The sequence below is a fragment of the Pseudomonas mosselii genome (genome assembly GCF_019823065.1).
Taxonomy (GTDB): Bacteria; Pseudomonadota; Gammaproteobacteria; order Pseudomonadales; family Pseudomonadaceae; genus Aquipseudomonas; species Aquipseudomonas mosselii.
The window spans coordinates 509396-736571 of the sequence record NZ_CP081966.1; the positions used below are offsets into that span (position 1 = coordinate 509396).

At 64.7% G+C, this 227176-nt stretch carries 200 protein-coding genes, 2 tRNA genes, 5 pseudogenes and 2 riboswitches (2 of these 209 cut by a window edge); of the genes and pseudogenes, 107 read left to right on the plus strand and 100 right to left on the minus strand.

The features are described from left to right. A protein-coding gene (locus tag K5H97_RS02310) for a dermonecrotic toxin domain-containing protein (protein WP_028688387.1) crosses the window boundary here: on the minus strand, positions 1-5106 show its 5' portion. 384 nt of this gene lie to the left of the window's left edge; only the first 5106 of its 5490 coding nucleotides appear in the window; its start codon is at positions 5104-5106; the stop codon falls past the left edge of the window. A gap of 168 nt (positions 5107-5274) precedes the next feature. On the opposite strand from K5H97_RS02310, the gene pip reads away from it, so the two are divergent. From pip to K5H97_RS29525, 8 genes are all read left to right on the plus strand, one after another. Beyond that, positions 5275-6246 carry a prolyl aminopeptidase gene (gene pip / locus K5H97_RS02315; RefSeq protein WP_028688386.1) on the plus strand — a complete coding sequence of 324 codons (972 nt, stop codon included), beginning with the start codon at positions 5275-5277 and terminating at the stop codon, positions 6244-6246. Beyond that, entirely contained in the window at positions 6243-6680 is a 438-nt protein-coding gene (gene dtd, locus K5H97_RS02320; protein WP_028688385.1) for a D-aminoacyl-tRNA deacylase, read from the plus strand. The genes pip and dtd overlap by 4 nt, the downstream gene beginning before the upstream one ends. Positions 6681-6943: 263 nt before the next feature. Then, positions 6944-8665 carry a glucan biosynthesis protein G gene (locus K5H97_RS02325; RefSeq protein WP_081791504.1) on the plus strand — a complete coding sequence of 574 codons (1722 nt, stop codon included), beginning with the start codon at positions 6944-6946 and terminating at the stop codon, positions 8663-8665. Then, positions 8658-11231 carry a glucans biosynthesis glucosyltransferase MdoH gene (gene mdoH / locus K5H97_RS02330; RefSeq protein ID WP_028688383.1) on the plus strand — a complete coding sequence of 858 codons (2574 nt, stop codon included), beginning with the start codon at positions 8658-8660 and terminating at the stop codon, positions 11229-11231. Before K5H97_RS02325 ends, mdoH begins: the two co-directional genes overlap by 8 nt. A 262-nt stretch (positions 11232-11493) precedes the next feature. Next, a complete protein-coding gene (locus K5H97_RS02335; protein WP_028688382.1) occupies positions 11494-12291 on the plus strand; it encodes a transporter substrate-binding domain-containing protein in 798 nt (265 codons plus the stop codon). Positions 12292-12370: 79 nt separating this feature from the next. Beyond that, the gene (locus tag K5H97_RS02340) at positions 12371-13333 is read left to right on the plus strand and encodes an amino acid ABC transporter permease (protein WP_028688381.1); all 963 of its coding nucleotides are present in this window, start codon (positions 12371-12373) and stop codon (positions 13331-13333) included. Then, positions 13326-14060, plus strand: a complete 735-nt coding sequence (locus K5H97_RS02345) for an amino acid ABC transporter ATP-binding protein (protein ID WP_028688380.1) — start codon at positions 13326-13328, stop codon at positions 14058-14060. Before K5H97_RS02340 ends, K5H97_RS02345 begins: the two co-directional genes overlap by 8 nt. An 800-nt stretch (positions 14061-14860) precedes the next feature. After that, positions 14861-15109, plus strand: coding sequence for a hypothetical protein (locus tag K5H97_RS29525; RefSeq protein ID WP_155952647.1), 249 nt, complete (start codon positions 14861-14863; stop codon positions 15107-15109). Here K5H97_RS29525 and K5H97_RS29925 read toward each other — a convergent pair. From K5H97_RS29925 to ubiE, 13 genes and pseudogenes are all read right to left on the minus strand, one after another. Then, positions 15099-15992, minus strand: coding sequence for a methyl-accepting chemotaxis protein (locus K5H97_RS29925; RefSeq protein ID WP_371349947.1), 894 nt, complete (start codon positions 15990-15992; stop codon positions 15099-15101). The two genes, K5H97_RS29525 and K5H97_RS29925, sit on opposite strands and share 11 nt — an antisense overlap. Before the next feature lie 9 nt (positions 15993-16001). Continuing rightward, positions 16002-17093: pseudogene (locus K5H97_RS29930) on the minus strand (methyl-accepting chemotaxis protein); the annotation flags it as partial. A 104-nt stretch (positions 17094-17197) separates the two neighbouring features. Continuing rightward, positions 17198-18070, minus strand: a complete 873-nt coding sequence (locus K5H97_RS30140) for a methyl-accepting chemotaxis protein (RefSeq protein WP_404940859.1) — start codon at positions 18068-18070, stop codon at positions 17198-17200. After that, positions 18053-19114: pseudogene (locus K5H97_RS30145) on the minus strand (methyl-accepting chemotaxis protein); the annotation flags it as partial. The gene K5H97_RS30140 and the pseudogene K5H97_RS30145, both read right to left, overlap by 18 nt. Positions 19115-19213: 99 nt before the next feature. Beyond that, entirely contained in the window at positions 19214-19921 is a 708-nt protein-coding gene (locus K5H97_RS02365; RefSeq protein WP_028688377.1) for a 16S rRNA (uracil(1498)-N(3))-methyltransferase, read from the minus strand. Then, complete coding sequence (gene tatC, locus K5H97_RS02370; protein ID WP_028688376.1) at positions 19918-20709, minus strand: twin-arginine translocase subunit TatC; 792 nt, start codon at positions 20707-20709, stop codon at positions 19918-19920. Before tatC ends, K5H97_RS02365 begins: the two co-directional genes overlap by 4 nt. Next, complete coding sequence (tatB, locus tag K5H97_RS02375) at positions 20706-21074, minus strand: Sec-independent protein translocase protein TatB (protein WP_028688375.1); 369 nt, start codon at positions 21072-21074, stop codon at positions 20706-20708. Before tatB ends, tatC begins: the two co-directional genes overlap by 4 nt. Positions 21075-21077: 3 nt before the next feature. Beyond that, complete coding sequence (locus K5H97_RS02380; RefSeq protein WP_028688374.1) at positions 21078-21350, minus strand: twin-arginine translocase TatA/TatE family subunit; 273 nt, start codon at positions 21348-21350, stop codon at positions 21078-21080. A gap of 164 nt (positions 21351-21514) precedes the next feature. Further along, positions 21515-21850, minus strand: a complete 336-nt coding sequence (locus K5H97_RS02385) for a phosphoribosyl-ATP diphosphatase (RefSeq protein ID WP_028688373.1) — start codon at positions 21848-21850, stop codon at positions 21515-21517. A 1-nt stretch (position 21851) separates the two neighbouring features. Next, positions 21852-22244, minus strand: a complete 393-nt coding sequence (hisI, locus tag K5H97_RS02390) for a phosphoribosyl-AMP cyclohydrolase (protein WP_011536069.1) — start codon at positions 22242-22244, stop codon at positions 21852-21854. Between the two features lie 73 nt (positions 22245-22317). After that, a complete protein-coding gene (ubiB, locus tag K5H97_RS02395) occupies positions 22318-23931 on the minus strand; it encodes a ubiquinone biosynthesis regulatory protein kinase UbiB (protein ID WP_028688372.1) in 1614 nt (537 codons plus the stop codon). Next, complete coding sequence (locus tag K5H97_RS02400; RefSeq protein ID WP_028688371.1) at positions 23928-24551, minus strand: ubiquinone biosynthesis accessory factor UbiJ; 624 nt, start codon at positions 24549-24551, stop codon at positions 23928-23930. Before K5H97_RS02400 ends, ubiB begins: the two co-directional genes overlap by 4 nt. Further along, positions 24551-25321 (minus strand): bifunctional demethylmenaquinone methyltransferase/2-methoxy-6-polyprenyl-1,4-benzoquinol methylase UbiE, encoded by a 771-nt coding sequence (ubiE, locus tag K5H97_RS02405; RefSeq protein ID WP_028688370.1) that lies wholly within the window; start codon positions 25319-25321, stop codon positions 24551-24553. The genes K5H97_RS02400 and ubiE overlap by 1 nt, the downstream gene beginning before the upstream one ends. 125 nt (positions 25322-25446) lie before the next feature. On the opposite strand from ubiE, the gene K5H97_RS02410 reads away from it, so the two are divergent. The 3 genes from K5H97_RS02410 (at position 25447) to K5H97_RS02420 (ending at position 27083) form a co-directional block, all read left to right on the plus strand. Beyond that, positions 25447-25722, plus strand: a complete 276-nt coding sequence (locus K5H97_RS02410; RefSeq protein WP_028688369.1) for a polyhydroxyalkanoic acid system family protein — start codon at positions 25447-25449, stop codon at positions 25720-25722. Between the two features lie 184 nt (positions 25723-25906). Then, entirely contained in the window at positions 25907-26329 is a 423-nt protein-coding gene (locus tag K5H97_RS02415; RefSeq protein WP_028688368.1) for a phasin family protein, read from the plus strand. Positions 26330-26339: 10 nt separating this feature from the next. Beyond that, a complete protein-coding gene (locus K5H97_RS02420) occupies positions 26340-27083 on the plus strand; it encodes a phasin family protein (protein ID WP_028688367.1) in 744 nt (247 codons plus the stop codon). Positions 27084-27170: 87 nt separating this feature from the next. Here K5H97_RS02420 and K5H97_RS02425 read toward each other — a convergent pair whose 3' ends face one another. The 14 genes from K5H97_RS02425 to gshB form a co-directional block, all read right to left on the minus strand. Further along, a complete protein-coding gene (locus K5H97_RS02425) occupies positions 27171-27785 on the minus strand; it encodes a TetR/AcrR family transcriptional regulator (protein ID WP_028688366.1) in 615 nt (204 codons plus the stop codon). Positions 27786-27789: 4 nt separating this feature from the next. Then, positions 27790-29472 carry a class II poly(R)-hydroxyalkanoic acid synthase gene (gene phaC, locus K5H97_RS02430; RefSeq protein ID WP_028688365.1) on the minus strand — a complete coding sequence of 561 codons (1683 nt, stop codon included), beginning with the start codon at positions 29470-29472 and terminating at the stop codon, positions 27790-27792. Between the two features lie 115 nt (positions 29473-29587). Next, entirely contained in the window at positions 29588-30439 is an 852-nt protein-coding gene (gene phaZ, locus K5H97_RS02435; protein WP_028688364.1) for a poly(3-hydroxyalkanoate) depolymerase, read from the minus strand. A 64-nt stretch (positions 30440-30503) separates the two neighbouring features. Continuing rightward, entirely contained in the window at positions 30504-32183 is a 1680-nt protein-coding gene (phaC, locus tag K5H97_RS02440) for a class II poly(R)-hydroxyalkanoic acid synthase (RefSeq protein ID WP_028688363.1), read from the minus strand. Between the two features lie 336 nt (positions 32184-32519). Further along, entirely contained in the window at positions 32520-32897 is a 378-nt protein-coding gene (locus K5H97_RS02445) for a gamma-butyrobetaine hydroxylase-like domain-containing protein (protein WP_011536058.1), read from the minus strand. 172 nt (positions 32898-33069) lie between these two features. Further along, complete coding sequence (gene hslU, locus K5H97_RS02450) at positions 33070-34413, minus strand: ATP-dependent protease ATPase subunit HslU (protein ID WP_028688362.1); 1344 nt, start codon at positions 34411-34413, stop codon at positions 33070-33072. Between the two features lie 76 nt (positions 34414-34489). Further along, the gene (gene hslV, locus K5H97_RS02455; protein ID WP_028688361.1) at positions 34490-35020 is read right to left on the minus strand and encodes an ATP-dependent protease subunit HslV; all 531 of its coding nucleotides are present in this window, start codon (positions 35018-35020) and stop codon (positions 34490-34492) included. Positions 35021-35221: 201 nt separating this feature from the next. Further along, complete coding sequence (locus K5H97_RS02460) at positions 35222-36493, minus strand: dihydroorotase (RefSeq protein ID WP_028688360.1); 1272 nt, start codon at positions 36491-36493, stop codon at positions 35222-35224. Next, the gene (locus K5H97_RS02465; RefSeq protein ID WP_028688359.1) at positions 36490-37494 is read right to left on the minus strand and encodes an aspartate carbamoyltransferase catalytic subunit; all 1005 of its coding nucleotides are present in this window, start codon (positions 37492-37494) and stop codon (positions 36490-36492) included. The genes K5H97_RS02460 and K5H97_RS02465 overlap by 4 nt, the downstream gene beginning before the upstream one ends. Before the next feature lie 12 nt (positions 37495-37506). Then, positions 37507-38025 (minus strand): bifunctional pyr operon transcriptional regulator/uracil phosphoribosyltransferase PyrR, encoded by a 519-nt coding sequence (pyrR, locus tag K5H97_RS02470; RefSeq protein WP_028688358.1) that lies wholly within the window; start codon positions 38023-38025, stop codon positions 37507-37509. A gap of 51 nt (positions 38026-38076) precedes the next feature. Further along, complete coding sequence (gene ruvX / locus K5H97_RS02475; protein ID WP_028688357.1) at positions 38077-38502, minus strand: Holliday junction resolvase RuvX; 426 nt, start codon at positions 38500-38502, stop codon at positions 38077-38079. Further along, complete coding sequence (locus tag K5H97_RS02480) at positions 38502-39071, minus strand: YqgE/AlgH family protein (RefSeq protein ID WP_028688356.1); 570 nt, start codon at positions 39069-39071, stop codon at positions 38502-38504. The genes ruvX and K5H97_RS02480 overlap by 1 nt, the downstream gene beginning before the upstream one ends. Positions 39072-39198: 127 nt before the next feature. Then, positions 39199-40098, minus strand: a complete 900-nt coding sequence (locus K5H97_RS02485) for an energy transducer TonB (RefSeq protein ID WP_028688355.1) — start codon at positions 40096-40098, stop codon at positions 39199-39201. Positions 40099-40188: 90 nt separating this feature from the next. Then, entirely contained in the window at positions 40189-41142 is a 954-nt protein-coding gene (gshB, locus tag K5H97_RS02490) for a glutathione synthase (protein WP_028688354.1), read from the minus strand. A 185-nt stretch (positions 41143-41327) separates the two neighbouring features. Here gshB and pilG point away from each other — a divergent pair, with 185 nt between their 5' ends. The 7 genes from pilG to trhA all read left to right on the plus strand — a co-directional run bounded on the left by pilG (position 41328) and on the right by trhA (position 51229). Next, complete coding sequence (pilG, locus tag K5H97_RS02495; protein WP_028688353.1) at positions 41328-41729, plus strand: twitching motility response regulator PilG; 402 nt, start codon at positions 41328-41330, stop codon at positions 41727-41729. A 47-nt stretch (positions 41730-41776) separates the two neighbouring features. Then, complete coding sequence (pilH, locus tag K5H97_RS02500; protein ID WP_028688352.1) at positions 41777-42142, plus strand: twitching motility response regulator PilH; 366 nt, start codon at positions 41777-41779, stop codon at positions 42140-42142. After that, positions 42139-42693: a chemotaxis protein CheW gene (locus tag K5H97_RS02505; RefSeq protein ID WP_028688351.1), complete on the plus strand. Its 555-nt coding sequence runs from the start codon at positions 42139-42141 to the stop codon at positions 42691-42693. The genes pilH and K5H97_RS02505 overlap by 4 nt, the downstream gene beginning before the upstream one ends. 63 nt (positions 42694-42756) lie before the next feature. Further along, on the plus strand, positions 42757-44781 hold the full coding sequence (locus K5H97_RS02510; RefSeq protein ID WP_088851767.1) for a methyl-accepting chemotaxis protein: 2025 nt from the start codon (positions 42757-42759) through the stop codon (positions 44779-44781). Continuing rightward, the gene (locus K5H97_RS02515) at positions 44778-50075 is read left to right on the plus strand and encodes an Hpt domain-containing protein (protein WP_028688349.1); all 5298 of its coding nucleotides are present in this window, start codon (positions 44778-44780) and stop codon (positions 50073-50075) included. The genes K5H97_RS02510 and K5H97_RS02515 overlap by 4 nt, the downstream gene beginning before the upstream one ends. Next, positions 50068-50541 (plus strand): chemotaxis protein CheW, encoded by a 474-nt coding sequence (locus tag K5H97_RS02520; RefSeq protein ID WP_028688348.1) that lies wholly within the window; start codon positions 50068-50070, stop codon positions 50539-50541. The genes K5H97_RS02515 and K5H97_RS02520 overlap by 8 nt, the downstream gene beginning before the upstream one ends. Positions 50542-50611: 70 nt before the next feature. After that, positions 50612-51229 carry a PAQR family membrane homeostasis protein TrhA gene (gene trhA, locus K5H97_RS02525; protein ID WP_028688347.1) on the plus strand — a complete coding sequence of 206 codons (618 nt, stop codon included), beginning with the start codon at positions 50612-50614 and terminating at the stop codon, positions 51227-51229. On the opposite strand, the gene K5H97_RS02530 is transcribed toward trhA, so the two are convergent. The 3 genes from K5H97_RS02530 to K5H97_RS02540 all read right to left on the minus strand — a co-directional run bounded on the left by K5H97_RS02530 (position 51226) and on the right by K5H97_RS02540 (position 54031). Continuing rightward, positions 51226-51945 carry a 16S rRNA (uracil(1498)-N(3))-methyltransferase gene (locus tag K5H97_RS02530; protein ID WP_028688346.1) on the minus strand — a complete coding sequence of 240 codons (720 nt, stop codon included), beginning with the start codon at positions 51943-51945 and terminating at the stop codon, positions 51226-51228. The genes trhA and K5H97_RS02530 overlap by 4 nt on opposite strands. Before the next feature lie 174 nt (positions 51946-52119). Continuing rightward, positions 52120-53526 carry an adenosylmethionine--8-amino-7-oxononanoate transaminase gene (locus K5H97_RS02535; protein ID WP_028688345.1) on the minus strand — a complete coding sequence of 469 codons (1407 nt, stop codon included), beginning with the start codon at positions 53524-53526 and terminating at the stop codon, positions 52120-52122. 73 nt (positions 53527-53599) lie between these two features. Then, positions 53600-54031: a hypothetical protein gene (locus K5H97_RS02540; RefSeq protein WP_139121017.1), complete on the minus strand. Its 432-nt coding sequence runs from the start codon at positions 54029-54031 to the stop codon at positions 53600-53602. 205 nt (positions 54032-54236) lie between these two features. Between K5H97_RS02540 and K5H97_RS02545 the strand changes: the two genes are divergently transcribed. The 3 genes from K5H97_RS02545 (at position 54237) to K5H97_RS02555 (ending at position 57430) form a co-directional block, all read left to right on the plus strand. Continuing rightward, on the plus strand, positions 54237-56072 hold the full coding sequence (locus K5H97_RS02545; protein ID WP_028688343.1) for a flavin monoamine oxidase family protein: 1836 nt from the start codon (positions 54237-54239) through the stop codon (positions 56070-56072). 193 nt (positions 56073-56265) lie between these two features. Continuing rightward, on the plus strand, positions 56266-56817 hold the full coding sequence (locus tag K5H97_RS02550; protein ID WP_028688342.1) for a cytochrome b: 552 nt from the start codon (positions 56266-56268) through the stop codon (positions 56815-56817). A gap of 34 nt (positions 56818-56851) precedes the next feature. Continuing rightward, a complete protein-coding gene (locus K5H97_RS02555; RefSeq protein ID WP_028688341.1) occupies positions 56852-57430 on the plus strand; it encodes a YceI family protein in 579 nt (192 codons plus the stop codon). Positions 57431-57514: 84 nt separating this feature from the next. Here K5H97_RS02555 and K5H97_RS02560 read toward each other — a convergent pair whose 3' ends face one another. The 5 genes from K5H97_RS02560 to ahcY all read right to left on the minus strand — a co-directional run bounded on the left by K5H97_RS02560 (position 57515) and on the right by ahcY (position 64038). Beyond that, positions 57515-59407 carry a DEAD/DEAH box helicase gene (locus tag K5H97_RS02560; protein WP_028688340.1) on the minus strand — a complete coding sequence of 631 codons (1893 nt, stop codon included), beginning with the start codon at positions 59405-59407 and terminating at the stop codon, positions 57515-57517. 222 nt (positions 59408-59629) lie between these two features. Continuing rightward, complete coding sequence (locus tag K5H97_RS02565; RefSeq protein ID WP_248691129.1) at positions 59630-60430, minus strand: substrate-binding periplasmic protein; 801 nt, start codon at positions 60428-60430, stop codon at positions 59630-59632. A 38-nt stretch (positions 60431-60468) separates the two neighbouring features. Next, entirely contained in the window at positions 60469-61545 is a 1077-nt protein-coding gene (locus K5H97_RS02570) for a hypothetical protein (protein ID WP_028688338.1), read from the minus strand. A gap of 98 nt (positions 61546-61643) precedes the next feature. Further along, entirely contained in the window at positions 61644-62489 is an 846-nt protein-coding gene (gene metF, locus K5H97_RS02575) for a methylenetetrahydrofolate reductase [NAD(P)H] (protein WP_028688337.1), read from the minus strand. Between the two features lie 139 nt (positions 62490-62628). Then, on the minus strand, positions 62629-64038 hold the full coding sequence (gene ahcY / locus K5H97_RS02580; RefSeq protein ID WP_028688336.1) for an adenosylhomocysteinase: 1410 nt from the start codon (positions 64036-64038) through the stop codon (positions 62629-62631). Positions 64039-64059: 21 nt separating this feature from the next. After that, positions 64060-64156, minus strand: a riboswitch (S-adenosyl-L-homocysteine riboswitch). Between the two features lie 179 nt (positions 64157-64335). Here ahcY and K5H97_RS02585 point away from each other — a divergent pair. Continuing rightward, positions 64336-64737, plus strand: a complete 402-nt coding sequence (locus tag K5H97_RS02585; RefSeq protein WP_028688335.1) for an acyl-CoA thioesterase — start codon at positions 64336-64338, stop codon at positions 64735-64737. 45 nt (positions 64738-64782) lie between these two features. Here the strand turns inward: K5H97_RS02585 and K5H97_RS02590 are convergent, their stop codons facing one another. Further along, the gene (locus K5H97_RS02590) at positions 64783-66021 is read right to left on the minus strand and encodes a cation:proton antiporter (RefSeq protein WP_028688334.1); all 1239 of its coding nucleotides are present in this window, start codon (positions 66019-66021) and stop codon (positions 64783-64785) included. A gap of 196 nt (positions 66022-66217) precedes the next feature. Here K5H97_RS02590 and K5H97_RS02595 point away from each other — a divergent pair, with 196 nt between their 5' ends. Both K5H97_RS02595 and K5H97_RS02600 read left to right on the plus strand, forming a co-directional pair. Further along, positions 66218-67051, plus strand: coding sequence for a DMT family transporter (locus K5H97_RS02595; RefSeq protein WP_028688333.1), 834 nt, complete (start codon positions 66218-66220; stop codon positions 67049-67051). Positions 67052-67082: 31 nt separating this feature from the next. Beyond that, the gene (locus tag K5H97_RS02600; RefSeq protein ID WP_028688332.1) at positions 67083-67469 is read left to right on the plus strand and encodes an MAPEG family protein; all 387 of its coding nucleotides are present in this window, start codon (positions 67083-67085) and stop codon (positions 67467-67469) included. Between the two features lie 69 nt (positions 67470-67538). On the opposite strand, the gene mltA is transcribed toward K5H97_RS02600, so the two are convergent. Next, on the minus strand, positions 67539-68690 hold the full coding sequence (gene mltA / locus K5H97_RS02605; protein WP_028688331.1) for a murein transglycosylase A: 1152 nt from the start codon (positions 68688-68690) through the stop codon (positions 67539-67541). A gap of 119 nt (positions 68691-68809) precedes the next feature. Here mltA and K5H97_RS02610 point away from each other — a divergent pair, with 119 nt between their 5' ends. Beyond that, positions 68810-69256: a c-type cytochrome gene (locus tag K5H97_RS02610; RefSeq protein ID WP_028688330.1), complete on the plus strand. Its 447-nt coding sequence runs from the start codon at positions 68810-68812 to the stop codon at positions 69254-69256. A gap of 30 nt (positions 69257-69286) precedes the next feature. On the opposite strand, the gene K5H97_RS02615 is transcribed toward K5H97_RS02610, so the two are convergent. From K5H97_RS02615 to K5H97_RS02630, 4 genes are all read right to left on the minus strand, one after another. Then, the gene (locus tag K5H97_RS02615; protein ID WP_028688329.1) at positions 69287-69682 is read right to left on the minus strand and encodes a DUF1090 domain-containing protein; all 396 of its coding nucleotides are present in this window, start codon (positions 69680-69682) and stop codon (positions 69287-69289) included. 59 nt (positions 69683-69741) lie between these two features. Next, a complete protein-coding gene (ligB, locus tag K5H97_RS02620) occupies positions 69742-71412 on the minus strand; it encodes an NAD-dependent DNA ligase LigB (RefSeq protein WP_028688328.1) in 1671 nt (556 codons plus the stop codon). A gap of 145 nt (positions 71413-71557) precedes the next feature. Further along, positions 71558-72748: a methionine adenosyltransferase gene (gene metK, locus K5H97_RS02625; protein WP_028688327.1), complete on the minus strand. Its 1191-nt coding sequence runs from the start codon at positions 72746-72748 to the stop codon at positions 71558-71560. 19 nt (positions 72749-72767) lie between these two features. After that, complete coding sequence (locus K5H97_RS02630) at positions 72768-73760, minus strand: ArsR/SmtB family transcription factor (RefSeq protein WP_028688326.1); 993 nt, start codon at positions 73758-73760, stop codon at positions 72768-72770. A gap of 326 nt (positions 73761-74086) precedes the next feature. Here K5H97_RS02630 and tkt point away from each other — a divergent pair, with 326 nt between their 5' ends. The 9 genes from tkt to K5H97_RS02675 all read left to right on the plus strand — a co-directional run bounded on the left by tkt (position 74087) and on the right by K5H97_RS02675 (position 83481). After that, the gene (tkt, locus tag K5H97_RS02635) at positions 74087-76084 is read left to right on the plus strand and encodes a transketolase (RefSeq protein WP_028688325.1); all 1998 of its coding nucleotides are present in this window, start codon (positions 74087-74089) and stop codon (positions 76082-76084) included. 154 nt (positions 76085-76238) lie between these two features. Beyond that, positions 76239-77300, plus strand: coding sequence for an erythrose-4-phosphate dehydrogenase (gene epd / locus K5H97_RS02640; RefSeq protein ID WP_028688324.1), 1062 nt, complete (start codon positions 76239-76241; stop codon positions 77298-77300). Between the two features lie 12 nt (positions 77301-77312). Then, complete coding sequence (locus K5H97_RS02645; protein ID WP_028688323.1) at positions 77313-78476, plus strand: phosphoglycerate kinase; 1164 nt, start codon at positions 77313-77315, stop codon at positions 78474-78476. Positions 78477-78508: 32 nt separating this feature from the next. Then, a complete protein-coding gene (locus tag K5H97_RS02650) occupies positions 78509-78727 on the plus strand; it encodes a hypothetical protein (RefSeq protein WP_028688322.1) in 219 nt (72 codons plus the stop codon). A gap of 79 nt (positions 78728-78806) precedes the next feature. Next, on the plus strand, positions 78807-79136 hold the full coding sequence (locus K5H97_RS02655) for an MliC family protein (RefSeq protein WP_028688321.1): 330 nt from the start codon (positions 78807-78809) through the stop codon (positions 79134-79136). A 100-nt stretch (positions 79137-79236) separates the two neighbouring features. After that, positions 79237-80301, plus strand: a complete 1065-nt coding sequence (fba, locus tag K5H97_RS02660) for a class II fructose-bisphosphate aldolase (protein WP_028688320.1) — start codon at positions 79237-79239, stop codon at positions 80299-80301. Positions 80302-80507: 206 nt separating this feature from the next. Beyond that, on the plus strand, positions 80508-82625 hold the full coding sequence (locus K5H97_RS02665; protein WP_028688319.1) for a putative bifunctional diguanylate cyclase/phosphodiesterase: 2118 nt from the start codon (positions 80508-80510) through the stop codon (positions 82623-82625). Positions 82626-82663: 38 nt separating this feature from the next. Further along, positions 82664-83164: a M48 metallopeptidase family protein gene (locus K5H97_RS02670; RefSeq protein WP_023631708.1), complete on the plus strand. Its 501-nt coding sequence runs from the start codon at positions 82664-82666 to the stop codon at positions 83162-83164. 14 nt (positions 83165-83178) lie between these two features. Next, entirely contained in the window at positions 83179-83481 is a 303-nt protein-coding gene (locus tag K5H97_RS02675; RefSeq protein ID WP_028688318.1) for a winged helix-turn-helix domain-containing protein, read from the plus strand. A gap of 60 nt (positions 83482-83541) precedes the next feature. Here K5H97_RS02675 and K5H97_RS02680 read toward each other — a convergent pair whose 3' ends face one another. Continuing rightward, a complete protein-coding gene (locus K5H97_RS02680; RefSeq protein WP_028688317.1) occupies positions 83542-83994 on the minus strand; it encodes a GNAT family N-acetyltransferase in 453 nt (150 codons plus the stop codon). A gap of 211 nt (positions 83995-84205) precedes the next feature. Between K5H97_RS02680 and K5H97_RS02685 the strand changes: the two genes are divergently transcribed. Beyond that, positions 84206-84943 carry a substrate-binding periplasmic protein gene (locus K5H97_RS02685; protein ID WP_028688316.1) on the plus strand — a complete coding sequence of 246 codons (738 nt, stop codon included), beginning with the start codon at positions 84206-84208 and terminating at the stop codon, positions 84941-84943. Between the two features lie 11 nt (positions 84944-84954). Here K5H97_RS02685 and yccS read toward each other — a convergent pair whose 3' ends face one another. From yccS to K5H97_RS02720, 7 genes and pseudogenes are all read right to left on the minus strand, one after another. Next, positions 84955-87138, minus strand: coding sequence for a YccS family putative transporter (gene yccS / locus K5H97_RS02690; RefSeq protein WP_028688315.1), 2184 nt, complete (start codon positions 87136-87138; stop codon positions 84955-84957). Positions 87139-87264: 126 nt separating this feature from the next. Continuing rightward, positions 87265-88446, minus strand: coding sequence for a BaiN/RdsA family NAD(P)/FAD-dependent oxidoreductase (locus K5H97_RS02695; RefSeq protein ID WP_028688314.1), 1182 nt, complete (start codon positions 88444-88446; stop codon positions 87265-87267). A gap of 49 nt (positions 88447-88495) precedes the next feature. Continuing rightward, complete coding sequence (gene dbpA / locus K5H97_RS02700; RefSeq protein WP_232108831.1) at positions 88496-89833, minus strand: ATP-dependent RNA helicase DbpA; 1338 nt, start codon at positions 89831-89833, stop codon at positions 88496-88498. 111 nt (positions 89834-89944) lie between these two features. Further along, positions 89945-91372, minus strand: a complete 1428-nt coding sequence (gene mdtD / locus K5H97_RS02705; RefSeq protein WP_028688312.1) for a multidrug transporter subunit MdtD — start codon at positions 91370-91372, stop codon at positions 89945-89947. A 124-nt stretch (positions 91373-91496) separates the two neighbouring features. Then, on the minus strand, positions 91497-92828 hold the full coding sequence (locus K5H97_RS02710; RefSeq protein WP_028688311.1) for a TldD/PmbA family protein: 1332 nt from the start codon (positions 92826-92828) through the stop codon (positions 91497-91499). Then, positions 92828-94270, minus strand: a complete 1443-nt coding sequence (locus K5H97_RS02715) for a TldD/PmbA family protein (protein ID WP_028688310.1) — start codon at positions 94268-94270, stop codon at positions 92828-92830. Before K5H97_RS02715 ends, K5H97_RS02710 begins: the two co-directional genes overlap by 1 nt. Before the next feature lie 173 nt (positions 94271-94443). Beyond that, a pseudogene (locus tag K5H97_RS02720) lies at positions 94444-96196 on the minus strand (acyl-CoA dehydrogenase). 276 nt (positions 96197-96472) lie between these two features. On the opposite strand from K5H97_RS02720, the gene K5H97_RS02725 reads away from it, so the two are divergent. Both K5H97_RS02725 and K5H97_RS02730 read left to right on the plus strand, forming a co-directional pair. After that, complete coding sequence (locus K5H97_RS02725) at positions 96473-96805, plus strand: type II toxin-antitoxin system RelE/ParE family toxin (RefSeq protein ID WP_028688309.1); 333 nt, start codon at positions 96473-96475, stop codon at positions 96803-96805. 49 nt (positions 96806-96854) lie between these two features. Then, positions 96855-97139, plus strand: a complete 285-nt coding sequence (locus tag K5H97_RS02730) for a helix-turn-helix domain-containing protein (RefSeq protein WP_028688308.1) — start codon at positions 96855-96857, stop codon at positions 97137-97139. A gap of 135 nt (positions 97140-97274) precedes the next feature. Here the strand turns inward: K5H97_RS02730 and putA are convergent, their stop codons facing one another. Both putA and K5H97_RS02740 read right to left on the minus strand, forming a co-directional pair. Beyond that, on the minus strand, positions 97275-101225 hold the full coding sequence (gene putA, locus K5H97_RS02735; RefSeq protein ID WP_028688307.1) for a trifunctional transcriptional regulator/proline dehydrogenase/L-glutamate gamma-semialdehyde dehydrogenase: 3951 nt from the start codon (positions 101223-101225) through the stop codon (positions 97275-97277). A 96-nt stretch (positions 101226-101321) separates the two neighbouring features. Further along, complete coding sequence (locus tag K5H97_RS02740; protein WP_143496106.1) at positions 101322-101585, minus strand: hypothetical protein; 264 nt, start codon at positions 101583-101585, stop codon at positions 101322-101324. On the opposite strand from K5H97_RS02740, the gene putP reads away from it, so the two are divergent. The 8 genes from putP (at position 101584) to K5H97_RS02780 (ending at position 111547) form a co-directional block, all read left to right on the plus strand. Next, on the plus strand, positions 101584-103062 hold the full coding sequence (putP, locus tag K5H97_RS02745) for a sodium/proline symporter PutP (protein WP_028688306.1): 1479 nt from the start codon (positions 101584-101586) through the stop codon (positions 103060-103062). The genes K5H97_RS02740 and putP overlap by 2 nt on opposite strands. A 142-nt stretch (positions 103063-103204) precedes the next feature. After that, positions 103205-104041, plus strand: coding sequence for a 23S rRNA (adenine(2030)-N(6))-methyltransferase RlmJ (locus K5H97_RS02750; RefSeq protein WP_028688305.1), 837 nt, complete (start codon positions 103205-103207; stop codon positions 104039-104041). Positions 104042-104237: 196 nt separating this feature from the next. Next, positions 104238-105995, plus strand: coding sequence for a carbamoyltransferase family protein (locus K5H97_RS02755; protein WP_028688304.1), 1758 nt, complete (start codon positions 104238-104240; stop codon positions 105993-105995). Next, a complete protein-coding gene (locus K5H97_RS02760) occupies positions 105979-107109 on the plus strand; it encodes a glycosyltransferase (protein WP_028688303.1) in 1131 nt (376 codons plus the stop codon). The genes K5H97_RS02755 and K5H97_RS02760 overlap by 17 nt, the downstream gene beginning before the upstream one ends. Further along, entirely contained in the window at positions 107109-108005 is an 897-nt protein-coding gene (locus K5H97_RS02765; protein ID WP_028688302.1) for an antimicrobial resistance protein Mig-14, read from the plus strand. The genes K5H97_RS02760 and K5H97_RS02765 overlap by 1 nt, the downstream gene beginning before the upstream one ends. Beyond that, positions 108002-109405: a PIG-L deacetylase family protein gene (locus K5H97_RS02770; protein ID WP_028688301.1), complete on the plus strand. Its 1404-nt coding sequence runs from the start codon at positions 108002-108004 to the stop codon at positions 109403-109405. Before K5H97_RS02765 ends, K5H97_RS02770 begins: the two co-directional genes overlap by 4 nt. Before the next feature lie 16 nt (positions 109406-109421). Continuing rightward, positions 109422-110378: a glycosyltransferase family protein gene (locus K5H97_RS02775; protein ID WP_028688300.1), complete on the plus strand. Its 957-nt coding sequence runs from the start codon at positions 109422-109424 to the stop codon at positions 110376-110378. 80 nt (positions 110379-110458) lie between these two features. Then, the gene (locus K5H97_RS02780) at positions 110459-111547 is read left to right on the plus strand and encodes a glycosyltransferase (protein WP_028688299.1); all 1089 of its coding nucleotides are present in this window, start codon (positions 110459-110461) and stop codon (positions 111545-111547) included. Between the two features lie 3 nt (positions 111548-111550). Here K5H97_RS02780 and K5H97_RS02785 read toward each other — a convergent pair whose 3' ends face one another. After that, positions 111551-112156, minus strand: a complete 606-nt coding sequence (locus K5H97_RS02785; RefSeq protein WP_028688298.1) for a BUD32 family EKC/KEOPS complex subunit — start codon at positions 112154-112156, stop codon at positions 111551-111553. A 104-nt stretch (positions 112157-112260) separates the two neighbouring features. Here K5H97_RS02785 and K5H97_RS02790 point away from each other — a divergent pair, with 104 nt between their 5' ends. From K5H97_RS02790 to hldE, 3 genes are all read left to right on the plus strand, one after another. Next, complete coding sequence (locus tag K5H97_RS02790) at positions 112261-113436, plus strand: O-antigen ligase family protein (protein WP_028688297.1); 1176 nt, start codon at positions 112261-112263, stop codon at positions 113434-113436. A gap of 15 nt (positions 113437-113451) precedes the next feature. Continuing rightward, the gene (gene msbA / locus K5H97_RS02795; protein WP_028688296.1) at positions 113452-115260 is read left to right on the plus strand and encodes a lipid A export permease/ATP-binding protein MsbA; all 1809 of its coding nucleotides are present in this window, start codon (positions 113452-113454) and stop codon (positions 115258-115260) included. Positions 115261-115389: 129 nt separating this feature from the next. Further along, positions 115390-116811 carry a bifunctional D-glycero-beta-D-manno-heptose-7-phosphate kinase/D-glycero-beta-D-manno-heptose 1-phosphate adenylyltransferase HldE gene (hldE, locus tag K5H97_RS02800; protein ID WP_028688295.1) on the plus strand — a complete coding sequence of 474 codons (1422 nt, stop codon included), beginning with the start codon at positions 115390-115392 and terminating at the stop codon, positions 116809-116811. 63 nt (positions 116812-116874) lie between these two features. Here the strand turns inward: hldE and K5H97_RS02805 are convergent, their stop codons facing one another. The 4 genes from K5H97_RS02805 to K5H97_RS02820 all read right to left on the minus strand — a co-directional run bounded on the left by K5H97_RS02805 (position 116875) and on the right by K5H97_RS02820 (position 120266). Then, positions 116875-117843 (minus strand): hypothetical protein, encoded by a 969-nt coding sequence (locus tag K5H97_RS02805; RefSeq protein WP_028688294.1) that lies wholly within the window; start codon positions 117841-117843, stop codon positions 116875-116877. A 37-nt stretch (positions 117844-117880) separates the two neighbouring features. Beyond that, positions 117881-118693, minus strand: a complete 813-nt coding sequence (locus tag K5H97_RS02810; protein WP_028688293.1) for an aldo/keto reductase — start codon at positions 118691-118693, stop codon at positions 117881-117883. After that, the gene (locus K5H97_RS02815; RefSeq protein ID WP_028688292.1) at positions 118690-119865 is read right to left on the minus strand and encodes an NAD(P)/FAD-dependent oxidoreductase; all 1176 of its coding nucleotides are present in this window, start codon (positions 119863-119865) and stop codon (positions 118690-118692) included. The genes K5H97_RS02810 and K5H97_RS02815 overlap by 4 nt, the downstream gene beginning before the upstream one ends. A 68-nt stretch (positions 119866-119933) precedes the next feature. Further along, the gene (locus K5H97_RS02820; protein ID WP_028688291.1) at positions 119934-120266 is read right to left on the minus strand and encodes a DMT family transporter; all 333 of its coding nucleotides are present in this window, start codon (positions 120264-120266) and stop codon (positions 119934-119936) included. An 89-nt stretch (positions 120267-120355) separates the two neighbouring features. On the opposite strand from K5H97_RS02820, the gene K5H97_RS02825 reads away from it, so the two are divergent. After that, complete coding sequence (locus K5H97_RS02825; protein ID WP_028688290.1) at positions 120356-121246, plus strand: LysR family transcriptional regulator; 891 nt, start codon at positions 120356-120358, stop codon at positions 121244-121246. Positions 121247-121284: 38 nt separating this feature from the next. After that, complete coding sequence (gene waaA, locus K5H97_RS02830; RefSeq protein ID WP_028688289.1) at positions 121285-122556, plus strand: lipid IV(A) 3-deoxy-D-manno-octulosonic acid transferase; 1272 nt, start codon at positions 121285-121287, stop codon at positions 122554-122556. Between the two features lie 158 nt (positions 122557-122714). Here waaA and K5H97_RS02835 read toward each other — a convergent pair whose 3' ends face one another. Then, entirely contained in the window at positions 122715-124148 is a 1434-nt protein-coding gene (locus K5H97_RS02835) for a TolC family outer membrane protein (protein ID WP_028688288.1), read from the minus strand. A gap of 160 nt (positions 124149-124308) precedes the next feature. Further along, positions 124309-124415: riboswitch (TPP riboswitch) on the plus strand. A 156-nt stretch (positions 124416-124571) separates the two neighbouring features. Between K5H97_RS02835 and thiC the strand changes: the two genes are divergently transcribed. Both thiC and cytX read left to right on the plus strand, forming a co-directional pair. Continuing rightward, positions 124572-126452: a phosphomethylpyrimidine synthase ThiC gene (thiC, locus tag K5H97_RS02840; RefSeq protein WP_028688287.1), complete on the plus strand. Its 1881-nt coding sequence runs from the start codon at positions 124572-124574 to the stop codon at positions 126450-126452. A gap of 163 nt (positions 126453-126615) precedes the next feature. Continuing rightward, a complete protein-coding gene (cytX, locus tag K5H97_RS02845; RefSeq protein ID WP_028688286.1) occupies positions 126616-127899 on the plus strand; it encodes a putative hydroxymethylpyrimidine transporter CytX in 1284 nt (427 codons plus the stop codon). Here the strand turns inward: cytX and K5H97_RS02850 are convergent. Next, complete coding sequence (locus K5H97_RS02850; RefSeq protein ID WP_028688285.1) at positions 127868-128614, minus strand: RsiV family protein; 747 nt, start codon at positions 128612-128614, stop codon at positions 127868-127870. The genes cytX and K5H97_RS02850 overlap by 32 nt on opposite strands. Positions 128615-128799: 185 nt before the next feature. Between K5H97_RS02850 and K5H97_RS02855 the strand changes: the two genes are divergently transcribed. From K5H97_RS02855 to K5H97_RS02895, 9 genes are all read left to right on the plus strand, one after another. After that, on the plus strand, positions 128800-129417 hold the full coding sequence (locus K5H97_RS02855; protein ID WP_028688284.1) for an NUDIX domain-containing protein: 618 nt from the start codon (positions 128800-128802) through the stop codon (positions 129415-129417). After that, positions 129408-129860 (plus strand): DUF1249 domain-containing protein, encoded by a 453-nt coding sequence (locus K5H97_RS02860; RefSeq protein ID WP_023630808.1) that lies wholly within the window; start codon positions 129408-129410, stop codon positions 129858-129860. The genes K5H97_RS02855 and K5H97_RS02860 overlap by 10 nt, the downstream gene beginning before the upstream one ends. An 86-nt stretch (positions 129861-129946) precedes the next feature. After that, positions 129947-130750 carry a 3',5'-cyclic-AMP phosphodiesterase gene (gene cpdA / locus K5H97_RS02865; RefSeq protein WP_028688283.1) on the plus strand — a complete coding sequence of 268 codons (804 nt, stop codon included), beginning with the start codon at positions 129947-129949 and terminating at the stop codon, positions 130748-130750. Between the two features lie 155 nt (positions 130751-130905). Next, entirely contained in the window at positions 130906-131514 is a 609-nt protein-coding gene (locus tag K5H97_RS02870) for a YqiA/YcfP family alpha/beta fold hydrolase (protein ID WP_028688282.1), read from the plus strand. A gap of 33 nt (positions 131515-131547) precedes the next feature. Then, on the plus strand, positions 131548-133452 hold the full coding sequence (gene parE, locus K5H97_RS02875; RefSeq protein WP_028688281.1) for a DNA topoisomerase IV subunit B: 1905 nt from the start codon (positions 131548-131550) through the stop codon (positions 133450-133452). Further along, positions 133449-134435: an esterase-like activity of phytase family protein gene (locus K5H97_RS02880; RefSeq protein ID WP_028688280.1), complete on the plus strand. Its 987-nt coding sequence runs from the start codon at positions 133449-133451 to the stop codon at positions 134433-134435. Before parE ends, K5H97_RS02880 begins: the two co-directional genes overlap by 4 nt. Continuing rightward, complete coding sequence (locus tag K5H97_RS02885; RefSeq protein WP_028688279.1) at positions 134432-134950, plus strand: retropepsin-like aspartic protease family protein; 519 nt, start codon at positions 134432-134434, stop codon at positions 134948-134950. Before K5H97_RS02880 ends, K5H97_RS02885 begins: the two co-directional genes overlap by 4 nt. Positions 134951-134960: 10 nt before the next feature. Continuing rightward, positions 134961-137216, plus strand: a complete 2256-nt coding sequence (parC, locus tag K5H97_RS02890; protein WP_028688278.1) for a DNA topoisomerase IV subunit A — start codon at positions 134961-134963, stop codon at positions 137214-137216. A 175-nt stretch (positions 137217-137391) separates the two neighbouring features. Beyond that, a complete protein-coding gene (locus K5H97_RS02895) occupies positions 137392-138102 on the plus strand; it encodes a PqiC family protein (protein ID WP_028688277.1) in 711 nt (236 codons plus the stop codon). Positions 138103-138290: 188 nt separating this feature from the next. Here the strand turns inward: K5H97_RS02895 and K5H97_RS02900 are convergent, their stop codons facing one another. Further along, on the minus strand, positions 138291-139742 hold the full coding sequence (locus K5H97_RS02900; RefSeq protein WP_028688276.1) for a histidine kinase: 1452 nt from the start codon (positions 139740-139742) through the stop codon (positions 138291-138293). 136 nt (positions 139743-139878) lie between these two features. Here K5H97_RS02900 and serB point away from each other — a divergent pair, with 136 nt between their 5' ends. Then, entirely contained in the window at positions 139879-141093 is a 1215-nt protein-coding gene (gene serB / locus K5H97_RS02905; RefSeq protein WP_028688275.1) for a phosphoserine phosphatase SerB, read from the plus strand. Positions 141094-141191: 98 nt separating this feature from the next. Here serB and asd read toward each other — a convergent pair whose 3' ends face one another. The 3 genes from asd to K5H97_RS02920 are packed head-to-tail and all read right to left on the minus strand — an operon-like array spanning position 141192 to position 144454. Then, positions 141192-142055 carry an archaetidylserine decarboxylase gene (asd, locus tag K5H97_RS02910; protein WP_028688274.1) on the minus strand — a complete coding sequence of 288 codons (864 nt, stop codon included), beginning with the start codon at positions 142053-142055 and terminating at the stop codon, positions 141192-141194. Between the two features lie 9 nt (positions 142056-142064). Then, complete coding sequence (locus K5H97_RS02915; protein ID WP_028688273.1) at positions 142065-142874, minus strand: rhodanese-like domain-containing protein; 810 nt, start codon at positions 142872-142874, stop codon at positions 142065-142067. 44 nt (positions 142875-142918) lie between these two features. After that, entirely contained in the window at positions 142919-144454 is a 1536-nt protein-coding gene (locus K5H97_RS02920; RefSeq protein WP_028688272.1) for an HDOD domain-containing protein, read from the minus strand. A 130-nt stretch (positions 144455-144584) separates the two neighbouring features. Here K5H97_RS02920 and motA point away from each other — a divergent pair, with 130 nt between their 5' ends. Next, complete coding sequence (gene motA / locus K5H97_RS02925; RefSeq protein ID WP_023630652.1) at positions 144585-145436, plus strand: flagellar motor stator protein MotA; 852 nt, start codon at positions 144585-144587, stop codon at positions 145434-145436. Positions 145437-145439: 3 nt separating this feature from the next. Continuing rightward, entirely contained in the window at positions 145440-146456 is a 1017-nt protein-coding gene (motB, locus tag K5H97_RS02930) for a flagellar motor protein MotB (RefSeq protein ID WP_028688271.1), read from the plus strand. Between the two features lie 32 nt (positions 146457-146488). Here motB and K5H97_RS02935 read toward each other — a convergent pair whose 3' ends face one another. Next, positions 146489-146968 carry a molecular chaperone Tir gene (locus tag K5H97_RS02935; protein ID WP_028688270.1) on the minus strand — a complete coding sequence of 160 codons (480 nt, stop codon included), beginning with the start codon at positions 146966-146968 and terminating at the stop codon, positions 146489-146491. Between the two features lie 146 nt (positions 146969-147114). After that, positions 147115-148146 (minus strand): small ribosomal subunit biogenesis GTPase RsgA, encoded by a 1032-nt coding sequence (gene rsgA / locus K5H97_RS02940; protein WP_028688269.1) that lies wholly within the window; start codon positions 148144-148146, stop codon positions 147115-147117. 109 nt (positions 148147-148255) lie between these two features. Here rsgA and orn point away from each other — a divergent pair, with 109 nt between their 5' ends. Continuing rightward, positions 148256-148798 carry an oligoribonuclease gene (gene orn, locus K5H97_RS02945; protein ID WP_028688268.1) on the plus strand — a complete coding sequence of 181 codons (543 nt, stop codon included), beginning with the start codon at positions 148256-148258 and terminating at the stop codon, positions 148796-148798. 92 nt (positions 148799-148890) lie between these two features. Then, positions 148891-149502, plus strand: a complete 612-nt coding sequence (locus K5H97_RS02950) for a trimeric intracellular cation channel family protein (RefSeq protein ID WP_023630647.1) — start codon at positions 148891-148893, stop codon at positions 149500-149502. A gap of 865 nt (positions 149503-150367) precedes the next feature. Here K5H97_RS02950 and queG read toward each other — a convergent pair. Next, the gene (queG, locus tag K5H97_RS02955; protein ID WP_062360844.1) at positions 150368-151432 is read right to left on the minus strand and encodes a tRNA epoxyqueuosine(34) reductase QueG; all 1065 of its coding nucleotides are present in this window, start codon (positions 151430-151432) and stop codon (positions 150368-150370) included. A 65-nt stretch (positions 151433-151497) separates the two neighbouring features. Between queG and K5H97_RS02960 the strand changes: the two genes are divergently transcribed. From K5H97_RS02960 to K5H97_RS29940, 13 genes and pseudogenes are all read left to right on the plus strand, one after another. Then, a complete protein-coding gene (locus tag K5H97_RS02960; protein ID WP_028688266.1) occupies positions 151498-152349 on the plus strand; it encodes an NAD(P)H-hydrate dehydratase in 852 nt (283 codons plus the stop codon). Between the two features lie 8 nt (positions 152350-152357). Then, on the plus strand, positions 152358-152810 hold the full coding sequence (gene tsaE / locus K5H97_RS02965; RefSeq protein ID WP_371349750.1) for a tRNA (adenosine(37)-N6)-threonylcarbamoyltransferase complex ATPase subunit type 1 TsaE: 453 nt from the start codon (positions 152358-152360) through the stop codon (positions 152808-152810). Between the two features lie 12 nt (positions 152811-152822). After that, on the plus strand, positions 152823-154253 hold the full coding sequence (locus tag K5H97_RS02970) for an N-acetylmuramoyl-L-alanine amidase (protein ID WP_028688264.1): 1431 nt from the start codon (positions 152823-152825) through the stop codon (positions 154251-154253). Next, positions 154250-156151 carry a DNA mismatch repair endonuclease MutL gene (gene mutL / locus K5H97_RS02975; RefSeq protein WP_028688263.1) on the plus strand — a complete coding sequence of 634 codons (1902 nt, stop codon included), beginning with the start codon at positions 154250-154252 and terminating at the stop codon, positions 156149-156151. Before K5H97_RS02970 ends, mutL begins: the two co-directional genes overlap by 4 nt. A gap of 1 nt (position 156152) precedes the next feature. Further along, positions 156153-157124, plus strand: a complete 972-nt coding sequence (gene miaA / locus K5H97_RS02980; RefSeq protein WP_028688262.1) for a tRNA (adenosine(37)-N6)-dimethylallyltransferase MiaA — start codon at positions 156153-156155, stop codon at positions 157122-157124. A 94-nt stretch (positions 157125-157218) separates the two neighbouring features. After that, positions 157219-157479 (plus strand): RNA chaperone Hfq, encoded by a 261-nt coding sequence (hfq, locus tag K5H97_RS02985; RefSeq protein WP_028688261.1) that lies wholly within the window; start codon positions 157219-157221, stop codon positions 157477-157479. A gap of 18 nt (positions 157480-157497) precedes the next feature. After that, positions 157498-158799 carry a ribosome rescue GTPase HflX gene (gene hflX, locus K5H97_RS02990; protein WP_028688260.1) on the plus strand — a complete coding sequence of 434 codons (1302 nt, stop codon included), beginning with the start codon at positions 157498-157500 and terminating at the stop codon, positions 158797-158799. Between the two features lie 96 nt (positions 158800-158895). Continuing rightward, positions 158896-160080: an FtsH protease activity modulator HflK gene (hflK, locus tag K5H97_RS02995; RefSeq protein ID WP_028688259.1), complete on the plus strand. Its 1185-nt coding sequence runs from the start codon at positions 158896-158898 to the stop codon at positions 160078-160080. After that, complete coding sequence (gene hflC, locus K5H97_RS03000; RefSeq protein WP_028688258.1) at positions 160080-160949, plus strand: protease modulator HflC; 870 nt, start codon at positions 160080-160082, stop codon at positions 160947-160949. Before hflK ends, hflC begins: the two co-directional genes overlap by 1 nt. Before the next feature lie 292 nt (positions 160950-161241). Then, a complete protein-coding gene (locus tag K5H97_RS03005; RefSeq protein ID WP_028688257.1) occupies positions 161242-162429 on the plus strand; it encodes an ATP phosphoribosyltransferase regulatory subunit in 1188 nt (395 codons plus the stop codon). 55 nt (positions 162430-162484) lie between these two features. Beyond that, on the plus strand, positions 162485-163777 hold the full coding sequence (locus K5H97_RS03010) for an adenylosuccinate synthase (RefSeq protein WP_028688256.1): 1293 nt from the start codon (positions 162485-162487) through the stop codon (positions 163775-163777). Between the two features lie 848 nt (positions 163778-164625). Continuing rightward, a pseudogene (locus tag K5H97_RS29935) lies at positions 164626-165012 on the plus strand (methyl-accepting chemotaxis protein); the annotation flags it as partial. Between the two features lie 390 nt (positions 165013-165402). Continuing rightward, a pseudogene (locus K5H97_RS29940) lies at positions 165403-165918 on the plus strand (methyl-accepting chemotaxis protein); the annotation flags it as partial. A 124-nt stretch (positions 165919-166042) separates the two neighbouring features. On the opposite strand, the gene K5H97_RS03020 reads toward K5H97_RS29940, so the two are convergent. The 4 genes from K5H97_RS03020 to K5H97_RS03035 all read right to left on the minus strand — a co-directional run bounded on the left by K5H97_RS03020 (position 166043) and on the right by K5H97_RS03035 (position 169053). Further along, the gene (locus K5H97_RS03020; protein ID WP_028688254.1) at positions 166043-167608 is read right to left on the minus strand and encodes an ABC transporter permease; all 1566 of its coding nucleotides are present in this window, start codon (positions 167606-167608) and stop codon (positions 166043-166045) included. Then, a complete protein-coding gene (locus tag K5H97_RS03025; RefSeq protein WP_028688253.1) occupies positions 167608-168621 on the minus strand; it encodes an extracellular solute-binding protein in 1014 nt (337 codons plus the stop codon). Before K5H97_RS03025 ends, K5H97_RS03020 begins: the two co-directional genes overlap by 1 nt. A gap of 171 nt (positions 168622-168792) precedes the next feature. Further along, positions 168793-168879: transfer RNA gene (locus K5H97_RS03030), tRNA-Leu, on the minus strand. An 87-nt stretch (positions 168880-168966) separates the two neighbouring features. After that, positions 168967-169053, minus strand: a tRNA-Leu gene (locus K5H97_RS03035). A gap of 271 nt (positions 169054-169324) precedes the next feature. On the opposite strand from K5H97_RS03035, the gene rnr reads away from it, so the two are divergent. The 8 genes from rnr (at position 169325) to K5H97_RS03075 (ending at position 178862) form a co-directional block, all read left to right on the plus strand. After that, on the plus strand, positions 169325-171898 hold the full coding sequence (rnr, locus tag K5H97_RS03040; protein ID WP_028688252.1) for a ribonuclease R: 2574 nt from the start codon (positions 169325-169327) through the stop codon (positions 171896-171898). Next, a complete protein-coding gene (rlmB, locus tag K5H97_RS03045) occupies positions 171895-172641 on the plus strand; it encodes a 23S rRNA (guanosine(2251)-2'-O)-methyltransferase RlmB (RefSeq protein WP_028688251.1) in 747 nt (248 codons plus the stop codon). Before rnr ends, rlmB begins: the two co-directional genes overlap by 4 nt. A 246-nt stretch (positions 172642-172887) precedes the next feature. Beyond that, positions 172888-173313: a 30S ribosomal protein S6 gene (rpsF, locus tag K5H97_RS03050; protein WP_011535936.1), complete on the plus strand. Its 426-nt coding sequence runs from the start codon at positions 172888-172890 to the stop codon at positions 173311-173313. 28 nt (positions 173314-173341) lie between these two features. Beyond that, positions 173342-173572, plus strand: a complete 231-nt coding sequence (gene rpsR / locus K5H97_RS03055; RefSeq protein WP_003249563.1) for a 30S ribosomal protein S18 — start codon at positions 173342-173344, stop codon at positions 173570-173572. Between the two features lie 34 nt (positions 173573-173606). Continuing rightward, positions 173607-174473 carry a YybS family protein gene (locus K5H97_RS03060; RefSeq protein ID WP_028688250.1) on the plus strand — a complete coding sequence of 289 codons (867 nt, stop codon included), beginning with the start codon at positions 173607-173609 and terminating at the stop codon, positions 174471-174473. A 20-nt stretch (positions 174474-174493) separates the two neighbouring features. Continuing rightward, the gene (rplI, locus tag K5H97_RS03065; protein ID WP_028688249.1) at positions 174494-174940 is read left to right on the plus strand and encodes a 50S ribosomal protein L9; all 447 of its coding nucleotides are present in this window, start codon (positions 174494-174496) and stop codon (positions 174938-174940) included. Positions 174941-175053: 113 nt separating this feature from the next. After that, positions 175054-176451 carry a replicative DNA helicase gene (gene dnaB / locus K5H97_RS03070; RefSeq protein WP_023629368.1) on the plus strand — a complete coding sequence of 466 codons (1398 nt, stop codon included), beginning with the start codon at positions 175054-175056 and terminating at the stop codon, positions 176449-176451. A 113-nt stretch (positions 176452-176564) separates the two neighbouring features. After that, positions 176565-178862: a YgiQ family radical SAM protein gene (locus K5H97_RS03075; RefSeq protein WP_028688248.1), complete on the plus strand. Its 2298-nt coding sequence runs from the start codon at positions 176565-176567 to the stop codon at positions 178860-178862. A gap of 135 nt (positions 178863-178997) precedes the next feature. Here K5H97_RS03075 and K5H97_RS03080 read toward each other — a convergent pair whose 3' ends face one another. After that, a complete protein-coding gene (locus tag K5H97_RS03080) occupies positions 178998-179585 on the minus strand; it encodes an LOG family protein (RefSeq protein ID WP_028688247.1) in 588 nt (195 codons plus the stop codon). A 346-nt stretch (positions 179586-179931) separates the two neighbouring features. Here K5H97_RS03080 and azu point away from each other — a divergent pair, with 346 nt between their 5' ends. Then, positions 179932-180384 carry an azurin gene (azu, locus tag K5H97_RS03085; RefSeq protein WP_028688246.1) on the plus strand — a complete coding sequence of 151 codons (453 nt, stop codon included), beginning with the start codon at positions 179932-179934 and terminating at the stop codon, positions 180382-180384. A 66-nt stretch (positions 180385-180450) separates the two neighbouring features. On the opposite strand, the gene nadE is transcribed toward azu, so the two are convergent. Then, complete coding sequence (nadE, locus tag K5H97_RS03090) at positions 180451-181278, minus strand: ammonia-dependent NAD(+) synthetase (RefSeq protein ID WP_028688245.1); 828 nt, start codon at positions 181276-181278, stop codon at positions 180451-180453. 3 nt (positions 181279-181281) lie between these two features. Beyond that, positions 181282-182487 (minus strand): nicotinate phosphoribosyltransferase, encoded by a 1206-nt coding sequence (pncB, locus tag K5H97_RS03095; protein ID WP_028688244.1) that lies wholly within the window; start codon positions 182485-182487, stop codon positions 181282-181284. A gap of 441 nt (positions 182488-182928) precedes the next feature. On the opposite strand from pncB, the gene K5H97_RS03100 reads away from it, so the two are divergent. The 6 genes from K5H97_RS03100 (at position 182929) to K5H97_RS03125 (ending at position 189444) form a co-directional block, all read left to right on the plus strand. Further along, the gene (locus K5H97_RS03100) at positions 182929-184065 is read left to right on the plus strand and encodes a branched-chain amino acid ABC transporter substrate-binding protein (protein WP_028688243.1); all 1137 of its coding nucleotides are present in this window, start codon (positions 182929-182931) and stop codon (positions 184063-184065) included. 156 nt (positions 184066-184221) lie between these two features. Continuing rightward, a complete protein-coding gene (locus tag K5H97_RS03105) occupies positions 184222-185136 on the plus strand; it encodes an ABC transporter permease subunit (RefSeq protein ID WP_028688242.1) in 915 nt (304 codons plus the stop codon). Between the two features lie 2 nt (positions 185137-185138). Beyond that, entirely contained in the window at positions 185139-186440 is a 1302-nt protein-coding gene (livM, locus tag K5H97_RS03110) for a high-affinity branched-chain amino acid ABC transporter permease LivM (protein WP_028688241.1), read from the plus strand. Next, the gene (locus tag K5H97_RS03115; RefSeq protein ID WP_028688240.1) at positions 186437-187312 is read left to right on the plus strand and encodes an ABC transporter ATP-binding protein; all 876 of its coding nucleotides are present in this window, start codon (positions 186437-186439) and stop codon (positions 187310-187312) included. The genes livM and K5H97_RS03115 overlap by 4 nt, the downstream gene beginning before the upstream one ends. Then, on the plus strand, positions 187309-188025 hold the full coding sequence (locus K5H97_RS03120; RefSeq protein WP_028688239.1) for an ABC transporter ATP-binding protein: 717 nt from the start codon (positions 187309-187311) through the stop codon (positions 188023-188025). The genes K5H97_RS03115 and K5H97_RS03120 overlap by 4 nt, the downstream gene beginning before the upstream one ends. A gap of 651 nt (positions 188026-188676) precedes the next feature. Next, the gene (locus K5H97_RS03125) at positions 188677-189444 is read left to right on the plus strand and encodes an SDR family oxidoreductase (protein ID WP_023629361.1); all 768 of its coding nucleotides are present in this window, start codon (positions 188677-188679) and stop codon (positions 189442-189444) included. A 68-nt stretch (positions 189445-189512) separates the two neighbouring features. On the opposite strand, the gene K5H97_RS03130 is transcribed toward K5H97_RS03125, so the two are convergent. From K5H97_RS03130 to K5H97_RS03140, 3 genes are all read right to left on the minus strand, one after another. Further along, positions 189513-190601 carry an AGE family epimerase/isomerase gene (locus K5H97_RS03130; protein WP_028688238.1) on the minus strand — a complete coding sequence of 363 codons (1089 nt, stop codon included), beginning with the start codon at positions 190599-190601 and terminating at the stop codon, positions 189513-189515. Positions 190602-190667: 66 nt separating this feature from the next. Further along, positions 190668-191300, minus strand: a complete 633-nt coding sequence (locus tag K5H97_RS03135) for a TetR family transcriptional regulator (RefSeq protein ID WP_028688237.1) — start codon at positions 191298-191300, stop codon at positions 190668-190670. A 122-nt stretch (positions 191301-191422) separates the two neighbouring features. Then, positions 191423-191968, minus strand: a complete 546-nt coding sequence (locus K5H97_RS03140; protein ID WP_222578001.1) for a phage infection protein — start codon at positions 191966-191968, stop codon at positions 191423-191425. Positions 191969-192284: 316 nt separating this feature from the next. On the opposite strand from K5H97_RS03140, the gene K5H97_RS03145 reads away from it, so the two are divergent. Beyond that, positions 192285-194351, plus strand: coding sequence for an AsmA family protein (locus K5H97_RS03145; RefSeq protein WP_028688235.1), 2067 nt, complete (start codon positions 192285-192287; stop codon positions 194349-194351). Between the two features lie 120 nt (positions 194352-194471). On the opposite strand, the gene K5H97_RS03150 is transcribed toward K5H97_RS03145, so the two are convergent. Further along, positions 194472-194999, minus strand: a complete 528-nt coding sequence (locus tag K5H97_RS03150; protein ID WP_036985638.1) for a ferritin-like domain-containing protein — start codon at positions 194997-194999, stop codon at positions 194472-194474. A gap of 36 nt (positions 195000-195035) precedes the next feature. Beyond that, the gene (gene osmE, locus K5H97_RS03155; RefSeq protein WP_028688233.1) at positions 195036-195377 is read right to left on the minus strand and encodes an osmotically-inducible lipoprotein OsmE; all 342 of its coding nucleotides are present in this window, start codon (positions 195375-195377) and stop codon (positions 195036-195038) included. A gap of 124 nt (positions 195378-195501) precedes the next feature. On the opposite strand from osmE, the gene K5H97_RS03160 reads away from it, so the two are divergent. Then, positions 195502-196392: a lipase family alpha/beta hydrolase gene (locus tag K5H97_RS03160; protein ID WP_028688232.1), complete on the plus strand. Its 891-nt coding sequence runs from the start codon at positions 195502-195504 to the stop codon at positions 196390-196392. 35 nt (positions 196393-196427) lie between these two features. Here K5H97_RS03160 and K5H97_RS03165 read toward each other — a convergent pair whose 3' ends face one another. Beyond that, positions 196428-197300: a DMT family transporter gene (locus K5H97_RS03165; RefSeq protein WP_028688231.1), complete on the minus strand. Its 873-nt coding sequence runs from the start codon at positions 197298-197300 to the stop codon at positions 196428-196430. Between the two features lie 188 nt (positions 197301-197488). Between K5H97_RS03165 and K5H97_RS03170 the strand changes: the two genes are divergently transcribed. From K5H97_RS03170 to K5H97_RS03180, 3 genes are all read left to right on the plus strand, one after another. Further along, positions 197489-198277 carry an AraC family transcriptional regulator gene (locus K5H97_RS03170; RefSeq protein WP_028688230.1) on the plus strand — a complete coding sequence of 263 codons (789 nt, stop codon included), beginning with the start codon at positions 197489-197491 and terminating at the stop codon, positions 198275-198277. 64 nt (positions 198278-198341) lie between these two features. After that, on the plus strand, positions 198342-198635 hold the full coding sequence (locus K5H97_RS03175; RefSeq protein ID WP_028688229.1) for a PsiF family protein: 294 nt from the start codon (positions 198342-198344) through the stop codon (positions 198633-198635). 70 nt (positions 198636-198705) lie between these two features. Beyond that, entirely contained in the window at positions 198706-199713 is a 1008-nt protein-coding gene (locus tag K5H97_RS03180; RefSeq protein WP_028688228.1) for an AI-2E family transporter, read from the plus strand. 36 nt (positions 199714-199749) lie between these two features. Here the strand turns inward: K5H97_RS03180 and K5H97_RS03185 are convergent, their stop codons facing one another. Further along, a complete protein-coding gene (locus K5H97_RS03185) occupies positions 199750-201021 on the minus strand; it encodes an Hsp70 family protein (protein ID WP_028688227.1) in 1272 nt (423 codons plus the stop codon). Positions 201022-201184: 163 nt separating this feature from the next. On the opposite strand from K5H97_RS03185, the gene cbpA reads away from it, so the two are divergent. The 3 genes from cbpA (at position 201185) to K5H97_RS03200 (ending at position 203834) form a co-directional block, all read left to right on the plus strand. After that, positions 201185-202144 carry a curved DNA-binding protein gene (gene cbpA, locus K5H97_RS03190; protein ID WP_028688226.1) on the plus strand — a complete coding sequence of 320 codons (960 nt, stop codon included), beginning with the start codon at positions 201185-201187 and terminating at the stop codon, positions 202142-202144. Between the two features lie 2 nt (positions 202145-202146). Beyond that, on the plus strand, positions 202147-202452 hold the full coding sequence (locus K5H97_RS03195) for a chaperone modulator CbpM (protein WP_028688225.1): 306 nt from the start codon (positions 202147-202149) through the stop codon (positions 202450-202452). A 134-nt stretch (positions 202453-202586) separates the two neighbouring features. Continuing rightward, positions 202587-203834, plus strand: a complete 1248-nt coding sequence (locus K5H97_RS03200; RefSeq protein ID WP_060489951.1) for an IS256 family transposase — start codon at positions 202587-202589, stop codon at positions 203832-203834. Positions 203835-203904: 70 nt separating this feature from the next. On the opposite strand, the gene K5H97_RS03205 is transcribed toward K5H97_RS03200, so the two are convergent. The 7 genes from K5H97_RS03205 to urtA all read right to left on the minus strand — a co-directional run bounded on the left by K5H97_RS03205 (position 203905) and on the right by urtA (position 210569). After that, a complete protein-coding gene (locus tag K5H97_RS03205) occupies positions 203905-204447 on the minus strand; it encodes a GNAT family N-acetyltransferase (RefSeq protein ID WP_028691304.1) in 543 nt (180 codons plus the stop codon). A 5-nt stretch (positions 204448-204452) separates the two neighbouring features. Further along, positions 204453-204977, minus strand: a complete 525-nt coding sequence (locus tag K5H97_RS03210) for a GNAT family N-acetyltransferase (protein ID WP_028691303.1) — start codon at positions 204975-204977, stop codon at positions 204453-204455. 31 nt (positions 204978-205008) lie between these two features. Continuing rightward, positions 205009-205707: an urea ABC transporter ATP-binding subunit UrtE gene (urtE, locus tag K5H97_RS03215; RefSeq protein ID WP_028691302.1), complete on the minus strand. Its 699-nt coding sequence runs from the start codon at positions 205705-205707 to the stop codon at positions 205009-205011. 37 nt (positions 205708-205744) lie between these two features. Next, positions 205745-206602: an urea ABC transporter ATP-binding protein UrtD gene (gene urtD, locus K5H97_RS03220; protein WP_028691301.1), complete on the minus strand. Its 858-nt coding sequence runs from the start codon at positions 206600-206602 to the stop codon at positions 205745-205747. Next, a complete protein-coding gene (gene urtC, locus K5H97_RS03225; protein WP_028691300.1) occupies positions 206599-207678 on the minus strand; it encodes an urea ABC transporter permease subunit UrtC in 1080 nt (359 codons plus the stop codon). Before urtC ends, urtD begins: the two co-directional genes overlap by 4 nt. After that, positions 207678-209165 carry an urea ABC transporter permease subunit UrtB gene (urtB, locus tag K5H97_RS03230; RefSeq protein WP_028691299.1) on the minus strand — a complete coding sequence of 496 codons (1488 nt, stop codon included), beginning with the start codon at positions 209163-209165 and terminating at the stop codon, positions 207678-207680. Before urtB ends, urtC begins: the two co-directional genes overlap by 1 nt. 138 nt (positions 209166-209303) lie before the next feature. Next, entirely contained in the window at positions 209304-210569 is a 1266-nt protein-coding gene (urtA, locus tag K5H97_RS03235; protein WP_028691298.1) for an urea ABC transporter substrate-binding protein, read from the minus strand. Positions 210570-211084: 515 nt separating this feature from the next. Here urtA and K5H97_RS03240 point away from each other — a divergent pair. Further along, positions 211085-211384: a hypothetical protein gene (locus K5H97_RS03240; RefSeq protein ID WP_028691297.1), complete on the plus strand. Its 300-nt coding sequence runs from the start codon at positions 211085-211087 to the stop codon at positions 211382-211384. 86 nt (positions 211385-211470) lie between these two features. Here K5H97_RS03240 and cycA read toward each other — a convergent pair whose 3' ends face one another. From cycA to K5H97_RS03305, 13 genes are all read right to left on the minus strand, one after another. Next, positions 211471-212886: a D-serine/D-alanine/glycine transporter gene (cycA, locus tag K5H97_RS03245; protein WP_028691296.1), complete on the minus strand. Its 1416-nt coding sequence runs from the start codon at positions 212884-212886 to the stop codon at positions 211471-211473. A gap of 231 nt (positions 212887-213117) precedes the next feature. After that, positions 213118-214482 carry a PepSY-associated TM helix domain-containing protein gene (locus tag K5H97_RS03250; RefSeq protein ID WP_028691295.1) on the minus strand — a complete coding sequence of 455 codons (1365 nt, stop codon included), beginning with the start codon at positions 214480-214482 and terminating at the stop codon, positions 213118-213120. Positions 214483-214540: 58 nt separating this feature from the next. After that, the gene (locus tag K5H97_RS03255) at positions 214541-216607 is read right to left on the minus strand and encodes a TonB-dependent copper receptor (protein ID WP_028691294.1); all 2067 of its coding nucleotides are present in this window, start codon (positions 216605-216607) and stop codon (positions 214541-214543) included. A 69-nt stretch (positions 216608-216676) separates the two neighbouring features. Beyond that, on the minus strand, positions 216677-217102 hold the full coding sequence (locus tag K5H97_RS03260; RefSeq protein WP_028691293.1) for a DUF2946 domain-containing protein: 426 nt from the start codon (positions 217100-217102) through the stop codon (positions 216677-216679). 25 nt (positions 217103-217127) lie between these two features. Next, complete coding sequence (locus K5H97_RS03265; RefSeq protein WP_028691292.1) at positions 217128-217610, minus strand: copper chaperone PCu(A)C; 483 nt, start codon at positions 217608-217610, stop codon at positions 217128-217130. Positions 217611-217657: 47 nt separating this feature from the next. Further along, complete coding sequence (locus K5H97_RS03270) at positions 217658-218047, minus strand: DUF2946 domain-containing protein (RefSeq protein ID WP_028691291.1); 390 nt, start codon at positions 218045-218047, stop codon at positions 217658-217660. Between the two features lie 240 nt (positions 218048-218287). Then, positions 218288-219142 carry an SPFH domain-containing protein gene (locus K5H97_RS03275; protein ID WP_028691290.1) on the minus strand — a complete coding sequence of 285 codons (855 nt, stop codon included), beginning with the start codon at positions 219140-219142 and terminating at the stop codon, positions 218288-218290. Positions 219143-219168: 26 nt separating this feature from the next. Beyond that, positions 219169-219606: an NfeD family protein gene (locus K5H97_RS03280; RefSeq protein ID WP_028691289.1), complete on the minus strand. Its 438-nt coding sequence runs from the start codon at positions 219604-219606 to the stop codon at positions 219169-219171. A gap of 72 nt (positions 219607-219678) precedes the next feature. Continuing rightward, a complete protein-coding gene (vapC, locus tag K5H97_RS03285) occupies positions 219679-220089 on the minus strand; it encodes a type II toxin-antitoxin system tRNA(fMet)-specific endonuclease VapC (protein ID WP_028691288.1) in 411 nt (136 codons plus the stop codon). Further along, the gene (vapB, locus tag K5H97_RS03290; protein ID WP_036986184.1) at positions 220089-220319 is read right to left on the minus strand and encodes a type II toxin-antitoxin system VapB family antitoxin; all 231 of its coding nucleotides are present in this window, start codon (positions 220317-220319) and stop codon (positions 220089-220091) included. Before vapB ends, vapC begins: the two co-directional genes overlap by 1 nt. A gap of 82 nt (positions 220320-220401) precedes the next feature. Beyond that, positions 220402-221130, minus strand: a complete 729-nt coding sequence (locus K5H97_RS03295) for a cobalt-precorrin-6A reductase (protein ID WP_028691287.1) — start codon at positions 221128-221130, stop codon at positions 220402-220404. Then, positions 221127-222221, minus strand: a complete 1095-nt coding sequence (locus K5H97_RS03300) for a cobalt-precorrin-5B (C(1))-methyltransferase (protein WP_028691286.1) — start codon at positions 222219-222221, stop codon at positions 221127-221129. The genes K5H97_RS03295 and K5H97_RS03300 overlap by 4 nt, the downstream gene beginning before the upstream one ends. Then, positions 222214-223425: a bifunctional cobalt-precorrin-7 (C(5))-methyltransferase/cobalt-precorrin-6B (C(15))-methyltransferase gene (locus K5H97_RS03305; RefSeq protein ID WP_028691285.1), complete on the minus strand. Its 1212-nt coding sequence runs from the start codon at positions 223423-223425 to the stop codon at positions 222214-222216. The genes K5H97_RS03300 and K5H97_RS03305 overlap by 8 nt, the downstream gene beginning before the upstream one ends. A 167-nt stretch (positions 223426-223592) precedes the next feature. Here K5H97_RS03305 and cobG point away from each other — a divergent pair, with 167 nt between their 5' ends. The 4 genes in view from cobG to cobJ are tightly spaced (each overlapping or abutting the next) and all read left to right on the plus strand, a layout consistent with a single transcriptional unit that may run on beyond the window. Beyond that, on the plus strand, positions 223593-224918 hold the full coding sequence (cobG, locus tag K5H97_RS03310; RefSeq protein WP_028691284.1) for a precorrin-3B synthase: 1326 nt from the start codon (positions 223593-223595) through the stop codon (positions 224916-224918). Next, on the plus strand, positions 224911-225537 hold the full coding sequence (locus K5H97_RS03315) for a precorrin-8X methylmutase (RefSeq protein ID WP_011535884.1): 627 nt from the start codon (positions 224911-224913) through the stop codon (positions 225535-225537). Before cobG ends, K5H97_RS03315 begins: the two co-directional genes overlap by 8 nt. Continuing rightward, positions 225534-226268: a precorrin-2 C(20)-methyltransferase gene (locus K5H97_RS03320; RefSeq protein WP_175406169.1), complete on the plus strand. Its 735-nt coding sequence runs from the start codon at positions 225534-225536 to the stop codon at positions 226266-226268. The genes K5H97_RS03315 and K5H97_RS03320 overlap by 4 nt, the downstream gene beginning before the upstream one ends. After that, positions 226256-227176, plus strand: the 5' portion of a protein-coding gene (cobJ, locus tag K5H97_RS03325) for a precorrin-3B C(17)-methyltransferase (protein WP_028691282.1). Its footprint extends 780 nt past the window's final position; the window shows 921 of its 1701 coding nt (coding positions 1-921); it begins with the start codon at positions 226256-226258; the stop codon falls past the right edge of the window. Before K5H97_RS03320 ends, cobJ begins: the two co-directional genes overlap by 13 nt.

The window sequence follows — 227176 nt, forward strand, 5'->3', positions numbered from 1 at the left end:
CCGGTCACCCGGGCCGGATCGCTGGCTGGCCAGTTTCTCCAGCTGTTCGATCCTGAACAGCTGCAATAGACGCCGGCGTAACGTTTGCAAGGTATCGCCAGCCTCGATGATCAGGCGCTGCCCCATCAGGTACAACTCGATATTGTTGAACTCCTGCAATGCGCCATCGTGGCAAGTCTGCGAGCCTGTTTCAGGGTCGGGCAATGCGGCTGCGGCAATATTTTCCATGAGCGGGCGCTCATCCTGGTTGCTTGCGGCTACCACCAGCATCATGCGCACGCGCTCGCAGAAGCTGGCTTGTGTGTTCGGGTCGACGTAGGGCGCAGCATTGCGCAAACGGCCTGCCAGGCGCAGCAGGTCGCTGCCTTCGAGCATGTCCCAGCAGTCGCGCAAGGCCTCGTTCTGCGCATCGTTGCCAAGCATCCAGTCTTCAAGCCTGGGTTTATCGTCGCCCAGTAGCGGGAAGTGAGGGTGATCCAGTGAGCCTTCGCTCGATGAGTCGTCAAGCATCAGGTTGTCCGGGATATCCAGGGCGAAGGAATAACTGTGCTGGCTGTCCGAGAGCGCACGCACCCGAAGAATGGTTTCCAGTGGCAAAGGGTTGTCGAACAAGGCAATCGAAGAAATAGGCATGGAGTTGCCCAGGTTCGAGAGGATGTGCTCTGGCAACTGGGTGATGCTGTTGGAACTCAAGTCCAGCAGCTCCAGCGGCAGCAAACTGTCGCACCAGCTGGGCCAGGCTTGCAGGTCCATGTTGGTCAGCGCGAGTGATTGCAGGTTGCTGGACAGCTGCGCGGGAACCTGCCTGATGGTCCCCACGCGGTTGCCTGAGAGGTCCAGCGAGGTCAGGTGCTCCAGCCCTGCGAAGACTTCCAGCATCGCTTGATCGACTTCCAGGCCCATGTTGCGCATTTCCAGGTAGTTGAGTTGGGGAAGGTGTGCCAAGGCAGACGCCAGAGAAGAAGTGGCCGCCTGATGCGTATCAATGGTCAGCCGGGTGACGTTGGGGAAACGGCTGAGCAGTTTAGCGACCTCTGAAGCGGCGCCGCTCGTGCGGGTCAGGAAGAGCGCCCGAACGCGTTCTTCAAAAAATGCCGGAAGCCGTCTGGGGAAGTGTTCGACAGCCACATCCTCCAATTGCAAGCGAAGGTATTGCTGGCCCTGTTCCTGCTGTTCCCAGAATCGGCCGATCGCTGCCTGGATACGCTGCCTGTCCGCCAACGCTGCGGGTGTCAGCGGGTTGCGCGAACTGGACGCCTGGGTCCAGCCGTCGATCGCGTCGCGCATCTGCTGGCGCTCATCGCGGATGCGTGCAAGCCGGTCGGTGAGCGCCGCGGACACATCCACGGTGATACCGGCTGTCCCGGCCCACTCGTTCAACAGCAAACGCTGCAAATGGGTTTCATTGATTGGGTTGTCTTCGAGTGCAATCACCGTCGGGCTTGGCAGGGCGTCTGCTTCATTGAGCAGGAACGATGGCAATGACCTGAGGTTGTTGTTGCGCAGGGACAGGTGGGTGATGCGTCTCAGGGCATCACTGCCAATCCCGATAGGCCACTGCGTCAGTTGCATATTATCCAGGCCCAGGAAATCCAGAGACAGCTGATGGAAGCTAGGGCTGTTGTTCTGGGCCAGGCGGTTGCCACTCAGATTCAGGTACCTCAACTGGCGCAATGCTGCCAACTGATTGAGGTCGTTTTCGGAGAGCGCGATGTTCTGGTTGGTTAGCACCAGTCTTTGCAGCTCGGGCAAGCGCTCGGTGATGGAAGGGACAGCGAGAAGGAATAAGGACGGTGTAGCTCTGGGGTTGTACGGCCGGCTGATTTCAAGTGATTCGATCTGCGGCATCAACCTGAGCAGGCGTTGCAGCAAGCGTTCGTGCTGTGCCCAGCCGGCGAGGCTGCCTGACGGTAGATCGACCAGGCTCAAGCTGCGTATGCGACGGTAGAAGAAATCGGGCAAGGTCAGGGGGACATCGGCCAAGGAAACCCGCGTGATGCGGAGCTCAGCCGTGTGCTCGCCGCTTTCATCCAGAGCGGTGTCATACCAGTGTTGCATGATTGACTCGCGCAGGCGGCTGTAGTCCTGTGCAGCTTGCTCTGTCACGGGGGAAAAGGCCTCGCTCCAGTCAGCCAGCCTGCTTTGCAATTCATTGCGCTGCTCCAGCAGCACCTGCAGGTGTTCGAGCGTCTGCAATTGCGTACGTCCGCGATTGGCAAGCGAAAACAGTACCTGATCCGCCGAAAGCCCAGTGTGTGTGGCAAGGCCTGTTGCTTCGACAGCGTCGATCAGGCGCTGGTGGGTAATGTCTTGTGTTGCAGGGCCACCCCCGCTCAGCGGATAGCCCAGGCGCCCATCGGCCAGGCGCATGGGCGAACGGTAGCCAGGGAGCACTGGTTGCATGCCCAGAAACGTCCTCAAGGTCGAGCGGGGCAGCAAGGGGAGGGCCTGTACCAGGTGCTTTAATGCTTGCCGATCTGCGACACGCAACTGCGTCATGGCCTTTGGCAGCGCTTGATATATCGCTGAGTAAAGGTCAGCGTATGCCGTGAGCCCTGCACTCGGGCGGCTTTTATCGTGAACGATGTAGCCTGCCTCGGCATGAGTGATGGTCTGGTAGGGGCGCGTGTCCTGGGGGCCGATGCTCTGCGACTGGGCAGGCCAGGACATGCGCTGCAGCACTTGCAGTTTTGTCTCGGCCGGCCAGCCTGGCAGTCGCTCAAGCGTGTGCAGGATCAGTCGGTCACTGTCCCAGTTTGGCACCCCGGACAGGTACAGCCCTTCGCAGGCGCGGGCCAGGCGAATGTGTTGCAGGTAGACGCGGATTTCCTCTCCAAGGCGTATGGGTATCTTGCCGCTGCCAAGCATTTGCCGTTCGCTGGCGCTGGCGCCGCGTTCCAGCTCAGCGATTACGGGGACCGGCAGGTTCGGATACACCCGCTGTATGGTCTCGGCTCCCGGCGCCAGATTGCTCGGTAGGCGGGCGTAAGCTCTGGAATACTCCGTTGGCCAGGTGCTTGCGTCAGGTAGCTGGCGGATGGTTTCGTCAAGCTTGAAGCGTTGCATCGTGTCTTCCAGCAAGGCCGGCAGCCGCTGGTTCTCGGCCAAGACCCGGCGCAGTACGTCTTCGTGGGTGTCGCTTACGGCGAGTATCCGTTGTAGCGTTGGCTCGTCGAAGTGGTTGTTCAAATGACCGATACGGCGTAACAGGGCGCCGCCCGACCAGCTCAGTGGCTGATCGGTTACTTGCAACCAGGCCCCGGCCCCATTATGTCGTAGCGATGGCTGATAACCGCCAGCCTTGCTGGGGTGTTCGATGCTGTAGGTGCCTCTATCCACATTCCATTTGAGTGAAAATGCCTTGCCTTCAAGGCGTAACCAGATCTTCCCATCCTGGCGGTACAGCCCGAGCTCATCTGGTTTGGCCTGTGAGGGAAACGCGATGTCTTGTGCAAAGGGAGTCAGGTCCTTCTTCCACAAGCGCGTACTGCCATCCGGTAGCTCAACCTCCACCAGTTCCTCGATGAAGGAGGGCGTTGTCACAGCAATATGTTCTACCTCGGGCTCTTCCAGCGCGGCGCCTGTTTCGCCGACTTCTGTTCTCGTCGCTTTGGCTGCCGCGCTCAGTACGGCCATGATCGCCACGTTTTCGATCACATCGACCATGTAGGTGAAGGCTTTTTCGCGTTCGTCGTTTTTCCAGGCCTCGATGCCTTCGTATACCTCATGGGCTAGCTGGGTCACGCAGACGGCAAGCATCACCTCGCCCAGTCCGGGCACGAAGAAACCGGCGATGTTCAGGGCCGTCAGCACGCGGCCGGCGATCATTTTCCGGTGAGCCTGGGCGGTGCGCCGGTCGACGATTTCAGTCGGGATGGCGTTGAACAACGCATCTTTTTCATGGCGTTGGGCTTTCTGAAACGCCATGGCGCCTTGGAACGCGTGGCTGAAAGGCTCGGCAACCGGATACAGGGTGGCATGTGGGTCAGGGACACCCTCAAGTACCCCGCGGGCACTCCAGGTGATGGGCGTGAACCGGTCCTTGAGACGAGATATCGTCGACGCTTTGTCACGGTCGGCGATGTGTTTGTCCAGGTAGCTGATGTTGGCCTGGAGCCGGTCGCGCAAGTCGGCCTGCAAGGCCTCCAGGGTTGTAAATTCCTTGAGGGGCTCTGCGCTGTCCTCTGGGTTGTACAGGGCCACGGCCTGATGCCCTTTGGCCTGAAAGGTCATGAGCACAATCCCGGTCAGCTGCGTTTCCCACAGGTAGAGATAGCTGAACGTCACCTGCGAGGCCGCCGATAGCGGCTGGTCAAGCGGGACGGCAAGGGCTGCGGTGTACAGCGGTTCGCTGATATCGCCTTTGAGGCGGGCGAAATGTAAAGACTGCCGGAAGGCCGAGACCTCTGCTTGCCCCAGGGTCTGGTAAACGGACAGCTTGGCTTCATCGGCGCTGAGCTGCGTCGTGGCCGCAGGGTAATAGATCGCATGCACCAGTTGGTGATACTTGCCGCCGATGTCCAGCGTACGGCACAGGTCGGCGAAGTCTTCGGCGGCGATATCCACGGCATTGGTGATCGGCACGGTGCCCATGAAGCGCCGGTGATCGAGGATGACGGACTTCTTCAGCAGTGCCTTGGGCGCGTTCATCCCATGTTCGGCAGCGGTGTACTGGTCAAAGTTGTGCAGGGCACTTTGCAGCAACGAGCGGGTAGCCTGGTTCACGGCCATGCGCGCGTCGCTTGTATTGGTAGGGTCGATCAGGCGTGCATCGACCAAGTGTGTGTTGTGCACATCCAGGTCGAGCCCGAACCGCTGCTTGATGGCTTCAGTCAGTCGCTGGGCGGCGTAGGCTTGCAGGTCGGGTAGTTGTTCGAACAGTTTCTGCACCTGTGCCTGGTGTTCACGGTGGCGGGCATGTTCCTCCTGCCACGCTTTGGCAATTTCCGGTAGCCGCCGGATTGCTGCGGTCAGCCAAGCTGGGGCCTGCTGCCAGTTGCGCATGGCGCGATGGGTGTCTGGCGGGGCTTGCTTGAGCCAGGCGGGGATCTTGCGCTCGATGGCGGTGTAATGAGCGCTGGGCGAAGTTGTGGAGGGGGGTGGCATGGCGGGCCCTTGCTAGGTATGGGGCAAGGGACTATCGATGAGTTGGCTGGCGTGTTGGAGGTAAATGTATGTGCCCGGCTCGCGGTGGTGTCCGAGAGGACGGTGCTCAAAGCGCAATTCAGGTTTATGATGGCCCACGGCCGAACCAAACCTCACACGGAGTGCGCGATGCAGACCCTCTACCCGCAGATCAAACCCTACGCCCGGCACGATCTGGCCGTGGAAGCGCCGCATGTGCTGTATGTCGATGAGAGCGGCTCGCCGGAAGGTCTGCCCGTGGTGTTCATCCACGGCGGTCCGGGCGCGGGCTGTGATGCCCAGAGCCGTTGCTACTTCGACCCCAACCTGTACCGCATCGTCACCTTCGATCAGCGCGGCTGCGGTCGCTCCACGCCCCATGCGAGCCTGGAGAACAACACCACCTGGCACCTGGTCGAGGACCTGGAGCGCATCCGCGAGCACCTCGGCATCGAGAAATGGGTGCTGTTCGGCGGCTCCTGGGGCTCCACGCTGGCCCTGGCCTACGCCCAGAAGCACCCCGATCGCGTGCACGGCCTGATCCTGCGCGGCATCTTCCTGTGTCGCCCGCAGGAGATCACCTGGTTCTACCAGGAAGGCGCCAGCCGCCTGTTCCCCGACTATTGGCAGGACTACATCGCGCCGATCCCGGCAGAAGAGCGCGGCGACCTGGTCAAGGCCTTCCACAAGCGCCTGACTGGTAACGACCAGATCGCCCAGATGCATGCTGCCAAGGCCTGGTCCACCTGGGAGGGCCGCACCGCGACCCTGCGTCCGAACCCGCTGGTGGTCGACCGCTTCTCCGAGCCGCAGCGCGCCCTGTCGATTGCTCGCATCGAATGCCACTACTTCACCAACAACGCCTTCCTCGAGCAGGACCAACTGATTCGCGACATGCCGAAGATCGCCCACTTGCCGGCGGTGATCGTGCATGGTCGCTACGACGTGATCTGCCCGCTGGACAACGCCTGGGAGCTGCACCAGGCCTGGCCGAACAGCGAGCTGAAGGTGATCCGCGACGCCGGCCACGCCGCCTCCGAGCCCGGCATCACCGATGCCCTGGTGCGCGCCGCCGACCAGATGGCCCGACGCCTGCTCGACCTGCCCCTGGAAGAAGCATGAAGGGGCTGATCCAGCGCGTGCGCGGCGCCCGGGTTGAGGTGGCGGGGGAAATCGTCGGCGCCATCGACCAGGGGTTGCTGGCGCTGGTGGCGGTCGAGCCTGAAGATTCGCCTGAGCATGCCGACAAGCTGTTGCACAAACTGCTGAACTACCGGGTGTTCAGCGACGAACAGGGCAAGATGAACCGTTCGCTCAAGGATGTCGGTGGTGGCCTGCTGCTGGTGTCGCAGTTCACCCTGGCCGCCGACACCCGCAACGGCATGCGCCCGAGCTTTTCGACGGCTGCGCCACCGGCCCTCGGCGCCGAACTGTTCGACTATCTGCTGCGCCAGGCACAGGGTCAGCACGCGGTTGTGGCCAGTGGTCGCTTCGGTGCCGACATGCAGGTGCATCTGGTCAATGATGGCCCGGTAACATTTATGTTACAAATATGAGGTCAAAAAACCCTTTGTTTGTCGAAAAACAAGGGGTTTTGTACGATAAATAGTTTGTTCAGCCTGATGCGTTGTAACGCGACCTGCTGGATAATCGCGCGCTGCATGAACCTGCGTTCGCAGGTTCGTTTCACTTTGACTCGAGCATTGTCAGGATCCGTTTGGGGAATCATTAGGCCCTCACGGGGTCCGAACAGTGCTCGCCAACCCGGCATTGGTCGCTGGCCGTTGGTTTCATGATCTGTTTTCGGCGAGGATTGCTCGTGATTGTAAGCCCCTGTATTGCACCTAGAATCCCCGGTACCCGGCTGCGCAAGGCCATGCTGGCCGGCGTGGCGCTGGTCGGCCTGATGAGCGCGGGCCAGCTGTGGGCATTCAATCTGGACGATGTTGCAGCCAAGGCAAAGGATCTGGCCGGTCAGAAGTTCGAGGCACCGAAGAGCAACCTGCCGCCGGTGTTCCGCGACATGAAGTACGCCGACTACCAGAAGATCCGCTTCCTGCAGGAAAAGGCCGAGTGGGCCAAGGACAAGACGCCGTTCAAGCTCTCGTTCTACCACCAGGGCATGCATTTCGACACGCCGGTGACCATCAACGAGATCACCGCCAACAAGGTCAGGGAAATCAAGTACGACCCGAGCCGCTTCGAGTTCGGTGACGTGCCGCACGACGCCGACGCCACCAAGAACCTCGGCTACGCCGGTTTCCGCGTGCTCTACCCGATCAACAAGGCCGACAAGCAAGATGAGATCATGACCCTGCTTGGCGCCAGCTATTTCCGCGTGGTCGGCAAGGGCCACCGCTACGGCCTGTCGGCCCGTGGCCTGGCCATCGACACCGCGCTGCCGTCCGGCGAGGAGTTCCCGCGCTTTCGCGAGTTCTGGATCGAAAAACCCAAGCCGAATGACAAGCACCTGGTGATCTACGCACTGCTCGACTCGCCGCGCTCCACCGGCGCCTACAAGCTGACCCTGCGTCCGGGCGAGGATACCCTGGTCGACGTCAAGTCGCGGGTCTACCTGCGTGACAACGTCAGCCGCCTGGGCATCGCCCCGCTGACTAGCATGTACCTGTTCGGCCCCAACCAGCCGTCCAAGGTCATGAACTACCGTCCGGCCCTGCACGATTCCGAAGGCCTGTCGATTCACGCCGGCAACGGCGAATGGCTGTGGCGTCCGCTGAACAACCCCAAACACTTGGCCGTGAGCAACTTCAGTGTCGAGAACCCGCGTGGTTTCGGCCTGCTGCAGCGCCAGCGCGACTTCAGCGACTACGAAGACCTCGACGACGAATACGAGAAGCGCCCGAGCGCCTGGATCGAGCCGAAGGGTGACTGGGGCAAGGGCACTGTCGACCTGGTCGAGATCCCGACCGCCGACGAGACCAACGACAACATCGTGGCCTTCTGGAGTCCGGAAAAACTGCCGGAGGTAGGCAAGCCGTTCGAGTACGACTACCGCCTGCGCTGGACCATCAAGGAAGACCAGCTGCACTCGCCTGAGCTGGGCTGGGTCAAGCAGACCTTGCGTTCCACCGGCGACGTCAAGCAGTCCAACCTGATCCGTCAGCCCGATGGCACCATCGCCTTCCTGGTCGACTTCATCGGCCCGAACCTTGCCAGCCTGCCGGCCGACACCGCCGTGCGCAGTCAGGTCAGCGTTGGCGACAACGCCGAAGTGGTCGAGAACAACCTGCGTTACAACCCGGAAACCAAAGGCTGGCGCCTGACCCTGCGCCTGAAGGTGCAGGATCCGAAGAAATCCACCGAGATGCGCGCCGCGCTGCTGCGTGACGTTCCGGTCGAGCAGCCCAAGCCGGCCAAGGATGCCAAGCAGGACAAGGCCGCGGCCAAGCACGCTCACGCCAAGGCCGAGAAGGCTGCCGAGCAACCCGCCGCCGATGCGGCATCCACCAACGGGACCCCGGCCACCACCGAGAAAGTGCTGACCGAGACCTGGAGCTATCAGTTGCCTGCCGATGAGTAACTCAAGCGCAAGGCCGGAATCGCTGAGCGAATACCTGGCCCACCTTCCCCTGAGCGACGAGCAGCGTGCGGAACTTGCCCGCTGCACCTCCTTCAGCGAGCTGCACCAACACCTGGCGGCCCAACCGGCCGCCGGCACCACCGAGGCCGCCCAGGCTTCGGTGGGCGCCCGTCTTACCGTCGGCAGCGCCGCCGAACTGGAAGACGCCGAGATGCTCGGCGTCGATGCCGGTGGGCGGCTGTGCCTGAAGATCGCCCCGCCGATCAAGCGCACCAAGGTCGTGCCCGAGCCTTGGCGCACCAACATCCTGATCCGCATGTGGCGCCGCATGACCGGCCGCACCAACGCCCCGCAGCCGCCCAAGCGCGAGCTGCCGCCGGCGCGCTGGCGCACGGTCGGTTCGATCCGCCGTTACATCCTGCTGACCCTGATGATCGGCCAGACCCTCGTCGCCGGCTGGTACATGAAGGGCATCCTGCCTTACCAGGGCTGGTCGTTCGTCGATCTCGACGAGATCCTCAACCAGCCGTTGTGGGACACGGTGGTGCAGGTGTGGCCGTATGCGCTGCAGACCTCCATCCTGGTCCTGTTCGGCATCCTGTTCTGCTGGGTGTCGGCGGGCTTCTGGACCGCCCTGATGGGCTTCCTCGAGCTGCTCACCGGGCGTGACAAGTACAAGATTTCCGGCAGCAGCGCCGGCAACGAGCCGATCGCGCCCGAGGCGCGCACCGCGCTGGTGATGCCGATCTGCAACGAAGACGTGCCACGGGTGTTCGCCGGCCTGCGCGCCACCTTCGAATCGGTGGCCGCCAGCGGCAACCTCGACCGCTTCGATTTCTTCGTGCTCAGCGACACCAACGACACCGATATCGCCGTCGCCGAACAACAGGCCTGGCTCGACGTGTGCCGTGAAACCAAGGGCTTCGGCCGCATCTTCTACCGCCGCCGCCGGCGCCGGGTGAAGCGCAAGAGCGGCAACCTCGACGACTTCTGCCGTCGCTGGGGCGGCGAATACAAGTACATGGTCGTGCTCGACGCCGACAGCGTCATGAGTGGCGAGTGCCTGAGCAGCTTGGTGCGCCTGATGGAGGCCAACCCGGACGCCGGTATCATCCAGACCGGGCCGAAAGCCTCGGGCATGGACACCCTGTATGCGCGCATGCAGCAGTTCGCCACCCGCGTGTACGGCCCGCTGTTCACCGCCGGCCTGCACTTCTGGCAGCTGGGCGAATCGCACTATTGGGGCCACAACGCGATCATCCGCATGAAGCCGTTCATCGAGCACTGCGCCCTGGCGCCGTTGCCGGGCAAAGGTGCGTTTGCTGGTGCGATCCTTTCCCACGACTTCGTCGAAGCCGCGCTGATGCGCCGTGCCGGTTGGGGCGTGTGGATCGCCTATGACCTGCCGGGCAGTTACGAAGAGCTGCCGCCGAACCTGCTCGACGAGCTCAAGCGCGACCGTCGCTGGTGCCACGGCAACCTGATGAACTTCCGCCTGTTCCTGGTCAAGGGCATGCACCCGGTGCACCGCGCGGTGTTCCTCACCGGGGTGATGTCGTACCTGTCGGCGCCGCTGTGGTTCCTGTTCCTGGTGCTGTCGACGGCGCTGCTGGCGACCAACACCCTGATGGAGCCGCAGTACTTCATCGAGCCGTTCCAGCTTTACCCGCTGTGGCCGCAGTGGCACCCGGAGAAAGCCATCGCGCTGTTCTCCACCACCATCGTGCTGCTGTTCCTGCCCAAGCTGCTCAGCGTCATCCTGATCTGGGCCAAAGGCGCCACCGAATTTGGCGGGCGCATCAAGGTCACCCTGTCGATGCTGATGGAGATGCTGTTCTCCATGCTGCTGGCGCCGGTGCGGATGATCTTCCACACCCGCTTCGTGCTGGCCGCGTTCCTCGGCTGGGCCGCGACCTGGAACTCGCCGCAGCGTGACGACGACTCGACTCCGTGGAGCGAGGCGGTACGTCGCCATGGTCCGCAGACCCTGCTGGGCATCGCCTGGGCTGGCCTGGTGGCCTGGCTGAACCCGAGCTTCCTGTGGTGGCTGGCGCCGATCGTCGGCTCGCTGGTGCTGTCGATCCCGGTGTCGGTAATTTCCAGCCGCACGCGCCTGGGCCTGGCGGCCAAGGACGAGAAGCTGTTCCTCATCCCCGAGGAATATGCAACGCCGCAAGAGCTGCTGGCGACCGACCAGTACACCCACGAGAACCGCTGGCACGCCCTGCATGACGGTTTCGTCCGTGCCGTGGTCGACCCGCGCCAGAACGCCCTGGCCTGTGCCATGGCCACTGCGCGTCACGGCCAGGCGGCTCCGATCGAGGCGCTGCGCGCCGAGCGCGTGGGCAAGGCACTGGAAGTCGGCCCGAAAGGCCTGGACCTGAACACCCGCCTGGCGCTGCTCAGCGATCCGGTGGCGCTATCGCGTCTGCACGAGCAGGTGTGGGCCGGGCACAACACGGCGTGGATCGATGTGTGGCGGGCGTCCATCGCCAACGATCCGCACTCGCCGCTGCTGCCGCTGCATCCGGAGAACGTGGCCCAGCCAGCCTTGGCCGGCGCCTGACCCTTCCTTGGGGCCGCTTCGCGGCCCGTTCGCCGGCAAGCCGGCTCCCACAGGTGCAACACTATCCTTGTGAGAGCCGGCTTGCCGGCGATACGAGGGCAAAGCCCTCGTTCTTCGCCATCTTTTGGCCAACAAAGTCCCCCCCGGCTCTAGGTCCTGCGCCGCGCATGCGTTAGCATCCGTCCCGATATTGCGCATCGGTCTGTCGGACCGTGCTTACAAGAAAAAATCTGCGTACTTCTTGCTAGGGGACTTGGTGATGATTAAGAAATACCTGTCGCGACTGCTGGTAGGTGCGACCGCCCTGATCGCGGTGACCGCCGCCCAGGCCGGCGCCATCGACGACGCGGTCAAGCGTGGCACCCTGCGCGTGGGCATGGACCCGACCTACATGCCGTTCGAAATGACCAACAAGCGCGGTGAGATCATCGGCTTCGAGGTCGACATCCTCAAGGCCATGGCCAAGTCCATGGGCGTCAAGCTGGAGATGGTTTCCACCGCCTACGACGGCATCATCCCGGCCCTGATGACCGACAAGTTCGACTTCATCGGCAGCGGCATGACCCTGACCCAGGAACGCAACCTGCGCCTGAACTTCAGCGAACCCTTCATCGTGGTTGGCCAGACCCTGCTGATCCGCAAGGAGCTGGCGGGCGAGATCAAGTCGTACAAGGACCTGAACAACGAGAAGTACCGCCTCACTTCCAAGCTTGGCACCACCGGCGAGATGGTCGCGAAGAAGCTGATCAGCAAGGCCAAGTACCACGGCTACGACAACGAGCAGGAAGGGGTGATGGACGTGGTCAACGGCAAGGCCGACGCCTTCGTCTACGACTCGCCCTACAACGTAGTGGCGGTGGAGAAGGCCGGCGCCGGCAAGCTGGTGTTCCTGGAAGAGCCCTTCACCTACGAGCCGCTGGCCTTCGGCCTGAAGAAAGGCGACTACGACAGCATCAACTACATCAACAACTTCCTGCACCAGATCAAGCATGACGGGACCTACGATCGTATTCACGACAAGTGGTTCAAGAGCAAGGACTGGCTGAAGGAAATGGAATAAGGCCCGGGCCAAAACCCCAGGCACTGACCTCGACGCGCAGGCAAGCCCTGCGCGTTTCGCTTTTACGGAAGTACCCCACGTGATCAAACACAAGAAAGCACAGTGGCCCTGGCATGGGCTGACCGCGCTGGTCCTGGTGGGCCTGGCGTTCAGCCTGTACCTGGCTACCTCGATGATTTCCTATGAGTGGCGCTGGAACCGCGTTCCGCAATACTTCGCCTACAAGGCCGAGGAAACCCAGCGTGCCACCAACCCAGGCACGGTCGAGGAAATCGTGGTGTCCGGCGACAATGCCCGGGTCACCCTGAAGGACGAGAACGGCGACAACCAGGTCGTCGAAGTGGCCAAGGACAGCATGCTGCTGGCCCGCGGCGACGACGTCGCCGAGGGCGATGCCATCGGCGTCACCCGCCACTGGGCCGCCGGCCCCTTGGCCTGGGGTCTGTGGACGACGCTGTGGATCTCGGTGATCTCTGGCGCCCTGGGCCTGGTGATCGGCCTGTTCGCCGGGCTGTGCCGGCTGTCGAACAACCCGACCTTGCGTGATCTTTCCACTGTCTATGTCGAGCTGGTGCGTGGCACGCCGCTGCTGGTGCAGATCTTCATCTTCTACTTCTTCATCGGTACCGTGCTCAACCTGTCCCGCGAGTTCGCCGGGGTGGCGGCGCTGGCGCTGTTCACCGGCGCCTACGTGGCCGAGATCGTCCGTGCCGGCGTGCAGTCGATCGCGAAGGGGCAGAACGAGGCGGCGCGATCGCTGGGCCTGAACGGCGCCCAGTCGATGCGTCACGTGATCCTGCCGCAGGCGTTCAAGCGCGTGCTGCCGCCGCTGGCCGGGCAGTTCATCAGCCTGGTCAAGGACACCTCGCTGGTGTCGGTGATCGCCATCACCGAGCTGACCAAGAGCGGCCGCGAGGCCATCACCACCTCGTTCTCGACCTTCGAGATCTGGTTCTGCGTGGCGGGCCTGTACCTGCTGATCAACCTGCCGCTGTCGCACATCGCCAGCCGGCTCGAGCGGAGGCTTGCGCAAAGTGATTGAAGTCCGTGACCTGCTGAAAGTCTTCGACACCCGGGGCCAGGTGGTGCGCGCGGTGGACAACGTCACCACCCAGGTCGCCAAGGGCGAGGTGGTGGTGGTGCTGGGGCCGTCGGGCTCGGGCAAGTCGACCTTCCTGCGCTGCCTGAACGGCCTGGAGCATTTCGACGAGGGCCATGTGTCCATCGGCGGTTTGCAGCTGGACGACCCGAAGACCGATATCAACGCCTATCGCCGAGAAGTCGGCATGGTGTTCCAGCATTTCAACCTGTTCCCGCACATGACCGTGCTGGAGAACCTGTGCCTGGCGCAGAAGGTGGTGCGCAAGCGCAACAAGGCCGAGCGCGAGGCCAAGGCCCGGGCGTTGCTGGAAAAGGTCGGTATCGCGCAGAAGGCCAACGAGTACCCGTCGCGGCTCTCCGGTGGCCAGCAGCAGCGGGTGGCCATCGCCCGGGCCCTGGCGATGGACCCGAAGGTGATGCTGTTCGACGAACCGACCTCGGCGCTCGATCCGGAAATGGTCGGGGAGGTGCTGGATGTGATGAAGACCCTTGCCCAGGAAGGCATGACCATGGTCTGCGTGACGCACGAGATGGGCTTTGCCCGGGAAGTGGCGGATCGGGTGTTGTTCTTTGACCACGGGAAGTTGCTGGAAGATTCGCCGCCGCAGGAATTCTTTGCCGCGCCGAAGGATTTGCGGGCCCAGGCGTTCTTGCGGCAAGTTTTGTGATTGTGTTTAGACCTGCGTAAACCGTGGGTGCAATGTATGTGATCAAAACTGTTCAGGCCTCTTGCTATATATTGGCGAGAGGCCTGACTGTCGAAATACCACCACCTTCCAATCAAAGAATGCTCATTTCTTGATCTTGATCTTGATCTTGATCTTGATCTTGATCTTGATCTTGATCTTGATCTTGATCTTGCTTCTAAGTGCGCGATAGTTCAGACGCCGCTAATTGCGACTTCAGGAGGCCGAGCGGAGTTCTTGCGGAGGGAGGTGACGGGCATGGATGCCCGTCAAGCGCTGCGCCCCAGGATGGGGCGTTCAGCGCGGTCCTCCCGGGAGCAAGAACGGAGCGAGGGGACCCCGGAGCGAAGCGTAGGGGCCGTATGAATGGAGCCAGCGGTTTTTGCCTACTTTTGCCCAAGAGCAAAAGTAGGTCGCCGTAAAGGCGAAAAGGTGACTATGCGTCGATATCGCAAATGAATGCGCATATAACTTTCAAAACACACTCTCTCAAAGTCAAAGTCAAAGTCAAAGTCAAAGTCAAAGTCAAAGACGGTCGGCGTCGGTTTCTATTGTTGTAAGCGCATTCATTTACGATATCGACGCATAGTCACCTTTTCGCCCTTACGGCGAGTCACTTTTTGTCAAACGCCCGGAGCGCCGGCCGGACAAAAGTAACCAAAAAACGCTGCGCTCCATTCATCCGGCCCTCCGCTGCGCTCCGGGTCCCCTCACTCCGGCCTTGCTCCCGGGAGGACCGCGCTGCAGGGCCCATCCTGGGCCCCAGCGCTTGACGGGCATCCATGCCCGTCACCTCCCTCCGCAAGGCCTGCGTTCGGCCTCCTGAAGTCGCGAAGGTACGGGCGGCGCCTGGGCTGACGCAGCTGTCGCTAGTGGGCTGTGGTGTTAATCTTCTGATCGCCAAAGCCAAAGCCAAAGCCAAAGCCAAAGCCAAAGCCAAAGCCAAAGCCAAAGCCAAAGCCAAAGCCAAAGCCGTCGGTCTGGTTTCAGGTCCTGGCGATCTGGGCGCGCCTGCAAGGCTTAGAGATTGAACCTTCCCACCATGCCCCGCAACTGCTGCCCCAACTGCTCCAACTCCCCACTCGAAACCGCAGTCTGTTCACTGGCCGCCCGCGTCTGTTCCGAAACATCACGTACATTGATCACGTTTCGGTTGATCTGCTCGGCCACCACGCTCTGCTGCTCACTGGCCGTGGCAATCTGCTGGTTCATCCCCTGGATCGTCGACACCGTCTCGGTAATCTGCCCCAGCGCAGCGCCAGCCTTGCGGCTGAGTTCGACGCTTTGCCCGGTCAGGCGCTTGCTGTCGTCCAGAAGGCCGGTCACCTCGTCGGTGCCGCGGTGCAGGCTGTCGATCAGCAGCTCGATCTCTTCGGTCGACTGCTGCGTGCGCTGGGCCAGGCCGCGCACCTCGTCGGCCACCACGGCGAAACCGCGCCCGGCCTCGCCGGCCCGGGCTGCCTCGATGGCGGCGTTGAGCGCCAGCAGGTTGGTCTGCTCGGACACCGACTTGATCACATCGAGAATCGAACCGATACGCTGGCTTTCACCGGCCAGGTGACCCATGGCCGTGAGGCAGTGGTCCATCTGCCTCGCCAACTGCTCGATGCGGGCAATCGCCTCGGCCACCACCTGATCACCCAGCTGTGCCTGGCGGTCGGCGGTGGTGGCCGCCTGGGAGGCCTGCTCGGCATTTTGCGCGACCTCCTGCACCGTGGCGCTCATCTGGTTCATGGCCGTGGCCACCTGGTCGGTCTCCTCGCGCTGCTGGCCGATGCGCTCGCGGGTGTCCACGCTGGCGCCGGCCAGCGCCGTCGCGGCTCTGGACAGTTGGCCGACACCCTGGTCGATGCCGCCGAGCAGCTCGCGCAGGCTCAAGGTCATCTCGCGCATGCTGGCCTGCAGCTGCCCCATCTCGTCGCGGCGCTGCACCGTCTGTACCTGGCTGAGGTCGCCACGGGCGATACGCGCGGCCTGGGCCAGCACCTGGCGCAGGGGCTGGGTGACCTGCCGGGTGATCAGCCAGGCAGCGAGGATGCCGAACACCAGTGCTAGCACAGCCACGCTGGTCAGCAGCGAACGGTCGGCCAGGGCCTCGTTGTCGCGCTGCTCGACTTTGCGCTCGCTCAGTTCAACGCTTACGGTCTGCAGCTCGTCACCCATTTTCTCCATGCCGTCCTGCAACTGCTCGACCTTGAGCGCGGCCTCGCGATATTGGTGCAGGACGTCGCGGTAGCGGTCCAGTTCCACCTGTGGGCGCTGGGTCAATGTGCCGGGCAGTTCCAGCGCGGTGATTGCCCGCAGCAACTGGCCAAGGCTGGCATTCGCCGCCTGCAGCGCGTCATCGCCCATGCTGGCAAAGCTGTCCCGGGGTGAGAAGGCATAGGCTGGCACCAGGCTTTGCTGGCTGGCGGACTCGATATGGCGGCCCAGAGTGTCCATGAGACCGACCACGCTGCTCTGCAAGCCGTCGCCCGACAGCTTCAGCAGGGCTTGGGTCTGCAGTTCGTCGATCACGGTTTCGAGCACGCCAGACTGCGCCTGCATCGCCGCGTGCAAGCCTTCGCGGCTGTCCACGGTACTTTGTAAGGTGGCGAAGTCGCCTTTCAGGCGCTGCAGCAACTGCAGCTTCTGGCTCAGCATCTGTCGCGACGAATCGAGGCCGCTGCGTTGCTGCAGCAGGGTCAGGCGGTCGTGCAACTGTTCCAGGATGGTCGCGATGCGTGTCCTGCTGACGTCGTCGGCGAGTACCCGGTAGGTGATGCGCTCGGCGCGCAGGTCACGGGTCAGATCGTTGAGTTGGCCGATGTCGCTCAGTTGTTCCGAGCGCTCGATGGCGCCGTCCAGCGCACGCCAGCCGCTGAGTGTGGTGGCCAGGGTGAGCAGCAGCACCACGGCGAAACCCAGAGTGAGCTTGAGCCCGACGCCGAGGTTGCCGAGTTGGCGGTCAAGGTATCCGAACATGGCAGGTCTCCGTCCGATTGAGAAAAGGCCATGGCAGCAGATTGCCGCCATGGCCTTTGCTCATCGGCCGGAAGTCCGTCGGACTGGACCTGCAAATTGAGTAGGAAAATTCTCTGCGGGCTGAAGGGTAGTGCCTACAGCCCGCAAGCCGCGAATTAGAGCCTGAAACGCCCCACCAGGCCCTGCAGGTGCGTTCCCAGGCGGGCCAGCTCGACGCTGGAGCTGGCGGTCTCCTCGCTGGCTGCCGAGGTCTGGTCGGAGATGTCGCGCACGTTCATCACGCTGCGGTTGATCTCTTCGGCCACGGCGCTCTGCTGTTCGGCGGCGGTGGCGATCTGCTGGTTCATCGACTGGATCGACGACACGGTGCGGGTGATGGTGCCCAGCGAGTCGCCAGCGCGGCGGGTCAGCTCGACGCTGCTGTCGGTCAGGGCGCGGCTGCTGTCCATGACGCTGGCCACGCGCTCGGTGCCGTTCTGCAGGCTGGCGATCAGTTCCTCGATCTCCTCGGTGGACTGCTGGGTGCGCTGGGCCAGGCTGCGCACCTCGTCGGCGACCACGGCGAAGCCACGGCCCGCTTCGCCAGCGCGGGCGGCCTCGATGGCGGCGTTGAGCGCCAGCAGGTTGGTCTGCTGGGCCACCGACTTGATCACATCCAGCACGCTGCCGATCTTGTCGCTCTCGGCCTTGAGCTGGCTCATCGCTTCGCTGGAGTTGACCACCTCGCCGGCCAGGCGCTCGATCTGGCTGATCGCCTCGCCCACCACCTTGTCACCCTCGCGGGCCTGCTGGTCGGCCATCAGCGCCGCTTCCGAGGCTTGCTCGGCGTTGCGCGCCACTTCCTGGACGGTGGCGGCCATCTCGTTCATGGCAGTGGCGACCTGGTCGGTCTCGACCTTCTGGTTGTTGACCCCGGCGCTGGTCTGCTCGGTGACCGCCGACAGTTCCTCGGCGGCGCTGGCGATCTGCGTCACGCCGTCACCAATGCCCCCGATGAGCTCACGCAGGCCCTGGGTCATGCGCTGCATGCTGGCCTGCAGCTGGCCCAGTTCGTCGCGCCGATCGGCCTTGAGGTCCTGGCGCAGGTCGCCGCCGGCCACGCGCTCGGCGGCGGTGAGGGTCTGGCGCAGCGGCACGATGATCTGCCGGGTGATGGCGAAGGCGGCCAGCACCCCCAGCAGCAGCGCCAGGGCGGTGGCGCCGGCCAGCAGGGTCTTGGCCTGCTGGGTGCCCTGGTCGCGCACGGTGGTTTGCGAGACGGTCATTTCCTGGCTGGCGGACAGCAGCACCTGGCCTTGCGCGGCCATGCGCGCCAGCGCCTGCTCACTGGCCGTCTGGGCGTTGCCGAACTGGTTCACCGCGTCGCGGTAGGCGGCCAGTGCGCTGGCGGCGTCGTCGAGGCTGGCGGCGAATTCGCCCGGAAGCTTGCCTGGCAGGGCCTTGAGTACGGTCATGGCCTGGTCGATGGCGCCGAGCGCGGTCTGCTGGAACTCGGCCTTGCCGCTGTAGGTGTAGCCGCGCACCTGGAAGCGTGCCTGCTGCAACAGGGCGGCGACCTGCACCACCTCCTGGTACTGCTGGATATCGCCGCCCTGCAGCAGGCGCTGCTGGACCTTGGCGATCAGCTCGGCGGCCTTGTCGGCGCTGTCGCCCAAAGTGGCGCGGCTGGCCTCGCGGCGCAGGCCGGCCTGCTTGAGTTCGGTGAAGGCCTGCTGGTACTGGCGCACGGCGTCCTGCTGCTTGTCCAGGCGCTGGCGGTCGGCGGGTAGCTCGATCTGGCCGAGCATGAACTGCACCTGGCGCTCGAGGTTGGCCAGGGCTTTTTCCAGTTCCGCCACGGCGGCGTCGTCTCGGTTGCGCTCATAGCCCAGGCGGGCCAGGCGCAGGTCCTGGGTGTACTGGTGGATCACCGAGATGTTGCCGAGCTTGTCGCCACGGCTGGTGACGCTGTCGATGCCCAGCCAGCCGGTGAAGGTGATGCCGAGGGTGAGCAGCAATACCAGGCCAAAGCCGATCCCCAACTTGCGATTGACGCTTACATTTCCCAGTGACTGGGCAAACCAACGGTACATAGACGACTCCCCGGCGCGTGGCAGTGCGGATTATTGTTCTGTTGCACAGGCCATCGGCGCGGGGCGGGGAAACTTGATGGCAAAAACTTGACCTTTGTGTCAGAAAATTCGCGAGAGCAGGGCGGTGACCGCCGTTTCCACCCGCAGGATGCGATCGCCCAGCTGCACCGGGGCCAGGCCGGCCTTGCCGAGCAGCTCGACCTCGTAGGGGATCCAGCCGCCTTCGGGGCCGATCGCCAGGGTCACCGGGCCTTCCACGGCGCGCGGGCAGGCAGGGTAGGGGCCGGGGTGGCCGACCAGGCCCAAGGAGCCTTCGGCGATGGCGGGCAGGCGGTCTTCGACGAAGGGCTTGAAGCGCTTCTCGATGATCACTTCCGGCAGCACCGTGTCACGGGCTTGCTCCAGGCCGAGAATGAGGTTTTCGCGGATGGTCTCGGACTGCAGAAACGGCGTCTGCCAGAAGCTCTTCTCGACCTTGTAGCTGTTGACCAGGATCAGCCGCGGCACGCCCAGGGTGGCGACCGTCTGGAACAGCCGACGCAACATCTTTGGCCGCGGCACGGCCAGCACCAGGGTCAGCGGCAGCTTGGCCGGCGGCGGCTGGTCGAAGGCCACCCGCAGTTCGGCCTCATGGCCTTCGAGGCGGATGACCTCGGCCTTGCCCATCAGGCCGCCGATGCGCCCGACGCGCAGGTTGTCGCCCACCGCCACGCGGTGGATCTCCTGCATGTGGGTGAAGCGGCGATCGGCCAGGACGACACGGTCGGCCGACACGAAGTCGGCCTCTTCAAGAAGCAACAGGTTCACGGTTGGGTCGCTGGCGGCTGGTCGTTGTGGTCGTTGCTCGCTTCGTCCGGCTCGTGGCTGCGCTTGCGGATCAGGCTGCCGCACAGCACGCCGACCTCGAACAGCATCCACATGGGCACGGCCAGCAGGGTCTGGGAGAAGATGTCCGGCGGGGTGAGGATCATGCCGACCACGAAGCAGCCGATGATCACGTACGGGCGGATCTTCTTCAGGTACTGCACGTCGACCACGCCGATCCACACCAGCAGCACCACCGCCACCGGGATCTCGAAGGCGACGCCGAAGGCGAAGAACAGGGTCATGACGAAGTCGAGGTAGCTGGAAATGTCGGTCATCATCGACACGCCCTCGGGGGTGGCGCTGGCGAAGAAGCCGAAGATCAGCGGGAACACCAGGAAGTAGGCGAAGGCCATGCCGGCATAGAACAGGAAAATGCTCGATACCAGCAGCGGGATGGCGATGCGCTTTTCGTGGCGGTACAGGCCCGGAGCGATGAAGCCCCAGATCTGCTGCAGGATGAACGGGATCGCCAGGAACAGCGAGACGATCATGGTCAGCTTGAACGGCGTCAGGAACGGCGAGGCCACGTCGGTGGCGATCATCGTCGCGTTGGCCGGCAGGTGCGCGCGCAGCGGCGCCGAGACCAGGGTGTAGATCTGCTGGGCGAAGGAGAACAGCCCGGCGAAGATCAGGAAGATGGCGGCGACGCAGCGCAGCAGGCGGGTGCGCAGTTCGGTCAGGTGCGAGACCAGCGGCATCGGCTGGTCATGTTCCGGATTCTCGCTCATGGGGCTCGTGGCGGTTGGGGCGGCTCGGAGGGTGGCGTCGCGGTCGGCTGCGCGGGGGCGGCTTCGACGGCGGGTGTGGCGGGCGTTTCAGCGCTGGTCGGCGGCTGCGCCGGTGGCGTCAGCGGGTTGAGGATGCGCTTGGCCTCCTGCTCCATCTGCAGGATGTGCTCGTTGTGCAACTGGCGGCGGATGTCGTCGGCGCCGATCTCGCGCTCGACCTCCATCTTGATCGCGTTGAAGCTGCGCTTGAGGCGGCCGATCCACAGGCCCGCGGTGCGCGCGGCCCCCGGCAGGCGCTCGGGACCGAGCACCAGCAGGGCGACCAGGCCGACGAGCAGCAGCTCGCTGAAACTGATGCCGAACATGGGTCAGTCTTTCCGCTGTGGCTCTTGGACCGGCTGGGCCTGGCCCTCGATGGTGTGGCCCTGGGCCTGCTGCGCGGTGTTCTGCACCGGCGGAACCGGTTGGGCCGGCGGCGGGGTCTGCTCGGCGGGCTTGGTTTCTTCTTCGTTCATGGCCTTGCGGAAGCCCTTGATCGATTCGCCCAGGTCGCTGCCGAAGTTCTTCAGTTTCTTGGTGCCAAACACCAGCACCACGACGACCAGCAGGACGATCCAGTGTTTCCAGTCAAAAATACCCATTTCGTACTCCTGAAAAATGTGTGTCGGTCTATCGGGCCCTGGGGCTGCCTTGCAGCCCATCACAGGGTTCAGCGAATCGTTCAGGCGACGCGGCCCCCTGTAGGAGCGGCCTTGCCGAGGCGTCGGACCGGTCGGAAAGGGGCGCAACGCGCCCCCGGCAATCGTCAGGCAGACGGCTGACGCGCAGCCTTCTCATCATGCCCGGACAATCCGAACCGACGCTCCAGCTCGTCGAGCACCGCCTGCGGATGCTGGCCGAGCGCGCTGAGCATGACCAGGCTATGAAACCACAGGTCTGCGGTTTCATAGATGACATCGCTGTAATCCTTGCTGACGGCGGCATCCTTGGCGGCGATGATGGTCTCGATGGACTCTTCGCCGAGCTTCTCGAGGATCTTGTTCAGGCCCTTGTGATACAGGCTGGCCACGTAGCTGCTGTCCGGCGCCGCGTGCTTGCGTTCTTCCAGCACCTCGGCGAGGCGGTTCAGGGTGTCGCTCATGTCAGTGTCCTGCGCTGTAGATGGCGTTCGGATCCTTCAGGACCGGGTCGACGGTTTTCCACTGGCCGTCCTCGAAGACGCGGTAGAAGCAGCTTTCGCGGCCGGTATGGCAGGCGATATGGCCCAGTTGCTCGACCATCAGGATGATCACGTCGGCGTCGCAGTCCAGGCGCATTTCATGCAGTTTCTGCACATGGCCCGACTCTTCGCCCTTGCGCCACAGCTTGCCCCGCGAGCGCGACCAGTAGATGGCGCGATGCTCGGCGGCGGTCAGGGCGAGGGATTCACGGTTCATCCAGGCCATCATCAGCACGCGCCCGGTCTTGTGGTCCTGGGCGATCGCCGGCACCAGGCCATCGCTGTTCCACTTGATCTCGTCCAGCCAGTCTTTCATCGTCGACTCCAAACCAGGCCCGCTCCCGTACCGGGCCCCTGTACGCTAGTGTGCCAGCCGACGGCGCGGCTGGCTATCGGCGCACGATAAGGTACAGGCCCGCGGCCAGCATCAGCCACGCCGGCCAGGTGGCCGGGGCGCTGAGGCTGACGGCGCCGGCGGCCAGCGTCGCTCCGCCGCCGAGCAGGCCGGCACCGAGCAGGCGCAGCGCCCAGTTGTCGCCGGCGCGGCGTCGCTCGGGCAGTTGCGCATCGTGCAGGTGCGGTTGCGACAGGCGCTCGAGCAGGTCGCGGGTCATGTCGGCCAGGTGCGGCAACTGCTCGGCCTGGCTGTACAGGTTGCCGATAACCGCCTTCGGGCTCATGCGCTCGCGCATCCAGCGTTCGAGGAACGGCTTGGCGGTGCTCCACAGGTCCAGGTCGGGATAAAGCTGGCGGCCCAGGCCTTCGATATTCAGCAGGGTCTTTTGCAGCAGCACCAACTGCGGCTGGACTTCCATGTTGAAGCGCCGGGCAGTCTGGAACAGGCGCATCAGCACTTGGCCGAAGGAGATGTCCTTCAACGGCTTTTCGAAGATTGGCTCGCACACGGTGCGGATCGCCGCCTCGAATTCGTTGACCTTGGTCTGCGCCGGCACCCAGCCCGAATCGATGTGCAACTGGGCCACGCGGCGGTAGTCGCGCTTGAAGAAGGCGATCAGGTTGCGGGCCAGGTAGTCCTGGTCCTCGGCGGTGAGGCTGCCGACGATGCCGCAGTCGATGGCGATGTACTGCGGGCTCCATGGCTTGACCGTGCTGACGAAGATGTTGCCCGGGTGCATGTCGGCGTGGAAGAAGCTGTCGCGGAACACCTGGGTGAAGAACACTTCCACACCCCGCTCGGCGAGCATCTTCATGTCGGTGCGCTGGTCCGCCAGCGTGACCATGTCGGTGACCGGTACGCCGTAGATCCGCTCCATCACCAGCACCTTGGGCCGGCAGAAGTCCCAGTACACCTGGGGCACGTACATCAGCTCGGAGCCTTCGAAGTTGCGCCGCAGCTGGCTGGCGTTGGCCGCCTCGCGCAGCAGGTCGAGCTCGTCGTAGATGGTCTTCTCGTAGTCGCCGACGATCTCCACCGGGTGCAGGCGACGGGCATCGGCCGAGGCGCGTTCGGCGGCCTTGGCGATCAGGAACAGCCAAGCCAGGTCCTGGGCGATGACTGGCTTGAGGCCCGGGCGCACCACCTTGACCACCACTTCCTCGCCGCTCTTGAGGCGCGCGGCGTGGACCTGGGCCACCGAGGCCGAGGCCAGCGGCTCGACGTCGAAGCGGCTGAACACCTCGGCCACCTTCGCCCCGAGCTGTCCCTCGATCAGCGCCACGGCGTGCTGCGGGTCGAACGGCGGTACCCGGTCCTGCAGCAGCATCAGCTCGTCGGCGATGTCGGTGGGCAGCAGGTCGCGGCGGGTGGAGAGCAACTGGCCGAACTTGATGAAGATCGGCCCCAGGTCCTGCAGCGCCAGGCGCAGGCGCGCGCCGCGGCTCAGCTCCAGGGGCTTGCGCGGCAGCCAGCGCCAGGGCATCAGCAGGCGCAGGCTGGCCAGCCACCAGGGCAGCAGGGGCTGTTCGAACAGCAGGTCATCGAGGCGGTAGCGGATCACGACGCGCTGGATGCGCAACAGACGGCGGACGGCGAGCAGCTTCATGCGTTATCGCTGGTATCAAGAGTGTGGGCGAGGCGGCGCAGGCGCGCCTCGAGACGTTCGATGTCGACTTTCAGCGCATCGAGCTCGCTGAACGCCGCTTCGGCTTCGCGTTTGCCGACCAGGGTGCGGGATTCCTCGGCCAGGTACTCGGAGAGGTTCTCGCCGAAACGGGCCAGACCCTGGCGGGTCCAGCGCGCGCGCAGGCGCAGGTGGCCGGCGATCAGCGCGGTGGGCACCGGGCCCAGCCAGCGCTGCAGCTCGTATTCCCAGTCCAGCTCCAGGTCTTGCACGATGCCGAACAGGTCGAGCAGCACGGCGCTGTCGCCATGCAGTTCGATCTGGGGGCTGTGCAGTACGGCGGTCTTGTCCTTGGCCAGGGCCAGCTGCGCCAGGCGTCCGGCGGGGGCACGCAGGGTGCAGTCGACCTCGCCCTCCCAGTGGGCGGCGAGCATCAGGCCTTCCTCGTCGGGCAGCACGAACACCTTCAGGGCCGGCTGCACGCAGTCGATCTCGATCACCCGGCCCTCCAGCGCCGCCAGGCGCGGGAGGGCGGTGCTGTCCAGGCGCAGGACACGGTTGAGCCCGTGCTCGGCGCTGGCGAGCAGGCCGGCCAGGAGCATCAGGGCTTGATCCCCCGGTGCACGGCGACGATGCCGCTGGTCATGTTGTGGTAGGTGACGCGGTCGAAGCCAGCCTCGACCATCATGCTCTTGAGCGTTTCCTGGTCGGGGTGCATGCGGATCGATTCGGCCAGGTAGCGGTAGCTTTCCGCGTCGTTGGTGATCAGCTTGCCGGCCAGCGGCATGAAGGCGAACGAATAGGCGTCGTAGGCCTTGGACATCAACTTGTTGGTCGGCTTGGAGAACTCCAGGATCAACAGGCGGCCACCAGGCTTGAGCACCCGCAGCATGGAACGGATGGCTTCGTCCTTGTGGGTCACGTTGCGCAGGCCGAAAGCGATGGTCACGCAGTCGAAGTGGTTGTCCGGGAACGGCAGCTTCTCGGCGTCGGCCTGGACGAACTCGATGTTGCCGGCCACGCCGCGGTCGAGCAGGCGGTCACGGCCGACCTTGAGCATCGAGTCGTTGATGTCGGCCAGCACCACCTGGCCGGTCGGGCCGACCAGGCGCGAGAACTTGGCGGCCAGGTCGCCGGTGCCACCGGCGATGTCCAGCACCCGGTTGCCGCTGCGCACGCCGGACAGCTCGATGGTGAAGCGCTTCCACAGGCGGTGCATGCCGCCGGACAGCACGTCGTTCATCAGGTCGTACTTGGCGGCCACCGAGTGGAACACCTCGGCGACTTTCTTCGCCTTCTGGCTCTCGGGCACGTCCTGGTAGCCGAAGTGGGTAGTGGGTTCGGCGTGGTCGCCTTTGCGCTGGTCGGTCATATCGCTTCACCAGAAAAAAATTACGGCCATTCTAGGGGCTGCGGGCGGATTTGTCTTGGCGGGGTGTGTCATGCACAGGGGGCGGGCATAATGGCGATTATGTCTTCATATCCAGGATCACCCGCATGACCCAGATCAGCGTCGAACGCAAACACTCCCTCGGCCGTGAAGCCGCCCGTGCCAAGGCCGAGGCGCTGGTCGACAGGCTCAGCCGCGAATACGACCTCAAGGCCACCTGGAACGGCGACCGCGTCGATGTGACGCGCAGTGGTGCCAATGGCAGCGTGCACATTGGCGAGGACACCATCCGCGTCGAGCTGAAGCTGGGCATGATGCTGTCGATGATGAGCGCCAGCATCAAGGGCGAGATCGAGCGGGCGCTGGACAAGGCACTGGCCTGATTCGCCCGTACCGTCCCGATCCCTTGTAGGCGTGGCACAAGGCCGCGCCTACATCCAGCAGGCCTGAAGCGGCAATACGGCCCACCTTAGGGTGAGGATTCTAATTTTTCCGCCTACCTTCACGCTCAAGCCCTGCCTCCCAGGGCAGTTCCTCCCTCCCTTGAACGAGCATGAGGTGCAGAGCATGGCCAAAGTGAATCTCAAGCAGAAAGACGACGCCCAAGGCAGTACCCTGGGTGAGGTGCGCGGCTACGCCCGCAAGATCTGGCTGGCGGGCATCGGTGCCTACGCCCGCGTCGGCCAGGAAGGTTCCGACTACTTCAAGGAGCTGGTGAAGGCCGGCGAAGGCGTCGAAAAACGCGGCAAGAAGCGCCTGGGTAAAGAGATCGAAGCCGCCAACGGCCATCTCGACGAAGCCACCCAGGAAGTCAGCCGGGTACGCGGCAAGGTCGAGGTCCAGCTGGACAAAATCGAGAAAGCCTTCGACGCCCGTGTCGGTCGCGCCTTGAATCGCCTCGGCATTCCGTCTAAACATGACGTTGAGGCGTTGTCCATCAAGCTTGAACAGCTGCATGAGCTGCTCGAGCGCGTCGCGCACAAACCATAAGGAGAGCAGGATGGCTGGCAAGAAGAACACCGAGAAAGAAGGCAGTTCCTGGATCGGCGGAATCGAGAAGTATTCCCGCAAGATCTGGTTGGCTGGCCTGGGTATCTACTCCAAGATCGACCAGGACGGTCCCAAGCTGTTCGATTCGCTGGTGAAGGATGGCGAAAAGGCTGAGAAGCAGGCGAAGAAAACCGCCGAAGACGTGGCCGAAAGCGCCAAGTCGTCGACCAACTCCCGGGTGTCTGGCGTGAAGGACCGCGCGCTGGGCAAGTGGAGCGAGCTGGAAGAGGCCTTCGACAAGCGCTTGAACAGCGCCATCTCGCGCCTGGGCGTGCCCAGCCGCAATGAGATCAAGGCCCTGCACCAGCAGGTCGACTCGCTGACCAAGCAGATCGAGAAGCTGACCGGCGCGTCGGTGACCCCGATCTCCAAGGCCAGTGCCAGCAAGACCGCGGCCAAGCCCTTGGCCAAGGCGGCAGCCAAGCCTGCGGCCAAGACCGCTGCGGCCAAACCGGCGGCCAAGCCTGCGGCGAAAACCGCGGCGGCTAAACCGGCAGCCAAGCCAGCGGCGGCCAAACCCGCTGCCAAACCCACTGCGGCCAAAAAGCCGGCCGTGAAGAAAGCGACTCCGACCAAGCCTGCGGCAGCCAAGCCGGCCGCTCCGGCGCCCGCCGCCACCGCGGCTCCGGCTCCGAGCGCGGCCCCGGCCAGCAGCACGCCGTCGGCACCGGTGAACGCGGCCACCCAGGCCTGACACACCGCGTCGCCCTGATCGCGGGGCAAGCCCGCTCCCACGAAGCCTGCACAGGACGCGTGGGGGTGGGCTTGCCCCGTGATCGTTTCAGCCTTCCAGATAGCGCATCGCCAACTGCTCCGCCGCCCTGCGCGCCGGTGCCTGCAGATGCGGCGCCACCAGCATCATCACCTGGTATACCACCACCCCCACATCGCCCTCGCGCCCCAGCACCCGCTGGTAGTCCAGCGAGCACATCAGGGTCAGGGTGATCTGCTCCACCAGTTGCCCCAGCGCCTGGGTCTCACTGGTCACCTGGCCCTGGCCCTTGAGGCTGGCCAGCAACGCCGCCAGGGTGCGCTTGAGGGCGTTGATCAGGCTGCGCATGCCCCGCGCCAGCTTGGGCAGGCGCCCGGTGAGGTTGGACAGGTCCTGGAACAAAAAGCGGTACTGGGCCATGCGCTCGACGATCAGGTGCAGGAACAGCCAGTAGTCCTCGGCGTCCAGGCGCACATCTAGGGGCGGATCGAGCAGTGGCATCAGCTCCTCTTCGAAACGCTCGAACAGGCCGATCACCAGCGGCTCCTTGCCGTGGAAGTGGTAGTACAGGTTGCCGGGGCTGATCCCCAGTTCATTGGCGATCTCCAAGGTCGAGACGTTCGGCTCGCCCTGGCGGTTGAACAGCTGCAAGGCACATTCAAGGATACGGTCGCGGGTCTTCATCCGGTCAGCGCGCCAATACGTAGCTGCCCGGCGCGGGGCCCAGCGGTGGATAGGTGGCGTTGCCCAGTTCCTCGCGTGGCGCCTTCAGCGTGCCGGAGCGCTCACTGATCCATTCCCGCCACAACGGCCACCAGCTGCCGTCGCGCCGTTGGGCATCGTGGAACCAGGCCCGCGGGTCGCTGGAGAGCTTGGGGTTTTCCAGGTAGTAGGCCTTGGGATTGCCGGGCGGGTTGATGATGCTCTGGATATGCCCACTGTTGGCCAGGATGAAACGTCGGTCGCCACCGAGCAACAGCGCCGAGCGGTAGACCGCGTCCCACGGAGTGATGTGGTCGTTGCTGCCGGCCACGGTGAAACTGTCCAGCCCGACCTGCTTGAGGTCGATAGGTGTACCGCACACTTCCAGGCCTTCGGGGAAGGTCAGCGGGTTGAGCTTGAAGAAGTCCAGCAGGTCGCCGTGCAGGGCGGCGGGCAGGCGGGTGTTGTCGGCGTTCCAGTAGAGGATGTCGAACGCCGGCGGGGTCTTGCCCATCAGGTAGTTGTTGACCCAGTAGTTCCAGATCAGGTCGTTGGGGCGCATCCAGGCGAAGATGCGCGCCACTTCGCCGCCGTCCAGCACGCCGCGCTGGTACGAGCGGCGCTTGGCCGCCTCGATGGTCTGCTCGTCGGCGAACAGGCTGGCGGGACTGTCGAAATGGCTGTCGAGCAGGCTCACCAGGTAGGTGGCGCTGCGCACCTTGCGCAGTTGCTTCTTGGCCTGCAGGTGGCCCTGCAGGGCGGCCATGGTCAGGCCGCCGGCGCAGGCGCCCATCAGGTTGGGATCACGGCTGCCGCTGATGCTGCGGCAGGCGTTGAGCGCCTCCTCCAGGGCCTGCACGTAGCTGGACAGGCCCCATTCGCGGTGACGCGGGTCAGGGTTGCGCCAGCTGACCATGAACACCTGCAGGCCCTGCTTGAGCATGTACTGGACGAAGCTGTTGGTCGGGCCGAGGTCGAAGATGTAGAACTTGTTGATCTGCGGCGGTACCACCAGCAATGGCCGGGCGTACTGTTTCTCGCTCATGGGCTTGTACTGGATCAGTTCCAGCAGCTCGTTGCGAAACACCACCGCGCCGGGGGTGGCGGCCAGGTTGCCACCGACTTCGAAGGCCCGTTCGTCCACCTGGCGCGGCAGGCCGTCGTTGTGGCGCAGGTCGTCGAGCAGGTGGCTGGCCCCGCGCAGCAGGCTCAGGCCGCCGGTGTTGAACAGCTCCTTGATCGCCAGCGGGTTGAGCAGCGAGTTGCTCGGCGCGAAGGCGTCGCTGACCAGGTTGAACAGGAACTGCGCCCGGGCGCGGTCATCGTCGGTCAGGCTGCTTTCCTCGATCCACAGGCGAGTTTGCTTCTGCCAGGCCAGGTAGGCCTGCAGGCCGCGACGGTAGAACGGGTTCTGGCTCCAAGTCGGGTCGCTGAAGCGCGCGTCGCGGGGGTGGGGTTGATAGGCGCTGTCACCGATCAGCACACGGCCCAGCTGGCCGCCCAGGCTCAGCAGATGGTGCGCGGTGTGCAGCGGGTTGCGCAGGCCGATCCGGCCGACCTGGCGCAGGGTCGAGATCAGGTCGCGACCGCGCAGGCCGGTGATGGCGTTCTGCACGTTCATGCTCGTGGCGGGGACCGGTGTCATCCCTCTGGCCGGTTTGTCCTTCATGCCAACACTCCTTCGTCAGATCCATTTCCGCGTTGGCCTCGTCGCGGGCTCGCCCGCGCGAAGGCGCACTGGGCTTGGCTGCAACTAGCCTGTGCTGACGCATAAAAAAGCCTTCCTACCCCCTTGCCGCTGGCCGGGGGTGCATGACCGCGCGTTGGCGTTCCTGCTCGAGGAATTTCATGATGATCGGCGCGACGGCTTCGGCCCGGGTGATCAGGAACAAGTGGCCGTCGTCGATTATGTGTAGCTGGGCATTGGGAATTCGCCAGGCCAGCAAGCGCATGTTGATCAATGGGATCAACGGATCGTCGTCGCCGGCCAGCACCAGCGTGGGTTGGTGGATCTTGTGCAACCAGTGGATGCTGGTCCATCCGAGTCCGGCGAACAGTTGCCAGTAGTAGCCCAGCTTGCCGCCCGAACGGACCTTGGAGGCGTGGTGCATGGCCAGCTCAGGGTCGCGCCGGAAGCCGCCGCCATAGATCAGCGGGGCGATGCGGATCACATGGGAGGGTTGCACGTAGCGCCTTGGGCTGGCCATCATCCACAGCACCTTGGGCTTGCCCGGTACCATCACCGCGCCGGCGGCGGTGGCGGCCAGCACCAGCTTCTTGCAGCGCTCCGGGTAGTCGTGGGCAAATTGCTGGGCCAGGGCGCCGCCCCAGGACACACCGATGACGTTGACCTGGCCGTAGTCCAGGTAGTCGAGCATGCGCGCGGTCAGCTTGGCCAGGCCGGGAAAGCGGTAGGGGTGGCGCGGCGTCGACGAGCCGCCGACCCCGGGCACGTCGAAGGCGATGACTTCCAGGTCCGGGTCCAGCGCCTCGATGAAAGGGAATACCAGCTCGAGGTTGGCGCCGATGCCGTTGAAGATCAGCAACGGCGTCAGGTGTGGCTTGCCCGGGCGGACCGCGGTGCGGATGGACTGATCGTCCAGCTCGACGGTCCTGAAGATGTACGGTTGCGGCATGCGCGTGACTCTGTGGTGAAGGTAGCGCCGCGATGCGCCGACTGGCCCATCGCGGCGGTTCGGTTCAACGCTCGTGCACGTATGTTCCCGGTGCGGCCTCGCCTGCGGTATAGGTGCGGTTACCCAGCTTTGTAGGCGCCTTCTTGAGTTCGCCGGCGCGCTCGCCCAGCCAGGCCTGCCAGTGCAGCCACCAGGAGTCGGCGTGCTTGATGGCGTTCTCCTGCCAGGCCACCGGGTCGTCCGGGCGGTCCTCGCCGGTCATGAAGCGTGCCTTGGGGTTGCCCGGCGGGTTGAGGATGCTCTGGATATGGCCGCTGTTGGACAGCACGAACTCGATCTTGCCGCCGAACAGGTGCGCAGAGCGGTAGCACGACTGCCACGGGGTAATGTGGTCGGCGGTGCCGGCGACGCTGTAGATGTCGCAGTCGACCTTCTTCAGGTCGATGGCGGTGCCGCACACCTCGAGGGCGTCGGGGCGGGTCAGCGGGTTGTTCTTGAACATCTCGATCAGATCACCGTGGAAGGCGGCCGGCAGGCGGGTGGTGTCGTTGTTCCAGAACAGGATGTCGAACACCGGCGGTTCGTTGCCCAGCAGGTAATTGTTGACCCAGTAGTTCCAGATCAGGTCGTTGGGGCGCATCCAGGCGAATACTTTGGCCATGTCGCTGCCTTCGAGCACGCCAGCCTGGTAGGAGTGGCGCTTGGCCGCCTCCAGCGTTTGCTCGTCGACGAACAGCGCGACCTGGGTGTCGACGGTGGTGTCGAGCACGCTCACCAGCAGGGTGAGGGCGTTGACCTTTTTCTCGCCGAGCGCGGCGTAGTGGCCCACCAGCGCGGTGCAGGTGATGCCGCCGGAGCAGGCGCCAAGCATGTTCAGGTCCTTGCTGCCGGTGATCGCCAGCACCGCGTCGACTGCTTCCTTGAGCGCGTCGATGTAGGTCGAAAGGCCCCACTCGCGCTGAGCCTTGGTCGGGTTGCGCCAGCTGATGATGAAGGTCTGCTGCTGGGAGCGCAGGCAGAAGCGTGCCAGGCTCTTTTCCGGGCTCAGGTCGAACACGTAGAACTTGTTGATCTGGGGCGGTACCACCAGCAGCGGACGGCTGTGCACCTGCTCGGTAATGGGGCTGTACTGGATCAGCTCCAGCACATCGTTGCGGTACACCACCGAGCCTTCGCTGGTGCCGAGGTTTTTACCGACCTCGAAGGCCTCCATGTTCACCTGGCTGGGCATGCCGCCGTTGTTGACGATGTCCTTGGCCAGGTTGGACAGCCCGTCGAGCAGGCTCTTGCCGCCGGTCTCGAAGAAGCGCTTGACCGCGGCGGGGTTGGAAAGGGTGTTGGTGGGGGCCATGGCCTCGGTCACCAGGTTGATGACGAACTGCCCGCGGCTGATGTCCTGGGGCGACAGGTCGCTTTCGCTGATCCAGTCGTTGAGCTCCTTGCGCCAGGCCAGGTAGGTCTGCAGGTAGCGGCGGTACAGGGGGTTCTTGCTCCACGCCGGGTCGGCGAAGCGACGGTCGTCGCCTTCGGGCTGCAGGGCCGACTTGCCCAGCAGCACGTTCTTCAGCTCCAGGCCGAAATGCGCCACGTGCTTGGCGCTGTGCAAGGGCTGGCGTATTGCCTGGCGCAACACCGTGCGCGCCGATGTCAGCAGATCCTTGCGGCGAATGCCGATAACCGGGTTCAGCCCCAGGGTGTTTTCCGAGGCCTGCCGCTGCAACTCATCGTTGTTCTTGTTACTCATCTACGACGCTCCGTTGTCCTGAGACGAGTACCGGTGTGCTGTGACAGCCCGGTACTGCTACTCGGGTGACCAGTGATAAGGAACAGCGGTGCTGCGACCGGATGCGTGCCGATGATGAGCTGCGTGGGTTTCTGCGTGTGAAGACAACCTGCTTTCGCTCGCGACCTCTACATACCGGCCCGGCCCTGCCTGCCTTCAAGGCGATGCAGGGAACTTGCCAGCTCCATTGGTTACCCGACTTTCGTGTAATGCGCAAGACAGCCAATCTTTGGCTGTCATCAAGGCATTCAAGCAGATGAGATTAGAAAATGCGCTCTAAAGCCTGCGAGCCTTGAGCTAGAGCATCAATTTCACCACCGATTCGGACGGGTCGCGGGATTTGCCGGCCTTGTGCAATTCGTCGAGGTACTCGGCCCACAGCTGCTCCTGGCGCAGGCACAGCTGCTCGAGGTACTCCCAGGTGAACAATCCGGAGTCATGGCCATCGTCGAAGGTCAGTTTCAGTGCATATTGACCGGCCGGTTCCAGACCGCTGAGGCCGACGTTGATCTTGCCAAATTGCAGGATGGGGTTGCCGTGGCCCTGGACCTCGGCGGACGGCGAATGCACGCGCAGGAATTCGGCGGGCAGGTGGTAGACCTCGCCGGGGGCGTAGGTGAGGGTGAGGGTCTTGGAGGCTTTGTGCAGGTTGATGGCGGTGGGGAGGCGGGCCATGGCTGGAATCTCTGGTGAGCTGATGGTGCAAGCTTCGGGAGATTCAGGGGATTGTGCAAGGGGGCTGCTTTGCAGCCCTTTCGCGACACAAGGCCGCTCCTACAGATGATCGCGATTCCCTGTAGAAGCGGCCTTGTGTCGCGAAAGGGCCGCGCAGCGGCCCCCAGCGGTCTTACAGGATATAGCGCGACAGGTCTTCGTTCTGCGCCAGCTCACCCAGGTGGCTGTTTACGTAGGCGGCGTCGATGTGGATCGGCGTCTCGTCGTGGGTGCTGGCCAGGTCGCCGGCGCTGAACGACACTTCTTCGAGCAGGCGCTCGAGCAAGGTGTGCAGGCGGCGGGCACCGATGTTCTCGGTCTTCTCGTTGACCTGGTAGGCGATCTCGGCCAGGCGCTTGAGGCCTTCGTCGGCGAACTCGATGTTCAGGCCCTCGGTCTTGAGCAGGGCGCTGTACTGTTCGGTCAGTGAGGCATGCGGCTCCTTGAGGATGCGCTCGAAGTCTTCCGGGGTCAGCGCCTTGAGCTCGACACGGATTGGCAGGCGGCCCTGGAGCTCGGGCACCAGGTCGCTTGGCTTGCTCAGGTGGAACGCGCCGGAGGCGATGAACAGGATGTGGTCGGTCTTGACCATGCCCAGCTTGGTGTTGACGGTGCAGCCCTCGATCAGCGGCAACAGGTCGCGCTGTACGCCTTCACGGGAGACATCGGCGCCGCCGACGTTGCCACGCTTGGCCACCTTGTCGATCTCGTCGATGAACACGATGCCGTGCTGCTCGACCGCTTCCAGGGCCTTGGCCTTGAGCTCTTCCTCGTTGACCAGGCGGCCGGCTTCCTCGTCGCGGACCATCTTCAGGGCGTCCTTGACCTTCAGCTTGCGGCTCTTGCGCTTGCCCTTGCCCATGTTGGCGAACAGGCTCTGCAGCTGGTTGGTCATCTCTTCCATGCCGGGCGGCGCGGCGATCTCGACGCCCATGTTCTCGGCGACTTCGATCTCGATTTCCTTGTCGTCCAGCTGGCCTTCGCGCAAGCGCTTGCGGAACAGCTGGCGGGTGTTGGAGTCGGTGCTGGACTGCTGGGCTTCCTCGCTGAAGCTGCTGACCCGCGCCTGCGGTAGCAGGGCGTCGAGGATACGGTCTTCGGCGGCGTCCTCGGCGCGGTGGCGCACGCGCACGATCTCCTGCTCGCGCAGCATCTTCAGCGCGGCGTCGGCCAAGTCGCGGATGATCGACTCGACGTCACGGCCAACGTAGCCAACTTCGGTGAACTTGGTCGCCTCGACCTTGATGAACGGCGCGTTGGCCAGCTTGGCCAGGCGGCGGGCGATTTCGGTCTTGCCGACACCGGTGGGGCCGATCATCAGGATGTTCTTGGGCGTCACTTCGGCACGCAGCTCGGCAGGGAGCTGCATGCGCCGCCAGCGGTTGCGCAGGGCGATGGCGACGGCGCGCTTGGCGTCGTCCTGACCGATGATGTGGCGGTTCAGTTCGTGAACGATTTCGCGGGGGGTCATGGACATGATGAATGTGGTCCTTCGGCAAAGTGGGTCAGCGTGGAAAAGCCCCATCACCGGGATGGGGCGCCAGAACAGCTGATCACTCGGCCAGGTCCTGCTCCTCGATGGTCAGGTTGTGGTTGGTGAACACGCAAATGTCGCCGGCGATGTTCAGGGCTGTCTCGGCGATCTCACGGGCCGAGAGGTCGGTCTTGTTCAGCAGGGCGCGGGCCGCGGCCTGGGCGTAGGCACCGCCGGAACCCATGGCGATCAGGCCGTCCTCGGGTTCGACCACGTCGCCGTTACCAGTGATGATCAGCGAGGCGTCCTTGTTGGCCACGGCCAGCATGGCTTCCAAGCGGCTCAGGGTACGGTCGGTACGCCATTCCTTGGCCAGCTCGACGGCGGCGCGCACCAGATGGCCGGAGTGTTTCTGCAACTGGGCTTCGAAGCGTTCGAACAGCGTGAAGGCATCGGCGGTGGCACCGGCGAAGCCGGCGATGACCTGGCCGTTGTACAGGCGACGGACTTTCTTGGCGTTGCCTTTCATCACAGTGTTGCCGAGGGAAACCTGGCCGTCGCCGCCCATGACGACTTTGCCGTTACGGCGGACAGAAACGATGGTAGTCAAGGGAGAGTCTCCACGCAGCGGGGCGAAAATGCCTGATGCAGACTCATATGGGGGGAGGGGGGAAGGATTTCAACCAGCGGGGATGAATGGTTGTTTCAGGTCTTTGCCGGCTCCATCGCGGGGCAAGCCCGCTCCCACGCCAGGTCGACCTTGCGTGGGAGCTCCTGCGTGGGAGCGGGCTTGCCCCGCGATAGGCGTTACTCAGGCCTCGTGGCAGACGTGCCCATCGACCAAGGTATAACGCACCGCGCCCGGCAGGCAGTGGCCGATGAACGGGCAGTTCGCACCGCGAGAGAACCACTGCTCGCCTGCCACGGTGGACGCGTTCGGATCGAACAGCACCAGGTCCGCCGCGCCACCCACCTTCAGCTCGCCGGCCGGCAAGCGCATCGCGGCAGCCGGGCCGCTGCTCAGGCGTGCCAGCAGGGTTGGCAGGTCGAGCAGGCCGTCCTCGACCAGGGTCATGGCCAGCGGCAACAGCAGCTCGACGCTGCTGATACCCGGCTCGGTGGCACCGAACGGCGCCAGCTTGGCATCACGCTCGTGAGGCTGGTGATGGCTGCTGATCGCCTGAATCACCCCGGACTTCACCGCCTCGCGCAGGCCATCGCGGTCGGCGGCGGTGCGCAGCGGCGGCTGGACGTGGTACAGGCTGGAGAAGTCGCGCAGCGCTTCGTCGGTGAGGATCAGCTGGTACAGCGCCACGTCGGCGGTGACCGGCAGCCCCAGCGCCTGGGCCTGGGCGATCAACCGGGCGCCGCGGGCGCTGGTGATCTGGGTGAAGTGGGCGCGCACGCCACTCTGCTCGACCAGCAGCAGGTTGCGGGCCAGGGCCACGGTCTCGGCGGTTTCCGGGATGCCCGGCAGCCCGAGGAAGCTGGCCATGGGGCCTTCGTGGGCCAGGCCGCCTTGCGCCAGGTCGCGGTCCTGGGAGTGGAACACCACGGTCAGGTCGAAGGTCGCCGCGTATTCCAGGGCGCGGGCCAAGGTGCGGTTGTTGGGGATTTCCTTCAGGCCGTTGCCGAAGGCCACGCAACCGGTGTCGCGCAGGGCCACCAGTTCGGCCAGTTGCTCGCCTTCCAGGCCCTTGGTCAGGGCGCCTATCGGGTAAACCTTGCTGTTGGCCGCCTCGCGGGCGCGGTCGAGGATCAGTTCGGCGACTGCCGAGGTGTCCAGCACCGGCTTGGTCTGCGGTGGGCAGCACAGGCTGGTGACGCCGCCAGCCACGGCGGCGCGGGTTTCACTGGCGATGTTGCCCTTGCGGCTGTAGCCCGGCTCGCGCAGGGAGACGCCGAGGTCGACCAGGCCCGGCGCGGCTACCAGACCGTCCGCCTGGATCGTGCGGCTGGCGTTGAAACCGGCCGGCGCCGCGCCGATGGCGGCGATGCGCCCGCCGTCCAGGTGCAGGTCGGTGATGCGGTCCAGGCCGCTGGCAGGATCGATGACCCGGGCGCCGATAATGCTGATGGTCACTGGGCGTTCTCCTGGTCGAATTGACGTTGCGCGTTCTGCCCGCTCATGGCCATGGACAGCACGGCCATGCGCACGGCGATGCCGTAGGTGACCTGGTTGAGGATCACCGAGTGCTGGCCGTCGGCCACCGCCGATTCGATTTCCACGCCGCGGTTGATCGGACCCGGGTGCATGACGATGGCATCCGGCTTGGCCCCGGCCAGGCGCGAGGTGGTCAGGCCGAACAGGCGGTAGAACTCGCCCTCGCTGGGCAGCAGGCCGCCGGCCATGCGCTCGCGCTGCAGGCGCAGCATGATCACCACGTCGACATCCTTGAGACCTTCGGCGAGGTCGGTGTAGACCTTCACCCCGTATTGTTCGATACCAATCGGGATCAGCGTCTTCGGGCCGATCACGCGGATGTCCGGGCAGCCCAGCGCCTTGAGCGCGAGCATGTCCGAGCGCGCCACCCGCGAGTGCAGGATGTCGCCGACGATGGCCACGGAGAGGTTTTCGAAGCCGCCCTTGTGCCGACGAATGGTGAGCATGTCGAGCATGCCCTGGGTCGGGTGGGCGTGGCGGCCGTCACCGCCATTGATTACTGCCACGTCCGGGCACACATGCTCGGCGATGAAGTGGGCGGCGCCGGAATCGGAGTGGCGCACGACGAACATGTCGGCGGCCATGGCCTCCAGGTTGCGCAGGGTGTCGAACAGGGTCTCGCCCTTGCTGGTCGAGGAAGTCGACACGTTCAGGCTGATCACGTCGGCCGACAGGCGCTGGGCCGCCAGTTCGAAGGTGGTGCGGGTGCGGGTGGAGTTCTCGAAGAACACGTTGCACACGGTCTTGCCGCGCAGCAACGGGACTTTCTTCACGGCCCGGGCGCCGACTTCGAGGAACGAGTCGGCGGTGTCGAGGATCTCGGTGAGCAGTTCGCGGGGCAAACCGTCGAGCGAGAGGAAGTGGCGCAGCTGGCCCTGGTCATTGAGCTGCAGCGGGCGCTTGGCGTCGAGTGGCGTCATCGCGGGGGACTCTTAAAGGGCGGAAGCGGGAGCGAGGTCCTGGCGCTCGAGGGCGAGCGGCGTGGGTCCGGTCAATTTTACCCGTTCATGGGCGGCCAGGGACAGGGTGGCGCCGACTACATTCGGACGGATCGGCAATTCGCCGGCATCCAGGTCGAGCAGGCAGGCCAGGGTCACGCTGGCCGGACGGCCATAGTCGAACAGCTCGTTGAGGGCGGCGCGGATGGTGCGCCCGCTCATCAGCACGTCGTCTACCAGCACCAGGTGCTGGCCTTCGATCTCGAACGGCAGCTCCGAAGGGCGCACCTGCGGGTGCAAGCCGTTCTGGCTGAAGTCGTCGCGGTAGAAGGACACATCCAGGGTGCCCAGCGGGCCCTGGTCGCCCAGCTCGGCCAGCAGGGCCTGGGCCACCCACACGCCGCCGGTGCGGATGCCGATGAAGCGCGGCTCGCTGATGCCGCGGCGGGCCAGGTGGGCGCGAAGGTCGACGGCCATCTGCCGGATCAGATCGGCGGGATTGGGTAGGCTCATTGCGTGCTCCTCGGAAGGCGGGCGCCGGCTCCAGCCGGCGGCAAAGCGGATTTAAGTGTTGGCCTCCAGCCAGCCTTGCAGCAGCAGGGCGGCGGCGATGGCGTCGACCGGGTTATCGCGGTAGCTGCCGTGGCGCCCGCCTCGGGCCATCTGCTCGCCCTTGGCCTCGAAGGTGGTCAGGCGTTCGTCGTGGGTGTGCACCGGCAGGTTGTAGCGGCCGTGCAGGCGCCGGGCAAATTTCTCGGCGCGTTCGCTCATCTCGCTGGGCGTGCCGTCCATGTTCAGCGGCAGGCCGACAACGATCGCGTCGGGTTTCCATTCCTTGATCAGCTTCTCGACCTGGTTCCAGTCCGGTACGCCGTTCTGGGCCTTGAGCGTGCACAGCTCGCGGGCCTGGCCGGTGATCACCTGGCCGACGGCCACGCCGATCTGTCGGGTGCCATAGTCGAAGCCCAGCAGTAGACGCAGTTCGGCCATCAGGCGTGGCCCGCCTGGCTGGTCAGCAGGCTGAGGTTGATCCCCAGGCTCGCGGCGGCGGCGCCCAGGCGTTGGTCGCTGGCCAGGCCAAAGATGATCTCGGGGTCGAAGGGGCAGTTGAGCCAGGCATTGTCGGCCAGCTCCGCCTCCAGCTGGCCGGCTTCCCAACCCGCGTAGCCCAGGGTGATGAGGCTCTTGCGCGGGCCATCGCCGGTGGCGATGGCGAACAGCACGTCCTGGGAAGTGGACAGCGACAGGCCCTCCAGCTCGACCGTGGCCTGGTAGCTGCGGTCGTTGCTGTGCAGCACGAAACCGCGGTCGGTCTGCACCGGGCCACCCTGGTAGATCGGGATATGCAGGGTGCTGGCGGGCGGCTCGTCGTCCGGGCGCAACTGCTCGAGGATGTCGGCCAGGTTCAGCTCCTGCGGGCGATTGACCACCAGGCCCATGGCGCCGTGGGCATTGTGCTCGACGATGTAGGTGAGGGTCTGGGCAAAGTTCGGATCGGCCATGTGCGGCATGGCGATCAGGAACTGGTGCTTGAGGTAGCTGGGGGCGAGGGTTTTCATGACCGCTAGTGTGGCGCCAGGTGACGAGACTGACAAGCCGGGTCCCACACCGATCGTGCAGAACTCAAGCCATGCGCTGTCCCTGTGGGCGCTGGCTTGCCAGCGATGGGCCGCAACGCGGCCCCGATCAGTTGCTCGACAGCCGGTCACCCCGGGCAAAGCGCCAGGTGCGGATGATCTCCAGGCGGTCGAACTCCGCCAGGTCGCCGGTGAACGGCGCGAATGGCGCCGCCAGGCGCACGATGCGCTGGGCCGCCTGGTCCAGCACCGGCTGGCCCGACGATTCCAGTACCAGCACTTCGTACAACGAGCCGTCGCGGTTGATCGACACCATCATCCGCAAGCTGCCGTACAGCTGCTGGCGCCGGGCCTCCTCGGGGTAGTTGAGGTTGCCGATGCGCTCGACCTTCTTGCGCCACTCTTCCTTGTACCAGGCGCCCTTGTCGCGCAGGGTCGAGGCGGCGTTCAGGCGATGGATGCGCGGGCGCTTGGCATACAGCTGCTGCTCATGGGACAGCTCGGCCTCGAGGCTGGCGATCTGGCTGGACAGCTGCGAGCTGTCGAAGTCCGGCACCTTGGCCTCGGGCTTGGGCTGCGGCTTGCTTTCCTTCGGCCTGGGCTCGACCTTCTGGGTTTTCGGCGCCTGGGTGGCGACCACGGACTTTGCCGGTGCGGGCGGGATCTCTGGTTTCGCCGCCGGCGGCGGCGTGATCTTGTTGATCTTGCTGTCCTGGAACGGCGCGACCTCGGTGGTTTTGGGCACCGCCTTTTTTTCCAGGGTGCCGCTGCCCTGCTGGTTGTCCTGGGCCTGGAAGTCGGCCTTCTCGGGCGCCTTCTCACTCTTGAAGGTGGCCAGGGTGATGTCCATGGTGTGGCGGATGTCGGCCGGCTTGACCACGGTGAAACCCACGCCCAGGATCAGCGCCAGGTGCACCAGGGCGGCCAGGAACAGGGTGAAGCCGAGCCTGTCCACCGGGCGAACGCGGGGTGGCAGCAGGTCGGCGGGGATGTCGGCAGGCAGCGTCATCAGGTATCCAGCAACCGCGAAACAGGGCGCAGGTCAGCGAAAAAGGACCGGCATCATACCCCACTCCGCGGGTTTGCCACGTGTCGGCGGTCAGCGCGCCTGCAGCTTGCGATCAATGGCGTCCATCAAACGGCCGCCGATGTCGGTGTTGTAGGCAGCATCGATCTCGCGAATGCAGGTCGGGCTGGTGACGTTGATTTCGGTGAGGTAGTCGCCGATCACGTCCAGGCCGACGAACAGCAGGCCCTTCTCGCGCAGGGTCGGGCCGACCTGGGCGGCGATCCAGCGGTCGCGCTCGCTCAGCGGCCGGGCTTCGCCGCGTCCGCCGGCGGCCAGGTTGCCGCGGGTCTCGCCGCTGGCCGGGATGCGCGCCAGGCAGTAGTCCACCGGCTCGCCGTCGATCATCAGGATGCGCTTGTCGCCGTCCTTGATCGCCGGCAGGTAGGCCTGGGCCATGATCTGCTGGGCGCCGAGCGCGGTCAGGGTTTCGAGGATCACCGACAGGTTGGGATCACCGGCCCGGTGACGGAAGATCGAGGTGCCGCCCATGCCGTCCAGCGGCTTGAGGATCACATCGCCGTGCTCGGCCGCGAATTCTCGGATGATGTCCGGGCGACGGCTGACCAGGGTCGGCGGCGTGCACTGCGGGAACAGCGTGGCGAACAGCTTCTCGTTGCAGTCGCGCAGGCTCTGCGGGCGGTTGACCACCAGCACGCCTTCGGCCTCGGCCTGCTCCAGCAGGTAGGTGCTGTAGACGAACTCCATGTCGAAGGGCGGGTCCTTGCGCATCAGGATTACGTCCAGCTCGGCCAGCGGGCTGTCCTGCTCCTCGTCCAGCTCGAACCAGCGGGCCGGGTCGGCGAACACCTTGAGCGGGCGCATCCGCGCGCGGGCCTTGCCCTGGGCCTGGTACAGGTCGCGCTGTTCCAGGTAGAACAGGCTCCAGCCACGGGCCTGGGCGGCCAGCAGCATGGCCAGCGAGCTGTCCTTTTTGTAGGAGATGGACGCGATGGGGTCCATGACAATCCCGAGGCGAACGCTCATGGGGTAGTTCCTCTTGGCGGCGGGTGGCCGCGATGGCACGAAAGAAAAGTGGCTCAGGGTGGCGCCGGGCGCGCCCACGGTCAAGGGGCGGGCGGATGGAATGGCCCTCTGGACTGTGTTAAAAAGGCCAGGCACATGGCCTGCACGGCCTTTTGGCGAATTCGCTCCCAGGCAGAAGCGCAACTATGGAACAACCCCTGAAGGTGATGGTGATCGACGACTCCCGCACGATCCGCCGCACCGCGCAGATGTTGCTCGGCGAGGCCGGCTGCGAGGTGATCACCGCCAGTGACGGCTTCGACGCCCTGGCCAAGATCGTCGATCACAAGCCCCGGATCATCTTCGTCGATGTGTTGATGCCACGCCTTGACGGTTACCAGACCTGCGCCATCATCAAGCACAACAATACGTTCAAGGACACCCCGGTGATCCTGCTGTCTTCCCGCGATGGCCTGTTCGACAAGGCCCGCGGCCGGGTGGTCGGCTCCGACCAGTTCCTGACCAAACCGTTCAGCAAGGAAGAACTGCTCGACGCGATCCGTGCCAGCGTGCCCGGTTTCGCCGCGCAGGACCCACACGCACCCTGACGCCGCCCTCGCCGGACGGCGTCTCTATTTCCTGATGGGGAAACAGCATGGCCCGAATTCTGATTGTCGACGATTCGCCGACAGAGATGTACAGATTGACCGAATGGCTGGAGAAAAGCGGCTATGGGGTGCTCAAGGCCGACAATGGCGCCGACGGCGTGGCCCTGGCCCGCCAGGAGAAACCCGATGCCGTGCTGATGGACATCGTCATGCCTGGCATGAACGGCTTCCAGGCCACCCGGCAACTGAGCAAGGACCCGGAAACCAGCGCCATTCCGGTGATCGTGGTGACCACCAAGGACCAGGAAACCGACCGAATCTGGGCCCAGCGTCAGGGCGCCCGCGATTTCCTGACCAAGCCGGTGGAGGAGGAGGCGCTGATCGCCAAGTTGAAAGAAGTGCTCGGCGCTTGACCACCCGGCCCCAGGGCGCGTCGCTGACCGCCTTCGAGCTGTTGCTGGACATCGACCGGCGCTGCCGCCTGCTGGTGGCCGACCAGCCACCGCAGGACACCCGCCTGCAGCAGTGGAGTGGCATCGGCTTTCGCATTGCCGGGCAGTGGTTCGTCGCGCCCATGGGCGAGGTTGCCGAGGTGCTGCGCGAGCCCCGCAGCAGCCGGGTGCCGGGGGTGCAGCCGTGGGTCCGCGGGGTGGCCAACCTGCGCGGGCGGCTGTTGCCGGTGATGGACCTGTGCGCGTTCTTCGGTCTCGGCCCGGCGGCGGCGGGCAAGCAACGGCGGGTGCTGGTGCTGGACCATGAGGAGCTGTTCGCCGGGCTGTTGGTGGACGAGGTGGTCGGCCTGCAGCACTTCGCCCTGAGCAGCCTCGAGCTGTCGCCGCCGCAACCGCTGATTCGCGCGGCCACGCCCTTCGTGCAGGGCCATTTCCCCCGTGAACGCAATTGGGCGATCTTCAGCCCGTTCGCCCTGGCACAGGCCCCGGGTTTTCTCGATGTGGCGTTGTAGAGGATTTTCGACGTGAACAAGCCAGGACCTTCCGTAGCCACCGCAGGCGTCTCGCCAGCCGCCCTGGCCCAGCGCCCGCGCAGCACCGCGCAGATTACCGTGCTGTTCGTGGTGCTGATCCTGTCGATCGTCCTGCTGTTCGCCAACTTCGCTTACCTCAACACCCAGGCCAACCACGACAAGCAGTACATTGGCCATGCCGGCGAGCTGCGCGTGCTGTCCCAGCGCATTGCCAAGAACGCCACCGAGGCGGCGGCGGGCAAGGCGCTGGCGTTCAAGCTGCTCAGCGACGCGCGCAACGACTTCGAGCGGCGCTGGGGCTACCTGCGCGAGGGCGACAAGACCACCGGCCTGCCAGCCGCGCCGGTGACGGTGCGCGACGAGATGGACGCGGTGCGCCAGGACTGGGAGAACCTGCGCAAGAACACCGACACCATCCTCGCCAGCGAACAGACCGTGCTGTCGCTGCACCAGGTCGCGGCCACCCTGGCCGAGACCGTGCCGCAGTTGCAGGTCGAGTACGAGAAGGTGGTGGAGATCCTGCTGCAGAGCGGCGCGCCTGCCAACCAGGTGGCGGTGGCCCAACGCCAGTTGCTGCTGGCCGAACGCATTCTCGGCTCGGTCAATACCGTGCTGGCCGGCGACGAAACCTCGGTGCAGGCCGCCGATGCCTTCGGCCGCGACGCCAGCCGCTTCGGTCAGGTGCTCGAAGGCATGCTCGCCGGCAACCCGGCGATCCAGGTCACCCGGGTCGAGGACGCCGACGCCCGGGCGCGGCTGGCCGAGATCGCCGAGCTGTTCCAATTCGTTTCGGGCTCGGTGGATGAGATCCTCGAGACATCACCCGAGCTGTTCCGGGTACGTGAGGCCGCCGGAAACATCTTCAGCCTGTCGCAGACCCTGCTCGACGAGGCCTCGCACCTGGCCAACGGTTTCGAGAACCTGGCCGGCGGGCGCACCCTGGACACCGTCGGCGGCTACGTGCTCGGCCTGCTGGCGCTGGCTTCGATCATCCTTATCGGCCTGGTGATGGTGCGCGCCACCCACCGCCAGCTGCGCGAGACCGCCGAGAAGAACGAACGCAACCAGCAGGCGATCATGCGCCTGCTCGACGAGATCGAGGAGCTGGCCGACGGCGACCTGACAGTCACCGTATCGGTCACCGAGGACTTCACCGGCGCCATCGCCGACTCGATCAACTACTCGGTCGACCAGCTGCGCGACCTGGTGGCCACCATCAACCACAGCGCCGAGCAGGTCGCCGCCGCCGTGCAGGACACCCAGAACACCGCCCGCCAGCTGGCCAAGGCCTCCGAGCACCAGGCCGAGCAGATCAGCGAGGCCTCCGAGGCGGTGGGCGACATGGTCGAGTCAATCGACCGCGTCTCGGCCCACGCCTACGAGTCGGCCAAGGTGGCCGAGCGCTCGGTGGCCATCGCCAACAAGGGCAACGAGGTGGTGCACAACACCATCCACGGCATGGACAACATCCGCGAGCAGATCCAGGACACCGCCAAGCGGATCAAGCGTCTGGGCGAGTCCTCCCAAGAGATCGGCGACATCGTAAGCCTGATCGACGACATTGCCGACCAGACCAACATCCTCGCCCTCAACGCGGCGATCCAGGCCTCGCTGGCTGGCGAGGCTGGTCGCGGCTTTGCCGTGGTGGCCGATGAAGTGCAACGCCTGGCCGAGCGCTCCTCTTCGGCGACGCGGCAGATCGAGGCATTGGTGCGCACCATTCAGGCCGATACCAACGAGGCGGTGATCTCCATGGAGCAGACCACCGCCGAAGTGGTGCGTGGTGCGCGCCTGGCCCAGGATGCCGGGGTGGCCCTGGCGGAAATCGAGGGTGTGTCGCAGACCATGGCCGACCTTATCCACAGCATCTCCGACGCCGCCCAGTTGCAGACCTCCTCGGCGGGGCAGATTTCCCACACCATGGCGGTGATCCAGCAGATCACCGCGCAGACCTCCGCCGGCTCCGGCGCCACCGCTGACAGTATCCGCCACCTGGCGCGCATGGCCAGCGAGATGCGCCGCTCGGTGTCCGGCTTCACCCTGCCCAAGCCGGTGGAGCGCTCGTGAGCGAGGCGCACCTGAACCCGTCCGGCGAGCGCCACGACACGGTGGCCCTGGCCTGGACCAAGGCGCCGATCCTCGATTGCCTGGGCCAGGCGCGCCAGGCCCTGGAGCGCTTCTCGGCGGAACCGGGCGACCTGTCGATGCTGGCGTTCTTCGTTGACAACCTGCACCAGGTCCACGGCTGCCTGCACATGCTCGCGCTGCCGGGCGCGATGCGCCTGGCCGAGGAACTGGAGCTGCTCGGGCGGGCCATGGCCGACGGTCAAGTGAGCCCACGCGGCGATTGCCTGGGGGCGCTGTTCCGCGGGCTCGAGCAACTGCCGCCGTACCTGGACCGCCTGCGCGGCGCGCGCCACGACCTGCCGCTGGTGGTCATGCCGCTGCTCAACCAGTTGCGGGTCTGCCGTGGTGCCGAGCCCTTGGCCCAGGGCAGCCTGCTGGGCGACCTGGGGCAACGGCTGGCCGGGGCGGCGGACCTGGCCAACCTCGACCTGTCCCTGGGCAGCTGGCGTGAGCACATGCAGGCCGGCCCGGGGCGCGATGCGCTGCGCTCGGTGGTGATGGCCTTGTGCGACGACCTGATGCGCATCAAGGACCGCCTTGACCCCTTCGTCGGCGGCGAGCGCTCGCCCAGCGAGCCACTGGAGTCGCTGCTGCCGCCCTTGCGGCATGTGGCCGATACCCTGGCGGTGCTGGGCTTCCAGCAGCCGCGGCGGGTGATCATCGACCAGGTGCTGGCGCTGCAGGCACTGGTTGAAAAGGACAGCGCCGTGGATGAAGCGCTGCTGATGGATGTCGCCGGGGCACTGCTGTATGTCGAGGCCACCCTCAACGGCATGGTCGGCCCGTTGGAGGAAACCAACCCCGGCAGTTTGCCCGGCTCGGACCTGGCCGAAATCCGCCAGCTGGTGCTCAACGAGTCGCTCAACGTGCTGCAGCAGGCCAAGGACCTGATCGGCGATTGCCTGGAGTCCGACTGGTCGCGCCAGCGCCTGCAGGCCCTGCCCGGCTTGTTGCAGCAGGTGCGCGGGGCGCTGGCGATGCTGATGCTGCCGGCGGCCGCCGAGGTGTTCGCCGGTTGCGCGGGCTATGTGCAGGGCTGGCTGGTGCACCTGGAGGATGAGCCGCAAGCGGACGAACTGGCGCATCTGGCAGATGCCCTGAGTGCCGGCGAAGCCTGGTTGCAATGGCGGGTGGCCGATCCGCTGGCCGACGCCCAGCGCTTCATCGACATGGCCCACGCCAGCCTGGCCGCGCTGGGCGTGCAGTGCGCGCGCGACACGGCAGCCGCCGGCGGCGAGCAGGCGCTGGACGGTATCGACGATGAATTGCGCGAGGTGTTCCTCGAAGAGGCTGGCGAGCTGCTGCCGGAGATCGAGCGCCAATGGCTGCGCTGGCGCGCCGACAATGGTCTGCGCGAGGCGTTGATCGAGGTGCGCCGGGCACTGCACACGCTCAAGGGCAGCGGGCGGATGGTCCATGCCGAAGCCGTGGCCGAGCTGGCCTGGGGCGCCGAGCACCTGCTCAATCGGGTGCTGGAAGGGCGCATCGTGCTCAGCGCCGAAGGGCTGGTGGCCCTGCAGCAGGTGTTCGTGCGCCTGCCCGACCTGCTGGCCGACTTCGCCGCCAGCCAACTGCCGCCCACGGCCGAGATCGAACAGCTGGCCGGGCACCTGCACGCGCTGGCGCTCAACGACACGCCGGCCAGCGCCAGCATCGATGGTCTCGACCCGCAGTTGCTGGAAATTTTCCGCAACGAAGCCCAGGGCCACCTGGCCGGGCTTGATGGCTTCCTGCAGGCGGTCGATGGGCGGGGCAGCGCGGTCAGTGACAGCCTGCAACGCGCTCTGCACACCCTCAAGGGCAGCGCCGCCATGGCCGGCGTGATGCCGGTGGCGGAGCTGGCCACCGCCCTCGACCGCCTGGTGCGCGAATACAAGGGGCACCAGCTACCCCTGCGCGTGGCCGAGATCGAACTGCTGGAGGCGGCGCGTGCGCTGTTCCACCTGGGCCTGGCCCAGCTGGGCAGCACGCCGTTGGCGCCCATCCCCGGGGCCGCCGGGCTTATCGAGCAGGTCGGGCAGACGGTAGACGCCCGGCTGGCCCAGCTCCAGGCCGAACCGCACCCGCCGCGGCGGGCCCGACGCGACCCGCAACTGACGGCCACCTTCCTGACCATGGGCATGGACATCCTGCTCGATGCCGAGGCGCGGCTTGCCAACTGGCAGGGCGATCCTGCGCAGCACCACGAGCTGCACCTGCTGCTCGAGGAAATGACCACCCTCGGTCATGGCGCGCACCAGGCCGAGCTGTGGCAGGTCGATGAGGTCTGCGAAGGGCTGCTGGACCTGTATGGCGCGGTTGAGGAGGGCAGCCTGGCGGTCACGCCACGCTTCTTCGCTGTCGCCCGGCAAGCCCACGAAGCGCTGCTCGACCTGTTCGACGAGATTGCCGCCGGCCAGGACCCGAACCCACGGCCTGAATGCCTGGCAGCCCTGCATGGCCTGCTCGACGATGCCCTCGATCCTGCCGCCCTGGGGCTGGTCGGGGCGAACGGCGTGACAGCGCTGACAGCGCCAGGCGAGTTGCCGGACCCCGCGGTGGTCGAGCTGTTCCTCGAAGAAGCCGGGGATATCCTCGACGGTGCCGACCAGGCTTTGCGGCAATGGAAGTCCGATCCGGACAGCCTGTCGCCGCTGTCGGCGCTGCAGCACGATGTGCTCACCCTCAAGGGCGGGGCGCAGATGGCGGCGATCGGCGCCGTCGAGGTGCTGGCCCAGGAACTGGCGCTGCTCTATGAAGGCCTGGTGGACCGTCGGCTAGGTGCCGGCCCGGCGCTGTTCGAGCTGCTCCGGCGCAGCCATGACGCCCTGGCCGAAATGTTGCGCAGCCTGCGCGAGGGCCAGCCACCGCTGTCGGCGGTGGCGTTGCTGGGCGAGTTGCGCGACTTCCGCCACAGCGCCCCGCCTCCCGTCGCCTCCGAGCCGCAGGAGGACAACGAAGAAACCGAGGGCGACAAGGAGCTGCTGGAGGTTTTCCTCGAAGAGAGCTCCGATATCCTCGAGAGCGCGGCCGAGTCCCTGGCGCGCTGGCAGGTCGACCCGCGCAACACGGTCGAGGTGGAGAACCTGCTGCGCGACCTGCACACGCTCAAGGGCGGCGCGCGCATGGTCGAGATCGCCGCCATCGGCGACCTCGCCCATGAGTTGGAATTCCTCTACGAACTGCTCGCCGCCGGGCGCCTGCCGTCGACGCCGGCCCTGTTCAGCCTGCTGCAGAATTGCCATGACCGCCTGGCGCACATGCTCGACGCGGCGCGCCTGGGCGAGCCGCTGCATGCGGCCACGGCGCTGATCGACTACATCCGCAACTTCTCCAGCGCCGCCCTGACCGACAGCGTGGCCGGCCAGGCCCAGGTCGAGCCGGCCCCCGCCGAAATCCCGGCCGTAGCCCCCGAGCGGGCGGGCGATATGGTCAAGGTCGATGCCGAACTGCTCGACGACCTGGGCAACCTGGCCGGTGAGCACTCGGTCATTCGTGGGCGTATCGAGCAGCAGGTCAACGATGCGCAGTTCGCCCTCAACGAGATGGAAACCACGCTGGAGCGCATGCGCGACCAGCTGCTGCGCCTGGACATCGAGACCCAGGGACGGATTTCCAGCCGTCACCAGTTCGAGGGTGACACCTATGACGATTTCGACCCCCTGGAGATGGACCGCCATTCCCAGCTGCAGCAATTGTCGCGGGCGCTGTTCGAATCCACCTCGGACCTGCTCGACCTCAAGGAGACCCTGCTGCAGAGGGCCCAGGAGGCCTACAGCCTCCTGCAGCAGCAGGCGCGGGTCAACAGCCAGCTGCAGGAGGGCCTGACCGCTACCCTGATGGTGCCTTTCGAGCGGCTGGTACCCCGTTTGCAGCGGGTGGTACGGCAGGTGGCCAGCGAGCTGGGCAAGCAGGTCGAGCTGGTGGTCGGCAACGCCGAGGGCGAGCTTGACCGCAGCGTGCTCGAGCGCATGGTGGCGCCCTTGGAGCACATGCTGCGCAACGCCGTCGACCATGGCCTGGAGGCCCGCGAGGCACGCCTGGCCGCCGGCAAGCCGGAGCAGGGCACCATTCACCTGAACCTGCTGCACGAAGGCGCCGACATCGTCATCGAGATGAGCGACGACGGCGCCGGGGTGCCGCTGGAGGCGGTACGCAACAAGGCCATCAAGCGTGGCCTGCTTGATCCGCAGGCGCGCCTGAGCGACCACGAGATCCTGCAGTTCATCCTGCGTCCCGGGTTCTCCACGGCCGAGAAGATCACCCAGATCTCTGGCCGCGGCCTGGGCATGGATGTGGTCCATGAGGAGGTCAAGCAACTGGGCGGTTCGATGAGCATCGAGTCCAGTCCCGGCAAGGGCGCGCGTTTCCTGATTCGCCTGCCGTTCACGGTGTCGGTGAACCGAGCGCTGATGGTGCACGTTGACGAGGAACAGTATGCCATTCCGCTGAACACCATCGAGGGCATCGTGCGCGTGCCACCGGCGGAGCTGGAGGCCTGTTACCGGCTCGACCCGCCGCGCTACAGCTACGCGGGCCACGACTACGCGCTGCGCTACCTCGGTGACCTGCTGCAGGGCGGCGGCCAGCCCGGCCTGCTGGGCCAGAGCGTGCCGCTGCCGGTACTGCTGACCCATTCCCATGAGCAGTCGTTCGCCATCCAGGTCGACAGCCTGTCGCCCAGCCGCGAGATCGTGGTCAAGAGCCTCGGCCCGCAGTTCGCCGCAGTGCCGGGGCTGTCCGGCGCCACCCTGCTGGGGGACGGGCGGGTGGTGCTGATTCTCGACCTGCTCGGCCAGTTGCGCGGACAGCAACGGCGTCTGGCGCGCCTGCCGGGCGTGGCCGAGGCGGCGCATGCGCTCACTGGCCCGGTGCCCCGGCGGCCATTGCTGGTGATGGTGGTGGACGACTCGGTGACCGTGCGCAAGGTCACCAGCCGCCTGCTCGAGCGTCACGGCATGAGCGTGCTGACGGCCAAGGACGGCGTCGATGCCATGGCGCTGCTCGAGGAGCACCGTCCGGATGTGCTGTTGCTGGATATCGAGATGCCGCGCATGGACGGCTTCGAAGTGGCCACGCGGATCCGTCGCGATGAGCGCCTGAGCCAGCTGCCGATCATCATGATCACCTCGCGTACCGGCCAGAAGCACCGCGATCGGGCCATGGCCATTGGCGTCAATGAATACCTCGGCAAGCCGTACCAGGAATCGGTGCTGCTGCAGAGCATCGCCCACTGGAGCCAACCCCATGCTTGAACATATTGCCGGCCAGCGCAGCAGCCTGACCGGGTTGCTGCTGCCGCTGGGCGACCGCACCTTGGTGTTGCCAAACGTGGCGGTGGCTGAGCTGATCGGACACCGTGTCATTGCTTGTGAGCCAGGGGAGCCGGCCTGGCACCTGGGCTGGGTCGACTGGCGCCAGCAACGGCTGCCGCTGATCGGCTTCGAGGCGGCTTGCGGCGGGCAGACCCCTTGCGGCGAGCGGGCGCGGGTGATGGTGCTCAACGCCCTGGGAGATACCGGGCTGCGCTACCTGGCGTTGCTGCTGCAGGGTATCCCGCGCTCGTGCAAGCTCGACAGCCAGCTGAACTATGTCGACGTGCCGTTGGCGGGGTTGGAGTTGGCGGCGGTGCAGGTGGGCGAGCAGGTGGCGCGGGTGCCGGACCTGGCGGGGCTGGAAAGATTGGTGCGTGACGCGCAACTGCAACCTGCCGCTGGCTAGGATGGTGTCTGGGCTTGCCCCGTGATAGGGGTTTCAGGAACCCGAACGGCGTAGCGAGGTCTGTGCTTGCATGTACTACGGTGAACGTTTCAACGCCTGGACCCACCTGGTCGGTGCGGTGCTGGCCTGTATTGGCGCAGTCTGGCTGATCGTCGTGGCCGGCCTGCAGGGCGATCCGTGGAAGATCGTCAGTTTCTCCATCTACGGCTTTACCCTGCTGCTGCTCTACAGCATCTCCACCCTCTACCACAGCACCCGCGGACGAGCGAAGCGGATCATGCGCAAGCTCGACCACTTGTCGATCTACCTGCTGATTGCCGGAAGCTACACGCCCTTTTGCCTGGTCAGCTTGCGCGGGCCGTGGGGCTGGAGCTTGTTCGGGGTGGTCTGGGGGCTGGCGCTGGTCGGCATGCTGCAGGAGATCAAGCCGCGTTCGGAGGCACGGATCCTGTCGATCATCATCTACGCGCTGATGGGCTGGATCGTGCTGGTGGCGGTCAAGCCGCTGCTGCACAGCCTGGGCGGTGCCGGCTTCGCCTGGCTGGCGGCCGGCGGCGTGTTCTACACCGTCGGCATCATCTTCTTCGCCTTCGACAGCCGGTTCCGCCACTGGCATGGCATCTGGCACCTGTTCGTTATCGCCGGCAGCCTGATGCACTTCGTCGCGGTGTTCTTCTACGTGTCTTAGAAGTCGCCCCACAATTGCTGCGCTACCGACAAAGCCACCACCGGCGCTGTCTCGGTACGCAGCACCCGTGGGCCGAGGCGAGCGGCGTGGTAGCCGCTGACCTTGGCCTGTTCGACCTCCGCATCGCTCAGGCCGCCTTCGGGGCCGATCAGGAAGGCCAGCTTTGCAGGTTTTTCGTGACGGGTCAGCGCTTCGGCCACCGGGTGCAGCACCAGCTTGAGGTCGGCCTCGGTGTCCTTGAGCCATTCGGCCAGGGTAACCGGCGGGTGGATGACCGGCAGGGTCGAGCGACCGCACTGCTCGCTGGCGCTGATCGCCACTTGGCGCCAGTGGGCCAGGCGCTTGTCGGCGCGCTCATCCTTCAGACGCACTTCGCAGCGTTCGCTGACGATTGGGGTGATTTCGTTTACGCCCAGTTCGGTGGCCTTTTGAATCGCCCAGTCCATGCGCTCGCCGCGGGACAGGCCCTGGCCGAGGTGAATGCGCAGCGGCGAGTCGGCCTGGCCGGGGACGGCTTGGTCGAGGCTGACGCGCACGCTTTTCTTGCCTACCTCGAGCAGTTGGCCAAGGTATTCCTGGCCGCTGCCGTCGAACAGCTGCACGGCGTCGCCAGCGGCCATGCGCAGGACACGGCCGATGTAGTGGGCCTGGGCTTCGGGGAGCTCGTGTTCGCCAAGGCCAAGCGGGGCGTCGATGAAGAAGCGGGAGAGTCTCATGGTTCTACTCGGAATCTGAATGGGGGCATCGTCCTCTGTAGGAGCGGCCTTGCGTCGCAATAGGGCCGCAAAGCGGCCCCGGAAATTTCTGCTGCGAAGCTGAAAGCCTGGGGCTGCTGCGCAGCCCTATCGCGACGCAAGGCCGCTCCTACAGGGGGACGGAGGTGTTGGGGCCTAGCCCGGATCGCGGAAATCGGGGTGGAAGTCGGCCGGCACCGCCACGCTGACGCTATCACGGGTGGCGATGTCGATCCCTTCGCTGGCCACTTCGGCCAGGAAGTCGATCTGCTCCGGGGTGATCACGTAGGGCGGCAGGAAGTACACCACGCTGCCCAGCGGGCGCAACAGCGCGCCACGTGTCAGGGCATGCTCGAAGACCTTCAGGCCGCGACGCTCCTGCCAGGGGTAGGCGGTCTTGCCGGCCTTGTCCCGGACCATCTCGATGGCCAGGGCCATGCCGGTCTGACGAATCTCGGCGACATGGGCGTGGTCGGCCAAGTGCGCGGTGGCGCTGGCCATGCGCGCCGACAGGGCCTTGTTGGCCTCGATCACGTTGTCTTGCGCGAAGATGTCCAGGGTCGCCAGGGCCGCGGCGCAGGCCAGCGGGTTGCCGGTGTAGCTGTGCGAGTGGAGGAACGCGCGCAGGGTCGGGTAGTCGTCATAGAAGGCCTGGTACACCTTGTCGGTGGTCAGGCAGGCGGCCAGGGGCAGGTAGCCGCCGGTCAGGGCCTTGGACAGGCACAGGAAGTCCGGGCGGATGCCGGCCTGTTCGCAGGCGAACATCGTGCCGGTGCGGCCGAAGCCCACGGCGATCTCGTCGTGGATCAGGTGCACGTCGTAGCGGTCGCAGGCCTCGCGCAGCAGCTTGAGGTACACCGGGTGGTACATGCGCATGCCGCCGGCGCCCTGGATCAGCGGCTCGACGATCACCGCGGCGATGCTGGCGTGATGTTCGGCCAAGGTCTGCTCCATGGCCGCGAACATGTTCCGTGAGTGCTCCTCCCAGCCCATGCCTTCGGGGCGCAGGTAGCAGTCCGGGCTGGGCACCTTGATGGTGTCCAGCAGCAGGGCCTTGTAGGTCTCGGTGAACAGTGGCACGTCGCCCACCGACATCGCCGCGATGGTCTCGCCGTGGTAGCTGTTGGTCAGGGTGACGAAGCGCTTTTTCTGCGGTTTGCCGATGTTCTGCCAGTAGTGGTAGCTCATCTTCAGCGCCACTTCGATGCACGACGAACCATTGTCGGCGTAGAACACCCGCTCCAGGCCAGACGGCGTCATGGCTACCAACCGCTCGGACAGCTCAATCGCCGGCTGGTGGCTGAAGCCGGCCAGGATCACGTGCTCGAGCTGGTCGACCTGGTCCTTGATGCGCTGGTTGATGCGCGGGTTGGCATGGCCGAACACATTGACCCACCAGGAGCTGACCGCGTCCAGGTAGCGCTTGCCCTCGAAGTCCTCGAGCCACACGCCCTCGCCACGGCGGATCGGAATCAGCGGCAGCTGCTCGTGGTCTTTCATCTGGGTGCAGGGGTGCCAGAGGACCTTGAGGTCGCGTTGCATCCACTGATCATTGAGGCCCATGGGCACTTCTCCTGGCGTTACGGCTCGGTTTGACCGCGTAAGCCTAAGCAATGCCGGGGGGCAGGACAACCGCTCAATGACGCCAGGCCGGGCGCCACTCCAGTTGGCGCACGTGCACGGTGCACAGCGGCAGGGTGGAGAGGACCAGGCGCTCCAAGGGGCCGGGCACATCGTGCCAGAAGGTTCCGAGCGCGCTGGGACCGGGCATGAACTCGGTGTAGTCATGGTCGCGCAGGGTCAGCCAGTAGGCGGTTGAGACGGCGCTGCCTAGGGTACTGATCTCCACCTCGAGCAGCAGGCAATCGACCGTCTGGCCGAAGATGATCTCGACATCGGATTGGCCCAGGACAATCAGTTCCGTGCCGCTACGTCCTTCGTCGGTCTTGTAGCGCGAGCTGTAGGCGATGCCATTGGAGACGATGTTCAGGCCCGAGGGCGTGCGCCAGGTGATTTCCGGCATCGGCGCTGAAGGCTGCCACCTGGCAAAGTCTTCCGTGTAGATCACCGCTGTTTCTCCGGCCTGGTTCGGGTGTGCGAACCAAGACTGCCTACCCTTGCGACAGTCAGCTACTGACAAAAATACCAGTTGCAAAAAGCACTTGATGTCACTGCGGTGGCAGGGTGGGCAGAGGTGACGTATTCTTAACGCATCTCTCCCGGGGCGTTCCTCCCCGTATCTTCTATCGCTTCTCTAACCGGAGTTCGCCATCATGGCTGCTGCTTGGGTGCGCCTGTGCGCGTTGGTATTGATCGGGGTGTCCAGCGGTGCCGCGCTGGCCAAGGACAAGACGGCGATCGTCGTCGGTGGTGGCCTGGCAGGCCTGACCGCGGCCTATGAATTGCAGGCCAAGGGCTGGCAGGTCACCCTGCTGGAAGCCAAATCTGGCATGGGTGGGCGTTCGGGGCTGGCCACCAGCGAGTGGATTGGCAACAGCAAGACCCAGCCGGTGCTCAACCAGTATCTGGAGCGGTTCAAGGTCGGCACATTGCCGGCGCCGGAATTCGTGCGAACCCCGGGCTACCTGATCGACGGCGAGTACTTCAGCGCAACCGATCTGGTGGCCAAGCAACCGGCCACTGCCGAGGCCCTCAAGCGCTACGAGAAGACCCTCGACGACCTGGCCCGCTCCATCGAGGACCCGCTGAATCCGGCGGCCAACAGCACCCTGTTCGCCCTCGACCAGATGAACGTTTCCACCTGGCTGGACAAGCTGCAGTTGCCGGCGACCGCCCGTCAGCTGGTCAACCAGCAGATCCGTAGCCGTTATGACGAGCCGTCGCGCCTGTCGCTGCTGTACTTCGCCCAGCAGAGCCGCGTCTACCGCAACGTCAGCGACCGCGACCTGCGCGCCGCGCGCCTGCCGGGCGGCAGCCCGGTGCTGGCCCAGGCCTTCGTCAAGCAGCTCAAGACCATCAAGACCAGCTCGCCGGTTACCGCCATCGTCCAGGACAAGGACGGGGTGACGGTGAAGGTCGGCGCCGTGGGCTACCAGGCCGATTATCTGGTCATGGCCGTGCCGCTGCGGGCCCTGGCCAAGATCCAGATGACCCCGGGCCTGGACAACCAGCACCTGGCCGCGCTGAAGGGCACCAACTACGGCTGGCGCGACCAGTTGATGCTCAAGTTCAAGAACCCGGTGTGGGAAAGCCGTGCGCGCATGTCCGGCGAGATCTTCTCCAACACCGGCCTGGGCATGTTGTGGATCGAACCTGCGCTCAAGGGCGGCGCCAACGTGGTGATCAACCTGTCCGGCGACAACGCTCGTCTGCTGCAGGCCTTCGGTGACAAGCAGATGGTCGACCAGGTGCTGATCCGTCTGCACGCCTTCTACCCGCAGGCCCGTGGCGCCTTCACCGGCTACGAAGTACGTCGTTACAGCACCGATGCCGGCATGGGAGGCGCTTACCTGGCCTACGGCCCAGGACAAATCAGCAAGTACTGGCGTCTGTGGGAGCGTCCGGTCCAGCGTATCGCCTTTGCCGGCGAGCATACCGACGCACTCTACCCTGGTACCCTCGAAGGTGCCCTGCGCAGCGGCCAGCGCGCTGCGAGCCAGGTCCAGGACCTGGCGGCAGGCAAGTCCTTCGACCCGGCCAAGGCCGCACCGGTTGCCGCCGCAGCCGCCGCTGGAGCAGCGGGTGCCGTGGCGGCAAAGGATAAGGGCGGGTTCTTCTCCAACCTGTTCGGTGGCGGCTCCGACAAGGCTCCGGCCAAGGCGGAGCCTGTGAAGGTCGAGGAGGCCAAGCAGGACAAGCCAGGCTTCTTCTCGCGTCTGTTCGGCGGTGCTGACAAGCCAGAGGCGAAGGCCGCGCCGATCGCCAAGGCCGAGGAGATCGCCCCGGCGCCTGCACCGGCCCCGGTCGCCCCGGCACCTGTGGCCAAGGAGGAAGCGGTTAAACCTGCCGCCACCAAGCCTGCTCCAGCCAAGCCTGCGGCCAAGCAGGCACACAAGCCCGGTACCAAGCCGGCGCCGGTGAAGAAGGCTACCGCCAAGTCGGAACCGGCCAAGAAGCCGGTGGTCAACGGCCAGGCCAAGGCCGGCTGATCTCGCTATTGACGCCATCGCGGGCTCCCGCGATGGCGTCGGCACATCCAAACGACTATCGTTAATGTTTCCTTAATAGGAAGCTTGCAGACTAAATATCGGGTTTTTAGATAATCCGAAGCAATTTTTTACGCTTTTATTCGATGCGTTAAGCGCTAGTCTTGTGCGCAGCTTTCACGGGGAATACGCCAACATGCAACTGCGCAACTCATCTTCCCGCTATGGCCTGGTCAGCATCGTCCTGCACTGGGGCGTGGCGCTGGCGGTCTTCGGCCTGTTCGGCCTGGGCCTGTGGATGGTCGGCCTCGACTACTACAACCCATGGCGCAAGACCGGCCCCGACCTGCACAAGAGCATCGGCCTGGTACTGCTGGCCGCCATGCTGCTGCGTGTGCTCTGGCGTTTCATCAGCCCGCCACCGCCGGCGCCGGCCAACCATGGCAAGGTCACCCGCCTGGCCGCCAAGCTGGGTCACCTGGCGCTGTACCTGGGCTTGTTCGCGGTGATGGTCGCCGGCTACCTGATTTCCACTGCCGACGGTGTCGGCATTCCGGTGTTCGGCCTGTTCGAGGTGCCGGCGCTGATCAGCGACCTGCCTGACCAGGCCGACACCGCCGGGGTGATCCATCTCTGGCTGGCCTGGGGCCTGGTGATTTTCGCGGTGCTGCATGCCCTGGCGGCACTCAAGCACCATTTCATCGACCGTGACGCGACCCTGACTCGCATGCTGGGCCGCAAAGCTTGACTCTCAACCTCAATTGCAAAGGAAGGAAGTAAGGATGTTGAAAAAGACTTTTGCCGCTCTGGCGCTCGGTACCGCCCTGATCTCCGCCGGCCAGGCCATGGCCGCCGAATACAAGATCGACAAGGAAGGCCAGCACGCGTTCGTTGACTGGAAGATCAGCCACCTGGGCTACAGCTTCATCCACGGCACCTTCAAGGACTTCGACGGCAACTTCACCTGGGACAGCGCCAAGCCCGAGGCCAGCAAGATCAGCGTCGACCTGAAGACCGCCAGCCTGTGGTCGAACCACGCCGAGCGTGACAAGCACATTGCCAGCGCCGACTTTCTTGATGTGAAGAAGTACCCTCAGGCCAAGTTCGTCTCCACCAGCGTCAAGTCGACCGGTGAGAAGACCGCTGACGTCACCGGCGACCTGACCTTGCACGGCGTGACCAAGCCGGTCACCTTCAAGGCTGTGTTCAACGGTGAAGGCAAGGACCCATGGGGTGGCGAGCGCGCTGGCTTCAACGCCACCACTACGCTGAACCTGAACGACTTCGGGATCAAAGGCCCAGGCCCGACCTCCCAGACCCTGGACCTGGATATCAGTGTCGAAGGTGTGAAGCAGAAGTAGTTCGCTACGCTGGAAACAAAAACGCCGCCCATTGGGCGGCGTTTTTGTTTGGGTTCCGCACGGGACAGGCCCGCGATTGCGCTCTTAACCCTTGCGAGTCAGCAGCGCCGGACGCTCACCTCGTGGGCGGCTCGGCAGGTCGTCCAGTTGCTCGGGCGTCGGGTAACGGTCGAGCTTGGATTCCTTGCGAATGATCACCGGCGCGCTCTGAGACTCGCGCGGATTGCGCACGGCGGGTTCCTGGCGAGCCGATTCGTCACGGCGGTTACGGCCTCCGTTGTTGTCACGACGAGCGCCGCCATTGCTGCCACCACCGTTGCGCGGGCGTTTTTCACCCGAGCCTTGGCCTTGGCGCTGTTGGCCATTACCACGGCCTTGACCTTGAGCCTGGCCACCACCACTGCGTTGGCCCTGGCCTTGTCCGCCATTGCCACCTGGGCGACGGTTGCGGCCTTGATTCTTGGCGTTCTGGTAAGGGCTGACGTAGTCGGCGCGGTTGCCGAAGTTATCCACATCGTCGTCCAGAAACTCTTCCGGGTCACGATCGGCGGGGACCGAGGGGATGGCCTTCTGGCCCTGTGCGACCTGCTGCTGGCGTGGCTTCTTGTCACGCGGCTTGCGCTGCTGCTGGCCTTGCTGCTTGTCGCCAGTCTTTTCCTTGTCGGCCTGCTTCTCGCCCGCAGGTTTGTTGCGGCCTTTGTCCTTGCCCTTGTCCTTGCGTCCGCCACTGCCTTCCTTGCCGCCTTCGCCGCGAGGTTGCTGGTTGCGGCCACCGCGACCAGTGTTCTGCTGGCGCTCGCGGACTTCCGGCTTCTCGGCCTCGACCTGGGAGGCGTCGAAGCCCATCAGGTCGCCGTCCGGGATCTTCTGCTTGGTGACGCGCTCGATACTCTTGAGCAGCTTCTCTTCGTCTGGGGCGACCATCGAGATGGCCTCGCCCGAGCGACCGGCACGGCCGGTACGGCCGATGCGGTGAACGTAGTCTTCCTCGACGTTGGGCAGCTCGAAGTTGACCACGTGGGGCAACTGGTCGATGTCCAGGCCGCGGGCGGCGATGTCGGTGGCGACCAGCACGCGCACGGTGTTGGCCTTGAAGTCGGCCAGGGCCTTGGTGCGGGCGTTCTGGCTCTTGTTGCCGTGGATTGCCGCGGCAGTCAGGCCGTGCTTCTCGAGGTACTCGGCCAGGCGGTTGGCGCCGTGCTTGGTACGGGTGAACACCAGTACCTGCTCCCAGGCACCCAGGGTGATCAGGTGCGCCAGCAGGGCGCGCTTGTGGCTGGCCGGCAGGCGGTAGACACGCTGCTCGATACGCTCGACGGTGGTGTTTGGCGGCGTGACCTCGATGCGCTCGGGATTGTGCAGCAGCTTGTCGGCGAGGTCGGTGATGTCCTTGGAGAAGGTCGCCGAGAACAGCAGGTTCTGGCGCTTGGCCGGCAGGCGCGCCAGCACTTTCTTGACGTCGTGGATGAAGCCCATGTCGAGCATGCGGTCGGCTTCGTCCAGCACCAGGATCTCGACCCGCGAGAGGTCGACGCTGCCCTGGCCGGCCAGGTCGAGCAAACGACCCGGGCAGGCGACCAGGACGTCGACGCCCTTGGCCATGGCCTGGACCTGCGGGTTCATGCCGACGCCGCCGAAGATGCAGGCGCTGATGAAGTTCAGGTCGCGGGCATAGACCTTGAAGCTGTCATGCACCTGGGCGGCCAGCTCGCGGGTCGGGGTCAGCACCAGCACGCGCGGTTGGCGCGGGCCGTGGCGTTGCGATTTGTCGGGGTGGCCACCCGGGAACAGGCGCTCGAGGATGGGGAGCGCGAAGCCGCCGGTTTTACCAGTACCTGTCTGGGCGGCGACCATCAGGTCGCGACCTTGCAACACGGCGGGAATGGCCCGCTGTTGCACCGGAGTGGGCTGGGTGTAGCCCGCTGCCTCGATAGCGCGGACAAGAGCCTCGGAGAGACCGAGGGAAGCAAAGGACATGGGCAATCCTGTTCTCGTGGGGGCTGGGCCCGATGGGGTGTACTGCCTGGCGCGACGGGCATCGGAAGGATGCGATCGCGTCCGGTCCAGCTGGGCGTTCACGGCGCATCCTGGATGCCAGCAGGCGGCGCGCAAGGTGCGCTGCTGCGGGTCGAGATGCCTGTTGCGAGGCCGAGCGTCCGGGCGTGAGCCTGGCGGGAAGGCTCGAGTATAACAGAGCAATCAGGGTGTGCTGCGTTCCTGCTGCTCAACGGCGAAAGGAAAGTCCTGATTGCCCAGGTAGCGGGCGTTGATCGCCGCATAGGCCGGCTCCTGCTTGAAGCGTCGCAGTTCTTCGCTGAACGCCTGTGCCAGATGCTCGCGCCCTGGCTTGCGGGCCAGCCCCAGGTACTGCTGGCGGCGGCTGATCACCAGGGGCAGCGCCTCGACGGTCTGCTCCAGGCCAAGCTGGCGGCTGACATAGCGACCCACCTTGCGGTCGGTCACCAGCAGGTCTATGCGCCCGAGCGCCAGCTTGCCAAAGTTGGCTTGGTGGCTGGGCGCCGGTTCCCGGCGGAACAGCGGCGATTCAGCGAAGTCGCCGTCGTAGACATAGCCCGGCGAGGTGCCCACGGTCAGCCCGGCCAGGTCTTCTAGGCGTTTGACCGGATGGGGGCGCGAGCGGGCCTGGTAAAGGACGAACTCGACCTCTGACATGGGTTCGTCCGGGTAGACCAGGTAACCCTGGCGCGAGTCGACGCGGAAAATGTCCATTACCGCGTCCGCCTGGCCTTGCTCGACCATGGCCAGGCAGCGCCGCCAGGGCAGGAACTGCCATTGCACCTCGACGCCCAGGCGCTTGAATACCTCTTCGGTAACCTCGTAGTCGATGCCTTTGGGCTGACCGTTTTCCTGGTAGAGGTAGGGCGCCCAGTCGTCGCTGACGATGCGCAGGCGTTCGGCATGGGCCAGGGAAGTCAGGCAGGCAAGCCATAACAGGCAGAGAGCATGGATGACCTTGTACCTGGCGCGTGGCGGGGTCAACGTGGGGAGCCCCCGCAGTGGCACGCCCGGCATGCGGGTCAGGCCTGCCGCTGTTTCAGCAGGTGCGTCTCGATCTCTTGCCTGCGCTGGCCCAGCGCTAGGCGCAGTCCGGGGTGGCGCAGGCACTTACGCAATTGCTCAGGGGCCGGTTGCCCCTCGCGTTGGGTAAGGTTTTCCAGGGCCTTGTCCCACCATGCGCAGGCGCACGCCCGATCGAATTCGTTTTCGTAGGGGTAGCAGCCATACAACAGTTCGCGAGCGAATTGCCGCTCCTTGCTGGGAAGTGTAAGGCTCAAGGCCTTGTATGCAAGGCGTTGCAGAGCCGGTGGGCGGGGGAGCTGGTCGTTGACCAGCGCAACGTCCGCCAGTGCCGCCTCGCTCAACGGCGCGTCGCCGTGCTTGTGCAGCCAGGCCTGGATCTTTGCGCGGAACTGGGCTTTGCGGCTCCAGTAATGGTGGATGACGTCGGTACACTCGTTGAGCTTGAGCGTACGGTAAGCCACCACCGCAAGGCAGAACTCCTCGAGCGTATAGGCTTCCCTGGCCAATGGGTGCAGTTCGTCCATCAGGGCGATGGACTGGTCCAGGATCGGGGCATCCTGTGCGGTGAGCCCGATCACGCCGGAGTTGACCAGCGGCATCTGGCGGTCGGCCAGACCGCGCTCTTCGAGAATGCCGACCAGGTTCTTGTACAGCAGGCATTTCTGGTTCTCGCCGTAGCGTCCGCCAATAGCGTTGCACAGCAGGCTGCCGGTTGTGACACGGTCGAACAGGTGCTTGGGTGAGGTACGGAAGAAGGTATCGGTGTCGATGAGCACGGCCAGCGGGTGGTGCCCAAGGACTTGGCGCAGCAGCACGTGCTTGCTGCGGAAATGGTAGCCGTGTGGCTGGTTCCAGGTTCTGCGGGTGGCCTCGTCGAGCAGGTGAACGGTGACCGGCAGGTTGTAATAGGGCTCGGCGTTGTCGGTGTAGACCTGGATGTCCATGGACACGCCGGGGGTGGATCGCAGGTGTGCCAAGGCACTGACGATGCTGAAGCAGGCCTCCTGATGGTAAGTGGCCGGACCGAATGCCAGGTAGACGAGCTGAGGGTGAGCGGAATGAGGGTGCTGCATGCTGGCCGGTAACCTATTGCGAGGCGGAAGTGAAGAAGGCTTTAGCCTAAGGCAAAGCCTTCTTCATGGCTCTAATTAATTGTTACCGGCAACATCTTTCAGCGTGGCAGCTTCAGGTTGTTCCAGATCGCCAGGCTCGGCTCGGCCTGGTTGAGGGTGTAGAAGTGCAAGCCCGGTGCGCCGCCTTGCAGCAGTTGTTCGCACATGCGGGTGATCACTTCCTCGCCGAAGGCCTGGATGCTGGCGGTGTCGTCGGCATAGGCTTCCAGCTGCTTGCGGATCCAGCGCGGGATCTCGGCGCCGCAAGCGTCGGAGAAGCGTGCCAGCTTGCTGTAGTTGGTGATTGGCATGATGCCGGGCACCACCGGGATGTCCACGCCCAGCTTCTGTGCGCGCTCGACGAAGTAGAAGTAGCTGTCGGCGTTGAAGAAGTACTGGGTGATGGCGCTGTCGGCGCCGGCCTTGACCTTGTGCACGAAGTTGGCAAGGTCTGCCTCGAAGTTACGCGCCTGTGGGTGCATCTCCGGATACGCGGCCACTTCCAGGTGGAAGTGGTCGCCGCTTTCCTGGCGAATGAACTCGACCAGGTCGCTGGCGTAGCGCAGCTCGCCACTGGCCATGCCCATGCCGGATGGCAGGTCGCCGCGCAGGGCGACAATGCGCCTGATGCCGGCGGTCTGGTACTCGGCGAGCAGGGCGCGCAGGTCGTCCTTGCTGTCACCCACGCAGGACAGGTGCGGGGCGGCGGGGACCTTCACTTCGCTTTCCAGCTGCAGCACGGTGTTCAGCGTGCGGTCGCGGGTCGAGCCACCGGCACCGTAGGTGCAGGAGAAGAAGTCCGGGTTGTAGCTGGCCAACTGGCGGGCGACGCCCATCAGCTTCTCGTGGCCGGCGTCGGTCTTGGTTGGGAAGAACTCGAAACTGTAGCGGCGTTCTTGTGACATCTCTCGTTCCTTCGGTGGCGCGCCCGGGGCGGCTACCTGCAAATAAAAGCCAGGACGGTTGGGGCCGGCCTGGCTCGGACATCGGTACGACGCGTTGCCAGCCAGCGCCAGGGCGATAGCCCGGCGCTGGCGCCGCTGCTTAGTAGCGGTAGGCGTCCGGCTTGAACGGACCTTCGACGGTCACACCGATGTACTCGGCCTGCTGTGGGGTCAGCTGGGTGACCACGCCGCCGAAGCCGCGGACCATTTCCAGGGCCACTTCTTCGTCCAGCTTCTTCGGCAGCACTTCCACGGTCAGGCGCTCTGCCTTTTTGGCGGCTGGCAGTTCGGCGAACTTCTGCTCGAACAGGAAGATCTGCGCCAGCACCTGGTTGGCGAACGAGCCATCCATGATGCGGCTTGGGTGGCCGGTGGCGTTGCCCAGGTTCACCAGGCGTCCTTCGGCCAGCAGGATCAGGTAGTCGTCGTTCTGCGGGTCGAATACGCCAGCGCCGGTGCGGTGGATCTTGTGCACCTGCGGCTTGACCTCTTCCCACGCCCAGTTCTTGCGCATGAAGGCGGTGTCGATCTCGTTGTCGAAGTGGCCGATGTTGCAGACCACGGCACGCTTCTTCAGGGCCTTGAGCATGTTGGCGTCGCAGACGTTGACGTTACCGGTGGTGGTGACGATCAGGTCGATGCGGCCCAGCAGGTCTTTGTTGATGCCTGCTTCGGTACCGGTGTTGATACCGTCCTTGAACGGCGAGACCACTTCGAAGCCGTCCATGCAGGCCTGCATGGCGCAGATCGGGTCGACTTCGGTGACCTTGACGATCATGCCTTCCTGGCGCAGGGACTGGGCCGAACCCTTGCCCACGTCGCCGTAGCCGATCACCAGGGCCTGCTTGCCCGACAGCAGGTGGTCGGTACCGCGTTTGATGGCGTCGTTCAGGCTGTGACGGCAGCCGTACTTGTTGTCGTTCTTGCTCTTGGTGACCGAGTCGTTGACGTTGATCGCCGGGACTTTCAGCTCGCCCTTGGCCAGCATGTCGAGCAGGCGGTGCACGCCGGTGGTGGTCTCTTCCGTCACGCCGTGGATCTTGTCCAGCATGGCCGGGTATTTCTTGTGCAGGATTTCGGTCAGGTCACCGCCGTCGTCCAGGACCATGTTGGCGTCCCATGGCTGGCCGTCTTTCAGGATGGTCTGCTCGATGCACCACTCGTACTCTTGCTCGGTTTCACCTTTCCAGGCGAACACCGGGATGCCGGCGGCGGCGATGGCGGCGGCGGCCTGGTCCTGGGTGGAGAAGATGTTGCACGACGACCAGCGTACTTCAGCGCCCAGGGCGACCAGGGTCTCGATCAGCACGGCGGTCTGGATGGTCATGTGGATGCAGCCGATGATCTTCGCGCCCTTGAGCGGTTGCTCGGCTTGGTACTTGCGGCGCAGGCCCATCAGTGCCGGCATTTCCGATTCGGCGATGATGACTTCCTTGCGGCCCCAGTCGGCCAGGGAGATGTCGGCGACCTTGAAGTCGGAAAAACCAGCAGGCGTGTTTACAGCGCTCATTGAGAGCCTCCATTCGTAGTGTGCGAATGGGCGCCGTTGTGCGTTAAGCGTCCGCTTGCGCGGACAACGCCCCAACCGAGCCTGACAGGCCGAGCCTGCTGCAGCGCCCCTCGGTCGGGTGGCGGGATGGCCACCACTGCGGGAGACCATGTGAAACGGCAGGGATTATAGCCGCGGGCGTGTGACACACCCAAGACTTTCTGTCGATTAATCGAGACGATAGTCGATGTTCAATGGAGGGTGGCCGAGCGGTCTGCCATCATTAGCCCATGTGAGCCAGGCAGGTCAGGAGTACAGATGAACTTTCACACCCGCAAATGGGTAAAACCCGAAGACCTCAACCCCAACGGCACCCTGTTCGGCGGCAGCCTGCTGCGCTGGATCGACGAGGAGGCGGCGATCTACGCCATTGTCCAGCTGGGCAACCAGCGCGTGGTGACCAAGTACATTTCCGAGATCAACTTCGTCAGCGCCTCGCGCCAGGGCGACATCATCGAGCTGGGCATTACCGCCACCGAGTTCGGCCGCACTTCGATCACCCTCAAGTGCGAAGTGCGCAACAAGATCACTCGCAGGGCCATCCTCACAGTCGACAAGATGGTCTTCGTCAACCTCGGCGAGGACGGGCTGCCGGCGCCGCACGGGCGTACCGAGATCAAGTACATCCAGGATCAGTTCCCGGACAGCGCGGTCGAATAAGCGCTGGAGCGTTCGTGGGAGCGGCGCACCGCCGCTCCCTCGCTATTACTCGGTTTGTGTGCTGACCTTGCGCACCACCTTGCCGACCGTCAGACCCTGCACCAGGATCGACGACAGCACCACGATGTAGGTGATCGACAGCAGCAGGTCACGTTCATCGCCCTGTGGCAGGGACAGCGCCAGGGCCACCGACACGCCACCACGCAGGCCGCCCCAGGTCAGCACGCGGATGGTGCCCTGCGGCACGGTCCGCCAGCGGCGCAGCAACACGATGGCTGGCGCCACGGTCAGCAGGCGCGAGGCCAGCACCGCCAGCGCCAGCACGCCACCGGCCGCCAGGTGCAGCCAGTTGAAGGGCAGCAGCAACAGCTCCAGGCCGATCAGGGCGAACAGCAGGGCGTTGAGCATGTCGTCGATCAGTTCCCAGAATCCGTCCATGTAGCGACGTGTCATGTCGTTCATCGCCAGGTTGCGCCCCAGGTTGCCGATAATCAGGCCGGCCACCACCATGGCGATCGGCGCCGACACATGCAGCTCGTAGCACATGGCCGAGCCACCGATCACCAGCGCCAGGGTCAGCATGACCTCGACCTGGTATTGCTCGACGCTCTTGATCATGCGGTAGGTGGCGTAGCCGATCAGCCCGCCGAACACCACTCCACCGATGGCTTCGCGGGCGAACAGCAGGGCCGTGTCAGACACGCTCGGGGTCTCGCCCAGCTGGATGATGCCCAGCAGCACGGTGAACACCACCACCGCGGTGCCGTCGTTGAACAGCGACTCACCTACGATGGTGGTCTTCAGCGGTTTCGAGGCGTTGGCGGTGCGCAGCGCGCCGAGCACGGCGATCGGGTCGGTTGGCGAGATCAGCGCGCCGAACAGCAGGCAGTAGATCAGCGGCACGTTCCAGCCGAACAGAGCGAACACCCAGTGCGCCAGGTAGCCGATCACCACGGTGGCGATCAGCACCCCGATAGTGGCCAACAGGCCGATCGGCCAGCGGTAGCTGCGCAGGTCAGCGAGGTTGACGTGCAGGGCGCCGGCGAACAGCAGGAACGACAGCATCCAGTGCATCAACAGGTCATTGAAGTCGATCTGGTTCATCAGGCCTTCGACGCGCTCTTCCAGGCCGGGGAAGCCGATCAGGCTCAGGCCCTGCAGTATCAGGGAGAACAGCAGTGCGGTGACCATCACGCCGATGGCCGGCGGTAGGCCGATGAAGCGGTAGTTCACATAGGTGAGGAGGGTGGTGAGGCAGATAAACGCGGCAACTAATTCAAGCATCCCGAATCCTGTAACAGTGGCTTCCAAGTCGTTTCCCGAGTAACTCGGGCAGTTCTTGGATGATCTGGCGCGGGGCTCGGGACACACCTTATGACCGGAAATACCAAATTCGTTCCTCAGAACGGATTGCAGATTCTTAATGGGAGCAAGCGTTATAGTGCGTGCAGCCGCCTGGTCATTGCGCAAGGAGCCCCGCGTGCTGGCAACCTCCCTGGTACTGGTCGCAGCCCTGCTCCACGCGACCTGGAACACCCTCATCAAATTCAGCGGCGAACGCCTTCTGGTGATCGCCAGCATGGACCTGGTCGCACTGGTCTTCGCCATTCTGGCGGTGGCGTTCGTCGATTTTCCCCCGGCGGGCATCTGGCCCTGGCTGCTGGCATCGGCGCTGGCCGAGCAGCTCTACCGCTACCTGCTGATCAAAGCCTATCGCGTCGGTGACCTGGGGCTGGTCTATCCGTTGATGCGTGGTTTGTCGCCGTTGGTCGTGCTCGGACTGACCCTGGCTTTTGCCGGCGAGTCGCTCAGCCAGCAGCAGATCATCGGCATCCTGCTGATCCCCTGCGGCATGGCCTGCCTGTTGTGGCAGGGTGGTGGCGGTGATCGCCTGCCCTGGTCGATGCTGCCGGTGGTGGCCCTGATCGGCCTGTGCATCGGCTGCTACACCTGGTTCGACGGCCAGGCCGTGCGCCTGTGGGGCAAGCCCTGGGATTACCTGGTGTGGCTGACCCTGCTCAGCGCCTGGCCGTTCCCGTTGCTGGCCGGGGTGGCGCGGCGGGCACCGTTCGCCATGTTTTGGCGCACTCAGTGGCGTCTCGGGCTGGCGGTGGGGGTGTGCGTGCTGCTGAGCTACGCCCTGGTGCTGTGGGCCATGCACCTGGGATCGGTGGCGGAGGCGGCGGCGCTGCGCGAGCTGAGCGTGATCCTCGTGGTGTTGCTGGGCATGCGTTACCTCAAAGAACCTTTTGGCGGGCCGAGACTCCTAGCTTGCGGGCTGGTCCTGGCCGGCATGCTGGTGATGAAGCTGTGAACCGATCCTCTGTGAACAAGGAGTCCTGTAGATGACCGTTGCCCTGTGGTGCATTCTCGTCGCGCTGTTCCTGCCGCCGCTGTGCGCATTGATCGCCAAGCTCAGCAGCGGGTATTTTGGCCTGCGCGCCAATCACGACCCGCGTGCGTTCCTGGACAAGCTGGAAGGGTTGCCTCGACGCGCCCATGCTGCCCAGCTGAACGGCTATGAGGCGTTTCCCGCGTTTGCCGCGGCGGTTCTTGTGGCCGATATCGTCGGCAATGCCGAGCAGGTGACCCAGGATGTGCTGGGGGTGGTGTACATCACCAGCCGGCTGCTCTACATCATCTGCTACCTGGCGGACTGGGCGGTGCTGCGTTCGCTGGTGTGGTTCGTTGGGATGGCGCTGATTGTGTCGTTCTTCGTCGTATCGATCTGAATGGATCGCGGGGCAAGCCCGCTCCCACGCAATCATCGTGGGAGCGGGCTTGCCCCGCGATAGCGTCTGTCAGGGTACTTTCGGCACTTCAGGCAAAGGCTGACCTTTGGGCCACAGCATCCAGATCTGTCCCTGCTGCTTCATGTTCCCCGCCAGCTCGCCGGCCTCGTGGCCGGTGCCCCAGAACAGGTCCGCGCGCACTTCGCCGGTGATGGCGCCGCCGGTGTCCTGGGCGCCGACCGGACGCACCACCGGGCTGCCGTCCGGGCGGGTGGTGGAGAGCCACAGCAGGCTGCCCAAGGGGATTACCTTGCGGTCGATCGCCACGCTGTAGCCTGCGGTCAGCGGCACGTTGAGCGAGCCGCGCGGCCCCTCGTTGCTGTCCGGGCGGGTACTGAAGAACACGTAGCTCGGGTTGCTGGCCAGCAGCTCGGGCACGCGCTGCGGGTTGGCCTGGGCCCAGGCGTGGATGCTGCCCATGGTCACCTCCTCTTTCGGCAGCTGTCCCTGTTCCACCAGCCAGCGTCCGATCGGGCGGTACGGGTGGCCGTTCTGGTCGGCGTAGCCCAGGCGCAACTGGCGGCCGTTCTCCAGCTGGATACGGCCCGAGCCTTGAATCTGCAGGAATTGCAGGTCCATCGGGTCGGTCAGCCAGGCCAGCACCGGCGCCTTGGCGCCGTCGCGGTTGATCACCTCGGCGGTGTCGTAGGGTTTGAGCACCCGTCCGTCAAGGCGCCCGCGCAGGCGTTTGCCCTTGAGCTCGGGGTGCACGCTGGCCAGGTCGACCACGATCATGTCCTCGGGCACCCCATACACCGGTACATGCGCGCTGTCGGTGCGGGCCAGGCTGCCGGGGTAGACCGGCTCGTAGTAGCCGGTGATCAGGCCGTTGGCGCTGTTCTGCGCCGAACGCAGGGCATAGACCTGCAGATTCTGTTCGAGGAAGGTGCGCACCTGGGCGGCATTCGCCGTTGCCGAGCCGGCTGCTTCGCAGGTGGCGGCCCACACCGGGTCGCGCCTTAGCTTCTCGCAGCCATTGCGCCAGGCGTAGAAGCCGGCCAACAGGTCGTCGTCGCTGACCTGGGGCAGATCCTTGAAAGTAGCTGGTACGTAGGTGGCGATGGCGTGGGGTTCGGGTTTGGCGCTTTCACCGCCGTTGCAGCCGGCCAGGAGCGCCAGGGCGGGCAGTGCCCAAGCGAAATGGCGCAATGCAGATTTCATGTTGTCGATCCTGTGTGGGGAAAAGCATGAAGATTCACCCCTGTTTTCTGTGTGGCTATTGGTCTTTGCCCCCGGGGCGGCGATACTGGCCGCCCGTTTTCCTGGCCGAAGAGACCGTGATGTTCAAGCGATTGACCGTAGTACTGCTCGCCGCCCTTGCCCTGAGCGCCTGTGACGGCGTCGACCCCAACTCGCCGTTGGGCCAGCGCAAGGCGATCTTCAAGCAGATGCTCAAGACCAGCGAAGACATGGGCGGCATGCTGCGCGGGCGCTTGCCCTTCGACGGCGTGAAGTTCGCCGATGGCGCGGCGAAGCTGGACAGCCTGGCCCATGCACCGTGGCAGCACTTCCCACAGGCGCGCGACGCGGGTGATAGCAGCGCGCGGGCCGCGGTCTGGGAGCGCCAGGCGCGATTTCAGGACCTGGCCCGGCAACTGGAGGGCGTCACTGGCGAGCTGGTCGCGGTGACCCGTACCCAGCCACTGGACGCAGCCCAGGTGAAGGCGCCGATGGACAAGGTCGAGGCGGCGTGCAAGGCCTGTCATAGCGAGTTTCGCAATCACTGAGCCAAGGGGCTCTTGTGGGAAGCTATCCGGTTAGCGTTCGAGCTCGTCCACGGCCTCCTGCAGCTCCTTCTTCGCCTCGGCCAGTTTGTCCTTGCGCTTGTTGATCTTCTCCGCGTCGCCCTTCTTCATGGCCTTGTCCAGGTCCTTGGTGCGCTGGTTCACTTCGTGGCGGGCGTCGAGCACCTTCTGCTCGCGTTCCTTGCGCAGACCGGCATCGGTACAGTGCTCGGTGACTTCGTCCAAGGCCTTTGCCAGGCCTGCTTGCTGGTCGCTGTTGCCATGGGCGCGGGCTTGTTCGATCTGTTCGCTGATGGCCTGGCGCTTGGCTGCGCAGCCGGTCAGGCCCGGCTGCTCTTGGGCAGCCAGCAGCGGGCTGGCGGCGAAGCCGAGCAGGGTGGACAGGGCGAGGGACGAAAGCAGTTTCATCGGGGGCTCCATATCGGGCAGGGCAGCGGAAAGCGAAATGCTGCCCTGATCCGCGCAAATTAGAAACCCTCGATTGCATGGTTGCGCAGGTTTCCGACAAGTCCCTGGACCTGCTCGTGGGCGAAAAAAGCCTGCAGTTGCTCGGCACGACCGGGCCCGACGCCAGGTTCGGCAAGCCATTGCTCGATGTTTCTGGAGGCCAGTGTGGGCCAGTCGGGGCCCAGTTGCAGGCTGGACGGCGCGGGTATGCCGAGGCCCCGCAGCCAACGCTGGAAGGGCTGTTGGCGGGCCTGAGCGAAAGCCGCATGCAATTGCCTGGCTCGTGCCTCGGCGATCCCGGGTACCTCGAGCAGCTGCTTCTGATCGAGGCTCAGCCAATCGGTCAACTGCACGATGTGGCCACTTTCGACAAGGCGTTTCCAGGTTTCGGCCCCCATGCCAGGCAGGTCGAGGCCCTGCTTGCCGCTCAACCAGGCAAGGCGGGCGATGAACTGCTGCTGGCATCCCTCGACTGCCTGCCAGCAGCTGAAGGCGTGGTAGGTCGCCGGATCCGGAGCCTGCACGATGGGGCGTCGAGCGGCACGATGCACCACGCTATGCAAGCGTGGGATAGTCATGCCGGCCAGGCTGACCGCTATCTGGTCACCCGGGCGGATATCCAGCTCCTTCCAGCGCGCCAGCGATCCGAGGCTGAGCTGGTTTATCCGGCGGTCGTCCAGGGTCACTGGCTGCAATACCAGCAAGGGCGTGATGCGCCCGGTCCGGCCGATTCGAAACTGCACATCCCTGACCTGCGCCAGCGCCTGGGTGAAGGGGTATTTCCAGGCAGCGATCCAATAGGGCGCCTGGGCGCGCCAGCGCTGCGCCGCCGGGCGACTGTCCTGGCGCAGGATCACGCCGTCGGTGGCGAAGGGCAGGGGCGAGTGGTACCAGTGCTGGCGCCAGCGCGCGGCTTCGGCAAAGCCATCGATGGCCACGCTCAGCCGCTGGCTGTCGGTGAAGCCCAGTGTTGCCAGGCGTGCTAGGCGCTCGGCCTGGTTATCCGGGCCGTGTGGCCAGTCCCAGACGAACAGTCCGATGCTTGCGCCCTGCTCTTCGCTCATCCGCGTGCGTGCCAGCATCCCGGCGACGGTGCCGCGGGCATTGGCGCTGCCTGCCTCGGCCTGCACATGGTTGTTCAGGCGCCAGTACAGCTCGCCTTGGAACACCGCGTCCAGCGGTTGGGAAAGTTGCTGCACGATGCCGCTCAGCAAGGGGATGTGCCGGCTCCAATCGTGCCCCAGTATTCCATCGCCACGGCTCAGCAGGCCTGTCAGCTGGCCCTGGCGGTAGATCAGCGAGACCGCGACGCCATCGACCTTCGGCTGCATCCAGACATTGCGTTTGCCCTGCAGCCATCGGGCTACGGCCTGCTCGTCGGCGAGCTTGCCGACGCCGGTGTGAGGTATCGGGTGGGGGGCTGTGCCGCGTGCGCTGGCCAGCGGGGAATCGCTGTGGGAGAGGCCAAAGCAGGCTTGAAGCTCCAGCAGGTGCTGGCGGCTTTGATCGTAGAGCTCATCGGCCACCAGGGCGACGCCTTGGCGGTGATACTGCTCGTCCCAGTGGGCGAGGGTGGCACGCAGCTGGGCGACCTCGGCCTCGGCCTGCGCCGTGTCCCAGGCCGGGCAGGTGCTTGCCTGGGCGACGGGGTGGTGCAACAGCAGTGCAATGAAGATCAGCAGCAATGGCATGGCCGGCATCCTTGCAAGGCGGGAAAGTGTCCTTAGCCTAGGCGGGTGACGGTGTGGGCAGCGGCGGGGATTTGTCAGCCGATATGTCACGAAAAAGCCCCTGTCGATCACTCGGCAGGGGCTTTCCGTTACTGCTGTAGGAGGTTTACAGGCCAGCTGCGTCGCGCAGGGCGGCGGCGCGGTCGGTGCGCTCCCAGGTGAAGGTGGTGAACGTGTCGTCGCCGACGGTCTTCTGCTGCGGCGTGCGGCCGAAGTGGCCGTAGGCCGCGGTCTCCTGGTACATCGGGTGCAGCAGGTCGAGCATGGTGGTGATGGCGTAAGGACGCAGGTCGAAGCACTCGCGCACCAGTTGGATGATCTTGTCGTCGGAAACCTTGCCGGTGCCGAAGGTGTTGATCGAGATGGAGGTCGGCTGGGCCACGCCGATGGCGTAGGACACCTGGATCTCGCAGCGCTCGGCCAGACCGGCGGCGACGATGTTCTTGGCCACGTAGCGGCCGGCATAGGCTGCAGAGCGGTCGACCTTGGACGGGTCCTTGCCGGAGAACGCGCCGCCACCGTGGCGGGCCATGCCGCCGTAGGAGTCTACGATGATCTTGCGGCCGGTCAGGCCGCAGTCGCCCACCGGGCCACCGATGATGAAGTTGCCGGTCGGGTTGATGTGGTACTGCGTGCCCTTGTGCAGCAGCTCGGCCGGCAGGGTGTGCTTGACGATCAACTCCATCACCGCTTCCTGCAGGTCTTTCTGTGACACCTCAGGGTTGTGCTGGGTCGACAGGACGACGGCATCGATGCCCACTACCTTGCCGTTTTCGTAACGGCAGGTGACCTGCGACTTGGCATCCGGGCGCAGCCAAGGCAGCAGGCCGGACTTGCGCGCTTCAGCCTGGCGCTCGACCAGGCGGTGCGAGAAGCAGATCGGCGCAGGCATCAGCACTTCGGTCTCGTTGCTGGCGTAGCCGAACATCAGGCCCTGGTCGCCGGCGCCCTGGTCTTCCGGCTTGGAGCGGTCGACGCCCTGGGCGATATCCACCGACTGTTTGCCGATGATGTTCATCACGGCGCAGGTGGCGCCGTCGAAGCCGACGTCGGAGCTGTTGTAGCCGATGTCGATGATGACCTTGCGCACCAGGTCTTCCAGGTCGACCCAGGCCGAGGTGGTGACTTCACCGGCGATGATCGCGACACCGGTCTTGACCAGGGTCTCGCAGGCCACGCGGGCGTATTTGTCCTGGGCGATGATGGCGTCCAGCACCGCGTCGGAGATCTGGTCGGCAATCTTGTCCGGATGCCCTTCGGACACGGACTCGGAGGTGAAAAGGGAGTATTCGCTCATCTCGATGGGTTCCTGAAATTTACCGATGTTGAATGTCGCCAGTGGCCCGCTGGAAATGCCGGACCTGGATCTGGAAACCGTTACGCAAGCCCACGTAGAGGCTGTCCCCTGGGGCCAGCCCTGCCGCGTTGGCCCAACGGGCCAGGTCGTCCTGCTCGAAGCCAAGCCACAGGTCGCCGCAGGCTTCGCGGGCCCACCCCTGGTCATGGCTGCACAGCTCGGTGACCAGCAGGCTTCCGCCCGCTTTCACCCGTCTGGCCAGCAGGCGCAGGGCCTGGGCCGGGTCGCTGAAATGGTGCAGGACCATGTTCAGCACAACGCAGTCAGCTTCCACATCCGTTGCACCCAGTGCATCGGCCAACTGCAGGTTGACGTTGTTCAGTGCGTGGCGCTCGCATACCTGGCGGGCCAGCTCGAGCATGGTCGGGCTGTTGTCCATGGCCGTGACCTGCTCGAAGCGCCTGGCCAGGTCGGGTAGGAAACCGCCGTCGCCGGGGCCGACCTCAAGGGCGCTGGCGCCATCCTCGAAGCTCAGCTTGTCGAGCAGTGCCAGCAGGCTCTCGCGGTATTGCGGCAGGCCGGCGATGAGGTCTTGCTGGGCGCGGAATTTCTCTTCCACGCGCAGGAAAAAATCCTGGCTGGTGGCGGCGCGACGCTGCTGTACCTGGGCGATGCGGGCCTGCACTGCTTGAGGCAGGGCGAAATTGTCGACTTCATCGAGCAGCGCCGCATGCAGGCGGCCGCCCAGCCGCTGGCTATCGGGCAGGGCACGGCGGTAGAAGATCGCGTTACCCTCGCGACGGGTCGCCACCAGCTCGGCCTGGGCCAGCACCTTCAGGTGATGGCTCATGCCCGACTGGCCGATGTCGAAGATCTGTGCCAATTCCAGCACGCCGAACGAGTCGTTGGCCAATGCGCGCAGTACGTTCAGGCGCAGAGGGTCGCCGCCGGCCTTGCACAGGGCGGCCAGTTCGTCGCTGCGTTGTGGGGTGACGGGCGCATTGAAGTTCATGGGGCGGGAGTCTAGACAGGGGATGCTGTCGTCGCAATAGCAATATCAAAAAGTTTTGATATTGCCTGATCAGTGGCTTCCAGGGATGCCTCGTGGGAGTGGTGTGCCCCGCGATGGCGTCAGATCAGACGGGGGGATGGGCCAGGGCTGACGCCATCGCGGGGGCAGGCTCGCTCCCACAACCCCGCTTTTCTGCTCTTTTGCCAATCAATCACAGGAAAAAAGCCCGACTGCGACCATACGTCATTGCCCCCGGCCCCCCCTGTGGGCGAAAATGGTCGCCTTTTTCGCTTCACCACTTATTTCAAGCCCCAGGAGACTCAGCGATGCCCAGCCGTCGTGAACGTGCCAACGCCATTCGTGCCCTCAGCATGGATGCCGTGCAAAAGGCCAACAGCGGCCACCCAGGTGCCCCCATGGGTATGGCGGATATCGCCGAAGTGCTTTGGCGCGATTACCTGAAGCACAACCCGAGCAACCCAAGCTTCGCCGACCGTGACCGCTTCGTGCTGTCCAACGGCCACGGCTCGATGCTGATCTACTCGCTGCTGCACCTGACCGGCTACGACGTCAACATCGACGACCTCAAGGCCTTCCGCCAGCTGCACAGCCGCACCCCGGGTCACCCGGAGTATGGCTACACCCCGGGCGTCGAGACCACCACCGGCCCGCTGGGCCAGGGCATCGCCAACGCCGTGGGCTTCGCCCTGGCGGAAAAAGTGCTGGCCGCCCAATTCAACCGTGAAGGCCACGACATCGTCGACCACAACACCTACGTGTTCCTCGGCGACGGCTGCATGATGGAAGGCATCTCCCATGAAGTTGCCTCGCTGGCCGGCACCCTGGGTCTGAACAAGCTGATCGCCTTCTACGACGACAACGGCATCTCCATCGACGGTGAAGTCCACGGCTGGTTCACCGACAACACCCCGGCGCGCTTCGAGGCCTACAACTGGCTGGTGATCCGCAACGTCAACGGCCACGACGCCGACGAGATCAAGACCGCCATCGAGACCGCGCGAAAGAGCGATCGTCCGACCCTGATCTGCTGCAAGACCATCATCGGCTTCGGCTCGCCGAACAAGCAGGGCAAGGAAGACTGCCACGGCGCACCGCTGGGCAACGACGAAATCGCCCTGGCGCGCAAGGAACTGAACTGGAACCACGGCCCATTTGAAATCCCTGCCGACATCTACGCCGAATGGGATGCCAAGGAAGCCGGCGCCAAGGTCGAGGCCGAGTGGAACCAGCGTTTCGACGCCTACGCCAAGGCCTACCCTGAGCTGGCCGCCGAGTTCAAGCGCCGCGCCGCAGGCGACCTGCCAGCCGACTTCTCCGAGAAGGCCCAGGCCTACATCAACGAAGTTGCCGCCAAGGGCGAGACCATCGCCAGTCGCAAGGCCAGCCAGAACACCCTGAACGCCTTTGGCCCGCTGCTGCCCGAGTTCCTCGGTGGCTCCGCCGACCTGGCCGGCTCCAACCTGACCCTGTGGAAAGGCTGCAAGGGCGTCGAAGCCAACGATGCCAGCGGCAACTACGTGTTCTACGGCGTGCGCGAGTTCGGCATGACCGCCATCATGAACGGCGTCGCCCTGCACGGCGGCCTGGTGCCCTACGGCGCCACCTTCCTGATGTTCATGGAATACGCCCGCAACGCCGTGCGCATGTCGGCACTGATGAAGCAGCGTGTGATCCACGTCTACACCCACGACTCCATCGGCCTGGGTGAAGACGGCCCGACCCACCAGCCTATCGAACAGCTGACCAGCCTGCGCAGCACGCCGAACCTGGACACTTGGCGCCCGGCCGACGCGGTGGAATCCGCCGTGTCCTGGAAGCATGCCCTGGAGCGCAAGGACGGCCCGTCGGCGCTGATCTTCTCGCGCCAGAACCTGCAGCATCAGACCCGCGACGCCCAGCAGATCGCCGATATCGCCCGTGGCGGTTACGTGCTCAAGGACTGCGCCGGCGAGCCTGAGCTGATCCTGATCGCCACCGGCTCCGAAGTGGGCCTGGCCGTTCAAGCCTTTGACAAGCTGACCGCTGAAGGCCGCAAGGTCCGTGTCGTGTCGATGCCGAGCACCAGCGTGTTCGACGCCCAGGATGCCGCGTACAAGCAGTCGGTACTGCCGCTGGAAGTTGGCGCGCGTATCGCCATCGAAGCCGCTCACGCTGACTTCTGGTACAAGTACGTCGGCCTCGAAGGCCGCGTGATCGGCATGACCACCTACGGCGAGTCGGCCCCGGCCAGCGCGCTGTTCGAGGAATTCGGCTTCACCCTGGACAACATCCTGGGCACCGCCGAAGAGCTGCTGGAAGACTGATTCAGACTGTGCGAGGCGAGGGCGTTGCCCTCGTTTCGCGACACAAGGCCGCTCCTACAAGGTATGGCGTACACCGTACCCTGTGGGAGCGGCCTTGCGTCGCGATGGGCCGCAACGCGGCCCCCAAAGCCATCATGCGTTAGCGAGCCATCGAATGCCCCACCCGCGTCCCTACAAAGTTGCACTCAACGGTTACGGCCGCATCGGCCGCTGTGTCCTGCGCGCACTGTTCGAGCGGGGGGCGAAGGCCGGTTTCGAGATCGTCGCGCTGAACGACCTGGCCGACCAGGCCAGTCTGGAATACCTGACGCGCTTCGACTCCACCCACGGGCGTTTCCCCGGCGAGGTGAAGGTTGACGGCGACTGTCTGCATATCAATGGCGACTGCGTGAAAGTGCTGCGCAGTGCTACCCCGGAAGGCATCGACTGGGCCGCCCTGGACATTGACCTGGTACTGGAATGCTCCGGCGCCTACCACACCCGTGCCGACGGCCAGCGCTTCCTCGATGCCGGCGCGCCACGGGTGCTGTTTTCCCAGCCCATGGCCAGCGAAGCGGACATCGACGCCACGGTGGTCTATGGGGTCAACCAGGATTGCCTGACCGGTAGCGAACTGCTGGTGTCCAACGCCTCCTGTACCACCAACTGCGGCGTGCCGCTGCTGCGCGTGCTGGACCAAGCCTTTGGCATCGAATACGTGCAGATCACCACCATCCACTCGGCGATGAACGATCAGCCGGTGATCGACGCCTACCACCACGAAGACCTGCGTCGCACCCGTTCGGCATTCCAGTCGGTGATTCCGGTGTCCACCGGCCTGGCCCGGGGTATCGAACGCCTGCTGCCGGAACTTGCCGGGCGAATCCAGGCCAAAGCGGTACGCGTGCCGACCGTCAACGTCTCGTGCCTGGACATCACCCTGCAGACTTCCCGCGATACCAGCGCCGAGGAAGTCAACCGGGTGCTGCGCGAGGCTGCCCTGGATGGCCCGCTGAAAGGCTTGCTGGCCTACACCGAGCTGCCCCACGCCAGCTGTGATTTCAACCATGACCCGCATTCGGCCATCGTCGATGCCAGCCAGACCCGCGTCTCAGGCCCTCGCCTGGTGAACCTGCTGGCCTGGTTCGACAACGAATGGGGGTTTGCCAACCGTATGCTCGACGTCGCCGAACACTATCTGCACGTCGTACACCCAACCCGCAGCAAACAGCCCTGAAGGACTGCATTCATGACCGTGTTGAAGATGACCGACCTCGACCTGCAAGGTAAGCGCGTACTGATTCGCGAAGACCTCAACGTCCCTGTGAAGGACGGTGTGGTAGCCAGCGACGCGCGTATCCTGGCAGCGCTGCCGACCATCAAGCTGGCCCTGGAGAAGGGCGCGGCGGTGATGGTCTGCTCGCACCTGGGCCGCCCGACCGAAGGTGAGTTCTCCGCCGAGAACAGCCTCAAGCCGGTTGCCGATTACCTGAGCAAGGCCCTGGGCCGCGACGTGCCGCTGGTCGCCGATTACCTCGACGGCGTTCAGGTGCAGGCCGGTGACCTGGTGCTGTTCGAAAACGTGCGCTTCAACAAGGGCGAGAAGAAGAACGCCGACGAGCTGGCGCAGAAATACGCCGCCCTGTGCGACGTGTTCGTGATGGACGCCTTCGGTACCGCCCACCGCGCCGAGGGTTCCACCCATGGCGTCGCCAAGTTCGCCAAGGTCGCCGCCGCAGGCCCCCTGCTGGCCGCCGAGCTGGATGCCCTGGGCAAGGCCCTGAAAGCTCCGGCCAAGCCGATGGCTGCCATCGTCGCCGGTTCCAAGGTGTCGACCAAGCTGGACGTGCTGAACAGCCTGAGCGCGGTCTGCGACCAGCTGATCGTCGGTGGCGGCATTGCCAACACCTTCCTTGCCGCCGCCGGTCACCCGGTCGGCAAGTCGCTGTACGAGCCTGACCTGGTCGAGACCGCCAAGGCCATCGCCGCCAAGGTCAGCGTACCGCTGCCAGTGGACGTGGTGGTCGCCAAGGAATTCGCCGAGAGCGCCGAAGCCACCGTCAAGGCGATCGCCGATGTGGCTGCCGACGACATGATCCTGGACATCGGTCCGAAGACCGCCGAGCAGTTCGCCGAATTGCTCAAGACCTCGAAGACTATCCTTTGGAACGGTCCGGTCGGTGTGTTCGAGTTCGACCAGTTCGGCAACGGCACCCAGGTCCTGGCCAAGGCCATCGCCGACAGCGCCGCGTTCTCCATCGCCGGTGGCGGTGACACCCTGGCGGCCATCGACAAGTATGGCGTGGGTGCCGATATCTCCTACATTTCCACCGGTGGCGGCGCGTTCCTCGAGTTCGTCGAGGGCAAGGTCCTGCCTGCCGTGGCAATCCTGGAAGAGCGGGCCAAGGCCTGAGCGTGAAGGCGCCTGGCAAAGGGAGCGACCTGATGGTCAAGCAATTGCCTGTGATGATCGTGGCCTTGTTGCTGGGCGCCTGTTCCAGCAACAAGGGCAGCGAGGCCGAACCGGCGCAGCCGCCCAAGGGTGGTTGCTACCAGTCCCAGTGGCAGGCGGAGACGGCACCGGTGATCAACAAGCGCTTGGGTCCGGACGGCCTGGAAAAGTACGACGACGAACACCAGCGCGGGGCCCCGGGCTGCCCTTGATCGGGTGGTTGGCAACCTGGCAAGGGTTTCGTGGTCTTGAATACCGGGGCTGCGGCGCAGCCCCCAGCGGAGTAGTTTGATGAAAGTGCTTCTGGCCGCACTGGCCTTGGCGATCCTGGCAGGCTGCTCGCTGCTGCAGCCGGCCCAAACGGCCCCGGCGGACAACTGGACCCGCTGGGTCTGCGACAGCCAGGCCGAAGTGCTGTGGCGCTTCGCCGACGCGCAGCAGGACACAGTCGATGTCCGTCTCGGCGGCGGCGACCAAGTCCATCGGCTCAAGGCCGAGCCGGGTGCCTCCGGCGCGCTGTACAGCGATGGCATGCTGGCCTTCCACACCAAAGGTGACGAAGGCCTGGTGTATTGGGTGGCGACCAACGATCTGATTGGGCGGGGCTGCAAGGCACCGTGACTGGCCGGGCCGTGTAGATGGCCCACACTACTTGAACAGCAACCGCCCCTGCGGCAGGCTTGCATGAAACAAACGACGCTTGTCGGGAGAGAGATACACAATGGCACTCATTAGCATGCGCCAGATGCTGGACCACGCCGCCGAGTTCGGCTACGGCGTTCCGGCTTTCAACGTCAACAACCTCGAGCAGATGCGCGCCATCATGGAAGCCGCAGACGCCACCGACTCTCCGGTCATCGTCCAGGCCTCGGCCGGCGCCCGCAAGTACGCGGGTGCCCCGTTCCTGCGTCACCTGATCCTGGCCGCCATCGAAGAGTTCCCGCACATCCCGGTGTGCATGCACCAGGATCACGGCACCAGCCCAGACGTGTGCCAGCGCTCGATCCAGCTGGGCTTCAGCTCGGTGATGATGGACGGCTCGCTGAAGGAAGACGGCAAGACCCCGTCCGACTACGACTACAACGTCCGCGTCACCCAGCAGACCGTGGCGTTCGCCCACGCCTGCGGTGTGTCGGTGGAAGGTGAGCTGGGCTGCCTGGGCAGCCTGGAAACCGGTCAGGCCGGCGAGGAAGACGGCGTCGGCGCAGAAGGCATTCTGGACCACAGCCAGATGCTGACCGACCCGGAAGAGGCCGCCGACTTCGTCAAGAAGACCCAGGTCGATGCCCTGGCCATCGCCATCGGTACCAGCCACGGCGCCTACAAGTTCACCAAGCCACCCACCGGTGACATCCTGGCGATCGACCGCATCAAGGAAATCCACAAGCGCATCCCCAACACCCACTTGGTGATGCACGGTTCCTCGTCGGTACCGCAGGAATGGCTGAAGATCATCAACGAGTTCGGTGGTGATATCAAAGAGACCTACGGCGTACCGGTCGAGGAAATCGTCGAAGGCATCAAGTACGGCGTGCGCAAGGTCAACATCGATACCGACCTGCGTCTGGCGTCCACCGGTGCCATCCGTCGCTACATGGCTGCGCACCCAAGCGAGTTCGACCCACGCAAGTTCTTCGCCGAGACCGTGAAGGCCATGCGTGACGTGTGCATCGCCCGCTACGAAGCCTTCGGCACCGCCGGCAATGCTTCGAAGATCAAGCCGATCACCCTCGAAGGCATGTTCCAGCGTTATGCCAAAGGTGAACTGGCGGCCAAGATCAACTGATCCGGCACCGTTCAACGAAGGAGCCCGCAGCGATGCGGGCTTTTTTGTGCCCGTATGTCGACTGCCCACCGCTTATACCGTTAGTCGGCTAACATCGGTTCAGATGGCTTACGGCCATCTGCCTGCATTGCGTCTTCGGGGGCCGAGTCTAGAGTAATAATCGGATCCAATCACAAGTCGCAGTTGGACTTACCAAGAGAAGCAGCATGGATGGCGCTTATTCACAATCACCGGAAAGCAGCTCGGTGCTGCTGGTCGTAGACGACTACCCGGAAAACCTCATCAGCATGCGGGCCTTGCTGTCCCGCCAGGATTGGCAGGTACTGACCGCCAGTTCAGGGATGGAAGCCCTGAGCACCCTGCTCGAACACGAAGTCGACCTGGTCCTGCTCGACGTGCAGATGCCCGAAATGGACGGCTTCGAGGTGGCCCGCCTGATGCGCGGCAGCCAACGCACGCGGCTAACCCCGATCATCTTCCTCACCGCCAATGAACAGTCCGAGGCGGCGGTGCTCAAAGGCTATGCCAGCGGTGCTGTGGACTACCTGTTCAAACCCTTCGACCCGCAGATTCTCAAGCCCAAGGTCCAGGCCCAGCTGGAGCAGCAGCGCAACCGGCGCATGCTGCAACGCCTGACCCGCGAACTGGAATCGGCGCGGGCCTTCAATGCCTCGATCCTGGAGAACGCCGCCGAGGGCATTCTGGTGGTGGACGAGTCGGGCTGCATCGGCTTCGCCAACCCGGCCGTCTCGCGCCTGCTCGATACCCCGGTGGACAAGTTGCAGGGCGCGCACATGCTGGACCTGATCCAGCTGCCCTGCGCCAACCTGTGGCACGAGTCGGACTTCTACCAGGCCTACCTGGGCCGGCAGATCTTCCGCGTGCACGACGCCCAGCTGCGTACACTCGCAGGCCAGTTGGTGCCGGTGGCGCTGTCCTGCGCGCCGCTGCCCGCCGAACAGAAGGCCATGGTGGTGACGGTGCTGGACATGTCCGTGGTGCGCAACCTGCACCAGCAGCTCGAATACCAGGCGGTCACCGACCCGCTGACCGGGCTGCTCAACCGCCGCGGGTTCTACCAGGCCGCCGAGAGCGCGCTGCTGCGCAACGAGCGCTCGGACAAGGCCAAGGCCTTGATGTACATGGACCTGGATGGCTTCAAGCGGATCAACGACCTGCTCGGCCATGAGGCCGGCGACAAGGTCCTGCGCTGGGTGGCCGATCAGCTCAAGGAGTGCCTGGGCAGCGAGGCGCTGTTGGCCAGGATGGGCGGTGACGAGTTCACCGCGTTGTTCGACGGACTGCCATACCCCGAGCAGGCCGGACGCTATGCCGAGAAGCTGCTGGAGCGGATGTCGAGCTTCCAGCAGGTGGATGGCCTGGAGGTCAACCTGGGGGTGAGCATCGGCATCGCCACCTACCCGGACTGCGGCGCCAACGTGGAAGGCCTGCTGCGGGCGGCCGATGCCGCAATGTATGCGGCCAAGCAGGCCGGGCGCCAGCAGTACCGTTTCTACGACCAGGAACTCAATGGTCGCGCCCGTTCACGACTGATGCTTGAGGACAGCGTGCGCACGGCCATCGAGCAGAACGACTTCAGCCTGGTCTACCAGCCCCAGGTGGCGTTCGCCGACGGTCGGCTGCGCGGCTTCGAGGCGCTGTTGCGTTGGAAGCACCCGAGTGTCGGTGATGTGCCCCCCGGGCTGTTCATTCCCTTGTTGGAAGAGGCGCGGCTGATCAACCGCCTGGCCAGCTGGATCTATCGCAAGGGCGCCGCGCAGCGCAATGCCTGGAGCGAGCGCTTCGGTTCGCAGCTGGTGCTGGGCATCAGCCTGAGCCGCGCCCAGTTCACCATGCCTGGATTGGTCGATGAACTGGCCCAGGTGATCGACAAGCACCAACTGCAGCCCGATCAGCTGGAGGTGGAGGTGGCCGAGACGTCGCTGATGTACAACATCGACGCGGCGGTGAAGCAGGTGCACCGCCTGCGCGAGCTGGGTATTCGCGTGGCACTGGACGACTTCGGTGCCGGCGATTGCTCGTTGCGCATGCTGCGCGACCTGCCCATCGACACCCTCAAACTTGACCGCCACCTGGTTGCGCGGCTACCGGACTCGGCGGCGGACATCGCGCTGGTGCGCAGCGTCATTGGCCTGTGCGCGGCCTACGACATCACGGTGATCGCCGAGGGCGTGGAGACCCAGACCCAGGCCGAATGGCTCAAGGATGCCGGCTGCGCCTACGTGCAGGGGTTCCTGGTCGCCCGTCCGCTGACCGCCAGCGATGCCGGCAACTTCCCGGTGGTTTTCCCATGGGCGTCGTGATTGGCTAAACTCGCGTCTTCCCGTTCCGAACGCCTGCCATGACCGCCTTACGCTACCTGCAAGCCTACCCGCCGCACCTGCAGGAACAGGTGCGCCAGATGATCGCCAGCGATCGCCTGGGCGACTACCTGCGCCAGCGCTACCCCGAGCGCCATGACGTGCAGAGTGACAAGGCACTGTACGGCTATGCCCAGGAAATCAAGCAGCAGTACCTGCGCAGTGCGCCGCCGCTGGACAAGGTGCTGTTCGACAACCGCCTGGACCTCACCCACCGGGCGCTGGGCCTGAACACGGCGGTGTCGAGGGTGCAGGGCGGCAAGCTCAAGGCGAAGAAGGAAATCCGCGTCGCCTCGCTGTTTCGCGAGGCGGCGCCGCAGTTTTTGCGCATGATTGTGGTGCATGAGCTGGCGCACCTGAGAGAACGCGACCACAACAAGGCCTTCTACCAGCTCTGCCAGCACATGGAGCCGGACTACCATCAATTGGAATTCGACCTGCGCGTCTACCTGACCTATCGGGAGCTGCCGGGCAACACCTGAGGGACAAGCACCCCATGACCACGGAAGTGAGCAAGACCCGCAGCAGCTTCTACCGCCGCCTCTACGTGGCCTGGCTGATCGACAGCCAGACCGCCACCAGCGTGCCGGCGCTGATGGAGGCCACCGGCATGCCACGGCGTACCGCCCAGGACACCATCGCCGCCCTGGCCGACCTGGATATCGTCTGCGAGTTCGAGCAGCAGGCCGGCGCGCGCAACCATGCCGGGCATTACCGCATCCGCGACTGGGGGGCGATCGACAAACAGTGGATCATCCAGCACCTGCGCCAGCTGCGCGAAGTGTTGGGTTATCCCTGAAAGGGCTCCCCGTGGGAGCGGGCTTGTCCCGCGATGGTGCGCGCAGAGCTCCCGGCAATCTCAGCCTTTACGCATGCCGATGTGCGGAATATCGTCCTCGAGGTATTCTTCGCCGACCGCTTCGAAACCATGGCGAGCGTAGAACCCCTGCAAATGCGCCTGGGCCGACAGATAGATCGATACGCCAGGCCAGCAATGGCCGGCAGCTTCCAGTCCCTTCAGCAGTAGTGGGTGGCCCAGCTTCATATCGCGCGCCTCGGGGGACGTCACCACCCGGCCAATGACGACTTCGCCGTCCTGCGATTGCGGATCGAGCAAGCGCAGGTACGCCACCAGCCGCTCACCGTCCCAGCCCATCAGGTGCAATGTGTCGCCACACAGGTCGAGCCCGTCGACTTCCTGGTAGGCACAACGCTGCTCGACCACGAACACTTCGGTGCGCAGTTGCAGGATGGCGTAGAGTTGTTCCTTGGCAAGGTCGCCATGGTGCTTGCAGATCCACTCGATGGACATGGATGGGTACTCCTTCGGTTGACCGTCGATCATCGCAAATCCTGCTGGGTTCGACGAGATCGAATGACGGTACCTGGCACTCGGCCAAAATAGAGGCTAAATGACACTATCGCCCGCTGTCGCCAGGATGCGGCTTGTGTAATCTGGACCTCTGTTGCTAGTTGAGACCGCCGTCACCAGCGTGAGCCCCCAACTGCGAAAGGAATTGAGCATGCGGCCACTGCTTTGCGTTCTTGGTTTACTCGGGCTGTTGTGCGCGGGGCCTGCCCTGGCCCAAGGCAAGCTGCGGCTGGTGGCCGACAGCTGGCCGCCGTTTACCGACACCAGCATGCCCGGTGGCGGCCTGGCCACCAGCATCGTCACCACGGCGCTGACCCGCGCCGGCTACGCCATCGAGTTCGAGGAGGTGCCTTGGGCCAGGGCGCTGATGGGCGTGGGCGAGGGGCGCTACGATGTGCTGATCAACGCTTGGTATAACGACGAGCGAACCCTGATCGGCCAGTTCTCGGGCGCCTACCTGGTCAACCGCATCCGCCTGCTCAAGCGTGAGGGCGAAGCGTTCTCCTATGCACGCCAGTCTGACCTTTATCCCTACACCATCGCCGTGGTGCGCGATTACGCCTACTCCCCAGAATTCGACAGCGACGAGCGCCTGAACAAGGTGCCGGTGCGCAGCTTCTCGTCCGCGGTGCGCATGCTGGCGGCCGGCCGGGTCAACCTGGCAGTGGAGGACGAGTACGTCGCGCGTTACAACCTGCAGCGCGAGCCGCAGCCGGTGCGGGAGGGGGTGGCGTTCGTCGACCCGCCGCTGAGCGAGAACAGTCTGCACATCCTGGTCAGCCTCAAGCACCCGGAGCATCAGAAGATTGTCGCCCGCTTCGAGAAGGCGATCGCCACGATGAAGGCCGACGGCAGCTACGACCGGCTGCTGCGCCAGCATGGGTTCTGATCGCGGGGCGATCAGGCGGGTTCGCCTTCCTTGATCAAATGCCCTGCGAGTGTCCGTAACGGTCCCAGTTGTCGGCAGATCAGCGCCAGTTGCGTCTGTACCAGCCGCTGATGCTCGTCCAGCTCCTCCGGCATCTGCTCCAGCGCGTTGGCCAGGGCTTCCTCGGCGTCGCTGTGGATTGCCACCGGCAACCGCGCCGCCAAGCCATTGGCGATTTCGTCGAGGCTGCTGGCCAGGCTCCGCCCGGCGCCATCGATCAACTGCTCGTGGACCTCGGTCGGCAGCACCGTGTCGCGGTGCGCGCCCAGCCCCGAGAGGTAGCTGAGCAAGGTGTGTGACAGCACCAGGAAGCGGAAGCCGACATCGGCTTCCTTACGGAAGTGCCCCGGCTCCATCAGCATGTTGGCCAAGGTGGTGGACAATGCCGCGTCGGCGTTGTGCGCGTTGCGCCGGGCCAGGCGGTAGGCCAGGTCGTCGCGCTTGCCATGGGCATACTGCTGCATGATCTGGCGCAGGTATTCGCTGGCGCAGGCCAGGGTGTTGGCCAGCACCTTGTTCAGCCGCCGGCCCTGCCAGTCAGGCAGGAACAGGAACACCGCGAGAATGGCGATCAGGCTGCCCACCAGGGTATCGAACAGGCGCGGCAGGAACAGGCCGTAGCCATCGCCGATCTGGTTGAAGCAGAACAGCACCATCAGGGTGATCGCCGCCGTGGCCAGGGTGTAGCGGGTGGTGCGGTTGACGAAGAAAACCACCCCGGCGACCACCGCGAACAGCGACTGGATGATCGGGTTGGGGAACAGGTCGAACAGCGCCCAGCCCACGGTCAGGCCGATGGCGGTGCCGAAGATCCGCTGCACCAGCTTGCGCCGGGTCGCGCCATAGTTGGGCTGGCAGACGAACAGGGTGGTGAGGATGATCCAGTAACCCTGGGTCGGGTGGATCAGGTGCACCATGCCATAGCCCACCGACAGCGCCAGCGACAGGCGCAGGGCGTGGCGGAACAGCAGCGAGGTCGGCGTCAGCTGGGTGCGCAAGCGTTTCCACACATCCTTGAGGTTGCGGGGCGAGCGGTCGAGCAGGCTGCTGTCGCTGGCGTCGGCCAGGCTGTCCGGGTTGCTCGCGGCGCTGAGCAGCCGATCCAGGGTGGCCAGGTTGGCGGCCAGTGCCCGCAGCGAGCGCAGCAGGCCGCGCCAGGCCGGGTTGCTCTGGATGCGCAGGTGCTCGAGCGAAGCATTGAGGTCTTCCAGGGCCTCGGGGTAGCCACTGGCGAGCACGAAGGGCTGGCGCAGGCGAATCGAGCGGGCCAGCTCCTGGCAGGAAGAACCCTGTTTGCGCAGCAGGCGCTGGCAGCGGAACATCACATCGCTGTGGAAGAAGGCGTCCGTCAACGCGTTGTAGGGGTAGTGCGAGGCACTGACCCGCTCATGGATGTCCTGGGCCAGGAAGTACAGCTTGAGGTAGCGGCTGACCTTGGAGTTCGGCTGGCTGTTGCCGACCCGGTGCAGGATGATTTCCTTGGCCGCGTTGAGCGCCGCCACAACCTTGCCATTCTGCTTGGCCAGCTCCAGGCGCGTGGCCTCGACGTCGAGTGTGCGCACCGGCTCGAACAGGCTGGCCTTGAGCTTGAGGTAGGTGCCCAGCTCGAAGAACAGCTTGGCCAGGCTCTGCTGCACCGGCTGGTTGGAGAACAGCGCCTGCCACAGCACCGACAGCAGGCCATACCAGGCCGCGCCCGCGACCAGCAGCAACGGCTCGTGCCAAAAGTCGCTGACTTCGCCGCCGCGCTGGTCGACGCCGATCATGGTGTAGACCGAAAGGATCAGCGTGGCCGAGGCGATCGCCCCGTAGCGTTCGCCCAAGGCCCCGAGCATGGTCAGGGAAAACGCCGCCAGGGCCAGGGCGACGGCGAAGATCCAGGGGTAGGGGAACAGCAGCTCGACCGACAGCGCGGCGATGGCGAAACAGCCAAGGGTCACCAGCAGGGCGCTGAGCCGGCCCTGCCAGCCATCGTCGGTTTCGGCCAGGGCACTGGCGATGATGCCGAGGAACAGCGGGATGAGCAGGCTCATCTCGTTCTGGTACCAGCACCAGGCCATGCTGCCGGTGAGTGCGATGGTCACGCGGATGGCGTAGCTGAACTTGTCTTGGCCCCACAGGCGACGCAATGAATGGCGGAACGAGCTCGATGACATGATGGCCCTGGGCTGAGATCGGTTGAGTAGCGTCGAGGCTGTCTTGGGGCCGCGCAGCAGCTCCCAAAAATGGCGCTCCAGCACAGACCAGCAAGAAGCGTTCCGTGCTGCTGAATGGATTCTACTCTACACGAACTGCGCCGCCGCGTTGGCCGAAGCCCAGGCCCACTGGAAGTTGAAACCACCCAGGTGCCCGCTCACGTCCAGCACCTCGCCGATGAAGTACAGCCCAGGGCTCTTCAGCGATTCCATGGTCTTGGACGACACCTCGCGGGTATCGACTCCGCCCAAGGTCACCTCGGCGGTGCGATAGCCCTCGGTGCCGGCCGGGATCACTTGCCAGGCCGACAGTTTCTCGGCGATCTGGGTCAATTCTGCCGGCGTGTACTGTTTCAAGGGTTTCGAAACGAACCACTGCTCGGCCAGCAGGTTGGCCAGCTTGCGGGTGAACACCTCGCCCAGCACTGTCTTCAGCTCGCTGTTGGAGCGCTCGACTTGCTGGCCCTGCAGCCACTCCAACGCGTCGCGATCAGGCAGCAGGTTGATCTGCACCGTGTCGCCGGCTTCCCAGAACGACGAGATCTGCAGGATCGCCGGGCCGCTCAGGCCGCGGTGAGTGAACAACAGATTCTCGCGGAAGCTCATGCCATTGCAGCTCGCGACGCAGTCCAGCGAGGTGCCCGACAACTCGGTGCATAGTGCCTTGAGCTGGGGCTCGGTGATGGTGAACGGCACCAGGCCGGCGCGGGTCGGCAACAATTCATGGCCGAACTGGCGGGCGACCTGGTAGCCAAAGCCGGTAGCGCCCAAGGTCGGGATCGACAGGCCGCCGGTGGCGATCACCAGCGACTGGCAGGCGAACGGACCGGCGCTGGTCTGCAGGGTGTAGCCGCCTTCGGTCTTGTCGATGCGCTCGATGCTGGTGTTCATGCGCAGTTCGGCGCCGGCCTCGTCACACTCGGCCAGGAGCATGTCGAGGATGTCGCTGGACTTGTTGTCGCAGAACAGCTGGCCGAGCTTCTTCTCGTGGTACGCCACGCCGTGCTTGCATACCAGCTCGATGAAGTCCCACTGGGTGTAGCGGGCCAGTGCCGACTTGCAGAAGTGCGGGTTGTGCGAGAGGAAGTTGGCGGGCTCGGTGTACATGTTGGTGAAGTTGCAACGCCCGCCGCCGGACATGAGGATCTTCTTGCCCGGCTTGTTGGCGTGGTCGAGCAGCAGCACCCGGCGCCCGCGGCGGGCGCTGAGCTGGGCGCACATCAGGCCGGCGGCGCCGGCGCCGAGGATGATCACGTCGGTGGAGTGCACGAAATTACCTCTTCAAGAACTGGGGCCGCAAAGCGGCCCCAAAAAGTCTTCAGACGATACGGACTTTCAGGGCGCGACCCTTGATCTTGCCGCTGTTCAGCCGCTGCATGGCCTGCTTGGCCACCGCCCGCTCCACCGCCACGAACGCCACGAAGTCGAAGATGGCGATCTTGCCCACCTGCTTGCCCGGCAACCCGGCATCGCCGGTCAGCGCGCCGAGGATGTCGCCCGGGCGCAGCTTGTCCTTGCGTCCGGCACCAATGCACAGGGTGGTCATCGCCGGCAGCAGCGGCTCGCCGCCCTTGCTCTTGAGGTTGTCCAGCTGTTCCCAGCGCAGCGGCTTGTTCTGCAGGTCCTCGATGGCCTGGGCGCGGTGGCCTTCGGCCGGGGCCACCAGGCTGATCGCCACGCCTTTCTCACCGGCGCGGCCGGTACGGCCGACGCGGTGCACGTGGATCTCGGCGTCACGGGCCAGCTCGACGTTGATCACCAGGTCCAGGCCGTCGATGTCCAGGCCGCGAGCGGCCACGTCGGTGGCCACCAGCACCGAGCTGCTGCGGTTGGCGAACATCGTCAGCACCTGGTCGCGGTCGCGCTGCTCCAGGTCGCCGTGCAGTGCTTGGGCGACGATACCCTTGGCGGTCAGGTGGGTGACCAGGTCCTCGCACTGCTGCTTGGTGAAGCAGAACGCCACGCAGGACTGCGGGCGGTAGTGGCCGAGCACGCGGGTGACCGCTTCCAGGCGCTGCTGTGGGTCGATCTCGATGAAGCGCTGTTCGATCTGGCTGTCGCTGTGCAGGGCCTCGACCTTGACCTGTTGCGGCTGGCGCATGAAGTCCTTGGCCAACTGCTCGATACCGGTCGGGTAGGTGGCGGAGAACAGCAGGGTCTGGCGGCGCGACGGGGTCTTGCGGATGATGCTGGCGATGGCGTCGAAGAAGCCCATGTCGAGCATGCGGTCGGCTTCGTCCAGGACCAGGGTGTTGAGGCCGTCGAGCACCAGGGTGCCTTTGTCCAGGTGCTGCTGGATGCGCCCCGGGGTGCCGACGATGATGTGCGCGCCGTGTTCCAGCGAGGCGATCTGCGGGCCGAGCGAGACGCCGCCGCACAGGGTGAGGATCTTGATGTTGTCCTCGGCGCGGGCCAGGCGGCGCAGTTCCTTGGCCACCTGGTCGGCCAGCTCCCGGGTCGGGCACAGCACCAGAGCCTGGCAGCCGAAGTAGCGCGGGTTGATCGGGTTGAGCAGGCCGATGCCGAAGGCGGCGGTCTTGCCGCTACCGGTCTTGGCCTGGGCGATCAGGTCCTGGCCCTTGAGGATGACCGGCAGGCTCTGGGCCTGGATTGGTGTCATCGAGGCGTAGCCCAGGGCATCCAGGTTGGCCAGCATGGCGGCGGACAGCGGTAGGGTGGCAAAAGCGGTGGTTTCAACGGTCACGAGGCGGGCCTGCGGCTGGAGCGAAAAATGTCGCACAGTCTACCAGCCTCATGGCCATTCGCCCTACGACTCGACGTGCTCTTCCGGACGACGAGCGCGCCTTCCGTCTGTCGGTGCCAGTTGCAGGAAGATTGCCGCCGCCAGCATGGCCATCACGCCGATGGTGACGAAGGTCAGCTGGAAGGCGCCCAAGGTGCTCTGCACGCCATCGCCGCTGCCGGCTGCGGTGAAGCCGCCGAGCAAGGCACCGGCGCAGGCCACGCCCAGGCTCAGCGACAGTTGCGCGACCACTGACAGCAGGCTGTTGCCGCTGCTGGCGCTGGCATCGTCGAGGTCGATCAGGGTCACCGTGTTCATCGCTGTGAACTGCATCGAGTTGACCGCCCCCAGCAGCGCCAGTTGCACCAGTAGCACGGCATAGGGTGTCTGCTCGTCGACCAGCCCCAGGCTGGCCAGGAGCAGGCCCAGCAGCAGGGTGTTGCCGGTCAGCACGATGCGGTAGCCCAGGCGCTCGATCAGCGGCCGGGCGATGGACTTGGCGAGCATCGCCGCCGCCGCCAGCGGGATCATGCTCATGCCGGCCTGGGCCGGCGAATAGCCCAGCGCCACTTGCAACAGCAAGGGCACGAGGAAGGGCAAGGCGCCGCTGCCCAGGCGGGCGAACAGGTTGCCGAGGATACCGATAGCGAAGGTCCGTACGCGGAACAGCGAGGGCGAGAACAGAGGTTCCGGGTCACGCCCGGCGCGCAACCAGTAGGCGGCCAGGCATGCCATGCCGGCGAACAACAACAGCATCACTCGCAGGTGCGGCAGGTGCAGTTCGCCCAGGCCTTCCATGGCAATGGTGATCAGCACCATTGCCGCGCCGAACAGCAAAAAACCTGGGGTATCGAAACGGGTGCGTTCAGCCCCGCGCAGGTCGGGGATGAACTTCCACACCGCATAGCAGCCCAGTGCGCCCACCGGCAGGTTGAGCAGGAAGATCCAGTGCCAGGTCAGGATCTCCACCAGCCAGCCACCCAGGGTCGGACCCAGCAGCGGGCCGAGCAGGCCGGGGATGGTAATGAAGCTCATGATCCGCACCAGCTCCGAGCGTGGGTAGGCACGCAGCACCACCAGGCGCCCGACCGGCAGCATCAACGCGCCGCCCAGGCCTTGGATGACCCGGGCCAGGGTCAGGAACGCCAGGCTGTTGGCCATGGCGCACAAGAGCGAACCGAAGCTGAACAGCAGGATGGCGCTGAAGAAGATGCGCTTGGTGCCGAAACGGTCGGCGATCCAGCCCGAGGCCGGGATCAGCAGAGCCACGGTGAGCATGTAGGCAATGATCACCCCCTGCATGCGCAGCGGGTCCTCGGCCAGCGAGCGGGCCATGGCCGGCAGCGCGGTGTTGAGAATGGTGCCGTCGAGCGACTGCATGAAGAAGGCGATGGCCACCACCCAGGGGATCCAGCGGGCGGTGACAGGGTCCAGTGGTGCGCGTTCGGGCATGGGTTACCTCAATGTCCTGTGTTGCCTGGGCCGACCTCGTCGCCGGCAAGCCGCCTTCCACAGGGGCAGCGCATGCCGGTCATGGTGGAAGCTGGCTTGCCAGCGATGAGGCCGATCCTGCCGATCACAATGTCAGGGTCAGCCCTTTGACCAACGCCCCCGGCAGATGACTCGATCCGGTGCTGCGTTGCCCATAGGTGCTGGTCGAGAGGATCATCTCGCGCTCCTGGGTCAGGTCTTCGAGTTGGCTACCCAGCAGGTTGTACAGGCTGTCGTCGAAGCGCATGGTGCTCACTGGCCCCTGGATCTGCCCGTTCTCCACCCAGAAAGTGGCGAAGCGGGTCAGCCCGGTCATGCGTGCCGCAGGCAGGTCCGAATAGTTCAGGTACCACAGGTTACTGATGTACAGCCCGGTGCCCAGACGCTCCAGAATCTTTTCGCCAGGCAGGTTGCCCGGCGCCAGGCTCAGCGCGCACGGCGACTCGTGGCTGTCTGCGCCATTGGCCTGCTGGGCGAACTCGGCGGCGCTTCGGGCGCTTACCAGCCGCTCCAGCGCACGGCCTTCGCCGATCAACAGCAGGTCGCGACGGGGCGAGCCCTCGTCGGAGAACGCTGGGCTCAGCGAGCCGCTGACCTGCTCGCTGAAGCTCACTCCTGGGCTCAGTTGCGCGTCGCCGTTGTACAGGCGCTGCAGTGGGCTGTTGCCCGTGGCCAGGGCCTGGGCGGAGAAACCGCCCCAGCACAGCATCCCGGCGATCTCGTCCATTGCCGCCGGCGCCAGGTAGGCTCGGTAGCTGCCGGGCTTGAGGGTGATGGCCCGGCGTCCCAGGTACGCCAGCTGTTCGCGGGCCTGACGCAGGCGCGCGGCGAAGGCCTCGCCGCTCCAGGTCTGCCCGGCATAGTTGGCCTTGACTGCCTGGCCGTTGGCGTGGAACAGGCTCCAGTCGACGTTGAAACTATTGGCCTGGTGCCAGCCGAAGGCCCCGAAGGAACTGGCGAAACCCCGGCAGATGGGGCCGGCGGCATAGATGCCGACCAGGTCCAGATCACCGGCTTCGCGCTCGATGAGGGCCAGCACTGCGTCCAGCTCGGGCAATGGCTGTTCCAGCAGGCTATGGCTGTGCCAGGCGCTGTCGTCGAGGTTCAGGTAGGGATCCACCGCCAGCAATGGCAAGGTCTGGCGCAACTGCGCCAGGGCGTCGTGCAGACGCCGTTGGTCGAGGTCGGGATCGTCGCCCAGGGTGATCTGCTGTTCGGCCTGACGCCCTTCGCGCACCAACCGCAGGTGCACGCTGGCCTGGCTGACCAGTCCGGCCTGGCGCACCTTGGCATGGTTGAAGCGCACGAACTGCGAATGCTCGGCGCTGTAGCCGAGGGTGAACTGCTCGCCCGGTTGCACGGCGGCGTTCAGGCTGTCGAGCAGGTTTTCGAAGCGTTGCTGGTACAGGGTGCTCATCAGGCGTCTCCCCCGAATACGTCGATCTGGCGGAACACGCAGGCGGGCGATGCGTGACCGACCCGCACCACCTGGTTAGGCTCGCCCTTGCCGCAGTTGGGCGTGCCGAGCACCTGGTAGGTGCTGCTGTCGCCCACGGCCGAGAGGTTGCGCCAGAAGTCGGCGGAGATGCCCCGGTAGTTCGGGTTCTTCACCACGCCCTTGAGCTTGCCGTTTTCGATCAACTGCCCCCACTCGCAGCCGAACTGGAATTTATTGCGCGCATCGTCGATGGACCAGGAGCGGTTGGTACGCATCAGGATGCCGTGCTCGATGCCGCTGACCAGTTGCTCAAGCGACTGGTCGCCCGGCTCGATGTTGAGGTTGGCCATGCGGTCGATCGGCGCGCGGTTCCAGCCGCAGGCTCGGCTGTTGGCCACGCCATCCAGGCCCGAGCGCAGTTGCGAAAGAGCGCCGCCCAGGGGGCGAACCAGCAGGCCATCGCGGATCAGGAACTGCTTGCTGGCCGGGGTGCCGTCGTCATCGAAGCTGTAGCTGGCCAGCTCCTCGCGAAGGGTTGGGTCAAAGGTTACGTTGAGCAGCTTCGAGCCGTATTGCAGATGGCCGAAGTCTTCGGCTTTGACGAAGCTGGTGCCAGCGTAGTTGCGCTCATCGCCGAGGATCCGGTCCAGCTCCAGCGGGTGGCCGATGGATTCGTGGATCTGCAGCATCATCTGGTCGGGCATCAGCAGCAGGTCGCGCCGGCCGCTTGGGGTATTCGGTGCCAGCAGCAGTTGCAGCGCCTCGTCGGCCACCCGGCGGGCAGCGCCGACCAGGCCGCAGCGCTCGATCACCTCGAAGCCGCCCTGTTGGCCGAAGTTCTCCCGGCCCAGGCTGCGGCTCTGGCTGTCCTGGCCGTCGCTGGCGGTGACACCCAGGCCCGGGTAGACGAAGCGCTGGGCATGGCGCAGCTCGGCGCCGGCGGAGTTCAGGTAGGTCTGCTCGACCACGCTGATGCCCAGGCTGGCCTGCCAGTCCACCAGGCGTTCGTCCATGGGCACGCTGGCCGATTCGGCGGCCAGCAGGTCCAGGCATTCGGCGAGGTTGGGCAGGGGCTGTTCGAAATTGGGCGAGACATGGTCGTGGCGTCCGTCCGGGGCTGGCTGGCCGCTCAGGTCGAGCAGGCTGCTGGCCTTGATCCGTCGGGCCAGCGCCTCGGCGTGCTCCAGGGCACGTTGCAGCCCAGCCTGGGACAGGTCGGCGGTGGCCGCGTAGGCCTCGACGCCCTCCACCCGCACGGTGAGCATGGCGCCTTCATCCTGGCTGAAGAAGGGAGGCTCGGCGACGTTGCGCCGAACCGACAGTGACTGGTGCGATTGCTTCACATGGCGAAGCGAGAACAGTTCGGCCGTGCTGCGCAGCGCGGCAAAACGCTGGCGCAGCAGGGTGCTGGAGTCGAACATGGAAATCTCCGTGTGTGCGGTGGCTCCCCCTAGGCTTTATACGAAAAGTGCCTGCGCGTCGATCATGCTGCGTTGAAAACAGGCTCGGAATGCTCATTTGCAACCAGCAAACTCCGCTTCCTCGCCTGTTTTCGCCTTGCCTGATCGCCGCTCGGCGACTTTTCGTACAAAGCCTAGAACCACCCCTCTTGCATGCCCAGGCACGTATCGTCGCGGGCCTCGAGCAAAGCGAGGTCATTATGGCAGCCCGGCACTTCCCAGGTGAGGAAATAACGCGCGGCCTGGAGTTTGCCCAGGTAGAAGTCGCGATCGCTGCCCTTGAGGAGGCCGACCTCGGCATGAATGGCCTGCTCCAGCCAGCGCCAGCCGATCACGCAGTGGCCGAACACCTTGAGGTACAGCGCCGAGCAGGGCGAGGGTCACGCTCTGCAGGCGGTTGACCAGGTGCTCCAGGGGCTGGCGCAACGGATCGAGGTTCGGGTGATGGCTGGCGCGCTCGCAGGTGCCGGCGATCAGGCGGATCAGCTGCTTGAGCCCCGCGCCGTTGTTCTGCGCCAGCTTGCGCCCGAGCAGGTCGAGGGACTGGATGCCCTCGGTGCCTTCGTGGATCGGGTTGAGGCGATTGTCGCGGTAGTACTGCTCGACTGGGTACTCGCGGGTGTAGCCGTGGCCGCCGAGGATCTGGATCGCCAGCTCGTTGGCTTTCAGGCAGAACGCCGAGGGCCAGGACTTGACGATGGGCGTGAGCAGATCGAGCAGTTCCAGAGCTTGCCGGCGGGCCTCGGCATCCGCGGCGGTGTGGGTGTCATCGAACAGCCGGGCCGCGTACAGGCCCAGGTCGAAAGCACCCTCCACGTAGGCCTTCTGCGCCAGCAACATGCGCTTCACATCGCTGTGCTCGATGATCGATACGGCGGGGCTGTTCGGGTCCTTGTTGTCTGGAAGGCGGCCCTGTGGACGTTGGCGGGCGTAGTCCAGGGAATACAGGTAGCCGGCGTAGCCCAGCATCACCGCGCCCATGCCGACGCCGATGCGCGCCTCGTTCATCATCTGGAACATGCAGGCCAGGCCCTGGTGCGGCTGGCCCACCAGGTAGCCGACGCACTGGCCGTTGTCCCCGAAGTTCAGCGCGGTGGAGGTGGTGCCGCGCCAGCCCATCTTGTGGAACAGCCCGGCCAGCAGCACGTCGTTGCGCGGCCCCAGGCTGCCGTCGGCGTTGACCAGGTACTTGGGCACAATGAACAGCGAGATGCCCTTCACCCCGGGCGGTGCGTCCGGCAGCTTGGCCAGGACCATGTGCACGATGTTCTCCGACAGTTCGTGGTCACCGCCGGAGATGAAGATCTTGTTGCCCTTGAGCCGGTAGGTGCCGTCGTCTGCGGGTTCGGCGCGAGTGCGGATATCGGCCAGGGACGAGCCGGCGTGGGGTTCGGTCAGGGCCATGGTGCCGTAGTAACGGCCCTCGATCATCGGTTGCAGGAACAAGCGTCTCTGTTCGTCGCTGCCGAAGCTCTCGATCAGGTTGGCCGCGCCCATGGTCAGGAACGGGTAGGCCGTGGTGCCGGCGTTGGCGGCCTGGAAGTGGGCGAAGCAGGCTTGCGATACCAGGCTGGGCAACTGCATGCCGCCGACTTCGAAGTCGCGGTTGGCGTTGAGGAAGCCCGCTTCGAGGAAGGCGTCGACCGCAGGCTTCACCTCCGGGATCAGCTCGGCACGGCCTTCCACGTAGCGCGGCTCGTGTTCATCGCCCTTGCGGTTGTGCGAGGCGAAGTACTTCTCGGCGATGGTGCGGGCGGTGGTCAGCGCCGCGTCAAAGGTCTCGCGGCTGTGCTCGGCGAAGCGCGGGCGCTGGGTCAGGGCCTCGGCGTCGAGGACTTCGTAGAGCTCGAAGGCGAGGTTGCGGCTGCTGAGGAGTTGCTCGGACATGGCGGCATTCCTGGTTCGGGATGCAGCGAGTCTAGGCAAGGTGATAGGGCAGGGGACAGGTTAATTGGTTTGGGTGATATGGGGGCAGAAGTTGCCATCACCCAGGTCTCCTTGGGTTGCGCCGGGCGCTATGGATGTGGGTGTTACCCGTCGCAAAGCCTTGTCACGCAATTGCGCTTATATCGATATCGATATAGTTTTATCTTTGCCGCTCATGGAGAGCTTACGCCTCCGGTATGGACAAGCCAGGCGAGTGCATTGGCGGGAGCGTGCAGGATGCATGATGGGCAAAAGCCAATCGAATGGTTGGGTAGCAGCAAGCAGGACCTGCGGGACTTTCCGGTTGTGGCAAGGCAGCGGGCCGGGTATCAGCTGGAGCTGATCCAGGACGGTGAAGCCCCCTTCGACTGGAAACCAATGGAAAGCGTTGGGCCTGGGACGCGGGAAATCCGCATCAAGTGTCGGGACGGGGCGTTTCGGGTGTTCTATGTCGTGAGTCGACCAGAAGCGGTTTATGTCCTGCACGCGTTTCGCAAGACGACCGAGAAGACGGAAAAGCGCGATATCGATCTGGCGAGAGCGCGATACAAATTGTTGGGCGCCTGCTGAGCTGGAGTCGACAGTGTTTGAACGAGATGGATGCACAGAGGGATTTGCGATGACAAACGAACGCTCCACTTCGGTATGGGATGCGCTGTTCGATTCACCCGCAGAGGCCGAGAACCTGCGGCTTCGGGCGAAGCTGATGCGGGTATTGACCAGGATTGTCCAATCCTGGGATCTGCCGCAGAAAGACGCAGCACGGCGACTGCATCTGACTCAGCCACGTTTGAGTGACTTGCTCAACGGCAAGATAGACAAGTTCTCGCTGGATGCTCTGGTGAATATCCTGGCGAACGCCGATCTGGAAGTCGATTTTACGGTGAAAAAGAAATCTGCGTGATGGTTGCTTCGCTTTAGTTGCGCTGGCTTTTCCTGATTAGGTGAGGGCTGCCAGGTTGAGAAATCTCGGCAAGACAGTTGCTCCCACAAAAAAGGAGAGCCTGAGCTCTCCTTCTCCGTTCACCGACCGTCAGCGTCAGCCAATGGTCATCAGGCTGGCGTTACCACCCGCCGCCGCGGTGTTCACGCTCACCGCCCGCTCGATCACCAGGCGTTCCAGGGCGATCTGGTGATCGCCACTCGACAGCCCGTGCACGCCGACGATCGCGCCGGCACGCTTGGCCACCTGCTCGCAAACACCGCGCAGCTGGTCGGAGTGACCGTGGTGGATGACCGCGTCGAAGGCCACGTCGCCCTTGCTCCAGTCGGCCACCAGCTTGATCTTCGCCTGCAGCTCCTTCGGCAGACGGCCGCGCACGGTCTTGGCCGGCTCGCCGTCCTGGAACACCGCCGAGCTGCCCACGGCCAGTACCGCCGCCAGCTGGGCCAGCAGGTCGGCCTCGTTGTCGGCCAGGCACAGCACGTGTTCGCGAGGCAGCACAGTGTAGGTGTTGCGCTCGCCGGTCGGGCCTGGCAGCACGCGGGTGATGCCGCTCTGCGACTGCTCGGCGAACTGCTCGCACAGCGCGGCCAGGTCGCTCATCTGGCTGCTGGCCGCCCAGGTCTTGAGGGTGGTCAGCGGTTTGAGCTGCTGGTCGCGCAGGGTGGTGTCGGCCTTGCTGCGCGCATCGTCGGCCTGGAAGTGGCGGGCGATGGCGTCGGCCGGGCGGGTCGACAGCAGGCGGTACAGGTACAGCGGGCCGCCGGCTTTCGGGCCGGTGCCCGACAGGCCTTCACCGCCGAACGGCTGCACGCCGACCACGGCACCGACAATGTTGCGGTTGACGTACATGTTGCCGGCGTTGACGTTGTCCACCACCTTGGCGATGGTCTCGTCGATGCGGGTGTGCACGCCCAGGGTAAGACCGTAGCCGGAAGCGTTGATCTGCTCGATCAGCTGGTCCAGGTCCTTGCGGTTGTAACGCACCACGTGCAGCACTGGGCCGAAGATCTCGCGCTTGAGCTCGTCGAAGCTTTCCAGTTCGATCAGGGTCGGCATCACGAAGGTGCCGCGCTTGATCTCCTCGCCTTCGGCGATGGCCACCTGGTAGACGGTGCGGCCTTTGTCGCGCATGCCCTGGATGTGCTTCTCGATGCCGGCCTTGGCTTCGGCGTCGATCACCGGGCCGATGTCCACGGACAGGCGCTCCGGGTTGCCCAGGCGACTTTCGGCCATGGCGCCCTTGAGCATCTCGATCACGCGGTCGGCGGAGTCTTCCTGCAGACACAGAACGCGCAGGGCCGAGCAACGCTGGCCGGCGCTGTCGAAGGCCGAGGAGACCACATCGATCACCACCTGCTCGGTCAGCGCCGAGGAGTCGACGATCATGGCGTTCTGGCCACCGGTTTCGGCGATCAGCGGGATCGGGCGGCCCTGGTTGTCCAGGCGTCCGGCGATGTTGCGTTGCAGCAGGCGGGCGACTTCGGTGGAGCCGGTGAACATCACGCCCTTGACGCGCTCGTCACCGACCAGGCCGGCACCGACGGTTTCGCCCTGGCCTGGCAGCAGTTGCAGCACGCCTTCGGGGATGCCGGCTTCCAGCAGCAGGCGCACGGCCTGGGCGGCGACCAGCGGGGTCTGTTCGGCCGGCTTGGCCAGTACCGGGTTGCCGGCGGCCAGCGCCGCGGCCACCTGTCCGGAGAAGATCGCCAGCGGGAAGTTCCATGGGCTGATGCACACCACCGGGCCCAGAGGGCGGCAGCTGTCATTGCGCAGGTCGTTGCGTGCCTGCACCGCGTAGTAGCGCAGGAAGTCCACGGCCTCGCGCACTTCGGCGATGGCGTTGGCGTAGGTCTTGCCGGCTTCGCGCACCAGCAGGCCCATCAGCGGCTGGATGTCGGCTTCCATCAGGTCGGCGGCGCGTTCGAGGATCGCGGCGCGCTCGGCCGGTGGGGTGGCTTGCCAGATCGGCGCGGCGTTCAGTGCGCACTGGATGGCGTTGTCGACGTCGGCGACGGTGGCTTCCTGCACGTGGCCCACGACATCGCGGTGGTCGGCCGGGTTGAGCACCGGTGTGGCCGGCTGCTCGCTGGCGGCGCAGGCCAGCAGCGGCGTGGCTTTCCAGTCATTGTGGGCGGTGGCCAGCAGGGCGCAGGACAGCGACGCCAGGCGGTGTTCGTTGGCCATGTCGATGCCGGCCGAGTTGGCCCGCTCGCTGCCGTACAGCTCACGCGGCATCGGGATGCGCGGGTGCGGCAAGCCGATGCTGCCTTCCTGAGTGCCCATGCGCTCGATGCTGGCGACCGGGTCGGCGACCAGTTCCTGGATGGAGATCGAGTGGTCGGCGATGCGGTTGACGAACGAGGTGTTGGCGCCGTTTTCCAGCAGGCGACGGACCAGGTAGGCCAGCAGGGTCTCGTGGGTGCCGACCGGTGCGTACACGCGGCATGGACGGTTCAGCTTGCCCTCGGAGATCTTGCCCACGACTTGCTCGTACAGCGGTTCGCCCATGCCGTGCAGGCACTGGAATTCGTACTGGCCCGGGTAGTAGTTCTGCCCGGCGATGGTGTAGATGGCCGACAGGGTGTGGGCGTTGTGGGTGGCGAACTGCGGGTAGATGGCTTCTGGCACGGCCAGCAGCTTGCGGGCGCAGGCAACATAGGAAACGTCGGTGTACACCTTGCGGGTGTAGACCGGATAGCCTTCCAGGCCTTCGACCTGGGCGCGCTTGATCTCGCTGTCCCAGTAGGCGCCTTTCACCAGGCGGATCATCAGGCGGTGACGGCTGCGCTTGGCCAGGTCGATGACGTAGTCGATCACGTACGGGCAGCGCTTCTGGTAGGCCTGGATGACGAAACCGATGCCGTTCCAGCCGGCCAGCGACGGCTCGAAGCACAGGCGCTCGAGCAGGTCCAGCGACAGCTCCAGGCGGTCGGCCTCCTCGGCGTCGATGTTCAGGCCGATGTCGTACTGCTTGGCCAGCAGGGTCAGCGACAGCAGGCGCGGGTACAGCTCGTTCATCACGCGCTCGTACTGGGCACGGCTGTAGCGCGGGTGCAGGGCCGAGAGCTTGATCGAGATGCCCGGGCCTTCATAGATGCCGCGGCCGTGCGAGGCTTTGCCGATCGAGTGGATCGCCTGCTCGTAGGACGCCAGGTATTTCTGCGCGTCGTGCTCGGTCAGCGCGGCTTCGCCAAGCATGTCATAGCTGTAGCGGAAGCCCTTGGCTTCGAACTTGCTGGCATTGGCCAGGGCCTCGGCGATGGTCTCACCGGTGACGAACTGCTCGCCCATCAGGCGCATGGCCATGTCGACGCCCTTGCGGATCATCGGCTCGCCGCTCTTGCCGATGATGCGGGTGAGCGAGGAAGTCAGGCCGGATTCGTTGTGGGTGCTGACCAGCTTGCCGGTCAGCAGCAAGCCCCAGGTGGCGGCGTTGACGAACAGCGACGGGCTGTTGCCCAGGTGCGGCTGCCAGTTGCCGGTGCTGATCTTGTCGCGGATCAGCGCGTCACGGGTGCCTTTGTCGGGGATGCGCAGCAGTGCTTCGGCCAGGCACATCAGCGCCACGCCTTCCTGGGAGGACAGCGAGAACTCCTGCAGCAGGCCCTGGACGATGCCGGCACGGCCGCCGGCGCTCTTCTGGTTGCGCAGCTTGTCGGCCAGGCTCGCGGCCAGCTTGTTGGTGGCTTCGGCCTGGGCGGCCGGCAGGCGGGCCTGCTCCAGCAGCATCGGCACCACTTCCTGCTCGGGGCGGCGGTAGGCGGCGGTGATCGCCGAGCGCAGTACCGACTGCGGCAGGATGCTTTCGGCGAATTCCAGGAAGCACTGGTGGGCGTGGTCGGCGGCGACTTCGCCGGCGTCGTCGCCAGCGGCGGCATGGCCGTTGAGGTCGTTCAGGGTGGCGCCACCCTCGAGCTTCTCGAGATAGTTGAAGATCGCTTGCTTGATCAACCAGTGCGGCGTGCGGTCGATGGACTGCGCAGCTGCTTTGAGTCGCTCACGGGTCGGGTCGTCGAGTTTAACCCCAAGGGTGGTCGTCGCCATTTCTTATCCTCGTTATTGGTCACGGATGTGGCCTAAGCTGAAGGCAAGATTAGCCTGTAGGACAATTCGGGTGCAACCGGGTGCAACCCGAAATCTTCACGGTAAAGGTGCAACTCGTCTGAAGGATGTTTCCTTACAGCCGAAACGGTCTTTTTTGCTGCTTTTGCTTATGTAAAACGCTGCGTTTGCTCCGAAAAGGAGCAAAAAAGGGGCTTTATCCGAAAAACCATGGCTGGGTGCAACTTGCAAATGAAAAATGGTTGCACCTCGTTCATGTTGTTGCATAGGATTCGCCGCCTGGGTGCAACCGTCGTGCACGGCGGTCGCAAGAGATAAAAACAACGCCAGGGCACAACTCATGGGCAATCCACTAACGATCACCTTCGTGATCTACATTGCGGCAATGGTGCTGATCGGCTTCGCCGCCTATCGCTCCACCAAGAACCTTTCCGACTATATTCTCGGCGGCCGTAGTCTCGGCAGCGTGGTTACCGCGCTTTCCGCCGGCGCATCGGACATGAGCGGCTGGCTGTTGATGGGCCTGCCGGGCGCCATCTACTTTGCGGGCCTTTCCGAGGCCTGGATCGCCATCGGCCTGACCGTCGGCGCCTACCTGAACTGGCTGTTTGTCGCCGGCCGTCTGCGTGTGCAGACTGAGCACAACGGTGATGCCCTGACCCTGCCGGACTACTTCTCCAGCCGCTTCGAAGACCAGACCGGCCTGCTGCGGATCATCTCGGCGATCGTCATCCTGGTGTTCTTCACCATCTACTGCGCTTCCGGCATCGTTGCCGGCGCCCGTCTGTTCGAAAGCACCTTCGGCATGTCCTACGAGACCGCCCTGTGGGCCGGTGCCGCCGCGACCATCGCCTACACCTTCATCGGTGGTTTCCTGGCCGTAAGCTGGACCGATACCGTGCAGGCTTCGCTGATGATCTTCGCGCTGATCCTTACCCCGGTGATCGTGCTGATTTCCACTGGCGGCTTCGACCAGACCTTCGCTGCCATCGACGCGGTGAACCCGGCGCACTTCGACATGTTCAAGGGCGCGACCTTCATCGGCATCATCTCGCTGATGGGCTGGGGTCTTGGCTACTTCGGGCAGCCGCACATCCTGGCGCGCTTCATGGCCGCCGACTCGGTGAAGTCGATCGCCAACGCCCGCCGCATTTCCATGACCTGGATGATCCTGTGCCTGGCCGGTACCTGCGCAGTGGGCTTCTTCGGCATCGCCTACTTCTCGGCGCATCCTGACCTGGCAGGTCCGGTCACCGAGAACCACGAGCGCGTGTTCATCGAACTGGCCAAGATCCTGTTCAACCCTTGGGTTGCCGGTATCCTGCTGTCGGCCATCCTGGCCGCTGTGATGAGTACCTTGAGCTGCCAGTTGCTGGTGTGCTCCAGCGCCCTGACCGAGGACTTCTACAAGGCCTTCCTGCGCAAGAACGCTTCGCAGCAGGAATTGGTCTGGGTCGGTCGCCTGATGGTCCTGGCTGTCGCGCTTATCGCCATTGCGATGGCCTCCAATCCGGAAAACCGAGTGCTGGGCCTGGTGGCCTATGCCTGGGCCGGCTTTGGTGCCGCCTTCGGTCCGGTGGTGTTGATCTCGGTGCTGTGGAAGGGCATGACCCGTAATGGCGCCCTGGCCGGTATCGTGGTCGGCGCGCTGACCGTGATCCTGTGGAAAAACTACGTGGACATGGGCCTGTACGAGATCATCCCGGGCTTCCTGTTCGCCAGCATCGCCATCTTCGTGGTGAGCAAGCTGGGCAGCCCGTCGAACAGCATGGTTTCGCGTTTTGAAACTGCTGACGCGGCGTATCACGCTGACAAATAACGCCTGCTGAATCGGCGTTGTCCCTATCGCGGGGCAAGCCCGCTCCCACGTGTCCTCGGGCATTTGTGGGAGTGGGCTTGCCCCGCGATGCTTTTTGCCGGCTGCAAGGCAAGGTAAACTTGTTGCCCCCGCAGGAGTCCTCATGAACTATCGTCACGCCTTCCACGCCGGCAACCACGCCGACGTCCTCAAGCACATCGTGCTCACCCGCCTCATCGCCCTGATGTCGCGCAAGGAACAGCCATTCGCCTACATCGACACCCACGCTGGCCTGGGTCTCTACGACTTGCAGGGCGACCAGGCGAGCCGTACCGGTGAGTACCTCGAGGGCGTGGCCCGCCTGTGGAATCGTGACGACCTGCCGGAAGCGGCCGCCGACTACCTGCGCATCATCAAGCGCCTGAACCCGGATGGCGAGCTGCGCTTCTACCCGGGCTCGCCCGAGCTGGCGCGTCGTTTGATGCGTCAGCAGGACCGCGCCCTGCTCAACGAGAAGCACCCTGAAGATGGGGCGCTGCTCAAGGAGAACATGAAGAAGGATCCGCGGGTCACCGTTCACCTGGGCGAAGGCTGGCACATCCCGCGGGCGCTTCTGCCGGTGCAGGAAAAGCGCGCCATCATGCTGATCGACCCGCCGTTCGAGCAGGCCGACGAGCTCAAGCGCTGCACCGTGGCCATGAAAGAGGCGATCGGTCGCATGCGCCAGACCGTCGCGGCGATCTGGTATCCGATCAAGGACCAGCGCTCGTTGACCCGTTTCTATCAAGATCTGACCAGCACCGGCGCGCCGAAGCTGCTGCGGGTCGAGCTGTACGTGCACCACCAGGATAGCCCGCAGGGCCTGAACGGCTCGGGCCTGGCCATCGCCAACCCGCCGTGGGGCCTGGAGGACGAGCTCAAGACGCTGCTGCCGTGGCTGGCCAAGGAGCTGGCGCAGACCGCTGGCAGCTTGCGCATGGACTGGTTGATCGCCGAATAGCCTAACGGCATGTGACCCTCGTGGGAGCGGGCTTGCCCCGCGATGGCGCCGGTGGATCCGCCGCTATCGCGGGGCAAGCCCGCTCCCACGCGAGTGCATCGCGCCTGACCATCTTTGCGTTATAATCCCGCCCTTTAGCCGCCATCCGCCCGAATGGCCGTTGGCGCACTTCATACCGATTTGAGAGGCTAGACCCTTGGCACTGACGATTCTTGGCCTGTCCGGCGCCCTTAGCCATGACCCTTCCGCGGCCCTGTACATCGACGGCAAGCTGATTGCCGCCGCCGAAGAAGAGCGCTTCGTGCGTGACAAGCATGCGAAGAACCGCATGCCCTACGAGTCGGCGAAGTTCTGCCTGGAGCAGGCCGGCATCAAGCCGTCTGACGTCGACGTGGTGGCCATTCCGTTCGCCCCTATCAGCCTGTTCGGCAAGGCCCGCTGGCATTACGCCAAGCGCTACTGGTACGCCCCGGACCGCGCCCTCGATGCGCTGCTGATGGGTAACCGCCGCTACAAGCGCTACCGCAAGAAGATCGTCTGGTGCCTGGAGCAGCTGGGCTTCGATCCGAAGAAGATCAAGATCGAGCCGGTCGAGCACCACCTGGCCCATGCCTCCAGCGCCTACCACTGCTCGGGTTTCAAAGAGAAAACCGCGATCCTCGGCATCGACGGCAAGGGCGAGTACGCCACCACCTTCTTTGGCTATGGCGAAAACGGCAAGATCCACAAGATCAAGGAATTCTTCGATCCAGACTCGCTGGGCGGCCTGTATGGCGCGATCACCGAGTTCCTCGGCTTCGAGATGCTCGATGGCGAGTTCAAGGTCATGGGCATGGCGCCATACGGCGATGCCAGCAAGTACGACTTCTCGCGCCTGGCCAGTTTCGAAAACGGCGAGCTGGTGATCAACACCGAATACGCCAACGTCATCGGCCTGCGCCGCTATAAAGAGAAGGGCAAGGGCTTCTACTTCTCGCCCAAGCTGATCGAGTGGCTGGGTCCGAAACGCGAAGGCGACATCGCCGACGAGCCTTACATCCACTACGCCGCCAGCATGCAGGCGCTGTTCGAGAAGCTCGCCCTGCAGATGATCGACCATTACCTGGGCGACACGCTGAAAGAGACCGGCAAGCTGGCCTTCGCCGGCGGCTGCGCGCTGAACGTCAAGCTGAACCAGAAGATCATCGCCCGTGATGATGTAAAGGAGCTGTTCGTCCAGCCGGCCTCCGGCGACGCCGGTACCGCCGTTGGCGCGGCCGCCTACGTGTCCCACGCCCGTGGCGTGCCGGTCGAGAAGATGGAACACGTCTACCTTGGCCCTGCGTATTCCAATGAAGACGTGATCGCCGCCTGTGCCCGTCACCCGAGCCAGCCGAAATGGCGCAAGCTGGAGAACATGCCGGAGCAGATCGCCAAGATCATGGTCGATGGCAACCCGGTGGCCTGGTTCCAGGGCCGCATGGAGTTCGGTCCGCGTGCGCTGGGTGGTCGTTCGATCATCGGCTGCCCGAGCGTGGAAGGCGTTGCCGACCGCATCAACCACCAGATCAAGTTCCGCGAGCGCTGGAGACCTTTCTGCCCGTCGATGCTCGATACTGTCGCGCCGCAGATGATCAAGATCGATCACCCCGCGCCGTTCATGACCTTCACCTTCGAAGTCGCCGAGGAGTGGAAGACCCGCGTGCCGGAAGTCGTCCACGAGGACGGCACTTCGCGCGCCCAGGTGCTCAAGCGTGAGTACAACCCGCGCTACTACGACATGATGAAGGCGCTGGAAGACCTGACCGGCAACGGCGTGTCGTTGAACACCTCGCTGAACCGCCGCGGCGAACCCATGATCTGCTCGCCGACCGACGCCCTGAACATGTTCTTCGGCTCGGACCTGCAGTACCTGATCATGGAAGACATCCTGGTGGTCAAGGAAGGCGCCGCGCCGTATGACCAGCCGCTCTGAACCGCGCATCCTGCAGTTCTGCCATGGTTATGACGGGCCGTTCCTCGATTGTGCCCGTCAATACGCCAGCCTGTTCCAAGGCAGCGGCTACAAGGTCACTACCGTGTTCCTCACCGGGGCAGCGGACGCGCAGGTCGCGGCTGGCTGTGCCTCGGACGAGGTGCTGTTTCTCGAGTTCAGTTCCAAGGCCGTGCGCGGCCTGAAGCTGGGCGCGATCCGCGCGCTGCGCAAGATCGCCGCGCAGCGCAATTTCAGCTTTTGCATCGCCCACCGCTTCAAGCCGATCTATGTCGCGCTGCTCGGGACCGGCCTGCCGGTGATCGGCGTGCACCATGCCTTCGGCGACTATGAGCGCAAAGGGCGGCGGCTGTTCGCCAACCTGTTCCGCAAGCGCCTTAGCCTGCTCGGTGTGTCGGACGCGGTGCGTGACGACATGCGTCGCTGCTTGGGCCAGTGGCCGGCCGAGCGTATTCAGACCCTGTACAACCGCATCGACGTCGAGGCACTGCAGGCCAGCCTGGTGCCGTGTGACGAGGCGCGCCGTGCACTGGGTCTGGATGAACGTGCCTGGGTGGTCGGCAACGTCGGTCGCCTGCATCCGGACAAGGACCAGGCCACGCTGCTGCGCGGCTTTGCCGAAGCCTTGCCGGGGCTGCCGACCGGCGCGCGCCTGGCGATTCTGGGCAAGGGGCGTCTCGAGGCGAAACTCAAGGCCCTGGCCGCTGAGCTGGGCATCACCGACCAGGTCGACTTCCTCGGCCAGGTCCCGGATGCCCGCCGTTACTTCCGCGCTTTCGACGTGTTCGCCCTGAGCTCCGACCATGAGCCGTTTGGCATGGTCTTGCTCGAAGCCATGGTCGCTGGCGTGCCGGTGCTGGCCACCGCCTGTGGCGGCGCCCGGGAAGTGGTCGAGGGTGTGGGTGTGCTGTTCCCGCTGGGCGATGCCGCGCAGCTGGCCCAGGGCCTGAAGCACATGGCCGGCCTGGGTGCGCAGCAGCGCGAGGCATGCGCCGGGCATATGCTGCAGCGTCTGCAGCAGCGCTTCAGCGACCAGGCGGTGCGGGATGCCTTCTGGAAACTGCCGCAAGTCCGCGCGCTGAAGGCGGAGGCTTGATGCTCAATCATCTCAAGGCCTGGCGCGAACGCGGCTGGCAAGTGATCGACGTGGCCGCGTACAGCGACGCCTGGCAGCGTTATGGCGGCAGTGTCGCCACGCACCCGTTGGTGATCGAGCAACTGGCGGACCTGGCCGGGATCCCGGTGCGTTACCTGGGCTGGTTCCAGGGCGCCGAGCTCAAGGCCGCGCTGCCGACCTGGGGGCGCCACCTGGCGCTGTCCAAGGACGTGCTCAAGCGCGAAGGCAAGAAAGGCCTGTTCGACCTGGGCAATGCCGAGATCATCCTGCCGGCCGCCGCCGATGCCGGGGCGCCGCTGCGCCACGCCGGTCGCTACCTGTCGGAGTTGAACCAGGGGCGTTTCGCCGGCTTGAAGGCACAACCCGAGCAGTTGGCCATGGCACGTCCCCACGAGGACCTGTCGAAGAAGTTCCGCTACAACCAGCGTCGTGAGCTGCGCTTGCTGGAAGAGGCGGGCGGTCAGGTGCGACCGATCAGCGATTTCACTGCAGCCGAGGTCGCCGCGATGTACTGTGATTTGTTCCAGCGTCGCTGGGGCTTCCCGGCCACCGGCGCGGCCCGCATGGCCGAGGTGGTCGAGCGCTTGCGCGAGCTGCTGGTCGGATCGGTGCTGTTCCTCGACGGGGCGCCCATCGCCATTCAACTGGTGTATCGCGTCGAGGCGCCGCAATGGATCAGCGTCGAATACGTCAACGGCGGGGTCGATCCAGAGACCAAGGCCTTCAGCCCTGGGAGCGTATTGAGCTTCCTAAACACCCAGTCTGCCTGGGAGCAAGCCACGGCCCGCGGCAAGGCATTGCGGTTCTCGTTCGGTCGTGCGGACCGTGAGTACAAGGACCGTTGGTGCAACCCTGTACCGGTGTTCCAGTCGTGAGCCGCAAGCAGCAGTTGCTCAAGCGCCACCGGCGCAACAAGCGCCTGGTGCTGCTGGTGGGCCTGGTGCTGCTGGTTGCGTTGGGCGTGTTGGGTGTGTGGTGGTTACCGCTGTTGTTGCTGGCGCTGCTGTGGGGGGCGCACGAGGCCTGGTTCGCCGATCACCTGTTCTACTCGCCGGGCGAAGACTACGCTTACCGTTTTGCCAAGGACACTCGCGAAGTCGCGGCGAGCCTGCGGGGCGATCTGCTGCAGACCGATGTTGCACTGCAAGGTGACGAGACACTGATCCTTGAAATCGGTATTCGGAGCCGTTGGCTCGGGCGTTTCCTTGATCCTCGCGTCGAGCTGCTGGCGGGGGCCGCCAGCGACGTGCAGACGTTCGAGCGTGGCGTCAACGGAGTGCGATTCCTCAATCTGACCGGGTTGGCCGAACCATTGGCGGCCGGCACGTTGCGTCTGCGTGGTCGGCATTGCCGATTGAAAGAGTCAGCGCGCTTGTGGATAACCCCAGCGGTCAAGCTGCGCAACCGCCGAGTGATGGTCATTGCCCCCCATGCCGACGACGCCGAGTTGGCGGCCTATGGGCTCTACAGCCAGGCCGACGAAGCTTGGGTTGTCACCCTGACTGCCGGTGAGATCGAGGCCGAACACTACCAGGCCATGGGCCTGGCCAAGGCTGAGGCGGCCAGGCTGAAGGGCCGCCTGCGCGCCTGGGATAGCATCGCCGTGCCACGTTGGGCAGGCGTGCCGGAGTCGCATTGCGTGCAGCTGGGCTACTTCTGCCTGCAATTGCCAGTCATGCAGGCTGCGCCGGATCTGCCGGTGGGCTCGCGTGAAGCCGACCTGGCCGACATTCGTCCCTTCCGCCGTTTCAATCCGTTCCCGCTGCCGGCCGATGTCGATGGTGCGCCAAGCTGGCACAACCTGCTGGCCGACCTGCGTGCCCTGTTCGAGATGGCCCGGCCCCAGGTGCTGGTGATGCCGCACCCGGTGCTCGATCCGCACCCGGACCACATCTGTGCCCAGGCCGCAGTGCTCGAGGCGCTGCAAGGCCTGGCGTGGCAGCCTGAAACGTTGTTGTGCTACGCCAACCACCTGCATGACAACGACCGCTGGCCGATGGGCGACAGCGGTGATGGCGTCGCCCTGCCGCCGCAGTTGCAAGCCGCCGAAGCCTGGGCACCCTGCAGCCTGGTGCTGGATATCGACACCCAGCGCGACAAGGCCATGGCCCTGGGCATGATGCATGACCTGCAACCTGCCCCCCCCTTCAAGCGTCGCCTGCGCCGTGCGTTGCAACGCTGGCTGGCAGGGCGCCGCCCATCGCCGTACGGAGAGAATGAATTCTTCCGCAAGGCGGTGCGCCGACATGAACTGTTCTGGCGTCGCGACCTGTGAGCGCCCAAGGAAAGCAATGAAAGTCCTATTTCTGGTGCAGAAGGAACAACGGGCGATTCTTGACCGCCTGTACGACGGCGTCGCGGCCAACTGTGACTGCGATCTGCGTTGGCTGAGCGACGAGGACCAGCGCAACCTGCGTCGCTACTTCAAGCGGGAAGTGGACGTCACGCGCTACGACCGTATCGTGTTCTTCCTGCGTTTCAAGCAGGAAATCCGTCAGGTTGCGTTCATTCGCAGCGTTCCCAACCTGGTGATCCTCGAGCACGACGCGTACCAGAACTACATACCCTGCAAATACACCGGCAAGTTCAGCGAGCATTACCGCCAACTGCCTTGGGCCCGAATCATCAGCTCTGGCTACATGGTCAGCGAGCGCCTGCGCCAGGAAGGCTTCGACGCGGTATTCGTGCCCAAGGGCTACGACGAACAACTGTTGGCCGACCAGGGGCGCGAACGCGATATCGAGCTGGCATTCGTCGGCAGCACCAAGAGTGTCGCCTACAGTGGCCGCAAAGCCTTGCTGGATGAGTTGGGGCAGGTGGAGAATCTGGTGGTCACCCGTACCAAGTCAGGCGAGGACTATTGCAATACCCTCAACCGTATCCGTTTTTTCGTCAGTGCCGACGTCGGTATGGGCGAGTACATGATCAAGAACTTCGAGGCGATGGCCTGCGGTTGCGTATTGTTCGCCTACGACCAGGGCGAAGCGGAGAACCGCGCACTGGGGCTCGAGGACATGCGCAACGTGGTGTTGTATGACAGCATCCCGACGTTGCAGGCCAAGCTGCGTCAGTTACGCGAGGATCCTGCGCTGGCGGCGTTCATCGCTGGCAATGGGCGTGAACTGGCCACTGCGCGCTTCAGTTTTGCCGCCGTGGGCCGAAGCATTGTCGAGCACATGGTGCCTGCACTGCGAGCGCATCCGCCGCTGACCGGCTGGCAGCGCTTGCGTTTGTGGCTCGGATTCTGACCTGGTTCGAGCAAGATTTCGCGGATCAGCAAAACGGCTGGCTTCAAGGCCCACCGAATCATCAAAGGGGCGTTACGCCGTTGAATATCCTCAATGTGATGTGGTCGGGTGGTTCGCCCTTCGCTTCCATCCACAGTGTGCACCGGCAGGTGCTGGCGCATGCCCCGAGTGGTGCGCAGGTGACCAACTGGCTTCTGCTCGGAGAGGGTTTGTGCAGCGGCGTGGGTCAGACGCGCAGCTGGCATTTGTCGCCACGCGTGCTCAAGGGGCGGCTAGCGCACCGACTGGCACTGTCCTGGGTGAAGTGGCGTCTGCGTCGCGCGTTGAAGGTGGTGGTTCCCGATGTGCTGTTGCTGGACGGACTGGGCGTTGCCCGGCTGCTGCTGCCATTGTTGCGACGGCTTCCAGACGTGCAGGTTGCCGTCCTGTTCCACGGTACGACACGCCTGACCCGACGCGATGTAGCCCTGTTCCGGCAGTTTCCTGTAGAGCGCCTGACGGTCGCCGCTGTCTCCACGACATTGGCGCTTTCGCTGGCCCAGGGGTTGGGGCGTTCGGTGCAAAGCTTGCGTGTGGCGCTGAATCCTCGGGCCTTCACCGATCATTCGCTGGATCGGGAGCAGGCCAGGCAGGCCTTGTCGTTGATGGAGGACGGTCTTGTGCTGGGGGCGGTGGGTCGCCTGGTCGAGAGTAAAGGTTTCGAGATGTTGATCCAAGCGTTCGCCAGGACGCGCGCAGTACAGCAAGGCGCTCGCCTGGTCATACTCGGCGATGGACCGTTGCGTGGGCAGCTGGAAGCGCAGGCCAGATCGCTCGGCGTGGGTGATCGTGTCCGGTTCTATGGCCACCGTGAAGATTCGATACGACTGTACCCGGCCTTCGACTGGTTGCTGCTGCCCTCCCGCTCGGAAGGCCTCGGGCTGGTGCTGCAGGAGGCCGTGCTTTCCAAGGTGCCGGTCGTCTGCAGTGACCTGCCGGTTTTTCGAGAGCAGTTGGCTGATGCGGGCCACTACCTGCCGACGGACGATCCGTATGCCTGGGCTGACGTCATTGACGATTGCGCCTTTCAGGATGCCGGGGCCAAGGCTTCGGAGCAGTGGCAGGCCTTGGCGCCGGAGCAGGGATGGCAAGCGTTCCGGTCCGGTTCGGCCAGCCTGTTGGCGCGCTGAGTGTCAGCGCGCCGCCAGGGCCGCCTGGAACTGATCGAGGGGAAACTCTCGGGCGAGGGGTTCTCGCTCGATGTAGCGAACCATGTGCTGTACGTTGCGTTGCACCATTCGGGAAGAGAGCGGGGCGCGCAGGAAGCGCATGTCGGCCACGTCGATCAAGCCCAGCAGGCCTTCGGGGGTCTCGACCACGTTGCCCAGATGCAGCGAGCGGAAGTAGATCCCCGCCTGATGCAGTCGCCGAATAAGCTCGACGAGGCGCGGCAATTGCCGGTCCCAGCTGAAGTCGGCCTGGCGCGACAGTTGCAGCAGGGTCTCGCCCGGCAGCGGTCGATAGAGCACTGCCGTGCGGCCCGGCAGCGGCAGCTTGTGGTGGCTGATCACTTCCAGGGTTGGGAAACCGGCCTGGCCCAGGCGCATGGCGTTGTCGATGAAGCGCTGCGAGTAGGGGCGTAGCAGTGCAGATGAAATCAGACGCTTGCGACGAAACACCTTGAGGATATTTCCATCCCCAAGCAGGTAGACTTTGGCGCCGTGGCTATCTGCCTCAAGCACCTTGGCGCCGAGAGTCAATCGATCGAAGTCGACCTGGGAGAGCCGGGAACATTGCATGTATTCGAGCCTTGTCTTCAGGGCAGGCAAAATGACCGGTAATAATGCCGAAATTTATCTGTTAGCACCATGACGGTGTGCTTGTGTTTTACATGGGGGAAAGGATGTTGCACGAAAAGAACTGGGCCAGAGCCTGGCTGGGGTGGGGGTTCATCTGGTTCCTGGCGGCGATTGCGCTGGCACCGAGCAACAAGCTATACCAGCAGGGCCTGATCCTGTTCCTGTGGTTGCCGACCCTGGGGCTTGCGTGCTCCGCCCGGCATGTCTATGCCCAGGCCTTGCGAAGGCAACCCGGGTTGTGGGGCTGTGTCCTGGCCCTGCTGCTCTGGTGTGCCATCAGCCTGACCTGGTCGACCGCCGAGGATGGTGGGCGTGAAGGCAAGCGGCTGGTGTACATCCTGCTGTTCTTGCTGGCCTTTCCCCTGTTGGCACAGGCCGGCGTCGAGCGAGCTTCACGCCTTCTGCAACTGGGAGGTGGGTTGCTGGCGCTGGCCGCGTTGATTTCGATCGTGCAGTTCTATGTGGTGGCAGGTAATCCGCTGGTGACCCGAATCGAAGGCATCGGTGAGATTTCCCACCCGATCCTGGGGGCCTATGTCATCGCCGCCGCAGTCCTCTGGCTGCTGTACAGCTTCCCCACTCAGCGTGGGTTGCAGCTGGCCTGGGCGATGGCCCTGGCCTGCCTGGGTGCTTTCGTGGTGTTCAGCCAGAGTCGCGGAGCCGCGTTTGCCCTTGTGGTGGCCGTCGTCCTGGCGCCACTGTGGTTCCGCAACCGCAGCAGCAGCCTGTTCGCCGCGCTGGCAGCCCTGGCCACCGGCATCGCTTTTTATATGATGTACGAGCTGATCATGCTCCGGGGGTCGTCCTACCGTCCGGAAATCTTCCACGCCGCTGTGCAGATGATCAGTGAGCACCCTGTCGGCGGCCTCGGTCTGGGTGCGTTCTACCGCGTGGAAGCGGCAGGGCTCGAGTTCGACCATACCCACAACATGTTCACTCATATTGCCGTGGAGCTCGGGTTGCCGGGGATGTTGCTGTGGCTAGGGGTCTGGCTGTGCACCCTGGTGGCGATCCTGCGCGCGCGCGATACGTTGTTCGGCAAGATCCTCCTGGTCTTCTGGGTGTACTCGACCCTGGCCATGCAATTCGATGCCGCCAGCCTGACCGCCACGCCACGGGCCGAATGGTTCATCAGCTGGCTGCCGGTAGGCCTGGCAATGTTGTTGCCGTGGGCAGATGACCAGAAACGACGCTGTGGTAAAATCGCCGGTTCAATCTGAACAGCGAGCTCGATGATGGCCGAAACACCGCTACCGGTGGAGAACACCTCCAGCCTGAAGATCTACTTCAGGCTGCTGAGGTACGTGAAACCCTACATCGGCATCTTCCTGCTGAGTATCGTCGGGTTTGTGATCTTCGCTTCGACCCAGCCGATGCTGGCCGGGATCCTCAAGTACTTCGTCGACGGCCTGAGCAATCCCCAGGCCGTCCTGTTCCCCAACGTGGCCTACCTGCGCGACCTGCAACTGCTGCAGGCCGTGCCGCTGCTGATCATCCTGATCGCAGCCTGGCAGGGCCTGGGGTCGTTCCTAGGCAACTACTTCCTGGCCAAGGTATCGCTGTGCCTGGTGCACGACCTGCGCGTGGAGCTGTTCAACAAGCTGCTGGTGCTGCCCAACCGCTATTTCGACAACCACAACTCCGGCCACCTGATTTCGCGCATCACCTTCAACGTGACGATGGTCACCGGCGCTGCGACCGACGCGATCAAGGTGGTGATCCGTGAAGGCCTGACGGTGGTCTTCCTGTTCGCCTACCTGCTGTGGATGAACTGGCAACTCACGCTGGTCATGGTCGCAATCCTGCCGGTGATCGCCGTGATGGTGAGCACTGCCAGCAAAAAATTCCGCAAGCAGAGCAAGAAGATCCAGGTGGCCATGGGTGACGTCACCCATGTTGCCTCCGAGACCATCCAGGGCTATCGGGTGGTGCGCAGTTTCGGCGGCGAACGTTACGAGGAGCAGCGCTTCAGCGCCGCCAGCCAGGGCAACACCGACAAGCAGTTGCGCATGACCAAGACCGGCGCGCTCTACACGCCGCTGCTGCAACTGGTGATTTACAGCGCCATGGCTGCGCTGATGTTCCTGGTCCTGTTCCTGCGTGGGGACGCATCGGCTGGCGACCTGGTTGCCTACATCACGGCCGCGGGGCTGCTGCCCAAGCCGATCCGTCAGCTTTCGGAGGTCAGTTCGACCATCCAGAAAGGCCTGGCCGGTGCCGAGAGCATCTTCGAGCAATTGGATGAAGCCCCTGAGGTGGATACCGGTACCGTTGAGAAGGCGCGTGTGCAGGGCCGTCTGGAAGTGCGCAATCTGAGCTTCACCTACCCAGGTACCGAGCGTCAGGTGCTCAGCGACATTAGCTTCACTGCCGAGCCTGGCCAGATGATTGCCCTGGTTGGTCGTTCCGGCAGCGGCAAGTCGACCCTCGCTGCGCTTATTCCGCGTTTCTATCACCACAGCGAAGGGCAGATTCTGCTCGATGGCGTGGAAATCGAGGAGTATCGCCTGCGCAACCTGCGTCGACATGTATCCCAGGTCACCCAGCATGTCACGCTGTTCAATGACACCGTGGCCAACAACATCGCCTATGGCGACCTGGCCGGTGCACCGCGTGCCGATATCGAGGCCGCGGCCGCCGATGCCTATGCCAAGGAGTTCGTCGACCAGTTGCCGAAAGGTTTCGACACTGAGGTCGGCGAGAACGGTGTGCTCCTGTCAGGCGGTCAGCGTCAGCGCCTGGCGATAGCCCGTGCACTGCTGAAGAATGCGCCGTTGCTGATTCTGGATGAAGCGACCTCGGCGCTGGATACCGAGTCCGAACGGCATATCCAGGCAGCCCTGGACCATGTCATGCAGGGGCGCACGACACTGGTGATCGCCCACCGGTTGTCGACCATCGAGAAGGCCGACATGATCCTGGTGATGGAGCAGGGGCGTCTGGTGGAGCGTGGTACTCATGCCGAGCTGCTTGAGGCCAATGGCTACTATGCCCGTCTGCATGCCATGGGCCTGGATGCGCCGGAAAACGTCGATATCACCTAAATCCAAGCATCGGGGCCGGCACGGCCCCGATTGTCACTGCAGTTGTCCACAGCGAAGGTGGCGGTAAAGCCATCCACGACCCTGTGCTAATATCCTGCCCCTGTTCACTTTTCCAAAAATGGGTTGCCCATGAAGTTGTCCATGCCGCGTTTCGATCAAGCCCCGGTACTGGTGGTCGGCGATGTCATGCTTGACCGCTACTGGCATGGCGGTACTTCGCGTATTTCGCCTGAAGCGCCGGTGCCGGTGGTCAAGGTCGATCAGATCGAGGATCGCCCCGGCGGCGCGGCCAACGTGGCCTTGAACATCGCTGCCCTCGGCGCGCCCGCTTCTCTGGTCGGCGTCACCGGCCAGGACGAGGCTGCCGACAGCCTTGCCAACAGCCTGCATGCCGCCGGTGTGCGCTCGATCTTCCAGCGCATCGCCCACCAGCCGACCATCGTCAAGCTGCGGGTGATGAGCCGTCACCAGCAACTGCTGCGCATCGACTTTGAAGAGCCGTTCGCTACCGACCCGCTGTCGCTGGGCGCGGAGGTCGATGCCCTGCTTGAAGGCGTCAAGGTGCTGGTGCTGTCCGACTACGGCAAGGGCGCGCTGCAGAACCATCAGGCGCTGATCCAGGCCGCGCGCGGCAAGGGCATTCCGGTACTGGCCGACCCCAAGGGCAAGGATTTCTCGATCTACCGCGGTGCCAGCCTGATCACCCCGAACCTCAGCGAGTTCGAGACCATCGTTGGCCGTTGCGCCGATGAATCCGAGCTGGTCGGCAAAGGCCTGAAGCTGCTCGACGAATTGGATCTGGGCGCGCTGCTGGTGACCCGTGGCGAGCATGGCATGACCCTGCTGCGCACCGGCCACCCGGCCCTGCACCTGCCGGCCCGTGCCCGTGAGGTGTTCGATGTCACCGGTGCCGGCGATACGGTGATTTCCACCCTCGCCGCCGCCATTGCCGCGGGTGAAGACCTGCCGCATGCCGTCGCCCTGGCCAACCTGGCCGCCGGCATCGTGGTCGGCAAGTTGGGTACCGCCGCCATCAGCGCGCCTGAGCTGCGTCGCGCCATCCAGCGTGAAGAGGGCTCTGAGCGGGGCGTGCTGGGCCTGGAGCAGCTGCTGCTGGCCATCGACGATGCCCGTGCGCACAACGAGAAGATCGTCTTCACCAACGGCTGCTTCGATATCCTCCACGCCGGTCACGTGACCTACCTGGAACAGGCACGCGCCCAGGGCGACCGGCTGATCGTCGCCATCAACGACGATGCCTCGGTCAGCCGCTTGAAGGGCCCGGGCCGGCCGATCAACAGCGTTGACCGACGTATGGCCGTGCTGGCGGGCCTCGGTGCGGTGGATTGGGTCATCAGCTTCCCCGAGGACACGCCGGAGAACCTGCTGCGCCAGGTCAAGCCAGATGTGCTGGTCAAGGGCGGTGACTACGGTATCGACCAGGTGGTCGGCGCCGATATCGTCAAGGCCTACGGCGGCACGGTGAAGGTGCTGGGCCTGGTGGAAAACAGCTCGACCACGGCGATCGTCGAGAAGATCCGCAAGCACTGATAGGCTGCAAGTCGCGGGGTAAACCCGCTCCCACGAAACGCTGGGAGCGGGCTTGCCCCGTGTTCATTTATGCAGCGAGGTCCGCGCCCGGGCCAGCAGTTCCCGAGCCTTGTCCCCGAACCGTTCCAGGTGCGACACCGGCGCGGGCTTGCTTTCGACCAGCCCCTGCTGCTTCAGCCAGTCCTTCCAGCGCACCCGCTCATCCCGCACCACCCAGCCATCCTGACGGGCGAAGCTCTCTGCCAGCCACAGTCCGCGCGTGCCCGCGGGTGTCAGTTGGTCCTTCTTCAAGGTGTACAGCTCGGCCACGGGCTGGCCGTCCTTGAGCGGCATCAGGTAGAGATCCGGCCGCTTGCGATTGAGCCTGGCCACCAGTTGATCGCCCTCCAGGCGCTCGTCGACATGAAACAGGCTCAGCGATTTGGCCTCCTTGGGCACTTGCAGGCGCAAGTCGTAGATCAGCTGCAACGACGCCGTGGGCAGATGAACATAGGCGCGTGGCCGCTCCAGCAACATCAGGTTGGCGCAATGCACCGGGCGGGCAGCGCCCGACTCGGGCGACAGCACGAACGGCAGCGCCTCACGGTAGTGCAGGGCAGCGGCATAGGGCGCTGGCAGCCAGGTGTCGTTGAAGCGTCCGCCCAGCCAGCCTTCGGGGGTTTCCAGCAGACATTCCTCGGCCACTTCCTGGATCGCTGTGTGCAGCGGCAGGTTCAGCTCGTGGGCCGGGACGTAGCCGGAAATCAGTTTGAGCACTACATCGCCACGGTCCTGTCGGCGCTGGCGGACCAGCACCCAGTAGTCGCGGCCCTGCCAGTGCAGGGTCAGTCGTACCGACACGCCGAGGTTGGCCAGTTCTGCCACGAAGTGTTCGGGGTCGGCGACCTGGATGGCCTTGCGCCGCTGCAGGGTCTGGGCGAAATTCAGCGGCATGCCGATACTCTGGTAGGTCAGGCCTTCGGGCGTGGCCTCGACGTGCAGCGGCAGGGTCTTGAAGTTGCTCGGATTCTTGCGGATCAGCGTACGCGGCACGAGGCTCCTCCTTGCGTTGGGCCCCCGCCTGGACGGCTCAGGGCCGGCCCAGGATGCGGGCGACGGTGGCCACGTTATGGGCCAGGTGCACCGGGTTGATGGTGCCGACGATGGCACTGCTCACGCCCGGGTGGGCGAACAGCAGCTCGAAACTGGCCTGCACCGGATCGACCCCGGGCGCCAGGCAGATATGCCCGCTGGCCAGGGCTTTCTTCACCAGGATGGCCTTGCCGTGCTCGGCAGCGTAGTCCAGCACGGGCCGCTCCGCCTGCTCGTTGAGGTTGTAGGTGACCATGGCGCAATCTCCTTGCTCCAACGCCTTCAGGCCGCCGGCGACGGTCTTGCCAGACAAACCATAGCCCAGGATCTTGCCTTCCTGCTTGAGTGCGGCGAGGGCTTCGTACACGCCCTCTCGCTCGAGGATCGCCAGGTCGTTGCCGTCGGAATGCACCAGCACCAGCTCGATGCGGTCGGTTTCCAGGCGCTGGAGGCTGCGTTCGACCGAGCGGCGAGTGTGGGCGGCGCTGAAATCGAAGTGCGACTGGCCGGCCTCGAACTCTTCGCCGACCTTGCTGACGATCACCCATTGGTCACGCTGGCCGCGCAGCAATGGGCCAAGGCGTTCCTCGCTGCGGCCGTAGGCCGGTGCGGTGTCGATCAGGTTGATGCCCAGTTCGCGGGCCTGGGCGAGCAGCAGGCGGGCGGTTTCGTCATCGGGGATGGTGAAGCCGTTGGGGTACTTCACGCCCTGGTCGCGGCCAAGCTTGACCGTGCCCAGGCCCAGCGGCGACACCCGCAGGCCGGTGCTGCCCAGGGGGCGGTGATGATCGTGCAGGGTCGGCAGGCTCATGGCAGCAGTTGCTCCCAGGCAGGCAGCGCCAGCGGTGGGCGGGGCAGGTTGGCGAGGTCCGGCTGGTTCTTCGGGTGGATGCCGTCACGTTCAAAGCTGGCCAGCACACGATCAGAGAAGTCCGGCGCCAAGGCCAGCTTGGTCGGCCAGCCGACCAGCAGGCGCTGCTGGTCGGCGAGGAAGGCGTTGTCCGGGCGTACCAGGCCAGATTGCGCCGGCTCGGCGCGGTCGACGCGCAGGGTGGCCCAGCGCACCTGGGCCTGGTCGATCCAGGGCAGCAGGCTGGCGACTTCCTTTTGCGCCGCGGCGATCTGCGCGGCGGGCTCGCGGGCCACGCCGTCGGCCTCGGCAATGTCGCCACCCAGGTACCACACCCACTGGCCGTCGGCGGCCGGGTGGGTGGTCACGGTGATGCGCGGCTTGGGCCCGCCGCCCAGGCAGTGGGCGTACAGCGGCTTGAGGTTGGGACCCTTGGCCAGGACCATGTGCAGCGGCCGGCGCTGCATGGCCGGTTGGCTCAGCCCCAGGGCGTGCAGCAGTGCTTCGGTGCCGCCACCGGCGCTGAGGACGATACGTTGGGCGCGGATCTCGCGGCCGTCGACCACCAGCCCGGCCAGGTCACCGCCGTCGCGCAGCGGCTCGACGCGCTCGCCGGCCAGCAGGCTGTCGCCCGCCAGCTGCGCCAGGTTGGCCAGCAGGCTGGGCACGTCGATGACCAGTTCGGCCAGGCGATAGACCTTGCCCTTGAACGCTCGGTCCTGCAGGGCCGGCGGCAGTTGCTCGCCCTTGACCTGGTCGACCCGGCCACGCACGGCCTTGCTGGCGAAGAAACTGGTGAGGTTGCCGGCCAGGGTGCCGGGGGACCACAGGTAATGGGCATCGGAAAGCAGGCGGGTAGCGGACAGGTCCAGCTCGCCGTTGCCGGCCAGCGCTTCGCGCCAGCGCCTCGGCATGTCGGCGATGGCCTCGGAGGCGCCGCTGAGGGCGCCGTGCAGGGCGTATTTGGTGCCGCCGTGGATGATGCCTTGCGACTTGATGGTCTGCTCGCCACCCAGGCTGGCGCGCTCCACCAGCACCGTCGAATAGCCCAGGCGGCGCAGCCGGGCATTGAGCCAGAGGCCTGCGACCCCGGCGCCGACGATCAGCACGTCAGTGGTAATGGCGGATGGCATGCGGGCACCTCGAAAACTGGGACAGGTGCGCAGTATACAGTTCACATGGGAACAGTGTTCCCCGTGGATCAATGCCCGGCGGTATTGGAGAACACCTGGATCACCACTACCCCGCCGACGATCATGGCCATGCCCAGCATCGCCGGCACATCCAGTTTCTGTCCGTAGATCAGCAACGCCGCGATGCTGATCAGCACGATGCCCAGCCCCGACCAGATCGCATAGGCGATGCCCACCGGAATGCTGCGCACCACCAGGGTCAGCATCCAGAACGCCACGCCGTAACCGCAGACCATCAGCAGCAACGGCAGCGGCGTGTTCAGCCCCTTGACCGCTTTCATGGAGGCGGTGGCGATGACTTCGGCGCAGATGGCGATGGCGAGATAGGTGTAGGCGTTCATGGTGCGGGTCCTCCGTTGCTGGATGGCATTCTAGGGAATCCCTGGATGCGGTAAAGTCATTACCTATCTACTTTGGAGATAGGTTGGTCATGACAGAATACTGGAGCCTCGAGCAACTGCGCCTGTTCGTGCGGGCCGCCGAGTTGCGTTCGTTTTCCGCCGTGGCCCGCGAACAGCGCAAGGCCCAGTCGGCGATCAGCAGCGCCATCGCCTTGCTCGAGACGGACCTGGGTGTAACCCTGTTCGAGCGCAGCAGCGGCCGGCTGCCGCGCCTGACCGAAAGCGGCGCCGCGTTGCTGGAGGACGCCCGCGAGCTGTTGCGTCAGTGCGAGCGCCTGGATGGTCGGGCACAGGCCTTGATGCGCGGGCAGGAGGCGTTGTTGCGGGTGGCCCAGGACGAGGCCATGCCCTACCAGCCGGTGATCGACAGCCTCGACGAGTTGGCGGCGCACTACCCCTACCTGGAAGTGCAGCTGGCCAGCGGTGCCCAGGGCGATGTGGCGCGCAAGCTGGTGGAGCGGCGTGCCGACCTGGGGTTGTTCTTCCACCATGAAAGCATTCCCGCCTCGTTGGAGCGGCGCGCCCTGGGCAGCGTCGAGATGGTCACGGTGTGTGCCATCGACCACCCGCTGGCACACTTGGCCAAGGTCAGCCGCCAGCAACTGGCCCGTCATCGCCAGTTGCTGATCACCCCGCAGCAGAGTGGCTACCCGGGCGGCGAGGCGATCAGCCCGCAGGTCTGGCGCGCCGACAGTTTCTACGCCATGGCCGAGTTGCTGATGCGCGGTCTGGGCTGGGCCTGGCTGCCTCGGCATGTGGTGCAGTACCCCACCTACCAGACGCAGATGGTCGAGCTGGACAGCGAGTGGCGCCCGCCAGCGCTGGTAGCGGAGCTGGCCTGGCGGCGCGACGAACCGTTGGGCCCGGCCGCGCAGTGGCTGGCCGAGCGCTTCGCCGTGCACCTGAGGGCGATTGGCTGACAGGCCTTTTCGCGCGGTTCCTAGTAAACTCCGCCGCCATGAACAGAACCCTCTATACCTTGCTGTTTCACCTGGGCCTGCCGCTGGTCGCGCTGCGCCTGTTTCTGCGCGGGCGCAAGGCGCCGGCGTACCGTGCGCGGATCGCCGAGCGTTTCGCCTGCCAGCTGCCGGCGATGCGCCAGGGCGGCATCTGGGTGCATGCGGTCTCGGTGGGCGAGAGCATCGCCGCCGCGCCAATGGTCCGGGCCCTGCTCAAGCAGTACCCGGACCTGCCGATCACGCTTACCTGCATGACCCCGACCGGCTCCGAGCGCATCCGCGCGATGTTCGAGGGTGAGCCACGGGTGCAACACTGCTACCTGCCTTATGATCTGCCGTGGACGGCCGGGCGGTTCCTCGACCATGTGCGCCCGCGCCTGGGCATCATCATGGAAACCGAGCTGTGGCCGAACCACATCCACCAGTGCGCCAGGCGCGGCATTCCGGTGGCGCTGGCCAATGCCCGGCTGTCCGAGCGCTCCGCCCGTGGCTATGCCCGCTTCGCCGGCCTGACCCGGCCGATGCTCGAGGAGATGAGCCTGATCGCCGTGCAGACCGAAACCGAGGCCGAGCGTTTCCGTACGCTCGGTGCGCGCGACGAATGCGTGCAGGTGACCGGTTCGATCAAGTTCGACCTCAAGGTCGAAGATCAATTGCCGCCACGGGCCAGCGCATTGCGTGAACAGTGGGCTGCCCGGCAACGTCCGGTATGGATCGCTGCCAGTACCCATGATGGCGAAGACGCGTTGGTTCTTGAGGCTCATCGTGAGCTGCTGAAGGTCCACAGCGATGCGTTGCTGATCCTGGTGCCGCGCCATCCCGAGCGTTTCGCGGCGGTGCATGAACTGTGCGCCGGCCAGTTCACCACAGTGCGCCGCTCGAATGGCGACACGGTCACGGCGCAGACCCAGGTGCTGCTGGGCGACACCATGGGCGAGCTGCTGTTCCTCTATGCCCTGGCCGATATCGCCTTCGTCGGTGGCAGCCTGGTGGCCACCGGCGGTCACAACCCGCTGGAGCCGGCGGCGCTGGCGCTGCCGGTGCTCATGGGGCCGCATGTGTTCAACTTCCTCGAGATCAGCGCGATGCTGCGCGAGGCGGGGGCGTTGCAGCAGGTGGATGACGCCGAAGGGCTGGCCGGGGCGGTGCGTCGGTTGGTCGAGCTGCCACAGGATGCGCGGCGCATGGGCGAGGCGGGCAGGGCGGTGATGCAGGCCAACCAAGGGGCGTTGCAGCGGTTGCTGGATGGGCTGGCTGCGCTAATCCGCTGATCTGTGAGGCGATGCGGTCCCTGTAGGAGCCGCCTTGTGTCGCGAAAGGGGGGCGAAGCGGCCCCGGGATCTGCGCATTACTGCTAGATTGCCGGGGCCGCGGTGCGGCCCTATCGCGACACAAGGCGGCTCCTACAGCGACCGCGAGCTCCCTTGGCTCAAGGCCGGCGTTCGAAGTTCTTCGCCGCCGCCGCCGCCAGGTCCGGTGGCAGGAAATCCTTGTCCGGGTTGTAGTCGGCCTTCAGGTACCGCCCCAGGTCCTGTAGGTCCTGGGGGCTCAGGGTGCCGGCGGCCTGCTTCAGGCGCAGGTTGTCGAGAATGTAGTCATAGCGGCTGTTGTTGTAGTCGCGCACCGAGGTGTACAGCTGACGTTGCGCGTCGAGCACGTCGACGATGTTGCGGGTGCCGACCTGGTAGCCGATCTCGGTGGCTTCCAGCGCGCTCTGGTTGGAGATGATCGACTGCTTGCGCGCCTGCACCTGCTCCACGTCGGTATTCACCGCGCGGTGCAGGTTGCGGGTGTTCTCCACCACCTGGCGACGCAGGCTTTCGCGTTGCTGCTCGCTCTGGGTCAGGCGCGCATAGGCCTCGCGTACCTGAGAACTGGTCAGGCCGCCGCTGTAGATCGGGATGTTCAACTGCAGGCCGACGCTGGTCTGCTCGACATCGCCACCGTAGCGCACCCCGTTCTGCGAGGGGTTGGTGAAACCGAGGTTGTCGTTGTCGCCCTTCTGATACTTGGCCACCGCGTCGAGGGTCGGCGCATGGCCGGCCTTGCGCTGGCGCACGGTCTCTTCGGCGGCCGCCACGGCGTGGTTGGTCGCCAGCAGGTTGAGGTTCTGCCGTCCGGCGGTCTCGACCCAGGCCTTGGCGTCGTTGGGCGTGGGCACCTGCACTGGCAGGGTGTGGACTACGCCCTGGATTGCCGTGTACTGGCGGTTGGTCAGGGTGATCAGGGCCTCGAAGGCATCCTGCACCTGGCGCTCGGCAATGATCCGGTTGGCCCGGGCGGTGTCGTAGCTGGCCTGGGACTGCAGCACGTCGGTCTTGTCCGAGAGGCCGACGTCGAAGCGCTCGTTGGATTGGTCGAGCTGACGCTTGAAGGCCGCTTCTTCGGCCTTGGTCGAGGCCAGGTTGTCCTGGGCGCGCAGCACCGCGAAGTAGTTCTCGGCGCTCTGCAGGATCAGGTTCTGCTCGGTGGCCGACAGTTCCAGGGCGGCCTGTTCGTTGACCGACTCGGCGGCTTGCAGCTGGAACCAGCGGTCGGCGCGGAAGATCGGCTGCGCCAGGGTGGCGCTCCAGGCGTTGCCGCTGCGGTTGGAGGTGACCGACGGTTCGTCGAGCTTGGTGCGGGTGTTCATCATCTCGGCGCCGGCCGAAAGGTTCGGCAGCAATCCGGCGCGGGCCTGGGGCACCACTTCACGGCGGGCACCGTAGTCGGCGCGGGCGGCGGCCAGGTCGGCGTTATTGTCGACCGCTTCCTGGTAGACGCTGACCAGGTCGGTCTTCACCGTCGTGGGCGTATCCACTGCCCAGGCCACTCCGTGGGACGCACAAGACACGGCAATTGCCAGTGAGAGTTTGCGCAGCATAGGGCAATCCTTGATCAAATTTTATTTACTGTACTGTCGGGTATCGGGCGATGCGCCAGTGTAGTGCCGCGCGCCGTCATCAACAATCCGCCACTTGTGCCATTTATCACCCCCGGATTTACCCGCTTGGCTTTGCCGGCCACTCCAGTCTAGACTGCGCATGTTCTTGTCGGGGTGCCTTGAAGCAAAGGCTGAGATCGCAGAGGTGCGGATCCCGTTGAACCTGATCAGGTTAGCGCCTGCGTAGGGAACAAGATTGCTCTCACATCCCGGGAGCCTCTTGTGCCAGGTCCGGGATCGTCACGGCTGCTTGCAGTCCACGGCACCCCATGTCCGGCACTGCACCCGTCAACACGGGTGCGTCCACGCCTTTCAGGTTCACCCCGACATTCCACCGCCTGGAAGCTGTCTGGAGAGCCTGTGATGAGCAAACAAGAAAAAACAATCAGTCTGAGCGAGTCGGCCCAAGTCGACCAACAGTCCGTGCAACCCCTGCCCAATTCGCGCAAGGTGTATGTCGAAGGTTCGCGCCCCGACATCCGCGTGCCCATGCGCGAGATCAGCCTGCACGACACCCCCACCGACTTCGGCGGCGAGAAGAACGCTCCGGTGCTGGTGTATGACACGTCCGGCCCGTACACCGACCCCAATGTCATCATCGACGTGCGCAAGGGCCTGGGCGATGTGCGTTCGGCCTGGATCGACGCCCGTGGCGACACCGAGCGCCTCGATGGCCTGAGCTCGAACTTCGGCCAGCAGCGCTTGAACGACGCGGAGCTTGCCAAGCTGCGCTTCGCCCATGTGCGCAACCCGCGCCGGGCCAAGGCCGGCGCCAACGTCACGCAGAGGCACTACGCGCGCCAGGGCATCATCACCGCCGAGATGGAATACGTCGCCATCCGCGAGAACATGAAGCTGCAGGAAGCCCGCGCCGCCGGCCTGCTGGACCAGCAGCACGCCGGCCACAGCTTCGGCGCCAGCATCCCGAAGGAAATCACCCCCGAGTTCGTCCGCGAAGAGATCGCCCGCGGCCGCGCGATCATTCCGGCCAACATCAACCACACCGAACTGGAGCCGATGATCATCGGCCGCAACTTCCTGGTGAAGATCAACGGCAACATCGGCAACAGCGCCCTGGGTTCTTCGATCGAGGAAGAAGTGGCCAAGCTGACCTGGGGCATCCGCTGGGGTTCGGACACGGTCATGGACCTGTCCACCGGCAAGCACATTCACGAGACGCGTGAGTGGATCATCCGCAACTCGCCGGTGCCGATCGGTACCGTGCCGATCTACCAGGCCCTGGAGAAGGTCAACGGCGTGGCCGAGGACCTGACCTGGGAGCTGTTCCGCGACACCCTGATCGAACAGGCCGAGCAGGGCGTGGACTACTTCACCATCCATGCCGGCGTCCTGCTGCGCTATGTGCCGCTGACCGCCAAGCGCGTTACCGGCATCGTCAGCCGCGGCGGCTCGATCATGGCCAAGTGGTGCCTGGCGCACCATAAAGAGAACTTCCTGTACACGCACTTCGACGAGATCTGCGAGATCATGAAGGCCTACGACGTCAGCTTCTCGCTGGGTGACGGCCTGCGCCCGGGCTCGATCGCCGATGCCAACGACGCCGCTCAGTTCGGTGAACTGGAAACCCTCGGCGAGCTGACCAAGATCGCCTGGAAGCACGACGTGCAGTGCATGATCGAGGGCCCGGGCCACGTGCCGATGCAGTTGATCAAGGAGAACATGGACAAGCAGCTCGAGTGCTGCGACGAGGCGCCGTTCTACACCCTCGGCCCGCTGACCACCGACATCGCCCCGGGCTACGACCACATTACCTCGGGGATAGGCGCGGCGATGATCGGCTGGTTCGGTTGCGCCATGCTCTGCTACGTCACGCCCAAGGAGCACTTGGGCCTGCCGAACAAGGATGACGTGAAGACCGGCATCATCACCTACAAGATCGCCGCCCATGCCGCGGACCTTGCCAAGGGCCACCCAGGCGCGCAGATTCGTGACAACGCGTTGTCCAAGGCGCGCTTCGAATTCCGCTGGGAAGACCAGTTCAACCTGGGCCTGGACCCGGATACCGCGCGCTCGTTCCACGACGAGACGTTGCCCAAGGAGTCGGCCAAGGTCGCGCATTTCTGCTCGATGTGCGGGCCGAAGTTCTGCTCGATGAAGATTACCCAGGAAGTGCGTGAGTATGCGGCCAAGATCGAGACCGTGGATGTGACGATCGAGCAGGGCATGCGTGAGCAGGCCGAGCGGTTCCGCCAGGAAGGCAGCCAGTTGTACCAGAAGGTGTAAGTAGACCTTGGGGGCCGCATCGCGGCCCTTTCGCGACGCAAGGCCGCTCCCACAGGTCCTGTAATGGCTCACGTCATACGCGGAGCCTGTGGGAGCGGCCTTGTGTCGCGATACGAGGACGCAGTCCTCGCCAGCAACAACTCCAATACTCCGGCGAGCCCCCATGACAACACCCAGTCACTTCTCCCCCGACCATTGCGTCCCCACCCACCACCGGCAGTTCGGCGCCCGCGACCTGTTTGCGCTGTGGTTCTCCCTCGGCATCGGCCTGATGGTCCTGCAGGTCGGCGCCCTGCTTGCCCCGGGCCTGGGATTGGCCGGCTCGATCCTGGCGATCACGCTTGGCACGGCGGTGGGTGTGCTATTGCTCGCGGCGGCCGGCGTGATCGGCAGCGACACCGGCCTCTCGGCGATGGGCAGCCTGCGCCTGACCCTGGGTCGCCACGGCGCGCGCCTGCCGGCCTTGCTGAACCTCCTGCAACTGGTGGGCTGGGGCTCGTTCGAGATCATCGTCATGCGCGACGCTGCCAGCCTGCTGGGTGCCCGCGCCTTTGGCGAGGGCAGCGGCTGGAGCAGCCCGTTGCTGTGGACCCTGTGCTTCGGCGCCCTGGCCACCCTGCTGGCGGTCAGCGGGCCGCTGGCGTTCGTGCGCAAGGTCCTGCGCAAATGGGGCATCTGGCTGCTGCTGGGCGCTTGCGGCTGGCTGACCTGGAACCTGTTCGCCAAGGCCGACCTGGCCGAGTTGTGGCAGCGCCCGGGGGATGGTTCGCTGTCCCTGGCCCTGGGCTTCGACATCGTCATCGCCATGCCGCTGTCGTGGCTGCCGCTGATCGCCGACTATTCACGCTTCGGCCAGCGCGCCAGCCGGGTATTCGGCGGTACGGCGCTGGGCTTTTTCATCGGCAATGCCTGGCTGATGAGCCTGGGCGTGGCCTATACCCTGGCGTTCGCGCCGAGCGGTGAAGTGAATGCGTTGCTGCTGGCGCTGGCCGGTGCCGGGCTGGGCATTCCGCTGCTGCTGATCCTGCTGGACGAGTCGGAGAACGCCTTTGCCGACATTCACTCCGCAGCGGTTTCCACCGGGCTGTTGATCAAGCTCAAGGTCGAGCACCTGGCCTTGGCCATCGGCGTGTTGTGCACGCTGATCGCCCTGCTGGCACCGCTGGACCAGTACCAGAACTTCCTGCTGCTGATCGGCTCGGTGTTCGCGCCGCTGTTCGGCGTGGTGCTGGTGGATCACTTCGTGGTCCGTCGCCGTCGCCTGCCGGTGCTGGTCGAGGGCTTGCACGGGCGGGCGCTGCTGGCCTGGGCGGTGGGGGGAGCGGCCTATCACCTGCTGGCCAGCCAGGCGCCGGGGCTTGGGGCGACCCTGCCGGCACTGCTGCTGGCAGGGGGGCTGCATCTGCTGCTATCGCTCAGCCGCGGCCGGGAAACAGCTCGGGCCTGATCACGCCGTTGAGGCGCGGGTAGGGGATCTTCAGTTCGACGTGGCCCATGGAGTACGGGGCGATGGCGTAGACCTCGTACTTGATCACCACCGCGCCGTAGGTCAGGGCGATGTGCGGCGACTGCTTGAACGGCCAGGTCTTGACGAACTCGGGGTCCTTGTCCATGCCAGTGCTGATCAGCCAGGCGCGGTGGGACTCCTCGGCGGTCTTCCAGAAGGTCGCTTCCTGGCCGGGCACCAGCATGTCGTCCAGGGTCAGCACCTTGTCCAGCTTTCGCGAGTAGTTGATGAAGCCGCGCCCTGGCATGCCGTGGGCGCCGCCGCTGTCCAGGTAGCTGGACAGCTCGACGATCACCAGCCCGTCATGCTGTTCGCGTACCTTGGCCTGCAGGTAGCTGCTGTTGCGCTTGTCGGCGCGGGCCAGGTACTGCTGTTCATAGGCTTGCAACGAGGCCGGCGGGGTGCCGCGCTGGTTGTCCTCGGTGAGCATCAGCAGGCGTTTCTCGACGAGGGCGTCGAGCTTGGGCAGGGCGGGGAAGTGCACCACGTCGATATTGACCAGTGGGCAGTCGCTCTCGCTGCAGCCGGGCTTGACGTGTTCCCAGGCCTCGCGCTTGACCTCGAGCGGAGCGCGGTAATTGGGCGTGAACAGGCTCTGGCAGGCGCCGAGCGCCAGTGCCAGGACGGCCACGGAAGTCAGTTTGACAAGCGTCATGTTGCCTCTTTCACAACGGTGATGATCGGCCTTGGACCGCCTGCGCGGCCTTCAGTTCGCCACTAAGCTAACAGAGAGCGGCGCGCCTGTCCCGGCTGCCTGAACGGTCGCCAGAAAGGGGTGAAACCGGGCGGCGCGCAGAGTAGGATTGCGCGATGCGGTAACCGAGGTATCAAGGAGTTTGCATGACGGACACGTTGAATACAGTGCCCACCCAGGTCGAAATCACCCGGCGTGAGCAGTTGTTCAAGGGCTTCTACAAGCTCGACAAGCTGCACCTTCGCCACGAATTGTTCGCCGGCGGCATGAGTCGCGAGTTCACCCGCGAGTTGTTCGTGCGCCATGACGCCGTCTGTGTGCTGCCCTACGATCCGCAGCGCGACGAAGTGGTGCTGATCGAGCAGTTTCGAGTCGGCGCCGTGGGCAAGATCGATAATCCCTGGCTGATCGAGATGGTCGCCGGCCTGATCGACAAGGACGAGCAGCCGGAAGAGGTCGCTCATCGTGAAGCCGATGAAGAAGCTGGCCTGACCTTCAGCGCGCTGTGGCCGATGACCTGCTACTTCCCCTCGCCAGGCGGCAGCGACGAGTACGTCCACCTGTTCCTGGGCCGTTGCATCAGTGAAGGTGCCGGCGGCCTGCATGGCCTGGAGGAGGAGAGCGAGGATATCCGTGTTCGCGTGTGGGCGTTCGAGGACGCCCTGCAGGCGGTGCGCGACGGGCGTATCTGCAACGCCGCCACGATCATCGGCCTGCAATGGCTGGCACTCAACCGTGATGAAGTTCGAGGTATGTGGAAGTGAACCTGCTGCGTGAGCGCTATCGGGTCGACCTGGTCGGGCTGCAGTCGGCCTGCGAGGCCAACTATGCCCGCCTGATGCGTCTGCTGCCGGACATGCGCACCACGCAGAGCTCGCGGCGCATCGGCATGACCCAGGGCGACCAGATGCTCGGCGTGCTGGTGCTTGAAGTGCTGCTGGCCTGTCCCTATACCACGACCCTCAAGGTGCGCCAGGAGCACAGTCTGCCCTGGCTGCCGGTGCCCGAACTGGAAGTGCAGGTCTACCATGACGCGCGCATGGCCGAGGTGGTCAGCGCCGAGCATGCCCGCCGCCTGCGCAGCATCTACCCGTACCCCAACACGGCGATGCACCAGCCGGACGAGAAAGCCCAGCTCAATCTGTTTCTCGGCGAATGGTTGAGCCACTGCCTGGCCTGCGGCCACGAACTGGAAGCGGTGCGCTGAAATTGTGATGCGCGTCGGTTTCGAGTACTTGCTCGAAACCGATCCACCGCCATAATCGGTGCTGAATCCGTTCGAGGAGACGGCCGTTGCCGCAACCACACCCACTTTCGTCACCCGTCCATGTGGTGCAACTGACCGATGCCCACCTGTTCGCCGACCCGGCGGGCACTTTGCTGGGCCTGAATACCCGCGCGAGCCTCGGGCATGTGATCGACCAGGTGCGTCGCGAGCAGCCGCGTATCGACCTGCTGCTGTGCACGGGCGACCTGTCGCAGGACGCCAGCGCCGCCTCCTACCAGGCCTTCAGCGAGCTGACCTCGAAGTTGGAGGCGCCAGCGCGTTGGCTGCCGGGTAACCATGACGAGGCCCAGGTAATGCAGGCCGTGGCGCCGGAGCTGGTGCAGGCGGTGACGGACATTGGCCAATGGCGCATTGTCATGCTCGATTCGGCAGTGGTCGGTGCCACCTTCGGCGTGTTGGCGGACGACCAGTTGGCCGTGCTGGATCAGGCGCTGAACAGTGCGGGCGAACGCCATTGCCTGGTGTGCTGCCATCACCAGCCGGTGGATATCGGTTGTGCGTGGATTGCGCCGATCGGGTTGCGAAACGCCGATGAACTGTTGCAGCGCCTGCGCGGTTATCCACAGGTGAGGGCGCTGCTGTGGGGGCATATCCATCAGGAATGGGACGAGGTGCGCGACGGCGTTCGTTTCCTTGCCACGCCTTCAACCTGCATCCAGTTCGCGCCGCGCAGCGAGGAATTCAAGGTGAGCGAGGAGCAGCCGGGCTATCGCTGGCTGCGGCTGCACGCCGACGGACGGTTGGAGACCGGGGTGGAGCGGGCGCGCGATTTCGAGGTGAAACTGGATTTCGACAGCCCGGGCTACTGAGTCGGGGGACCGCTTTGCGGTCCTTTCGCGACACAAGGCCGCTCCCACAGAGATCGTGCCCCCGGCTGTTTGAAGAATTTGCTGCGAAAATCCCCACGCTGCGCCAATGCCCTTTGAACACGCTACACTGCGCGTCTTTGCGTCCGGGGGGCAGCATGTCGGGTTCCATCCTCTATATCCATGGCTTCAACAGCTCGCCGCTGTCGAAGAAGGCGCGCCAGCTCGAGGCGGTGATGCAGCGGATCGGCCTGTCCGACCAGCTGCGTGTCCCGGCCCTGCATCACCACCCGCGCCAGGCCATCGCCCAGCTGGAGGCCGCCATCGATGAGCTCGGCGCCCCCTTGCTGGTCGGCAGCTCACTCGGCGGCTACTATGCCACCCATCTGGCCGAACGCCATGGCCTCAAGGCCTTGTTGGTCAACCCGGCGGTCGGCCCGCACCGCCTGTTCGACGGCTACCTGGGTACCCAGCGCAACCTTTATACCGACGAGGCCTGGGAGCTGACCCATGATCATGTGGCCGCCCTGGCCGAACTGGAAGTGCCGCCGCCGCAGGACGCCGCCCGCTATCAAGTGTGGTTGCAGACCGCCGATGAAACACTGGACTATCGCCACGCCGAGCACTATTACCGTGCTTGTGCCCTGCGTATCCAGGCCGGTGGCGACCACAGCTACCAGGGCTTCGCCGAGCAAATCCCGGCCCTGCTGGCGTTCGCCGGTATTGCCCGTGGGCAGTATGCGGCGCTGGATTTTTCTGTATTTTGACTTTTGCATTCACCTGACTGACGACGAGAACCCATGGCCAATCCCAGCGCTAGCGCCTATAACGCAGACGCCATCGAAGTCCTCTCGGGCCTTGACCCGGTCCGCAAGCGGCCGGGCATGTACACCGACACCAGCCGGCCCAACCACCTGGCCCAGGAAGTCATCGACAACAGCGTCGACGAAGCCCTGGCCGGCCACGCCCGCTCGGTGCAGGTGATCCTGCATGCCGACCACTCGCTGGAGGTCAGCGACGATGGCCGCGGCATGCCGGTGGACATCCATCCCGAGGAGGGCGTTTCCGGCGTCGAGCTGATCCTCACCAAGCTGCACGCCGGCGGCAAGTTTTCCAACAAGAACTACCAGTTCTCCGGCGGCCTGCACGGCGTCGGTATCTCGGTGGTCAACGCCCTGTCGAGCCAGGTGCGGGTGCGCGTCAAGCGCGACGGCAACGAATACCAGATGACCTTCGCCGACGGCTTCAAGGCCAGCGAGCTGGAAGTGGTCGGCACCGTCGGCAAGCGCAACACCGGCACCAGCGTGTACTTCACCCCCGACCCGAAGTACTTCGACTCGCCGAAATTCTCCATCAGCCGCCTCAAGCATGTGCTCAAGGCCAAGGCCGTGCTGTGCCCGGGGCTGTCCATCAGCTTCGAGGACAAGGGCACCGGCGAGAAGGTCGAATGGCACTACGAGGACGGCCTGCGTTCCTATCTGGTCGATTCGGTCAGCGAGTACCTGCGCATGCCCGACGAGCCGTTCTGCGGCAGCCTGGCCGGTAACAAGGAGGCCGTGGACTGGGCCCTGCTGTGGCTGCCCGAAGGCGGCGACAGCATCCAGGAAAGCTACGTCAACCTGATCCCCACCGCTCAGGGCGGCACCCACGTCAACGGTCTGCGTCAGGGCCTGCTGGACGCCATGCGTGAATTCTGCGAGTTCCGCAACCTGCTGCCACGCGGGGTCAAGCTGGCGCCTGAGGACGTCTGGGAGCGCATCAGCTTCGTGCTGTCGATGAAGATGCAGGAGCCGCAGTTCTCCGGCCAGACCAAGGAGCGCCTGTCGTCCCGCGAGGCGGCGGCATTTGTCTCCGGCGTGGTCAAGGACGCCTTCAGCCTGTGGCTCAACGCCCATCCCGAACTGGGCATGCAGTTGGCCGAACTGGCCATCAGCAACGCCGGCCGTCGCCTGAAGGCAAGCAAGAAGGTCGAGCGCAAGCGCATCACCCAGGGCCCGGCGCTGCCCGGCAAGCTGGCCGACTGCGCAGGCCAGGATCCGATGCGCGCCGAGCTGTTCCTGGTCGAGGGTGACTCCGCCGGAGGTTCTGCCAAGCAGGCGCGGGACAAGGAATTCCAGGCGATCCTGCCGCTGCGCGGCAAGATCCTCAACACCTGGGAAGTCGATGGCGGCGAGGTCCTGGCCAGCCAGGAAGTGCACAACATCGCCGTGGCCATCGGTGTCGACCCGGGCGCCACCGACCTTTCGCAACTGCGCTACGGCAAGGTCTGCATTCTCGCCGACGCCGACTCCGACGGCCTGCACATCGCCACCCTGCTGTGCGCGCTGTTCGTCCAGCACTTCCGTCCGCTGGTCGAGGCCGGGCACGTCTACGTGGCCATGCCACCGCTGTACCGCATCGACCTGGGCAAGGAGATCTACTACGCCCTGGACGAAGCCGAGCGCGATGGTGTCCTGGACCGTCTGGTCGCCGAGAAGAAGCGTGGCAAGCCGCAAGTCACCCGATTCAAAGGCCTGGGCGAGATGAATCCGCCGCAGTTGCGCGAGACCACCATGGACCCGAACACCCGGCGCCTGGTCCAGCTCACGCTGGACGACGTGCAGGGCACCACCGAGATCATGGACATGCTGCTGGCCAAGAAGCGCGCCGGTGACCGCAAGAACTGGCTGGAAACCAAAGGCAACCTGGCCGAGGTCCTGGTTTGATTCGTCCGTTGCTCATGGCCTGCCTGGCGCTGTTCGCCCTGCAGGCCCAGGCCGGCGACTGGCCGCAGCTCAAGCTCAGCGGCGAGCACGTGGTCGATGGCATGCGCGGCGGCAACCTGTCGGGCCTGGCCTGGTGCCGGGGCGCATTGTGGGCGGTGTCCGACCGCGATGACGACCGTATCTACCGCCTGGACCAGGAGGGCGCGGCCTGGCAGGCCCAGCCGCTGACCTTCACGCCGCCACCGGCCCCCGATACCGGGTTGCCCTGGGGGTTGAAGTCGCGCAACTGGGCATCGTCGTTTATTCGTGGCGGCGCGCTGGATTTCGAAGGTATTACCTGCGACCAGGCAGGCAACCTGTTCATCGTCAGCGAGGCCCAGGCCGCGGTGCTGCAACTGCCCCTGGAAGGCGAGCCGAACTGGCTGAGAATCGACCAGGCCATGGTGCGCCAGGCGCGAGCCAGCGGCATGCTGCTGCATTTCAACGCACTGTTCGAAGGGTTGGCGATCAACCCGGCGGGCGATCGCTTGTGGCTGGCCGCCGAGCGTGAGCGACGCGGGCTGCTCGCCGTGCAGCGCCAGCAGTCGGTATGGACCTGCGGGCGCGGTTGCGTGCTGCTCAGCGAAGCCGGCGTGGAAATGCAGCCGCCGCAGTTCCCCGAGGCACGCCCGGTTTCCCGCGACTTCGCCGACCTGGCCTGGTTCGAGGGCAAGTTGTTCACCCTCGAGCGCAACGCTTATCGCATCTGCCGACGCGACGCTGACAGTGGCACCGTGGAGCGCTGCTGGTCGTTCGCCGCGGACGCCCTGGTGGAATCGCGTCGCTATTCACAGCCCTATGGCCTGGCCGAGGCGCTGGTGATCGACAAGGACGGCGCCTGGATCAGCGTGGACAACAACGACCGGCCACGGGCGGATGGTGAAGCGCGGCCGGTCGTCTGGCGCTTCGGCGCGCCGGCCGGCGGCTGGAGTGCCAAGCCATGAGCCAGCCAGCGGGCAAGCGGGCGGGCAGGGTGCTGATGATCGTTGCCTGGGCGGCGGCGATGTTTTTGGCCACGCGCTTTTTCGGCCAATGGGAGGCGCGTCAGCAGAATCCCAACGCCGTGGTGCAGAGCGAGCAGGGCGACGGCTTCGTCGAAGTTCGCCTGCTGAGCAACGGCCAGGGCCATTTCGTCGCTGACGGCGTGATCAATGGCCAGGTGGTGCATTTCATGCTCGATACCGGCGCCACCGATGTGGCGATCCCCGAGGCGCTGGCCCGCGACCTGGCCCTGGCCCGTGGCGCCCCGGTGCAACTGAGTACCGCCAATGGCCGCACCGAAGGCTACCGCACCCGGCTCGACAGCCTGCAACTGGGCGACATCCACCTGCGCGACGTGCGCGCTTTGGTGGTGCCGGGCCTGGATGGCCAGGCCGTGTTGTTGGGCATGAGCGCCCTGAAACAACTTGAATTTACCCAGCGCGGCGGCACCATGCTGCTGCGCCAGAACCTGAAATGACGAGGCTCGCATGAGCGACTTACTGGACAGTCTCGAAGGCGTCGAACGCCGTTCCCTGGCCGACTTCACCGAACAGGCCTACCTCAACTACTCCATGTACGTGATCATGGACCGCGCCCTGCCGCACATCGGCGACGGCCTCAAGCCGGTCCAGCGCCGCATCGTCTATGCCATGAGCGAGCTGGGTCTGGACGCCGACTCCAAGCACAAGAAGTCGGCGCGTACCGTCGGCGACGTGCTCGGCAAGTTCCATCCCCACGGCGACTCGGCGTGCTACGAGGCCATGGTGCTGATGGCCCAGCCGTTCAGCTACCGCTACACCCTGGTCGACGGCCAGGGCAACTGGGGTGCGCCGGACGATCCGAAGTCGTTCGCCGCCATGCGTTACACCGAGGCGCGCCTGTCGCGCTATTCCGAAGTGCTGCTCAGCGAGCTGGGCCAGGGCACCGTCGACTGGGTGCCGAACTTCGACGGCACCCTGCAGGAGCCAGCGGTGCTGCCGGCGCGCCTGCCGAACATCCTGCTCAACGGTACCACCGGCATCGCCGTGGGCATGGCCACCGACGTGCCGCCGCACAACTTGCGGGAAGTGGCCAGCGCCTGCGTGCGCCTGCTCGACGAGCCCAAGGCCACCATCGAGCAGCTGTGCGAGCACATCCAGGGCCCGGACTACCCCACCGAGGCCGAGATCGTCACCCCGCGCGCCGATATCCTCAAGCTCTACGAGACCGGCAAGGGCTCGATCCGCATGCGCGCGGTGTACCGTGTCGAGGACGGCGACATCATCGTCACCGCGTTGCCGCACCAGGTCTCCGGGGCCAAGGTTCTGGAGCAGATCGCCGCGCAGATGCAGGCCAAGAAGCTGCCGATGGTCGCCGACCTGCGCGATGAGTCGGACCACGAGAACCCCTGCCGCATCGTCATCATCCCACGTTCGAACCGCGTCGATGCCGCCGAATTGATGCAGCACCTGTTCGCTACCACCGACCTCGAGAGTACCTACCGGGTCAACGTCAACATCATCGGCCTCGACGGCCGTCCGCAGCTGAAGAACCTGCGCGCGCTGCTGCTGGAGTGGCTGGAGTACCGGATCGGTACCGTCCGTCGCCGCCTGCAGCACCGCCTGGACAAGGTCGAGAAGCGCCTGCACCTGTTGGAAGGCCTGCTCACCGCGTTCCTCAACCTGGATGAAGTGATCCATATCATCCGTACCGAAGAGCACCCCAAGCAGGCACTGATCGCCCGTTTCGACCTGACCGAAATCCAGGCTGACTACATCCTCGAGACCCGCCTGCGCCAGCTGGCCCGTCTGGAAGAGATGAAGATCCGTGGCGAGCAGGACGAGCTGCTCAAGGAACAGAAGCGCCTGACCACCCTGCTGGGCAGCGATGCCAAGCTGCGCAAGCTGGTGCGCAGCGAGCTGATCGAAGACGCCGAGACCTATGGCGACGACCGTCGCTCGCCGATCGTCGAGCGTGCCGAGGCCAAGGCGCTCTCGGAAAACGAGCTGATGCCGACCGAACCGGTCACCGTGGTGCTGTCGGAGAAGGGCTGGGTGCGTTGCGCCAAGGGCCACGATATCGATGCCACCGGGCTTTCCTACAAGGCCGGTGACGGTTTCAAGGCCGCCGCCGCCGGACGCTCCAACCAATTCGCCGTGCTCATCGACTCCACCGGCCGCAGCTATTCGGTGGCGGCCCACAGCCTGCCATCGGCGCGCGGCCAGGGCGAGCCGCTGACCGGTCGTCTGACTCCACCGCCCGGCGCTACCTTCGAGTGCGTGCTGCTGCCGGAGGACGAGGCCCTGTACGTGGTGGCCTCCGACGCCGGCTACGGCTTCGTGGTCAAGGGTGAGGACCTGCAGGCCAAGAACAAGGCCGGCAAGGGCCTGCTCAGCCTGCCCAACGGCGCCAAGGTGATGACCCCGCGCCCGGTGGCCGACCGCGAGCAAGACTGGCTGGCCGCGGTAACCACCGAAGGCCGTCTGCTGGTATTCAAGGTCGCCGACCTGCCGCAGTTGGGCAAGGGCAAGGGCAACAAGATCATCGGCGTTCCGGGCGACCGAGTAGCCAGTCGTGAAGAATTCGTCACTGACCTGGCAGTGATCAGTGAGGGGTCGACCCTTGTATTGCAAGCTGGCAAGCGTACCCTTTCTCTGAAACCAGATGATCTCGAGCACTACAAGGGGGAGCGTGGTCGCCGCGGTAGCAAATTGCCACGTGGTTTCCAGCGCGTGGATAGCTTGATGGTGGAAACCCCCGCCTGAGTGCATGGGCTGTCTGCTGCGGCGCTTTCGGCGCCGCTTCAGGCGGAAATGCTGGAGTCTGGCGGCTAATTCGCGGATGATAGGGCCCGCGTGGCGCCGGCGTGGCCGGGTGCCCGGATGAATCTACATGTGTATCACTGCGGTCAGTCTGGAGACGACCGCCTGGATGGGATGAATGAAATTTCTGCGCCTTCCATTTGCGTTGCTGGTGACCGGCTTGCTGGGCCTGAGCGGATGCAGCATGCATCAGCCGGTCGCCTTGTATCAGCTCGACAGCGGTGAACCCGGCCAGCCGACCCAGGCGGCGGGCATGGCGGTGGTGCTCGGCCCGGTATCGGTGGCCGACTACCTGCAACGTGAGACCTTTCTACAGCGGCAGGTCGATGGCAGTCTGACGGCAGCCACCGATGGCCGTTGGGCCGGCAGCCTTTCGTCGGATATCGACCAGTTGCTGGTGCGCCAGCTGGCCTGGCGCCTGGACAGCCAGCGCGTGGTGCTGGCACCGGCGAGCGCCGGCTTCACGCCGGACGTGCAGGTGCTGCTGTCCATTACCCGCCTGGACTCGGGCAAGAACCAGCCCGCGATCCTGGACGCCCAGTGGCGTGTGCTGGACCGCCGTGGCCAGGTGCGTGACAACCGCATCGTCCACCTCGAGCAGCCCCATGCGGGCAGCGAGTCTGCGCAGGTCCAGGCTCAGGGGCAATTGTTGCAGAAGCTGGCCGAACAGCTGAGTACCGCCGTTAAACCACTGGCCAACCAGCCGGCCATCGCCGAGGAGACGCCACGCAAGCCGGCGGCGCCGGTGCAGGTGAAGAAAGAGCCTGAGAAACCGAAGATTCCGATGGCCTCGCCGATTCGTACCGATATGGAAGTGTTCCGCTTCTGATATCCGCAGCCACAAAAAAGCCCGCAGCGATGCGGGCTTTTTTGTGTCTTTGGTCGGGAGGCTTTATCAGATCTGCGTGGGAGCGGGCTTGTCCCGCGATAGGGCTTGCCAGGGCAGCAACATTGCCTGCCCCGACGCTATCGCGGGGCAAGCCCGCTCCCACGCAAGTCCTAGATGAGCGGTGGCGCTCAGGCGCGGCGCTCGTGCATCCGTGCCAGCTGGCGTTCCAGCATCGACGGGTAAGGCTCCATCAGGCGTTCTACACAGCACGCGCCTTCCGGGCTGGCAATCGGCCGAATACGCGCACGCTGGCGCACCAGGGCGTCATCGCTGATGCGGCGCTCCACCAGCAGCAGGTTGCGGCTGTGCTGCGACAGGGCCAGGGCGTCCTGGGCCTGTTCGGTCATCAGCAGGTCGACCTGATCCAGGCCTTGCAGGTCGTCAGCCAGCACCAGGCCCAGTTGCAGCTGCAGGGTGATGCCGCTGTCGGCCACCTCGATCTGCAGGGCGTGGCCCAGGGCGCGCAGCAGCTCGCCGCAGCAGATGGCATTGGTCAGGTAGTCCTCGCCGCTGTCGCGGCTGTGGAACAACAGCAGGGTGCTGCCGTCGTTCAGGGTGTGGACTTCGCCTTCGTACAGCGATGCAGCCTGCTCCAAACAGTCGCGGTAGCGCTCCAGCAGCTCGGTCAGGCGGGTGCGTGGCAGGCGACGCAGTTGCTCCTGGGAGCCCAACTGCACGGCCAGCACGGCACTGAACTGCGGCTCGTCGGACTCGACGATGACAGGCTTGGCCGGAGCGCTTTGCTCATCCATCAGGTCGGCGAAGGCGTCGTCGTCCTCGTCGTGCCCGGCAGTCTGTACCATCGCCTTGGCCCGTGGGGCGACCTTGGCAACTGGCGCGTCGTCGAAATCGTCTTCCTCGTCCTCTTCTTCAGGCTCAGGTGGCGGCGGTGGGGCGAGGCGCGCGTGCAGTTGGCGCGCCAGATCGCCGATTTCGTCCTGGCGGTCGATGCCCGGCGTGTAAGGGTGCGGGTCACGCAACCACACGCGCAACTGCAGCAGCGGCGTCGAGATAAAGCGTCCAAGGCGCAGGCTGAGGGTCAGGGCCAGGGCCAGCAGGATCGCGGCGAGGATACCCATGCTCTGCAAGCTGATCAGCATCGGTTGCTGGAACTGGTTCATGTCCAGGCTGATGCGCAACTGGCCGGCGGTCACGTCCTGGAAGGTGATCTTGGTCTGGTAGACCCCTTCGGTTTCGCCCAGCAGGCTGTTGCGCGGGCGCTGGCCGGCCTCGGCGAGGATGCGGTTGTCCACGCTGTAGATGGCCGCATGGGCCACCAGCGGGTTCTTCACCAGGTTGCCCAGCAGCACGTTGAGGCTGAGGATGTCGTTGGACACCAGCAGCTCGGTGGCCGAGGTGGCGGTCTGGGTGGTCAGGCTCTGGCCGACGGCATCGGCCTGCTCGTGCATGGCCTGCTTGAACTGCAGGCCCATCACGCAGGCATAGATCACCAGGGCCAGGGCCACCAGGAAAATGTTGTGGCTGGCAATGCGCAGGGCCAATGGAATTCGGCGCTGGCTCAGGGCTCGGTAGATCATCAGGAAGAAGTTGTCGGGTTTTACGGGCGTGGGCCGGTTCACAGAGCGCGGCTCTTTATGGCGAGAAAGTTGCTGCGCAGTATAGCGACACGCGTTTTGTCGGCAAAGTATCGTTGGCGCCCGGCGGTCATGGAAAATCGGTAGAATGCGCATTTTTCATCGAGTTGGAGCCCCGGTCTTGCGCGAAATCGTCCTGATCAACATCACTGGTGAAGACCGTCCGGGTCTCACTGCGGCCATCACCGGCGTCCTGCTCCAGGGCGGTGTGAGTATTCTCGACATCGGCCTCGCTGTCATGCACGGCACGCTGTCGTTCGGCATCCTGGTCGACATCCCCGATAACGAAGTGGCCACGGCGCTGCTGCAGAGCGTGCAGTCCAAGGCTCACGAACTGAACTTGCAGGCCCGCTACACCCCCATTTCCGAGGCCGACTACCAGCACTGGGCCGACAGCCAGGGTGAGGCCCGCCACATCGTTACCCTGCTCAGCCGCCGGATCACCCCGCAGCAGTTGCAGCGCGTCAGCGCCATCATCAGCGAGCACGACCTGACCATCGAGCGCATCGAACGGCTGTCCGCCCGCGTGGCGCTGGACGCCCAGATCGACAAGGGCAAGGCCGCGCTGGAAATCTCGGTGCGTGGCGAGCCGAACGACGGCCAGGCCCTGCGTGCGGCGTTCTTCGCGCTGTCCGAAGAGCTGAGCATCGACATCGCCTTCCAGAAAGACGACCTGTTCCGCCGCAACCGCCGTCTGGCGGTGTTCGATATGGACTCGACCTTGATCGAGGCCGAAGTCATCGACGAGCTGGCCAAGGCCGCCGGCGTCGGCGAACAGGTCGCGGCGATCACCGAGCGTGCCATGCGTGGCGAACTGGATTTTCGCGCCAGCTTCAAGGAGCGCATGGCCTTGCTCAAGGGGCTGGACGTGAGCGTGCTCGACCAGATCGGTGCTTCGCTGCGCCTGACCGAGGGCGCCGAGCACCTGTTTGCCGAACTCAAGCGCCTGGGCTACAAGACCGCCATCCTCTCCGGCGGTTTCACCTACTTTGCCAAGCAGGTACAGGCGCGCCTGGGCATCGACTACGTATTCGCCAACGAACTGGAGGTGGTCGACGGCAAGGTGACCGGGGTGGCCGTCGAACCGATCGTCGATGCCCAGCGCAAGGCCGACCTGCTGTTGCAACTGGCCAGTCAGGAGGGCCTGCAGCTCGAGCAGACCATCGCCGTTGGTGATGGGGCCAACGACCTGCCGATGCTGTCCCAGGCCGGCCTGGGCGTGGCCTTCCGCGCCAAGCCGCTGGTGCGCCAGTCGGCCAAGCAGGCCATCTCGACGCTGGGCCTGGATGGCGTGCTGTACCTGCTGGGCGTGCGTGATCGCGAAGCGCGCGGTTGATCTTGAGCCCAAGGAGGGCGAAGCCCTCCCAGCAATCCCAAGGCAAAAAAAGGCCCTGCATGACATCAATCATGCAGGGCCTTTTGCTTACCGGATAGTCAGGCCTGGGTCGGCTGCGCCAGCAGCTCACCCATGCGCACCGCGGAGCCGGCACCCAGGCTCTCTGCCCACTTCACCTGCTCCGGCCCGAACAGCACGATGGCGGTGGAACCCAGCTTGAAGCGGCCCAGTTCGGCGCCCTTTTCCAGGTGGATCGGTGCACGGCTGGCCTCGTCGTAGCGGAAGGTCTTCAGCTCGCGCTTCGGTGGCGTGACCAGGCCGGCCCAGACGGTCTCGATCGAGGCGACGATCATTGCGCCGACCAGCACCACGGCCATCGGCCCACGCTCGGTGTCGAACAGGCAGACCACGCGCTCGTTGCGGGCGAACAGCTCAGGCACGTTTTCCGCGGTGGTTTGGTTGACCGAGAACAGCCGACCCGGCACATAGACCATCTCGCGCAGGGTACCTGCCAGCGGCATGTGCACGCGGTGGTAGTCCTTGGGCGACAGGTAGATGGTGGCGAATTCACCGCCCATGAACGGTGCGGCCAGGGCCGGATCGCCGCCCAGCAGCTCCAGGGCGCTGTAGCCGTGGCCCTTGGCCTGGAAGATGCGGCCGTGCTCGATCGGGCCGAGCTGGCTGACGGCGCCATCGGCTGGGCAGAGGATCGCGCCGGGGGTTTCGTCCAGCGGGCGGGCTCCCGGCTTGAGGGCGCGGGTGAAGAAGGCGTTGAAGTGCTCGTAGGCACTGAGATCTTCGACCAGCGCCTCGGACATGTTCACCTGGTAGCGCTTGGCAAACCAGGCGGTGAAGGCGTTCTTGAACCAGCGTGCGCGGCACTCGGCGACGCAGCCGGCCAGCCGCGACAGCAGGTGGTGCGGCAGCAGGTACTGGCTGATGATGAACAAGCGGGATTTCATTGAGCGTCCTTAAACTTCGACGGGCGTGTCGGGGTGATTGCCCCATTCGCCCCAGGAACCGGCATAGCCCTTCACCCGTGGATAGCCGAGGGCCTTGGCCACGAGGTAGGTGAAGCCGGAGCGGTGGTGGGTCTGGCAGTGGGTAATCACTTCCTTGTCGGGGGTGATGCCCAGGTTTTGCAGGACGTCGGCGATGTCCTTGCGGATGCGCAGGTGGTTGTTCAGGTCCATGCCGGCGGTCCACTCGAAGTTGATCGCGCCGGGAATGTGCCCGCCCTTGGCCGCCAGCACCTTCTCGCCGCTGAATTCCAGTGGCCCGCGTGCGTCCCAGATGACCAGGTCGGCGGCGCCCAGGCGGCTTTGCAGGTATTCGCGGGTAGCGGTGGGTTCGCCATGCAGGTGCAGGCTCACCGGGCCGCCGGCGACTTCGGGCGTTTCGGTGGACAGCTTGTCCGCCGGCCAAGCCTGGATGCCGCCATTGAGGTAGTGGTATCCCTTGTGGCCGATGACGTCGAGCAGCCAGATGAAGCGCCCGGCCCAGCCGCCGCCCTCGTCGTCGTAGACCACATACACTGCATCGTCGCGGTGGCCGAGTTCACCGAACAGTTTCTCCAGGTCGGCACGGGCCGGCAGCAGGCCGGGGGCCGGGGGCTGGCCCAACTGGGTGCGTTTCGGGTCGACGAAGCGGGCTCCGGGGATGTGCCCGCTGCCATAGCGGTTGGCGCTGGTCAGGTCGACCAGGATCAGCCGCGGCGAATCCAGGCGCGGCAGCAGGTCCTCGGCTTCGATCACCAGGGACAGGCCGGAAAAGTCAGTCATCCACGTTCTCCAGGGTGGAAAGAGGGGCGATTGTAGCGCAAGGGTCAGGCATTGCGGGTGGCAAACACGGCCAGGGCGCGCTCCACGCATTGCGCGGTCTTGCCGAACGCCTGCACGCTGACGTCGGCCAGCGGCTTGCCGTCCTGGTCGGCCACCGCCAGCATCAGTACCTGGTCGCCCACCGCCAGCGAGCGCAGCAGCAAGTGCTCGCCGCGGAAGAAAGCGCGCAGCGGTGCCGGCAGCAGGGTACTGAACTGGGCATGGTTTTCGGGTGTCAGGCGTAGTTGCCCGGCTTTTGCCATCAACTTTTGCAACAATTTGTTCTGCACGACGGGCAGCGCCATGGCGGCGGCCTCGCGTGGCAGGCCGGCGGTCTGCTGCACGCGCAGGTAATCGGTGGTCTTGTCCAGGCTCAGCAGCATGATGCGTTGCATGCCGCAGGCCAGCAGGGCGTCGCGGGCCTGGGTGGCCAGGTGCACGGCATTGCTGAACGGGCTGGGCTGGGCCAACAGTTCCTGGCACAGCGCGCGCCAGCGGCCAAGATCCTCGGTGCTGGGTGGCGGCGGAGTAAGCATGTCCGGGTGCGGTCTGCGCTGGTGCCAGGGCCAGATCAGCGCCTCGGCCGGGTGGAACAGCGCATCACGGGCGTGATGACGGGCACTGGCCGCGGCTTGTTGGTGAACCTGCTGTTGGACATCGTCCAGGGTGGTCTGCAGGTATAGCGCGGTGAGCAGTTGCCAGCGCAGCAGGTGCGGGTTGTCCCAGCCTACCTGGGCGGCCAGGGCGAGGCCGTTGGCCAGCAGCACGGTGTTGGGTGGCTGGTTGAACCAGCGACGCAGCGCTGGCTCGTCGTCCAGGCGCTGCTGCTGGACCAGCGGGTCCTGTTCGCGGGCGATGTTCAGCACCTGAGCCAGTTGCTCGCGCTCGTCCATCAGCAGGCGATAGCCCTGGGTCACCCACTCGGGCAGGCGCCAATGCTCGGCCATGGCCTGGCATAGTTGCATGAGGCGCACGCCGAACAGTTCCCGTTCGACCTCGGCGGCGTCCTCGCTCTTGTGGATGACCCGCAGTTCCCAGTTATCCAGCAATTTGGGGTAGGCCAGGGCCAGCGGCCACAGCGGCGAGAGGAACAGCAGGCTGCCCCAGTGGATTTCCTGCCACAGCCGCGCCAGCCGGCTGGCGAACAGGCCGTTGGCCTGTTGGGTGGCGTGTTGGCTGATCAACAGGAACTGGCGCAGCACCGGCGGGATCTCGTCGGCCGGTATCGACGGCAGCCGCGCCAGCAACTGGCTGGTGCGGGCCAGCCCCAGCCGATTAAGGGCGATTTCCAGGCTTTCGGCAGGCTCCGCCAGGCTGGCGTTGGCCGGGTGGTTGGCCTCGCGCAGCACGCAGAGCACCAACGCGGGGCTGTCCTGCATCAGTTCGGCGATGTCGCGCAGGGAGCGGCGGCTGTCGTTGATGGCCTGTAGAACGCGGTCGTGGCTGTCTTTCGGCACGGGTACTCGAATCCCGTCGAGCAGCTTTACCCAGGCCTCTAGAGTCGACGGAACCTGACTTGGCACCTTGGTTTCAATTGGCATATTGACATCAGTCCGAACTGGCTTTTCGCAATGAGTGGCTATAGTCTGGCGCAGTTCTGCCGATAAGTAGAAGAAGAGTTTTCAAGCTTCCGTTCCCTACCCTGACCACGACAGCAAGTGCTTCCAACTTATGGCTAAAATTATCGGCATCATCGTCGTATTCGCGAGCGTGCTCGGCGGCTACGTGCTTTCCCACGGCAAGATCGCGGCACTGATCCAGCCGTTCGAAGTGCTGATCATCGGCGGCGCGGCCTTTGGTGCGTTCCTCCAGGCCAACCCTGGTTACATGACCATGCATGTAATCAAGAAGTCGCTGAAGATGTTCGGCACCCGCTTCACCCACACCTTCTACCTCGAAGTGCTGGGCCTGGTGTACGAGATCCTCAACAAGAGCCGTCGTGAAGGCATGATGGCCATCGAGGGGGACATCGAGGACGCCGCGGCCAGCCCGATCTTTGCCAAGTACCCGGCCGTGCTGGGCGATGAGCGCATGACCGCGTTCATCTGCGACTACCTGCGGATCATGTCCACAGGCAACATGGCGCCCCATGAGCTCGAAGGCCTGTTCGACATGGAGCTGCTGAGCATGAAGGAAGAGCTGGAGCACCCGTCCCACGCGGTGACCGGCATCGCCGACGGCATGCCCGGCTTCGGTATCGTCGCGGCGGTACTGGGTATCGTGGTGACCATGGCCTCGTTGGGCGATGGCGACCAGAAGTCCATCGGCCTGCACGTGGGCGCGGCACTGGTCGGTACCTTCTTCGGTATTCTCGCTGCCTACGGCTTCTTCGGCCCGCTGGCCAACGCCCTGCGCCACGATGCGAAAGAGGAACTGAACGTCTACGAGGCGATCAAGGCCTCGCTGGTGGCCTCGGCCTCCGGCATGCCGCCGTCGCTGGCGGTCGAGTTCGGTCGCAAGGTGCTGTACCCGGCGCACCGCCCGAGCTTCGCCGAGCTGGAACAAGCGGTACGCGGTCGCTAAGCCATGGAGAACAATCAGCCCATCATCGTCAAGCGCGTCAAGCGCTTTGGCGACGGCCATCACGGCGGCGCCTGGAAAATCGCCTTCGCCGACTTCGCCACGGCGATGATGGCGTTCTTCCTGGTGCTCTGGCTGCTGTCGACGGCCACGCCCGAGCAGAAGATCGCCATCGCCGGCTACTTCAAGGATCCGATCGGCTTCTCCGAGAGCGGCACGCCCTACATCATCGACCTGGGCGGTTCGCCGCAACTGGCGCCGGAAAAGACCATCAACCCGGAAGTGAAGTCCGAACCGACGCCCGACACCAGCCTGCAGCTGGACAAGGACAAGGTCGAGACCATGGCCGAGCAGGTCGAGCGCGAGCGCCTCGAGCTCTTGCTGCAGGAGTTGCAGAACAAGGTCGAGGAAAACCCGCAACTGCAGAAGTTCAAGGACCAGATCCTGTTCGAGATCACCCAGGACGGTCTGCGCATCCAGATCATGGATGCCGAGAACCGGCCAATGTTTGACCTGGGGAGTGCACGACTGCAGCCCTATTTCGAAGATATTCTGTTGGCCATGGCCGACACCATCAAGGCGGTCCCGAACAAGATCAGCATCAGTGGCCATACCGATGCCAAGCCGTATTCCGGTACCGGCGATTTCGGTAACTGGGAGCTTTCGGCCAACCGCGCCAACGCGGCGCGTCGTGCATTGGTCGCCGGTGGCTATCCGGACGAGCAAGTGGCCCGTGTGGTCGGTTATGCATCGTCGTCGCTGTTCGACCGTGCCAACCCGTTTAACCCGGTCAACCGCCGTATCGACATCATCGTCCTGACCAAGAAGGCGCAACGCGATATCGAAGGTGAGCAGGGCAAGCCGGACGCAGCGCCACCTGCCGCTGAAGCACCGCCTGCGGGCGTTGCGCCAGGTGCGGACGCGACACCGGGCGATACGCCGATGCAGCCGCGCGAGCTGCGCCAGAAGCTGAACATCTTCGAGGATGGCGTGTTGAAGATGGATGAGGCCAAAGACCAGTAATTGACAGGGGCCGCTTTGCGGCCCCGATGCATTCAGAACCCCCGCCTGATCTTGGCCTTGAGATCGGCATGGAAGAAATCTGCATTGTCCCTGTCCGACACTACGCCGTCCCCGGCCGGTGAAGCCATGGCCCGGCCAAAGGTCTGCTCGTCATGATAGGCGCGCACGAACAGGTCTATATGCGCTCGTTCCCGCATTACTGGCCACTTGCGCAGGCTCTGCGGCAGTTCAGTCGAGTCAGGATGGTAGAAAGTCACCCGGCGATCCGCCATGGCCGCTGCGCCCAGTAACCAGGCCGTCCACAAGTCTTCGGTATAGGCCTCGCAGAGCACTCCGATCCAGTGAGTGGCATCGGCCATGTGTTGGCAAAAGCTGCCATGCAGGTCGTCGTGGGTCTGTCCTTCACTGTCGAAGGGGACGAGTTGGGTGGGAATGCCTTCTAGTAGCAGGCGCTCGTTCAAGATGAAGGCATCGAGCCGTTCGTTCTGGTGGTAACTGATGAATACCGGCATCTGTGCTGCCCTCCCTGATCAATGCCGACGACAAAGTCATGACCATCAGGGAAAACCGTGGGAGGGACAATAGGAGACCGCGAAACCGGAGCGGTCCTACCTGCTCCGGTAAAATTTCCTACGATGCTGGCGTGCTTGCCGTCACTTCAATAGGTGTCTTCCGGCAAACTGGCGATGATCGAGCGGTAGCTGTTCATTCGCTGTTGCGTGACGCTGCCGTCTTCCAGGGCCTTGAGCAGCGCACAGCCAGGCTCGCGGTCATGCTTGCAGTCGCGGAAGCGGCAGTTGCCGATCAGTTCGCGGAATTCGATGAATCCATCCTCGACATCATCACGGCTGACATGGCCCAGGCCGAATTCGCGGATGCCCGGCGAGTCGATCAGGTCACCGCCATTGGGGAAGTGGTAGAGGCGCGCGGTGGTAGTGGTGTGAGTGCCCTGGCCGGACCATTCCGATAGGTCGCCGACACGGGTGCCTGCATCAGGCAGCAGGCTGTTGACCAGCGAGGACTTGCCCACGCCCGACTGTCCGACGAACACGCTGATATGACCATCGAGCGTCTGCTGCAAGCGCTGCATGCCATCGCCCTGGTGCGCCGAGACTTCCAGCAGCGGGTAGCCCAGGCCGCGGTAGACCTCGAGCATGGCATTGAGAGTCGGGGCGTTCTCGTCGTTGATCAGGTCGGCCTTGTTCAGCAGTAGCAGTGGGTGGATGCCGGCATGCTCGGCGGCGACCAGGTACCGGTCGATCAGGTTGGGGTGCGGTTCGGGCGCAGGGGCGAAGACAATGACGATCAGGTCGACGTTGGCTGCCACCGGCTTGAGCTGGCCATGATTGTTTGGCCGGCAGAGCTCGGTGCTGCGCGGCATCTGCGCGACGATCACGCCGATGCCCTGGTTGCCCGCGCGCCAGACCACACGGTCGCCGGTGACCAGCGCCGGCAGATTGGCCCGCAGGTGGCAACGGAAGACCTGGCCGGCGGCCTCGCCGTCCTGGGCCTCGACCTCGACCTGCACACCGAAGTGGGCGATCACCAGGCCCAGTTGTTCCGGCCCTAGATCGCCACCCTCCAGTTCCTGCAGCACGTGCTGCTCGCGTTTGGCGGCGCGGGCGGCGCGCTCGCCCTGGATCTTTTCGATGCGCCAGTTCTGGCGGCGATTGAGCTGGCGTTTGGCCATGAGGGTTCCGTGTCGGCGGGGCAGAAAGAAAACGGCGGGCAGTTTAGCACGGCACGCCCACGAGCCGCCCCGCTAGGCTAATATGACGGGCTATTCGAGGAGCCTTTTCATGCAGAACCCACAGAATCTGATCTGGATCGATCTGGAGATGACCGGCCTGGATCCGGACAACGACGTCATCATCGAGATGGCCACCATCGTCACCGACAGCGAGCTGAACACCCTGGCCGAAGGCCCGGTGATCGCCATTCACCACAGTGATGAGGTGTTGGCGCGCATGGACGAGTGGAACACCCGCACCCACGGCGCCTCGGGCCTGACCCAGCGCGTGCGGGAGAGCAAGGTGAGCATGGCCGAGGCCGAGGCGCAGACCATCGCTTTCCTCGAACAGTGGGTGCCGAAGGGCAAGTCGCCGATCTGTGGCAACAGTATCTGCCAGGACCGTCGTTTCCTGTATCGCCACATGCGCGAGTTGGAAAACTACTTCCACTATCGCAACCTCGATGTGTCCACGCTCAAGGAGCTGGCCGCGCGCTGGGCGCCGGAAGTGCGTGACAGCTTCAAGAAGGGCAGCACCCACCTGGCGCTGGACGATATTCGCGAGTCGATTGGCGAGCTGCGCCACTATCGCGAGCACTTCATCAAGGTCTGACCTTGTCGTGCGCCGACGATCGTCGGCGCGCCCCCTTTTGGTGCCCCGCGCGACTGGGTAGACTGCGCGCCTTTCCCGCACGGACCTGCACCATGTTGCTGATGCTCTACCTCATCGCGATCACCGCCGAAGCCATGACCGGCGCCCTGTCCGCCGGCCGCCGCGGCATGGACTGGTTCGGCGTGGTGCTGATCGCCTGCGTCACCGCGCTCGGTGGTGGCTCGGTGCGTGACGTGCTGCTTGGGCACTACCCGCTGACCTGGGTGAAGCACCCGGAGTACCTGGTGCTGACCAGCTTCGCGGCGCTGCTGACGATTTTCATCGCGCCCTTGATGCGTCACCTGCGGTCGCTGTTCCTGGTGCTCGACGCGCTGGGGTTGGTGGCGTTTACCCTGATCGGCTGCATGACCGCGCTGGAGATGGGGCAGGGGTTCCTGGTTGCTTCGATCAGCGGGGTGATTACCGGGGTGTTTGGCGGCATCCTGCGGGATATCTTCTGCAACGATATTCCGCTGGTGTTTCGGCGTGAGCTCTATGCCAGTGTGTCGTTCGCGGCGGCTTGGTTCTACCTGGGGTGTGTTTACTTCAAGGTACCGGCGGAGCAGGCCATGTTGCTGACATTGTTTGGTGGTTTTCTGGTGCGTTTGTTGGCGATTCGGTTTCATTGGGAGATGCCGAAGTTTCATTACAACGATCAACAGTAAACTAGCGCTGCGCTTTGAGGGGTTCAGTTATCCCTGTGGGAGACGGCTAGCCGCCGAGAGCCTATAACTTAGCTACACTGCCAGTGGTCCAATAGTTGGTTCATGTCTGTTGATCTTGATCTTGATCTTGATCTTGATCTTGATCTTGCTTCTAAGCGCGCGATAGTTCAGGCAACGCCAATTGCGACTTCAGGAGGCCGAGCGGAGTTCTTGCGGAGGGAGGTGACGGGCATGGATGCCCGTCAAGCGCTGCGCCCCAGGATGGGGCGTTCAGCGCGGTCCTCCCGGGAGCAAGAACGGAGCGAGGGAACCCCGGAGCGAAGCGTAGGGGCCGGATGAATGGAGCGAGGATTTTTTGGTGACTTTTTGATCCTTCAAAAAGTTACCCGCCGTAAGGGCGGAAAGGTGACTTCGCGTCACCATCGCGAATGAATGCGCATATAGCTTTCAAAACACATGCTCTAAAAGTCAAAGTCAAAGTCAAAGTCAAAGTCAAAGTCGGTCGGCGCTGGTTTTAATGGTTGTAAGTGCATTCGTTTGCGATGTCGACGCATAGTCACCTTTTCGCCCTTACGGCGAGTTCCTTTTTGAAGGATCAAAAAGGAACCAAAAAATCCTCGCTCCATTCATCCGGCCCTCCGCTTCGCTCCGGGTTCCCTCACTCCGGCCTTGCTCCCGGGAGGACCGCGCTGTACGCCCCATCCTGGGGCGCAGCGCTTGACGGGCATCCATGCCCGTCACCTCCCTCCGCAAGACCTCCGTTCGGCCTCCTGAAGTCGCGAAGTTACGGGCGGCGCCTGGACTGGCGCAGCTGTCGCTAGTGGGCTGCAGGGGTTAATCTTCTGATCGCCAAGGCCGGCAGGCGTCAAAGGGCGTCGTGGCGAGCCAGCGCCCACTCCACGTGCTCGCGTACCAGCTCCGAAGGATCATCCCGCCGCGCGTTGAGCGCCTCCAGCACGGGAATGGTCGATGGCGCATTCCCCAGTCCCACCGCTAGGTTACGCAAAAACCGCTCATACCCCGCCCGCCGCAAGGGCGAGCCCTCGGTGCAACCGAGAAAACGCTTTTCATCCCACAGGAACAGCTCGGCCAGCTCGATATTGTCCAGCCCCCGGCGGGGCATGAAGTCGTCTTCGGTCGTGGTCTTGGCGAAACGGTTCCAAGGGCAGACGATCTGGCAATCGTCGCAGCCGAACACCCGGTTACCGATCAGTGGGCGCAGTTCCAGTGGAATGGCACCGCGTAATTCGATGGTCAGATAGGAGATGCAGCGTCGGGCATCAAGCTGGTAGGCCCCGACGAATGCCTGGGTCGGGCAGATGTCCAGGCACGCCTGGCAGCGCCCGCAATGATCGCTGCCCTGCACGCCGTCGATCGGCAGCGGGAGGTCGACGAACAGCTCGGCCAGGAAGAAATAGCTGCCAGCCTTGCGGTTCAGCAGCAGGGTGTTCTTGCCGATCCAGCCCAGGCCGGCTTCCTGCGCCAGGGCCTTTTCCAGCACCGGGGCGCTGTCGACGAAGGCGCGGTAGCCAAAGGGACCGATGGCCGCCTGGATGCGGTCGGCGAAGTGCTGCACGCGCTTGCGCACCAGCTTGTGATAATCGCGGCCCAAGGCGTAGCGCGAGATATAGGCCTTTTCCGGCTCCGCCAGGCGCTTGGCCATCTGCGTGTCGCCGGGCAGGTAGTCCATGCGCAGCGAAATCACCCGTAGCGTGCCGGGGATCAGCTCGGCCGGGCGCGAGCGCTTGTGGCCATGGTCGCCCATGTACTCCATTTCGCCGTTGTAGCCAGCGGCCAGCCAGCGCTGCAGGTGCTGTTCGTGCTCGCCAAGATCGACGCCGGCGATGCCGACATGGGCAAAACCGAGTTCGCGGCCCCAATCCTTGATCGATTGGGCCAGTGTGGCGATGTCTGGAGTCGTGGCGGGCATGGATGGATAAGGCATTACAGGCACAGGTGCGTATAATTCTGCCAGACATCGGAGCCTTTGACCCCATGCCTCAGACCAAACACCCCCCATTGTTGCTGAGCAGCCTGACCTTGGCCGGGCTGCCACCCCGTGCCGCCGATGCCCACAAGGGCGATTTCGGCCATGTGCTGGTGATCGGCGGTGACCTGGGCACCGGCGGCGCGGTCTTGCTCAGCAGCGAGGCGGCACTGCGTTGCGGCGCCGGCCTGGTCAGCGTGGCGACCCGTGCCGAGCACGTCGCCGCCGGGCTGGCCCGCCTGCCGGAGGTGATGTGGCAGGGCGTGAGCTCGGCCAACCAGTTGCTCGGCCCGCTCGCACGGGCCACGGTGCTGGTGGTCGGCCCCGGGCTGGGCCAGGCGGCCTGGGGCCGCAGCCTGCTGTCGGCGGTGACCCATGCGCATCTGCCGCAGGTATGGGACGCCGATGCTCTCAACCTGCTGGCCGCTGCGCCACTGGCGTTGCCCAGCGGCAGCATCCTCACCCCGCACCCGGGCGAGGCTGCGCGGCTGCTGGGCATCTCCACCGAGGCGGTGCAGGCCGACCGGCCGGGCGCCGCGCGCAAGCTGGCGCGGCGTTACGCCAGCGTCTGCGTGCTCAAGGGCGCGGGCACGCTGGTGGCCGATCCGGCGGGGCAGTTGGCGCAGTGCGGGCGAGGGCATCCGGCCATGGCCGGTGCCGGGCTGGGCGACGTGCTTACCGGCGTGTTGGCGGCGTTGTTGGCCCAGGGGCTGGACGCCTGGCAGGCCGCGTGCCTGGGGGTATGGTTGCATGCCTGCGCGGGCGAGCGCCTGGGTGTCAAAGGTAGAGGGCTGGCGGCCAGCGATCTGGTCCCGGTCATTAGAGCGTTATTGGAGGAGCATTCAGCGTGTCAGGTTTAACCCTGTTTCTGGCCGACGAGCCAGCCACCGTCGCCTTTGGCGCCAAGCTGGCCGAAGTGACCAAAGGTCATGGTGTGATCTTTCTCGAAGGTGACCTGGGCGCCGGCAAGACCACGCTGTCCCGTGGCCTGATCCGTGGCCTGGGTCATGAAGGTCCGGTGAAAAGTCCGACATTCACCGTGGTCGAACCCTACGAAATCGGCGACATTCGCGCCTTCCATTTCGACCTCTATCGCCTGGTCGATCCGGAGGAACTGGAGTTCATGGGCATTCGTGACTATTTCGAGGGCGATGCGCTGTGCCTGTTCGAATGGCCCGACAAAGGCGCGGGCGTTTTGCCAAAGCCCGACCTGACCATTACCATAAGCCCGCAAGCGGGCGGACGTTCGCTGAACCTGTCGCCGCAGGGGGCACGCGGCGAAGCCTGGTGTGCCGTTCTGGCCAAAGAATTCAAACAGTAAGTGGGGAAAGGTATGCGCATACGCGCACTGGTCGCCGTCGTTGGGCTGCTGCTGACCGCGGTGACCGTTGACGCGCTGGCCGTCACTCAAGTCAAGAGCATGCGCCTGTGGCGCGCTCCGGACAACACGCGGCTGGTCTTCGACCTGTCCGGGCCTGTGCAGCACAGCGTCTTCACCCTGACCGCACCTGATCGCCTGGTGATCGACATCAACGGCGCCACCCTGGGTGCGCCGCTGAATGTCTCCACCTCGAATACGCCGATCACCAGCGTGCGCTCGGCCCAGCGCACGCCCACCGACCTGCGGGTGGTGGTCGACCTGAAAAAGGCCGTCTCCCCCAAGAGCTTCACCCTGGCGCCAAACGCCCAGTACGGCAACCGCCTGGTGGTCGACCTGTACGATCAGGAGGCCGATGCCATCGCCGCCAGCAACCCGACCCCGCCACCGACGCCGCAGCCCCCGGCCACGACGCCAGCGGTGCCGGTCACCCCGGCGCAACCGGCGATCAAGCTGCCGCCAGCTCCGAGCGGCAAGCGTGACATCGTGGTCGCCATCGACGCCGGTCACGGTGGCGAAGACCCTGGCGCGTCCGGCTCGCGCGGCCAACACGAGAAAGACATCGTGCTGGATATCGCCAAGGAGCTGCAGCGTCAGATCAACGCCGAGAAGGGCTACCGCGCCGAGCTGACCCGTACCGGCGACTACTTCATCCCGTTGCGCAAGCGCACCGAGATCGCCCGCAAGAAGGGCGCCGACCTGTTCGTTTCGATTCACGCCGACGCCGCGCCGTCGAAGGCCGCGTTTGGCGCCTCGGTGTTCGCCCTGTCCGACCGTGGCGCCACCTCCGAGACCGCCCGTTGGCTGGCCGACACGGAAAACCGTTCCGACCTGATCGGCGGTGCCGGCAACGTCAGCCTCGACGACAAGGACCGCATGCTGGCCGGCGTGCTGCTCGACCTGTCGATGACCGCCACCCTCAGCTCCAGCCTCAACGTTGGACAGAAGGTGCTGGGCAACATGGGACGGGTCACGCCGCTGCACAAGCAGCGTGTGGAACAGGCCGGGTTCATGGTGCTGAAATCGCCGGACATTCCGTCGATCCTGGTCGAGACCGGGTTCATCTCCAACGCCAACGAGGCCGCCAAGCTGGCGACCCGCAGCCACCAGCAGGCGCTGGCGCGCTCGATCCACACCGGCGTGCGCCAGTTCTTCCAGCAGAACCCGCCACCGGGCACCTACATCGCCTGGCTGCGCGACAGCGGCAAGATCGCCCAGGGGCCGCGTGAGCACACCGTGCGCCCCGGCGAGACACTGGCGATGATCGCGGTGCGCTACCAGGTCAGCGTTGCCAGCCTGCGCAGCAGCAACAGCCTGAAAACCGACGAGCTGAAGGTCGGCCAGCACCTGGACATCCCCACCACCGCCCTGGCGTCCCAGCAATGAGTGGCGGCTCGCGCATACAGCTGCTCAGCCCGCGGCTGGCCAACCAGATCGCCGCCGGCGAGGTGGTCGAGCGCCCCGCGTCGGTGGCCAAGGAACTGCTGGAAAACAGCCTCGACTCCGGTGCCCGGCGCATCGAGGTCGAGGTCGAGCAGGGTGGCGTGAAGCTGCTGCGGGTGCGCGACAACGGCAGCGGCATCGCCCCGGATGACCTGCCGCTGGCCCTGGCGCGTCATGCCACCAGCAAGATCCGCGAACTGGAAGACCTCGAAGGCGTACTCAGCCTCGGCTTTCGCGGAGAAGCCCTGGCCTCGATCAGTTCGGTGGCACGCCTGACCCTGACCTCGCGCACCGTCGACGCCAGCGAAGCCTGGCAGGTGGAAACCGAAGGGCGCGAGATGACGCCTCGGGTGCAGCCCGCCGCGCATCCGGTCGGCACCTCGGTCGAAGTGCGCGACCTATTCTTCAATACCCCGGCCCGGCGCAAGTTCCTCAAGGCCGAGAAGACCGAGTTCGATCACCTGCAGGAAGTGATCCGGCGCCTGGCACTGGCGCGCTTCGACGTCGGCTTCCACCTGCGCCATAACGGCAAGACCATCTTCAGCCTGCACGAAGCCGCCGACGAGATGGCCCGGGCGCGGCGCGTTGGCGCCATCTGCGGCCCGGGCTTCCTCGAGCAGGCGCTGCCGATCGATGTCGAGCGCAATGGCCTGCGCCTGTGGGGCTGGGTCGGCTTGCCGACCTTCTCGCGCAGCCAGGCCGACCTGCAGTACTTCTTCGTCAATGGCCGCGCCGTGCGCGACAAGCTGGTCGCCCACGCGGTGCGCCAGGCCTATCGCGACGTGCTGTTCAATGGCCGCCACCCGACCTTCGTGCTGTTCCTCGAGTGCGACCCGACCGGAGTGGACGTCAACGTGCACCCGACCAAGCACGAAGTGCGCTTCCGCGAAGGGCGCATGGTCCACGACTTCCTTTATGGCACCTTGCACCGCGCCCTGGCCGACGTGCGCCCGGAAGACCAGCTCGCCGCGCCTGCCGCGACCAGCGAGATGCTTCGCCCGAGTGGTCTGCAGGCCGGCGAGTTCGGCCCGCAGGGCGAGATGCGCCTGGCCTCGCCGGTGCTCGAGCAGCCCCAGGGCGAGGCGCGCCCTGCCTTCTCCTCCGGCGGTTCTGGCGCTGGCTATCAGTATCAGTACACCCCGCGCCCCGCGCAGCCGGTCAGCGTCGGCGAGGCCCAGGCGGTCTACCGTGAGTTCTACGCGCCGCTGGACAACACCGCCGCCACGTCGAGCGCGCTGCCGGAAAGCCAGGGCGACATTCCGCCGTTGGGCTACGCCCTGGCACAGCTCAAGGGTATCTATATCCTCGCCGAAAACGCTGTCGGCCTGGTGCTGGTGGACATGCACGCCGCCCATGAGCGGATCATGTACGAGCGTCTGAAGGTGGCCATGGCCAGCGAAGGCCTGAGCGGCCAACCGCTGCTGGTGCCCGAGTCGCTGGCGCTGAGCCAGCGCGAGGCCGATTGTGCCGAGGAACACGCTCAGTGGTTCCAGCGTCTGGGCTTCGAGCTGCAGCGCCTGGGCCCGGAAACCCTGGCGATCCGCCAGATCCCGGCGTTGCTCAAGCAGGCCGAGGCCAACCGTCTGGTGCAGGATGTGCTTGCCGACCTTATGGAGTACGGCACCAGCGACCGGATCCAGGCGCACCTGAACGAACTGCTCGGAACCATGGCCTGCCACGGCGCGGTGCGCGCCAACCGGCGCCTGGCCATCCCGGAGATGAACGCGCTGCTGCGCGACATGGAAAACACTGAGCGCAGCGGCCAGTGCAACCATGGCCGGCCGACCTGGACCCAGATGGGCTTGGACGACCTGGACAAGCTGTTCCTGCGGGGCCGATGAGATGAGTGCGAAACCCGCGGCGATCTTCCTCATGGGACCGACTGCAGCCGGCAAGACCGACCTTGCCATCGAGCTGACCAAGGTGCTGCCCTGCGAGCTGATCAGCGTCGATTCGGCGCTGGTCTATCGCGGCATGGACATCGGCACCGCGAAGCCCTCCAAGGAGGTGCTGGCCGCCCACCCGCACCGCTTGATCGACATCCTCGATCCCGCCGAAAGCTACTCGGCCAAGCGGTTCTGCACCGATGCCCTCGAGGCCATGGCCGAGATCACCGCGCGCGGCAAGATCCCGCTGCTGGTCGGCGGCACCATGCTCTATTACAAGGCACTGATCGAGGGCCTGGCCGACATGCCGGAGGCTGACCCGGCGGTGCGCGCCGAACTCGAGGCCCAGGCCGCCACGCTGGGCCTGGGCGAGCTGCACCGGCAATTGGCCGAGGTGGATCCCGAATCGGCGGGGCGCATCCATCCGAATGACCCGCAGCGGTTGATCCGTGCGCTCGAAGTGTATCGGGTCAGCGGTCAGACCATGACCGCCCACCGCCAGCGTCAATTCGCGGAAAGTAGCGCTGCAGACGCAGGCGCGGGCGGGCATTTGCCCTATACTGTCGCGAGTTTGGCGATTGCTCCTACAGATCGTCACATTTTGCATCAGCGAATTGCGTTACGATTTTCACAGATGCTGGAACAGGGCTTCGTCGACGAGGTCCGAACGCTGCGAGCCAGAAGTGACTTGCACGCGGAACTGCCGTCTATACGGGCAGTGGGCTATCGACAGGTCTGGGATCATCTCGACGGCAAGCTGACTGAGAATGAGATGCGTGAACGCGGTATCATCGCCACACGCCAGCTGGCCAAGCGGCAGTTCACCTGGTTGCGCGGTTGGGAAGGCGTGCACTGGCTGGATAGCCTGGCCTGCGACAATCTGTCCCGCACCTTGAAATACCTGGGGACCGTCTCCATATTGAGCTGAGTCCCTGCCAAATGCCGTCTATCCTTGCGGACGGGCGTCATAATTTATCGATTTTCTTGATTTTCTACTATTGATCCTTACAGGAGTGCGGCATATGTCAAAAGGGCATTCGCTACAAGACCCTTACTTGAACACCTTGAGAAAAGAAAAAGTCCCGGTTTCGATCTATCTGGTCAACGGGATCAAGCTGCAGGGCCAGATCGAATCCTTCGACCAGTTTGTTGTGCTGCTGAAGAACACTGTCAGCCAGATGGTCTACAAGCACGCCATTTCGACTGTCGTACCTGCCCGTCCGGTTCGCCTGCCAAGCCCGTCCGATGCCGATCACGGCGACAGCGAGCAAGGCAACGCTTGAAAAAAATAGGAGCCTGCATTGTTCTTTGAGCGCCACGGTGGTGGTGAGCGAGCGCTGCTCGTTCACTTGGAAGGTCAGAACCCTGAGGCGCGCGAAGACCCGCAGGAGTTTCAGGAGCTGGCGCTGTCGGCCGGCGCCGATATCGTCTCGCTGGTAACAGTGGCGCGGCATCAGCCCACCGCCAAGTTTCTGATCGGCAGCGGCAAGGTCGACGAATTGCGCGACCTGGTCCAATCAGCCGAAGCCGACCTGGTGATTTTCAATCACACCCTTACGCCCAGCCAGGAACGCAACCTCGAGCGCGTCTTCGAGTGTCGCGTGCTGGACCGCACCGGGCTGATTCTCGACATCTTCGCCCAGCGGGCGCGCACTCATGAAGGCAAGCTGCAGGTCGAACTGGCCCAGCTCGAGCACATGAGCACGCGGCTGGTGCGCGGCTGGACCCACCTTGAGCGGCAGAAAGGCGGTATCGGCCTGCGCGGCCCGGGCGAGACCCAGCTGGAAACCGACCGCCGCCTGCTGCGGGTGCGCCTGCGTCAGATCAAGGCACGCCTGGAGAAGGTGCGCAGTCAGCGCGAGCAGGCCCGTCGCGGGCGCAAGCGCGCGGACATCCCGTCGGTGTCGCTGGTGGGCTACACCAACGCCGGCAAGTCGACCTTGTTCAACGCCCTGACGCAATCCGAGGTGTATGCCGCGGACCAGTTGTTCGCCACCCTCGACCCGACCTTGCGCCGGCTCGAACTGGCCGACCTGGGGCCGATCGTGCTGGCCGACACCGTGGGCTTTATCCGCCACCTGCCGCACAAGCTGGTCGAGGCATTTCGGGCTACGCTCGAAGAGTCGAGCAACTCCGACCTGCTGCTGCACGTGATCGACGCCCATGAGCCCGAGCGCATGGAGCAGATCGAACAGGTGCTGGCGGTGCTGGGCGAGATCGGGGCCGAGAGCTTGCCGATCCTCGAGGTCTATAACAAACTCGACCTGCTTGAAGATGTCGAGCCGCAGATCCAACGCGATGCCGATGGCAAGCCGCAGCGGGTCTGGGTATCGGCACGTGATGGACGCGGCCTGGAGCTGGTTGGCCAGGCGATTGCCGAGCTGCTGGGGGACGATCTGTACGTCGGAACCCTGTGCCTGGAGCAACGGTTTGCCCGCCTGCGCGCGCAATTCTTTGCCCTGGGTGCCGTGCAGAGTGAAGAGCATGATGAAGAAGGGCGCAGCCTGCTGAGCGTGCGACTGCCCAGGGTCGAGTTGAATCGCCTGGTCAGCCGCGAAGGCATGGAGCCGCAAGTGTTTGTCGAGCAACACACTTTGCAATAAATGCCCGTCGAGGTCGGCGGGCAGCGGTGACAGGCATTCTGTAGCATTGGACGGCGCGCCGTGGGCGCGTCTTTGCTTTATCAGATGGAGAGCGCTATGGCTTGGAACGAGCCGGGTGGCAACTCGAACAATCAGGATCCCTGGGGCGGTCGCCGTAACGGCGGTGGCGGTGGTGGCGACAAGAAAGGTCCACCGGATCTCGACGAGGCCTTCCGCAAGCTGCAGGACAGCCTGAACGGCATGTTCGGCAGTGGCAAGAAACGCGGTGGCAGTGGCGACCGCAATATCGGCAAGGGTGGCGGCTATGGGCTGCTGGGCATTGGCCTGGCGGTGCTGGCTGCCATCTGGCTGTACAACGCCGTGTACGTGGTGGACGAGCAGGAGCAGGCCGTGGTGCTGCGCTTCGGCAAGTACTACGAGACCGTCGGTCCCGGCCTGAACATCTACTTCCCGCCGATCGACCGCAAGTACATGGAAAACGTGACTCGCGAGCGGGCCTACACCAAGCAGGGCCAGATGCTCACCGAAGACGAGAACATCGTCGAGGTGCCGCTGACCGTGCAGTACCGCATCAGCAACCTGCAGGACTTCGTGCTCAACGTCGACCAGCCGGAAGTCAGCCTGCAGCATGCCACCGACAGCGCCCTGCGCCACGTGGTGGGTTCCACCTCGATGGACCAGGTGCTGACCGAAGGCCGCGAGCAGATGGCCGTGGATATCCGCGAGCGTCTGCAGCGTTTCCTCGACACCTACCGCACCGGTATCACCGTCACCCAGGTCAACGTGCAGAGCGCGGCAGCCCCGCGTGAAGTGCAGGAAGCCTTCGACGACGTGATCCGCGCCCGGGAAGACGAGCAGCGTGCGCGCAACCAGGCCGAGTCCTACGCCAATGGCGTGGTGCCCGAGGCACGTGGCCAGGCGCAGCGTATCATCGAGGACGCCAATGGCTACCGCGATGAAGTCATTGCCCGCGCCAAGGGTGAGGCCGACCGCTTCAGCAAGATGGTCGTCGAGTACCGCAAGGCGCCGGAGGTCACTCGCCAGCGTCTGTACATCGATACCATGCAGGAGGTGTACAGCAACTCCAGCAAGGTCATGGTGGCCACCAAGGACGGGCAAAGCAACCTGCTCTACCTGCCACTGGACAAGATGGTCGAAGGCAGCCGCAACAGCGCGTCGGCGCCGGTCAGCAGCGTTTCGCCGTCGGTCAACGACGCCGCCGCGCGCGCCGCGCAGGACCTGCAACAACAACCGCCGCTGCGTTCCAGGGAGAGCCGCTGATGAGCAATAAATCGCTGTTCGCCCTGATTGGTGCCGTGGTCGTGGCGATCGCCGCCTGGAACTGCTTCTACATCGTCTCGCAGACCGAGCGCGCGGTATTGCTGCAGTTCGGTCGCGTGGTCAAGGCCGATGTCCAGCCGGGCCTGCACGTGAAGGTGCCGTACGTGAACCAGGTGCGCAAGTTCGACGCCCGCCTGATGACCCTCGACGCCCCGACCCAGCGTTTCCTGACGCTGGAGAAGAAAGCGGTGATGGTCGATGCCTACGCCAAGTGGCGGGTCAAGGATGCCGAGCGCTTCTACACCGCGACCTCGGGCATGAAGCAGATCGCCGACGAGCGCCTGTCGCGGCGTCTGGAAAGCGGCCTGCGTGACCAGTTCGGTAAACGCACCCTGCACGAAGTGGTGTCCGGTGAACGTGATGCGCTGATGGCCGACATCACCGCCTCGCTGAACCGCATGGCCAGCAAGGAACTGGGTATCGAAGTGGTCGACGTTCGCGTCAAGGCCATCGACCTGCCGAAGGAAGTCAACCGCAGCGTGTTCGACCGCATGAGCACCGAGCGTGAGCGTGAGGCCCGCGAGCACCGCGCCAAGGGTAACGAGCTGGCCGAAGGTATTCGTGCCGACGCCGACCGTCAGCGCCGCGTGCTGCTGGCCGAGGCGTATCGTGAAGCTGAAGAGACCCGTGGTGATGGTGACGCCCAGGCGGCTGCCATCTATGCCAAGGCCTACACCCAGGACGCCGATTTCTACGCGTTCTACCGTAGCCTGCAGGCCTACCGCGAGAGCTTCTCCAGCAAGAGCGACGTGATGGTCCTGGATCCGAAGAACGAGTTCTTCCGCTACCTGGACAAGAGCAAGCCCTGAGGTTGCTCTCATGACGGGGCGCCCCGTCTGGCAGCTAAAATGCCAGGCGGGGTGCATCCTGAATGAAAAGGGGTGTATGATGCGGCAGCCGGGAAATTCCCGGCTTTTTTGCGTCTGCAAGGTTGATCGGCCCATGGCTTGTTGACGGTTTGGTCAGGACGCAAGGCAATTCGAGGGTATTGGGTACGGTGGTTGCGCTGGGATCAGTGCTGCCCGCTATTGTGCGCCAATGCCTGCTTCACTCACGGCTCGCCTGCGGGCAGGCCGCCCGGACCAGAGGGGAAATGGCGTAATGGCAACGGTAGACCGCTGGCTGCTGCCAGATGGCATCGAGGAAGTACTGCCACCTGAGGCGGCGCGCATCGAGATCGCGCGGCGTCAGGTGTTGGACCTGTTCCAGAGTTGGGGTTACGAACTGGTCGTCACGCCGCATATCGAGTACCTGGAGTCGCTGCTCACCGGCGCCGGCCAGGACCTGGACCAGCGCACCTTCAAGGTCGTCGACCCGCAGTCCGGCCGCCTGATGGGCTTCCGTGCCGACTTCACCCCGCAGGTGGCGCGCATCGACGCCCACACCCTGCGCCGTGAGGGCCCGAGCCGCCTGTGCTACGCCGGCAGCGTGCTGCACGCGCAACCGCGTGCCCTGTCCACCTCGCGCAGCCCGATCCAGCTGGGCGCCGAGCTGTACGGCGATGCGAGCCCTACCAGCGATGTCGAGGTCATCAGCCTGATGCTCGCCACGCTGCAGCTGACCGATGTGCCGGATGTGCACATGGACCTTGGCCATGTCGGTATCTACCGCGGCCTGGCCCGTGCCGCCAACCTGTCCGGTGATGTGGAGCAGCAGCTGTTCGACGCCCTGCAGCGCAAGGCGGTCGACGAAGTGCAGGCGCTCACCGCCGACCTGCCGAAGGACCTGGGCAACATGCTGCGTGCCCTGGTCGAGCTGTGCGGCGGCCGTGAAGTGCTGGCCGAAGCCCGCGTGCGCCTGGGTCGTGCCCCGGCCAGCGTGCTGGCGGCGCTGGACGACCTGCTGGCGATCGCTGATCGCCTGGCGGCACGTTACCCGGATTTGCCGCTGTACTTCGACCTTGGCGAGCTGCGCGGCTACAACTATCACACCGGCGTGGTGTTCGCGGTGTTCGTGCCGGGCGAAGGTCAGTCGATCGCTCAGGGCGGTCGCTACGACGACATCGGCGCCGATTTCGGCCGGGCGCGCCCGGCCACCGGATTCTCCACGGATTTGAAGACCCTGGTCACACTGGGGCGAGCGGAGGTCGTATTGCCTGCTGGTGGCATCTGGATGCCCGACAGCAGCGATGCGGCCCTCTGGCAGCAAGTCTGCCAGTTGCGCAACGAAGGCCAGCGTGTGGTCCAGGCCCTGCCTGGCCAACCGTTGAGTGCTGCCTTCGAAGCGGATTGTGATCGGCAATTGATTCAGCAAGACGGGCGCTGGCAGGTTCTGCCGCTGACCCATTGAGATTCTTCGCCGGCAGTGGGCCGGCAACCAAGTTGCGTGAATGAGGACAAGTGTTATGGGTAAGAATGTCGTCGTCCTGGGCACCCAGTGGGGTGATGAGGGCAAAGGCAAGATCGTCGATCTGCTGACCGAACATGCTGCCGCCGTAGTGCGCTACCAAGGTGGCCACAACGCGGGCCACACCCTGGTGATCAACGGTGAGAAGACCGTTCTGCACCTGATTCCCTCGGGCATCCTGCGTGAAGGCGTGCAGTGCCTGATCGGCAACGGCGTGGTCGTTGCTCCCGACGCCCTGATGCGTGAAATCACCAAGCTGGAAGAGAAGGGCGTGCCAGTGCGCGAGCGCCTGCGCATCAGCCCGGCCGCCCCGCTGATCCTGTCCTACCACGTGGCCCTCGACCAGGCCCGTGAGAAGGCCCGTGGCGAAGCCAAGATCGGCACCACCGGTCGCGGCATTGGCCCAGCCTACGAAGACAAGGTGGCCCGTCGCGGCCTGCGCGTGGGCGACCTGTTCCACCGCGAGCGTTTCGCCGCCAAGCTCGGTGAGCTGCTGGACTACCACAACTTCCAGCTGGTGAACTACTACAAAGAACCGGCCATCGACTTCCAGCAGACCCTGGACGAGTGCATGGCCTACGCCGAGCAGCTCAAGCCGATGATGCTCGACGTCACCGCCGAACTGCACAACCTGCGCCGCGCCGGCAAGGACATCATGTTCGAAGGCGCCCAGGGCTCGCTGCTGGACATCGACCACGGTACCTACCCGTACGTCACCAGCTCCAACACCACTGCCGGCGGCATCTCCACCGGTTCCGGCGTTGGCCCGATGTACCTGGACTACATCCTGGGCATCACCAAGGCCTACACCACTCGCGTCGGTTCCGGTCCGTTCCCGACCGAACTGTTCGATGAGACCGGTGCCACCCTGGCCAAGCGTGGCCACGAGTTCGGCTCGACCACCGGCCGTGCCCGTCGTTGCGGCTGGTTCGATGCCGTCATCCTGCGTCGTGCCATCGATGTCAACAGCATCTCGGGCATCTGCCTGACCAAGCTGGACGTGCTGGACGGCCTGGAAACCATCAACATCTGCGTTGGCTACAAGAACGAGAACGGTGCCGTCATCGACGCGCCGTCCGATGCCGACAGTTACATCGGCCTGGAGCCGGTGTACGAAGAGATGCCGGGCTGGAGCGAGTCGACCTTGGGCGTGAAAACCCTGGAAGAGCTGCCGCAAGCCGCGCGCAACTACATCAAGCGCATCGAGGAACTGGTCGGCGCGCCGATCGACATCATCTCGACTGGCCCGGACCGCAACGAGACCATCGTGCTGCGTCATCCGTTCGCCTGATCGGCCACTTCGGTAGCTGCTTGAATGCCGCGCTCTCGCAAGGGAGCGCGGCGTTTTCATTTGCGAGCAAGGGTGGCTTTGCACAAATGCCTTACCCCCTTCTACTCATTGGCGTTTATACCTGCTGCCTCAGGCACAACCCTTGCTGTAAGAAGTTTCTGTAGATGCCATCAAAGTAATGGCGCCAGAAACACGAGGGTTACAACGTGTCTGCCATCCTTTCACTGTTACGAAGCCGCCTCTTGCGGCCTGTGTTTGTTGCGCTTGGTATCGCTCTTCTGGTGCAGGTGCTGGTCGCCGTTGCACTGACACGGAGCACGGTCACCGCCCTGGAGGCCGATTTGGGCGCGCGCCTGGGTAACGACAGTCAGAAGCTGGCCGCCGAACTGGAGCAGGCCGGACAGGATGTCCGCGCCGGGCTCGACAGCCTGTCGGCCAGTACCCGCCAGCGCCTCAGCGCCGGCCTCTCCGAGCGTCTGCAGGGCGAACAGCAGCAGCTGCGCGCCACCCTGGAGAAGAATCTCAAGGACTCGGCCAATGACATGGCCGAGCTGCTGGCCTCGGTCGCGCCGCGGGCGATCTGGGACAACGATGTGCCGACGCTGTCGGACTTTGCCCGTCGTGCCCAGCGCAACCCCAATGTGCTGTTCGTGATCTATGACGACGCCCAGGGCCAGCACCTGACCCGCTACCTCAACCGACAGAACCCGATCAACCAGGCGTTGATGGACAAGGGGCAGGGTGAGCGTGCGCTGGACAAGGTACTGGACGCCGCGCGCAAGGATCCGTCGGTGTACTACGTCGAGGCCTCGATCAACCCCAACGGTGCCGAGATCGGCAAGGTGCTGATGGGGGTCTCCACCGTGGGCGTCGAGCAGGAGCTCAAGGCCCTCGACCAGCGCTTCGCCGCCCTGATCGCCAGCGGCGAACAACTGGTCGGCGACAGCCTGGTGGCCGCCGCTGCCGACAGCGGCAAGGCCCTGCGCGCGCGGTTGGAAACGGCGCAGAACAGCGCCACGGCGGTGCAGGCCAACACCGCGCAGACCGTGCGCGATGCCGCCGCCGAGCTGCGCTGGCGCATCGGCCTGGGCCTGGTGCTGGTGGGCCTGGGCGTGCTGTTGGTGGTGGCCGTGGTGCTTGGGCGTCGGGTGCTTAGCAAGCTCGGCCTGCTGATCGCCGCGCTGAACGACCTGGCCGCGGGAGAGGGCGACCTGACCAAGCGAGTCAAGCTCGACAGCCGTGACGAGATCGGCGACATGGCCTCGGCGGTCAACCGCTTCGTCGACAAGCTCCAACCCATCGTCCGCGAGGCCGGCGAGGTGGCGCAGCGCACCGGTGTCGAGATCGACAGCATGGCCCAGCGCAACGCGGGGGCCGATGCCGCCGCCGCGCTACAGCGTGATGAGGTGGCGGCCAGCCTGCGCGACCTGTCGAGCATGGCCGACGAGGCCCAGGCAGAGAGCCATGCGATGCAGGCGGCGTTGCAGCAGGTGGTGGACATTCGTCAGGCCACCGACGAGAACAGCCGCGCCTCCACCCAGCTGGCACGGTTGATCGAGAACCTGGCCGGCGAGGTGCAGACCGGCTCCCAGGTGATCGAGCGGCTTGCCAAGCAGAGCGAGCAGATCGAGGTGGTGCTGACGGTGATTCATGGCATCGCCGAGCAGACCAACTTGCTGGCGCTGAACGCCGCCATCGAGGCGGCGCGGGCCGGGGAAACCGGGCGCGGCTTCGCCGTGGTGGCCGACGAGGTGCGGGCGCTGGCGAGCAAGACCCAGAGCTCGACCGGTGATATCCAGTCGCATATTGCCGCCCTGCAGCAGGGGGCCAAGGAGGCGGTGGCGACCATCAGCCAGGCCGGACGCCAGGCCAGCGAGGGTCTGCTGGTGTTGCGTGATAACGAGCGTCGCCAGCAGTCGGTGCAGGCGGCGGTGGAGCAGGTGCATGCGGCGATCGGCCTGGCCACCCGCGCGGCGGAGCAGCAGGCCAATGGCGCCCAGGCCGTGCGCGGTCGGGTGGAGAACATTCATGCCCAGGCCGAGCGCTCGGCCGAGGTGGTGATGCAGACCACGGCCAGCAGCAAGGTACTGGATGACCTGGCGGCGCAGTTGCGCGCCAGCCTGGGGCAGTTCCGGGCCTGACTCGGGCGAGGGCTGAGCCCTCGCATCGCGACACAAGGCCGCTCCCACAGGTTCGGCGCTCGGTGCAGTGCCTGTGGGAGCGGCCTTGTGTCGCGATTGGGCCGCAAAGCGGCCCCAGTGGGTGTCACGCCTTGTTCAGATACATCCGCGTCGTCAGCAGGTACACCGGCAATCCCGACACCACGATCAGCAACGCCGCATAAGGCGCCGCCGCCGCGAACTCGACGTTGGCGGTGTGCGCCCACACCTCGGTGGCCAGGGTGGTCATGCCGGTCGGGCTGAGCAGCAGGGTTGCGGTCAGTTCCTTCATCGCATCCAGGAACACCAGGGCGAACGCCGCCGCCATCGCCGGGAAGATGATCGGCAGGGTGACCCGGCAGAACGCCGCGAAACTGCTCGCACCCAGGGTGCGTGCGGCCTCTTCGAGCGTCGGTGAGGCCTTGTTCAGCGCCGTGCGCACCGGCGACTGCGCCAGTGGCAGGAACAGCAGGGCATAGGCCAGGATCAGCAGCGCCGTTGTCTGGTACAGCACCGGCACATAGTGCAGGGCGAAGAACACCAGGGTCAGGGCGATCACCAGCCCGGGCAGGGCGTGCAGCAGGTATGGCAGGCGCTCGGCCCAGATCGCCAGGCGCCCTTTGTAGCGCACCACCAGGAAACTGATCGGCAGGGCCAGCAGCACGCAGAAGCCGGCGCCGCCCAGGGAGACCGACAGCGAAGTGGCCAGGGCCTTGCCGATGGCCGCAACCGGGAACGCCGCGGACGAACCGACGCTCAGCCAGTAGCCAAGCATGGCCAGCGGAATGCCGCTGCCCAATACCGCCAGGGCCAGGCAGAACAGCTGCCCCAGCGGCATCCAGGCACGCAGGCGCAGCGGTTGCGCGCGGCGCGCCACGCCCTGGCCGATGCGCACATGGCGGGCCTTGCCGCGCACCCGTAGCTCCAGCCAGAGCATCGCCAGGCACAGCACCAGCAGCACCGCCGAGAGCATGGCCGCGTTGGCGTTGCTGAACTCCAGCTCGAACTGCTGGTAGATCGCCGTGGTGAAGGTCTGCAGGCCGAGGATCGACAGGGCGCCGAACTCCACCAGCATATGCAAGGCGATCAGCAGCGCGCCACCGAGCATCGAGGGCCACAGCAGCGGCAGGGTGATCCTGTGGAACACGCCCCAGCGCCCGCAGCCCAGGGTGCGCGCCGACTCCTCCAGCGAGGTGTCGAGGTTGCGCAGGGTGGCGGCCACCGGCAGGAACACCAACGGGTATTTCGACAGTGCCATCACCAGAATGGCCCCGCCCAGGCCCTCGAAGTCAGAACTCAGTGACACCCAGGTGAAGCTGCTGACGAACGACGGCACGGCGAACGGCAGGCACAGCACCACGCCCCACAGGCGTCGCCCCGGCAGGTCGCTACGCTCCAGCAGCCAGGCCAGGGCCACGCCAACCAGCAGGCAAAGCACGGTGACGCCGACCATCAGCAGCAAAGTGTTGCGCAGCAGGCCCCAGACAAACGGGCGCCAGAGCAGGCGCAGGGCTTCGTGCCAGCCGGCTTCCCAGGCCTTGAGTCCGACGTACAGCAACGGCAGCAGGCTCATCGCCACCAGGAACAACACGGGCAACACCACCCAGACGGAGGGTCGCTTGCGCTTCGGTACGAAGCGCGACAAGGCGGGCGAGGGCAGGGCGGCGGTCATCAGAGCAGGCCAACCTCACGTTCGAGTTCGATGGCTTCCTCGGCATTGCCAAGGTCCGCCGGCGAGATCTTCGGCGGGCGCAGATCCTCGAACGGTTTCAGGCCACGGTCCGAGACCATGCCCTTGTGCAGCGGGTACTCGGCGGTGGTCTGGGTGATCACCCGCTGGCCTTCTTCGCTGGCCATCCAGTTGAGCAGGGCCTGGGCTTCCTTGGGGTGCTTGCTGGCCTTGACTACCGCGGCGCCGGAAATGGTGACCAGGTTGCCGGCATCGCCATCAGCCAGGTAGTACAGCTTGGAATCCAGCTTGCCGCGCTCGCGCTCAAGCGCATACCAGTAGTAGTTGTTCACCAGAACCGCGGCGACTTCGCCTTTTTCCACGGCCTTGAGGGCCACCATGTTGTTGGTGTAGGTCTTGCCGAAGGCTTTCAGGCCGGTCAGCCATTCTTCGGTGGCCTCGCGGCCATGCATCTTCAGGATGGCCACGGCCTGTTCCTGGAAGGCGCCGCTGGTGGGGACGTAGCCGACGCGCCCTTCCCACTCGGGGTTGGCAAAGTCCATGACCGTGGTCGGCAGGTCTTTCTCATCGATCTTCTTCGGGTTGAACACCACGATGCGGGTGCGGGCGGTGATGCCCATCCAGGTGCCGTTGGCGCCTACGTATTCCCTGGGCATCATGTTCGCGGTGGCGTCGTCGATCTTCGCCAGCAGGCCCAGCTCGCCCAAGTTGTTCAGGGGCGGGGATTCCTCGGTGTAGATGATGTCGGCCGGCGAGCGTGCGCCTTCCTCGATGATCTGGCTGGCCAGCTGGTTGCTGCTGCCCTTGCGGATATTGATATGGATGCCGGTCTTGGCCTCGTAGGCCTTGGCGATGGCGTCGCCGATTTCCTTGTGCTGGCCGTTGTACATCGTCAACGTGACCGGTTCGTCTGCCAGGGCGGCCGGAGCGCCGATCACCAGGCTCAGAACTGCGGCGGCCAGGGTGCGCATCAGCGGTTGCGGGCGGATCGTCATGCGGGTACTTCCTCGCTTACGGCTACATATTTGGAAACAATGGTAAACGAAATTGTTTCTCAAATGGGCGCATGACGGGAAATTCATGGGTCGACCATGGGATAGGGCTTGCCCCGCGATACAAAATCGCAGGCAAGAAAAAACCCACTAGCAAGCTAGTGGGTTTTTGTATGGTGCCCAGGAGAAGACTCGAACTTCCACGACCGTTAAGTCACTGATACCTGAAACCAGCGCGTCTACCAATTCCGCCACCTGGGCAAAGCTTTGCATCATCTGGTGAAGGCGACTATCGTTCGCTTTCACACAGTAGTAACAGATCCTTGGTCATCTGTTACTTGAAAAATTTGGTGCCCAGGAGAAGACTCGAACTTCCACGGCCGTTAAGCCACTGATACCTGAAACCAGCGCGTCTACCAATTCCGCCACCTGGGCACACATTCGAGATTACAAGATGCTTTACAGCGTCGTTCATCTCTACTACAACTTCGGGGTTGTCCGTCGTTGTGGTGCGCACTATACGGACGCCCCTGATGCCTGTAAACCCCCCGAACGAAAAAAAATTCAAAAAATTCAACTTGTTGATTCCGCAGGCCTATTGCCGCATGACGGACACGCTGCCGGGGCTGTCCAAGGCTGACATTTCCGGTTTCAATACGCCTATGCCAGAATTCCATTCTATATACCCCAAGGTGAACCCTTTCTGATGGCCGATTGGCAATCCCTCGATCCCGAGGCCGCTCGCGAAGCGGAAAAATACGACAACCCCATCCCCAGCCGTGAGCTGATCCTGCAGCGCCTCGCCGACCGTGGCGAACCGGCTGCCCGTGAACAGCTGGCCGAAGAGTTCGGTCTTTATGAAGAAGACCAGATCGAAGCCCTGCGCCGCCGCCTGCGTGCCATGGAGCGCGATGGTCAGCTTATCTATACCCGGCGCGGCACCTATGCCCCGGTGGACAAGCTCGACCTGATCTGCGGCCGCGTATCCGGCCACCGTGATGGTTTCGGCTTCCTGATCCCCGATGACGGCAGCGAGGACCTGTTCCTCAGCCCGGCGCAGATGCGCCTGGTGTTCGACGGCGACCGCGGCCTGGCCCGGGTGTCCGGCGTCGACCGCCGTGGCCGGCGCGAAGGCGTGCTGGTCGAAGTCATCTCCCGCGCCCATGAAAGCGTGGTCGGCCGCTACTTCGAAGAAGGCGGCATCGGCTACGTGACCCCGGACAACCCCAAGATCCAGCAGGAAGTGCTGGTCACCGCCGGGCGCAACGGCGGCGCCAAGATCGGTCAGTTCGTGTCGATCAAGATCACCCACTGGCCAACCCCGCGCTTCCAGCCCCAGGGCGACGTGGTCGAGGTGATCGGCAACTACATGGCGCCGGGCATGGAGATCGACATTGCCCTGCGCAGCTATGACATTCCGCATGTCTGGCCGAAGGACGTGATCAAGGAAGCGCGCAAGTTCCGCTCCGAAGTCGAGGAGAAGGACAAGGAGAAGCGCGTCGACCTGCGCCACCTGCCGTTCGTCACCATCGACGGCGAGGATGCCCGCGACTTCGACGACGCCGTCTATTGCGAACCGCTGGGCAAGCTGCGCCTGTTCTCCGGCGGCTGGCGCCTGTACGTGGCGATCGCCGACGTCTCCAGCTATGTGCGCCTGGGCTCGGCCCTGGACGTCGAGGCCCAGCAGCGCGGCAACTCGGTGTACTTCCCCGAGCGCGTGGTGCCGATGCTCCCCGAGGAGCTGTCCAACGGCCTGTGCTCGCTGAACCCGCACGTCGATCGCCTGGCCATGGTCTGCGAAATGACCATGAACAAGGCCGGCCAGATGGTCGACTACCAGTTCTACGAAGGGGTTATCCACTCCCACGCGCGCCTGACCTACAACAAGGTCAGCAGCATGCTCGAGCATGCCCGCACCCGCGAGGGCAAGGCGCTGCGCGAGGAGTACAAGGAAGTCCTGCCGGACCTGAAGAACCTGTACAACCTGTACAAGGTGCTGGTCGATGCCCGTCACACCCGTGGCGCGATCGACTTCGAAACCCAGGAAACCCGGATCATCTTCGGCGAAGACCGCAAGATCGACGAAATTCGTCCGACGGTGCGCAACGATGCTCACAAGCTGATCGAGGAATGCATGCTGGCGGCCAACGTCGCCACCGCCGAATTCCTGCAGAAGCACAACGTGCCTGCGCTGTACCGCGTGCACGACGGTCCGCCGCCGGAACGCCTGGAAAAACTGCGCGCCTTCCTCGGCGAACTGGGCCTGACCCTGCACAAGGGCAAGGATCCATCGCCCAAGGACTACCAGCAACTGCTGGCGAGCATCGCCGGGCGTCCGGACTTCCACCTGATCCAGACCGTCATGCTGCGCTCGCTGAGCCAGGCGGTGTACAGCGTCGAGAACAACGGCCACTTCGGCCTGAACTACGAGGCCTACACCCACTTCACCTCGCCGATCCGCCGCTACCCGGACCTGCTGGTGCACCGCGCCATCCGCAGTGTGATCCGCTCCAAGGTCGACACCCCGCACGTCAAGCGTGCCGGCGCCATGAGCATCCCCAAGGCGCGCATCTACCCGTACGACGAGAACACCCTCGAGCAGATGGGCGAGCAGTGCTCGATGACCGAGCGCCGTGCCGACGAGGCCACCCGCGACGTGGTCAACTGGCTCAAGTGCGAGTACATGCGTGATCGCGTGGGCGAGACCTTCCCCGGCGTGATCACGGCGGTGACCGGTTTCGGCCTGTTCATCGAGTTGACCGACATCTACGTCGAAGGCCTGGTGCATGTCAGCGCCCTGCCGGGTGATTACTACCACTTCGATCCGGTACATCACCGTCTGTCGGGCGAGCGCAGTGGTCGCAGCTTCCGCCTGGGCGATACGGTCGAGGTCAAGGTCATGCGCGTCGATCTCGAGCAGCGCAAGATCGATTTCGAAATGTCCGAGGCCACCGTCAACGCGCCGGTCGGCCGCAAGTCCGCCGCGCCTGTCGGCAAGGCCGCGCCGGAGCCGGCAGCGGCGCCCGAGGCGAAGATCTCGCCCAAGCCGCGCAGCCGCAAGAGCGAAACCGCCGAGGCGTACTTCCCGAAAGACGCGGTGCAGCGCAACGCCGAGGTGCGCAAGAGTCGCGAGATGAAGAAGGCGCTGATGAGCGACGCCAAGCACAGCGCTCACGCCGGTGGCAAGGCGGAGAAGGGCGCCAAGTCGTCGGGCAAGACCAAGCATCGCAAGGGGTCGTCGAAGTCCGGCGCGCCACGTAAGGGCAAGAGCAAGTCATGAGTCAGCTGGAAAAGATCTACGGTGTGCATGCTGTGCAGGCGCTGCTGCAGCACCACCCCAAGCGCGTCAAGCAGATCTGGCTTTCCGAGGGGCGCAGCGAGCCGCGCATCCAGGCCTTGCTGGCCCTGGCCGCGGAAAACCGCGTCCAGGTCGGCCAGGCCGAGCGTCGTGAGCTCGACGCCTGGGTCGAGGGCGTGCACCAAGGCGTGGTCGCCGAGGTGAGCCCGAGCCAGGTCTGGGGCGAACTGATGCTCGAGGAACTGCTCGAGCGCACCGAGACGCCGCCGCTGATCCTGGTCCTGGACGGTGTCACCGACCCGCACAACCTCGGCGCCTGCCTGCGCACCGCCGATGCCGCCGGCGCCACGGCGGTGGTGGTGCCCAAGGACAAGTCGGCGACCCTGACGCCGGTGGTGCGCAAGGTGGCCTGCGGCGCCGCGGAAGTGATTCCGCTGGTGGCCGTGACCAACCTGGCCCGTACCCTGGAAAAACTCCAGCAGCGCGGTCTGTGGGTGGTTGGCACTGCCGGCGAGGCCGAGCAGGAGATTTACCAGCAGGACCTGACCGGCCCGCTGGTGATGATCATGGGCGCCGAAGGCAGGGGCATGCGCCGTCTGACCCGCGAGCACTGCGATTTCCTGGTCAAGCTGCCGATGGCGGGCAGCGTCAGCAGCCTGAACGTCTCGGTGGCGACCGGGGTGTGCCTGTTCGAGGCCGTGAGGCAGCGTCAGGTCAAGCGCTGATTCCTCCCCTGGGGTGGGCTTCCACGAGCCCGCCCTCGCGGGAATCGCTTCGGCGGGCGAATATGTTTCCGGCTGTTCAAATATTCGCCAGCCTCCTTGCTTGTCCCTCCAGCCTTCTCTACAATTGCGCCCCTTGCCGAGCTGGCAGGCGCGCATGCGCCTTCTCGCCAGGGCAAGACATACAAGTGTCATTCACTCCTTGTCTGACCAGGTAGCTGGCAGACTACTAACCCGTAAGGAGCATTCATGCGTCATTACGAAATCATCTTCCTGGTTCACCCGGACCAGAGCGAGCAAGTCGGCGGCATGGTTGAGCGTTACACCAAGCTGATCGAAGAAGACGGCGGCAAGATCCACCGTCTGGAAGACTGGGGCCGTCGTCAACTGGCCTACGCAATCAACAATGTTCACAAGGCTCACTACGTGATGCTGAACGTTGAGTGCACCGGCAAGGCCCTGGCCGAGCTGGAAGACAACTTCCGCTACAACGATGCCGTGATCCGTAACCTGGTCATCCGTCGTGACGAAGCCGTTACCGGCCCGTCCGAGATGCTCAAGGCCGAAGAGAACCGCAGCGAGCGCCGTGAGCGTCGCGAACGTCCTGAGCATGCTGATGGCGCCGAAGGCGACGACAGCAATGACAGCGACAACAGCGATAACGCTGACGAGTAATCCACGGACCTTTTGAGGAGCCAATCACATGGCACGTTTCTTCCGTCGTCGTAAATTCTGCCGCTTCACTGCTGAAGACGTGAAAGAGATCGACTTCAAAGATCTCAACACCCTGAAAGCTTACGTATCCGAAACCGGCAAGATCGTTCCAAGCCGCATCACCGGTACCAAAGCTCGTTATCAGCGTCAGCTGGCTACCGCTATCAAGCGCGCCCGCTTCCTGGCCCTGCTGCCCTACACCGACAGCCACGGCCGCTGAGACCGGGTCGTCGACTAAGTAGCAAGGGATAGGCATGCGAGCGTTGGCAAGTTTCATCATGCGCGGTCGTGTGCAGGCCACCCTCGTGGTGGTCATCAGCGCGGTACTGCCGCTGCTGTTCTGGTTGAGTGCCGCCGCCGGGAGCCTGGTGTTCCTGCGGCGCGGTTTCAAGGACGCGTCATCGATCATCGCCTGGGGCCTTTTGCCAGCGATGGTCCTGGCGTACTTCGGCGAACTGAGCACCTTGCTGGTGCTGTTGGGAACGCTGGGTCTGGCCGCCTTGTTGCGGGCCGGACATTCCTGGACCCGGGTGCTGCTGTCCAGTGTCGCATTAGGCTTGCTGTACAGCCTGATCCTGGACGCGGTGATGCGCGAGACCTTCGAGGTGCTGGCCAAGGCGCTTGAAAAAGCCCTGCCGCAGATCGAGGGCCAACCGGTACTACCTGGTGAGCTGATCGGCCCTTTGCTGGTCGCTTCCAGTGCGGTAATGCTGCAGCTGTTCAGCCTGCTGGCTCTGATGCTGGCGCGCTATTGGCAGGCGGCGTTGTACAACCCCGGCGGTTTCGGTCGCGAGTTTCGCGAGCTGAGGCTGCCACTGGTGCCAATGCTGGTGCTGGTGTCGTTGATGGTGCTCGGTCCGTTTCTCGGCTCGCCGTTCATCGTCCTCGCCACCGCCTCCAGCCTGGTGCTGCTGCTCGCTGGCATCGCCCTGATTCACGGGCTGGTGGCGCAAGGGCGACTGGCCGGGTTCTGGCTGGTGGGGATGTACGTGACGCTGCCGCTGCTCATGCAGCTGATGTATCCGTTGCTCGTGGTTTTGGCCATTGTCGACAGCCTGATTGATTTTCGCGGTCGCAAGTCCCCTTCACAGGGTGACGACTCCGCGAACGGTGAAGGTTAAAAGTTAAGAGGTTTTACCAAATGGAACTGATCCTGCTGGAAAAAGTCGCCAACCTGGGCAACCTGGGCGACATCGTTAAAGTCAAGTCCGGCTACGGCCGTAACTTCCTGCTGCCGTTCGGCAAGGCCACCGTCGCCAACGCCGCCAACAAGGCCGCGTTCGAAGAGCGCCGCGCCGAGCTGGAAAAAGCCGCCGCAGAGAAGAAAGCTTCGGCTGAAAGCCGCGCTGCCCAACTGGCCGAGCTGGAAGTGACCATCACTGCCACCGCTGGCGACGAAGGCAAGCTGTTCGGTTCGATCGGCACCCACGACATCGCTGACGCCCTGACCGCCTCCGGCGTTGAAGTGGCCAAGGCTGAAGTTCGTCTGCCGAACGGCACCATCCGTCAGGTTGGCGAATACGACGTAGCCGTGCACCTGCACAGCGACGTTGAAGCCACTGTACGTGTGGTCGTCGTAGCTGCCTAAGCTGCGCTGACTGGCTGGCTCCTTGTGGGTCAGACGGTTAACATCGGGCACGGTCCTGTGTTTAACAGGCCGTGCCCTTTGTCTTTTTCATCCCCCAGAATTCTTTCGTGGCCATGAACGAGATCACCACCCCCGAACAGCTCGACCTGCAAACCGCCGCCCTGAAGGTGCCGCCGCATTCCATCGAGGCCGAACAGGCCGTGCTCGGTGGCCTGATGCTGGACAACAACGCCTGGGAGCGGGTACTGGACCAGGTGTCGGACGGCGATTTCTACCGGCATGACCACCGCCTGATTTTCCGCGCCATCCACAAGCTGGTGGACGCGAACCAGCCGTTCGACGTGGTGACCCTGCATGAGCAGCTGGACAAGGAAGGCGTGTCCACCCAGGTCGGTGGCCTGGCGTATCTGGCCGAGCTGGCCAAGAACACCCCGTCGGTGGCTAACATCAAGGCCTACGCCGCGATCATCCGCGAGCGTGCCACGCTGCGTCAGCTGATCAGCATCAGCACCGACATCGCCGACAACGCCTTCAACCCCCAGGGGCGCAACGCCGAGGAGATCCTCGACGACGCCGAACGGCAGATCTTCCAGATCGCCGAGGCGCGGCCGAAGACCGGTGGCCCGGTGGGGGTCAACGAGCTGTTGACCATGGCCATCGACCGCATCGACACGCTGTTCAACTCCGACAGCGACATCACTGGCGTGTCCACCGGCTTCACCGACCTGGATGAGAAGACCAGCGGCCTGCAGGCAGCCGACCTGATCATCGTTGCCGGCCGTCCGTCGATGGGCAAGACCACCTTCGCCATGAACCTGGTGGAAAACGCCGTGTTGCGCAGCGACAAGGTGGTGCTGGTGTTCTCCCTCGAGATGCCCGGTGAGTCGTTGATCATGCGTATGCTCTCCTCGCTCGGGCGGATCGACCAGACCAAGGTGCGTTCCGGTCAGCTGGACGACGATGACTGGCCGCGGCTGACCTCGGCGGTGAACCTGCTCAACGACCGCAAGCTGTTCATCGACGATACCGCCGGTATCAGCCCCTCGGAGATGCGGGCACGTACCCGCCGACTGGCGCGCGAGCATGGCGAGATCGCCATGATCATGGTCGACTACCTGCAGCTGATGCAGATTCCGGGTTCGGCCGGTGACAACCGGACCAACGAGATTTCCGAGATCTCCCGCTCGCTCAAGGCGCTGGCCAAGGAATTCAACTGCCCGGTGATCGCCCTGTCGCAGCTCAACCGCTCCCTGGAGCAGCGGCCCAACAAGCGTCCGGTCAACTCCGACCTTCGTGAATCGGGTGCGATCGAGCAGGACGCCGACGTGATCATGTTCGTCTACCGTGACGAGGTGTATCACCCCGAGACCGAGCACAAGGGCGTGGCCGAGATCATCATCGGCAAGCAGCGTAACGGCCCCATCGGCTTCGTGCGCCTGGCGTTCATCGGCAAGTACACCCGCTTCGAGAACCTCGCGCCGGGCATGTACAACTTCGACGACGACGAATAAGCCGCTGGCCTGTTCGCCCGTCCATGAATCCGACCATCACCGTCGGATTTGGTCAAAATTTGTGCTATATTCCGCGCCCGCGATTTTCCTGCACATTAGAACCGGTCACTGACATGCAAGCAGCCAAACCACTCTACGACTATCCCAAGTACTGGGCCGAATGCTTCGGGCCAGCGCCTTTCCTGCCGATGAGCAGGGAGGAGATGGATCAGCTCGGCTGGGATTCCTGCGACATCATCATCGTGACCGGCGACGCCTACGTCGACCATGCGTCGTTCGGCATGGCCATCATCGGCCGTCTGCTGGAAGCCCAGGGTTTCCGCGTGGGCATCATCGCCCAGCCGAACTGGCAGTCGAAGGACGACTTCATGAAGCTCGGCGAGCCGAACCTGTTCTTCGGCGTCGCGGCGGGCAACATGGACTCGATGATCAACCGCTACACCGCGGACAAGAAGATTCGTTCCGATGACGCCTACACCCCCGGCGGCATGGCCGGCAAGCGTCCGGACCGCGCCAGCCTGGTGTACAGCCAGCGCTGCAAGGAAGCCTACAAGCACGTGCCGATCGTGCTCGGCGGCATCGAGGCCTCGCTGCGCCGCATCGCCCACTACGACTACTGGCAGGACAAGGTCCGCCACTCGATCCTGGTCGATGCCAGCGCCGACATCCTGCTTTACGGCAACGCCGAGCGGGCGATCGTCGAGGTCGCCCAGCGCCTGTCCCAGGGTGAAAGCATCGAGCACATCACCGATGTGCGCGGCACCGCGTTCATTCGCCGTGACACCCCGCAGGGCTGGTTCGAGATCGACTCCACGCGCATCGACCGTCCGGGCCGGGTCGACAAGATCATCAACCCGTACGTGAACACCCAGGACACCCAGGCCTGTGCCATCGAGCAGGCCAAGGGCGAGCAGGAAGACCCGAACGAAGCCAAGGTCGTGCAGATCCTCGACAGCCCGAGCGTCACCCGCGAGAAGTCGGTGATCCGCCTGCCGTCGTTCGAGAAGGTACGCAACGACCCGGTGCTCTACGCCCACGCCAACCGCGTGCTGCACCTGGAGACCAACCCGGGCAATGCCCGCGCCTTGGTGCAGAAGCATGGCGACGTGGATGTGTGGTTCAACCCGCCACCCATTCCCATGACCACCGAGGAAATGGACTATGTGTTCGGCATGCCCTACGCACGCGTCCCGCACCCGGCCTATGGCAAGGAGCGCATCCCGGCCTACGAGATGATCCGCTTCTCGGTGAACATCATGCGTGGCTGCTTCGGTGGCTGCACCTTCTGCTCGATCACCGAGCACGAAGGCCGGATCATCCAGAACCGCTCCCACGAGTCGATCCTGCACGAGATCGAGGAGATGCGCGACAAGGTGCCGGGCTTCACCGGCGTGGTCTCCGACCTTGGCGGCCCGACCGCCAACATGTACCGCATCGCCTGCAAGAGCCACGACATCGAGAAGCACTGCCGCAAGCCGTCGTGCGTGTTCCCGGGCATCTGCGAGAACCTCAACACCGACCACAGCTCGCTGATCGAGTTGTACCGCAAGGCCCGCGCCTTGCCGGGGGTGAAGAAGATCCTGATCGCCTCGGGCCTGCGCTACGACCTGGCGGTCGAGTCGCCGGAATACGTGCGCGAGCTGGTCACCCACCACGTCGGCGGCTACCTGAAGATCGCCCCGGAGCACACCGAGCGTGGTCCGCTGGACAAGATGATGAAGCCGGGCATCGGCACCTACGACCGCTTCAAGCGTATGTTCGAGAAGTTCTCGAAGGAAGCGGGCAAGGAGCAGTACCTGATCCCGTACTTCATCGCCGCGCACCCGGGCACCACCGACGAAGACATGATGAACCTGGCCCTTTGGCTCAAGGGCAACGGTTTCCGCGCCGACCAGGTGCAGGCGTTCTACCCCTCGCCGATGGCCTCGGCCACGGCCATGTACCACTCGGGCAAGAACCCGCTGCGCAAGGTCACCTACAAGAGCGAAGGGGTGGAGATCGTCAAGAGCGAGGAGCAGCGCAGGTTGCACAAGGCGTTCCTGCGCTACCACGATCCGAAGGGCTGGCCGATGCTGCGTGAAGCGTTGCAGCGCATGGGCCGCGCCGACCTGATCGGCCCGGGCAAGCACCAATTGATCCCGCTGCACCAGCCGCAGACCGACAGCTACCAAAGCGCCCGACGCAAGAACTCGACGCCGGCCGGCAGCCACAAGGTGGGCAAGGACCAGAAGATCCTCACCCAGCACACCGGCCTGCCACCGCGCGCCAGCGACGGCAGCAAGCCGTGGGACAAGCGCGAGAAGGCCAAGGCCGAGGCGTTCGCCCGCAACCAGCAGGCGGCCAAGGAACGCAAGGAAGCGGCCAAGGGCGGCAAGGGCAAGAAGCCGCGCCAGCCGGTCATTCCGCGCTGATCTACCGGCCATGGGGCTGCGTCGCAGCCCTTTCGCGACACAAGGCCGCTCCCACAGAAATACAGCGTACGCTGATCGAAGTGCGTGGGCCTTGTATCGCGAAAGGACCGCAACGCGGTCCCAGGCTCTCAGCTTTCAATCCGGCTGCTTGTCGACCCACTTCGGCAACACCGGCGATTCGAACCGATCCATCCCGTCCAGCAGCTCATCCGGCTGCTGCCCCAGCAACAGCATCGCCCGATGCTGCGGCCGCACGAAGCCCTCTTCGACGATATGGTCGAGGAACCCGCCCAGCTTTTCATAGAACCCGTTCACATCCAGCAGCCCCAGCGGCTTGGCGTGATAGCCCAACTGCCCCCAGGTCCACACCTCGAACAGCTCCTCCAGCGTGCCCAGGCCGCCCGGCAGGGCGATGAACGCATCGCTGAGCTCGGCCATGCGCGCCTTGCGCGCGTGCATGCCGTCCACCACTTCCAGGCGGGACAGGCCCTTGTGGCCGATCTCGGCGTTCATCAGGCTTTGCGGAATGATACCGATGACTTCGCCACCGGCGGCCAGCGCGGCATCGGCGACGGTGCCCATCAGGCCGACCGCGCCACCGCCGTAGACCAAGGTCAGGCCACGGCGTGCGATGGCCTGGCCCAGGGCCACGGCGGCTTCGCGGTAGGCGGGGTTGGCACCGATGCTGGCGCCACAGAAGATACAAACGGAACGTACAGGCATTGCTTATCTCCCTTTACATGCGCGCACAGGGTAAGGCGCATGCCTGTCGCTTCCAAGGGGGATCATTCGGGGCGGGCGAACTCGCAGATGGCGCCACTGGCGCCGTGAGCGTAAGCGGCGAGCAGGCTGTTCATGAAGCTGGAAAGGGACATTTCATTCAACTCCTAAATGAGAGGTTGTCCCATCGTCTATCAAGAGGGCATGATGTGCACTTTGATTGGTTGTATACAATCCATTGAACAAATCTACTGTCTGGCCACTTGACACCCCTTGACCCACATCAGGTACGGGCGTCCGATTTTCAGGCAGTCTCGCAATTGATAAAACCCTGCCAAGGAGATTCATGATGTTTGCGAAAGCTGTAGCGGTATCCCTGCTGACCCTCGCCAGCGCCTCTGTCTTCGCTGCTGACAAGTGCTCGGTGACTGTCGACTCGACTGACCAGATGTCCTTCAATACCAAGGAAATCACCGTCGACAAGAGCTGCAAGGAGTTCACCGTAAAACTGACCCACTCCGGCAGCCTGCCGAAGAACGTCATGGGCCATAACCTGGTCATCAGCAAGACCGCCGACATGCAGGCCATCGCCACCGAAGGCATGTCCCAGGGCCTGGACAAGGATTACATCAAGGCCGATAACGCCGCGATCATCGCCCACACCAAGATGATCGGCGCGCCTGAGAAAGAAACCGAAGTGAAGTTCGATGCCACCAAGCTGGAAGCCGGTGGCGACTACAGCTTCTTCTGCACCTTCCCGGGCCACATCGCGATGATGAAGGGCAAGGTCATCGTCAAGTAATCAACGTCTGACGCAGTACCCTGTGGGAGCGGGGCAAGCCCGCTCCCACGTTCAACCTCATGCTATTCAGGGCGCGAACGGCAGCTCGCGCTTGTGCTGGGTCTTGCGGTAGGTGGCGACGATGATGTCGAACGCTGCCTGATCGACCGGCTGCCCATGCAGGAAGGCATCAATCTGCTGGTAGGTCACGCCGTGTGACGCCTCGTCCGGCTTGCCTGGCTCGAGGTCTTCCAGGTCCGCGGTCGGCACCTTCTCCACCAGCGACTCTGGCGCGCCGAAGCTGCGCGCAATGGCCCGTACCTGGTTCTTCACCAGCCCGCTCAGCGGCGCCAGGTCGCACGCCCCGTCACCGAACTTGGTAAAGAACCCCATCACCGCCTCGGCGGCGTGGTCGGTGCCGATCACCAGGCCCGCGCGGGCGCCGGCGACGGTGTACTGGGCGACCATGCGCGTGCGCGCCTTGACGTTGCCGACGACGAAGTCCACCAGGGTCGGCGAGCCATTTTTCAGTTCCTGAACTTCCGCCGCCAGGGCCTTCACCGCCGGGGCGATGTCGATGGTGTGCACCTCGTCGGCCTTGATCACCTCCAGGCAGGCCTGGGCATCGTGTTCGTCGTGCTGCACCTGGTACGGCAGGCGCACGGCGATGAAGGTGTAGGCCTGGTCGCCGGTCTCGCTGCGCAGCTCGTTGATGGCACGCTGGGCGAGCAGGGCGGCGGTCAGCGAGTCGACGCCGCCGCTGATGCCCAGGACCAGGGTCTTGAGCCGGGCATTGGCCAGGCAGTCCTTGATGAAGGCCACGCGCCGGGCGACTTCCCGCTCGAGCGCGGCGGCGTCTGCGAACGGCGGCTGCACCTTGAGCGCCCGGGCAATCTCTTGCTGAACGGCTTGCATGGGTTACTCCTTGCTGGGGACTTTGAATACGTGACGCAGGTAAGTGACGAAGTTCTCGTCGCGGCACTGGGTCTTGGCGGCTTCGTCGGAGATCTTCGCCACCGGCGAGCCGTTGCAGTCGGTCATTTTAAGCACGATGTTCATCGGCGCCACACCGGGGATGTCGCAGGTCAGGTTGGTACCGATACCGAAGCTGACATTGATGCGCCCACGCAGGGCCCGGAAGATCTCCAGCGAGCGGGTCAGGTTCAGGCCGTCGGAGAACACCAGGGTCTTGGTCATCGGGTCGATCCCCAGCTTCTGGTAGTGGGCGATGGCTTTCTCGGCCCAGGCCACCGGCTCGCCCGAGTCGTGGCGCAGGCCGTCGAACAGCTTGGCGAAGTACAGGTCGAAGTCCTGGAGGAAAGCGTCCATGGTGATGCAGTCGGTCAGGGCGATGCCGAGCAATCCACGGTATTCGCGGACCCAGCAGTCCAGCGCGGCGATCTGGCTGTCGATCAACCGCGGGCCGAGCTGCTGGTGGGCCATGATCCACTCGTGGGCCATGGTGCCCAGGGGCTTGATATCCAGTTTCCATGCCAGGTCGACGTTGCTGGTGCCGACGAAACGGCCCGGGAACTCATCGCGCAGCACCCGCACTACTTCTTCCTGTACGCGGCTGGAAAAACGCCGGCGGGTGCCGAAGTCGGCCACCTGCAGATGGGCCAGTTCGTCATCGCTGGCGTGGGCGCGCAGCCAGTCGAACTTGCGATGCAGCTGGTCGCGGGCTTCGGCCAGGCGCATGCGCGGATGCAGGTGGCGGTTGCGCACCTCGCTGATGATCGCCAGCAACGGCACCTCGAACAGGATCACATGCAGCCAGGGGCCGCGCAGGCGCAGGAACAGCTGATCGTTTTCGATACCGATGCGCACATAACGCAGGTTGAAGCGGAACAGGCGCAGGAAGCGCAGGAAGTCCGGCTTGAGGAAGCTGATGCGCTCGAGGAACGCCAGTTGGTCGTCATCCAGGGTCAACTCGCTGAGCCGTTCGAGCTGGTTGCGGATCTCCCCCAGGTAGGGCCGCAAGTCCTCGCCATTGCGGCAGCGGAACTCCCATTCGACGTCGGCGTCCGGGTAGTTGTGCAGGACGGCCTGCATCATCGTCAGTTTGTAGAAGTCGGTGTCGAGCAGGTTGTGCACGATGCGCTCGGCGAATGCGCTCTCGCTCATCAGGGGGAAGCTCCAAGGCGGGCAATGGCGACCATTGTGCCAGATCGCGGGGCAAGCCCGCTCCCACGCCGCTCGCGATCCTGGCCTTTGCAGGTAATTTTCCGTGCGCCAGCTAGCCTTCAAACGGTGCTGCCTGTAGCAGTCACGCACCAGCGGTGTGCAGTTCGGTGACGTCCGCTGTTACAGGTCGGTTGCACGTTAACACTCGCAAGGGTTGCAATGATGGCGCTCGGAGGTTGCTCCTTGTCTAGGTGTATCGGTAGCGCTTGCTCCGCAGTAGACGGTTGCACGCTCAATAAAGAAAAGGCCGCCGGTCGCCTCTGTTCACTCCCTGTCGTGTGTTTTCCCGGAAGACAAAACCACTGGCACGGCCCTTGCTCGGAGCACAGGGCTGAGAAGTTGTAGTGCCAACCAAAAAAAATACTCTAGGAGCACCACCTCATGTCGCAGACGTTTTACAAGAAAGGTTTCCTGGCACTGGCCGTAGCCACGGCACTGGGTGTTTCTTCGTATGTTCAGGCCGACATCAAGATCGGCGTCGCGGGTCCCATGACCGGGGCCAACGCAGCGTTTGGCGAGCAGTACATGAAAGGTGCGCAGGCAGCGGCCGATGTGATCAACAAGGCCGGTGGCGTGAACGGCGAGAAGATCGTCCTGGTCAAGGGCGATGACGCCTGCGAGCCGAAGCAGGCCGTGGCCGTGGCGAACCGTCTGGTCGACCAGGACAAGGTGGCTGGTGTAGTGGGGCACTTCTGTTCTTCCAACACCATTCCGGCTTCCGAGGTATATGCAGACGCAGGCGTGATCGCCATCACCCCCGGTTCCACAAACCCGCAAGTAACCGAGCGTGGCCTTGATGCGATGTTCCGCATGTGCGGCCGTGACGACCAGCAGGGCATCGTCGCCGGCAACTACATCGTCGATGTGCTCAAGGGCAAGAAGGTCGTCGTGCTGCACGACAAGGACACCTATGGCCAGGGCCTGGCCGACGCCACCAAGGCGCAGCTGATCAAGCGCGGCGTCACGCCGGTGCTGTACGAAGGCCTGACCCGTGGCGAGAAGGACTTCAGCGCCGTGGTCACCAAGATCCGCGCCGCCGGTGCCGATGTCGTCTACTTCGGCGGCCTGCACCCCGAGGCCGGTCCGCTGGTGCGTCAGCTGCGCGAGCAGGGCCTGAAGGATGTGGCGTTCATGTCCGACGACGGCATCGTCACCGACGAACTGGTGGCCACCGCCGGCGGCGCCCAGTATACCAACGGCGTGTACATGACTTTCGGCGCCGACCCGCGCCTGCTGCCCGACAGCAAGGCGGTGGTGGAGGAGTTCCGCAAGAACGGCACCGAGCCTGAAGGCTACACCCTGTACGCCTACGCTTCGGTCCAGGCCCTGGCCGCCGCCTTCAACGGCGCCAAGTCGAACAAGGGCGAGGATGCCGCCAAGTGCCTGAAGGCCAACCCGGTCAAGACCGTCATGGGCGAGAAGAAGTGGGACAAGAAGGGCGACCTGACCGTCTCCGACTACGTGGTCTACCAGTGGGATGCCAACGGCAAGTACCACCAGCTGGAAAAACAACAATAACAACGGCATCCGGCCCGGGCGCGCCATGCTCCGGGCCGTGGCCCCGCGGTACCTGTCATTGTCAGTAGATCTGCACAGTTCTGCGCTGCGAGGGCCGTTGCATCCGGACCCTGCGTGGTCGGCGCTCGTGCGATCTCAATCAGGTGAGATTGCGTTATGGATGGTATTTTCCTGCAGCAACTGGTCAACGGCCTGACCCTCGGGTCGGTCTACGGCCTGATCGCCATCGGCTACACAATGGTCTATGGCATCATTGGCATGATCAACTTCGCGCACGGCGAGGTGTACATGATCTCCGCGTACCTCGCGGCGATCAGCCTGGCATTGCTGGCCTACTTTGGTATCGAGTCGTTTCCGCTGCTGATGCTGGGCACCCTGTTGTTCACCATCGTCGTCACCGGCGTCTATGGCTTCACCATCGAACGCATCGCCTACAAGCCTCTGCGCAACTCCACCCGCCTGGCTCCGCTGATCAGCGCCATCGGCATCTCGCTGATCCTGCAGAACTACGCGCAGATCAGCCAGGGCGCCCGCCAGCAAGGCGTGCCGACCCTGCTCGAAGGCGCCATGCGCATCGAAGTGGGCACCGGCTTCGTGCAACTGACCTACACCAAGATCTTCATCCTGGTGGCCGCCTTCGTTGGCATGGCGCTGCTCACCTACGTCATCAAGTACACCAAGCTCGGGCGCATGTGCCGAGCGACGCAGCAGGATCGCAAGATGGCTTCGATCCTGGGCATCAACACCGACCGGGTGATCTCCTACGTGTTCGTCATCGGCGCGGTGATGGCCGCGCTGGCCGGCGTGCTGATCACCATGAACTACGGCACCTTCGACTTCTACGCCGGCTTCATCATCGGCATCAAGGCCTTCACCGCCGCTGTGCTCGGCGGTATCGGCTCGCTGCCGGGGGCGATGCTCGGCGGCATTATCCTGGGGATCTCAGAATCGTTGTTCTCCGGCCTGATCAACTCCGACTACAAGGACGTGTTCAGCTTCTCGCTGCTGGTGATGATCCTCATCTTCCGTCCCCAAGGCCTGCTGGGTCGCCCGCTCGTGGCTAAGGTGTGAATATGTCCGCTGCCAATTCTGCCTCTGTTGCCCAAACCAAAGGTTTCGACCTCAAACGCAGCCTGCTGGAGACGATCGTCGCCGGTCTGCTGGCCCTCATCGTCTTCGGTCCGGTCGTCGGCGTGGTACTTGACGGCTACAGCTTCAACGCCGAACCGGCCCGCGTGGCCTGGCTGGTCGGCGGTGTGATGGCCGGGCGTTTCATCCTCAGCTTATTCCTGCAGACACCGACCGGCCAGCGCATGCTCCAGGGCTTCGATAGCGGTGGTTCGGGCGTGCATGTACTGGCGCCGGACTACAAGTCGCGGCTGCGCTACATCATCCCGGCGCTGATCGTCATCGCCATCGTGTTCCCGGTGTTCGCCAACAAGTACTTGCTGACCGTGGTCATCCTCGGCCTGATATACGTGCTGCTGGGCCTGGGCCTTAACATCGTGGTGGGCCTGGCGGGCCTGCTCGACCTGGGCTACGTGGCGTTCTACGCCATCGGCGCCTATGGCCTGGCCCTCGGCTACCAGTACCTGGGCCTGGGCTTCTGGAGCGTGCTGCCGCTGGCGGCGATCGCCGCGGCGCTGGCGGGGTGCATCCTCGGGTTCCCGGTGTTGCGCATGCACGGCGATTACCTGGCCATTGTCACCCTGGGCTTCGGCGAGATCATTCGCCTGGTGCTGAACAACTGGCTGTCGTTCACCGGCGGCCCGAATGGCATGCCGGCGCCGTCGCCGACCTTCCTGGGGCTGGAGTTCGGCCGCCGGGCCAAGGATGGCGGAGTGCCGATCCATGAGTTCTTTGGCTTCGATTACAACCCCAACCTGAAGTTCGTGTTCATCTACGCCGTGCTGTTCCTGGTGGTGCTGGCGGTGCTGTACATCAAGCACCGGCTGACTCGCATGCCGGTGGGCCGCGCCTGGGAAGCCCTGCGCGAGGACGAGATCGCCTGCCGTTCCATGGGCCTGAACCACGTGCTGGTCAAGCTCTCGGCGTTCACCCTGGGCGCCTCCACCGCTGGTTTGGCCGGGGTGTTCTTCGCCACCTACCAGGGCTTCGTCAACCCATCGTCGTTCACCTTCTTCGAGTCGGCACTGATCCTCGCCATCGTCGTGCTCGGCGGCATGGGCTCGACCGTGGGCGTGGTGATCGCCGCGTTCGTGCTGACCGTGGCCCCGGAGCTGCTGCGCAGTTTCTCCGAGTACCGGGTGCTGCTGTTCGGCGTGCTGATGGTGCTGATGATGATCTGGCGACCGCGGGGGCTGATCCGCATCAGCCGTACCGGTGTGGTCCCGCGTAAAGGAGTGGCGCCATGAGCGACGAAATCATTCTGTCGGTCGACAACCTGATGATGCAGTTCGGCGGGATCAAGGCGCTCAGCGATGTCAGCCTGAAGGTCAAGCGCAACCAGATCTTCGCCCTGATCGGCCCCAACGGCGCCGGCAAGACCACCGTGTTCAACTGCCTCACCGGCTTCTACAAGGCCAGCGGCGGACGTATCGAGCTGAACGTGCGCGGCAGCCACACCAATGTCATCCAACTGCTCGGCGAGCGCTTCCAGGCGGCGGACTTCGTCTCGCCGGCGCGCCTCGCCAACCGCCTGTACTACAAGATGTTCGGCGGTACCCACCTGGTCAACCGCGCAGGTCTTGCACGGACCTTCCAGAACATTCGCCTGTTCAAGGAAATGTCGGTGGTGGAAAACCTGCTGGTGGCCCAGCACATGTGGGTCAACCGCAACCTGCTGGCCGGCGTGCTCAATACCCCGGGTTACCGCAAGGCCGAGAGCGACGCGCTGGACCATGCGTTCTACTGGCTGGAGGTGGTCGACCTGATCGATTGCGCCAACCGCCTGGCTGGCGAGCTGTCATACGGCCAGCAGCGCCGCCTGGAAATCGCCCGGGCCATGTGCACGCGGCCGAAGATCATCTGCTTGGACGAGCCGGCCGCCGGCCTCAACCCGCAGGAGACCGAGGCCCTGAGCCGCATGATCCGCGTGCTGCGCGATGAGCACGACATCACCGTGGTGCTGATCGAGCACGACATGGGCATGGTCATGAGCATCTCCGATCATATCGTCGTGCTCGACCACGGCAACGTGATCGCCGAAGGCACGCCGCAGGACATCCGCCACAACCCGACGGTGATCGCCGCCTACCTGGGTGCAGATGAAGAGGAGCTGATATGAGTGCGCCCATTCTTGAGCTGAAGGACCTGGATGTGTTCTACGGGCCGATCCAGGCCCTGAAGAAAGTCTCCATGCATATCAACGAGGGCGAGACGGTGAGCCTGATCGGCGCCAATGGCGCGGGCAAGTCGACACTGCTGATGTCGATCTTCGGCCAGCCGAGGGCGGCCTCCGGGCAGATCGTCTATCGCGGCACCGACATCACCCGCAAGTCGTCGCACTACATTGCCTCCAACGGTATCGCCCAGTCTCCGGAGGGGCGCCGGGTGTTCCCCGACATGACTGTCGAGGAGAACCTGATGATGGGCACCATTCCGATTGGCGACAAACATGCCGGTGAGGACATGCAGCGCATGTTCGAGCTGTTCCCACGGCTCAAGGAGCGGCGCAACCAGCGTGCCATGACCATGTCCGGCGGCGAGCAGCAGATGCTCGCCATCGCCCGGGCGCTGATGAGCCGGCCCAAGCTGCTGCTGCTCGATGAGCCCTCGCTGGGGCTGGCACCGATCGTGGTCAAGCAGATCTTCTCCACCCTGCGCGAGCTGGCGCAGACCGGCATGACCATCTTCCTTGTGGAGCAGAACGCCAACCATGCGCTGAAGCTGTCGGACCGGGCCTATGTGATGGTCAACGGGCAGATCCGCATGACCGGGACCGGGCAGGAGCTGTTGGTCAACGAGGAGGTGCGTAACGCCTATCTGGGCGGGCACTGAGTTACATTCCACAGATCGCGGGGCGAACCCGCTCCCACAAGCGCCTCATTTGGGCCTGTGGGAGCGGGCTTGCCCCGCGATGCGTTTTATGCCAGACGGCAGATGTGGACAACTTGTCGCATATCTTTCTTGAAACACGGCACAACCCCACTGCAAACCCTTGTTTCCACAAGTGGAAAACTTTCCACGGATTATGTGGAACCGCCTGTGGAAAACATGGTGGCACCTCGCTCCAGCCCAGATAAATCAGCGCGTTCGAGCACTTGGTCGTTTTTTGACCAATAACGGTTTGTGCATGATTTTGCATGTGTTTTGCGCAGCCCATGGATATACCCACAGCGGGGAAATTTCTGTGGATAACGTTGTGGGAAAACCTTGGACAGACCGCCAGAGACGGCATGGTTGAAAGCCTTGCGCCATCATCCACGGATGTCCACAGCGCGCAGAGGTTCCCTTGACCCGACGAGTTGCCCCCAATCCATGGGGAAAGCCTTGTGGATAAGGTGCGCATAGCCCGGTGCAGCCCTTCTACCACGGGCCTCAGCGAGGTTAGTACATTTTTTGACCAGCGGTGATGACGGTTGTGGTCGAGCCCTGCGCCGGGCATGCTGCGAGGCCTGTCGACGACAATCCAACGCTAAGGAGAAGAGCATGACATCCACCGTATTCATCACTGGCGCGACGTCCGGTTTTGGCGAGGCCACCGCCCGCCGTTTCGCCGACGCCGGCTGGAAGCTGGTACTCACCGGTCGGCGCAAGGAGCGCCTGGATGCGTTGTGCCAGGAACTGTCGGCCAAGACCGAGGTGCACGGCCTGGTGGTCGATGTGCGTGACCGTCAGGCCATGGAAGCCGCCATCGCCAGCCTGCCGCCGAGCTTCGACAAGCTGCAGGGCCTGGTCAACAACGCCGGCCTGGCGCTGGGCGTGGACGCCGCGCAGAACTGCAGCCTGGACGACTGGGAAACCATGGTCGACACCAACATCAAGGGGCTGATGTACACCACTCGCCTGCTGTTGCCTCGATTGATTGCCCATGGGCGTGGCGCGTCGATCCTCAACGTCGGTTCGGTGGCGGGCAACTACCCGTACCCGGGCGCGAATGTGTATGGCGGCACCAAGGCCTTCGTCGGCCAGTTTTCCCTGAGCCTGCGCTGCGACCTGCGAGGAACGGGCGTGCGGGTGAGCAATATCGAGCCGGGGCTGTGCGAGAGCGAGTTCTCGCTGGTGCGCTTCGGCGGTGACCAAGCCAAGTATGACGCCACCTATGCCGGCGCCGAGCCAATCCAGCCGCAGGACATCGCCGAGACCATCTTCTGGATTCTCAACCAGCCGGCACATATCAACATCAACAGCCTTGAGCTGATGCCAGTGAGCCAGGACTGGGCAGGGTTCTCGATCGACCGGTCGGCCAAGGGCTGATACGCCAATGATCGCGGGGCAAGCCCGCTCCCACGATGGCGTGGGAGCGGGCTTGCCCCGCGATTGTGTCAGATCAGGCGCTGCAAGCCTTCCAGGCAGGTCGCCAGGTGATACGGCGTAGTCGATGGCATGTCGTGGCGGCTGACCGCGCCATTACCATCACGGCACTCATGCCAGCCACCGTCATGCAGGAATCGCGACTCCAGCGCCTGTAGCTGCGCCAGCAACCTCGCCTCGCTTCCTGGCCGCAAGGCCAGCGCCCGCAGGTACTCGGCCTGGGCCCAGATCCGTTGGGTCGCATCGATGACCTTGCCGTCCACATCGAGCATCGCCAGCACCGCCGTATCTTTCACACCGTACTGCTCGGCGTAGTCGAAGGCGCGGGTGATGGAAGCGTGCAGCGCTGTCCCGCGCAGCAGCGGCGAGGTGTCCAGCAAGTAGAACCATTCGAACTGGTGCCCCGGCTCGAACCAGTTATCCACAGACCCGCGTGGTTTTTCCAGCATCAGGCCGTGGCGCTGTTCGATGAATTGCACCTGCAGCGCGTCGCACAACTGCAGCAGCGACTGGCGAACCTCGTCGTCCTCGCGCACGGCCAGTACCTGAAGGAAAGCCTCGGCCAGGTGCATCTGCGGGTTCTGCAGCGAGCCGCTGCCCAGGTCCGACCAGTCCTCAGCGAGGCTGGCCTCGTACAGGCCATCGTCACGGGCGAACTGCTCGGCAACGACTTCGAGGGCACCGTTGAGCGTGGCTTCCACCAGGCCTTCTCCGACCTTGCCCCAGTAATGGGCACAGGCGAACACGATGAAGGCGTGGGTGTAGAGGTCCTTGCGTCGGTCCAACGGCTTGCCCTGCGCGTCGATGCTGTAGAACCAGCCGCCGTGCTCGGCGTCGTGGAAGTGCTTCTGCAGCGAACGGAACAGCGCGGCGGCGCGTTCGGCGGCGCCCGGTTGACCGATGCGGCTGCTGAACAGGTACAGCTGGCGGGCGCAGGCCATGGCCCGGTAGCGTTGCACCGGCAGTGGCCGGTGCTGGGTGTCCAGGGCTTCGTACGGCAGGGCCATGTCGGCGTTCCAGCCAGGGCCCTGCCACAGCGGCACGATGCGCTCGGCGAAGTGCTGTTGGAAACGGGTCAATGCGGGGCGGGGGTCGGACATGGTCGCGCTCGTGACGGTCGGGCAGGGCGCCATGGTAGCAGATGTAACAAGTGCTTCGTGGGCGCGTCAGCCGGGATTGCCCAGCCCCTGCCAGTGCCGCGCGCCCACGAAGATGAAGCGCAGTTGCTGGGTGATCTTCTCCTGGGGCGTCAGCGCCTGTGGATGACCCGACTCAGGGCTGTCGATCAGTTCCGGCAGGGTGGCGAACACGGTCTTGACCACCAGGTCGGCCATCACCGCCAAGGCGGCGCCGTCCAGATGCTGCCAACGCGGCATGCGTGCCAGGTCCGTGGCCAGGTCGTTGCTGATGTCCTGGCGCAGGCGGGCGATGGCCTGGCGCACTGGCTGCGAGCCGCCGTATTGCTCGCGGGCGAGGAACAGGAACTGCGCCCGGTGGGCGACGACCACGTCGAGGAAGATGCGCACCGAGGCGTCGGTGATGCCGCCCAGCTCGAATTCGTTGTGGCGTACCAGGCGGATGGTCTGGCGGAAAGTGGTGTCCACCTCGGCAACCAGGGCCAGGCCCAGCGCATCCATGTCGGGGAAGTGGCGGTAGAAGCCGGTGGGCACGATGCCCGCGGCCTTGGCCACCTCGCGCAGGCTGATGCTGCCGAAGCCACGGCCGCTCTCCATGAGCAGGCAGGCGGCATCCAGCAGGGCCTGGCGGGTCTGTAGCTTCTGTTCGGCGCGCGGCAGCATGGGGCAGGATTCTATGACGGTACGGCTGGGCATTCTGGATAAAAAAACAAAGCCCGGTCAATGGACCGGGCTTGGAGGGTAGCAGGCGCAGTGGGGCGGGTTGTTGTTCTCGGCCATGGCGATCAGCTCACACGGCTGAGTTCGACCAGACGATCCGAGCCACCTTCGGCGATACGGTTGTTACGTTCGTTGAGGCGATCGGCGCCACCCTCGGCGACACGGTCATTGCGTTGGATCAGACGATCCGAGCCACCCTCGGCAACCCGGTCATTGCGTTGAATCAAGCGATCGGAGCCACCTTCGGCAACCCGGTCATTGCGTTGAATCAAGCGATCGGAGCCACCTTCGGCAACCCGGTCATTGCGTTGAATCAAGCGATCGGAGCCACCTTCGGCAACGCGGTCATTGCGTTGGATCAAGCGATCGGAGCCACCTTCGGCGACGCGGTTGTTACGTTCGAGCAGACGCTCGGAGCCGCCTTCGGCCACACGGCCTGCGCGCTCCTGCAGGCGCTCGGCGCCACCTTCTGCCAAGGTGTTCAGCGGTTGGCTGACGGTGGCGGCGCTGGAGCGCGATTCGGCGCTCAGGTGCTGGTCTTCGGCTGGCAGGGCGAAGGCGTTGGCGGCAAGTACGGACAGGGTCAGGCTCAGCAGCAGATGGCGTTTCATGGTTCGGTGCTCCTCGGGGGGCTGGAAAGTGGGTACGAAGCCAATGCTACGCCTGGTAACTCCAGAGAAAAGTTCATCAGGATAATGGTAACAATCGACAGGATTGATACTGTGCGTGGAGGGCTCTGGATCAGTGTTTTCAGGTGTTTATCAAACACTGAGGCACGTTTGATCCCCGGTAACACTGCCGCTGTCCGTGGACGAAAAGCTGAGAAAGGCGTCAGGAAAATCCTGGTTATCATGGCGCACGGATTAAACCCGGCGGTTTTTCATCAGTCCGACATAATGAGTGCCATGCAGTCAGGAGAACCATGCAATGACGCGCCCTGCCAGAATCCTCATCTGGACCTTCGCCACCCTTGCCACCCTGCTGGCGATCCTGGTGGTGGTGATCGCCACCTTTGACTGGAACCGCGTCAAGCCGCTGCTCAACGAGAAAGTCTCCGAAGCGCTGCAGCGGCCCTTCGCGATCAACGGCAACCTCGCCGTGCACTGGCGCACCGAACCCGAGGAAGGCGGCTGGCGGGCCTTCGTGCCCTGGCCGCACTTCAGCGCCGAGGACCTCACCCTGGGCAACCCCGACTGGCTCAAGGCGCCGCGCATGGTCGCCCTCGAGCGTGTGGACTTTCGCCTGGCGCCCTTGCCGCTGATCGTCCAGCGCATCAGTATCCCGCGCATCGACCTGGTCAAGCCCAGCGCCAGCCTTACCCGGCTGGCCGATGGCCGGGCCAACTGGGTGTTCGATTTCGGGCCCAAGGATGAGAACGAGGCACCGTCAAAGTGGGAGCTGGACATCGGCGCCATCGGCTTCGACCAGGGCAACGTCAGCTTCGACGACCAGACGCTGAAGACCAGCATGAAGGTGCAGGTCGATCCGCTGGGCAAGCCGATCCCGTTCAGCGACATCGTCGGCAAGGCCCGCGCCGAGAAGGCCGGCAATGCCCAGGACTATGCCTTCGGCTTCAAGGCCCAGGGCCGCTACAAGGGCCTGGCGGTGGCCGGCACCGGCAAGATCGGCGGCCTGCTGGCGCTGCAGGACGCCAGCCAGCCGTTTCCGCTGCAGGCCGATGTGCGTATCGGCGATACCCAGGTCGCGCTGGCCGGGACCCTGACCGATCCACGCAACCTCGGCGCCCTCGACCTGCGCCTGAAGCTTTCCGGCAACAGCCTGGGCAACCTCTACCCGCTGACCGGCGTGACCTTGCCCGATACGCCGCCGTACGCCACCGATGGTCATCTGACCGCCAACTTGCACGCCGCCGGCGGCGCGCAGTTCCGTTACGAGGGCTTCAACGGCAAGATCGGCGACAGCGACATTCACGGCGACCTGGTCTTTGTCGCCAGCCAGCCCCGGCCGAAGCTCTCCGGCAACCTGGTCTCCAACCAACTGCTGTTCAAGGACCTGGCGCCACTGATCGGCGCCGATTCCAACAGCGAGCAGAAGGCCCGCGGCGGTGCCAGCAAGCAGCCGGCCGGCAAGGTGCTGCCGGTCGAAGAATTCCGCACCGAGCGCTGGCGGGCCATGGACGCCGATGTGACCTTCGCCGGCAAGCGCATCGTGCACAGCGAGACGCTGCCGTTCAACGACCTGTCCGCCCATGTGATCCTCGAGGACGGCCTGCTGCGTCTGGAGCCGCTGCGCTTCGGCGTGGCCGGCGGCAACCTCGATTCCAACATCCGCCTGGACGGGCGCAGCGCGCCGTTGCAGGGTCGTGCACGGCTGACCGCGCGTGGCTTCAAGCTCAAGCAGCTGTTCCCCAGCTTCGCGCCGATGCAGACCAGCTTCGGCGAACTCAACGGCGATGCCGACATCAGTGGCCGGGGCAACTCGGTGGCCGCGCTGCTGGGCACTTCCAACGGGGATCTACGCCTGCTGATCAACGATGGCGCAATCAGCCGCAGCCTGATGGAGATCGCTGGGCTGAACGTGGGCAACTACGTGATCGGCAAGTTGTTTGGCGACGAAGATGTGAAGATCAATTGTGCCGCAGCGGATGTCGGGATCAAGGATGGCCTGGCCACCAGCCGCTTGTTCGTTTTCGATACCGAGAACGCGATCATCTACATCAACGGTACGGCCAACTTCGCCAGCGAGCAGTTGGACCTGAAGATCACCCCGGAGTCCAAGGGCCTGCGTCTGTTCTCGCTGCGTTCGCCATTGTATGTGCGCGGACCGTTCGCCAAGCCGAGTGCCGGCGTGCAGGCGGTGCCGCTGGCGCTGCGTGGCGCGGGAATGGTGGCGCTTGGCGTGGTGGCCGGGCCGGCGGCGGGGCTGCTGGCGCTGATCGCGCCGAGCAGCGGGGATGAACCCAACCAGTGCACGCCGTTGTTGCAGCAGATGCGCGCTGGCAAGGCGCCGGCGGCGGTGAAGGGCAAGAAATAGGGCCGCTTTGCGGCCCTTTCGCGACGCAAGGCCGCTCCCATAGGCAAAGCGTCGATCTTGAGTCATATGCTTGACCTGTGGGAGCGGCTTTGCGAAAGGGGCGCACAGCGCCCCCAGGTATCACAGCCCCTGCAACAGGTCCGACATATCGTCCGCGTGCTCTTCCTCCTGGGCCAGGATGTCCTCGAAGATGCGCCGGGTGGTCGGGTCCTTGTCGCCGATGTACTGGATGATCTCGCGGTAGCTGTCGATGGCGATGCGCTCGGCCACCAGGTCCTCCAGCACCATCTCCTTCAACGAATTGCCTGCCACGTACTGCGCGTGAGAGTTCTTGGTCAGGTTGTCCGGATTGAAGTCCGGCTCGCCGCCCAGCTGCACGATGCGTTCGGCCAGCTTGTCGGCGTGCTCGGCTTCCTGGTTGGCATGCTCGAGGAACTCCGCGGCGGCAACGCTGGCCTTGATGCCGCTGGCCATGAAGTAGTGACGCTTGTAGCGCAGGACGCAGACCAGCTCGGTGGCCAGCGACTCGTTGAGCAGGCGCAGGATCTTTTCACGATCGGCGTGGTAACCCTCGGTCACCGCGCCTTGCTCGACATGCTGGCGGGCACGTTCGCGCAGGGTCTTCACATCGGTCAGTTCAACGCTCATGTTCATCTCCGAAAGCATCAGGGTAGTCATGGTGTGTCATGCGCCGTGTACGGCGTCGCTGTCTTGTTGGCGTTGCTTGCAGGTCTTGAAGCCTTTGGCGTCGACATGGCCGGTGGCGTCGAAACGCACGTAGTAGGGCTGCTGGTGGCCATCACGGTTGAGGATGTAGTCATTGCAGGTGCCGCCGTGGGGCAGGTCGATGACGTTGGACGGGCTGCCGCCGATGGCAATGACCTTTTGCATGGTCATGCCGTGCTCAACCTGCTTGACCAGCGGTTCGTCGCGGTAGGTGACGTAGTCCACCGGGTTTTCCGGGCGGCTGCCGCAGGCGGCTAGGGTGGCGCTTGCCAGAAGGATGGCCAGGGTTCGCTTGTACATGGTCCCGCTCCTTGCTCAGGGTCTGTTCTGCTTGGAACCGCGCGGCGCGCCGGGAGTTCGATTGCACTTGTCGCCGGTCGCGCTGTAGGGTGGACCGGTCTGTTCACGGATGAGGGCAAGGGGGATGAGTCAGGAGCTGGCCACGCGTTATCCACTGGTGCTGGTGCCGGGCATGCTCGGGTTCGTGCGGGCGCTGGTGTATCCCTACTGGTTCGGCATCGTGCCGGCATTGCGCCGGGGCGGCGCGCAGGTATTCCCGGTGCAGGTGTCGCCGCTGCATTCCAGCGAAGTGCGGGGTGAGCAGCTGCTCGGCATCATCGAGGACATCTGTCAGCGCACGGGGGCCGACAAGGTCAACCTGATCGGTCACAGCCAGGGCGCCCTCAGTGCCCGCTATGCGGCGGCGAAGCGGCCTGACCGGGTGGCTTCGGTGACGTCGGTGGCCGGCCCCAACCATGGCTCGGAGCTGGCCGACCATCTCGAACGCACGGCACCTGGTGACTCTGTGCGGGGGCGCCTCCTCAAGGCCGTGCTGCATGGCTTCGCTGTGCTGTTGGGTTGGCTGGAGACCGGATGGCGCCGCGATCCGCTGCCGATCGACGTGCACGCCTCCCATCAGTCGCTGACCAGTGCCGGGGTGGCGCTGTTCAACCAGGCTTATCCACAGGGGCTGCCCGAGGTCTGGGGCGGCGAAGGGCCGGCTGAGGTGAACGGTGTTCGCTACTACTCCTGGTCCGGCACCCTGCAGCCAGGGCGCACCGACCAAGGCTTGAACCGGTTTGACGGCAGCAACCGATTTTGCCGGCTGTTCGCCCGCAGTTTCGTCCGAGAGAAGGGGCAGTGCGATGGCATGGTCGGGCGCTTCAGCTCGCACTTGGGTCTGGTGATCGGGGACGACTATCCGCTCGATCACCTGGATATCGTCAATCAGTCGCTGGGCGCGGTGGGCAAGGGTGCCGAGCCGGTGCGGTTGTTCACCGAGCATGCCGCACGGCTCAAGGCTGCGGGGCTGTGAGAAGCCTGGGGCTGCTTTGCAGCCCTTCCCGAGTGCTAACGCCGTACCGGAGTGGTCCAACGCTCGGCCAGCAGCACGCCAACCAGCGTCAGCACACCGCCAACCAAGTGATAACTGGCCAACTGCTCATCCAGCACTACCGCCGCGATCACCGCCGTGACCACCGGCAGCAGGTTGAAGAACAGCGTGGTCCGGCTTGGCCCCAGACGGTGCACCGCCTGCATCCACACCCGTGGCGCGACCATCGAGGCCAGCAGGCCGGCATACAGCACCAGGCCAATGTTGTGGCCGTTCAACCCGGTCTTGGGTGACAGCAGGAACAGCGGCAGCAACACCAGGATCGCCACCAGCACCTGCAGGTACAGCAACTGCAACGGCGGCAGGCGCAGCTGCCATTTTTTCAACAGGAAGCTGTACAGCGCATAGGCGAAAGTGGCCACCAGCATCATCAGGTCGCCGGCGTTCAACCCCTGGTGCAGCAGCACGCCGGGTTGCCCGGCCGAGACCACCTCCAGTACGCCGAAGAACGACACCAGCGCGCCCAGCAGCGCGCCATAGGTCAGGCGCTGACCGAGCCAGGCAATGGACAGGGCCAGCGACATCAGCGGCATCAACGAGAGGATGATGCCCATGTTGGTGGCGCTGGTGATGGCGGCGGCGAAGTAGGCCAGGCTCTGGTAGATGGCCATGCCCAGCACGCCCAGCACGAAGATCTTGCCCAGGTGCGGGCGGATGGCCGTGCGGTTGCGCCAGAGCTGTGGCAGCAGGAAAGGGGTGAACAGCAGGCCGGCCAGCAGCCAGCGGTAGAAGCCGATCTCGGCGGGGAAGATGGCCCCGGCGGACATCTTGGTGACCACGGTGTTGCCGGCCCAGATGAGGATGGCGATGAGGGGGAAGAGGTAGTTCATGATGATTCTCGAGTTGCGGTTGACCCGTGGGAGCGGGCTTGCCCCGCGATTGCGCCAGGCCAGGAAATGATGTTGGCCGGGCGGGTGCAATCGCGGGGCAAGCCCGCTCCCACGTGGCGGCCATTATCGCTTGTCTGTCCAAATGCCTATACTTCCATCCAGACAACCCGTCCCGCGAAGCAGACAGCATGACCCGCAAGTTCCTCGACATCCCCCGGTTCGACCGGCTCCCCGCACCGGTCTACTTCCGCTACGACGAATTCGGCGCCGACACCCACAGCCCGCCGCACCGTCACCCCTGGGGCCAGCTCAACTATGCCTCCCATGGCCTGATGCACCTGGACGTCGAGGGCCAGCGCTTCATCTCGCCCCCGCACTACGCTGTCTGGGTGCCGCCGGAGACGGAGCATGGCTGCTACAACCCCCAGGCCATCATCTATCGTTCGGTCTATCTGGAGCGCAGCTTGTGCGCTGAACTGCCGGCGCAGCCCTGCAGCCTGGTGATCAGCGACATCCTCAAGGCGATCCTTGGCGACTTCGCCCGCCGCGACCTGCACATCGCCCAGGACGAGCGCGACCAGCGCCTGGTCCAGGTACTGATCGACCAACTGCGCCTGGCGCCGACGCAGACCTGTTATTTGCCGTTCGCCCGCAGCGACAGCCTGCGCCAGGTGCTCAAGGCGTTGCACGCGGGGCCTGGCGACAACCGGCCGCTCGCCCATTGGGCCGGGCAGGTGCATGTCAGCGAGCGTACCCTGGCCCGGCAGTTTCTGCGGGAGCTGGGGATGAGCTTCGGCGAATGGCGCTTGCGACTGCGCTTTCTGCGGGCTATCGAGGCGCTCGAGGCGGGCACGCCGATCCAGGCCATCGCCTTCGACCTCGGCTATAGCAGCGCTTCGGCCTTCATCGCCATGTTCCAGCGCCAGGCCAATTGCACCCCGGAGCAGTACCGGCGGCGGGCACGGACAGAGATGTAAGAATTCTTGTCTACACTCAGCTGCGACGAGCGCGCATCCGGCGCGCAGGCAAGGAGACCACTCCATGAAGCTGCTGCACGTACCCCTGCTGCTGGTGGGCCTGTTGATCGCGGGCCAAGGGTTCGCCGCCACCGCGCAACAGGAAAAGATGAAGACCTGCAACGCCGACGCCACCGCCAAGGCGCTCAAGGGCGATGAACGCAAGGCGTTCATGAGCACCTGCCTGAAAAAGGCCGAGCCGGCCAAAGCCGCCACCCAGCAGGAGAAGATGAAGACCTGCAACGCCGACGCCACTACCAAGGCGCTCAAGGGCGATGAGCGCAAGACCTTCATGAGTGACTGCCTGAAGAAGAAATGACCTGCGCCTATGCCTCTGCCGTGAAGGCTGGCAGACTGCGGGACTTTCCGCTGTCTGCCGTTGAGGCTGTATGACTTTCACTCCCCGCCAGGTCACCCTGGCCAGCTGGATCATCGTCATGGCGGGCCTGTTGCTGGCGCTGCCGATGAAGCTGCTGCCGAGCCTGCTGGCCGGCCTGCTGGTCTACGAGCTGGTCAACATGCTCACCCCGCGCCTGCAACCGCTGATCGCCGGGCAGCGCGCACGCTGGTTGGCGGTGGCGCTGCTCGGCACCCTGGTGGTGAGCACGCTGACGTTGCTGATCGCCGGCGCCTTCAGTTTCCTGCTGCACGAGGCCGAGAACCCCGGCGCCTCGCTGGACAAGTTCATGGGCCTGGTCGAGCGCGCGCGGGGCCAGCTGCCGCCGTTCATCGAAGCCTACCTGCCGGCCAGCGCCGCCGAGTTCAAGGTGGCCATCGGCGACTGGATCAAGAGCCACCTCAGCGACCTGCAACTGGTGGGCAAGGGCATGGCGCACATGTTCGTGACCCTGCTGATCGGCATGATCCTCGGCGCCATCGTCGCCCTGCAGCGCATCCCCGACATCTCCCGGCGCAAGCCCCTGGCGGCGGCGCTGTTCGAGCGCCTGAGCCTGCTGGTGCAGGCGTTTCGCAACATCGTCTTCGCGCAGATCAAGATCTCGCTGCTCAACACCTTCTTTACCGGCATCTTCCTGGCCGTGGTGCTACCACTGTTCGGCGTGCACCTGCCGTTGACCAAGACGCTGATCGTGCTGACCTTCCTGCTCGGGCTGCTGCCGGTGATCGGCAACCTGATGTCCAACACCCTGATCACCATCGTCGGCTTGTCGCTGTCGATCTGGGTGGCGATGGCGGCGCTGGGGTATCTGATTGTTATCCACAAGGTCGAGTACTTCCTCAACGCGCGGATCGTTGGCGGGCAGATCAGTGCCAAGGCCTGGGAGCTGTTGCTGGCGATGCTGGTGTTCGAGGCGGCATTCGGCTTGCCGGGGGTGGTGGCGGGGCCGATCTATTACGCTTACCTGAAGAGTGAGTTGAAGCGGGCGGAGTTGGTCTGAAGGATTGCCGGGGCCGCCACGCGGCCCCGGGATGGCTCAGGCGGCGCCGTAACGCTTGCGTGCCTCGATCGCCAGCCCACTGCCAATGCTGCCGAAGATATTGCCTTCCACATGCCGCGCATTGGGCAGCATCGCCGCCACGCTGTTGCGCAGCGCCGGAATCCCGCTGGAACCACCGGTGAAGAACACCGTGTCCACCTGCACCTCGCTCACGCCGGCCTTGGCCAGCAGCTCGGTCACGCTGCCGCGCACCCGCTCCAGCAACCCGCCGATGGCGTCTTCGAACAGCGCCCGGGTCAGCTCGGCCGACAGTTCAGGCTCGATCCGGCCGAAGTCGATGCGACGGCTGTCGCGCTCGGTCAGTTCGATCTTGCTGGCTTCCACTTCCATCGCCAGCCAGTGCCCGGCGCGCTGCTCGATCAGGTTGAACAGGCGGTCGATGCCTAGCGTGTCCTCGATGTCATAGCGCATGCTGCCCAGGGCCAGTTGCGACTTCTGCGAGTACAGGGCGTTGATGGTGTGCCAGGTGGCCAGGTTGAGGTGGTAGCTGGTGGGCATCAGCGCGCCGCTCTTCATCCGGCTGCCGTAGCCGAACAGCGGCATCACGCCCTGTAGGCTCAGCTGCTTGTCGAAGTCGGTACCGCCGATGTGCACGCCGCCGGTGGCGAGAATATCGCTCTGGCGCTCGGCCACCAGGTGACGCTCGGGCGACAGGCGGATCAGGGTAAAGTCCGAGGTACCACCGCCGATATCGACAATCAGGACCAGCTCTTCACGGCTAATGCCCGACTCGTAGTCGAACGCCGCGGCGATCGGTTCGTACTGGAACGACACGTCCTTGAAGCCGATCTTGCGCGCCACCTCCGCCAGGGTGTCCTCGGCCTCCTGGTCGGCGGCCGGGTCTTCGTCGACGAAGAACACCGGGCGGCCCAGCACCACTTGGTCGAATTCGCGGCCGGCATCGGCTTCGGCACGCTTTTTCAGTTCGCCGATGAACATGCCCAGCAGGTCCTTGAACGGCAGGGCGCTGCCCAGCACGCTGGTGTCGTGCTTGATCAGCTTGGAGCCCAGCAGGCTCTTGAGCGAGCGCATCAGGCGGCCTTCGTAGCCCTCCAGGTACTCGTGCAGGGCCAGGCGGCCGTACACCGGGCGACGCTCCTCGATGTTGAAGAAGACCACCGACGGCAGGGTGATCTTGCCGTCTTCCAGGGCGATCAGCGATTCGACGCCCGGGCGGTGCCAGCCGACCGTGGAGTTGGAGGTGCCGAAGTCGATGCCGAGGGCACGGGCCGGGGATACGTCAGACATGAAGGAGAGCTTCCGGAGGCAAAACGGCCGCGCAGTTTATGCCAGTCTGCGACTAAATCAAGACCGGTCGTCTGCGATAGCGCAACCCCGAATGAACCTTGAAAGGCTATGCTTGACCCCAATCTTCAATAGCAATACGTACATTCACATCGGTGATCCATAGATGGACTTCAAAGACTATTACAAGATACTCGGCGTCGAGGCGAGCGCGGACGAGAAGGCGATCAAGGCCGCGTACCGCAAGCTCGCGCGCAAGTATCACCCCGACGTCAGCAAGGAGCGTGACGCCGAGGACAAGTTCAAGGAGGCCAACGAGGCCTACGAAGTGCTTGGCGACAAGGACAAGCGCGCCGAGTACGACGAAATCCGCAAGTACGGCGGCCAGCATGGCCGGCCGTTCCAGGCGCCGCCTGGCTGGGAGTCCCGCGGCGGTGGTGGCGGTGGCTTCGAGGGTGGCGATTTTTCCGATTTCTTCAGCTCGATCTTCGGCGCCCGGGGCGGCAACCCCTTTGGTGGCGGCGGTGGCCGGCAGCAACGCAGTGCCGGCAGGCGAGGGCAGGACGTGGAACTGGAACTGGCGGTCTTCCTCGAAGAGACCCTGAACAAGGAATCCAAGCAGATCAGCTTCCAGGTGCCGCAGACCAACGGCGCCGGGCAGCGTACCGGGTTCACCACGAAAACGCTGAACGTGAAGATCCCCGCCGGGGTGACCGACGGCGAGCGTATCCGCCTCAAGGGCCAGGGCGCACCCGGCGTGGGCGGTGGCGCCAACGGCGACCTGTTCCTGACCATCCGCATGGCTCCGCACCCGCTGTTCGATGTCGAAGGCCATGACCTGATCATCACCGTGCCGCTGGCACCGTGGGAAGCGGCGCTCGGCGCCAAGGTGGCCGTGCCGACCCTGACCGGCAAGATCAACCTGACCATCCGCCCGGACAGCCAGAGCGGCCAGCGCCTGCGGGTCAAGGGCATGGGCCTGTTGAACAAGCAGGGCGAGCGCGGCGACCTGTACGCCCAGCTCAAGGTGGTCATGCCCGCCCAGTCCGACGCTGCCGCGCGCGAACTGTGGACCCAGCTCTCCGAGAAAGCCGCGTTCAATCCGAGGACTCAATGGAGTAAGTGATCATGAGCAGCACCCTGATCGTTCAACTGGACATGCGTACCCTGTGCCAGGAGGCCAATGTATCGGCCGACTGGGTGATCGAGATCGTCGAGCACGGCATTGTCGAACCGTCAGGGCGAACGCCCGAGGAGTGGGTGTTCGATGACCGCGCGCCGGTGACGCTGAAGCGCGCGGTGAAGCTGCATCAGGAGCTGGAGCTGGAGTGGGAAGGGGTGGCGCTGGCGTTGGAGTTGCTGGAGGAAGTGCAGCAGTTGCGTAGCGAGAACAGCATGTTGAAGCAGCGGTTGGGCAGGTTTACCCAGATATAAGAGTAAAAGCATCGCGGGGCAAGCCCGCTCCCACGCCAGGCATCGAGGTGCTTCGTGGGAGCGGACTTGCCCCGCGATTGCAGAGGGTGTCAGAAATTTTGTGTTCGGGCATAACATGAGTAAGAGGTGCATGTATGCCAACCAAAAAGAAACCCTTGCGTGACCTGCCCAAAATCCCCAAAGAGCTGCTGGAGCAGTTCGGTGAGGGCCTGATGACCGCAGAGGCTATCGAGGATGCCTCTGCGGCGTTCAAGAAGGCCTTGATCGAACGCGCTCTGCACGCCGAACTTGGCCACCACCTGGGTTATCCGCCGGGCGCGCAGCGCCCAGAGGATGAAACCAACCAGCGTAACGGCAAGAGTGGCAAGACGGTTTTGACCGGCGATGGCCCGCTGCGGCTGGAAATTCCTCGTGACCGAGACGGCAGTTTTGCGCCCATTCTCATCCCCAAGCATGAGCGGCGGTACACCGGTTTCGATGACAAGATCATCGCCATGTACGCCCGTGGCATGACGGTCAGAGAGATCCGAGCCTTTCTGTCCGAGCAGTATGGAACAGAGGTCTCACCCGACTTCATCAGCTCTGTGACAGACGAGGTCATGGAAGAAATTGGCGCGTGGCAGCAGCGGCCACTGGAGCCCATGTACCCGGTCATTTTCTTCGATGCACTGCGGGTGAAGATCCGCGAAGAAGGCTTGGTGCGCAACAAGGCCATTTACTTGGCGCTGGGCGTTCTACCCGACGGGACGCGCGATATCTTGGGCATCTGGATCGAGAACACCGAGGGTGCGAAGTTCTGGATGAAGGTCTTTAACGATCTCAAGACACGTGGTGTCGAGGATGTGCTGATTGCCGTGACCGATGGCCTCAAAGGCATGCCAGAGGCTCTCAGCGCCGTGTTTCCAGAGACGACGCTGCAGACGTGCATCGTGCACCTGATCCGCAACAGCCTGGACTTTGCAGCCTGGGACAAGCGGCGGGCACTGGCCAAGGCGCTCAAGCCGATCTACCAGGCCATCAACGCCGAAGCGGCTGAGCAGGCACTCGATGAGTTTGAAAACGGGCCCTGGGGCAAGCAGTATCCAACGGTCGTTGCGGCCTGGAGACGCGCCTGGGATCGAGTGATTCCCTTCTTTGTCTTCCCACCAGCCATCCGGAAAGTGATCTACACCACCAACGCCATCGAGAGTATCAATGCCCAGCTGCGCAAGATCATCAAGACCCGAGGCCATTTCCCGAACGATGACGCAGCTACCAAGCTGATCTGGCTGGGGCTGCGAAACATCACGGCGAACTGGGGCTCAGCGGCGCATGATTGGAAAAGTGCGATGAATCAATTCGCGATTTTGTACGGAGATCGGTTCATCAGGCCGACCTGGTGAAAGTCAGGGCCTGCCTGACGGCAGGCCGTTACCGGCCCGCACACAAAAAATCTGACACTTCCCGATTGCATCAACGCCGTTCTGAAGCCGGCGCCAGGACCTTGAAATACAACGCTGTTGCCCGGTACACCCCTTCCGGTCCGCAGGCATAATCCGGAATCTCCCCCGCCTTGCTGTACCCCTGCGCCCGATAAAACGCCTCGGCCCCAGACCCCGCCTCGGTATCGAGAAACAGCATCCCCCGCCCGATCCGCCGCGTCTCGGCCTCCAGGGCCCCCATCAACTGCTGCCCCAGCCCACGCCGCCGAGCATCGCTGTGCACCAGCAACTTCTGCACCTCGGCCCGGTTCAGCCCATTGGGCTTCAGGCACAACCCCAACTGCACGCTGCCCAGCACTTCCTGCCCCTGGGCAATGACCCAGAGCAGTTGCTCGCCACCGGCCATTTTTGCCTTCACCTCATCGAAGTAGGCCTTGGCCTGCTGCTCGTCGATATCGGCCAGAAACCCCACCGACGCGCCCTGGCGCACCGCATTCAGCAAAAGGGCCACCAGCCCGTCGCGGTAGTACGCCAGGCCTTCGTGGGTGACGCGGTGCAGCTGGGCGGTGTTCATTGGCTTCAGGTCCTTGAAGGGGGAAGGGTGTTGTCATCCAGGTAAAGCTGCATGAAGGTCAGGTCCAGCCAGCGCCCGAACTTCACCCCCACCTGCGGCATCTGCCCGGTGATGCTGAAGCCCAGGCGTTCGTGCAGGCGGATCGATGCGGCGTTGCCGCTCTCGATGGCGGCGACCATCACATGTTTGTCGCAGTGGCGCGCGCGCTCGATCAGCGCGTCCATCAACACCGGGCCCAGGCCCTTGCCGCGTTGGTCGCCACGCACGTACACCGAATGCTCGACGGTGTGGCGAAAGCCCTCGAACGGCCGCCAGTCGCCAAATGAGGCATAGCCCAGCACGCCGCTGTCGTCCACCGCCACCAGGATCGGATAGCCCTGCTGCGCACGGGCCTCGAACCAGGCCTGGCGGTTGCCCAGGTCCACGGGGGTTTCGTTCCAGATCGCCGTGGTGTTGGCCACGGCGTCGTTGTAGATGTCGAGGATGCCCGGCATGTCGTCGATCAGGGCGTCGCGGATCTGGTAACTCATGACAGCGTCTCGCAAGGGAAGTGGCTGCAGATTAAATGGTAACCAGGCCGCGCACACCTTCGGCCTGCATGTTTTCACCCCGGCCGCGCTGGACGATCTCACCGCGGGCCATGACCAGGTATTGGTCGGCCAGCTCCTCGGCGAAGTCGTAGAACTGCTCCACCAGCAGGATGGCCATGTCGCCCCGGTCGGCGAGCGTACGAATCACCGCGCCGATTTCCTTGATCACCGACGGCTGGATGCCTTCGGTGGGCTCGTCGAGGATCAGCAGGCGCGGGCGGCTGGCCAGGGCGCGGCCGATGGCCAGCTGTTGCTGCTGGCCACCGGAGAGGTCGCCGCCACGGCGTTGCTTCATCTGCTCCAGCACCGGGAACAGTTCGTAGATGAAGGCTGGCACTTCCCGGGCCTCGCGGGCGGGGAACCGCGACAGGCCCATCAGCAGGTTTTCCTCGACGGTCAGGCGCGGGAAGATTTCGCGGCCCTGCGGCACGTAGCCGATGCCGGCCTGGACCCGTTGCTGGGGCTTGAGCGTGGTAATGGGTTTGCCTTCCCATTCCACGCGGCCCTCGCGGGCCGGCAGCAGGCCCATCAGGCAGCGCAGCAGGGTGGTCTTGCCCACGCCGTTGCGGCCCAGCAGGCAGGTGACCTCGCCGACCTTGGCCTCGAAGGACAGACCGCGCAGGATGTGGCTGCCGCCGTAGTATTGGTGCAGGGTGTCGATTTTCAGCATGTTCTGCCCTTGAGTCGTTCAATTCGTGGGAGCGGGCCTATCTACCGAGATACACCTCGACCACCCGCTCATCCTCCTGCACCTGCGCCAGCGACCCTTCCGCCAGCACACTCCCCTGGTGCAGCACCGTCACATGGTCGGCAATGCTGCCGACGAAGCCCATGTCATGTTCCACCACCATCAGCGAATGCCTGCCCGCCAAGGAGCGGAACAGCTCGGCGGTGAACGCGGTCTCGGCATCGGTCATCCCCGCCACCGGCTCGTCGAGCAGCAGCAACCTCGGCTCCTGCACCAGCAGCATGCCGATCTCCAGGAACTGCTTCTGTCCATGGGACAACAGCCCCGCCTGGCGCTGGGCCAGGGGCAGCAGGCGCAGGGTGGTCAGCACCTCCTCGATGCGCTGGCGCTGCTCGCCGGACAACCGCGCCACCAGGCTTGCCCACACCGACTTGTCGGCCTTGAGCGCCAGCTCCAGGTTCTCGAACACCGTCAGCGCCTCGAACACCGTGGGCTTCTGGAATTTGCGGCCGATGCCGGCCTGGGCGATCTGGCATTCGCTCATGCGGGTCAGGTCGAGGGTGTCGCCGAAAAACGCGGTCCCCGTGTCGGGCCGAGTCTTGCCGGTGATCACGTCCATCATCGTGGTCTTGCCGGCGCCGTTGGGGCCGATGATGCAGCGCAACTCACCGACGCCGATGTACAGGTTCAGGTCGTTGAGCGCCTTGAAGCCGTCGAAACTGACGCTGATGCCCTCCAGGCTCAGCACCGTGCCGTGGCGGGTGTCGAGCCCAGTCTCGCGGCGCCGACCGAGGCCGATCGCCTCGCGACCGCTGCCGATCTGGTCGAAGATCGGCTCCAGCATGAATTCCGGATGCACCGGGGGCACGCTTCTCATGGCTGGCTCCTTTTCTTCACAAGGCCGACCACGCCCTTGGGCAGGTACAGGGTGACGAGGATGAACAGCGCGCCGAGGAAGAACAGCCAGAACTCGGGGAACGCCACGGTGAACCAGCTCTTCATGCCATTGACCAGGCCGGCGCCGAGCAGAGGCCCGATCAACGTGCCGCGCCCGCCCAGGGCCACCCACACGGCGGCCTCGATGGAGTTGGTCGGCGACATCTCGCTGGGGTTGATGATGCCCACCTGCGGCACGTACAGCGCCCCGGCCAGGCCGCACAGCACGGCGCTGAGCACCCATACCAGCAGCTTGAAGCCACGCGGGTCGTAGCCGCAGAACATCAGGCGGTTCTCGGCGTCACGCACGGCAGTGAGCAGGCGCCCGAACTTGCTCTGGGTCAGGCGCCAGCACAGGAACAGGCTGCCCAGCAGCAGGCCGACCGTGAGCAGGAACAGCACGGCCCGAGTGCCCTGGGCGGCGATGTCGAAACCGACGATGGTGCGGAAGCTGGTGAAGCCGTTGTTGCCGCCAAAGCCTGTCTCGTTGCGGAAGAACAGCAGCATCCCGGCGAAGGTCAGGGCCTGGGTCATGATCGAGAAATACACGCCCTTGATCCGCGAGCGGAAGGCGAAGAAGCCGAACACCAGCGCCAGCAGCCCCGGCGCCAGCACCACCAGGCACAGCGCCCAGGCGAAATGCTGGGTGCCGGCCCAGTACCAGGGCAGCTCGCTCCACGACAGGAAGGTCATGAACCCCGGCAGGCCGTCGCCGGCCGCCTGGCGCATCAGGTACATGCCCATGGCGTAGCCGCCCAGGGCGAAGAACAGGCCATGGCCGAGCGACAGCAACCCGGCATAGCCCCAGACCAGGTCCAGGGCCAGGGCGACGATGGCGTAGCAGAGGACCTTGCCGACCAGGGTCAGGGTGTAGGCCGAGACCTGCAAGGCGTGCCCGTCGGGCAGCAGCGACAGCAGCGGCAGGGCCAGCAGCACCAGGACGACAACGGCGCCGACGGCCATTGAAACCCGGGTGCCGGTCTTGCGCGTGGCAGTGACAATCAATGGCTGGTTCATCAGTCGATTACCCGTCCCTTGAGGGCGAACAGGCCTTGCGGGCGCTTCTGGATGAACAGAATGATCAGCGCAAGGATGAGGATCTTGCCCAGCACCGCACCGATCTGCGGCTCCAGCAGTTTGTTGGCGATGCCCAGTCCGAAGGCCGCCCACAGGCTGCCGGCCAGTTGGCCGACACCGCCGAGCACCACCACCAGGAACGAGTCGATGATGTAGCTCTGGCCCAGGTCCGGCCCCACGTTGCCGACCTGGCTCAAGGCCACGCCGCCGAGCCCGGCGATGCCGGAGCCGAGGCCGAAGGCGAGCATGTCGACGCGCCCGGTGGACACCCCGCAGCAGGCGGCCATGTTGCGGTTCTGGGTGACCGCGCGCACGTTCAGGCCCAGCCGCGTGCGGTTGAGCAGCAGCCAGGTAAGCAGCACCACCGCCAGGGCGAAGCCGATGATCACCAGGCGGTTGTACGGCAGCACCAGGTTGGGCAGCACCTGGATGCCGCCGGACAGCCAGGCCGGGTTGCTCACCTCGACGTTCTGCGCGCCGAAGATCAAGCGCACGGCCTGGATCAGGATCAGACTGATGCCCCAAGTGGCCAGCAGGGTTTCCAACGGCCGGCCATACAAGTGACGGATCACTGTGCGCTCCAGCGCCATGCCGACCCCCGCGCTGACGGCGAAGGCCACCGGCAAGGCGATCAACGGATAGAACTCGATGGCGCCGGGGGCATAGCGTTGCAGCAGCACCTGGACCATGTAGGTGCTGTAGGCGCCGAGCATCAGCATCTCGCCGTGGGCCATGTTGATCACCCCGAGCAGGCCGAAGGTGATCGCCAGACCCAGCGCCGCCAGCAGTAGGATCGAACCCAGCGACAAGCCGCTGAAGGCCTGGCCGAGCAATTCACCGACCAGCAGCTTGCGCTGTACCTGGGCCAGGCTGGTTTCGGCGGCGGTGCGCACGGCGGCGTCGGTTTCGGCGTCGGGTTGTAGTAGCGCTTCAAGGCGGGTGCGGGCCAGTGGGTCGCCGGTTTCGCCGAGCAGGCGCACGGCGGCCAGGCGTACCGCGGGCTCGCTGGCGCCCAGTTGCAGGTTGGCCAGGGCCAGGCCGAGGGCCGCGTGCACGGCGGCGTCGGGTTCGCTGGCGAAGCGGCGGTCGAGGAAGGCCATTTGCGCCGGTTGTGCGGTTTTTTGCAGTTGTTGGGCGGCGGCCAGGCGGATGCTGGCTTGGTCGCTGAATAGCCGATGGCTGGCCAGGGCGTTGTCGATCAGGCCGCGCAGGCGGTTGTTCAGGCGCAGCTTGCGGGTGTCGTTTTCGGCGATGCGGCCTTGGCGCAGGTTGTCCAGCAGCGGCAGGCGGGCGGCATCGGGTTGCGCGGCCCAGGTTTCGAGCAGGCGCGCCTGGTCGGCGGGCTTGGCGCTGAGGAAGAACTCGCCTTCGCTGGCGTGGCTGGCCAGGGGCAGTAACAACAAGAGGGTGAGCAGGAATCTGAGCATTAGTTATTCCTGTGTAGTCAGGGTAAGGCGAGGGCTTCGCCCTCGATCGCGACACAAGGCCGCTCCCACATTGGAACGCGATCTACCTGTGGGAGCGGCCTTGTGTCGCGAAAGGGCCGCAAAGCGGCCCCTGGTCACTCAATTACCTTTCACCGCATAATCCGGCCGCTTGTCATTCCCCGGAATGAACGGGCTCCAAGGCTGCGCCCGCAGCGGCTCCTCGGTCTGCCACACCACGCTGAACTGTCCGTCATCCTGGATCTCGCCGATCATCACCGGCTTGTGCAGGTGGTGGTTGGTCTTGTCCATGGTCAGGGTGAAGCCCGACGGCGCCTTGAAGCTCTGCCCGGCCAGTGCCTCACGCACTTTGTCCACATCGGTGGACTTGGCTTTTTCCACCGCTTGCGCCCACATGTGGATACCTACGTAGGTGGCCTCCATAGGGTCGTTGGTCACCGCCTTGTCGGCCCCCGGCAGGCCCTTGGCCTTGGCGTAGGCCTTCCAGTCGGCGACGAACTTCTGGTTCACCGGGTTATCCACGGACTCGAAGTAGTTCCACGCCGCCAGGTGCCCCACCAGCGGCTTGGTGTCGATGCCACGCAGCTCCTCTTCACCCACCGAGAAGGCCACCACCGGTACATCGGTGGCCTTCAGCCCCTGGTTGGCCAGCTCCTTGTAGAACGGCACGTTGGAGTCGCCATTGACCGTGGAGATGACCGCCGTCTTGCCGCCGGCGGAGAACTTCTTGATGTTGGCGACGATGGTCTGGTAATCGCTGTGGCCGAACGGCGTGTAGACCTCTTCGATGTCCTTGTCGGCCACGCCCTTGCTGTGCAGGAAGGCGCGCAGGATCTTGTTGGTGGTGCGCGGGTAGACGTAGTCGGTGCCCAGCAGGAAGAAGCGCTTGGCGCCGCCACCGTCCTCGCTCATCAGGTATTCCACGGCCGGGATTGCCTGCTGGTTAGGCGCGGCGCCGGTGTAGAACACGTTCGGCGACATCTCTTCACCCTCGTACTGCACCGGGTAGAACAGCAGCCCGTTGAGCTCCTCGAACACCGGCAGCACCGACTTGCGCGACACCGAGGTCCAGCAGCCGAACACCACCGCCACCTTGTCCTGGGTCAGCAGCTGGCGGCTCTTCTCGGCGAACAGCGGCCAGTTGGACGCCGGGTCCACCACCACCGCCTCGAGCTGCTTGCCGTTGACCCCGCCCTTGGCGTTGATCTCGTCGATGGTCATTAGCGCCATGTCCTTGAGCGAGGTCTCGGAAATCGCCATGGTCCCCGACAGCGAATGCAGGATGCCGACCTTGATGGTCTCGGCGGCCTGGATGCTCCAGCTCAGGCCCATCGCGGCGATCGATGCGCTGAGGGTAAAGGCCTTGATCAGACTGCGTCGCTTCATGTGCTCACTCCGATGTGATGGTGGGTGTTGGCCTAGTCGGAGAGTGCAAAGGCTGTGCCGAGCGATGGAAGGTGCTTGGTAGAGCGGTTGTGCGACGAATCGGGGCGCGAGGAGGAGCCAGGATGGTGCTTGCAGGTTGGGCTTGCACAGGATTGGGTCGGGGGCGATGAACACTTTTGACACATAAGCGGTACTTGAGTACCGTGCCGCACCGCAGTAGTTTCTGCGGTTCGGGATTGGCGTCCCGCTGTCAGAACCGGGCACATCGCACCTGCGATAGCGTGTCCTGCATGGTTGCACCCGTTATGGGCGGAGCCGTGTGTGGGAGCCTTCGGGCTCACCGGACCTTCTGACCGGCAACGCCAACCCGCACGGCTCCGTCCACCCATATTGGCGTATGGGCACGGAGATACACTTCAGAAGGCTGCAAGGAGTCGCACCATGCTCAAGAAGATCGTTCCAGATCCACCGTTCGTATTTGTCGAGATCGCCACCTTTCATCGAGAGGTGCAGCCATGAACCAGGAATCGCTGGTCAACCTCACCCCGCGCAAATCACGTCCCGTCACCGCTTGTTCCCACTTTGGCACCTGCAATCACGCCCATGATCCGATTCTCTCGGTACGTGCTGGCGTTGATAGCGAGGATGCGCTGGTGTGCGCCGTGGCGGCGTTGAAGGCGGCGTATGAGACCAATGCTGCCGCGTTGGAGAAGGCGGGGGAGCCGTTGCGCAGTTTGCTGACGGCGACGGAGAACTCGCTGGAGAAAGGCCTGGCGCTGGCCGAAGCCGTGCTTGAAGGGTTGGAGCAAGGCTAGCGGGCCTCATCGCGGGGCAAGCCCGCTCCCACGCCGACCTCACACGGCAGGCGTGGGAGCGGGCTTGCCCCGCGATGGGTTCAGGATCAGTTGTTCGACGCCCCACGCACGGCGGTACGCGGCTGACGCCTGCTGCGCACGAACTGATAGGTCACCGCCAGAATCACGAACCAGATCGGCGTCACCACCAGCGCCGAGCGCGTATCCGCCTCCAGGCTCAACAGCACCAGAATGCCGGCAAAGAACACCAGGCACACGTAGCACATGAAACGCCCGCCGGGCATCTTGTAGGTGGACTGCTCATGCAGCGCCGCGCGCTGTTTGCGGTAGCTCAGGTACGACAGCAGGATCAGCGTCCACACGAACATGAACAGCACCGCCGACACCGTCGTCACCAGGGTGAAAGCTTCGATCACATTGGGTACCAGGTAGATCAGCACCGCGCCCAGCAGCAGGCAGGTGCAGGAGAAGTACAGGCCGTTGGCCGGCACCGCGCGGCGCGAGAGTTTCTCGAACGCCTTGGGCGCATCGCCCTCCTGGGCCAGGCCGAACAGCATGCGGCTGGTGGAGAACACGCCGCTGTTGGCCGACGAGGCCGCAGAAGTCAGCACCACGAAGTTGATGATGCTCGCCGCCGCCGGCAGGCCGGCCAGCACGAACAGCTCGACGAACGGGCTCTTGCCCGGCACCACGTCGCGCCATGGGGTGACGGCCATGATGGCGATCAGCGCCAGCACGTAGAACACGATGATGCGGACCGGGATCGAGTTGATCGCCCGCGGCAGGGTGCGCTCGGGGTTCTTCGCTTCGGCGGCTGTGGTGCCCACCAGTTCGATACCGACGAAGGCGAACACGGCGATCTGGAAGCCGGCGAAGAAACCGAGCAGGCCGTTGGGGAACATGCCGCCGTCATTCCACAGGTTGGCCAGGGTGGCGGTATGGCCGCTCGGCGACTGGAAGCCGGTGATAACCATGTACAGGCCGGTGGCGACCAGGCCCATGATGGCGATGATCTTGATCAGGGCGAACCAGAATTCCATTTCGCCGAACATCTTCACCGTCACCAGGTTCAGCGACAGCAACAAGGCCACGCAGCTCAGCGCCGGTATCCACTGCGGAAGGTCCGGGAACCAGAATTGTGTGTAGGCGGCGATCGCCACCACGTCGGCGATGCCGGTGACCACCCAGCAGAACCAGTAGGTCCAGCCGGTGAAGTAGCCGGCCCAGGGGCCGAGCAGGTCGGCGGAGAAATCGATGAACGACTTGTAGTTGAGGTTCGACAGCAGCAGCTCGCCCATGGCGCGCATGACGAAGAACAGCATGAAGCCGATGATCATGTAGACGAAGATGATCGACGGGCCGGCCAGGCTGATGGTCTTGCCCGAGCCCATGAACAGGCCGGTGCCGATGGCGCCGCCAATGGCGATGAGCTGGATGTGACGGTTGGTCAGGTTGCGTTGCAGGTGCTGCTCTTCGGAGGGTGTCTGGGAGGTCCGGGTCATAGGCTGCATTCCATTGAGGGTCAGTCTTTTTGTGAGCGAAAGCCGCGTAGGCTATCACGTCGCGTTCCAATCGCGGGTGTGGCAGATCGGCACGATCTTGGCGGTACAGCGCGGTGCTCGACATGACGGGAATCAATGGTTGTTGGTGCCGGCCTCATCGCGGGGCAAGCCCGCTTCCACGCTGATCTCACAGGGCAGGCGTGGGAGCGGGCTTGCCCCGCGATTGCGATATCAGGCCCTGACCATGATCTGGCGTCTCACCACCAGGCTATCCACCCCCCACATCACCACCATCGAAATCCCCACCAGCGGGAAGGCGACGCCCAGCACCACCATCACCCCCACTGCCGTCTTCCAGCGCGGCAGGTCATGACGCAGCGGCGGCACGCCCAATCCACCCGTGGGCTTGCGCTTCCACCACATCACCAGCCCGCTCACCGAGCCCAGCAGGATCATCAGGCACACCAGCAGGATGACGATTTGGTTCAGCGGCCCGAACATCTTGCCTTCGTGCAGCATCACCCCAAGCTCGGTGGCGCGTGCCACCGGGCTGTAGTCCTGCCAGCGCACATCGGCCAGCACCTTCCCGGTGTACTGGTCCACATGCAGGGTGGCGTCGTTGCGCGGATCGTCAGCGAATACCGCAATGGTGAACACCCCGTCAGCACTGCTTGGCAGGGTGATGCTGTAGCCCGGCTCGACCTCGCGCAGATTGGCGATGTTCTCGACCTGCTGCAGGCTCACCTGCGGCGCCGCCGGGGCGTGATCCATCATGTGATGCCCGGCATGCTCGGCATGGGCGCCGGACACTGGCATCGGCGTGTTCTCCATCGCCCACGGCACGGTCTGGCGGTGGGCGCTGTTGAGGTCGCGGGCTTCTTTGTCGGACTTGGGCACGTCGTTCCACATGGCCGACGGGAAGCGGTTCCACAGGTCGGCATACTGTTTGCCCCACAGCCCGGTCCAGGTCATGCCGCTGAGCAGCATCAACAGCAGCAGGGCCGAGCCCCAGAAACCGGTGACGGCATGCAGGTCGCGCCACAGCAAGCGGCCGCGCGCGCTGAAACGTGGCCACAGCACGCCCGCGCTGCTGCGCCCGCGTGGCCACCAGAGATAGAGCCCGGACACCACCAGGACAATGCCCCAGCCCGCCGCCAGTTCCACCAGCCGGTCACCGACCGTGCCGACCATCAGTTCGCCATGCAAGGCGCGTGCGATGGCCTGCAGGTTCTGTTTGCCATCCTGGTCGCCCAGTACCTTGCCGCTGTACGGGTCGACGAAGACATTCAGCTCGCGCCCGCCGTCATGCACCACGAACTGTGCGCTGCGCTCGGCGCTCACCGGCGGCAGATACTGTCCCACCTGGCCTTGTGGATAAGCCTGGCGCACGTTGGCCAGCAGCGTGTCGGCGCCCTGTCGGTGATGGCCGGCCTCGACCACCATCAGCTCGCGGTACATCAACGGATCGAGTTGCGGCTTGAACAGGTAGATGATCCCGGTAAGCGCCAGCAGGACCATGAATGGCGCCACGAACAGCCCGGCATAGAAATGCCAGCGCCACGCAAGGTTGTAGAAGGAAACGTTTGGTTTGCTCATTAGAGCCTCCCGTAGACCTTAAGTGGGCGCGGTCAGGTCCCGCGCCCGTTTGTTGTTGTCAGAAGCTGAAGTCGACCTTGGTCCAGAAGGTCCTGCCTGGCTCGTTCACCGGGTCCGTGGCGCTGGCCGGGTAGCCGAACCCGGCGTTCCCGGCCAGGTTCAGGTGCTCGGCGTAGGCCTTGTCGAACAGGTTGTCGACGCCCGCGCTGAGCTTGAGGTTGTTGTTGACCTTGTAGGCGCCGTTGAGCGAGAACACGCCGAAGCCTGAGCTTGTGTCGTAATCCTTGCCGACCACGTTGCCCTGGTTTTTGGCAATGCGGTTCTGCTCGGCGACCAGGCGCCACAGGGCACCGACGCTCCAGGTGTCGCGGCTGTAGGTCAGCCCCAGGCGGCTTTCCAGCGGTGGCATCTGTGGCAGGGCCTTGCCGTCGCTGCTGTTCTTGCCCCAGGCGTAGGCCAGGGTGGCGTCGGCCTTCCAGTTCTCGGTCAGTTTGTAGGCCGCGCCCAGTTCGCCGCCCATGATGCGGGCGTCGACGTTCTGCGCCTGGGAGGTGAGCGAGCCCATCATGTTGCGCTGGTAGTCGAACAGGATGTAGTCGCGGACCTGCCCGACATAACCCGAGGCCCAGGCCTCCAGGCGCTCGTCGCGGTACTGGATGCCGAAGTCGAGCTGGGTGGTCTTCTCCGGCTTGATGCCGTCGAAGGCGTTGACCGAGCCGGCCGGGGCGCGCTTGGGCGAGAACAGCTCCCAGTAGTCGGGGAAGCGCTGGGTGTGGCCGAGGCCGATGTAGGTGGTGGCCGGAATCGCCGCCAGGTCGTGCTCGTAGCGCACGAAGCCGCTGGGCAGGGTGTCGGCGCGGGTGTCGCCTTCGGTGGCGCTGCCCTTGCGGAAATCGCGGGCCGAGGCACGGTCCAGGCGGGCGCCGGTGACCAGGCGATCCTCACCGGTCGCATACCAGGTGAGCTCGCCGAAGGCGCCGTAGTTGTGGAAGTCGGCGTCCTTGGTCCAGGGCTGGCCCTTGTGCGCGTTGACGCCCATGCCGCCGCGCTGGCGGTGTTCGTTGGTCTGCGCGTCGATGCCGCTGATCAGTTGCACGTCGGCCCAGCGCCAGGTGGCCTTGATCCGTGCGCCCATGGTACGGCGGTCGACGTTGCTGACCATGGGCATGCCCATCATGCCGGTGCCCGACGGAGTGCGCAGGGTGTAGTTGTCCATCACGTGGTCAGCGTAGTTGTAGTAGACCTGCGCCTCGACCTTGTCGAGCACCTCGCCCAGGTTGGACTTCTCGAAGCGCAGCCCCAGGCTTTCGCGCTTGAACTGCGAACCGTCCATTCCGCGTCCGGCGGAGCGAGCCTCGCCGTCGCCCTTGCCAGCGGTCAGTTCCAGCAAGGTGTCGGCGTCCGGGGTCCAGCCGAGGCTGACGTCGCCGTTCCACTTGTCCCAGCGCGACGGCACGGTGTCGCCGTTGCCGTCCTCGAAGTCGTCCGAGTGCGACTGGTTACCGATGAAGCGCACGTAGCCGAGCTGGTTGCCGGCCGCGGCGTCGAGGACCTTGTCGAAGCGGCCGTTGGAGCCAGCCAGTACGCTGCCGTTGACCCGGCTACCCAACTCGCCGAACTTCTCCGGCTCACGCTCGAAGAGAATGGTGCCAGCGGAGCCGCCCGGCCCCCAGATCACGCTCTGCGGGCCCTTGATCACGGTGAGGCGGTCGTAGGTTTCCGGCGAGATGTACGAGGTTGGCGCGTCCATGCGGCCCGGGCAGGCGCCGAGCATCATGCCGCCGTTGGTGAGGATGTTCAGGCGCGAACCGAACATGCCGCGCAGCACCGGGTCGCCATTGGTGCCGCCAGCGCGGATCACCGAGAACCCGGGGATGGTCTTGAGGTAGTCACCGCCGTCGCTGGCCGGCACGGGCTGGCGCGGATCCTTGGGGTTGGTGACCACGGTCAGCGGCGAGCTCGGGGCGATGGCGGTGATCACCGTCGGGCTCAGTTCGGCCGTATCGTGGATGTGGCCTTCGTGGCCGGTTTCGGCGGCAAGGGCCAGTGGCGCGAGCAGCGAGCCGCAGAGCACGGCGATGGTGCCGCGCAGGGAAAGGGCAAAAACAGGGGTGCAGCCGGACATAATGATTCCAGTCGATCAGTCATGAGTCAGCGCGAAGCCTCCTGGCTTCGGGCGTTTAGCGTGTGGTGTTCAGGCGACGATCGATCGGGGCGGTGCGCGGCTGCGGGCGCCGGGGAATACAGCCTGCCGGGCATGGCCCTGGCGCGTGGCGACGGTGAGGTGGGTGGGTGGGGTGACGCTGCCCGCGCTGAGCGGGCTGAGGCTTTGGGGCAGGGCGGGGCAGTTGAACAGCAGGCTGCAGTAGCCACACTTCTCCCACATCACATGCAACTGGCCATCGTTGCCGTGGCCGTGGTGCTCGTCGTGACCGTGCGCCATCGGCATGCTCATGTCCATGGGCATGGACATGCCGGCGTGGTGCTCCATTGGCATCGACTGGGAAACCAGCGGGCCGATGAAGATCATCCACATGGCGAACAGGCTCAGCCAGCCGCCACCGACGCGCCTGCGATCAGGGCGGGTAGTGCGGACGGAGCTGTAGCGCGGCAGGCTCATGGCGAGCGCCAGTCAGTCGATCAGGTCAGTGCGCGTGCTCGTGCGCGGCCTGCTCGGCCGGTGGCTGCTTCTGCACGGCGACTTCGACGGTGATGTCACCGGCCTTCTCGAAGTGCAGGGTCAGCGGGAAGCGCTTGCCGTCGGTCAGCAGGCTGCGATCCTTGGGCTGCATGATCATCACGTGGTAGGCGCTGGGGGCGAAGGTCAGGTCCTTGCCGGCGGGCACCACCACGCTTTGCACCTGTTGCATCTTCATGGCGCCGGCGGCGCTCATCGCATGCTCGTGCAGCTGGGCGTCGGCGCTGATCGGCGTGTCCGCCGAGAGCAGACGGTCGTCGGTCTTGCCGTTGTTGTGCACGACGAAATAGGCCGCGACGTTGGGCGCGTTCGGCGGCAGCTCCAGCGACCAGGGGTGGGCGATGTGCAGGTCGCCTTTGCTGTACTCGTGGGCGTTGGCGTAGGCACCGGGCAGCAGCAGGGCGGCCAGGACAAGGGCTTGCTTGAGCATGGGTGAGTCTCCGATCTGTTGAGGTTCAGGCGGACAGCGTAGTGAACTCAGGCCGGAGGAGAGGCACGGGGATTGAGCGCGGGCCATAGCTGGCGCGGCGTGGGTTGGTAGTCAGCGAGTTGCGGCGAGTGCCCCGCTGGCAGCACGGGCGGGTTGTGCAACTGCGGCGTATAGCTGGGCAGGGCCAGCAAGGGCGCGGCACCCAGGCAGCACCAGCAGTTCATCATGCTGGCGCTGTCGTCGCTTTGCGGACCGAGGTCGATCTTGGCCAGGGCCTGGACATCGACCTTGGCCTTGTTGGCCATGCTGGAACAGAAAGCCCCCCACAGCAGCTGTTCGGCCGGGCCCTTGGGCGCGGCAGAAGACAGCGGCATGGCCAGCAGGTTGAACAGCACTGCGAAGCAGGCTATCCAGGCGATGTGCCGACGTGGGGGCATGGAGAGATCCGGTCAGGAATCGTGATGGCTATTGTACGGCGGAGTATAGGTAAAAAAGCTGGGGTGCGGTGAAGTGCCGCACCAGGGGCTGCTGCGCAGCCCATCGCGACACAAGGCCGCTCCCACAGGAGGATACGTTTCCCTGTGGGAGCAACTGTCTTGCTCACATGCTAAAAGCTGGCGCAATTACTGTGGGAGCGGCCTCGTGTCGCGAAAGGGGCGCAAAGCGCCCCGGCGTTATCAGACCTTGCCACGCCCCAGCAGTCCACGCACGGTTTCCTGCAGGTCAGCCGGCAGCACCACCACTTTCGAATTGTCGCTGCTCGCCAGGTTCTCCATCGCGCCAATGTAACGCTCACCCAGCAGGTACATGGCCGGCACGGTCTCGCTGCCCACCGCTTCCTTGACCAGGGTGATCGCCCGCGCCGATGCCTCGGCCAGGTTGACCTGGGCCTCGGCATCCAGCTTGGCCGCCTGCAGGCGCGCCTCGGCTTCGAGGATGGCAGCCTGCTTGTTGCCTTCGGCGCGGGTCACGTCGGCTTTACGCTCACGCTCGGCAGCCGCCTGGCGTTCCATGGCGGTCTGCATGCTCGGCGAGGGCTTGATGTCCTGGATCTCCACCGAGCGCACGGTCACGCCCCAGTCTTCGGTCTGCTCGGACATCGCCTCGCGCAGGCGCGCCTTGATCTGCTCGCGGCTGGACAGCGCTTCGTCCAGGTCCATGGCGCCGACGATGGCGCGCAGCGAGGTCATGGTCAGGCTGGTGACGGCGAACGAGAAGTTCTGTACGCCGTACGAGGCCTTCTGCGGGTCGACCACCTTGGCAAAGCACAGGGCGTTGGCGACGATCACCGCGTTGTCCTTGGTGATGATCTCCTGCTGCTGCACGTCGAGGATGATGTCCTTGGTCGGCAGGCGGTAGGCGACTACGTCCATGTACGGGATGACGATGTTCAGGCCCGGCTTGAGGGTGCTGTGGTAGCGGCCCAGGCGTTCGACGATCCACTCCTCGCCCTGAGGCACGATGCGCACTCCCTTGAACACGGTGATGAGAACGAATGCGGCGAGGGTGCCGACGACGATGAGGCTGGTCATGGTGCGAACTTCCTTTTAGTGCGGATTCAGGCCCGGGTGACCCGGGCGGTGTTGCCTTCGATGGCGGCCAGGCGCACGCGCTCGCCGGCGGGGATGTCGCTGTCGGCGACGCAGGTCCATTCCTCGTTGCCGAGGATCGGTTTCTGGAAGCGCACCCGGCCTTTCTGGAACTGCGACACGTTGGCGGTCAGCAGGCCGACCTCGCCGATCACGCTCTCGGCGGTCCAGCGCACGTCTGGCTTCTTGCGGCGGAACACCTTGAACCAGAGCACGGTGGTGATCGATGAGAACACCACCCACAGCAGGCCCTGCATATCGAGTTGCAGGCTGGGCGCGAGCAGCGAGACGAGCGACACCAGCACGGCGCCGATGCCGAACCAGAGGATGAAGAAGGTGGGGAGTACCAGTTCCAGCAGGATCAGGGCCACGCCGAAGACGAGCCAGATCCACCATTGCATTTCCATATGGGAGGAGCCTTCCAGAAGGGGAGAGGTGATTTTACGGCAGGATCAAGGCACAGGGCTATCTCGCGACCGTCAGCGTGGATGTGTCACCCAATCTTCCACACGCAGCCCCGGAACACGCTGGAACTCGCGCAGGTTGTTGGTCACCAGCGTGAGGCCGCGCGCGCGGGCGTGGCCGGCAATCATTCTGTCGTAGGGGCCGATGGGCGTGCCGGCCTTGGCCAGTTCCGCACGTAGCTGCGCGGTGTGAGCTGCGCCCTGAATGTCGTAGTCAAGCACATCGAGCCGTGCGGCGAACCCCTCGACAATGGCCAGATTACGCTCCGGCGCGGCGGACTTTTCCGCACCGTAGATCAACTCCATCAGGGTTACCGTGCTGATGGCCAACTGGCCGTGGTGCCGATTGAATGCCTCGCGCACCACTTGTGGCTTGTTCTTGATGGTGAAAATGCAGATGTTGGTATCGAGCATGTACCTGAGCATCAGAATCCTTCGCGCTCCTGGTCGGCTGGCTGTTCCCTGCTCGCCATGAAGTCCGAACTCACATCGTCACCCTCGAACCAGCTGTCCCAGCTTTCGCCGGCAGGCGAGATGATACGGGAACGGCCCACCGCGACGATGTCCACTCGGGTGACGTCTTCTGGAAGGGCGAGGGCTTTTGGCATGCGGATAGCCTGGCTGCGGTTGCTTTTGAAGACTGCACCTTGCTCCATGATGGGCCTCCTTGAAAGCGCAAATGTATGTCCGGAGTTTAATTCCAGGAGTGGATATGTCAATGGGATATACGTAGCATCATCAGGCCTTGAACAGGCCGAGTGCCTCTAGCAGCGACCCTGCATCGTGAAATGCCCGATCCACTTCCGGCAGCACCGGCCGCTCGAGCACCAGTACTGGAATCCCGCGCTCCCGCGCCACTTCCAGCTTCGGCTCGGTGGCCGTGCTGCCGCTGTTCTTGCTCACCAGCACGTCGATCTGCCGACGTTCGAACAGGGCACGTTCATCGTCGATGAGGAACGGCCCGCGCGCACCGATCACTTCGCAGCGGTCATTGCCGGGGCACGCCTCGAGGGCGCGCAGGGTCCAGAACTGGTGTGGCGGGATTTCGTCCAGGTGTTGCAGGGGCTCTCGACCCAGGGTGAACAAGGGGCGTTCGAATGGGGCCAGCGCCGCGATCAGCCCGGCCCAGTCCTCGACTTCGCGCCAGTCATCACCGGGCTGCGCCTGCCATGCCGGACGGCGCAGGGCCCAGCAGGGAATGCCGGCGCAGTGTGCGGCGAGGGCGGCGTTGCGGCTGATCTGCGCGGCATAGGGATGGGTGGCGTCGATCAGCAGGTCGATGCCTTCGGCGCGCATGTACTCGGCCAGGCCTTCGGCGCCGCCATAGCCGCCGACTCGCACCTGGCAGGCCAGGTCCTGGGGAATGCGGCCGATGCCGGCGAGGCTGTAGACATGTTGCGGACCCAACTGGCGGGCGATGGCCAGGGCTTCGGTGACGCCGCCGAGGAGCAGGATGCGCCCGTTCATGCCACACCCGCCTTGCCGACGATGCCACCCTGGCGGTCGATGGCGAACACTTCCACCTGCACCTGGGCCGGCACCACGCTGCGGGCGAAGACCAGGGCGTGGCGGCACACCTCGTCACCCAGGGCGATGCCGGAGGCATGCGCCAGGGCGAGGGCCTGCTGGCTGGTGTTGGCGGCGACGATCGCCTGTTGCAGGGCCTGGTCCGCGCCAATGGCCGCCGCCCAGCCCGCCAGTTGCGGCAGGTCGATGCTCGAATGACGGCTGTGCAGGTCCATGTGCCCGGCGGCCAGCTTGCTGATCTTGCCGAAGCCGCCGCACAGCGTGAGGCGCGGCACGGGTACCTTGCGCAGGTGCTTGAGCACGGCACCGACGAAGTCGCCCATCTCGATCAGGGCGATCTCCGGCAGGTTGTAGACCCGGCGCATGGTGTCTTCGCTGGCGTTGCCGGTGCAGGCGGCGATATGGGTGTAGCCGTTGGTGTGGGCGACGTCGATGCCCTGGTGGATCGAGGCGATGTAGGCCGAGCAGGAGAACGGCCGGACGATGCCGCTGGTGCCCAGGATCGACAGCCCGCCGAGGATGCCCAGGCGTGGGTTCATGGTCTTGAGGGCCAGCTGTTCGCCGCCCTGCACGTTGACCGTCACCTCGAAACCGCCGTGGTAGCCGCAATCGCCCGCCAGTTGCAGCAGATGGTCGCTGATCATCTTGCGTGGCACCGGATTGATGGCCGGTTCACCGACTGCCAGCACCAGCCCCGGGCGAGTCACGGTCCCCACGCCCGCGCCCGCGACGAAGCGAACGCCAGGTTCGGCGCACAAGCGCACCTGGCTGAAGAGCAGGGCGCCGTGGGTGACATCGGGGTCGTCGCCGGCATCCTTCAGGGTGCCGGCCTCGGCCAGGTCGCCCTTGAGGTGGCAGAACTCCAGGCGCATCTGCACCACCTTGCCCTTGGGCAGGGTGATCTCCACCGCGTCGTGCCGTTGCCCGGTCAGCAGCAGGCGCGCCGCCGCCAGGCTGGTGGCGGTGGCGCAACTGCCAGTGGTCAGGCCGCTGCGCAGTGGCGCGGGCTGTTCACGGGTTTCTTCACGCATCGAGAGGCTTCACCACGTCGAGCAGGGAGATCGGCAGGGCCTGGCGCCAGGTGTCGAAACTGCCCAGTGGCTGGGTATGGGCGATATGGATGCGGGTCAGCTCGCCGCCGTGCTGCTCGCGGAACTGCGCCAGGGCGACCTCGCTTTGCAGCGTGACGGCGTTGGCAACCAGGCGTCCGCCCGGCAGCAAGCGCTCCCAGCACAGGTCGAGCACGCCTTCGCGGGTGACGCCGCCGCCGATGAAGATCGCGTCGGGACGTTCCAGCCCGGCCAGCGCTTCGGGGGCCTTGCCGCGGATCAGTTGCAGGCCGGGCACGCCGAGGGTGTCGCGGTTGTGTTCGATGTAGCCCTGGCGGCCTTCGTCGGCCTCGATCGCAAGTGTGCGGCAGCTGGGATGGGCGCGCATCCACTCGATGCCGATGGAACCGCAGCCAGCGCCCACGTCCCACAGCAGTTCGCCGGGTTGCGGGGCGAGGCGGGCCAGGGTGATAGCGCGCACATCGCGCTTGGTCAACTGGCCGTCGTGACGGAAGGCGCCGTCGGGCAGGCCGGCTACTCTAGGCAGACGTGGGGTGTCGGGTGAGGCCTGGCATTCGATGGCGACCAGGTTGAGCGTGGCGATGTCGCCGTGCGGCCAGTCGTCGGCGGTGCCGCACAGCCTGCGCTCCTGTGGGCCGCCGAGGTGTTCGAACACCTGGAGACGGCTGGGGCCGAAGCCATGGTCGCGCAGTTGCGCGGCGATGGATGCCGGGCTGCTTTCGTCGTTGCTCAGCACCAGCAGGCGCATGCCACTGTGCAGATGGGCATTGAGCGCGGTCAGCGGGCGGGCGACCACCGAGACCACCTGTACCTCCTGCAACGGCCAGCCCAGGCGGGCGGCGGCCAGGGCACAGGAGGAGGGCATCGACAGCACCTGCAGTTCGTCGGCGGGCAGCTGGCGCGCCAGGCTGGCGCCGACACCGTAGAACATCGGGTCGCCGCTGGCCAGTACGCATACCGGCTCGCCGCGCAGGGCCAGGACCGGGGCCAGGGAGAAGGGGGTGGGCCAGTGCAATTGCTCGGCGGTCACGCAGCGGGGCAGCAGCGCCAACTGGCGTGGGGCACCGATGATTCGCGTGGCTGACAGCAGAGCGCGCCGGGCCTGTTTGCCCAGGCCGCTGAAGCCGTCTTCGCCGATGCCTATTACTGTCAGCCAGGGGGCCATCTGTTCCTCGTACCAATCATTGATCACGGGGCAAGCCCGCTCCCACGAGGGGGCGTGGGAGCGGGCTTGCCCCGCGATTCGTCTAAGCGTTCGACCACCGGTTTTTCATGCCGCCGGACAAAGCAGGCATAATACCGCGCCTTCTACACTGAAGCGCACTTTCACGATTGCCGGATACCCCCTTGACGCAGCCCCCGTCCTCCGAAGTTTCGCCCCGTCCCTCGGCCTGCCCGGGGTTGTGGCGCATCGTTGCTGCGCGCGACGGTGGCATTTGCCGGATCAAGCTACCGGGCGGCCTGCTGCTGGCCGACCAGGCCGATGCCGTGGCCGACGCCGCCGAGCGCTTCGCCGGCGGGGTGATCGAGGCGACCAACCGAGCCAACTTGCAGATCCGTGGCATTGGCCAGGATCACGGTGGGCTGGTCGAGCATCTGCTGGCCGCCGGGCTCGGCCCGCGTGACGCGGCGGGCGATGATGTACGCAACCTCATGCTCAGCCCACTGGCCGGCCTCGATCCGGCCATGCTGTTCGACACCCGACCATTGGCCGGGCAGATCCTCGAGCTGCTGGAAAGCACACCCCGGTTTCACAAGCTGTCGGCCAAGTTCGCCGTGCAGCTCGATGGTGGCGAAGCGCTTGCGATGCTCGAACACGCCCATGATCTGTGGCTGTCGGCGATGCAGCGTGAAGGACGCATCTGGTTGCGGTTCGGCCTCGCAAGCAGCCTGTCGAATGGCCTGGCGCTGGGCGCGGTACCGGTGGAGCAGGGACTGGCGTTGGTGCGGGCAGTGCTGGAGCGCTTCCTTGACCTGGCGACACCTGAGCAGTCTCGCATGCGTCAATTGCTGCAGGTGTGCCCGGTGGAGCACTTCCTTGAAGGGCTGCCCCTCCAGATCGACACCACATTGATGGCCTGGCAGCGCTCGGCGACGACCAGCCCCTGGCTGGGCGTGCTGCTCCAGCGCCAGGGCGTGGCCTTGGGCGCCGCGCCGCCTCTCGGTCGTCTGATGCCCGCTATGTTGCGCAGTGCCGCGCGCATCGCCCGGCAATTGGGCGATGGCAGCTTACGCCTGACGCCTTGGCAGAGCCTGGTGCTGACCTCCCTCGAACCGACCGAGCTGGAAAACGCACGCGCGCAACTGACGGCATCCGGCATGATCTGCGACAACGAACATCCCCTGGCGCGGGTCGTCGCCTGCACCGGCTCCAGCGGTTGCGCCAAGGCCCAGGCCGACACCAAGGCCGATGCCATTGCCCTGGCCGCACTGCTGCACCACGGCGCCCCGGGAAGCGTGCACCTGTCCGCCTGTCCACGTTCCTGCGCCATGGCCCATGTGGCCCCGGCCACCCTGCTGGCCCGCGCCCCGGGCCGCTATGACCTTTACTTGCGCGACGCGCGCTTGCCGGGTTTCGGCAGGCTGCGCGGCGCCGACCTCACCCCAGAAGAAGCAGGCGCCATGCTCGACCTGCCGACGGAGCACCTTGATGATTGACTACATCCGCGATGGTCAGGAGATCTATCGCAATTCCTTCCGGATCATCCGCGAGGAAGCCCGGCTCGAGCGGATCCCCGCCGATCTCGAAAAGCTCGCCGTGCGCGTGATCCATGCCTGCGGCATGGTCGAGGCCATCGATGGCCTGCAGTTTTCCGAAGGTGCCGGTACCGCCGGCCGCGAGGCCCTGGCCAAGGGCGCGCCGATCCTCTGTGACGCGCACATGGTCGCCGAAGGCATCACCCGCGCCCGGCTGCCAGCGAACAACCCGGTGATCTGCACCCTGCGCGACCCGAGCGTGCCGGACCTGGCCAAGGCCGAAGGCAACACCCGCTCGGCGGTGGCCCTGGAACTGTGGCGCCCGCACCTGGAAGGCAGCGTGGTGGTGATCGGCAATGCACCGACCGCATTATTCTACCTGCTGGAAATGCTCGATGCCGGCGCGCCGAAACCGGCGCTGATCCTCGGCTTCCCGGTCGGCTTTGTCGGCGCCGCCGAATCCAAGGCGATGCTCGCCGCCGACAGCCGTGGCGTGCCGTTCGTGATCATGCAGGGCCGCCTGGGCGGCAGCGCGATGGCTGCCGCCGCGGTCAACGCCCTGGCCACGGAGGTGGAATGATGCACGCACGCGGACGACTGCTGGGCCTGGGCGTGGGCCCGGGCGATCCCGAACTGATCACGGTCAAGGCTCTGCGCCTGCTGCGCGAGGCCCCCGTGGTGGCGTACTTCGTGGCCAAGGGCAAGCGCGGCAATGCCTTCGGTATCATCGAGGCGCACCTGCAAGCTGAACAGATCCTGCTTCCCCTGGTATACCCGGTGACCACCGAGGCGCTGCCCGCGCCGCTCTCCTACGAGCAGGTGATCAGCGACTTCTACGACGAAGCCAGTCTGCAGGTTGCCGCGCACCTGGATGCCGGCCGCGATGTGGCGGTGATCTGCGAAGGGGACCCGTTCTTCTACGGCTCCTACATGTACCTGCACGATCGCCTGGCATCGCGCTACGAGGCCCAGGTGATTCCGGGCGTCTGCTCGATGCTCGGTGGCGCCTCGGTACTCGGTGCGCCGCTGGTGTATCGCAACCAGACCCTCACCGTGCTCTCCGGTGTGCTGCCCCATGAAGAGCTCAAACAGCGCCTGGCCGCTGCCGACGCGGCAGTGATCATGAAGCTGGGGCGCAACTTCCCCAAAGTGCGCCAGGTGCTCGGCGAGCTGGGCCTGGATAGCCGTGCGCTGTACGTGGAGCGGGCGACCATGGCCAACCAGAAGATCGTCGCGCTGGATGAAGTCGACCCGCAGTCCTCGCCGTATTTCTCGCTGATCATCGTGCCGGGTGAGAAATGGCAGGGATGATCAAGGCACCGGCAATCGTCATTCTCGGCCCGGGCAGTTTGGCTACCGCGCAGCGAATCCAGCAGCGTTATCCACAGGCCGTGATCCATGGCCTGCAAGGGCGTGTGGAGGGTGCCGACCAATACTACGCAGTCTTCGGCGACACCCTGCGCGATCTGTATCAGCAAGACACGCCGATCATCGCCTTGTGCGCGGCGGGTATTGTCATTCGCACCCTGGCGCCGCTGTTGAGCGAAAAAGGCGTCGAGCCGCCGGTGCTGGCCGTGGCCGAGGACGGCAGCGCCGTGGTGCCGCTGCTCGGTGGCCTGGGCGGGGTCAATGTCATGGCCCGCGAAATCGGCGAGGCGCTGGGTGTCAGCGCGGCGATCACCACCAGTGGCGAGCTGCGCTTCGGCACTTGCCTGCTCAACCCGCCCGAGGGCTACGCACTGGCGGACCTGGAGCAGGGCAAGCGTTTCGTCTCCGACCTGCTGGCGGGCGAAACCGTGCGTGTCGAAGGCGACGCGCCGTGGCTCGAGCACGCGCAGTTGCCTGCAGGTGACGATGCGCGGCGCACCATCCATGTGGGGAGCGCACTGCGTCCGGCCAGCCGTGATGAACTGCTGATCCATGCGCGTTGCGTGGTGGTGGCGGTCACAGCCGGCAGCGCTGACCTGGCGCAACAGGTGCGGGAGGGACTGCTGCGAGCGAATATCGCCGAGCCCGCGTTGGCCTGCCTGCTGGCGAGCGAAGCCGAGATGGCGGAGCCGACCCTGCACGAGGCTGCCCGGGCGCTGAACGTCGCCCTGCGCTTCGCCCCGGCCGCCGAGAGCCTGGAGCGGATGCTGGCTGATGCATTGCCGCAAGCGCGTGTGGGTTCGTCCATGGGGCTCGCCCACGCCGTTGCCGCGGCACCGGTCGACATCGAC

Excerpts from the sequence above, each read along its gene's own strand:
- pilH (WP_028688352.1), top strand. The coding sequence starts at position 41,777 with ATGGCCCGAATTCTGATTGTCGACGATTCGCCGACAGAGATGTACAGA.
- fba (WP_028688320.1), top strand. The coding sequence starts at position 79,237 with ATGGCACTCATTAGCATGCGCCAGATGCTGGACCACGCCGCCGAGTTC.
- K5H97_RS03185 (WP_028688227.1), bottom strand. The coding sequence starts at position 201,021 with ATGTCTGACGTATCCCCGGCCCGTGCCCTCGGCATCGACTTCGGCACC.
- K5H97_RS02740 (WP_143496106.1), bottom strand. The coding sequence starts at position 101,585 with ATGAGTTGTGCCCTGGCGTTGTTTTTATCTCTTGCGACCGCCGTGCAC.
- rplI (WP_028688249.1), top strand. The coding sequence starts at position 174,494 with ATGGAACTGATCCTGCTGGAAAAAGTCGCCAACCTGGGCAACCTGGGC.
- K5H97_RS02760 (WP_028688303.1), top strand. The coding sequence starts at position 105,979 with ATGACCAGCCGCTCTGAACCGCGCATCCTGCAGTTCTGCCATGGTTAT.
- K5H97_RS02665 (WP_028688319.1), top strand. The coding sequence starts at position 80,508 with ATGGATGGCGCTTATTCACAATCACCGGAAAGCAGCTCGGTGCTGCTG.
- K5H97_RS02915 (WP_028688273.1), bottom strand. The coding sequence starts at position 142,874 with ATGACTGACTTTTCCGGCCTGTCCCTGGTGATCGAAGCCGAGGACCTG.
- K5H97_RS03320 (WP_175406169.1), top strand. The coding sequence starts at position 225,534 with ATGATGCACGCACGCGGACGACTGCTGGGCCTGGGCGTGGGCCCGGGC.
- K5H97_RS02385 (WP_028688373.1), bottom strand. The coding sequence starts at position 21,850 with ATGAGCGACACCCTGAACCGCCTCGCCGAGGTGCTGGAAGAACGCAAG.
- K5H97_RS03100 (WP_028688243.1), top strand. The coding sequence starts at position 182,929 with ATGTCGCAGACGTTTTACAAGAAAGGTTTCCTGGCACTGGCCGTAGCC.
- K5H97_RS03060 (WP_028688250.1), top strand. The coding sequence starts at position 173,607 with ATGCGAGCGTTGGCAAGTTTCATCATGCGCGGTCGTGTGCAGGCCACC.
- rsgA (WP_028688269.1), bottom strand. The coding sequence starts at position 148,146 with ATGGCCAAACGCCAGCTCAATCGCCGCCAGAACTGGCGCATCGAAAAG.
- pilG (WP_028688353.1), top strand. The coding sequence starts at position 41,328 with ATGGAACAACCCCTGAAGGTGATGGTGATCGACGACTCCCGCACGATC.
- gshB (WP_028688354.1), bottom strand. The coding sequence starts at position 41,142 with ATGAGCGTTCGCCTCGGGATTGTCATGGACCCCATCGCGTCCATCTCC.
- rpsR (WP_003249563.1), top strand. The coding sequence starts at position 173,342 with ATGGCACGTTTCTTCCGTCGTCGTAAATTCTGCCGCTTCACTGCTGAA.
- K5H97_RS02465 (WP_028688359.1), bottom strand. The coding sequence starts at position 37,494 with ATGACGCCACTCGACGCCAAGCGCCCGCTGCAGCTCAATGACCAGGGC.
- K5H97_RS02560 (WP_028688340.1), bottom strand. The coding sequence starts at position 59,407 with ATGTCCTTTGCTTCCCTCGGTCTCTCCGAGGCTCTTGTCCGCGCTATC.
- K5H97_RS02825 (WP_028688290.1), top strand. The coding sequence starts at position 120,356 with ATGACAGAATACTGGAGCCTCGAGCAACTGCGCCTGTTCGTGCGGGCC.
- ligB (WP_028688328.1), bottom strand. The coding sequence starts at position 71,412 with ATGCCATTGCTGCTGATCTTCATTGCACTGCTGTTGCACCACCCCGTC.
- azu (WP_028688246.1), top strand. The coding sequence starts at position 179,932 with ATGTTTGCGAAAGCTGTAGCGGTATCCCTGCTGACCCTCGCCAGCGCC.
- K5H97_RS29525 (WP_155952647.1), top strand. The coding sequence starts at position 14,861 with ATGCCCGTCACCTCCCTCCGCAAGGCCTGCGTTCGGCCTCCTGAAGTC.
- K5H97_RS02670 (WP_023631708.1), top strand. The coding sequence starts at position 82,664 with ATGACCGCCTTACGCTACCTGCAAGCCTACCCGCCGCACCTGCAGGAA.
- K5H97_RS02590 (WP_028688334.1), bottom strand. The coding sequence starts at position 66,021 with ATGCTTGAATTAGTTGCCGCGTTTATCTGCCTCACCACCCTCCTCACC.
- urtD (WP_028691301.1), bottom strand. The coding sequence starts at position 206,602 with ATGAGAAGCGTGCCCCCGGTGCATCCGGAATTCATGCTGGAGCCGATC.
- K5H97_RS03275 (WP_028691290.1), bottom strand. The coding sequence starts at position 219,142 with ATGACCAGCCTCATCGTCGTCGGCACCCTCGCCGCATTCGTTCTCATC.
- osmE (WP_028688233.1), bottom strand. The coding sequence starts at position 195,377 with ATGTACAAGCGAACCCTGGCCATCCTTCTGGCAAGCGCCACCCTAGCC.
- K5H97_RS02530 (WP_028688346.1), bottom strand. The coding sequence starts at position 51,945 with ATGAGACTCTCCCGCTTCTTCATCGACGCCCCGCTTGGCCTTGGCGAA.
- K5H97_RS03145 (WP_028688235.1), top strand. The coding sequence starts at position 192,285 with ATGACGCGCCCTGCCAGAATCCTCATCTGGACCTTCGCCACCCTTGCC.
- K5H97_RS02920 (WP_028688272.1), bottom strand. The coding sequence starts at position 144,454 with ATGCCAATTGAAACCAAGGTGCCAAGTCAGGTTCCGTCGACTCTAGAG.
- phaZ (WP_028688364.1), bottom strand. The coding sequence starts at position 30,439 with ATGCCGCAACCGTACATCTTCAGGACCGTCGAGCTGGACGATCAGTCC.
- dtd (WP_028688385.1), top strand. The coding sequence starts at position 6,243 with ATGAAGGGGCTGATCCAGCGCGTGCGCGGCGCCCGGGTTGAGGTGGCG.
- K5H97_RS02950 (WP_023630647.1), top strand. The coding sequence starts at position 148,891 with ATGTTGCTGATGCTCTACCTCATCGCGATCACCGCCGAAGCCATGACC.
- K5H97_RS02425 (WP_028688366.1), bottom strand. The coding sequence starts at position 27,785 with ATGAAGACCCGCGACCGTATCCTTGAATGTGCCTTGCAGCTGTTCAAC.
- cytX (WP_028688286.1), top strand. The coding sequence starts at position 126,616 with ATGACAACACCCAGTCACTTCTCCCCCGACCATTGCGTCCCCACCCAC.
- K5H97_RS02680 (WP_028688317.1), bottom strand. The coding sequence starts at position 83,994 with ATGTCCATCGAGTGGATCTGCAAGCACCATGGCGACCTTGCCAAGGAA.
- motB (WP_028688271.1), top strand. The coding sequence starts at position 145,440 with ATGGAGAACAATCAGCCCATCATCGTCAAGCGCGTCAAGCGCTTTGGC.
- K5H97_RS03240 (WP_028691297.1), top strand. The coding sequence starts at position 211,085 with ATGAACCAGGAATCGCTGGTCAACCTCACCCCGCGCAAATCACGTCCC.
- urtC (WP_028691300.1), bottom strand. The coding sequence starts at position 207,678 with ATGAACCAGCCATTGATTGTCACTGCCACGCGCAAGACCGGCACCCGG.
- K5H97_RS03010 (WP_028688256.1), top strand. The coding sequence starts at position 162,485 with ATGGGTAAGAATGTCGTCGTCCTGGGCACCCAGTGGGGTGATGAGGGC.
- nadE (WP_028688245.1), bottom strand. The coding sequence starts at position 181,278 with ATGCAAGCCGTTCAGCAAGAGATTGCCCGGGCGCTCAAGGTGCAGCCG.
- K5H97_RS02835 (WP_028688288.1), bottom strand. The coding sequence starts at position 124,148 with ATGCTGCGCAAACTCTCACTGGCAATTGCCGTGTCTTGTGCGTCCCAC.
- K5H97_RS02445 (WP_011536058.1), bottom strand. The coding sequence starts at position 32,897 with ATGGCCCGCCTCCCCACCGCCATCAACCTGCACAAAGCCTCCAAGACC.
- miaA (WP_028688262.1), top strand. The coding sequence starts at position 156,153 with ATGAGTGCGAAACCCGCGGCGATCTTCCTCATGGGACCGACTGCAGCC.
- K5H97_RS02750 (WP_028688305.1), top strand. The coding sequence starts at position 103,205 with ATGAACTATCGTCACGCCTTCCACGCCGGCAACCACGCCGACGTCCTC.
- trhA (WP_028688347.1), top strand. The coding sequence starts at position 50,612 with ATGTACTACGGTGAACGTTTCAACGCCTGGACCCACCTGGTCGGTGCG.
- K5H97_RS03180 (WP_028688228.1), top strand. The coding sequence starts at position 198,706 with ATGACTTTCACTCCCCGCCAGGTCACCCTGGCCAGCTGGATCATCGTC.
- pip (WP_028688386.1), top strand. The coding sequence starts at position 5,275 with ATGCAGACCCTCTACCCGCAGATCAAACCCTACGCCCGGCACGATCTG.
- K5H97_RS03210 (WP_028691303.1), bottom strand. The coding sequence starts at position 204,977 with ATGAGTTACCAGATCCGCGACGCCCTGATCGACGACATGCCGGGCATC.
- yccS (WP_028688315.1), bottom strand. The coding sequence starts at position 87,138 with ATGTCATCGAGCTCGTTCCGCCATTCATTGCGTCGCCTGTGGGGCCAA.
- hflK (WP_028688259.1), top strand. The coding sequence starts at position 158,896 with ATGGCTTGGAACGAGCCGGGTGGCAACTCGAACAATCAGGATCCCTGG.
- mutL (WP_028688263.1), top strand. The coding sequence starts at position 154,250 with ATGAGTGGCGGCTCGCGCATACAGCTGCTCAGCCCGCGGCTGGCCAAC.
- K5H97_RS02520 (WP_028688348.1), top strand. The coding sequence starts at position 50,068 with ATGCTTGAACATATTGCCGGCCAGCGCAGCAGCCTGACCGGGTTGCTG.
- K5H97_RS02815 (WP_028688292.1), bottom strand. The coding sequence starts at position 119,865 with ATGCCATCCGCCATTACCACTGACGTGCTGATCGTCGGCGCCGGGGTC.
- K5H97_RS02850 (WP_028688285.1), bottom strand. The coding sequence starts at position 128,614 with ATGACGCTTGTCAAACTGACTTCCGTGGCCGTCCTGGCACTGGCGCTC.
- K5H97_RS02895 (WP_028688277.1), top strand. The coding sequence starts at position 137,392 with ATGAAATTTCTGCGCCTTCCATTTGCGTTGCTGGTGACCGGCTTGCTG.
- ubiB (WP_028688372.1), bottom strand. The coding sequence starts at position 23,931 with ATGAAGCTGCTCGCCGTCCGCCGTCTGTTGCGCATCCAGCGCGTCGTG.
- phaC (WP_028688365.1), bottom strand. The coding sequence starts at position 29,472 with ATGAAGGACAAACCGGCCAGAGGGATGACACCGGTCCCCGCCACGAGC.
- K5H97_RS03170 (WP_028688230.1), top strand. The coding sequence starts at position 197,489 with ATGACCCGCAAGTTCCTCGACATCCCCCGGTTCGACCGGCTCCCCGCA.
- K5H97_RS03080 (WP_028688247.1), bottom strand. The coding sequence starts at position 179,585 with ATGCCTGTACGTTCCGTTTGTATCTTCTGTGGCGCCAGCATCGGTGCC.
- K5H97_RS02710 (WP_028688311.1), bottom strand. The coding sequence starts at position 92,828 with ATGAGCACCCTGTACCAGCAACGCTTCGAAAACCTGCTCGACAGCCTG.
- K5H97_RS02715 (WP_028688310.1), bottom strand. The coding sequence starts at position 94,270 with ATGTTCGACTCCAGCACCCTGCTGCGCCAGCGTTTTGCCGCGCTGCGC.
- ahcY (WP_028688336.1), bottom strand. The coding sequence starts at position 64,038 with ATGAGCGCTGTAAACACGCCTGCTGGTTTTTCCGACTTCAAGGTCGCC.
- thiC (WP_028688287.1), top strand. The coding sequence starts at position 124,572 with ATGAGCAAACAAGAAAAAACAATCAGTCTGAGCGAGTCGGCCCAAGTC.
- K5H97_RS02970 (WP_028688264.1), top strand. The coding sequence starts at position 152,823 with ATGCGCATACGCGCACTGGTCGCCGTCGTTGGGCTGCTGCTGACCGCG.
- K5H97_RS03140 (WP_222578001.1), bottom strand. The coding sequence starts at position 191,968 with ATGAAACGCCATCTGCTGCTGAGCCTGACCCTGTCCGTACTTGCCGCC.
- K5H97_RS03300 (WP_028691286.1), bottom strand. The coding sequence starts at position 222,221 with ATGCGTGAAGAAACCCGTGAACAGCCCGCGCCACTGCGCAGCGGCCTG.
- K5H97_RS03175 (WP_028688229.1), top strand. The coding sequence starts at position 198,342 with ATGAAGCTGCTGCACGTACCCCTGCTGCTGGTGGGCCTGTTGATCGCG.
- rnr (WP_028688252.1), top strand. The coding sequence starts at position 169,325 with ATGGCCGATTGGCAATCCCTCGATCCCGAGGCCGCTCGCGAAGCGGAA.
- K5H97_RS02550 (WP_028688342.1), top strand. The coding sequence starts at position 56,266 with ATGCAACTGCGCAACTCATCTTCCCGCTATGGCCTGGTCAGCATCGTC.
- ubiE (WP_028688370.1), bottom strand. The coding sequence starts at position 25,321 with ATGACCGACCAGCGCAAAGGCGACCACGCCGAACCCACTACCCACTTC.
- mdtD (WP_028688312.1), bottom strand. The coding sequence starts at position 91,372 with ATGCCCGAACGCGCACCACTGGACCCTGTCACCGCCCGCTGGATCCCC.
- K5H97_RS03305 (WP_028691285.1), bottom strand. The coding sequence starts at position 223,425 with ATGGCCCCCTGGCTGACAGTAATAGGCATCGGCGAAGACGGCTTCAGC.
- K5H97_RS03200 (WP_060489951.1), top strand. The coding sequence starts at position 202,587 with ATGCCAACCAAAAAGAAACCCTTGCGTGACCTGCCCAAAATCCCCAAA.
- ruvX (WP_028688357.1), bottom strand. The coding sequence starts at position 38,502 with ATGGCCGAACTGCGTCTACTGCTGGGCTTCGACTATGGCACCCGACAG.
- K5H97_RS30140 (WP_404940859.1), bottom strand. The coding sequence starts at position 18,070 with ATGCAGCGCATGACCCAGGGCCTGCGTGAGCTCATCGGGGGCATTGGT.
- K5H97_RS03255 (WP_028691294.1), bottom strand. The coding sequence starts at position 216,607 with ATGTCCGGCTGCACCCCTGTTTTTGCCCTTTCCCTGCGCGGCACCATC.
- K5H97_RS02555 (WP_028688341.1), top strand. The coding sequence starts at position 56,852 with ATGTTGAAAAAGACTTTTGCCGCTCTGGCGCTCGGTACCGCCCTGATC.
- hisI (WP_011536069.1), bottom strand. The coding sequence starts at position 22,244 with ATGAAAGACTGGCTGGACGAGATCAAGTGGAACAGCGATGGCCTGGTG.
- vapB (WP_036986184.1), bottom strand. The coding sequence starts at position 220,319 with ATGGAGCAAGGTGCAGTCTTCAAAAGCAACCGCAGCCAGGCTATCCGC.
- dnaB (WP_023629368.1), top strand. The coding sequence starts at position 175,054 with ATGAACGAGATCACCACCCCCGAACAGCTCGACCTGCAAACCGCCGCC.
- K5H97_RS02790 (WP_028688297.1), top strand. The coding sequence starts at position 112,261 with ATGTTGCACGAAAAGAACTGGGCCAGAGCCTGGCTGGGGTGGGGGTTC.
- waaA (WP_028688289.1), top strand. The coding sequence starts at position 121,285 with ATGAACAGAACCCTCTATACCTTGCTGTTTCACCTGGGCCTGCCGCTG.
- K5H97_RS02685 (WP_028688316.1), top strand. The coding sequence starts at position 84,206 with ATGCGGCCACTGCTTTGCGTTCTTGGTTTACTCGGGCTGTTGTGCGCG.
- K5H97_RS02960 (WP_028688266.1), top strand. The coding sequence starts at position 151,498 with ATGCCTCAGACCAAACACCCCCCATTGTTGCTGAGCAGCCTGACCTTG.
- K5H97_RS03025 (WP_028688253.1), bottom strand. The coding sequence starts at position 168,621 with ATGACGATCCGCCCGCAACCGCTGATGCGCACCCTGGCCGCCGCAGTT.
- K5H97_RS03105 (WP_028688242.1), top strand. The coding sequence starts at position 184,222 with ATGGATGGTATTTTCCTGCAGCAACTGGTCAACGGCCTGACCCTCGGG.
- K5H97_RS03205 (WP_028691304.1), bottom strand. The coding sequence starts at position 204,447 with ATGAACACCGCCCAGCTGCACCGCGTCACCCACGAAGGCCTGGCGTAC.
- parC (WP_028688278.1), top strand. The coding sequence starts at position 134,961 with ATGAGCGACTTACTGGACAGTCTCGAAGGCGTCGAACGCCGTTCCCTG.
- hflC (WP_028688258.1), top strand. The coding sequence starts at position 160,080 with ATGAGCAATAAATCGCTGTTCGCCCTGATTGGTGCCGTGGTCGTGGCG.
- cbpA (WP_028688226.1), top strand. The coding sequence starts at position 201,185 with ATGGACTTCAAAGACTATTACAAGATACTCGGCGTCGAGGCGAGCGCG.
- K5H97_RS02630 (WP_028688326.1), bottom strand. The coding sequence starts at position 73,760 with ATGAACTTCAATGCGCCCGTCACCCCACAACGCAGCGACGAACTGGCC.
- K5H97_RS02585 (WP_028688335.1), top strand. The coding sequence starts at position 64,336 with ATGAACTTTCACACCCGCAAATGGGTAAAACCCGAAGACCTCAACCCC.
- urtA (WP_028691298.1), bottom strand. The coding sequence starts at position 210,569 with ATGAAGCGACGCAGTCTGATCAAGGCCTTTACCCTCAGCGCATCGATC.
- K5H97_RS03120 (WP_028688239.1), top strand. The coding sequence starts at position 187,309 with ATGAGTGCGCCCATTCTTGAGCTGAAGGACCTGGATGTGTTCTACGGG.
- K5H97_RS29925 (WP_371349947.1), bottom strand. The coding sequence starts at position 15,992 with ATGGGGCAGCTGCAGGCCAGCATGCGCGAGATGACCTTGAGCCTGCGC.
- K5H97_RS02645 (WP_028688323.1), top strand. The coding sequence starts at position 77,313 with ATGACCGTGTTGAAGATGACCGACCTCGACCTGCAAGGTAAGCGCGTA.
- K5H97_RS02765 (WP_028688302.1), top strand. The coding sequence starts at position 107,109 with ATGCTCAATCATCTCAAGGCCTGGCGCGAACGCGGCTGGCAAGTGATC.
- K5H97_RS03160 (WP_028688232.1), top strand. The coding sequence starts at position 195,502 with ATGAGTCAGGAGCTGGCCACGCGTTATCCACTGGTGCTGGTGCCGGGC.
- K5H97_RS03280 (WP_028691289.1), bottom strand. The coding sequence starts at position 219,606 with ATGGAAATGCAATGGTGGATCTGGCTCGTCTTCGGCGTGGCCCTGATC.
- metF (WP_028688337.1), bottom strand. The coding sequence starts at position 62,489 with ATGTCACAAGAACGCCGCTACAGTTTCGAGTTCTTCCCAACCAAGACC.
- K5H97_RS02420 (WP_028688367.1), top strand. The coding sequence starts at position 26,340 with ATGGCTGGCAAGAAGAACACCGAGAAAGAAGGCAGTTCCTGGATCGGC.
- K5H97_RS02855 (WP_028688284.1), top strand. The coding sequence starts at position 128,800 with ATGACGGACACGTTGAATACAGTGCCCACCCAGGTCGAAATCACCCGG.
- K5H97_RS03020 (WP_028688254.1), bottom strand. The coding sequence starts at position 167,608 with ATGACCGCCGCCCTGCCCTCGCCCGCCTTGTCGCGCTTCGTACCGAAG.
- mdoH (WP_028688383.1), top strand. The coding sequence starts at position 8,658 with ATGAGTAACTCAAGCGCAAGGCCGGAATCGCTGAGCGAATACCTGGCC.
- K5H97_RS03315 (WP_011535884.1), top strand. The coding sequence starts at position 224,911 with ATGATTGACTACATCCGCGATGGTCAGGAGATCTATCGCAATTCCTTC.
- dbpA (WP_232108831.1), bottom strand. The coding sequence starts at position 89,833 with ATGCTGGCCAACCTGGATGCCCTGGGCTACGCCTCGATGACACCAATC.
- hslU (WP_028688362.1), bottom strand. The coding sequence starts at position 34,413 with ATGTCCATGACCCCCCGCGAAATCGTTCACGAACTGAACCGCCACATC.
- K5H97_RS02730 (WP_028688308.1), top strand. The coding sequence starts at position 96,855 with ATGACAAACGAACGCTCCACTTCGGTATGGGATGCGCTGTTCGATTCA.
- K5H97_RS02870 (WP_028688282.1), top strand. The coding sequence starts at position 130,906 with ATGTCGGGTTCCATCCTCTATATCCATGGCTTCAACAGCTCGCCGCTG.
- K5H97_RS03150 (WP_036985638.1), bottom strand. The coding sequence starts at position 194,999 with ATGAGCGTTGAACTGACCGATGTGAAGACCCTGCGCGAACGTGCCCGC.
- parE (WP_028688281.1), top strand. The coding sequence starts at position 131,548 with ATGGCCAATCCCAGCGCTAGCGCCTATAACGCAGACGCCATCGAAGTC.
- K5H97_RS03005 (WP_028688257.1), top strand. The coding sequence starts at position 161,242 with ATGGCAACGGTAGACCGCTGGCTGCTGCCAGATGGCATCGAGGAAGTA.
- K5H97_RS03265 (WP_028691292.1), bottom strand. The coding sequence starts at position 217,610 with ATGCTCAAGCAAGCCCTTGTCCTGGCCGCCCTGCTGCTGCCCGGTGCC.
- cycA (WP_028691296.1), bottom strand. The coding sequence starts at position 212,886 with ATGACCCGGACCTCCCAGACACCCTCCGAAGAGCAGCACCTGCAACGC.
- metK (WP_028688327.1), bottom strand. The coding sequence starts at position 72,748 with ATGAGCGAATACTCCCTTTTCACCTCCGAGTCCGTGTCCGAAGGGCAT.
- K5H97_RS03130 (WP_028688238.1), bottom strand. The coding sequence starts at position 190,601 with ATGTCCGACCCCCGCCCCGCATTGACCCGTTTCCAACAGCACTTCGCC.
- K5H97_RS02570 (WP_028688338.1), bottom strand. The coding sequence starts at position 61,545 with ATGCAGCACCCTCATTCCGCTCACCCTCAGCTCGTCTACCTGGCATTC.
- K5H97_RS03115 (WP_028688240.1), top strand. The coding sequence starts at position 186,437 with ATGAGCGACGAAATCATTCTGTCGGTCGACAACCTGATGATGCAGTTC.
- K5H97_RS03125 (WP_023629361.1), top strand. The coding sequence starts at position 188,677 with ATGACATCCACCGTATTCATCACTGGCGCGACGTCCGGTTTTGGCGAG.
- K5H97_RS02655 (WP_028688321.1), top strand. The coding sequence starts at position 78,807 with ATGAAAGTGCTTCTGGCCGCACTGGCCTTGGCGATCCTGGCAGGCTGC.
- K5H97_RS03295 (WP_028691287.1), bottom strand. The coding sequence starts at position 221,130 with ATGAACGGGCGCATCCTGCTCCTCGGCGGCGTCACCGAAGCCCTGGCC.
- K5H97_RS02935 (WP_028688270.1), bottom strand. The coding sequence starts at position 146,968 with ATGCCGGTATTCATCAGTTACCACCAGAACGAACGGCTCGATGCCTTC.
- queG (WP_062360844.1), bottom strand. The coding sequence starts at position 151,432 with ATGCCCGCCACGACTCCAGACATCGCCACACTGGCCCAATCGATCAAG.
- K5H97_RS02615 (WP_028688329.1), bottom strand. The coding sequence starts at position 69,682 with ATGAAACTGCTTTCGTCCCTCGCCCTGTCCACCCTGCTCGGCTTCGCC.
- K5H97_RS03270 (WP_028691291.1), bottom strand. The coding sequence starts at position 218,047 with ATGCCCCCACGTCGGCACATCGCCTGGATAGCCTGCTTCGCAGTGCTG.
- orn (WP_028688268.1), top strand. The coding sequence starts at position 148,256 with ATGCAGAACCCACAGAATCTGATCTGGATCGATCTGGAGATGACCGGC.
- K5H97_RS02885 (WP_028688279.1), top strand. The coding sequence starts at position 134,432 with ATGAGCCAGCCAGCGGGCAAGCGGGCGGGCAGGGTGCTGATGATCGTT.
- K5H97_RS03260 (WP_028691293.1), bottom strand. The coding sequence starts at position 217,102 with ATGAGCCTGCCGCGCTACAGCTCCGTCCGCACTACCCGCCCTGATCGC.
- K5H97_RS02410 (WP_028688369.1), top strand. The coding sequence starts at position 25,447 with ATGACCCAGATCAGCGTCGAACGCAAACACTCCCTCGGCCGTGAAGCC.
- K5H97_RS02535 (WP_028688345.1), bottom strand. The coding sequence starts at position 53,526 with ATGGGCCTCAATGATCAGTGGATGCAACGCGACCTCAAGGTCCTCTGG.
- tatB (WP_028688375.1), bottom strand. The coding sequence starts at position 21,074 with ATGTTCGGCATCAGTTTCAGCGAGCTGCTGCTCGTCGGCCTGGTCGCC.
- K5H97_RS02820 (WP_028688291.1), bottom strand. The coding sequence starts at position 120,266 with ATGAACGCCTACACCTATCTCGCCATCGCCATCTGCGCCGAAGTCATC.
- rpsF (WP_011535936.1), top strand. The coding sequence starts at position 172,888 with ATGCGTCATTACGAAATCATCTTCCTGGTTCACCCGGACCAGAGCGAG.
- K5H97_RS02415 (WP_028688368.1), top strand. The coding sequence starts at position 25,907 with ATGGCCAAAGTGAATCTCAAGCAGAAAGACGACGCCCAAGGCAGTACC.
- urtB (WP_028691299.1), bottom strand. The coding sequence starts at position 209,165 with ATGCTCAGATTCCTGCTCACCCTCTTGTTGTTACTGCCCCTGGCCAGC.
- motA (WP_023630652.1), top strand. The coding sequence starts at position 144,585 with ATGGCTAAAATTATCGGCATCATCGTCGTATTCGCGAGCGTGCTCGGC.
- K5H97_RS03165 (WP_028688231.1), bottom strand. The coding sequence starts at position 197,300 with ATGAACTACCTCTTCCCCCTCATCGCCATCCTCATCTGGGCCGGCAAC.
- putA (WP_028688307.1), bottom strand. The coding sequence starts at position 101,225 with ATGGCGACGACCACCCTTGGGGTTAAACTCGACGACCCGACCCGTGAG.
- K5H97_RS02485 (WP_028688355.1), bottom strand. The coding sequence starts at position 40,098 with ATGACGCTGCCTGCCGACATCCCCGCCGACCTGCTGCCACCCCGCGTT.
- epd (WP_028688324.1), top strand. The coding sequence starts at position 76,239 with ATGCCCCACCCGCGTCCCTACAAAGTTGCACTCAACGGTTACGGCCGC.
- K5H97_RS02785 (WP_028688298.1), bottom strand. The coding sequence starts at position 112,156 with ATGCAATGTTCCCGGCTCTCCCAGGTCGACTTCGATCGATTGACTCTC.
- K5H97_RS02610 (WP_028688330.1), top strand. The coding sequence starts at position 68,810 with ATGTTCAAGCGATTGACCGTAGTACTGCTCGCCGCCCTTGCCCTGAGC.
- mltA (WP_028688331.1), bottom strand. The coding sequence starts at position 68,690 with ATGAAATCTGCATTGCGCCATTTCGCTTGGGCACTGCCCGCCCTGGCG.
- K5H97_RS02725 (WP_028688309.1), top strand. The coding sequence starts at position 96,473 with ATGCATGATGGGCAAAAGCCAATCGAATGGTTGGGTAGCAGCAAGCAG.
- K5H97_RS02480 (WP_028688356.1), bottom strand. The coding sequence starts at position 39,071 with ATGAAAACCCTCGCCCCCAGCTACCTCAAGCACCAGTTCCTGATCGCC.
- K5H97_RS02675 (WP_028688318.1), top strand. The coding sequence starts at position 83,179 with ATGACCACGGAAGTGAGCAAGACCCGCAGCAGCTTCTACCGCCGCCTC.
- tkt (WP_028688325.1), top strand. The coding sequence starts at position 74,087 with ATGCCCAGCCGTCGTGAACGTGCCAACGCCATTCGTGCCCTCAGCATG.
- K5H97_RS02400 (WP_028688371.1), bottom strand. The coding sequence starts at position 24,551 with ATGCTCCTGGCCGGCCTGCTCGCCAGCGCCGAGCACGGGCTCAACCGT.
- hldE (WP_028688295.1), top strand. The coding sequence starts at position 115,390 with ATGAAGTTGTCCATGCCGCGTTTCGATCAAGCCCCGGTACTGGTGGTC.
- K5H97_RS02545 (WP_028688343.1), top strand. The coding sequence starts at position 54,237 with ATGGCTGCTGCTTGGGTGCGCCTGTGCGCGTTGGTATTGATCGGGGTG.
- K5H97_RS02775 (WP_028688300.1), top strand. The coding sequence starts at position 109,422 with ATGAAAGTCCTATTTCTGGTGCAGAAGGAACAACGGGCGATTCTTGAC.
- tatC (WP_028688376.1), bottom strand. The coding sequence starts at position 20,709 with ATGAGCGAGAATCCGGAACATGACCAGCCGATGCCGCTGGTCTCGCAC.
- K5H97_RS02600 (WP_028688332.1), top strand. The coding sequence starts at position 67,083 with ATGACCGTTGCCCTGTGGTGCATTCTCGTCGCGCTGTTCCTGCCGCCG.
- urtE (WP_028691302.1), bottom strand. The coding sequence starts at position 205,707 with ATGCTGAAAATCGACACCCTGCACCAATACTACGGCGGCAGCCACATC.
- msbA (WP_028688296.1), top strand. The coding sequence starts at position 113,452 with ATGGCCGAAACACCGCTACCGGTGGAGAACACCTCCAGCCTGAAGATC.
- pncB (WP_028688244.1), bottom strand. The coding sequence starts at position 182,487 with ATGAGCGAGAGCGCATTCGCCGAGCGCATCGTGCACAACCTGCTCGAC.
- K5H97_RS03075 (WP_028688248.1), top strand. The coding sequence starts at position 176,565 with ATGCAAGCAGCCAAACCACTCTACGACTATCCCAAGTACTGGGCCGAA.
- K5H97_RS02810 (WP_028688293.1), bottom strand. The coding sequence starts at position 118,693 with ATGAGCCTGCCGACCCTGCACGATCATCACCGCCCCCTGGGCAGCACC.
- livM (WP_028688241.1), top strand. The coding sequence starts at position 185,139 with ATGTCCGCTGCCAATTCTGCCTCTGTTGCCCAAACCAAAGGTTTCGAC.
- vapC (WP_028691288.1), bottom strand. The coding sequence starts at position 220,089 with ATGCTCAGGTACATGCTCGATACCAACATCTGCATTTTCACCATCAAG.
- phaC (WP_028688363.1), bottom strand. The coding sequence starts at position 32,183 with ATGAGTAACAAGAACAACGATGAGTTGCAGCGGCAGGCCTCGGAAAAC.
- K5H97_RS03250 (WP_028691295.1), bottom strand. The coding sequence starts at position 214,482 with ATGAGCAAACCAAACGTTTCCTTCTACAACCTTGCGTGGCGCTGGCAT.
- asd (WP_028688274.1), bottom strand. The coding sequence starts at position 142,055 with ATGAAATCCCGCTTGTTCATCATCAGCCAGTACCTGCTGCCGCACCAC.
- K5H97_RS02380 (WP_028688374.1), bottom strand. The coding sequence starts at position 21,350 with ATGGGTATTTTTGACTGGAAACACTGGATCGTCCTGCTGGTCGTCGTG.
- putP (WP_028688306.1), top strand. The coding sequence starts at position 101,584 with ATGGGCAATCCACTAACGATCACCTTCGTGATCTACATTGCGGCAATG.
- K5H97_RS03195 (WP_028688225.1), top strand. The coding sequence starts at position 202,147 with ATGAGCAGCACCCTGATCGTTCAACTGGACATGCGTACCCTGTGCCAG.
- pyrR (WP_028688358.1), bottom strand. The coding sequence starts at position 38,025 with ATGAGCCTACCCAATCCCGCCGATCTGATCCGGCAGATGGCCGTCGAC.
- K5H97_RS03135 (WP_028688237.1), bottom strand. The coding sequence starts at position 191,300 with ATGCTGCCGCGCGCCGAACAGAAGCTACAGACCCGCCAGGCCCTGCTG.
- K5H97_RS02650 (WP_028688322.1), top strand. The coding sequence starts at position 78,509 with ATGGTCAAGCAATTGCCTGTGATGATCGTGGCCTTGTTGCTGGGCGCC.
- hfq (WP_028688261.1), top strand. The coding sequence starts at position 157,219 with ATGTCAAAAGGGCATTCGCTACAAGACCCTTACTTGAACACCTTGAGA.
- rlmB (WP_028688251.1), top strand. The coding sequence starts at position 171,895 with ATGAGTCAGCTGGAAAAGATCTACGGTGTGCATGCTGTGCAGGCGCTG.